Source organism: Burkholderia sp. 8Y (genome assembly GCF_902506145.1).
In the GTDB taxonomy this organism is placed as follows: domain Bacteria; phylum Pseudomonadota; class Gammaproteobacteria; order Burkholderiales; family Burkholderiaceae; genus Caballeronia.
Map to the genome: position 1 here is coordinate 1,206,841 of NZ_LR733519.1, position 230,686 is coordinate 1,437,526.

A 230,686-nucleotide genomic window follows, 5' to 3' on the forward strand; every position below is an offset into this window, starting at 1 on the left:
TTCTCGGACGCGTCTGGCTCTTTACTATCTCGGGAAAGTCCTGGCGCCCATCGACTGGAGAACACATTGCCGATATCGGCCCTTTGACGCTTCCCCATGCCCGTTCCTTGATGGCCACGTACATGGAGGGAAACTTCAAACCCGGCATGCAATCGACGATCCATCGGCATCCCGGCACCGAAGCATGGTTTGTTCTCAGCGGCGCGCAGTGTCTCGAAACGCCGCACGGCGAACAGATCGGCAAGCCGGGCGCGCCGCCGGTCATCGTTCCTCCCGGAGAACCGATGCTTCTCACAGGCATCGGCAAAGAACAAGGACACTGGCTGGTGCTCATCCTCATGGACGCGACCATGCCTCGTGGAACGCCAGCCGACGACTGGACGCCGAAGCATACGTGTGAAGAGATCGCTGCGGAATAAGTGTTCTCTCGCAGGCGGCAGTTTCTCGTTCTGCGATCGGCTGACACAGCAAGGTCTGAGGAAAAGGAAAGAGCGTGCTCGAAGCATCAACCTGACGCCACGTCGGTCGCTATGAGTTCGTGTCGCTGCACGTCGTTGCCCGATCGCGTGTCCTGACGGTACGCGCGATGAATTGAAGCCGAGCGTGTTCAGATGCCCAATGTCGTGCTCCGGGAACGCATTCTCAACACGCGACATCCAAGCCCGTATCCGCAACCTGATGACGGGAGACCTCGGATGAAACTCATTCACACCGCGTTGGCAGCGATGCTCGCCGCCGCGAGCATCGCGCCTCACGCAGAGAACGCGGCGCCTACCGATCCCCAGATCGCGGCCATCGTGGTGACCGCCAATCAGGTCGATATCGACGCGGGCAAGCTCGCGGGATCGAAAACGAAATCGAAGGATGTGAAGGCGTTCGCGCAGCAGATGGTCACCGATCATAGCGGCGTCAACAAGGCCGCCGCCGCTCTCGTCAAGAAGCTCAACGTGACGCCCGAAGACAATGCTACCGCGCAAAGCCTCAAGCAAGGCGGCGACGCTAACCTCGCGAAGCTCAAGACGCTTTCTGACGGCAGTTTCGACAAATCGTACATCGATCACGAGGTCGCCTATCATGAAAGCGTGCTGGACGCGCTCGACAAGACGCTCATCCCGAGCGCGAAGAACGAGGAGTTGAAGGCCTTGCTGGTGAAGGTGCGGCCGGCGTTCGTCGCGCATTTAGAGCATGCGCGGAACGTGCAGGCGGAACTGAGCAAGAGCGGTGCATAGCCTGCCTTTGCTTGCTGCTCTCGCGAGCACACTCGCCTTTCCTGTGACCGCGATCGCCGCGACGTATGTCGTCGTCATCGAGCAGATGCGCTTCGACCCGCCGGCGTTGACGGTGGCGCGTGGCGATCGAGTCATGTGGATCAACAAGGACTTGTTCCCGCATACCGCGACCGCCGACAAGCAAGCGTTCGACTCTTACGCTATTGCGCCCGATGCGGCGTGGACTTATGTCGCGCGTGATGCCGGAAGCTACGTATACTCGTGCGCGCTTCATCCGACGATGCACGGCAGCCTCAACGTTCGATGAGACGACCATGAGCGAACCCGCACGAAGCCCGGCAGCGTCCGCAGCCGATGACGACATGGACCTTGCGCGCCGCATCGTCGCGGGCGACCAGCATGCGTTCGAATTGCTGATGCGCCGGCACAACCGGCGTCTTTATCGCCTGGCGCGATCGACCCTTCGCAACGACGCCGAAGCCGAGGACGCGTTGCAGGACGCCTATCTGCACGCGTATCGATCGATAAGCCAGTTTCGCGGGGATTCACAGCTTTTCACGTGGCTGTCGAGGCTCGTGCTGAATGAATGCTACGCGCGCTTGCGGCGTTCGGCCCGGCGTCAGAACGTGATTCCGATCGTGGACCTGCCGGAGTACGTCGAACTGTCCAATGCAATGGCCACGAAGGGCGACGATGCCCCCGACGAGGCGCTCGCGCGTGCTCAGGTGCGCGCCCTGCTCGAACGCAAGCTCGACGAATTGCCGCAGCTCTTTCGCGCGGTCTTCGTGTTGCGTTCGATCGAGGAGATGAGCGTCGAGGAGACCGCGAAGTGCCTCGATCTTCCCGAAGCAACGGTGCGCAGCCGTCACTTTCGTGCACGAAGCATGTTGCGCGAATCGTTGGCACACGCCTTCGATCTAGCCGAGCGGGACGTGTTCGAGTTCGGCGGCACGCGCTGCGACCGGATAGTCGCGGGCGTACTATCGAAGATAGCCGGCGGCGCGGCCTAGCTCTATCCCGACACGCGCCACCTTCTTATGGATGGGCTTCAGAAGTTCGGCCCGACAGCACTCCTTTCCCGCCGAAGCAAGAATGCGCTGCCGGATCGTCGCCTTGATTACGACAGGTGATGAACTTCCTGCCGCCCGAACACGGGCGTCGGGATGCCTTCCATGCGAGCCTTCAGTTGCAGCGACAGATACTGCGAGTAGTGGCGCGACTGATGCAGATTGCCGCCGTGGAACCACAGCGCCTCCTGTTGGGTGGGCTTCCACATGTTGCGCTGCTCGCCTTCCCACGGTCCCGGGTCTTTCGTCGTAGCGGAGCCAAGGCCCCACACCTTGCCTACCTTGTCCGCGACTTCGCGGGAGATCAGGTCTGCCGCCCACCCGTTCATCGATCCATAACCCGTCGCATACACAACGAGATCCGCCGGCAATTCGGTGCCGTCCGAAAGCAGCACGGAATGCGCTTTCAGCTCCGCTACGTCGACGCCGCTTTTCAACTTGATCTTGCCATCGGCGACGAGGTCGGACGCGCCGACGTCGATGTAATAGCCCGAGCCTCGCCGCAGATACTTCATGAAGAGGCCCGAGCCGTCGTCGCCGAAATCGAGCATGAAACCCGCGCGTTCGAGCCGCGCATAGAACTCGGCGTCTTGTTCGCGAATCTTCTGGTAGACGGGAATCTGGAACTCGTGAAGGATCTTGTATGGCAACGACGCAAAAGTCATGTCGGCTTTCCATGTCGTCATGCCAGAGGCGACCGCACGCTCCGAATAAAGGTCGCCGAGCGCATGTTCCATCAGCGATTCCGACTTCACGATATGCGTCGACGAGCGTTGCACCATGGTGACGTCCACGCCCGCCTCCCATAGCGCGCCGCAAATGTCGTGGGCCGAATTGTTTGCGCCGATCACCACCACTTTCTTGCCGCGATACGCGTCGGGGCCGGGGTGCTGTGAAGAATGATGCTGCTCGCCCTGAAACACGTCTCGGCCCTTGAATGAAGGGATATTCGGCTTGCCGGACATGCCCGTCGCGAGCACGAGTTGTTTCGGACGCAGCGTCAGCGTCTCGCCGCCACGCTCGACTTCCACTACCCATTCTTTCGCGGCTTCGTCGTAGCGCGCCGATTTGCAGGTGGTCGCGCTCCAGTAGTTCAGCTCCATGACCTTCGTGTACATCTCGAGCCAGTCACCCACTTTGTCCTTCGGCGTGAAGACCGGCCAGTTGTCGGGAAACGGCAGATAAGGCATGTGGTCGTACCAGACGGGATCGTGCAGGCACAGTGTCTTGTAACGCTTGCGCCATGCGTCGCCCGGCTTGTCGTTCTTATCGATGATGATGGTCGGCACGTTCAATTGCCGTAACCGCGCACCGAGCGCGATGCCGCCCTGTCCGCCACCGACGATCAGACAATACGGCTGCTTCGTCACACCCAGCGTTTCGCTCTCATGCTCGCGATGTTCCTTCCAGCTTGTTCGGCCGACGCGCGCGCCGTGCTCCGCGCCCATCGGCCGCTTGAAGTTCTTCGGCTCTTCATGCCCCTTCAGTTCGCTCATCACCGTGAGCAGCGTCCAGATCCGGCCGTTTCTCAGGCGGATGAAACCATTGCCGCGCGCAACGCCCGTCTCGAACGTGATCCACGCCTGCGCGATCCCGTCTGCTTCTGTTTCTGGCTCACCGGGTGCAACACAAAAATCCGAAGGATCGGTGGTATCGAGTTGCGCCTCCAGCATCGCAGCGATCTGTTCGCGGCCTTCCATGGTCTTGATGTTCCAGGTGAAACTCACGAGGTCACGCCAGTAGCAATCCGGCTGGAACAGCTCAACGACAGCGGGAATGTCCCGGTTCGCGAGCGCAGTGTTCAGACGCTCGAGCACATCTGCTACGACGGAGTTCAGATTGGCTTCGGCCACGATAAATCCTCCATTAGAACGGATAGCAATGCATTGCTGAAGGCGGGTGTTGCCCGCACTGGAAGTCGAACGGTAAAGCCGCGTGAATCAGCGCCGATGAGGGGCCACGATGTTGTGCTTTGCGATGCGCCGGTAGAGCGTCGCCCTTGACATGCCGAGCAGCTTCGCCGCTTCGATCGGGCGCCATTTGGCCGTCGTGAGCGCGTTGACGATACGTCGCCGTTCGGCCATACCGGCTTCGTCTATCGCTGCTTTGTCCGCACTAGGCGCGACGACCGGGGTGCTCTGCGGATGCCGCGCATCGAGTACCGGTTGGCGCACCCGCGCAAAAAGAGGCTCGCCGCTGCTCGCGAGCCGCACCGTGATCGCGTCGCTTCCCATGCGGGCATCGAGAAGCCTCAAGGCGCGCGTATTGAATAGTTCAGACCCATCGCACGGCAAGCGATCGAGCCCTGGCACGCACTCCTTTGCGCGGCGATTCGCGGCGACTGCCCTGCCGCGCTCATCGAACGCAATCAGAATCTCAGGCTGCGTTTCCACGTAGTGTCGGTTGCGATGCGCAAGCATCACCCAGCGATTCGTCGTGGCGTGAAGAAAGTAGCTGTTCTCAATCAGAATCGCGCTCTGCCGAACAATATGATTGACGAGGCGCTGGCTTTCGCGTTCGTCCGGCGACCGTACGGCTGATGCGTCCAGCACGCCAATCAACTCGCCGGAAAGGCCGAAAATAGGCGCGGCGCTGCACGTGAGCGTCGTGAACGCGGCGCGGAAGTGTTCGAACTTGTGCACCGTGATCGGTTCGCGGTCGAGCAGGACGCTCGCGATGCCGCAGGTCCCTTCCTCGCGCTCCGACCAGCACGATCCCGGGTATAACCCCGCGCGCTTGAACGCGTTGCGCCGGTCGGGGTCGACGCGATAGTCGATCGCCACGCCAGCCGCGTCAGTAAGCATCACGCAATAGTCGGCCTCTCGCACCATCTCGTGCAATTGCGACAGACACTGTCCCGATGCTCGCAGCACGGGTTCTTCGCGATGGCGAATATCACGAAGCTCCGGGGACGTGAGGATACGAGGCCCGACTGTTGCACCCGGATCGAGGTGATGTTCTTCGAGGGAACGCCGGTACGATGACACGAGTCGGGCGGACGCGCCGTCGCCCGGTCGCAGCCCACGCGCCTCGATTGCATGTCGCACGCGTTCGATATGTCGGGTCTGCGGAACATAGGGCATGACGAGTCTCCGGCGGTCCGATAGTGTCGCGCGCAATATCTGGTGGCACGGCACATCGATACTTCGTTGGTTGATGCTTTGTACCACGCGCGTTCGCCGAGATCACACCGCAATGCACCATCGCCGGATTTGAGACGTCAGTCTCACTACACGATCGCTGCCAATGCCAGAGCGTCGACGTCGTTCGAAGAAGAGACTTGATGCAGGCACCGGTCGAGAAGCCGTCATTCGCACAGAAGGCTGCGACGCGCATATGATGTCCGGGAGCGGTGAGCATCAAGACAGAAGCATCGTGCGACGCTCGAGTGAGTTTGCCGTAGATCTATTCGCCGGTGCATGAAACGGGTATAGCGCGGCAGTGAGTGCATTCGCCTATCAAGGTAAACCTTGACCCATTGCAAACTTGGTCCGGACCTTGCTTTTTAGCGTTCGAAACATCCGGCGATTCGACCGGCACTTGCACACGGAGGAGACGATGCAAGACGAGATCCGCGAGATCGCGGCTTCCCACGATGAATGGGAGAGCGGCGGGCTCATCCCGGCGATTCGCAAGGCGCATGAGCGGTCGGAGACATTCGGCCTGAATGCCTCGACGCGCCCCGACTACGATGTTCTCACCAACGCCGACTTGCTGCTCAAGCTGGAGCAGAACCGCGTGCTATGCGCGCACGCGACACCGGTCATGGAAAGCCTGCGCGAGCAGATCGTCAATACGCAAAGCATGATCGTCCTGACGGACGCACAGGGCCTCATTCTCTATTCCACGGGTGACGACGACTTCCTCGCGCGCGCCGAGAAGGTCGCGCTCCGGGCCGGAGCGAACTGGGCGGAGGAACGGCAAGGCACGAATGCCATCGGCACCGCGATCGCCGAACGCTCGGCCACGGTCGTGCATGGCGACCAGCACTATCTCGCGGCCAACCGTTTTCTGACATGTTCGAGCGTGCCGATCCTCGATCCCTATGGCGATCTGATCGGCGTACTCGACGTCACGGGCGATCATCGCAGCTACCATCGGCACACGATGGCGCTCGCGCGCATGTCCGTGCAGATGATCGAAAACCACCTGTTTTCCAGCACTTTTCACGGCATGATGCAAATATCCTTTCATGGCCGGCCTGAATTTCTCGGCACGCTCATGGAAGGCATCATGGCGTTCACCTTCGATGGCCGCTTCCTGTCGGCCAATCGCAGCGCACAATTCCAGTTCGGCCTGCCGCTGTCGGCGTTGCGCGCGCACACCCTTTCGTCGCTTTTCGGCCTGACAAGCGCGCAATTGATCGATCGTTCGCACACGAGCCGCGCGCCGCACATTTCGCTCAACCTCAACAATGGCACCGTCGTCTGCGCGCGCGTGCGCCTGAATCGCGCGCCCTTTGCCGATGCGACGACTGCCGTCGCACAGACTGCCCCGCGCGCCCTGGCTCCTCGCGAGCCGTCATCCAGGCTCGCATTGCTCGAGACGGGCGATGCCAAAGTCTCAGCCGTGATCGGCAAGGTGCGCAAGGTCATCGGCAAGGGTATCCCGATCCTCATCACCGGGGAAACGGGCACGGGCAAGGAACTGCTCGCGCAAGCCATCCATAGCGATTCGCCGCGTCGCGGCGGGCCTTTCATCGCGGTGAACTGCGCATCGATTCCGGAAAACCTGATTGAGTCGGAGCTATTCGGATACGAGGAAGGTGCGTTCACAGGCGCGCGGCGCAAAGGCGCGGCCGGCAAGGTGCTCCAGGCGAACGGCGGGACACTGTTCCTCGATGAAATCGGTGACATGCCTTACCACTTGCAGGTGCGTCTCCTTCGCGTGCTTCAGGAGCGGGTGATCGATCCGCTCGGCTCGAGCAAGTCCATACCGGTGGACGTGGCGATCATCTGCGCCACGCACCGCAATCTGCGCGAGATGATCGCTCAAAACACCTTCCGCGAAGACCTGTATTACCGGCTCAACGGACTTGTGGTCAAGTTGCCGCCCTTGCGCGAACGCACCGACCTCGCCGTCGTCATCATGAACATGATGCGGACGTTAAGCGCCGACGAAGCATGCAACACGCGGCTGTCCATCGACGACGACGTCATGGCACTTTTCGAGCGTTATTCGTGGCCGGGAAACTTCAGGCAGTTGTGCAACGTGTTGCGCACCGCCGCCGCGATGGTCGACGACGATGGCTGCATCCGACGCGAGCATCTTCCCGAAGACTTCTTCGATGACCCGCGCGTCCCTGCGCCAGTAATCAGTGAAGCAAGCACTCCATCGGCATTCGATTGCGAACGGCTTCAGGAGGTCACCGTGGCCGTGATCGCCGCAACGCTCGCGCGTCATCATGGCAATGTTTCGGCCGCCGCCCGTGCGCTCGGGATCTCACGCAACACGATCTATCGCAAGCTGCCCGCCTGTTCAGTCATGGAGCAGTGAGATGTTGCGTCGGTGTTCCATTTTGGAACACTGCAATCGCGGCGTGCCCTCGGGCGGCGCTTGATCGAGTCGAGCTGAAAGCCGCGCACGGTCCCCTTCATTGAAGGCATAGACCTTGCACGCGTGACCTCCGGTCGCGAAACGGTTCGTGACCGACATGACGCATCATTCAAGGAGACGACATGCAATGGACTAAGCCCGCCTTCACCGATCTACGCTTCGGCTTCGAAATCACGATGTATATCGACACGCGCTGACCCCTCGATAAGCATGAGTTCGGGTCACAGCAGCATCGATCCGGACATGTGCTGTTCTCTTTTCCCTTCCCCATGAACGCATGACCGTGCGCGCGGACGCGCTCCGCGCCTTCGCTTGCGCACGTTCTCAACTTGCGAACGTGCGAGGTCACGCATTATCGTTGCGGCATCAAACCGACGCTTAGGATCACAAAGCGTTCTGCACCCTCTGACGTAACGCGCGGATTTATCTGACCACGCCACTGTCCCATCGCGCAACACTCAACGTCCCACTACTCCAGATTGCAACACCCGCGCATCGATGCACTGAGGCATGGGATCGAGTTGTATCGACTGCAGCGTCCGCATGGGGCAAGCGTTGCACGCGCTTCCTCGATCAATGGCACGTGAGTTGCCTTGATGATGCGGCAACCGTTTCGCCTGTCTATCGACGCCAGACATGCAATCACAAAAGACGTTGCATACCTATCCCCAGGAGACGACGATGAAGAACCGACCAGTCCCGGCGATGCGCTTCGCGGCCCTTGCAGCAGGTGCCGCAGCGATGTTCGCTTTCGCGCAGCATCAGGCCATCGCGGCGGACAGCACGCCCGCGCAGTACTCCGATGTCACGTATGAACGCCTGACAAGCGCGCAAGACGATCCGGGCTGGCTCACGTATTACCGCACCTACAACGGTCATGCTCACTCCCCGCTCAAGCAAATCGACACGAGCAACGTCAAGGACTTGAAGCAGGTCTGGAACTACAAGTTTCCCGCTGAGTTGCAGCAAGGCTTCGAAGCGACGCCCATCGTCAATGGGCGCTTCTTGTTCGTGACGACGCCCAAGGACAACGTCTATGCGTTCGATGCCGCAACGGGCAAGCAACTCTGGAAGTACGAGCCGCATCTCGACGCAAGTTCGTTCAAGACCGCGTGTTGCGATGTGGTGAATCGCGGCGTCGCGCTGTACGGAAAGAACGTCTATATCGCCATGCTGAGCGGTGAAGTGGCCGCACTCGATGCGCAGACCGGCGCACTTGTCTGGAAGAAGGCGATGTTCGATCCGGGTACGGGCTACGCGTTCTCGCTCGCGCCGCTCGCCCTCGATGGCGCACTCGTCGTCGGCAGCTCGGGCGGCGAGTATGGCGCGCGCGGTTTCATCGCGGCACTGGATCCCAACGATGGCAAGGTACTGTGGAAGCGCTTCACGGTGCCCGGCGCGAAGGAGCCGGGCGGCGATACGTGGCCCGACGGCATGCAGGAACATGGCGGCGCGCCCGCATGGCTCACCGGCACTTACGACGCGGCAAGCAAGACGCTCTACTGGGGCGTGGGCAACCCTGGTCCGTGGCTGGCCGATCTGCGTCCCGGCGATAACCTGTATTCGGATTCGCTGCTCGCGCTCGATCCGAAGACGGGCGATCTCAAGTGGCACTATCAATACACGACGCATGACACGTGGGACTACGACGGCGTGAACACGCCGGTGCTCGCGAACGTCAAGTATCAGGGCAAGGACTACGACGCGATCATTCACGCAGACCGCAATGGCTTCTTCCATGCGATCGATCGCAGCAACGGCAAGCTGATCTACGCGCGGCCGTTCGTGAAAGCCACTTCCGTCACGGGCTACACCGCTGATGGCAAGCCCGTGCAGGACGCCGCGCGATACCCGAAGACAGGCACGACTATCGAGACGTGTCCCAGCTTCCTTGGCGGCAAGAACTGGTGGTCCGTATCGTACGATCCCGAGAAACATCTCGCCATCGTGCCCGCGCTGCATGCGTGCATGTCCTTGTCCGGCAAGTCGGTGAACTACATGGAAGGCCTGCCCTATCTGGGGGAGGGCTTCGAGATCAAGCCGGAGCCTGGCAGCAAGGGCTATGGCGAATTACAGGCGATCGATGTCGATACTGGCAAGAAGGTATGGAGCCACTGGACCAAGCTGCCCTGGAACGGCGGCGTGGCGACCACGGCGGGCGGCCTCGCGTTCAGCGGATCGCTCGACGGCCACTTGCTTGCATTCGATGAGAGGACCGGCAAGGTTCTGTGGCAGAGCCCGAAGCTCGCGAGCGGCATCATCGCGCAGCCTTCGGTCTATGAGATCGACGGCAAGGAATATGTCGCCATTCTCGCGGGCTACGGCGGCGCGAATCCGATCTGGGGCGGTCCGATGGCCAAGGCCGCCGACAAGGTGCCGCGCGGCGGCACGCTCTATGTGTTCGCACTCGACCGCACCTGAACGCCTGAATCGGACCGCAGCGCGCAACGTCTTCGCGCGCTTTGCGGCGCTCTCATATCACCGGACGCCTGGCCATGATTGATTCACTCCACACCTTTCGCGCGGCGGGAATGCTCGCGGCATGCATCGCGCTCGCCCCTTCGTTGGGCCATGCCGCAGTAAGAGTCTGCACGTTTCCCGGTAGTCCGTCGGCGGCTCTTGATCGCGCCGTCACGCAAGCGGTCTTCACACGCGCCAACGTTCCGGTTACGTTCGTGCACGGTATCGGCGAAGGCGATGATGACGGCGTCTCGCTCAGAGAACTCGACACGATGCTCACGCGCGATTGCGACGTGATCGCAGGCTTTCCGCGCTCCTCCGTCGCCGACGGTTCCGGCGGCAAGATGCGCTTCTCGCGCGGTTATCTGCGCGCAGGCTATGTCAGCGTCGAGGCGCCCGGCACCGTATTGCAGGGCGCAGCGAAGCGCACCGTCGCTGCCACCTACGCCAGTCCAGCGCAGCTTATCGCCGTGCAGCAGCGGGACGTAACGCTCGACCTCGAGAAGACCTGCGCATCGACGGTCGACGCAGTGGCGAGCGGACGTGCACGAAAGGCCATCGTGTGGTATCCCGCCGTCGTCGCTTATCGCCTGGCGCATCCGCAACGCAGCTTCGATGTCGCGCTCGCCGACTCGCCCTATGCCGAATGGGAACTGACATTCGCATTCGGCGCGAAGGCGGCCGCGTCGCGCCCGCTAATCGACGATACGCTCGCAGCCATGCGCAAGGATGGCCAGCTTCAGGCACTGACGAAGCAGTGGCGCTTGCCCGCGCAAACGACATCGATGGGGTATGTCGACAAGCCGTCGATCATGCTCGCGGACGCGAACGCTGCGCGCATGGGGCGCATCATCACGGTTTCAAATGAAGCCGGCGCAGACTTGCCATCGTTCGAACAGGCCCAGACGTCGCACGGCAAAACGCTCTATGGGAACTCGTGCGCGAAGTGCCACGGCGCGCAACTCCAGGGCGTGACGGCGCCCGCATTGCAAGGGCCGTCGTTCGCGCCCGTGGCGAACTCACATCTGACGGTCGGTGGCATCTTCACCTACATGGCGACCAACATGCCCGCCGATCGCCCGGGCAAGATGAAGGATCAGGACTATGCGGACATCATGGCGTTCCTGCTCATGTCGAACGGTTACAAACCAGGCCCGACCAAGATGACCGCCGACATCGCGCGTGCCTCGAAGCTGCCGCTCAACGCCGGGCCTGGCCATTGAGTCCGCGTATGCCGCCGCCCACCGCTTCACTTCATTCTCGATGGAGCAGGCGATTCGATACTTCTCGCAGCCTCGGCCGGTTACTTAGGTCGATGCCCGGCAAAGGCAAGCAGCGCCTGATGGCGCGTTAGAGCGTTCGCCTCAACGTCGTTGAGCGACGCTGCTAGAACCGACAGCGTGCTACAGCGCGATACACCTGTCACGAATAGGAACAGCCGCTGCCTGCGCTCGCGATACACGGTCCGCGCGAAACGCATGGCGCGTAAGGCGATTGCCGCGCGCAAGGCCAATGGCACGGAAGTCGCAATGTAGTTGAAGCGGCGGCGTGCATCGCCAGCGCCTAACCGCTCATATCCATATCCGAGGAGCACACTGATGAACCATGCAGAGATGCAATTCCTGAGCACTGACTACCCGTACAAGAAGCAGTATGGAAACTTCATCGGCGGCAAGTGGGTGCCGCCCCTTGGCGGCGAATACTTCGACGACATCTCGCCTATCACCGGCGAGCCGTTCACCTCGATTCCGCGTTCGCGCGAAGCGGACATCGAAGCCGCCCTCGATGCGGCTCATGCCGCGAAGACATCGTGGGGCAAGACGTCGGCGACGGACCGGGCCAATCTGTTGCTGAAGATCGCGGATCGCATGGAAGCGAACCTTGCGCGGCTCGCGGTAGCCGAATCGATTGACAACGGCAAGCCGCTGCGCGAGACGTTGGCGGCCGATATCCCGCTTGCCATCGATCACTTTCGCTACTTCGCGAGCGCCGCTCGCGCACAGGAAGGCTCCATTTCACAGATCGACGACGACACCGTTGCCTATCACTTTCATGAGCCGCTCGGCGTCGTCGGGCAAATCATTCCGTGGAACTTCCCCATTTTGATGGCCGTGTGGAAGCTTGCGCCCGCGCTTGCGGCCGGGAACTGTGTGGTGCTGAAGCCCGCAGAACAGACCCCCGCATCACTGCTGGTGCTGCTCGAAGTCATCGAAGACCTGTTGCCGCCGGGCGTGTTGAATGTGGTGAACGGCTTTGGGCTGGAAGCGGGAAAGCCGCTCGCATCGAACAAGCGAATCGCGAAGATCGCGTTCACCGGCGAGACGACGACAGGGCGCCTCATCATGCAGTACGCCAGTCAGAACTTGATCCCCGTCACGCTGGAACTCGGTGGCAAGAGCCCGAACATCTTCTTCGCCGATGTGCTCAATGCCGACGACAGCTTCTTCGACAAGGCGCTCGAAGGCTTCGCCATGTTCGCGCTTAACCAGGGCGAAGTGTGTACGTGCCCGTCGCGTGCGCTGGTCGAGGAGTCCATCTACGATCGCTTCATGGAGCGCGCGTTGAAGCGCGTCGCGGCGATCACGCAAGGGCATCCGCTGGACACGATGACGATGATCGGTGCGCAAGCCTCGCAGGAGCAGCTCGAAAAGATCGTGTCGTACATCGACCTTGGCAAGCAAGAGGGCGCCGACTGTCTCATTGGCGGCGAACGCAATACGCTTGAAGGCGAGTTAGCCAAAGGCTTTTACGTGAAGCCGACGGTGTTTCGCGGCCACAACAAGATGCGCATCTTTCAGGAAGAGATCTTCGGACCGGTGCTTTCGGTGACGACATTCAAGAATGAAGAAGAGGCGCTTGAGATCGCGAACGACACGCTATATGGCCTAGGCGCAGGCGTCTGGACGCGCGATGGCACACGGGCGTATCGCTTCGGGCGCGGTATCCAGGCGGGGCGTGTATGGACCAACTGCTATCACGCGTATCCGGCGCACGCGGCGTTCGGCGGCTACAAGCAATCGGGCATCGGGCGCGAGAATCACAAGATGATGCTGGATCACTACCAGCAGACGAAGAACCTGCTCGTCAGCTATAGCGAAAAGCCGCTTGGTTTCTTCTAACCTTGAAGCGTGCGGAGCCGCCGTATTGCGCGGCGACTCCTCGCGCTCAAAGAGGACGACCATGAACGAACCAACCGTGCAGCGCGTAGTCGCGACCCCCGCAGCCATTGCGTTGGTCGAAAAGCTCAAGGCAGAACATGGCGCCGTGCTATTTCATCAATCGGGCGGCTGTTGCGACGGCAGCGCACCCATGTTGTTTCCGGTCGACGAGTTCATCGTCGGCGGCTCCGACGTCAAGCTGGGCGAACTCGTCGGCGTATCGTTCTACATGAGCGAATCGCAGTTCGAATACTGGCAGCACACGCAACTCATCATCGACTGTGTGCCGGGCAATGGCGGCATGTTTTCTCTCGAAGGTCCGACCGGCCTGCGTTTTCTCACGCGGTCGCGGCTATTCAGCGACGCCGAACACGCGTGGTTAAGCACGCACCCGGTCGAACGCGCGGCATAGGCGCCGCGTGGAGAGCCGCTCGTCGCTGAGCGCCGGCGATCAAGCATCGTCCAGCCATCGAAGTAGCCATCACGCGAAATTGGCGCCTGGTCATCGGGTCGAGATAACGCGGCGCGAAAGTTGCTGAACACAAACGCTCCCGACATCGACCGAAGCTGATCGGAGATGATGATGAAGACGGTAAAGATCGCCCGACTACGCCCGACTCAACTCACCCACGGACTGCGTGAAGTGCGCGAAAAAGCCAGGACTTACGCGTCTTTGACGGGACACGAACTTGAGATGGCGATCGCGGAAAAGCCCATTCCGATTGTGTGCGGCCCGGATGAGGCGCCGTATGCGACCGACCATCATCACGTTGCGGCGGCACTGTGGATGGCGGAAGTCAAGCGCGTTCCAGTCGTTCTCCTTGAAGACTTGTCCGCGCTATCGTGGGCCGATTTCTGGCTGACGCTCGAAAATAAGCGTTGGACGTATCCGTACGACGCGAATGGTCGGCGAATCTCGTTCTCGGAAATGCGCGAGCATATCTGGGATCTCGACGATGATGTCTTTCGAAGCCTCTCCGCGTCAGTGCGTGAGGCGGGTGGGTACGAGAAGACTTCGGTGCCGCTAGAGGAGTTTCGATGGGCCGATTTTTTTCGAACCCATCTGCCGAAGCCTGACAGTGATAGCGAGTTCGATTCACTGATCGGAGAAGCAGTCGAACTTGCGAAAAGCAAGTCGGCAGTGGGGCTTCCGGGCTATCTGGGACCGGTTGATTGATCTTTCCCACGCGCCGCTGTCGCGCCGCGAAGGTAGTTTGAAAGGAACTCATTCAGCCGGGAAAGCCGATAGAGCCTCGTCGACTGGAAATAAGTCACGGCATGATATTTATCGTGGCTCTCGTATCCTTCAGGTCTATGATTGTCGATACCGGAGCGTTGAGGGCTCCGATGCGTCGCGCACCGGAGACGGTCATGTCAATCGAGGTCAAAGTAGGCCCGCCGCAGCTAGCCATCCACCAGGGCCACGCTGTTCTTCTGACCGGAACCGATGGCCAGATCATCGGGCAATCACAGCACGGCTATTACTTCTACGATACCCGCATCATCAGCCATTGGGCCGTCTCTGCAAACGGAGAGCCGTGGGATCTGCTCAACGGCGGCACGACGACTGCCTTCGCCGCGCAAATCTTTCTGACAAACCGCGCATTCGTCACCGAGGCTCGGGCGATCGAGGCCCATACGGTCGGGCTCACCATCAGTCGCGAAATTGGCGGCGGATTGCACGAAGATCTCGATCTGATCAACTACGGCGACTCGGCAGTACGGTTCAATCTCGAGATCGGCATACGTAGTGACTTCGCAGACATCTTCGAAGTGAAAGCCGGTCGTTTGGTTCGGCGCGGTCGCATCTCCACGACCTGGTCCGATTCGGAGCAGCAATTAGTCACCGCCTACCGGAATCAGGACTTCCTGCGCGCCGTCGAGGTGAGCGCGTGCAACAGCGGATCGGCGGCCGGATACGCGAACGGACGCATCACCTTCGACATCGAGATGAAGCCCGCCGCCCGCTGGCACTGTTGCCTTCTATATGACCTCTTGGCGGCAGGCGAAAGACACGCGGCACCGGTCACGTGTGCCTCTTCGCACAGCGACCGGTCGGAGAACCACAAGCGGCTCGCGCAGTGGAACAGCGCGGTACTCAAGCTCGATAGCAGTCACGAAACGCTCAAGCGGGTAGTTGAGCAGGCGACGCACGATCTGGCGGCGTTGCGCCTTCCGATTCGCGGATCGGCGTTCGACGATGAACCGCACCTGCTGCCGGCCGCCGGGCTGCCCTGGTTCGTGGCCTTGTTCGGGCGCGACAGTCTCATTACTTCGTTGCAGACATCGCTGGTTTATCCGTCCTTTGCACGCGGATGCCTGGAAGTGCTCGGCGCGCGACAGGCTAACAAACGGGACGACTATCGTGATGCGGAGCCCGGCAAGATCTTGCATGAACTCCGGCTCGGCGAACTCGCTCACTTCGGGCTGGTGCCTCATACGCCGTATGACGGGTCGGCGGACGCGACTCCGCTCTACCTCATTACGCTGCATAGCGCGTGGTGTTGCACGGGCGACATCGAATTGGTGAAGCGCCATCTACCCACTGCAGAGCGCTGTCTCGACTGGATCGATCAATACGGCGACAGAGATGGCGATGGGTTTCAGGAGTATGAGACGCGCTCGCCGGACGGACTCGAGAACCAGGGCTGGAAGGACTCCGGCGACGCAGTGGTCCATCCCGACGGAACGCCAGTATGTGGCCCAAAGGCGCTTTGCGAGTTGCAAGGTTATGTCTACGACGCTTGGCTGCGGATGGCGCAACTCTATGACGTGCTGCACGAGAACGAGCGTGCGACAGCGTTGCGTGCGAAGGCGGGCGAACTGTTCACGCGGTTCAATGACGCCTTCTGGGACGAAGAATCGGGTTTCTACGCATTCGCACTGGATGGAGACAAGAACAAGGTAATGACCGTCGTTTCCAACCCTGGCCACTGTCTTTGGTCCGGCATTGTTCCGCCCGCCCGCGCAGGTCGCGTGGTGGCGAGGCTCATGCAGGAAGACATGTGGAGCGGATGGGGCATACGGTCATTATCAGCCGCTCACACCGCATACAACCCCTACTCTTATCAACGCGGCGCGGTATGGCCGCACGACAACGGGCTGATTGCCGAGGGGTTCAAGCGTTATGGCTACGCCAAGGAAGCCGGGGCGATCGCCCATGACGTATTGTCAGCGGGCCGCTTTTTCATGCTCAATCAGATGCCCGAACTTTACGCCGGCTTGAAGCGTAAGCCATCGAGCTTTCCCGTTCAGTATCTTGGCGCGAATGTGCCCCAGGCGTGGGCTGCGGGTTCTGTTTTCTCGTTGTTAAAGGCGATTCTCGGTCTTCAACCGGATGCGCCCAACGGAACCATGTTCGTCGATCCTGCTCTCCCTCCCTGGCTTCCTGACCTTACGCTGCGGGACGTGCATCTCGGCGAACAAACGTTCGATATTCGGTTTTGGCAAACCGATGAGAGAACTCACTTCACGGTACTCAGGGGCGATTCATCGGCTGTTACTCAGCGGACACTGCCGGGGTAGCCGGAAGCTACGGTACATCCGGCCGGGGAGAATCATTGAAACGCGCCTTCGGAGATAGACATGCAAGTTGGAAAGAAACGTAATCGTATTCTGGTGTTCGACGTGAATGAGACGCTATTGGACATCGAGCCGTTGAGGCAGTTCTTTGCCCGCACCTTTAGCAACGGTGATGTCATGCGTCAATGGTTCGATCAGCAGATTCTCTATTCGCAAGCCCTCACGCTGAGCCAACGCTATGCCGACTTCGGCACGCTCGCCATCGCGGTATTGCAGATGGTGGCGCAGACGCGAGACGTCGTCTTGGTGAGCGATGACATCGACGAATTCGCGACCACATTGAAAGCCTTACCGGCCCATCCAGATGTATCTCCGGCCCTCGAGAGGCTCGCGAACGCTGGCTTTCAGATGGTGACCCTGTCGAATTCGCCGGGGGAATCGAGCGAGAACGCGCTGACCCAGGCGGGTATCCGACAGTACTTTCATAGAGTCTTCTCAGTCGACCCGCTCCGTCAGTACAAGCCCGCGCGTGCGATTTACGACGATACCGCCCGGACGCTTTGCGTGGAGAATGCGCGATTGCGGCTGATTGCTGCGCACGTCTGGGACACGATGGGCGCGCAGGCTGCCGGATGCGCTGCGGCGTTGATCATGCGGCCCGGCAACGCTCCCCTGCCGTTGGGAGAACAATCCGACATCATCGAGCGAACGCTTGAGAGTGTGACCGATCGCATTCTCGCTTCTGATTCTTGATCCATCTTTCTGCTTCCCTGTAATTGGAAGGACGGCTTGCGGTGCCCGACACGCGGCGACGAGCTTTGCATCGCCCGGACTACCTCGCATGTGATACCGCAGTCAGGCGGAATCGGCCCGACTACCAGAGGCGAGGAATGTCCACAGACCTGCCAAGCCACACCCACACGCCGCGCAAAGCATGCGAATGGCATCCGGTCCGCTGGGCATGAGGATTGCATCATAATGTGATGTATTTGGCAGTGCAGTTAGCTCTGGTGAACGCGGCCAACGTACACGCAGATGACCGAATGCGACGCAGTGCCTATGGCGAGGCGCGAAGCACGGTATGCAGACGGGCATCGAAGCGGACATGCCGTGCGTCCGCCATCCGATGAAGGCGAACACCGCACGCGCTCAGTCATCTCAGCGTCGGCATAGTATGCCGAGCCACGAATTGAAGGTGCCACTCATGGAAAACAGCCAGCGATCCCGACCGCCTGGTGCCCACGCCCTCTTCTAGAACGGGTGCCTCATGACGACCATCGGCTGCCCCGAATGCGGCACGCTCGACGAGGTGCCTCCACTCACGTCGCGCATGATCGCCCGTTGCCGCGTTTGCCGCTATCCGCTTGCGCGCCGCAGCGGCCGAAGCATCGTCGCCGCGCTCGCCTGCGCGTCCGCGACGTTCGTCCTGCTGTTTCCCGCGAATCTCGGCACGCTGATGTTCGTCGAGTTGCTCGGCGGCACGCGCTCGTCGTTGCTGGTCTCGGGCATCGTCGCCATGTGGCGCGAGGGATGGCTCATTCTCGCGGTGCTACTCGGCGCGTTCGGCATCGTGCTGCCGTTCGTGCGCTTCGGCACGCTCGTTATCGTGCTCTGCGCGGTGTGGCTCGGCCGGCCCCCGCCGCGCATCGGCGCCCTCTTTCGCTGGTCGCTGTGGCTCGATGTGTGGGCGATGCCGGATGTCTATCTCATCGGCTGCTTCATCGGCTATGCGCGCGTGACGCAGAACCTGAACGCGTCCATCGGCGCGGGTGGATACTGCTTCATCGCGGCCGCGATCATGTCGATGATCACGCGCGCGACGCTCGACCGGCGCACGGTCTGGCGAGCCATCGCGCCCGATGGCTCGATCCCGGACGATGAGCCGGTGATCGCGTGCACGTCGTGCGATTGCATCGCGCCGCTCGACAGCGAAGGTAACCGCTGCGCGCGATGCGCAGCACGGCTGCACGCCCGAAAGCCCGACGCCGTGCAGCGGGCCGCCGCACTTTCTCTCGCGGCGCTCGTGTTGACCGCTCCCGCCAATCTCTATCCGATGACGCTCTCGGTCCAAATCGGCACGAACGTGCCTCACCGCATCGTCGACGGCGTCTACGAGCTGTTTCATGCAGGATTATGGCCGTTAGGTATCCTGATCACGATCACGAGCATCGTCATTCCGTTTGCGAAGCTCGCCGGCATGGCGTGGTTCATTGTTTCGATACGGCGGCGCTCGCGCAAGCATCTACGGTTGAAGGCGCATTTGTTCCGATGGATCGACGAACTCGGGCGCTGGTCCAACGTCGATGTCTTCACGATCGCCGCGTTCCTGCCGCTTATCCGCTTCGGCAGTGTGGCGTCGACGCATACGGCGCCGGGCGCGACGGCGTTCGCGCTTGTCGTTTTTCTCACCATGCTGGCATCCCGTGCATTCGACCCGCGCCTGATCTGGGACGCGCGAGACAGGAGCCGGCCATGAGCGGCACGCGACTGCGGCGCACTTATGCGGCTGTGCGCCGCAGTGCATGGCCTGGGTGGATCTGGGCCGTGCCGATCGCGGCTATCGGCGTGGCCGGATGGCTCGGCATCCGCGCGCTCGTGCACGGCGGTGAAACGGTCACGATCGTCTTCGACGACGCGTACGGCATGAAGGCCGGTGAAACCGACGTGACGCTTCACGGCGTCGTGATCGGAGCGGTGTCGGACGTGACGCTCGATTCGGACGGCAAGCATGTCGATGTCAAGGCCAGCATCGATCGCACGAGAAAGGACGATCTGCGCAGCGGCACGAAGTTTTATCTGCGCGGCGCGCAACCGGACTTGAGCGATCCGTCGTCGCTCAAGGCGCTCGTCTCGGGACCGCAGATCGTTATGGAGCCCGGCCCCGGCGCGCCCGCGCGTCGATTTGCCGGCGGCGACCGGCGTCCCGCGCTTGCGCCGATGCATGCGCCGACCGTCAGCTACGCCGTGCGCTTCGCGGGCGCGGTCGGCGGTCTCAAACCCGGCGCGGATGTCGAACTGCGCGGCTTTCATGTCGGCACGGTCACGAGCGTTCGTCTGCGCTACGACGTGGCAACGGGTGCGCTCACCAGCCCCGTGCAGATTGCCCTCGATCCCGCGCAACTGGGCATCGTCGGCGCGGCGCCCGCGAACGGCGACTGGCGACCGGTTGTCGACGCCATGTTGCGGCGACTCATCCACGACGGCTTGCGCGCGCGTCTTGCGCAAGATCCGCCGCTCGTCGGGCCCCGCAAGGTCAAGCTCGATTTCGTGCGCGGCGCGCCTGCCGCGACGCTCGCAAGCGGCGATAGCGCGCCCGAAATTCCAGGCGTTGAATCTGCCGATATCGACGACATGACCTCGAAAGCCGATCAGATCATCACCAAACTCGATGCGCTGCCGATCAAGGAAACGGGCGAGGCCATTCGCAGCACCGCCGCGCGAGTGAATGCGCTCGTGAAGTCGCCACGCATACAGGACAGTGTGAATCACATCGATCGAGCGGTGACCCAGATCGACCGCACCATCGCGCAAGTGTCGCCTCAGATTGCGCCGCTCGTCGCTCAGTTGCGCGAAACGGCCAGCGCCGCCGACGAGGCCACCACCGCCACGAGCCACATGCTCGACAGCCATTCGATGAACCAGAACGACGTGTCCGGCGCGCTGCGCGAACTGACGGATGCTGCGCGATCGATCCGCACGCTGGCCGACTATCTGGAGCGTCATCCCGAAGCGTTGATTCGCGGCAAACAGGAGGCGCGGCAATGAAAGCGTCATCCCCGACCACTGCGATGATGGCCGCGATAATCGCGCTCGCGCTTCTGAGTGGATGCGCCCATAGCCCGCCCACACGCTATCTCGCCCTGAACAGCGTGCCCGCCGAGGCCGCGACGTATGCGGCATTTACCGGCATGACGCCCATTCAGTTGACGGCGCTGCGCATTCCCGCCCAACTGGACCGCCCGGAACTCGTGACACAGCCCGCGCCGAATCGCTATGCGATCTCGGAAACGGAACGCTGGGCTGCGCCGCTCGCGCAACTCATGCGGGCCGCGCTGGCGCGCGATCTACAAATGCGGCTTCCCGATGGCGCGCTGATCGTTCCGGACACGCCGGCACCGAAAGGAACGCGTGCGCTCGTCGTCACTGTGATCGATGTCGACATGCCTGCGCAGGGAGAGCTGACGCTGCAGGCGACGTGGGCCGTGGCGCAGCGCGCGCCGGATGTCGTCGAAACCACCGGGAACGCGACGCTGCACGCGCCCATTGCAGGCGATGACGCCGCGCGCAAAGCCGCCGCGCTGAGTCGCGCGTTGGGCGATCTGGCCGACCAGATCGTGTCGTCTCTGCCGCGACGCTAACGGTGATGACGGTAGCCATGAGCAAGAATCTGCATCTGGCGTTTGCCGTGACCTTGTGTGCAAAGGCGGCTTTCGCGCTTCCAGAACTCATCGCTGGCGCAGCCACCCTTTTCCTGTCCCGGCAATCGCTCGTAGCGTTCGTCGTCTGGTTGACTCGTGATGAATTCTCCGACGATCCTCACGATGTCATTGCCGGCTTCCTTCTTCGCAGCGCGCAGCATCTGTCAGTCGGAACACAGAGTTTTGCGGCGGCCTACCTTCTCGGACTTGGCCTCATCAAGCTATGGCTCATAGCCGGCTTGCTGCGCAGCAAACTCTGGTATTTCCCGGTGGCTCTCGCGGTCTTTTTCTCGTTCATCGCATTTCAAGTCTATCGATTCACGATCACTCACTCGATCTGGCTGCTGTTCCTGTCGGCAGTGGATATCGTCGTCATCGCACTGACGTGGTTCGAATATCGGACGCTACGAATGAGGAGTCTGCGTAGCCGACGACACTGACCATGCGACGCCCGCGCGGTTCGACAAGAACGCGCCGCCTCTGCGCGCGAACGATCGAGCCAAGCATTACAAATCTCGCGGCCATCTATCGCGGGCTCGCAAACCGAGGTGAATTCGGCAGTGCGCTTAAGCAAATGCAAAGGAAGCAAGAGAGAGAATCTTTAGACATCGCGAGGCGGCCATTTCTCGCGCTACCTTCGAGGGGGGCTGTGACACCAACACTTCTCGGTCAAGTGACGAACCACAACCGTCAGGCTTTACATACCGCGTGCCAAGGACGCCTCACGATTTCGCTTGCCGTCGCAATGGCCGCGTACACACCGCTGGGAGTGCGCGCCCAGACTCCCTCGCCACTCGGCGAGTGGCAGTACTCAGCCGGCGTCCCGCTGGAAAAGCTATATGAGCCGACTACTCCCGAGTGGGCGGTGCGGCTCGGCGTCGGCGCAGCCTTTCGGGCACTGTATGACGGCTCCGACCGATATCACACGCTTGCCGGACCCAGTATCGACATCCGTTATCGCGACCTTTTCTTTGCGTCGACCGGCGAGGGCATCGGAGCGAATCTTCTGCAAGGCCGGAACTGGCGCATAAGCGCGGCGCTCGTCTACGATCTTGGCCGACGCGCGCATAACGATCCTTCGCGGTTGAACGGGCTTGGCAACATCAATCCCGCTCCCGAAATGAAGCTTGCTGCGGATTACGTCGTATCGAAGGAATTCCCGCTTGTCTTTCGCGCTGCGTTCACGCGGAGCTTCGGTGGCTCCAACGGCTGGATAGCGGATGTTGGCGCCTACGTGCCGATGCCGGGCAGTACCGAGAACTTCTTCTGGTTCGCAGGCCCTTCCGTCTCTCTCGCGGACTCCAAATACATGAACAGTTGGTTCGGTGTCAATGCGGCTCAAGCGGCGGCATCCGGATATCGCAAGTACGAAGCAAGCGCCGGGCTGAAGTCTGCCGGTTTCGGCATCACTCTCGTCTGGTACTTGAACAAGCACTGGTTCATGACCGCCGATGGAACGTTCAGACGTCTTCTTGGCACGGCTGCCAGCAGTCCCATCACACAGAGCAAGACGGAAGGAGGATGCAATATGTCGATCAATTACGAGTTCTGAAGCCTTACTCCAGCTCTCTCTTAAGACCTCGTGCGCCCCTCGACTCATTGGTCGACGCGGTCGACAAGATTCGCACCGCTGTTCGACGAACGTAAATCGCTGCGTGCTTCTTGCGCAAGCCTCTCGTAATGCTTCCGAAATTGAGCGAGTTCCTTCTGATCGAGTTGCTCGAGGTCGAGCAACGCGTTGTGCGCAGTGTCGATCGACCGGATGATCTCGTCGAGCTTGATTTGCATGGCCGCCGTGTCCCGGTTCTGCGTGTTCTGAATCAGAAACACCATGAGAAACGTAACGATCGTCGTGGACGTATTGATTACCAGTTGCCAGGTATCACTGAAGTGAAACAAAGGCCCCGACGCGCCCCAGACGACGACGAGGCCAGCAGCCGTGAGAAACGTCCACGAGCGCCCGGCCACTCTGGCGAGCGAATTAGAGAAGCCAAGAAACCAGGAGCTTTTCATCTCTAGTCTCCGCGAGCCGACCGTCCAGAAGGTTGATTCGCTATGCGTGGCGATCGGACAAGCCGCACAGTGAAGGATCAGTCACTGCCGAATGCAACCGTGGTCAACAACGCCAGCTCTGATTGCCGAGAGTCCAGGCGTGTGTGCTGAATCACCACGGGTACATCCGACTCGAAATAGCTCGCATACTCGGTCGCAGTCGATATTTTCTCCGGATCGTGAAGATCGTTGAAGCGCATATGCAGCGTCCGCTTCGCAGGGACCGTGATGTGATAGGGGCCGGCTGGTCCACGATCCTTGAAAAACACGGTCAACTCAATATGCGCGTCTTCCTCGCCCGCGTTAAGGATGCACGCCGCCTCGTGGCTTTGCAGGTCAGGTCCGTCGCCATGGCTATATGGCGGTAGATAGCCTTCGGCGATCGCCCATCGGTTCTTTCCTATCGCACTCATGCGTCCTCCAGAGATCCGTTTGTCCATCAACGATCATCGAGCAAAAACCGCTCCTTCTATCACCGCTTGCATGCATCACGATATGATATATATTTGATAAAGGACGACGCGGGAGGGGTCATGTTGATTAACAACGAGTTCGAGATGGGTTATCTCGTCGTCATTTTCTCGCTGCTGGGAATCATCTTCGTCGGGGCGCTATTCGCTTCGCTGCACCTCGAACGCTGGCACCCGCGGCTGGTGGGCGCGGTGCTGGGCGCGTTGATCGGCGTTGCGCTGATCGAAGCGGTGCCGATTGTTTCGTAGCCGTCTGCCGAGGCGAGAAGGCGCTGGTTCCGAGGAAGTCGATATCTGCTACAAACGCGGCGATTCGCGGCGCCCTCGGGCGACCATTAGCGCCGCGCTAACGGCGGCGATGTGCATCACTTGCCGGCACATGCGATGGCATGTCGCTCGGCTTCGTGACGGCTTCATCTCGTGATCAAAGCGCGGCGTCGACAACAAGCCGCGACTTGACCTCACGAATGCGCCGATCCACGAAGTAGCCGCCGCCTTCCGTGTAGCGAAGATAAAGCCGCCCGCAGTTCTTGCACGCCCAGACATCGCAGCGGTTGTAGGGAAAATGGCGCGGCGCGATGGGCGCATCCGCCGACCAATACGATGACGCGTCCGGCAGATATTCCGCATAGGTCGGCTCGGGATCGTCCTCGCGCATGAGCGTGCCGATCTTCACGAGCATGCTTTCGTCGAGCGACAGCGGCTGCGATTGCCAGCCGTCGAGCGGTGTTTTAGTGCAATCGCAAGTCACACCCGCCGACTGGCTTTCAGCGGCTCGAGCACGCTCGGCGAGCGCGGTGGCGGTGAGGAAATCGGTCATGGGCTTAATTTGAGTGAGGATGTGTGCGCCCAGTGTATCCCCACTGCCGGGCTCGGGCAGATCGTGCTCGATGTGTCGAGCTTGCTGCCGTCGGCATAGGTATCGTGCTGACCGGGGCGATGGCGTGGAACTGCGGCCACGTCATGCGTGCGCTGGAATCGAACAACGGCAGGCTTCAGTTCGAGAGGTAGTCGGCGAGGCGAAGCAGCATGGCGTCGCAGTCGCGCAACTGTTCGACGGTAACGTACTCGTCGGGCTTATGCCCCTGATCCATGCTGCCTGGCCCGCACACAACCGTTGGAATACCCGCCTGCTCGAACAGGCCGCCTTCCGTGCCGAACGCGACCGTGCCGAAATCCGTTGATCCGGCGATGAGCGCCAGAAGCCGCGCAGCATCGCCGTCCGGCGGCGTGGCGAGTCCCGGGTAAGCCGACAACGGCTGCAAGCTGATACCGGTATCGGATTGGACCGCGCGCATCTTCGGTAGAAGTTGACCCTCCGCATAGCTTTGCAGGCGTTGCGCGACCTCGTTCGCGTCGAAGCCGGGCAAGGCGCGCACTTCGAAGTCGAAGTCGCATTCTGCGGGCACGATGTTGAGCGCGCGGCCGCCCTTGATGACACCCGTCTGCACCGTCGAATACGGCGGATCGAAACGTTCGTCGCGATGCTCGGGCTGCGCGAGTTCTTCGCCGATCTCCTCGAGGTAATTGATCAGGCGCGCCGCGTACTGAATGGCGTTGACGCCATACGGCGCGTAGGCCGAATGACATGGCGCGCCCTTCACGCAGCAGCGCATGGCGAGCTTGCCCTTGTGTCCGAGCACGGGCTTGAGTTCCGTCGGCTCGCCGATAAGACATAGCACCGGTTTCTGTTCCCGAAGCGCGAGTTGCGAAAGCATCGGGCGCACGCCCAGGCATCCGATTTCTTCGTCGTATGAAAACGCGAGATGCACAGGCATCGTCAGATTGCGTTCGATGAATGTCGGCACCGCTGCCAGCACGGAGGCGAGAAAACTCTTCATGTCGGCCGTGCCGCGTCCGTATAGACGCCCCTCCTTCTCGACGAGAGCAAATGGATCGACGGTCCATGCCTGGCCATCCACAGGCACGACATCCGTATGTCCCGACAACGCAATGCCGCCGCGATCGCGCGGGCCGATGGTAGCGAAAAGACTCGCCTTGGTACGCTCGTCGTTATGGAACAGCTCGCAATCGACGCCCTGTTGCGCGAGGTAATCCCTAACGAACTCGATCAGCGCGAGATTCGAATCGCGGCTGACCGTCGCGAAGCCAATCAGCTTGGCGAGCAGCGCGCGGCTTCGCATCTCATTCATTGCCCGGCACTCCGTAGCTCGGCGCGGCGGTGGGATTCAATGCGCGTGTAACGTAGTCGTTCATCTGCGGGGCGTAGGCGGTCCACAAATCGCGCAGCTTGCCGATCGGGTCATCGTCGGCCCAATCGACACGCAGATCGACGAGCGGCCAGCTCAGATCGCTCACGATCTTCAGCGCGGCCGAATGCACGGGGCCGGCCTCGCCGCCTGCCGCGAGCGCCGCTTGCATCGCGGCCAGCAGGCGATCCGCGAGCAGGCCATCGGCTTGCGCGAATGCAGGCGGCATCGCTTCGATGACGTGCGCGCCCGCCAGCATGTTGCCCGCCGCGACGCATTGATCGCCCGCGACGGCATGATGCGTACCGAGTGCTTCGTTGCCGCTGAAAAACGCGGTGCGCCCTTGCGCATCGATGACCGTCACCTGCCGGTATTCGCGCCACTCGTTGGCATCGAGCGCCTGTTGCAGGGCCTGCGACGGAGTAAGCCGCTTGCCTGCGAGAAGCTCCAGAATCTGCGGCCCGAGCGCGGGCAGCGTGACGTTCTGCGTCGCGACCGCACCGACGCCCGCGCGCAGCCACGGGCAACGCGCGCCGACCGCGATGCTCGACGAACTGATCGCAATACCGAGCTGCCCCGTTCTCGCACAACGACCGACGATAGAAAAAGTCATTCGCACTCCTTCAAGACTTGGGCGTCCATCCTTCCGGAATGACGGCGATCACGTCGATCTCCATCAGCCATTGCGGCTGGCCCAATGCGACGACGGTCAATCCCGTCGAGATGGGAAACACACCTTTGAGCCATTTTCCGACTTCCCTGTACACCGGCTCGCGATGGCGCACGTCGGTCAGGTACGTCGTCGTCTTGACGATGTGCGAGAGGTCGCTGCCCGCTTCTTCGAGTAACTGCTTCACATTCTTCATCGCCTGTTCGGCCTGCGCGCGCGCATCGCCGAGGCCGACGAGGTTGCCCTCGAAATCCGTGCCCACTTGCCCGCGAACATAGACCGTATTGCCTGCGCGCACGGCCTGGCAGAGGTCGTTGTCGAGCGTCTGGTTGGGGTAAGTATCCTTCGTGTTGAACATGCGGATACGCGTATGCGTCGGTTGGCTCATCGATTCACCTGATACGGTTCAGTTGGCTTGCACGCTTTCTTCATTACGAGGCTTTTGCGCGTGATGATGCGGCGCGTCGTAGTACGCCTGATACTTGCGTTGGGTGACGATGTGATCCGCGACGTGTTTCGCGTCGTGCCACACGCCCCAGATGAAAGCGGAGCCGCGTCGCGAGAGCCACGGCAAGCCGAGAAAATAGACTCCCGGTTCCTTCGAGACACCGCGCTGATGTTTCGGCTTCCCCTTCTCGTCGAAGGCATCGACCTGCAGCCAGCTGAAATCGGTGGCATAACCCGTCGCCCAGATAATCGAGGTCACGCCCGCTTGCTCAAGGTTCAGTTCCAGCAGCGGATGGCTGAGGCAGTCCGGGTCGGCCGGGATCATGCGTGCTTCCGGCTCGGCAGGAAGGTCGAGGCCATTGCGGGCGGCATAGCTGTCCGCGGCGTCGAGCAGCGACAGATAGTTTTCATCGCCACGTGCGATGTTTTCCGCGAGATCCGCGTTGAAGCGCGCCACGCCGTTCTCGAACGATGTCGTGAGACCCACGAGCGTGATGCCCTGATGCGCGAGCCGGCGAAAGTCGACGGTTTGCCCTCCGCGCGCACCGCTCACCGCGATCGTCACGTGTTCGCGGCCCGGCTTCATCACTTCGGCGTCCCACTCTCCGAGCACGCCCAGCCACCAGCAAAAGTCACGTCCGCGATAAGCGCGCGGCGGACGATCGTGCGCGCCGACCGACAGATACACGCGGCGGCCCGCGCGCTGCAATTCATCGGCGATCTGCACGCCCGACGATCCTGCGCCCACGACCAGCACGCCGCCTGCGGGCAATTGCTGTGGATTGCGGTAGTCGGCGGAATGAATCTGCGTGAGCGAAGCGTCTTGCGGCGCGATGGGCGGGATCACAGGCTTCTGAAACGGTCCCGTTGCCACGACGACGCGCTTTGCTTCGATCACGCCATCCGACGTTTCGACGGTAAAGCCCTGACGCCCCGTGTTGCGCACGACCTTCTTCACTTCGACGCCGGTGCGAATGGGCGCGTCGAATTTGCCCGCGTAAGCGACGAAATAGTCCGCGATTTCCTCTTTCGGCGCGAAGCCGTCGGGCGCCGTCTGCGCGAACTCGAGGTTGGGAAAGCGATCATGCCAAGCAGGCCCGTTAGCCACGAGCGAGTCCCATCGACCCGTGCGCCAGCGTTCCGCGATGCGCGCGCGTTCCAGCACGAGATGCGGCACGCCGTGCCGGGTCAAGTGCTCGCTCATCGCGACGCCGGCCTGGCCTGCGCCGACCACGAGCGTGTCGATCGAGGTGGTTTTCACTGTCATGGCTGCGTCCTTCCGAGAGGCTCGTATAGCTGTTCCGATGTCGATCGAATCTACCCGCCACGGCAGGATCAATAAAATATTTTCAAAAAATGCATAGCATGTGATTTACCTATGCAGTCTTTTTTGTCCGCATCACAATGCGGTGGAGTTCGGCTCCAGAGAGATCACATCGTCGCGATGGAAAGTCATCCGTTACGCTACTCGCTGCGCCAGTTGCGCTACTTCGTGGTCGCGGCGGAAGCCTTGTCCTTCACTGCGGCGGCCAAAAAGCTGCATATCTCGCAGCCGTCGATATCGACCGCGCTGGCGGACCTCGAAGTGTCCTTCGGCGTTCAGCTCTTCATCCGGCATCACGCGAGCGGTCTGTCGCTGACGCAGGCCGGACGCGATCTTCTGGGGCAAGCACGCAATCTGCTGAAGATCGCGGAGGAATTGCAGATGGCCGCCAAGGAACTCGATGGCGGCATGACCGGTTCCATCGCGCTCGGCTGCCTCGTTTCGCTTGCGCCGCCGCTGATGCCGGGGCTCATCAGCCGCTTCACGGCCGATCATGCGGGCATTGCATTCCGCACGGTCGAGGGCCACCAGGATGCCCTCTTGCGCGGACTGCACGACGGTTCGCTCGATCTCGCGCTGACCTATAGCCTCGATCTCACCGAAGAGATCGCCTTCACGCCGCTGCTGTCCTTGCCGCCTTATGCGATCCTGCCGCGCACGCATCGCCTTGCGCGCGCCCGCAAGATCTCATTGGCCGACCTGCTGCCCGAGCCTTACGTCATGCTCGATCTGCCGCATAGCCGGGAATATTTCGCCGCGCTTTTCGATGCAGTCGGCAATCGCCCGGTGCCGGCGTTTCGCTCGTCGCAGCCCGAAGTGGTGCGAGGCATGGTCGCGAACGGCCTCGGCTATAGCCTGCTCAACTTCCCGCTCAAATCGAACCGCACGGTCGACGGCGAAGAGTTCGTCATTAAGCGCTTCAAAGACAACGTGAACGCGACGATGCTCGGCATCGCGCAATCCCGCACGATGAAGCCGCGTCAGGTCGTGCACCGCTTCACCGCGTTCTGCGAGAACTACATACGGCGCCTGCGTATCGACGCCTGATGCGGCTGAATAGGCAAAACCTCTGCTCTGTATCCGAAAACAATATTTTGACTGGCATATTGGCTTGATAGATTGAGTCCATGCCGAGCGCCTGCCACGAGGCGTTCCTGCTCACTGCACGGGGAGAGATCGTCATGGCCCATTTGAACGAGCTGTTGCACGCATTGCGCGACGGATGCGATCGCCCGTTCAGCGACGCGCATGCGATGCCGCCCGGCGTGTACACGTCGGCGGACTTTCTGGCGCTCGAAGAAGAGCACATCTTCTCGCGCGAATGGCAATGCGTCGGGCGCGCGAGCGCACTGAAAGCGCCCGGCGACTATCTGACTGCGCGCATCGCCGCGCAACCGGTCGTCGTCTTGCGAGACGAGCAAATGCAGCTCAAGGCGATGTCCAATGTCTGCTTGCATCGCATGTCGATACTGCTCGAAGGGCGGGGCAACGTGCGGCGCATCGTGTGCCCTTATCACGCCTGGAATTATTCGCTCGATGGCGCACTGAAGGGCGCCCCGCTGATGGAACGACAGGAAGGCTTCTGCAAGGACAGCTACAGGCTGCCCGCCGTGCGATGCGAAGAATGGCAAGGCTGGATCTACGTGACGCTCGACCCGAATGCGCAACCCGTCAGCAAGCAACTCGGCGAACTGAATGCGCTGATCGACGCCTACGGCATGACCGACTACATCGAAACTTTCCACGAAGAACATGTGTGGGACACCAACTGGAAGATCCTCGCCGAGAACTTCATGGAGAGCTATCACCTGCCCATGCTGCATCGTGCGACGGTAGGTCCGCACTCCCGCCTCGAAGAGATGGAATGTCCGCCGGGTCATGCGGCGTTCAACTATCACTGGATCATGAAGGAAGCCTCGCTGCCCATCGGTAACGCTCACCCGGACAACACGCGCTTGTCGGGTCACTGGCGCAAGACGACTGCGCTGCTCGCCATCTATCCGACCCATCTCGTCACGCTGACGCCCGGTTACTTTTGGTATCTCGTGCTCCAACCGCAGGGCGTCGGCCGTGTGCATATCCGCTTCGGCGGCGGACTTGCGCCGGAGTTCATCGCCGATGCCGAAGCGAACGCGCATATGGCCACGCTCAAAAAGCTGCTCGACGACGTGAACGCCGAAGACAAGCGCGGCGTGGAAGCGGTGTTTCGCGGCGTACAGGCACCGTTGGCGAAGCCGGGACATTGGAGCCATCTCGAACGGCCCAACTATGACTTCGCGCGGTATCTCGCGGGCAAGCTGAAACCGCAATAGAACGACAGGACGCCATCACGATGTCGAACCCTTCCTTCATCTCATTCTCGGGTGTGAGCAAATCGTACGACGGCACGAATTACGTCGTTGATGGCTTGAACCTCGACGTACGCAAGGGAGAATTCCTGTCGCTGCTCGGGCCATCCGGTTCGGGCAAGACCACCACGCTGATGATGCTCGCGGGTTTCGAATCGCCGACGCAGGGCGAGATTCGGCTCGATGGCAAGCGGCTCGACGACAAGCCGCCGCATCGGCGCGACATCGGCATGGTGTTTCAGAACTACGCGCTGTTTCCGCATCTGACGATTGCCGAGAACGTGGCGTTTCCGCTTTCGGTGCGGCGCATGAGCCGTGCGGAGCAGAAGACGCGCGTGAAGCGCGCGCTCGACATGATCGAATTGCCGCATCTGGCTAACAGGAGGCCCGCGCAGCTTTCCGGCGGGCAACAGCAGCGCGTGGCGTTGGCACGCGCGCTCGTGTTCGAACCGAGCGTCGTGCTGATGGATGAACCGCTCGGCGCGCTCGACAAGCGTCTTCGCGAGACCATGCAGTACGAAATCATGCGGCTGCATCGCGAGCTATCGCTGACCATCGTCTATGTGACGCACGATCAGGCCGAAGCACTGACCATGTCCGACCGCGTGGCCGTTTTCTCCGATGGGCGCATTCAGCAAGCGGCCACGCCGAGCGAACTCTATGAAAACGCGCAGAACGCGTTCGTCGCGAACTTCGTCGGCGAGAACAACGGCCTGACGGGACGCGTCGTGAGTTGCGACGACACCTGGGCGACGTTCACGCTTTCCGATGGCAGCATCATTCGCGGTCGATGCGAATCGGGCCTGCGCGTCGGCGACGAAGCCATGCTCGCGCTGCGCCCCGAGCGCGCGCATATTCCGAGCGCGGAAGGCATGCATGTCGACGAACACGACAATGTCGTTCGCGCCCGCGTGAACGAAACCGTGTACTGCGGCGATCATCATCGTGTGCATCTGACGCTCGGCTCGCGCGACGCGATCGTCGTGAAGCTCCCGAATACGCAGCGTCACGCGTTGCCGTCATCCGGCGACATGATCGACGTCGCATGGCGTCACGACGACTGCAAGATTCTCGCGGTGAGTGCCGCGCCTCGCGCCCCCGCGACCGATTCCCCCACCGCGACAACCCCTTCTCTCATCACGACCGCACCCGCAGGAGCCAACTGACATGCGCAATCAATTCAAAGCACAATGCGCCGCACTCGCCCTACTCGCATTCGGCAGCATGACGTCATATGCAGCGGAAACGCTGCACGTGGTCACGTTCGGCGGCGCCTTCGAAGCCGCGGCCAAGAAGGCGTGGATGGACCCGTTCACGCAAGCGACCGGCACGCAGTTCTCACTCGAATCGTATGACGGCGGCCTCGCCAAGCTCTCCGCGATGGAGCAGGCGAAGAACACGACCTGGGACTTGATCGACCTCGAAACCAACGACGCGATCACCGCATGCGACGAAGGGCTGCTCACGAAGTTCGACAAGAAATCGCTCGGCAATACCAGCGACTTCCTCCCCGGCGCGCTCAGCGATTGCGCGGTCGCGAGCATGGTCTGGTCGACGGTCTATGCGTATGACACGAGCAAGCTGAAGAGCGCGCCGTCCACCGTCAACGACTTCTTCGACACGCGCAAGTTTCCCGGCAAGCGCGGGCTGCGCAAGTCGCCGAAGGTGACGCTGGAGTGGGCGCTGATCGCGGATGGCGTCGATCCCAAGGATGTCTATAAGGTGCTTGGCACGCCCGCAGGCGTCGATCGCGCATTCAAGAAGCTCGACACGATCAAGAAGGACATCGTGTGGTGGGAGTCGGGCGCGCAGGCGCCGCAGTTGCTCGCCGACGGCGCGGTCGTGATGGTGCAGGCCTATAACGGCCGCATCGACGATGCCGTGAAGAAGGATCACAAGCCTTTCAAGTCCGTCTGGGATGCGCAGGTCTATGACTTCGAATGGTGGGGCATTCCGACTGGCGCGAAAAACGCCGATCTGGCTGCGAAGTTCATCGTGTCGCAGGCGCAGCCGAAGGCATCGGCGGATCTGTCGAAGTACATCGCGTATGCGCCGCCGCGCAAGGATGCCATCGCGCTCGTCGACAAGCAGCGACTCGCCGACATGCCGACCGCGCCCGACAACTTCAAGCGCGCCGTGCAAATCAACGCCGGGTTCTGGGCCGATAACGCGGACGCCATCAACAAGCGTTTTCAGGTCTGGTTGACTCAATAAGCAGCCAAGGCGCACGAGAGGACGAACATGCCCGTGATTCGCGCTCCGACCGCCGGCGCTCCCGCGAGAGCCGATGGCCGCGCGTCGTATGACAAGGCGCAACGACGCGCATCGATGCGGGCGCTCCTGCTCGCGTTGCCGCTGATCGTCTTTCTGCTGTCGACTTTCATCGCGCCTATTGCGCTATTGCTCGCGCGAAGCGTGCAGAACCACGAAGTGCCGGACGGCATGCCCGCGCTCGCGCGCGCATTGAACGCATGGGACGGTCAGCGCGTACCGGATGAACATACGTTCGCGCTGCTGGCATCCGGCTTGAAGGAAGCACAGGAAAGCGGTCAGCTCGGAATGATTGCGCGGCGTCTCAACTTCGCGCAGCCGGAGTTTCGCAGCTTGTTGATGCGCACTGCGCGCAGGCTTCGCGACGACACGCCGAAAGCGTGGAAGCCCGCGTTGATCGATATCGACGAACGCTGGAATTCCCCGGAAGTCTGGCGATTGCTCAAGCGTGCTGCGGCATCGCCGACGCCGGACTATCTGTTATCCGCCGTCGATGCGCAGGTCACGCCGCAAGGAACGATCGCGTCGATGCCCGCCAACGCGTCGGTCTATCGCGAAGCCTTCGTCCGCACGATATCCATTAGCGCGACCGTCACGCTGGTGTGTCTCGTGCTCGGCTATCCGGTCGCCTGGCTGCTCGCGAACTTGCCCGCAAAGACCAGCAATCGTCTGATGCTCTTCGTCATCGTGCCATTCTGGACGTCGCTGCTCGTACGCACGACGGCGTGGTACGTGTTGCTGCAACCGGGCGGCGTCATCAACCGCGTGCTGTCGGGCCTCGGACTCGCGACGCATCCGGTGCCGCTTATCTTCAACCGCACGGGCGTGCTTATCGGCATGACGCATGTGCTCTTGCCCTACATGATCCTCGCGATCTACTCGGTGATGAAGAGCGTGTCGCCCGTCTATATGCGGGCCGCCAAGTCGCTCGGCGCGCACCCGTTCACCGCGTTCGTGCGCGTGTACGTGCCGCAGACGCTGCCTGGCGTCGGCGCAGGATGCTTTCTCGTCTTCGTGCTCGCGCTCGGTTACTACATCACGCCTGCGCTGCTCGGCGGCGCCGGCGATGAGATGATCAGCCAGCTCATCGCCATTCAGACGAACACGCAACTGAACTGGGGCCTTGCGGGCGCGCTGTCGGCATACCTCGTGATCTTCACGGCGGTGTTCTATTTCCTGTTCAACCGCATCGTCGGCATCGACCGGCTGCGCTTCGGTTGACTCGACACATCCGGGGGGAACCTCATGCCAGACCAACGCAACACGGTGCTGACAGAACGCATCGCCGCGGGCTGGGTGCGCCTGCATACCGCGCTTGTCCTGTGCTTTCTGATTGCGCCGATCCTCGCCATCATTCCGCTCTCGTTTAATTCGGGCTCCTACTTTTCCTACCCGATGGAGGGTTTCTCGTTCCGATGGTACGAGAAGGCGCTGACGAGCGGCGACTGGCAGCGCGCGTTGCTGAACAGCATCGGAATCGGCGCGGCGTCGACGTTGATCGCAACGTGCCTTGGCACGCTCGCGGCGCTCGGGCTATCGCGCTCGCAGTTTCCGCTGCGCTCGGTCATCATGCCCATCCTGATCTCGCCGATGATCGTGCCGATCGTCGTCGTAGCGGCCGGCTTCTATCTGATCTTCGCGCCCCTGGGGCTGGTGAATTCCTATCCCGGCGTCGTGCTCGCGCATGCCGCGCTCGGCACGCCGTTCGTCGTCATCACGGTGACGGCGTCGTTGCTGTCGTTCGACCAGAGCCTGCTGCGCGCCGCATCGGGCCTCGGCGCGACGCCGTGGATCGCGTTTCGTCGCGTCACCTTGCCGCTCATCACGCCTGCCGTCGCCACGGGAAGCGTATTCGCATTCGCGACATCATTCGACGAGGTGATCGTGATCCTCTTCATCGGCGGACCGGAACAAAAGACGGTGCCGCGTCAGATGTGGAGTGGAATTCGCGACGCCATCGACCCTTCCATTCTCGCCGTCGCGACGATGTTGATCGTCTTCGCCGTCTTGCTGTTTGCAAGCATCAACCGGTTGAGGGCGCGGGCGTTGGCGGCTAATCAGGCGTTGAGTTGATTAGCGTCGCGGTAGGAGACGCACAGTGCGCGCCCGGCCGCCATTTGTTTGATGTCGCTGAGTGTTTGCGAAGCGCAAGTCGGGCCTTGTCGATCCACGCTAAATAAACGCCCTCAGGGAACGCTTACAGGAGGATCCACGATCGTTCTAATTGATAAGCCAATAGCGCGAGCGTGCTCTTGATGATGCGTCGACGCGCTTCAGCTTTCTGGCTCTTTAACTTTGCAATACGTCAAAGCCGGTTCTATCCTAACCGATACGGTTGCCAGATCGTTTGCTCATTCGGCAATGCGCGCAACGGACAAAAAGGGTGAAGACATGCGTGCTATCGTCGTTTCAGTCTTTTTGCTGCTGCACCTGTCGGCGGCGTTCGCAGGAGGCGAAACGCCCGAGGTGTTCGACGCTCAAGGCAAGTTCGTCGGGGCACTGGACGATTACGGCGGCCCCGGCGTTTATCTGACAGTCAACGGCGCTGTCGCCTTCGTGCCGATAGAGCGCGTCATCGTCTCGGGCGACGGCGGCCCGCAAACCGTCTATTCCGCCACGCAATTCAGATGGTCGGGTATGAATGCAGTCGACTTCACCTCGTCCGACTGCAGCGGCACGCCTGTCATCACGTTGACCACGGGCGTGCGCCCATCCACGACCATACGGCTAGGCAACGACGTCACGTTATACGTCGCGCCCGCCATCAACTCCGCCCCGGTAACGATCGGATCCGTGCGGTCGGGTCCGACCTTCACTTGCGCGGCTGCGAGCACGCCGGTCACGGAATACGGCTGGTTCACCGAAAGCACTTTCTCGCTGACCGGCGCTTATCCCGAGCCGCTCACTATCCGCATTCCGGCAGACATGCAAAGGCGATGGCGCTAGCCGAGGCGCCCCCCGCAAACGCGTATTTACTGAAGAATGACTGTGGCTTCGAGGTGCATGCCATGCGCGGAATAATGCTTTTGACGCTGCTCTTTGCGAGCGCGATAACGTCGTTCGCCGATGAAACGGAACACCATCATCATCGGCACGTTCTGCACGTCTTCGACGCGAACGGCAAGCCGGTAGGCGTTTTCAGATATGCCGACGGCAGCGCGGGTATCTACCTGACGGTGGATGGGGCGCAGGTGTTCGTGCCGATCATGCGGCGGCAAGTGTCGGGCACCGGCAACCAGATCGTCTATTCGGCAACCGAGTTCACGTGGGGATGGTACTTCATGAATCAGTTCTATTCGGCCGATTGCAGTGGTGCGCCGCTCGTGCCGACCAGCACTGCAATGCGGCCTTCGTTCACACTGAGAAAAGGCTCGGACGTCACGCTGTATGTCGCGCCCGAGACAAACTCGCAGTTCCTGAGCGTCTCGTCCTACACCCTGGGCACCAACGGCCAATGCCAGCGTTATACTTCGCCGCTTACGACGGCTGGCTGGCCGGTCGAGTCCAGCCGTGTGGTAACGCAGGAACATCCTGAGCCGTTGTCGATTCACTATTGAACCGCGAGAAGCGTGAACGCTCGCGTTTGTCCACCAATCTCGGCCCGCTTGGCCGGCATGCAATCTGTTTGATTAGCATTACAGAGTAATGCATCGTCGACCAATTTTCAATGGATTGAGGTTGGCGAACGAACGGACCGTAAAATCGTCTGTACGGAAGCGCACATGATTTGATTAGTGTCACGAAGTGTCGATCTAACGCCCCCGGCTTCATGCATACTTCATTGCAGTCATCCCGGACGGATTCCCCCAATAGCGCGATGCATTCATCGCCGCGATGTCGCGGACGGCCAGCCGCCTAAAGTCTGGCCTTTCCATTTGCACGAGAGGCTACCCATGGCCACTACTTCAACCAGCCGCCGCGCGTTCGTTCAAGGAACGTCCGCGGCGCTGGCGCTTGCCACGCTTCCAAGATTGAGTGTCGCGCAGACACCGACCGTTATTCGGCTCGAATGGCAGGCGTTCAAGATAACACCGCAGTACCAATCGTACTTATCTGCCATTCAACGGATGAAAAGCTTTACGAGCGCCTCGGACAACCGCTCCTGGCAGTATTGGGCCAATATCCACGCAAACTACTGTCCGCACAGCAAAGCGTATTTTCTGGCCTGGCACCGCGGCCTCCTTTCGCTCTACGAGAAACAACTTCGCACAGCATCCGGCGACAGCAAAATCGCACATCCGTACTGGGATTACTACACCTATCCGATCATTCCATCCGAATTCACCGACAAAGCAACCGGCAATCCGCTTTACACACCGCGCGTGAACACCAGCGCCTGGCCGGCACTGAGCATGACGCCTTTCGGGACGGGGGTGACCAACTTTCAGTTCGGGCTGAACAATGCGTTCGAGACCAATCTGGAGAACGCTCCGCATGATCCGGTGCATGACATTATTGGCGGCTATCTGGCGGATATCGCCACTGCGGCGCTCGATCCGCTTTTCTATCTCCATCATACGAACCTCGATCGTCTGTGGAACGCGTGGTCCCGCCGTTCGACGAGCAGGCTGCCTGCGGCGACCAACACGTATTGGAACGGCCAATTCACCTATGCCAGCGGCCTGACCATGAGCCGCTCGCTGACGCGCACCGTCGCCGGCCTTAATTACGACTACGCGAATGACAATATGCCGACTGGTTTGCCGCCCCAGGCCCAGCAGGGGCGCATCATTCGCGTGCAGGCGCAAGTCACGGCGCTCCAGGTGCGGCCGAAGCTGCGCACGTTCCCGGCAACGCCGGGGCGCACCGTTTCGTCGAACCGGCTGTCGCTCGGCGGCTTGACGACGATCCCGCTCGACAACAATTCGATTAGCGCCGGCATTCCGCTTCAAAGTTCAAGCGCGAATGCGCTGCGTGACGCGCTCGCGACATCTCCAGCGGCCGACCTGAGCAATCCGGCAGCCGGGGCCGCGAATGGGCAAGCGCAGTCGCCCGCGGCCAGTCAAGGGGGCGGACAGGCCAAGAACGCGGGCCGGTACGTCAAGCTCGTTTTGGACGGCCTGAACGCATCGCCAGCGGGTCAGGCCGGCGGCTACTTCTATAACATCTACGTCAATCTGCCGCCTTCCGGCGATGTCGATGCCGTCGGCCCGATGCATTTTGCCGGCACCATCGGCGCATTCGAAGTGTCCGTGGCCGTGCATCATGCGGGCGGCAAGAAAGAGTTCGACATTACGTATCTGCTGGCGAGTCTCGGCGTTACCGATCTCAGCCAAGTCGTCGTGAGCTTTTCCCGTATCAATGGGTTGAACGCTGCACAGGGCAACGTGGTGTCGATTGGGGAGATGCGCGTGGAATTGGGCACGGACGCGCCCTGATACGAAAGCGTCTTTGGTCGAGTTCGACACGTGACTGCCCGCGCGAATCGCTTACGATGACTCATCGAAAGCGATTCGCGCGGCTTTTTTTGCATATCGCGATGCTTCGCACGGCCATGAACGACGACAAGAAAGCGCAATTGCTATCGGAGATGGCCCGATACCTTCGAGTGAGTCTCACACGCTTCTCGTGCGACCTACTCGCTTTCCGGCATCTTGGACGAATGATGGCTCGTGATTAGCCATCTATGGCCGTTCCATACGTATGTGAAGGTATAACGCGCTTTGACTGCGGAGCCGTCCTTGAACCTGAACGTATAGACACCCGCATCGATCGCCGTGTTGCATTCGATCATGATGTCGCGGAAGTCAATCGTGCCAACGGGCTTGCTCTCGAGGAAATGCTTGAAGTAATCCAGTTTATCCTCGACCGACAACCTCGGCTTGTTCGAGACAGTCGGCAACAGAATGGAGCGCGGCGCATAGTTCGCGACCACCTTCTGAGGATTCCCCGTCTTGAGCGAATCGTTCCAACGATCGAAAAGCGCGGCGATCTCCTTGTCGGAAGTCGACTTGCATGTTTCGGTCTTCGCGAGCGTGGCGCTGCTGGCGCCGGCCAGCACGGCGGCTGCGATGCATCTCGATAGGTGGTTCAACGTTACCCCCTTCGTCGAACGCGATGCCAGCTACGGTCCACTTCACTGATGCTTCAAGATCTTTATAGTTCAAGATCCGCCCGAGCCCAATAGGTTTTCGTCGCGACGGCGCGCCATCACGCACGCGCGATCCGGTGCACTAGCCCACCGTTCGCTGTATTCGACTGCACGGGATCTTAGGGAGTGCAGAGGGCGACGGCGGCGCGGGGTACTAAGGGCAGGGATTGATTCGACGAAGCCCTCTTACGACTCACGCGGGGGCCCGTCGATGTGTCGCGAACCACGACCGCTATTCGATATCCGCTCGGGATAAAGAGGTTATCTTCACCTTCCTTCGTTGCGGCGCCCGCCGAGGAATGACGTAAGTGCATTCCCCGGTATCGGCGCTACGACTTCCCATCCACGTCTTGCGGCTTCGACGACGAAACGGGTTGCACTACATCTGAACGTCTTACTTTGCCGTTGCCTCGGCACCCGTCCAACCTCGCGTGGGCGCTCTGTCGGCGCTGCGCGCGAGAAGGCACACGACGCCCGCAGCGATGATGTCGAACACCGCCAGAACCACGAACAGCGGGCTATATCCGACCTGTGTCACGAGCACGCCGAACAATGCCGTGAATGCCGCTGCGCCGAGATAACCTGCCATGCCGCCCATGCCGGTGGCCGTCGCGACTTCGTTCTTGCCGAACATATCGGAGGTGATCGCGTAAAGCGCACCTGACAATGTCTGGTGAGCAAAGCCGCCGACGCACAACAGCGCAATTGCCGCATATGGGCTCGCCACCAGGCCGACGCATGCCGGTCCGATCATGCACAGCGCGCCAAGCACGAACACCATCTTGCGCGACGTGAACAACGAAACCTTCGCGTACTTGTGAAACAGCGGGCTCAGATAACCGCCAAGCACGCAGCCGATATCGGCAGCCAGGAACGGCATCCATGCGAACATCGCGACTTCTTTCAGGTTCATATGCCGCTCGGTCATCATGTAGAGCGGAATCCACGCATTGAACGTCTGCCAGGCCGGCTCCGAAAGAATGCGCGGAATGCCGATCGCCCAGAAGTCACGGCTGCCGAGCATGGCGAGCCAGCCACGCCGCGTATTGCTGCCCGCATCGCTGTGCATGGCCTCCTGTCCGCTCAGGATGTAATCGCGCTCGGCGTCGCCCAGCAGTTTCTGCTTGCGCGGATGCTTGTAGAGCGCCATCCACAGCACGCACCACACGACGCCCGCGACGCCGACCAATACGAACGCCAGTCGCCAGTCTCCGTGCATCAGCGCCCAGACGACGAGCGGCGGCGCCAGCAGCGCGCCGATCGACGAGCCGATATTGAACCAGCCGATCGCGACCGACCGTTCCTTCGCCGGAAACCACTCGCTTGTCGCCTTCACGCCGGCAGGAATGCCGGCCGCCTCGGCCACGCCGAGCAGGCCGCGGAAAAATGCCAGGCTGCGCCAGCCCGTGGACCACGCCGCCGCCGCGCATGCGAGCGACCATGCAAGCGCGAACGCCGCGAAGCCGATCTTCGTGCCCACTGTATCGAGCAGAAAGCCGGCAACGGGCTGCATGAACGCATAGCAGAGCTGCCACGCGACGACGACGTGCGCGTACTGCTCCGTCGTCATGCCGAGATCTTTCATCATGCCGGGCGCAGCCACGGACAGCGTGTTGCGCGCCAGATAGTTGATGATGAGGCCGGCTGCGACCAGACTGACCATCCACCAGCGGATGCCTTTGATTTTCATGCCATGTCTCCTCGTGACTCTTCGATGCTTCAGGACTGCTTCGCCGCAGTGCCCGTCCGGTCGTCCGCAGCAGCGTCGTCGCGCGAATAATCGATGCCGACAAAGCCGCCGCCCTGGAACCGCTGACCCAGCGCGTCGAGCGGATTGGGACGCGCGAGAATGTCCTCCGCGTAGTCCTCGGCGTTTTGAGTGGGCTGATAACCGAGACGCGCGGCGCCGCTGTTGTCCCACCAGCTGCGGGAATTGGCCGACACGCCCCAGACGGTCAGGAAGCCGACGTCATCCGCGTCGATACAGCGATCGAGGAAATGCATCAGATCGCGATGGCCGAACCAGGTGCTGAGATGGCGCGGCTCGGTAGGCCGTTCGAGGCAACTGCCGATACGCACGCAGATGCTCTCGATACCGTGCTTGTCCCAATACATCCTCGCGAGCGATTCGCCCCACACCTTGCTCAGCCCATAGAAGCCGTCCGGGCGCAGTTCACAGTCGAGAGCGAGATGCTCGGTGACCGGATACATGCCAATCGCGTGATTCGAACTCGCGAATACGATGCGCTTCACCCCTTGCCGGCGTGCGCCTTCGTACACTTCGACCAGCGCGCGCAGATTGTTTTCGATGATCTCGGGCAGCGGGCGCTCGACGCTCGTGCCGGCGAAGTGGACCAACACATCCACGCCTTCGAGCAGCCGGTCGACCACGGCAGGATCGCGCAGGTCGCCGTGCATGACGTCCTCGCCTTCGACAAGGGGCGTCAGCGCCCTTGAACCTGCCGCCGAACGTACCGGCGTGCCGCGCGCGACAAAGGCAGCGCGGACGACGGAACCAAGCTGGCCACCCGCACCGCTGAGGGCGATAGACTTCATGGGATTTCCTCTCCGGGTTTGCGCGGAACGCCCCGTGATCAACCACCACGCGATGCATCGGTCCGCAACGAAAACGTTGTACGATGACGTACTATCTCACGCCGGCATTGTGCCTGCCAATCGCGTGTATACCCTCGTGATTTCAGGGCATTGGCTGCAAGCTGGCCGTAGGAAAAGGTTTTCCAAAAGAAGACACTCATACGACGACCTATTTGCACCGACGTGCGCACGGTTTTCTTGGGGCGGCGCGGTCCGGCGCGCCCAAGACGAACGACTTGACCGGTGATCGCGTAGCGTCCGTCTGTCGGGCGCATGGTCGGCAGACCGCTGTCACAACAGGTGCTAGCCGCTCAGCGCATCGAGTGCCGCGACCAGTGCGCCGCCTTACGCGGGATGAACGGCGGTCCTTCGGGAACGTGGTCGATCTGCTCACGATGGAGTCGAATAGCGAGCACCCGAAACGCATCGGGTGTGCGGAACTTCCGAAGTCTGCTTAGGTAGACAAGGGTATGTTCTTCGACTTTGGCGGCCACCCGTGTGATTCGCTGTTGCAGCGAAGAACGATCGCGTCCGTCTTGAGCCGCGCGGCCCAGCCGGTCTTCTGCAAAAGGCGGGAACCGGAGGAAGTCCGTGCGTGTTGAGGTACGAGGCTCAGGAATAGGCTTCCATTACACGTTCAAGCTTGAGCCAATGTGCGCAATGCGAAAGGCGCTTCGAGAGCATCGCGCTCCATAGAGCAGAATCGCTCCTCCCGGGCAACGCGTGTGCGTCGAGTCACAACTGCGATTCAATCGGCAGGATGCCGAGCATCCAGATGCCCGCGCGCTTGAACGCCGACACGCCCGGCTCGCTTTCGAGCACGGTCGTGCTTCCATTGGCGTCGGTATCGACCCAGACCATCCGCGTGCCGCCGTTCCCGTCATCCTGCAACTCGACACGCCACGCCTTTCGATCGATATTGGCGCCGATACCATCCGCCACTTGTTCGGCCGCTGCCGCGCTTTCGCAATAGACACCAATCTCCGTATTCAACTCGATGGAACGCGGGTCGAGGTTCATGGAACCGATGAAAATGCGCTTGCGATCGAACACGTAAGTCTTCGCGTGCAGTGACGCCTTGGATGAGCCGAACGTCGATTTTTTCGTGCTCTTGTCATCATCCGTCGATGCGACAGGCTTCAACTCATACAAGCGCACGCCTGCTTCCAGCATATCCTTGCGATAGCGTTGATAGCCGGCGTGCACCGCGGCGACATCGGTGGCCGCGAGGGAATTGGTCAGCACCGTGACACGCACGCCGCGCGATGTCATCGACCGAAGCCAACGTACGCCTTCATCGCGCGGAACGAAATAAGGCGACACGATCAGCATGTCCGTGTCGGGATCGAGCTTCAGGGCCTTTATTTGCGACATCAAATGGCCCTCGGTGTCCCCGGGCGCGCGTGTGATCTTCGCAGGATCGTCATAGAGAAGCGTCGCCTTGCCCCATGAAAACGCGGTGTCGCGCTGTTCAATGACAGTCGCGAGGCGCTCGCGCACTTTCGCGACATAAGGCGAATGAGTTTCCGACAACAGATACGCGTCGAGTTTCTCGCGATATGCCACTAATGCGTCGGGATCGGCGTGACGTCGCATCAGATGCTCGATCGGATAGGCCGCATCCGAGTTCCAATAAAGATCGAACGCATTCGATACTTCACGTACGACAGGTCCATGCACGAGCACATCGAGATCGCCGAATGCGACCGTGCTCGATGCGCCGAAGTACTCGTCGCCGATATTGCGGCCGCCGAGAATCGCGGCCTGATTATCGGCGATAAGCGCCTTGTTATGCATGCGACGATTCACGCGAAAAAACTCCGCCGCCGAGCCCAGTCTCTTGAAGGTGCGGTTCGCCACAGGATTGAAGAGACGCACCTGTACGTGCGGATGCGATGCCAGCGCGAGAAGAAATTGATCGTCGGCGTTAGTGCCGAGGTCGTCGAGGAGAAGACGCACGCGCACGCCGCGATCGGCTGCACGCATGATCGATGCGGCCATCTCTCGCCCCGTGAGATCCGCATGCCAGATGTAGTATTGGAGATCGAGCGTGCGATCGGCGGTCTCGCTCAGAATCACGCGCCCGATGAGTGCATCCGTGCCGTCCGATAGCAGGTGGAACGCATTGTCGCCGGGATGCTCGGTCTCGCTCGCCGCGAAGGACTTGCCGAGCCGCGTGTTCGCGGTGTCGGTGAGGGCGTGAGTTTCGTCGCGTCCTGCTTGCGGCGGAAGGCTCGCACATGCCGTCATCAACAGCATTAACGCAACCGCGAACCATGTACGAAGTTTCATCGCGCACCCTCGGCTAAGTTGACGTGCTCTGAGCCAGGCGCCTCCGTCAAATGCGCGCACGCATGCCTTTGACAACTTCTCAGAGGACGTCGCGTGCGGCTTGCGCCGCGAGCGAACTTCGATACGATGACTATGGCGTTCGCAAGGGTTCTCGTCCCATCAACTAGGCGCGGTGGTCGCGAAGAAATCTGAAGAACTCAACGCCCTCTTGCAGGCGCCGCTTCATCATCTCCCAACTGACCAGCATCTCGCGAACGATTTCCCAAATCTTTGCCGGCCTGAAATAGAAACGCTTATAGAACTCTTCGACGGCGAGAAAAATCTCGTCGCGCGACAGATGAGGATAGCCGATAGTCGAGGCTTGAGTGCCTGCCGAATTGACGAGCGTGATGACTTTGCTTTCTTCCAGCCATCCGTTCTGCAATGCTTGCTTGTGCAGGACCGTCCCCGGATACGGTGCGGCGAGCGACACCTGGATCGTGTGAGGATTGATTTCTTTCGCGTATTGAATCGTTTTCTGTATCGTCTCGCGGGTTTCGCCGGGAAGCCCAAGAATGAAGGTCCCGTGAATCTTGATCCCGAGCTTGCGGCAATCGTCGTTGAAGCGGCGCGCCATGTCGGTTCTGAGCCCCTTCTTGACATTCACGAGTATCTGATCGTCGCCCGATTCGTAACCCACGAGCAGGAGCCGCAGTCCGTTTTCCTTCATCACTTTGAGGGTTGAATACGGCACGTTCGCTTTCGCGTTGCACGACCACGTGACCCCGAGTTTGCCCAGGCCGCGAGCGATCTCCTCGGCTCTCGGTCTCAGATCGGTGAAGGTGTCGTCATCGAACATGATCTCCTTGACTTCGGGCATGTTGTCCCTGATCCATTTCACTTCCTCGAGTACGTTCTCCACCGAGCGCGTCCGATAGCGGTGGCCTCCAACGGTGTGCGGCCAAAGGCAGAAGGTGCATCGAGATTTGCAGCCTCGGCCGGTGTAGATCGATACATACGGATGCTTGAGGTAGCCGCTGAAGTAATTCGCACTCTTGAGGTCGCGCTTGTAGATGGGTGCAACGAACGGCAACTGGTCCATGTCTTCCAGGATCGGCCGGGCCTCGTTGTGCATGATGCCGCCATCGGGCAAGCGATAGCTGAGGCCGAGAATCGATTCGAAAGGAAGTCCCTGCGCGATGTCCCGACAGGTAAAGTCGAACTCTTCGCGACATACGAAATCGAGCGCATCGCTTGCGGTAAGCGAGCCGTGAGGATCGACCGCCACCTTTGCTCCGACCATCCCGACGAGGATGCCGGACTTGCGCTGTTTTAGAAGCTCGACGAATTGCACATCGGCCGAGAACGATGGAGAACTCGTATGAATAATGACCAGCTCGTATGCCTGGGCGATGTCGAGCGTCGTATCCAGAGACAGACCTTCTGCAGGAGCGTCCACGAGACGACAGCCCTCGACCAGCGCCGCGGGCTGTGCGAGCCACGTCGGATACCAGAAGGATCGAATTTCGCGCCTCGTCTGAAACCGCGAGCCCGCTCCGCCATCGAAGCCGTCGTATGAAGGAACCTGTAAAAACAGCGTTTTCATGAATGCCCTCGAGATAACAGCGTGCTTTGGGGGAAACAGCCGCCCGCAAAGACTTGCAGGATATTGGCGAAGTCCGCAGATTCGCTCAAGCTTTCAGAAGCCGTACTGAGCACTACAACCGGGATCAACGCACCTTCCTTCGCAGGAAAGCGATGAGTTGAAGATGCATTGCCCAAGAATACTATGGCCGCGAACGGCTGCAATGCAATCCTTCGATGCAGCGTCCTCAACTGCGCTCACGGTTTCTTACGCTGAGCGTCATCGAGACATGGAGAAGAAGCATTGAGATGTAAGACAGTGCTTCACAGCGGGAGGCGATACGGACGGCGTCCCCGCCGGCAACGGCACGTACACCAGCCCGGCGGAATTTCTGTTGATGGCAGGCGTTCTCGCCGTTGGCCTCTGCCGATGCTCGCGCGACTCCTCGACGCATACTGGTCGCCGTTCTGAGAGTGGCGGCTGCTCGCGACTTCGCTCATCCGGATGCGCTTGAGGCGATGATGTCGAACGCCGAAAAGTCTCCACAGATGTGGATGCTGGCAGAGGAAGCCGCCGCTGCTGTCGGCGATACGGGGACGTATCTGCAAGTCATTCGCGGTGCGGGCGTAATCATGGAAACCGGCTCATAGGCAGTGCATGAATAGCGTTCGCGCATGAAGCGGACCGTTTGCTCGCGACGCGCATACCGAACGATCTCGCGAACGCATTTAGGCGCGCTTCGCTCCGCGTGAACTGCAGCGCAGAAGCAGGCATAAGACTAATCTGCTGCGACGTCAGCTTCACGGACTGCTCGACGGGGCAGCGCGCGCTTTCCGCGAGAGTGGAAGACCTCGTATCGCACAAGCACGAGTTCGGCCATATACGTAGGAGGCCGAACGAATTGCGCTTAGTGTCCGATAATGAGTATAGGCAGCGAAATCTTATCGCTCGCTTAAGAGATAGCCGACTATGGGTTGGCCTTTAGACAAGCGAATCTGGCGTTCCATTACGCGCATCGGCTTGTCGAGCTTGATCTGGATGGCGGATGGGTCGCGACTGTGCTTGCTCCTGACCTTCAATCGACACGACTCCAGTTGACGGACTGATGACGCACAGCCATGTGTCGCATTAGTGAAAGAATCGACAGGGAGGCGTCATCGCCTGCGCACAGGTGAACGGCGAAAGTGCTGCAATAGTCGCGCAAGACGATGGACTGCTCTTTCCGATGCACATCGCCAATCCCATTTGCGGTTCGATTGTCCGCATCGAGGCGTCGACGCGCATGCTCTGAGCGCCGGGAGCCCGTCCGACAAAGGCTGGACTGCTCAGCGGTAGGGGTATCCGTTAGAGTCGTGAATGAGGACTAGACTGGGAATATAACGGGAGCCAGTCATGAAACTGCTTGTGCTTGTCTTCGCGGCATTGAGCCTCGCGACGCCGGTCGCTCGCGCGCAGTCGTACCAAAGCACGGAAACGGACATGCGTGCGCCTCAAAACAATCCGAAGCTGATGCCAAACGCGCCGCTTGGCAGCCAGTATCCCTCGCACGGCAATGTGCAAGCAGGCGAGTTGAACCTGAACCCTGCCGATCCCCGTGCACAGATGGTCAACGGGCTGCCCAACAATGCCAACGACGGCGGCTATGGCGCGCCGCTCGCCGGTAACAAGGCAAACGTCGCGCCTCGTGACTGAGCGCAAAACGAGCCCTAGTCAGTCCGCCAAACGCGTATCGCGGATTGATGACGGGTACGGGCAGCAACGACGGCATGGGTTCGCGGCGGCGAACGGCGGGCGCGTCGGCATGTGCGCTGAAGCGCGGAGGCGGCTCGCTAATAGACGGTCAGAGGGCTTTGCTTCCTCGCGCGAAGTGCTCGGCTGCAGCTAACTCCTCTGTGGTGCCATCTCCAGCGCAGCCACGATCGCCATCTCTTCGTGCATCGCGGACTTCAAACGTGCGTCCGGCATCACGCGTTATGCGCAGCAGAATCTCGAGCAGCAAGTCGAGGACTGCAATTCACCATGCCGAGCGGCGGGCCGCACAGCGCCGAGGCCGACAGCAATACGCTGGGACAGTCTTTCGTCCGCATTCGCGGATGCGTCGATTCGCTGGTGGTTCGTGCCGAAGGTGCTAAGCCATGGCACTGCGGAACGCGTTAGCGAACCTATGTAGACACTTCATACGCGACGGCGGCCCTTGTCGCTGGAGGTGCGATTTCATAGGGGTCTGCGGGGAAGACCATTAGTTGCGTATCAACGCAAACAAGTGTTACTCACGCCTTCAACCGTTTATTGGACGGCGGCGGATCGCCAGCTCATTATCGTTGGACCGGCCGCTTCACGTGAGACTCACACCGAAGCGTGTGGCGCCACGAAGGAACCACGTCAGCAAGGCGCCCATTCGTATCCTGGTTGGCTATCGCGGACGAATGGGCCTTCGAAGGATGCCTCAAGGACGTGCCATCCCTCCTAATGAGGGTAGAGCCCACCCCTGCTAATCGAGGCTGTTTCAATCCGCGCAAAGTTCTATCGTTCTATTCGTGCACTGACCTTCTCTTTGCGCGTTCGGTAGCTCGAAGGCGCCCGCAATTGCCTCATCGTGTCGCGCGAGTTCGAAGCTGCCTTGAGAGGACAGCGTCTTAACGTTAAGTCCTTCCGAAACAACCCCGCGTTCGGTTCGAAACGTTCGACAGGGCAACGACTTTGAGTCTTAGGACTTGACACATTGAGTGCTGGGCAGCAGTCAGATTTTGTCCCTCACTAGTCGTCACGGAGATAGACTATGTTCGGAAAACATTCTCTTCGCGGCTGCCTGTGTGGTGATAGCAGCCGATTTGCAGGCGATTCGTGACGCCGCGGATGCGGTGGCGCTAACTATCACTACGCAACCATAGCGTGATTGGAAACTATTAGGAGAACTACGATGAAAGCGAGAATTATCGGCACCTTCCTCGTCATGGCGTTGTCCGCCGGATGCTATGTGCTTGCACACGGCGACGGTCCCATGACCTACTACATGGACGACAATTCGCTGTTGTCTCAACACCTGGACGATAACCCCGCGCTGGCGAGCAATCCGATTGCGACTGTAGTCACGCGGCAAACCGTCGAGACGAGCCGGTGAGTTTCTCCGTTCGCTTAACGTGGCGCACGAATTCGGGTCTACAGTTTCTCGGTCGTGCTCTCCTCCCCCATCGCGGCCACTCTGCTGTGCAATCTCCAATTCCCGATAAGCGCGGCGACCTAACCCTGCTAAGCTACCGCGGTTAAGTCGACCATTGCATCACGCGTTCGCTTTTTTCGACCACTGCGCATACCACTTGCGGAACAATTCGAACTGCGTTTGCGCATAGCGACGCTGCGCTTCGCTGAGGACGTCTGTTTCATTGAAGTGAAGCGTGTATTCCTTGTCGCCGTTGAGCACCATCAGATACTTGTAATACAGCACCAGATCCGTGCCTTCATCGAACGATGAAAGCACCCCGAGCGCCGTTTCCAGTTCACGGGCCTGACGGCGCGCGATGACGTCCCCATCGCCCGCCTTGCGGCACAGATCGACCAGATGCAAGACTTCGCGCGGCAGTGCATTGCCGATACCGGTAATCGCGCCTCGCGCGCCGCAGTTGACGAAGCCGTGGAAGACCTGCGTGTCCACGCCCGCCATCAACGTGACATTCTCGTCCTGGCTGGTGATGTGCTCGGCGGCATAACGCATGTCCGCTGCTCCACCGAACTCCTTGAACCCGATCAGGTTCGGATACTTGGCCCGCAGTTCGAAGAACAAATCGGCGCGCGTGGCAAAGCCGTAGTAAGGGCTGTTATAGATGACCGCGGGCAGTGCGGGCGCCGCTTCCAGGATCGCGGAAAAGTGCGCCTTCTGCGCGGCAGGCGAGGCACCGCGCGACAGCACGCGTGGAATGACCATCAGGCCGCTAGCGCCTACCTTGGCCGCATGCGCTGCATGCGAGACGGCCTCTTTGGAATTGACCGCACCCGTGCCGACGATGGTCGGGACACCGGCATCGACCAGGCGCGCCACGCCTTCCTGACGCTGCGCTTCGGTCAGGAGGGGCCAGTCACCCATCGATCCGCAGTAGACCACTGCGTTCATGCCGAGGCCGACCAGCTCCCGCGCTTTAGCGACGAGCGCGTCGTAGTCCGGCGTGCGCTCGGCCGTGCACGGCGTCATGAGAGCCGGAATGGTGCCCGTGAAGATGTTGTTGCTCATGGTGTGTCCCTCGACGTTCGGTGATAGTGATCCATGAATCGGACTTGCCGATGCCTCTGGCGATGCCCTGCAGTATCACAAGCCAAAACCGTTTCGGCTTGCGCCGATTCGCGGCGGCGAGTGACGAAATCGGCATAAAGGGCGCGCGGTGTCGCGTTGAGCGATCGCGTGCGGGCCGCCAGGCGTGTCGTACGCATTCGGCTCTCGGCGCAATCGGCAGGACGATTCGGGTCATTGCGCGTGCTCGGCAACCAGGCGACCGCTGAAGCAATAGCTTCCGCTAAACCTCAAGTAGGGTTGCGATACGCGCCGGTGCAAACGGTGGACGTTGCGCATCAGTTTCCCAGTTGAAACAGAAAGCAGCCGCTTCACCGCAGACTTTGCCTTGGCATGGTCCCATGCCGCAACGCGTATGCAACTTCGCGTCGCGCCACGATCGATACTTCGACGCATCGCCGAAGGCAACGTCTTCGCATCGGCACAAGATCGTGTCAGGGTTCGGTAGCGTGCGAAGCTCCGCAGTCAACGCAAACGCTTCGTGCATGCGTTGCGCAAATTGCCGATAGCGTTCGCGCTCCGCAAAGAGCTTGCGCGCATGTTCGCGATGACCCGTCGCCGCGTGCGCGGCAATGCGGCCTTCGAGCGCGGCAAGCTCCATGCCGCCGACGCCAGTGCATTCGCCGGCAGCATAGATATCGGGCACTGAAGTGCTCTGCCATTCGTCGACAAGCAATGCAGTTTCGAACGGCGTCTCGACGGTTTCGCACCCGAGCGCGATGCCGATCTGCGCGTTCGGCACCAGCCCGTATGCGCAAGCGAGGCGATCGCAGTCGATACGCATGTCCTCATCGCCACGACGCACGCGTACATGCGCAAGCTGCGCCTCACCGTACGCTTGCGCGACATAAGCCCCGCGATAATACGGCGTCGCCCGCAGATCGACTCGCATGCACGCCGCCTGAACGAGCTTCGCGGGGGTCTTCAAAAGGCCCCATGCGAACTGCCGAACGTGGCTTGCCGATGCCTGCTCGACGATAGCCGCCACTTGCGCCCCATGTTGACGTGCCGTGATCGCGGCGGCCCAAAGCAGCGGCCCGGTGCCTGCAATCACGATGCGTTGCCCCCTAACCGGCATGCCGCCCTTGATCAGCGCCTGCAATCCCCCGGCGCCTGTCACGCCGGGCAAGGTCCAGCCGGGATACGGCACAAAACGCTCGCGTGCGCCCGTCGCCAGGATCAGCTTCTCGTAGCCAACCGGAAATCCGCGCGTGGCATCTTCGACGAGAAGCTTCTTGTCGGCCAGGGACTGCACCACGCGCGTACCGGCGAGATGGGTGATGTTCGTGTGTCGAGAGAGCGCGTCGATGGCGGCGCGCGCCGGTCCTTTCGGCGCATGCTCGGGCCCTTGTCGCCAGATTTGCCCGCCCGGGAGCGGATTGTCGTCGATGACAGCGACCTTCGCGCCGGCTTCCGCCGCGACGCGTGCCGCATGCAAGCCCGCCGGACCCGCGCCGATAATAAGGACATCGAATTTCATTTGCATGCGCTTCCCGTCTCGACCGACATACCTTGCACGCACAGCGTCTGACACGCGAGCCGATGCGGCGCGCCATCGATCCTGACTCTGCATTCCTGGCATATTCCCATGCCGCATAACGGCCCACGCGCGTCACCGCTAACGGACCGCCGCGTGACGACATTGGCGCCTCCCGCCGCAAGCGCCACTGCCGCCAGAACCGAACTGCCGCTCGCCACGCTCACGGCGCGTCCATCGACTTGAACCGTCAACGATTGCTTAGACATCCGCGGCTCCAGTGTTGACGGCATCGACAACGCCGCTCGCATTGCACCTCGACGGCAGATAAGGCGTCGGGTCGATGGGCAACCGGGACGACGCGCCCGTAATTTGCGCGGCGATCAGCTTCGCGGTCGCGAGCGCCGTCGTCACGCCGAGACCTTCGTGTCCTGTCGCGAGCCATGCCGGAACGTGAGCCGCTTCGTCGCGAGCAAAATGCGCGGCAGGACCGATGAGCGGCAGACCGTCCACCGTTGCCGGTCGAAAGCCAGTCCATGCGCGGATCGCATTGAGTTGAGTGAGCCGGGGAAGATACTCGCTCGCGCGCCGAAGCATGCGCGCCATGATGTCGGGTTCGATCGCGGGATCGACGTTGTCGAACTGACGCGAAGAGCCGATCAGCAATTGCCCGGTCGGGCGCGGCTGCACGTTGAACGCGACCGAGGTCCCGCTCGCGTTATGCGCGCTCTTGATATAACCGAGTTCGAGAATCTGATGCCGGATGGTGCCGGGATAGCGGTCCGTGATGAGCAGATGCCCTTTCTTCGCCTGCATCGGCAATTCAGGCATCAAGTCGATCGCCTGCAGGCCATTCGCGATGAGCACCGCGCCCGCCGCGATCGATTCGCCGTTGTCGAGCATCACGCCTTCGCGCGTGAGACGCCTTACCGATGCACCCAGCCTGCACGTCACGCGGCCTGCGCCCGGCGCCACGGCCGACGCATCCGCGAGCAGCCATGCCGCAGATGCCGGCGCGTAGACGACGGCATCGTCCGGCACGATCATGCCGCCGCGAAAACCATCGCGAAGTTCCGGTTCCGCTTCGCGCAACTGCTGCGCGTCGAGCATATCGCATGCGATTCCTTCGCGCACGAGCGAATCTCGACGCTCACGCGCGAGATCGAACTCCTCGTCGTCGGCCGCTACCCAGAGCGTGCCGCATCGCACGAAGTCCTGACGCGGGCCCAGATGCGGCGCGAGATCGAGCCATAACTGACGCGACCACGAAGAGAGCGCGAATTCAGCGGGCGTATCGTCCATCACGACGACATGGCCCATGCCCGCCGCCGTCACGCCGCCGCCGATTCCCGCGCGATCCATCACGAGCACGTCGAGGCCCTCGCGCGCAAGCTCGCGCGCGCACGCCGCGCCGACAATGCCCGCGCCAATAACGATCACATCGGGGCACGCACGTCCCGTGACGGCACTCGCTTTCACGTACGGATGCCCCACGCGAACGGATCGTCGCTGGAGAAGACGAGCTTCGCCTCGGCGTTCACATGCGCGGTTCCGCGGATGCTCGGCCGCACGCGTCCCGCCGCGTGATCACCGATGGATTCATAGCACGCCTCGAACACGCTGCCGACGATGCTTTCCTGCCGCCACCATGCGCCCGGCGCGAGCAGGCCATCGGCGGCAAGGCACGCGATTTTCGCGCTCGTGCCCGTTCCGCACGGCGAGCGGTCGTACGCCTTGCCGGGACACAGCACGAAATTGCGGCTATCGACGTTTGGCGTGGTTGAATCGGCGAATAGTTCGATATGGTCGATGACCGCTCCGCCCTCGCCCGTGATGCCGTTTGATTCGAGGGCTTCGCGGATCGCCCAGGTGGTTTCCGTGAGCGACTCGACGCGCGCGAAGTCCAGCGCCTGACCGTGATCGGAAACGAGAAAGAACCAGTTGCCGCCCCAGGCGATGTCGCCGTGCACGCGCCCGAGGGTCGGCACGTCGAGCGGCACTCGCGTGCGGTAACGGTATGCCGGAACGTTGTGCACGGTCACGCTGAGATCGCCGTGCAGTTCGGCTTCGACGATACCGACAGGCGTTTCTATCCGATGCACACCGGGCTGGATGCGCCCGAGATGCGCGAGGGACACGACGAGGCCGATCGTGCCATGACCGCACATGCCGAGAAAGCCGACGTTATTGAAGAAGATGACGCCCGCCGAGCACGACGGATCGTCCGGTTCGCACAAGAGCGCGCCCACCATCACGTCCGAACCGCGCGGCTCGTTGACAACGCCAGCACGTACGCGGTCGTAGTCGCGGCGAAAGATGTCGAGACGCTCGGACATGGGACCTCGACCGAGATCGGGGCCGCCTGCGATGACGAGTCGCGTCGGCTCGCCGCCGGTATGCGAGTCGACGACTTCGATGTGTGTGAGTGTGTTCATGGCAGCCATGCTAAGCGGCCACGTTGCGGACGTCTTGGCTGAACGCCGCTCTGGGAATGATGAAATCGGCATAGCGTCGCGTGAGAAAAAGCCCGCCGCTGCGCGATGGAAACCGTTGAGAGTGAAAACCCGACTATGCAAGAACGAATACCGCAGTCGGCCTTGCACACGGCGGCACTATGCAGATTTCTGCATCACCGCTGATTATTTCCCGCAAGACGCGGCGACTTCTGGCTTCGTATATTTGTGCGCCACGTGTCGACAGAGAATGGATCGAACACTGGTCTCGAGTGCCACGACTACGACTCACGATTAACACAAAGAGGACGCCACAGAAAATGAAAGTCGCCACTGCATACGTATCGGCCGCGTTGGTTGCGTACTCGGCCTTCGCTAGCGCATCGCAGGCGCTGGCCGCATCGGCATCGCCGCAGAATGTCCAGATCGGCTTTGCGGCGCCGCTCACCGGCGGCCAGGCGCATTACGGCGCGGATTTTCGGAGCGGCGTGGAGCTCGCGATTGCGGACATGAATGCGACGAAGCCGGTCATCGGCGGTCAGCCCGTGCAGTTCGTGCTCAACGCACAGGACGATCAGGCCGATCCGCGCACGGGTACGACGGTCGCGCAAAAGCTCGTGGACGATGGCGTGGTCGCCGTCATCGGCCACTACAACTCGGGCACCAGCATCCCGGCCGCGCCGATCTACGCGAAGGCGGGCATCCCCGAAGTCGCGATGGCAACCGCGCCCGCCTACACGCGGCTCGGTTTGCCGACGACGTTTCGCCTGCTGACTTCGGATACGCAACTCGGCAGCGTGCTCGGCGAATATGCCGCGAAGGGCCTCAAGTTCAAGCGCCTTGCCATCGTCGATGACCGCACCGCGTACGGGCAAGGCGTGGCCGAAGAGTTCGCGAAGGCAGCGAAGGCGGCGGGCGCGACCATCGTCGATCAGGAATACACAACGGACAAGGCCGTCGATTTCCGCGCGATTCTCACGAAGATCAAGTCGGCCGATGTCGATGCCGTCTTCTACGGCGGCGCCGATACGCAAGCCGCTCCGATGCTCAAACAAATGCGTTCGCTCGCGATCAAAGCAGTGTTGATCGGCCCGGACATGTTGCAGTCGGAGAACCTCATCAAGATCGCGGGCGGCGCGGCTGAAGGCACGCTGGCGGCATCGGAGGGAAGTCCGCTCGAGAAGATGCCGGGCGGCAAGGCGTTTGCCGAGCACTACAAGGCGCACTTCAGCAAGCCGGTCGAGCTGTACGCGCCTTATGCGTACGACGGCACGATGGCGGTGTTCAATGCGATGAAGAAAGCGAATTCCACCGATCCGCGCGTGTTCCTCACCGCGCTCAAGAGCACGAACATGAAGGGCGTCACCACGAGCGAACTGTCGTACGACAATTTCGGAGACCTGAAGTATGGCGGCGTGACGGTGTATAAGGTCGCGAACGGGAAGTGGATGCCGTTGCAGACGGTGGGCACGAAGTAATCGAAGCGCGGTGGCCGCATGCGTACGGAAGCGCGGCCACCCTCCTCTCGATGAGAGCGACTTTGCGCAGCATGTCGACAAGCCGCTCGCGCGAGTGCACGGCTACGATGTGATGTCGGGCCCCCGCTTCCACGATGTCGTCGATAGCACGCACATGTTCCTGCGTCGCTTTGATGAAACCCATGAGCGCATAGGCAATCGAGAACCCGCTAATTCGCCGAACAAACCGACGACAACGCAGCATCGAGCTGCCTCTGCCCCTTGCCGTCACGCGCCTCGAACCAGCGCAGAGCCTGTCGCGATGTCGAAGCAATCGGGTCCGTCATGCGCTGAAGCAAGGCGGTCGCGGGCGAAACCACGGCCACGTTCGCCATCATCCCCTGGTCTTCGTGATCGAGGATATGGCAGTGCATGACGAACTCGCCGGTGAAATCCTGATAGGCGGTACGCATCACGAGCTTATAGCCCGGTTTGACGAAGAACGTGTCACGAATGACGTCCTTCATACCGCAGTATTCGGTATCGCCAGTGGCCAGTTCCGCCGCAGTGCAGCCGCCCGAGGGATCGAAGATCGAATTGCCTGCCGGATTCCGAATGTCCATCACGCGGAACGGATTGACGTGAATATGGAAGACATGGCCACCGGCAGCCGTCGCGTTGACGGTCCATTGATCGACGCTGCCGAGCACGCCTTTGAACGCAATTACCGAAGGATCATACGTCTGGCCGTTGATGACGAAGCGGAACACGCCGGGATTGGCCGCACTGGCCGCTACGTCAAACGTTACGGATACCTGATTATCTGGCGATACATCGACGGGAATGCGCGGGGCGAACGCGCGCAGATCAAGCGATGCGAGATCGCTTTTTGCCGGCTCCGGCAGCGTGGGATTCGCCTCGACTAGCTGGTTGCGAATGTATTGCCAGTATTTCGAATGACTGCCGAGCGTGGTCGATGGAATCGTGACGCCCGCACCGACGCGCGCGATGCCCAGCAGACGGCGGTCCTTCATCGTCCCTGACTTCGGGCGAAAGCCGATGGTCGCGGACGCTTGCGCCGCTTCATCCAATATGCAGTACAGGCCGGGCGACGGAAATGCAACCAGCACATCGCTGCGATAGCCGGGGTTGAGCGTGTTCACGTCCTTTTCGACCATCGATTGCATGGTCAAGCCGTCTTCGGCGAATTCGAGCTGCTTCACCGTTTCGCCGCCGCACACCGATTCGAGCGTCGTTGTCTGCGCCTGCGCCGATTTGCTCCGTGCAAGAAGCGCCGTGAACGAACCGGCCGCTGTGTCGACCTGTGATTGCGTGAGCGACGGCGAATCGGCCTGCCCCAATGCGGCAAGGTTCGCACGCACGATCTTCACGTTGATCGTATCGCGGTTGCCGCCGTGGACCATCCGCCAACGCCGCACTTCGCCGGCCGGGATGAAGGTCGTCGCGCTCGGATAAACGGGCTGAACCTCGCCGTTGATCTGCGTGTAACGGCCGGATATGGCCCACGTCGAATTGAATTGACCGCCGTGCCCCGGCCGCGGGTCGGGCGCGAACGTGAGTTGCTTGTCGTAGCCGCGAATCTCGCCGACGGTACCCTTCGGACAGACCCATTCATACGTGGCCGGGTCGGCGAGCGGCACGTAAGACGTCGGACTGCTAAAGCAGCCGTATTCGATCTGCTGAAACAGCATCACGTGTTCGCGCATCGGCTGTTTGCCGCTTGCGCGCTTCAGGATGGTGTCGATGTCCGCGCTGCCGTCCGCGATGCCCGCACGCGCCGCTCGGCTGCCGCGCACGATGAGCACGCCCGCCATGCCGCTCGACACGTCGATGGCCGTCGAGCCGTGAAGATGGGCGTGATACCAGAACGTGCCCGATGGATGATTCGACGGAATCTGATAGGCGTATTTCTGCGTCGCTCCGGGCGGCACCGTCAGCAGCACGTTGTCCGAGGAACCGGAGGGCGACACATGCAGCCCATGCGTATGCAGATTCGTATGGTTGAAGCAGTGTGGCGTCGTGTGATCGGCGACACTCGTGCATGTCGCGTCCGGGTCCGGCGGCAAAGCGTTGTTGAGCGTGACATTGAGCGTCGCACCGGGCTTCACGCTGATCGTCGGTCCCGTCGGACAGCCGTTGTACGAGCGAAGACTCACGGTATCGAACGAATGGGTGTCCGGGTTGAAGATGCGATAGCTGCCCATCTGCGCCTTGAGCATGACCGAAGCAGAATTGCCTCCCGGATTCAGCCCTCGCCAGCACTGCTGCTGCGCTGCCGATGCGGCGCCGCCTGCTTTCGATGCCGCTGCGTTATCGGATGCTGCGTCGCTGGTATCGTCGAGATCGACGAACGAGCGCGCAGCCGGTGTGCTCTGGGCCTGACAGGTCATGGGCGCAAGCGTCGAGCAGAGCGCCGCGGCGAGAATCAGCTTCAGGAAATTCGGGCGGACGATATCCATGCAATTAGCGATAGGCGTGGCCCGTGCGGCACGCAGCTCGATTGTCTCCGACTGAGTTTGACAACGAGCCTCCCGGCGATGACACATGCCGGTCGATGCTCACGGGCGCAGACAATGGGCAGGCACAAAGCGCCAAGCGGGAGCGCAAGGCGCGATCGACCGCAGACCTTACGGCAATACGATTGACTGCTTCCGCCGAAAGATCGGTGAATTCCGCCGCGCCAACGGATCAGCGCATAGCGACGAAGACACCCCGGCGCCCTATCGATGTCGATTCGGCTTGTCAGCGTGTGCCGAAACCGGTGCCTTCGCCGCGCTATGCGCGCAGAAATGCGGCGAAACGATCGGCATCCAGAGGCCGGCTGATGAGATAGCCTTGCACTGTGTCGCAGCCTTGCGCCGCGAGCATCTCCCGCTGCGCTTCGGTCTCGACGCCTTCAGCAATCGTTTCCATCCCCAACGAGCGGCCGAGCGCGATGATCGCGTTGATCACGCCGAGCGCGTTCGGCGTTTTCTCCATTGCCCATACGAAGGATTTGTCGATCTTCAGCCTATCGATCGGGAGCCGGACCAGATAGGCGAGGCTCGAATAGCCGGAGCCGAAATCGTCGAGCGAGGTGGAAAGTCCGGCCTCTTTCAACGCACCGAGAATCCTCGCTGCCTCGTCGATATCCGTCACGAGCGAGTTCTCCGTCACCTCGACTTCCAGCATCGAGGGCGGCACGCCATGCCGCTGCGCCAGTTCCACGATCGTGCCGGCAAGGCCCGATACGATGAGTTGACGCGCCGACAAGTTGAACGACACGCGCTGCGGCGAACGGCCTCCCGCGAGCCATTTGGCGACATGACGGCAGGTCTCTCCGACGACCCACTCCGTGAGCGCGCCGACCATCGGCGATTCGAGTATCGAATCCAGAAAGGCCGCCGGACTCAACAGACCATGCTCGGGATGCCGCCAGCGCAAGAGTGCCTCGGCTCCGCATAGCAAACCATCCGCCGTTCGCACTTGCGGCTGGAAGTGCAATTCGAACTGGTTGTTTCTGAAAGCGTCCTGTATATCGCCGCATAGCGGTAAGGATTCGTCCAGACGCCGTCCCAGCTCACGGTGGTACACGCGGACCTGAAAGCGGCCGGCGGATTTTGCCGCATACATTGCAGCATCGGCCTGGTTCAGAAGCGTTTCCGCCGACTCGCCGCCATGTCGCCGAATTGCGATGCCGATGCTCGCGCCGATCGATAGCATGCGTCCCCGGACGTCGAATGGACGCGCCAAGGTGCTGAGCGCAAGCCGCGCCAGCTTTTCGGCGGACGCCTCGCCGGTGTTGCTCGCGACGAGCACGAATTCGTCGCCTCCCATGCGAGCGACGAAGACGTCCGGACTCGCCAGCGCGCGTAACCGTTCGCCGATGTCGTGCAACAACACATCGCCGGCGGAATGCCCGAAAGCATCGTTCACTTCCTTGAAGCGGTCCAGATCGAGAAACAGTATGGCGAGGCAGGTGTCGCTCTTTGTCGACATCGACGATGCCTGCGCGACGGCGCTCGACAGCACAGCCATGCACTGCCGGCGGTTCAGCAAGCCGGTCGTGTGATCGTGCGTTGCCTGATATTCGAGTTCTGCTGTGTAGCCGCGCTCACGCGACACATCCCTGAGCAGGACAGTGAGGCCGTCTTCGTGGGGGAACGCTCGCACCTCGATCCAGGCTGCGAATCGGTCGTAATAGCCCGTGAAACTGCGCGGCTGACCAGAAGCCACCGCTTCGTGATAAGTCTCGTAGTAGCCTGATCCCACCAGATCCGGAAAGCAGTCCCATGCGTTGAACCCAAGCAGTTCGCGCCTCGGCCGCCTCAGGATTCGCTCGGCCGTCGCGTTCACGTAGGTGATGCGCCACGTAGGGTCGAACGAGACGAAAGCATCGGTCAGGCTATCGAGCATGACGCTGACATAAGGCGGTACGGCTTGCCTCGCATCCTCGTCTGCCGCTGTATTGGAAGCTGCCGGACTACGCTCAATCTTCTTGTTCATCGTGTGCCGTTTCGGCCACGCGGCGGGATCGTGGCCATTGCGATTGACGCGCTTCGCTGGGTCGTGCTTAAGCATCGAGAAACGCGGCGTAAGGTCATTGTTACCTGAATGAACCTGTCCAGAAAAAATGCCCGGACGACTTGCGCCTTTACGGCATTATCAGACAAAACTTGAGCAGAGAATGTCTGTCGTTGCGAAGGTCCAGTCGCACGGCAGGCTTTCATCGCAAAGGCATAAGACTTGGCGAGTCGCAATACGACGTAGCCCGGTCGTTCGTCAGGCAAAGGCACGCCGGAAGCGCACCGGCGCCCTGTCCGTTCACGCCTTCGCTCTTCTGCGTTACATAGTTGAGAACGCACAAGCAGACGACATCACGCTTCGGCAACCCATCACTCGTCCCCGCCGTGATGTCCGTCTCCATGCTGAAACTCATGCATGTGATAGCGGCGCTCGTCGCGACAGTCCCAGCGGTGCCGGCCCGGCAGTCCTTCGACCTTGCGGATCCTGCCTCCGTCCGCGATATAAAGACTGCCGTCATGACCGAACGCGATACCGCGCGGACCCGAGAGCATCGCCTGGGTGGCGAGCCCTCCGTCTCCCGAATAGCCCGACGAACCCGTTCCGGCAATCGTCTCTATGACGCCGGTCTGATGATCCACTTGTCGAACGCGATAGTTGAAGGTGTCGCTGATCGTGAGGTTGTCGTCGCAGTCCACTGCGATATGCGTCGGCACATTGAGCAGCGCCTGCGTCGCGGGCTGACCGTCGCCGTTGTATCCACTGAGAAACGTGACGCCGGTCGATGCCGGATGAACACCGGCCACAGTCGTGAAGGTGGCAGTTCTTCTATTCAGTTCTCTCACGGTGGACAGACCGACGTCGAGGAAAAACATATCGTTGTGCCGCGTGAACGCCGTTGAAATGTAATAGAGGAAGCCGGCAGCCGCTGCCGGCCCGCTCGGCGGCCCCGCGCCGATGATGCCGCTCCCGACGATCGTCGTGATGATGCCCGTGCGACGATCGACGCGGCGGATGCGGTTATTGCCCGAGTCGCTAATGACGAGGTTGCCGTCACGATCGAACGCGATGTCCGTTGCGTTGATCTGCGCGGCGCTCACGGGGCCGCCGTCGCCGGCATAGCCGCGCGCGTTTCCGCCCGCCACGGTCTGCACGATCAGCGTTCGATGGTCGACGCGCACGATGCGCGGTCCGTTCGTCTCGTTGTCGAGGATATAGATGTCGTCGTCGGGCGAGACAGCGACGCTCTCCGGGGCGCTCAGGCTCGTGTCTTTCGCGAGCCGGCCGTCGCCGCTATAAGCCGCGAATGCCTGCGTCCCCGCCACGACATCGATAATGCCTGTCTTGCGATCGATTCGTCTCACGAGGCCGAAGGTGGGCTCGGCGAGCAGGATGTTCCCTCTCGAATCGACCGCCAGTCTTTCCGGTGCGATGGCTGCCGCAGTCGCCGGCCCGCCGTTGCCGCGTTGCCCCGAGGTGCCCGGGCCTGCGATGGTGACGATCGTCTGCGACTGCGGCCATGCCGCAAGCGGCACGCTCGCGACGACGAGCCACATGAACGCGAGAAGCAACGTGCGCAAAGGACGGTTCATTGCATGCCCCACGGAGTAAACAGCGATCCGGCAACGCAACCAGCAGTTGATAGTGCAATATAGTTTGCGCGCTCATGCTATTCAACCGTCATGTAAAACACTGGCACGTTGCTCGCCGTTATCCCAACTCTTCGAACAGCCAGTCCTGAAAGCTCTTCACCTTCGGCAAGTCCACCGATGACTTGAGCAGGTTCAACGTATAGCCGTTCACCATCAGACCGTCGAGGCCGAACGGTGCAACGAGACTTCCTGCTTCGAGTTCGCGCTGCGCGAGCAGCAGGCTTTCCAGACAGACGCCGACGCCGTCGACAGCCGCGCTGATCGCCATGAACGAACGGTCAAAGCGCGGCCCGCGCGAGATGTCCAATGGCGTCTTGCGATGCAGGCGCATGAAGTCGCGCCATCCGACGAGGCAATTCTCGCTGTGAATGAGCGTGTGATGCCGCAGGTCCGCGACCGCGCGAATCGGATGCGCGCCTTCCATCAGCTTCGGCGAACAAAGCGGCACGATGGTTTCCGAAGGCAGATCGAGCACCAGCGTCCCGGCTGGCTGCAGCTTGCGTGCGCCATAACGCAAGTCGATGTCGACTGCCGCGCGCGTCAGATCGACCGGATCGTTCGACGCATTCAGCCGCAAGTCGATATCCGGATGCCGCGCCGAAAAGCGCGCGAGGCGTGGCATCAGCCATTGCGTCGCGAAGCTCGGCGTCGAATGCACGGTGAGGATGTCGCTCTTCGCGACGCGGCCGAGATCGCGCGTCGCCTTCTCGATGCGCGCGAAGGCCGCACCGATCTCCTCCGCATACGTGCGGCCGCTGTCCGTCAACAGCACGGCGCGATGCACGCGATGGAAGAGACGCACGCTCAGTTGCTCTTCGAGGAGCTTGATTTGATGACTGATCGCGGAGGGCGTCACGAACAGTTCCTCTGCTGCAAGTGCGAAGGACGCGAGCCGCGCCGCTGCCTCGAACGCCTGTATCGACTTGAGCGTCACGCGATTGTGCATTGCAGTGATCACCTGAATTAGATTCAACGATGGGCCACTTTAATTCGTTTGAGCGCACCTCTACAAGCGAATACGCTTGATTCACTCGCCGGGTGCATTGATCGAGGGAAAACCCTGAAGCACTCGCAGACCTGCAAACAAGGAGACATCCGCGTGAACAAGAGCATCGCGCAACTCGCGCAGCACGCTCATCGCATTCGCCGCAACGCGCTTCTCATGGGCGAAGTGCAAGGTCAAGGCTATGTCGGTCAGGCGCTCGATATCGCCGATGTACTGGCTGTCGCCTACTTCGGCGCAATGAACTATCGCCCCGAAGATCCCGAATGGGAAGACCGCGACCGCTTTCTGCTTTCCAACGGCCATTACGCCATTGCGCTCTATGCGGCGCTGTTCGAAGCGCGCGTGCTGCCGGAACACGAACTCGAAAGCTATGGCAGCGACGATAGCCGCCTGCCGATGTCCGGCATGGCGAGCTATACGCCCGGCATGGAAATGTCGGGCGGCTCATTGGGCCAGGGACTCACCATCGCGGTGGGCCGCTGCCTCGGGCTCAAGCGCAAGAACTCGAAGTCGTTCGTCTACACGCTCTTCTCCGATGGCGAGCTCGACGAAGGCGCGATCTGGGAAGGACTGATGTCGGCGGCGCACTGGAAGCTCGACAACCTCATCGCAATGGTCGACGTGAACAATCAGCAAGCCGATGGCCCGTCGTCGCAGATCATGGCGTTCGAACCACTCGTGCCGAAGCTCGAAGCATTCGGCTGGTACGTGCAGCGCATCGACGGCAATGACATCGGCGCCGTGAAGGAAGCCTTCGACAACGCGCGCAATCTCAGGCAAGCGAAGCCGCGCATCATCGTGTGCGACACGACGATGGGCTGCGGCGTGCCGTTCCTCGAAGAACGCGAGAAGAACCATTTCATCCGCGTCGACGCGCACGAGTGGAAGCTCGCGCTGGATGCACTCGATGCAGGGAGACAGGCATGAGCACCGTTGCAAAGAAGCCGCGCCTGAAGACCTCGGCGATGATCGCCTCGATTGCGGGCGAAGGACAAGTCACGCGTTCCGCGCCCTTCGGCCACGCACTCGCCGAACTCGCGCGCACGAATACGAACATCGTCGGCATGACGGCGGATCTGGGCAAATACACGGACCTGCACATCTTCGCGAACGAGTTTCCCGAACGCTATTACCAGATGGGCATGGCCGAGCAACTGCTGATGGGCGCGGCGGCGGGCCTCGCGCACGAAGGCGCGCAACCGTTCGTCACGACTTACGCCGTGTTCGCCACGCGTCGCGCCTATGACTTCATCCACCAGACCATCGCGGAAGACAATCTCGACGTGAAGATCGTCGCCGCGCTGCCGGGGCTCACGACCGGCTACGGCCCAAGCCATCAGGCGGCGGAAGACCTCGCGCTGATGCGCGCGATGCCGAACATGACGGTTATCGATCCGTGCGATGCGCTCGATATCGAGCAGATGGTGCCCGCCATCGCCGCTCATAAAGGTCCTGTTTATGCGCGTCTTTTGCGCGGCAACGTGCCCGCTGTGCTCGACGAATACGGCTACCAGTTCGAACTCGGCCGCGCGAAGCTCTTGCGCGACGGCGCCGACGTGCTGCTTATTTCGAGCGGCATCATGACGATGCGCTCGCTCGAAACTGCGAAGGCGCTGCAAGCGGACAACGTGGATGTCGCGGTGCTGCACGTGCCGACCATCAAGCCGCTCGACACCGCCACCATCCTGCGCGAAGCGAAGCGCACGGGCCGCATGGTCGTCGTCGCGGAGAACCATACGGTGATCGGCGGCCTCGGCGAAGCGGTCGCGCGCACGCTGCTCGGCGCGGGCGTCACGCCCGCCTTCCGCCAGATCGCCCTGCCCGATGCCTTCCTCGACGCGGGCGCGCTGCCCACGCTGCACGACCGCTACGGCATTTCCACCGAAGCCATGTGCGACACCATCAAAGGCTGGCTCGGCTAGACCCTACGCTTCATTCAACACAGTCATATACACCCACACATCATCAGGAGAGTTCCATCATGTCAGAGTCGCGTCTTCTCGAAGGCAAGGTCGCCGTGATTTCCGGAGCGGCATCGCCGCGCGGAATCGGCTTGGCGACGGCCCGCATGTTCGCGAAGCACGGCGCGAAGATCGCCATTCTCGATCTCGACGAAGCCGCCGCACGCGAAGCGGCGAGCACCATCGGACCGGAGCATCGCGGCTATGCGTGCAACGTGACCGACCGCGCCGCGTGCGATGCCGCCGTGCAGAAAGTGATCGCCGACTTCGGCGCAATCGACGTGCTCATCAACAACGCGGGCATCACGCAAGCCGTCAAGCTGCTCGATATCGACGCGCAAAGCTGGGACCGCATCCTCGACGTGAACCTGCGCGGCGTGCTGTATCTGTCGCAAGCCGTCGTGCCGCACATGAAGCGGCAAGGCGGCGGCTCCATCGGCTGCATGTCGTCGGTGTCGGCGCAGCGCGGCGGCGGCATTCTCGGCGGCCCGCACTATTCCGCCGCGAAAGCGGGCGTGCTCGGTCTCGCCAAGGCGATGGCGCGCGAACTCGGCAATGACGGCATCCGCGTCAATTGCGTGACGCCGGGCCTCATTCAGACGGACATCAACGCGGGCAAGATCAGCGACGACAAGCGCACCGAGATTCTCACGGGCATTCCGCTGAACCGTCTCGGCGTGCCCGACGACGTGGCCGGCGCGTTCCTGTTCCTCTCAGCGCCAATTTCTTCCTACATCACCGGCGCGGTGATCGACGTGAACGGCGGCATGCTGATCCACTGATCATCAGGACCCCGACGCGCCATCAAGAGCGCGTTTCCATAACAGAACCCATCCGCATCACCAGGTTTGGAGGAGCACACCATGACCCATCGCACGAAACAAGGCGGCATCGACCGGCGCACGTTCCTTAAGACGAGCGCGACCATCGCCGCGGCCGCGCCGCTCTGGAGCCTCACGACGCGCAACGCATCCGCCGCGGACTTCTCGTACAAGCTCGCGACGGGGCAAGACCCCACGCATCCGGTGAACATCCGCGCGCAGCAGGCGTGCGACAAGATTCGTGAAGCGACTGGCGGCAAGCTCGACATCAAGGTCTTCCCGGCGAATCAGCTCGGCTCCGATACGGACCTGCTCTCGCAAGTGCGCAGCGGCGGCGTCGAGTTCTTCAATCAGGCATCGTCGATTCTCGCGACGCTGACGCCTGCGGCAGGCATCGTCAACACGGGCTTCGCGTTCCCCGACTACGACACCGTGTGGAAAGCGATGGACGGCGATCTCGGCGGCTATATCCGCGCGCAGGTGGAGAAAAGCGGCATCATCGCCGTGTCGAAACCGTGGGACAACGGCTTTCGCCAGATCAGTTCGTCCACGCGCGTCGTGAAGACGCCTGCGGACCTGAAGGGCTTCAAGATCCGTGTGCCGCAGGCGCCCATGCTCACCTCGCTCTTCAAATCGCTCGATGCAGGCCCCGCGCCGATCAACTTCAACGAACTGTATTCCGCGTTGCAAACCGGCGTGGTGGAAGGCCAGGAGAACCCGCTGCCGATCATCGCGACAGCGAAGCTCTATGAAGTGCAGAAGTCGATCAGCCTCACGTCGCATGTGTGGGATGCGTACTGGATTCTCGGCAATCGCCGCGCATGGCAGGCGCTGCCGCCCGACATGCGCGCCATCGTCACGCGCGAATTCGAAGCCGCCGGCATGCTCCAGCGCGCGGACATCGCGAAGCTGAACGGCAGTCTGCGCGACGACCTGAAGAGCAAGGGCATCAACCTGGTCGATGTGGACCGCGAGGCATTTCGCGGCGCGCTCAAGAAAACGAGCTTCTATAGCGACTGGAAAGCGAAGTACGGCGCAGAGGCATGGAGCACGCTCGAAAAGTACACCGGCAAACTGGTATGAAAGCCATGCATACCATCCCGCTTTCGCATCCGGCGCCGCAGCGCATCGCGGGCTTTCTCGATACATGGCTCGGCCATCTCGTCGAGATTCCCGCCGCGCTGCTCGTCATCGCCGAGATCGTCGTGCTGCTCGCGGGCGTGACGAGCCGCTATCTGCTGCACAACCCGCTCGTCTGGTCCGACGAGCTCGCGTCGATGCTCTTCCTGTGGCTCGCGATGCTCGGCGCCGTCGTGGCGTTGCGGCGCGGCGAGCATATGCGGATGACGGCGCTGGTCGGCATGGCGTCGCGGCGCGTGCGCGCGTTTCTCGATGTGGTCGCCATCGCCGCGCCGCTCGCGTTCATGGTGCTCGTGATCGGCCCCGCGCTCGACTTCGCGCAGGACGAATCGTTCATCACCACGCCCGCGCTCGACATCTCGAACTCGTGGCGCGCAGCGGCCTTGCCGATCGGTTCCGGCCTCATGCTGCTCGTCGCGTGCCTGCGCCTGATCCGGGTCGGCGACTGGAAGCTCACCACCGGCGCGCTGGTGCTCGTCGCGGCCATCGCAGGCGCGTTCTATGCAGCCAGTCCGCTTCTGAAGGGGCTCGGCAACTTCAATCTGCTGATCTTCTTCGTCGGACTCGTCGCGGCCTGCGTGCTCTCGGGCGTGCCGATCGCCTTCTCGTTCGGCCTCGCGACCTTCGGCTATCTCGCGCTGACGACGAGCACGCCGCTAGTGGTCGTGGTCGGGCGCATGGACGAAGGCATGTCGCACCTGATTCTGCTCTCGGTGCCGCTCTTCGTGTTCCTCGGGCAGTTGATCGAGATGACGGGCATGGCCGCCGCGATGATCGCGTTTCTCGCGAGCCTGCTCGGTCATGTGCGCGGCGGGCTGTCGTATGTGCTCGTCGGCGCGATGTATCTCGTCTCCGGCATCTCCGGCTCGAAGGCGGCGGACATGGCGGCGGTCGCGCCCGTTCTCTTCCCGGAAATGAAGGCGCGCGGCGCGAAACCGGGCGATCTCGTCGCCCTGCTCGCGGCAACCGGCGCTCAGACCGAGACCATTCCGCCAAGCCTCGTGCTCATCACGCTGGGTTCGGTCACCGGCGTCTCCATCTCCGCGCTGTTCACGGGCGGCATGCTGCCGGGCATCGTGCTCGCCATCACGCTATGCACCGTCGTGTGGTGGCGCTATCGCGTGGATGACCTCTCCGGCGTGAAGCGCGCGAACCGCGGCGAGATCCTGCGCAAGTTCGCCATCGCCCTGCCCGCGCTCGCGCTGCCCTTCGTGATTCGCGCGGCGGTCGTCGAAGGTGTCGCGACGGCGACGGAAGTGTCGACCATCGGCATCGCGTATGCGATTCTCGCAGGACTCCTGATTTATCGACGCTTCGAATGGGCGCGTCTCAAGCCCATGCTGATCGACACCGCCTCGCTTTCCGGCGCGATCCTGCTCATCATCGGCGCGGCGACGAGCATGGCGTGGGCGCTCACGCAGTCGGGCTTTTCGGGTCAGCTCGCGCGCACGATGGCCGCGCTTCCCGGCGGCGGCTGGATGTTCATGGCAGCCTCGATCCTCGTGTTCATCGTGCTCGGCAGCGTGCTCGAAGGCATACCGGCCATCGTGCTGTTCGGCCCGCTCATGTTTCCCATCGCGCGGCAAATGGGCATCAACGACGTGCATTACGCGATGGTCGTGATCCTTTCGATGGGCGTCGGTCTCTTCGCGCCGCCGTTCGGCGTGGGCTATTACTCGGCGTGCGCGGTGAGCCGCATTCATCCCGATGAAGGCATGAAGCCGATTCTCGGTTATATCGCGGCGCTCATCGTCGGTCTGATTCTGGTTGCCGCCGTGCCCTGGTTCTCCACGGGCTTCCTGCACTAAAGCTCAATCCCATTCCAGTTCACTCATGCCGCTCCTTAACGGAGCGGCAAGGAGAAGTCATGTCTTTCATCGACACGCACAGGCTGTCGAACGCCATCCGCTTTCTGTCCATCGATGCGATCGTTCGCGCCGGCGAAGGTCATCAGGGCGTGCCGCTCGGCATGGCGGAAATCGCCACGGCCCTGTTCACCCGGCACATGAAGTTCAATCCCGCCGATCCGCAATGGCCCGACCGCGACCGCTTCGTGCTGTCGAACGGCCACGGCTCGATGCTGCTCTATTCGCTGCTCCACCTCACGGGCTATGCGAACTTCGGCATCGACCAGATCAGGACGTTTCGCGACATGGGCTCGCATTGCGAAGGCCATCCGGAATTCGACACGGCATCCGGCATCGAAGTGACAACTGGGCCGCTCGGACAAGGCATCGCGAATGCGTTCGGCATGGCGGTCGCGGAGGCGTATCTGAACGCGAAGTTCGGCGACGGCATCGTGAATCATTACACGTATGCGTTCGTCGGCGACGGCTGCCTCCAGGAAGGCGTGGGGCAGGAAATGATCTCGCTCGCGGGCCATCTGAAGCTCGGCAAGCTGATCCTGTGCTGGGACGACAACCGCATCACCGACGACGGCAGTACGTCGCTTTCCATCAGCGAGGACGTGAGCGAGCGGTTTCGCGTCGCAGGCTGGCATGTGATCGAAGTGGACGGCCACGATCTCGAAGCGGTCGCGAACGCGCTTGCCGAAGCGAAGCAGGACCCGCGGCCCTCGATGCTCGCGTGCCGCACGACGATCGCACGCGGCATCGCGCGTTTGCAGGGCCAGCGCGGCGGTCACAGCGGGCGTCTCTTCGACAAGGACGCCGACGCCGCCCGCAACGAACTGGACTGGCCGCACGCACCTTTCGAGCTTCCCGACGACGTGCTGCACGCATGGCGCGAAGCGGGACGCCGCAGCGAGGATGACTATCGCGCGTGGCATGAACGTGTCGCCGCATTGCCCGCCGACGTGCGCGCGGAATTCCAGCGCATTCAGTCGGGCGAGTTGCCCGAAGGCTGGCGGCAAACGCTCGAAGCGTACAAGCGCGAAGCGAGCCGCCGCGACGACGCCCCCGGCGGCATTCTGATATCCGCCGAGATCAACGATCTGCTGGCGAACGTGATGCCCGAGCGCATCGTCGGCTGCGCGGACCTCGAAGCGCCCACGAGCCATAAACGCAGCTTGCGCGCGTTCACGGCCGCGGATCGCGGCGGCGCCTACGTGCATTGCGGCGTGCGCGAACACGTGATGGGCGCGATGGCCAACGGCATGGCCGCGCACGGCGGCGTGATTCCGCTCGCCGTCACGTACCTCGCGTTCTCCGACTACGAGCGCCCCGCGATGCGCATGGCCGCGTTGATGGGCCTGCCGGTGAAGTTCGTCTTCAGCCACGATTCGATCGGCGTCGGCAAGAACGGGCCGACGCATCAGCCCGTCGAGATTCTGGCGTCCCTGCGCGCGATGCCGAACATGTACGTGTTCCGTCCCGCCGATGCAGTGGAAGCCGCCGAATGCTGGATGCTCGCCTACGCGCGCAAGAGCGGCCCGAGCACGATGGTCTTCGCGCGTCAGGAGTTGCGGCTCGTGCGGCGCACGCATGACGACGCGAACCTCTGCGCGCGCGGCGCCTATGTGCTCGCCGAAGCGGAGGGCGGCGCGCGTCGCGTCACGCTCATCGGCACCGGCTCGGAAGTCGCGATTGCGCTTGCGGCGCGCGCACAGTTGCAGGCGACGGGCATTCCGACCGCTGTCGTGTCGATGCCGTGCTGCGAACTTTTCGACGAACAGGACGCGGGCTATCGCGCGAGCGTGCTGGGCAACGATACGGTTCGCGTCGCGGTGGAAGCCGCCGTGCGCTTCGGCTGGGATCGCTATCTCGGGGACAAAGGCGGCTTCGTCGGCATGAAGGGCTTCGGCGCATCCGGACCGGCGCAGACGCTTTATGAACACTTCGGCATCACGCCCGCGCATGTCGTCGCTGAGGCGAAGCGGTATCTCTGAACCCTCATCACAGGATCAACATGAAGATCGTCTTTCTCGATCGCGAAACGCTCGCGCCGCAGATCAGCCTGAAGCGCCCGGCGTTCGATCACGAACTCGTCGAATTCGACCGAACCGCGCCGGAACAAGTGGTGTCGCGCTTGCAGGGCGCGCGTATCGCGATCACCAACAAGGTCGCGATCACCGCCGATGCCCTCGCGCAATTGCCGCAGCTCGAGCTGATCGCCGTCGCGGCCACCGGCACCGACTGTATCGACAAGGCCGCGTGCGCGAAGCATGGCGTCGTCGTCTCGAACATTCGCGGCTATGCGGTCAACACGGTGCCTGAACATGCGTTCGCGCTGATGCTCGCGCTGCGGCGCAACCTGATCGCCTATCGCGACGACGTGCTGAAAGGCGAATGGCAGAAGTCCGGGCAATTCTGCTTCTTCAATCATGCGATCCGCGATCTGGGCGGCGCGACGCTCGGCATCATCGGCGAGGGCGTGCTCGGGCAGCGCGTCGCGGAGATCGGAAAGGCGTTCGGCATGAAGCCGGTTTTCGCGGCGCACAAGGGACGCGACGGCCTCGGGCCGCTTTACACGCCGTGGGACGAAGTGCTTGCGACGAGCGACGTCATCACGATTCACAGCCCGCTCACGCCGCAAACGCGCGGCATGCTCTCGACGGCCGAGTTCCGCGCGATGAAGAAGCGGCCGCTTATCGTCAACACGGCGCGCGGCGGACTCGTGGATGAAGCGGCGCTCGTCGAGGCGCTCGACGAAGGCTGGATCAGCGGCGCGGGTTTCGACGTGCTTTCGACAGAGCCGCCCGCGCCCGATAACCCGCTGATGCGCGTGGCGGGCAGGCCGAACGTCATCGTGACGCCGCATGTCGCGTGGGCATCGGACGAGGCGCAGCAGTCGCTCGCGGATCAGCTCATGGATAACATCGCGAGCTTCGTTTCGGGCAACGCGGTCAACGTCGTGTCGTGAGACGAGCGGGCGAGCGACTACGCATCGTCCAATTTTTTTCAGCCTTAGTTGAAGAAAACTGCATTGATCGCCGAGCGTCAACGCTGCCATTCTGATAGCAAGCAGCGGGGAAAAGAAACCACCCATCATTAACCCGCTGCGTGCAGGGCGCGCACCGATGATGCGCCCGCCGTCATACAAATATCGCGCGGTTCAGCAATCGCGCAGGAGACACGACATGCATTCCCCTGACTCTCTTTTCGATCCGGCCGCCGTGCACTGACGACGCCGCACGTCTATTCGCGTAACACACCCTTTGCTGCCCGCAGACGTCGGCGCGCGGTCCTCGTGACACGCGCCGGGATGTCGCTTCGCTGGAGAATCGCGATGCCTCAAGAGCCGTATTTGCTGCATGCACGTTCAATCGTCAAGAGCTTTGGTCCGACGAGCGTATTGAAGGGATTCGATCTGTCCATCGCGCCCGGCGAAGTCCATGCGTTTCTCGGCGGCAACGGTGCGGGAAAGTCCACGTTCATCAAGATCATCTCGGGCCAGCACGAGCGGGACGGCGGCACGCTCGAGTTCGACGGACACGATATTGGCGCTTCGGCGGCGTCGCCGGTCGATTCGGGCATGATCGCGGTGGTCAATCAGGAACTCGCGTTGCTGCCGCATCTTTCAGTTGCGGAAAACATCGCGATGCCGCGCCTGCATCGCGGAATGCGGACCTACAGCGAGCGCGCGTCGAAGGCGCTCGCCATCGAAGCACTGTCGCTCATCGACCCGCATTTCGCGCGAGAGTCGGTGGGACGTCTCGTCGGCGATCTGACGCTGCATGAGCGGCAACTCGTGGAGATCGCCCGCTCGCTAGGATCGGGCGCGAAGCTCCTGCTGCTCGACGAACCGACGGCCAACCTGACCGCCGCCGAGACAGCGCGTTTATTCGCAGTGCTACGCAAGCTCATCGCGGAATCGAAGCTGGCCGTTCTGTTCGTGTCTCACCGGATGCGCGAGATCCGCGAGATCGCGGACGTATGCACCATCATTCGGGATGGCAAGACAGCCGTGGACCGTGTTGCGCTCAGCGATATCACCGACCGCGAAATTGTCGACTTCATGGGACAGAGCGCCGTGCCGGATGAACGCGTCGATAGCGAGGCGGAAGAAGCGATGCACGTGAGCGCGGACGTTGCGCACGCTTCCGATGCAGCGCGAGTGCATGCCGACGCCATCACGATCCGTCACGACGACATCGAAGTGCAAGTCGCGCCCGGTTCGATCATCGGCCTGGCCGGTGCGCCGACCGGCCCTGTCGCGCTGATCGAAGCCCTCACGGGGATCGCGCGGCGCACCGCGTGGGACATCACACGCAACGGCGCGGCGATCCGGTATGCGAGCCCATCGGCGGCGGCGCGCGCAGGCGTCGGCTATATCTCCGGCGACCGCGCGAACAAGGGCATTCTCGCGACGCTGCCGATCATCGACAACTTGATGGCGGCACGTCGCATCGTCGAGCGGCGCGGCGTCGCGCGCAGCGAAGAACTCGAACATGGCAAGAGTCTGCTCGATGCGCTCAAGATTCGCGCGGGATCGCTATGGGATCTGCCGTCGACGCTGAGCGGCGGCACGCAGCAAAAGATTCTCGTCGCGCGCTGGCTCACGCTCAAGCCGAAGTTGCTGATCCTCGAAGAGCCGACGCGCGGCGTCGACATTCGCACGAAGCGGGAAATCTACGCGCTCATTCGCAAGCTCGCGGCGCAGGGAACGGCGGTCGTCTGGTGGTCGACCGAATACGTCGAACTGGTTGAGCTGTGTGACACCGTGCTCGCCTTCGACCTGTCGGGGCGGCCCACGGGCGTATTGCGCCACGCCGAAGTGGACGAGACGAACCTCGCCAATGCAACCGGAATGGCCGCCTGAAGAGCCCCTATCTGGCGGCGATAGCTAATTCAATCAGGAGACGATCATGAAGACAGTGTCCCGCCCGATTCAGGGCGAAACCGGTCAGTCGAGCGGAAGCCTCAAACGCCTCCTATCCACCTACCGAACGGAGATCGCGATTGCGATCGCCATCATCATCATCGAACTGGGCGTCGGCATGATCGTGCCGGCGGCGCTCTCGGCAGGAAACATCGCGAACGTGTCGCAGGCCGCCGCGCCGCTCGTCATCATGGCCTTCGGCGTGCTGCTGGTGATCATCACCGGAGGCATCGACCTTTCTGTTGGCTCCGTCTTCTCGTTGACGGGCATGGTCACGGGTCTTGCCATGGCGCATGGCTTCGGCGCCGTCGCGAGTAGTCTCGCCGGGCTTGCCGTCGGCCTCGTGATCGGCACGATTAACGGCGCGCTCGTCACCTTCGTGGGGCTCGCGCCGTTCGTGGTGACGCTCAGCACCTACGCCATAGCGGGCAGCCTTTCGTTCATCGTGACCGACGGCCACTCGCTTCCGATCTCGGACCCCGACTATTGGCTGCTCAACTCGGGCGCGCTCGTGCCGGGCGTCATCAACTATGTGCTGTGGTGCGCGCTCTTGCTGATCGCAATCGAATTCTGTCTGCGCAAGATCGTGGCAGGCCGCTGGCTCTATGCAATCGGAAGCAGCAGTTCGTCGGCGCGCGTGATCGGCATTCCGGTCAACCGCGTGCGTCTTAGCGCCTATGTGTTGTCGGGGCTGCTCGCGTCGTTCGCGGGCATCGTGAGCATCTCGTACATCAGCAATGCGGAAGCGACGGCCGGTTCGAGCCTCATGCTTCAGGCGATTGCAGCCGTCGTCATCGGCGGAGCGAGTCTCTTTGGCGGCACGGGTTCCGCAATCGGCGCCCTGCTCGGCTCCTTGATGATCACGATCATTCAGAACGGCGCGAACCTCATCGGCGTGAACAGTTTCTGGCAAGGCACCGTGACAGGTGTCGTCATTCTCATTGCGGTACTCGTCGACCGCATCACCAAGGCGCGGCGCTAAAGCCACGCCGAGCCGCATCCGGCATATTCACAGGAGACAAACATGACTACCTACGCTTTCAAACGGCCCTTCGCCCGGTGCGCGGCGACCATTGCGCTCGCGCTCGCCGCCGTGAGTTCGCATTCGGCGTTGGCGGAGACCAAGCAGACGGTCGCCTATATCGCGCCCTCCCTCGACATCTCGTACTGGCAATGGGTGGCGTACGGCGTCAAGCAGCGGGCCAAGGAACTCGGCATGAACTACGTGGAATTCACGTCCGAGAACTCACCGGCCAAGCAGATGGACAACGTTCGCACGGCATTGACGCGCGGCGTCACGGCGGTCGTGATGGGACCCGTCAGTTCGACGAGCACGCCGCCCGTGCTTCGCTTGCTCAAAGACAAGGGCGTGCCGATTGCGTTCACGGGCATCGGCCCTGGAGCGGGACAGAAAGACTATACGTCGGCGGTAACGGCGAACAACTACGAGACAGGCAAGGCTCAAGGCTCATACGTGTGCAAGCTCGCGAAGGAGCGCGGCGGGAACAAGATCGCAATGCTGTCGCTTCCGCAGGACCGTGAGAACGCGCAGAAGTACATGAAGGGCGCGAAAGAGTCCTTCGCCGCCGATGGCTGCGATCTCGTGCAGGTTCTCGAGACGCACGGCCTGACTGTGAACGAAGCGGTTTCGCAAGCCAACGACATCCTCACGGCTCATCCCGACGTCAAAGCCATTTACGGCATGTATGACGAAGCGGCGACGGGCGCGGCCAAGGCATTGCAGACGCGCGGCCTCACCGGCAAGGTCGCAGTCGTCACCGCCGATGGCAGCCCGACGACGATCCGTCTGCTTCGTGATGGCGCGATTCAGGGCATCTTCTTGCAGGAAGCGGTCGGTCAGGGCATCGATGCGACGACACAGGTACACAATGCGCTCAACCATCAGCCGACCACGCAGGAACTGGCACTGAAGGAGCCGCTCGTCACCAAGGACACGATCGATAAGGCCGACGCACAGGAAACCGTGAAGCGCGTCTATCCGCCTTCGGCTGGCAGCTATTAAGCATCGTGCTGTCGCGAGCCGCCGCGCACGACGGGCGGCTCCGACGCCGGACGATCAAAGAAAACGGAGACATCATGGACAACTTTCCCATCATCGACCCTCATCATCATCTGTACGACCTGAAGACAGGAAACTATCCGTGGCTGCAAGGCCCGATGCTCGACCGCGTGTTCGGTGACTATTCGGCGATCCGCCGGGACTATCTGATCGACGACTTTCTCGCCGATATCAAGAACCAGAACGTCGTCAAGACCGTGCATCTTCAGGTCGAGTACGACCACAACGATCCCGTTGCCGAGACGCGCTGGCTGCAAAGCGTGGCGGACAAGCACGGCTATCCGCACGGCATCGTCGGCTTCGCGGACCTGTCGTCGCCGGACGTGCAACAGGTGCTGGAGGCGCACCTCGAGTATCCGAACGTGCGCGGCATCCGTCAGTGTCTGAACTTTCATCGCGACCCGGTGAAGACCTTCATCGACAGTCCGCATTTGATGAGCGATACGCAATGGCGTGCCGGTTACGCGCTGCTCAAACGCTACGATCTGTCGTTCGACTTGCAGCTCTATTACACGCAGATGGAAGAAGCGACCGCGCTTGCACGTGATTTTCCCGACACGGCCGTCGTGCTCAATCACACCGGCATGCCCGTCGACCGGTCGCCCGAAGAAATCGACGCGTGGAAGAAGAGCATGACGCTGCTCGCGACCGCGCCGAACGTGTTCTGCAAGATATCGGGCCTGGGCATGGGCGACTGGAAGTGGACAGTCGACAGCATCCGTCCTTTCGTGCTGCATGCGATAGAAGCGTTCGGCGTGGAGCGGTGCATGTTCGCGAGCAACTTCCCGGTCGACAAGCTCTTCAGCAGCTATGACGACGTGTTCAATGCGTTCAAGACCATCACGAAGGGTTTCTCGGACGATGAGCGTCGCGCATTATTTCATGACAATGCGGAGCGGGTTTATCGGCTTTGATGGGTTTCGTCTGATGTGGACGGCGCCGCGAGCAATATGAGCGCGGCGGCGTCGGAAATGCACGATACGCATTGGCAACCCGCGTTTATTTAGGATACCCGACTATTGCCTTCTCTCCCTCCGTCAATAATCGGCATGGCTGCCGCGAGACCGACGCCCGACGGTCCGCACGTTTCGATGTAGAAGGATCGTTCGAGCGTTGGATATGAAGCCAAGTAGCCCATTTAAGCGCGGGCAAATCTCGACCGCAACGGTCAACGTCCGACGCGCTTCCCTAGTCTCTCAGCGCGAAGCCGTTATCTCACCAAAAAACCCAATGCAATTAGGGTTCAGGCCGCTTGCCAGCGACAATTGATCGCTCAACACTTCTCTTCAATCCAGTCAGCCAGATGTCTGTCCGGTATATCGGACAAGCATCACAACGCAGTTCTCAGCCAATATGCGGCTGCGAACACGGCTTGTTCGTTCTTCCCTCTCCGATCAGGACCGCATATGAAACTTGCGAATCTCGGCACCCGAACCGCCGCTCTGCTCGTCATGGCCGGAGCCATTGCCTTGTCCGCCTGCACGAAGGTGAGCACGCCCGCCGAAGGTCCGGCCGCGCAAGCTTCCTCGACCCTTCAGGCGGTGCTTCAACGCGGCACGCTGCGCGTCGGCGATTGTCTGACCTTCGCGCCGTTCGGCTTCTACGACAAGAATGGCCAGGCTGACGGCTACGACGTCGATCTTGCGAAGGAGCTTGCCAAGCAAATGGGCGTCAAGCTCGAAGTAGTCAACACGACGAGCGCGAACCGCATTCCGAACCTTCAGACAAGCAAGGTCGATGTCGTCTTCTGCAATTTCACCCGCAATCTGGAGCGCGCGAAAGTCATCGAATTCACCGCGCCCTACGTCGTTGCCAGCGAAGCCTTGCTCGTCAAGAAGAGCAGCGGCATTCAGTCGGTCAAGGACATGGCGAATCGCACGATCGCGACGGTAAAAGGCTCGACCAACGGCGATGAAGTCCGCTCGCTGAACATGCCGATCAAGATTCAGGAATATGACAGTTCGCAGGCCGCCATTCTCGCTGTGAAGCAAGGCCAGGCCGACGCGATGATCGAGGACAACAACTTCCTCGCCTATCAGGCAAAGCTCGACCCTGAACTGGCCGTGACGAACGAGGCGCTGGTGCCGCTCGAATACAACGCATTCGGCGTGAAGGCGGGCGATCAGGCGTGGCTCAATTACCTGAACCTGTTCCTCTTCAACATCAACGCATCGAAGCTGAACGCGCAGCTCTACAAGAAGTGGTTCGGCACCGATCCGCACTTCCCGCTCAATCCGCAGTTCTGAGCAAAGAGCGATGTCGTATCGCATGAGACCGGACCGATGCGGAGGCTGACATGAATTACGAATGGCTCATTCTGTGGGGCTATGTCCCCGAGTTCCTCAAGGCCGGCTGGCTGACGCTGCAAGTGACGCTGCTTGCGTTCGTGCTGGCGCTGTTCCTCGGTCTCGTGGCGGCGCTCGCCAGCATGTCGCCGCTTGCAGTGGTCCGCTTCATCGCGCGCGCTTATGTGGAGATTATTCGCAACACGCCCGTGCTTCTGCAAATCTTCATCGTGTTCTTCGGGCTGCCTTCGGCGGGCATTTCGCTGGATGCGTATTGGGCGGGCGTGATCGCGCTGGGTGTCAACGTCGGCGCCTATCTCTCCGAAGTGTTCCGCGCGGGCATCCAGTCGGTGCCGCGCGGGCAGGTCGAGGCAGCGGGCATTCTCGGCCTCGAACGCGGTCAGATCTTTAGCGAGATCGTATTGCCGCAAGCTGCCCGCGCCGTCTATCCGGCCATCGTCAACTATCTCATGCAGCTTCTGCTCGGCACGTCGCTCTTGTCCGCCATCGCGCTACCCGAATTGACAGGAACCGCGACCGTCATCAACTCACGCACCCTGCTCTACATTCAGACCTTCGCGGTCGTTCTGGTCGCGTATCTGGTGTTGAGCAACGTGCTGTCGTGGCTCGCAAGCCAGCTCGGCGCGCGGATGTTTCATCCGCCTCTCATCATCCGGCCGCGCGCGCGGCTCGGCGGGTTCACGCTGCGCCGCGCCAATCGCGCCTGATCTGGCGAACCGGAGTCGAATCATGTCATTCGAACTACTAAAGACTAGTCTGTCGATCCTGCTGCAAGGACTCGTGACGACGCTCCTGCTGTCGATCGCGGCCATCGTCGGCAGCACGCTGATCGGCCTCTTCGCCGCCGTGCTGCGAACCTTCGGGCCGTGGGGCACCGACCGCATCGCCAAGGTCTATACCGAGCTCTTTCGCGGCACGCCGGTTCTGATTACGCTGATGTTCATCTACTTCGGCGTCTCTTACTTCGGCTATGCCATCGACGTATTCGTGGCCGGCGTGATCGGACTGAGCGTGTATCAGGGCGCCTATATCGCCGAAGTCTTCCGCTCCGGCATCGAAGCCGTGCCTAAGGGTCAGTGGGAAGTGGCGCAGATCCTCGGGCTGTCGCGCACGCAGGCCTTCGCCTTCGTCGTGCTGCCGCAAACCAGCAGGATCGTGCTGCCGCCGCTCGTCGGACAGTATCTGTCGCTCATCAAGGACACGTCCATCGTCAGCATGATCGGCATGTCCGAACTCATGCACGGCGGGCAAGCGATCGTCGATCGTATCGGCAAGCCGGTGGAGATCTACGGGCTCGTCGCCATCATCTACTTCGTCGTGTGCTTCCCGCTTTCACAATGGGTTCGCCACCATGACCGCAGGAGACTCACGTGAGCACTCAGAGCCAGAGCCATAGCGAGATGCAGACCCGGCCCGTCATCGCCCTCTCGGGCGTCAGCAAGGCGTTCGGCGCGACGCGCGTGCTCAACGAGATCAACCTGGAAGTGCGCGCGGGCGAAGTGCTCGTCCTCATCGGCGCGTCGGGCTCGGGCAAGAGCACCGTGCTGCGCATCATGGCGGGACTGGAAACGACGGATTCCGGTGAAGTGTGGGTGAACGAAGTGCCGCTGCACGACCCCAAACGCGCACGCAACATTCGCGGTCATGTGGGCATGGTCTTTCAGCAGTTCAATCTGTTTCCGCACAAGACCGCGCTCGGCAACGTGACGCTCGCGCTCATCAAGGCGCGCAAGATGAGTCCCGCCGATGCACGCAAGCGCGCGATGGCCGTGCTCGACCGCGTCGGGCTCGCGGACCGCGCGGATCACTATCCGAGCCAGTTGTCGGGCGGACAGCAGCAGCGCGTCGCCATTGCGCGGGCGCTCGCGGTCGAGCCGGGCATCATGTTCTTCGATGAAGCGACCTCCGCGCTCGATCCCGAACTCGTCGGCGAAGTCACCGAGGTCATGCGCGGGCTGGCACGCGACGGCATGACGATGGTCGTCGTCACGCATGAGATGGGCTTCGCCCGCAAGACAGCGGATCGCGTCGTGTTCATGGATAAGGGCGTGATCGCGGAGCAAGGCGATCCGGAACAGATCTTCGTCAATCCCTCGAACGAGCGCACCCGGCAGTTCCTGCATCGCGTGCTGGACCACTGACGCATCTCGGAGCGATCGAATGGCTGTCACGGAATCGTCGCGGGCAAGGGGCGTGGATCGGGTCATCGCGATGTTCAGGCAATTGCATGTCGCCCAGCGGCCCATGTCGATGCGCGAACTGATCGAAGCGACCGGCGCGCCGCGTTCGAGCATCTATGAACTGGTCGCGATTCTCGCGGAAGTCGGCTGGCTCGAAACCGGCGCGGATGGCAGCGTGTTCTTCGGACGCGAGATGCACTACTACGGGTCCGACTATGCGACGCACAACGACCTGATCAGCCGCGCGCATCAATCGCTCCTCGCGCTCGTGCGCAAATACGAGGAAACCACGCAGTTGTGCATGCTCGAAGGTAACAAGTACACGGTGGTGCTCTCGGAGAACAGCGCGCGCCCGTTCAACATCAGTTCGGACATCGGCGTGAGAGTGCCGATTCCGTGGACCGCGACGGGACGCCTTCTGCTCGGTCACATGAACGCCGATGCAATTCGCGCCCTGATCCCGCAGGAAGACTTCGTTCTCGACAACGGCGTGCGTATCGACTTCGAAGAATTCATGCACGATGTGCAACTTGCGCGCGAACTCGGCTACTGCTGCACCGAGGGACTCTCGAACGCGTTTCGCCTGTGCATGGCGGCGCCCGTTCGCGATCGCGCGGGCGTGCCTATCGCGGCGCTGTGTTTCATGACGGCCCGCGATACGAGCCCGGACAGGCGACAGGCCATGCTCGACGACCTTCTGCAGTCGGCGAGCGCGCTGTCTCATCGGTAGTGTTCAGCATGACGACGCAAATCGCGGATGATCTCGAAGAAAGACTTCAGCGCCAGCTTCGGCGAATCAGTCGGCTAGAAGCCGAGAACGCGGCGCTCAGTGAAGTGAACGACATATTGCGTCAGGCTCTTGCGTACTACGTCCCGCTTTGTGCGGCGCTTGCAAAACGCGAAACGGTCTCTTCGTCCACTAACGAATAGACGACGGATGCCGCGCGAGCGGCGTCACCTGCATCGTCATGTACGGGAACAAGGGCAAGCCCGACAGAATCGCGTGCAATTCGTCGTGCGACTCGACATCGAACACACTGTAGTTTGCGTACTCGCCCACGACGCGGTGCAGTTGCTGCCATTTCCCGGCTCGCTGCAAGTCCTGCGAATAAGCCTTTTCACGCGCCTTGATATCGTCGGCCTGAGCCGCCGGCATGTCGTGCGGCAGGTGGACGTCCATTCTAACGAGATACAGCATGTTGCCTCCTTAACGTGATTCGTTCATGCGTCGATAGATCCGGTGACGCCTTTTATGCGTTCTTGTCGCGACGGTAGAACGCGAGCTTTTCTTCATCGATGGAAAGACCGAGCCCCGGACCTTCCGGAAGATGCAAGTCGAAGTCGCGATACTGCGGACGCGCCGTCACGATGTCGTCCTTGAGCAGCAGCGGCCCGAAAAGCTCCGTCCCCCACGCCAGTTGCGGCAGCGCGCTGAAGCCGTGCGCGGATGCGATGGAGCCGATGCTGCCTTCGAGCATCGTTCCGCCATAGAGCAGCACGCCCGCCGCGTCCGCCACCGCAGCCGTGCGCAACATCCCGTGGATGCCGCCCGACTTCGCGATCTTCAGCGCGAATACATCGGCGCAGGCATCGCGCACGAGTTCGAGCGCGTCTTCCGGCCCGGTGACGGCTTCATCCGCCATGATCGGCACGATGAAGCGCGCAGCGAGCCGTGCGAGCGCACCGCGCTGCTCGCGCGGCGTAGGCTGCTCGATCAGGTCGATGCCCGCCGCTTCGAGGGCTTCGATACCCAAGGCCGCATCGACTTCGTTCCATGCCTGATTCACATCGACCGTCACCTTCGCGCGGTCGCCCAGTGCCGCCTTGATCTTCGATACGTGCGCGACGTCATCGCGCACGCTGCGTCGGCCGATCTTCAGCTTGAACACGTTGTGGCGGCGTTCGGCAAGCAGCATCTCCGCTTCTTCGATATCGCGATTCGTGTCGCCGCTCGCAAGCGTCCACAGAACAGGAAGCGTGTTGCGTACCGCGCCGCCGAGCAGCGCAGAAACGGGAACGCCGAGCCGCTTGCCCTGCGCATCGAGCAATGCGGTTTCGATGCCCGACTTGGCGAACCGGTTGCCGCGAGCGACCTTGTTGAGCTTGAGCATCGCCGCGTTGATGTTCGTGGCATCGTGGCCGAGCAACGCCGGCGCCAGATACGTATCGATCGTCAGCTTGATGCCTTCAGGACTTTCTTCGCCATACGAGAGGCCGCCGATGGTCGTCGCCTCGCCGATGCCTTCTATGCCGTCGCTCGAACGCAGGCGGATGATGACCATGGTTTGCTGCTGCATCGTCGCCATGGAAAGCTGATGCGCGCGAATGGTCGGAAGGTCGACCAGAATCGCTTCGACAGAGGTGATGTGGGCGCTCATATCAGGAGTCATCGAATGAATGGGTTGCTGAAGTATTGCCCGCGCAAACTTCGGCTGTCCAAGACCATCGACGTCTAGTGCCATACTCCCGAGGTATCGCGCGCTACGGCGCCTTGTCTGCCGGGGGAACGTGCGAGATGTGCTCTTCGTCGTATAGGCGATAGATCAGCGCGAGCATCTCGTTGATGTCGCGCGATTCGTCCATCGCTCGCATGCTCATGATGATGGGCGACGTGAGCGTCGGGTCGTCGAGCTCCTTGTAGCTGACGTCGTCACGCTTGAGGCCGTACACGCTGCTCGGCACGATTGAAATGCCTTCGCCGGCGGCCACGAGTCCCAACGCAATCTGAATCTCGCGCACTTCGTAGATCTTGCGCGGCTTGAGTCCACGGTCCTGAAACGCCGCGAGAACCTGGTCCGCATAACTCGGGCGCGGCGTCTTGGGGTAAATGATGAGCGTCTCGTTGATGAGGTCGCGCAACGCTGAGACGGGCTTGGCAAGCGCGAGCGGATGACCGAGCGGAAACGCGACGATCATCTTCTCCTCCCGCAGAACCACGCGCCGAATGTTCGCGTCTTCCAGACGAATGCGGCCAAACCCTACGTCGATGTTGCCTTCCTTGAGCGCCCTGATCTGATCGGTCGTCGACATCTCCTGAAGGCTCAACTCGACGGTCGGATTTTCGTCTCTGAAGCGGCGAATGATCTTGGGCAAGAGCCCATAAAGCGTCGACGCGACGAAACCGACGGACATGCTGCGCTCGATATTGCCGACACGCCTTGTCATGGATTCGAGCTCGGCCGTCTTGGCGAGCAACTGCACCGCGTGTTCGTAGAAGAACTTGCCTGTCTCCGTGAGTTTCAACGGACGCGAGTTTCGTTCGAACAATTGCACGCCCAGCGTCTCTTCGAGCTGCTGTATCTGACGGCTGAGCGGCGGTTGCGCGATATGGAGGCGCTGTGCTGCGCGCGTGAAGTTGCGCTCCTCGGCCACCGCTACGAAGTAGCGGAGATGTCGCAGTTCCATACGATACCTCCGTGATATAGCCCGATACTAAATCAGTGTTGGACTATGCGTTTCGGCGTCCACTATTCTGCATTCACGCCTTGTTTCACCGCCCGATTATACCTTTCGAGCATATCCAAAACGGCGCGAAACAAGGGTTAACCCAATAGAGAGTCAGGAGCAGACATGAGCGCCAAAGTTTTCGATACGAAAGAAGTGCAGGACCTGCTGAAGGCCGCTGCGAACCTCGGCACGCAAGAAGGTAACGCGCGCGCCAAGCAGATCACTCACCGTCTGCTGAGCGACCTCTTCAAAGCCATCGACGACCTCGACATGACGCCGGACGAGATCTGGGCCGGCGTTCACTACTTCAACAAGCTCGGGCAAGATGGCGAGGCTGCGTTGCTGGCTGCGGGCCTCGGCATCGAGAAGTATCTGGATATCCGCATGGATGCAGCGGACCGAGAAGCCGACATCCACGGCGGCACGCCGCGCACGATTGAAGGGCCGCTGTATGTCGCGGGCGCGCCGGTTCGCGATAGCGTCTCGAAGATTGACCTCAACGCCGACGAAGACGCGGGTCCGCTCATTATTCGCGGCACGGTGTCGGGGCCCGACGGCATGCCGGTGGCGGGCGCGGTGGTCGAATGCTGGCATGCGAATTCCAAGGGCTTTTACTCGCACTTCGACCCTACAGGCGCGCAAGACGACTTCAACTTGCGCGGCGCGGTGAAGACCGGCGCGGACGGCATGTACGAATTCCGCACGCTGATGCCCGTGGGCTACGGCTGCCCGCCGCACGGCGCCACGCAGCACTTGCTCGACGCGCTCGCTCGACACGGCAATCGTCCGGCGCATGTGCACTTCTTCGTGACGAGCGACAAGACGCGCAAGCTCACGACGCAGATCAACATCGAAGGCGACCCGCTGATCTGGGATGATTTCGCCTACGCGACCCGCGAAGAACTGGTGCCGCACGTGATAGAGAAGACCGGCGGAAAAGAACTCGGCCTCAAGACCGATGCGTATAAGGAAATCGAGTTCGACATCCAGTTGACTGCGCTGGTACATGGTACGGATAACCAACTGGTTCATCGGCCGCGAGCCGCCGTCGCTGCCTGACCGATCCCCGGATCACTTCATTCACCCACGATTCATTCGAATCGATTGCCTATGGCTTCATACGAAGCTTGCATAGGGAGACGACTCATGTCTGCAACTATCGATAAAGCGCAGCGACTGGACGACTTGCTGAGCCATGCCGTTCAGGATGACACGGAAAACGGCATTTTCCGCTGCCGGCGCGATATCTTCACGAACCCGGATCTGTACGAACTCGAGATGAAGCATATCTTCGAGAGCAACTGGGTCTATCTCGCGCACGAAAGCCAGGTGCCGAACAACAACGACTACTACACGACGTGGATCGGCCGCCAGCCGATCGTCATTACCCGCGATAAAGCCGGCGAACTGCACGCGGTCATCAATGCCTGCGCACACAAAGGCGCGATGCTCTGCCGCCGCAAGCACGGCAACAAGGGCAGCTTTACGTGCCCGTTTCATGGCTGGACGTTCTCCAACGCAGGCAAGCTGCTGAAGGTGAAGGACGAGAAGACCACCGAGTATCCGGTGCAGTTCAACAAGCAAGGCTCGCATGATCTGAAGAAAGTCGCGCGTTTCCAGAACTATCGAGGCTTTCTCTTCGGCAGCCTGAGCGACGATGTGATGCCGCTCGAAGATTACCTCGGCGAAACGAAGGTCATCATCGATCAGATCGTTTCGCAAGCGCCGGACGGTCTCGAAGTCTTGCGCGGCAACTCTTCGTACATCTACGACGGCAACTGGAAGTTGCAGATGGAAAACGGCTGCGACGGCTATCACGTGAGCACCGTGCACTGGAACTATTCCGCCACGATGGGCCGTCGCAAGGTGGAAGGCACCAAGGCCGTCGATGCGAACGGCTGGAGCAAGTCCGTCGCGGGCGTGTACGGCTTCGAGCATGGTCACATCCTGCTCTGGACCAACACGGTGAACCCCGAAGTGCGCCCGGTCTATGAACGTCGCGAAGAAATCGCGGCACGCGTGGGTGAGGACAAGGCGAAGTACATCGTCAATCAGACGCGCAATCTGTGCCTGTACCCGAACGTGTTCTTGATGGACCAGTTCAGCACACAGATCCGCGTGGTCCGTCCGATCAGCGTCGACAAGACCGAAGTCAGCATCTTCTGCTTCGCACCGAAAGGCGAAAGCGTGGAAAGCCGCGCCATTCGCATTCGTCAATACGAGGACTTTTTCAACGTCTCGGGCATGGGCACGAGCGACGACCTCGAAGAATTCCGTGCGTGTCAGGCCGGTTATGCCAACTCGACATCCATGTGGAACGACATGTCGCGCGGCGCTCCGCTGTGGATTCACGGGCCGGATGCAAACGCGAAGGGCATGGGCCTGAACCCGCTTATCTCAGGCGAGCGCAGTGAAGACGAAGGTCTCTTCGTGGTCCAGCACGAGTACTGGATGCGCGTGATGCGCGAAGCCGTGCGCAAAGAACAAGCGGAGGCGACGGTATGAGTATCGACTATCAAAAGGTCTGTAGCACGCTGTACCAGGAGGCGCGCTTTCTGGATGACCGCCAGTGGGACGAGTGGCTGGCTTGTTATACCGAAGACGTCGACTACTGGATGCCCGCCTGGGACGACGACGACAAGCTCACCGATGACCCGCGCAGCCAGATTTCGCTGATGTACTACGCGGATCGCGGCGGTCTCGAAGATCGCGTGTTTCGCATCAAGACCGAGCGAAGCGGCGCGTCGATGCCCGAGCCGCGCACGAGCCACACCGTGAGCAACGTGGAAGTGCTGGCCGACCGCGATGCGGAGATCGACATCCGCTACAACTTCAATACGCTGAGTCATCGCTACAAGGTGACGGACTCGTTCTTCGGGACCATCTATGTCACCTTGCGCAAAATCGACGACCGCTTGCTGATCGCACGCAAGAAGATCGTGCTGAAGAACGACTATATCCGCCAGGTGCTGGACGTCTATCACGTCTGATGGCACGCGTCGGAATGAACAGGACACAGGAGGCACTATGTCCAGCTACAACATCGCACTGAATTTTGAAGACGGCGTGACGCGCTTTGTCGAATGCAAGGCCGGCGAGAAGGTGCTCGATGCCGCGTTTCGCGCAAGGATCAATCTGCCGATGGATTGCTCGGACGGCGTATGCGGCACCTGCAAATGCCGCGCCGAGAGTGGCCGCTATGATCTCGGCGACGAGTACATCGAAGATGCACTCAGCGACGACGAGAAAGGAAGCGGTCTCGTGCTCACATGCCAGATGGTGCCGCAAAGCGATTGCGTCATCGCAGTCCCGGCTTCGTCGACAGCATGCAAGACCGAGCAGAGCAAATACACCGCAACGGTAACGAAGGTCGAACAGCATAACGACGCGGCTGTCGTGCTCGAACTCGAAGTGGACAACGCAGCGCCCGTGTTTCTCGCGGGCCAGTACGTGAATATCGACGTGCCGGGCAGCGGCGAACATCGGTCGTATTCGTTCTCTTCCGCCCCGGGTTCGTCGAAGGTCGGCTTTCTCATCAAGAAGATTCCCGGCGGCGTCATGAGCACGTGGCTCGAATCGGCGCAGCCCGGTAACAAGGTCGAGTTCACCGGCCCGCTCGGCAGCTTCTACTTGCGCGCCATGGAGCGCCCGCTGTTGTTCCTCGCGGGCGGCACGGGCCTCGCGCCGTTCCTGTCGATGCTCGACGTGCTCACACGCGCCGGCTCACAGCAGAAAGTGCATCTCATCTATGGCGTGACCCGCGATCTGGATCTCGTGCAGGTCGACGCTATCGAGGCGTACACCGCGAAGCTGCCTGGCTTCACGTTCAGCACGGTCGTCGCGGAAGCGGCGTCGAGTCATCCGCGCAAGGGATGGGTCACGCAGCACATGCCGGCTGAATGTCTGAACGATGGCGATGTCGATGTGTACCTGTGCGGCCCTCCGCCGATGGTCGACGCCGTACGCAAGCATTTCGACGACAACGGCGTGAAGCCCCACAGCTTCCACTACGAGAAGTTCACACCCAACGCAGCGCCGGTGACCGCATGAACGCGCAACGATTCGAAGGCAAGGTCATGGTCGTGACCGGCGCGGCGCAGGGCATCGGTCGGGGCGTCGCGTTGCGCGCAGCGGCCGAAGGCGCGAAGGTGCTGTTTGTCGACCGCGCCGATTTCGTGGCCGAGGTCGCCGCCGAAGCGACGGGCGCGGACACCGCGGGCTTCGTCGCGGACCTGGAGACGTATGACGGCGCGGCTTCCACGATGGCATTCGCGATGCAGCGGTTCGGCCGCATCGATATTCTCGTCAACGGCGTGGGCGGTGCCATTCGGATGCGACCGTACGCCGAATTCGAGCCCGCGCAGATCGACGCCGAGATCCGACGTTCGCTCATGCCCACGTTGTACGCATGCCATGCCGTTCTGCCGCACATGCTTGCGCAAGGTCGTGGGACCATCGTCAACGTGTCGTCGAATGCGACGCGCGGCATTCGCCGTGTGCCCTACTCGGCGGCCAAGGGCGGCGTCAACGCGATGACTCAATCGCTCGCGATGGAATACGGCGAGCACAACATTCGCGTGGTCGCCGCAGCACCCGGCGGCACGCGAGCGCCTGCGCGACGCGTGCCGCGCAACGCCGCCGGCGACAGCGAACAGGAGAAGCAATGGATGAGCGAAGCGGTGAAGCAGGTCACTGAATCGACCTTCTTCAAACGCTACGGCACGCTCGACGAGCAGATCGCACCGATCCTGTTCCTCGCATCGGATGAAGCCGGCTACATCACGGGTGCGGTACTGCCCGTTGCCGGCGGCGACAACGGATAGCGCAGGAGAAGAGACGTCTACCGAAAGCGGCTCGCGATATGCTCCGGGATATTTTCCGGCGTCACGACGACGACCGAAGACGACGGCGCGATCGCCGAAGCAGGAATCAGCCGATGAAAGTGCATGATGTGCTGGCACGCCGAACGCATGTCCTGACGCAAGTCGTGATGAAGGATGGCCTGCAGCTTGCCGCTGAGAAGCAAGCCGACGTTGTCGCGGTCGAGGTCATGCCCGATGAAGCATGACGGGCTCTGCTTGGCCGCCTCCAGCACTTTCAGCACTGCTGCGTTGCCGCCCCCCATCGAGTACACCGCAGCGATTCTCGATCTTCTCGTCACGACCTTGCGCATTCTCTCTTCTGTTTGCACATTTAGCCCGTGTCCGCCGCTCGCGTCGAGCAAATCGAGGTTCGGGTAACTGACACGCAGCGCGCGTCGAAAGCTCGCTTCGCGTTCCTCTTCTCCTCTGAAGCCTTCGTCGCTCATCGTGACGAGCACGGTGCCGTCGATACCCCTTAGCCACTGGCCGATGAGATACGCCGCCGTCGCGCCCGCCACGCGATTATCCGGCCCCGCGTAGGCTATGCGCGCCGACATCGGAATGTCCGTGAACGTCGTCACGACAGGTATGCCCATCGTCTTCAAGACTCCGATTGCGTCGGCAATTTCAGCGACATCGCGTGCTTTCAGCAAGACGCCGTGACTGCCTCGCTTTCCGATCGCGCGAAGTGTTTCGACGACTTGTGCCGTGGTCATCGTTTCACGCATGAAAAAGCGCGGTCTCAGCACGGCAGGATGGAATGTGGGCAACTCGGCTTCGAGCGCCTCCTGAATCTCCGTCGAGAACCGGGACGGCGCTTCGGCCACGACATCGATGATGAGCTTGCGCCCCGTCGTCGCCAATTGAAGCTCCTGTTTCTCCAGCTCACGGATAGCCTGCTGAACGCGCCTGCGCGTGCCTTCGCGCACGTTGGGGCGTCCGTTGAGGACGCGGTCCACCGTCGCGACGCCCACGCCGGCCTGCAACGCAATCTCTTTGATGAGGAACCGATGAGCCATCGAAACGTCCCTGGTTTTGATGGTTTTTTGATGCGTTTATGGTAACGCTCGCCGCGACGATGCGTCTATGCTGATGGGAAAACGGAGCGAGACATGAATGCCACGGATCAACGCAGTGAGACGGCAAGGAACTGGTATCGCGAAAGCGAGTGTTCACTCGAAGCCTTCACGCATCAGCTAGCAAGAAAGGCTGAGTTCGACTTGCGATTCGCAATCGAAACGAACGGCGACATTCCCCTCTACGATTGCCGTGCGCTCGAGGAAGTGCTGATCGATCCCGCTGGCGAACAGGCGTTGCAGGCGGAATGGGCGAATGTGCTGCGCGACGGCGCGGGCGTGCTCGTGCTCAAGCATGCGTTCCGGGACACCACGCCCGTCGACGAAGCGACGTGCATCTTCGAACAGATCATCAGACAGGAACGGGAGTCCGGCACGCACGCAGCGGACCACTTCGCCAAGGCGGGCGCGAACGACCGCATCTGGAACGCGCATGAAAAGCTCTGCCTTGCGGCGCCCTCCGTGTTCGCGCGTTATTTTTCCAATGCGTTCATCGCGAGCGTCGCGCAGGCATGGCTCGGCCTCGGCTTTCAGATGACCACGCAGGTGAACGTCGTTCGTCCCAGTGGAGAGGCACAGCAGGCGCATCGCGACTACCATCTCGGCTTTCAGACCGTCGAGCAAGCGCAGCGTTTCCCCGCACATGTCCATACGATGTCGCCGTTCCTGACGCTTCAGGGCGCTGTCGCGCACAGCGACATGCCGATCGAAAGCGGTCCCACGAAGCTGCTTCTCTTTTCGCAGCGTTATGCAGAGGGCTATCTCGCGTGGCGGCGTCCCGACTTTCGCGAGTTCTTCGAAACGCACTGCGTGCAGTTGCCGCTAGCCAAAGGCGACGCGCTCTTTTTCAACCCTGCACTGTTCCATGCCGCCGGCGCGAATCGCACGCAAGATGTGCAGCGCATGGCGAACCTTTTGCAGATATCGTCGGCGTATGGCCGCGCGATGGAAACGGTCGATCGCATGCGTATGTGCGAGGCCGTCTATCCCGTGCTGCTCGACTGGCAGGCGAACGGCGAATTCACTGCGGCTGCCATCGAGTCCGTCATTGCATCCACCGCGGAAGGGTACGCGTTTCCGACCAATTTGGACCGCGATCCGCCAGCCGGTGGTCTCGCGCCCGCGAGTCAGCAAGCCCTCATGCGCCGGGCGCTCGAAGAAAAGTGGAACGCATCGATGCTTCGCGAGGCGCTAGAGCTTCAGGCGTGGAAGCGAAGCCGTTGACGCTGCCTTGTCCGATCGAAAGCGAAGGACGCCCCTTCGCGATCCTATAGACGCCCCGGCCTCGGGTCCGGCACGAAGCCATCGCGATTCGGCATGCGGATGGCGGCAAGCGAATGCGCGTCGAGCCGCGCGTCGTCGGGAACGATGCCGTTGCGGTTCAGGATCCACGCGCTCAACGCGTACACCTCGTCCGCGCTCAGCGATTGCGGTGCGTTGTAGGGCATCGCCCGTCGGATGTAATCGAAGAGTGTCGTCGCGTATGGCCAGTAGCTGCCGACCGTGCGTACCGGCTTGTCGCTCGCCAGCGTGCCGCGACCGCCGATGAGCCGGTCGCCCATGCCGCCCTCGCCGTTCGCGCCGTGGCACGCGGCGCACTTCGCGGCAAAGATGTGCGCGCCGGTCGCCACGTCTCCGCTGCCCGCTGGCAGACCGCGGCCATCGGGCGCGACGTCGATGTTCCACGCGGCGATATCCGCCGTGCTCAACGGAGCGCCGATCGCGTCGATGGCGCCGCGCTGTGTCGCGTCGTGCGTGGACGCGTCCCGTGCGCCTACGTCGCGTGCGGGCGCAGTGCAGCCAGCCAGCGATAGCGCAGCGAAGCCGATCATCAACGGCCTCAACAAACGGACCGTTAGAGCGAGGACGTTATGCATTTTTCACGCTGCCATCGGCGCCGACGCGCCATTGCTGAATGCCGTTGTAGTGATAATTCGAGTTCAACCCGCGCGCCGCGACCAGCGCCTCGCGCGTCGGCTGAACGTAGCCGGTCGAGTCGGTCGCGCGCGAGAGGATCGCGGCGGGTTCACCGTTCCACACCCAGCCCGCGTGAAAGCGCGTCAACGCGCGATCCTTCAGCGGGCCATCGAGTTGCGCTTCCTGCCATAAGCGCCCGCCGTCGGTCGATACCTCGACTTTGCGGATCGAACCACGCCCCGACCACGCCAGCCCGATGATCGGGTAGTAGCCGTGAACCGTGAGCCGATGCCCCGGCGATGGCCGCGTGATGACCGACTTCGCATCCATCTCGAACACGAACCGGCGCGCCTGCCCATTCGCGAGCGGGTCCGTGTACTTCGACGTCTCCTCGCGCGTTTCGAGCGGCGTGTCGACGAACTTCAGCCTGCGCAGCCACTTCACGTTGGTGTTGCCCTCGAAGCCGGGGACGATGAGCCGGAGCGGATAGCCGTTCTCGGGCCGCAGACGCTCGCCGTTCTGCGCGTAGACGACAAGCGCACGGTCGAGAATGCGATCGAGCGGCAGACTGCGCGTCATCGCGGCGGCGTCGGCGCCTTCGGCGAGCATCCAGCGCGGCGCCTGGCCGTCATTTCCCGCAAGGCCGCCTGCCGCTTCGATCAGCGTCGAAAGCCGCACGCCGGTCCACTCGCAGCACGACAGCAGCCCGTGCGTGAGTTGAACGGGCAGGCCGCTTGGCCCCTTCCATTCGCTCGCGGTGTTGCCCGAGCACTCCAAAAAGTACACGCGCGATTCGGACGGCAGCCGCAGCAGGTCGTCCATCGTGAAGAGCTTGGGCTCGCGCACGAGGCCATGAATTGCAAGCCGATGCTGATCGGGATCGATGTCCGGCACGCCGCCATGATGCCGCTCGTAGACGAGGCCGTTCGGCGTGATCGCGCCGTGGAGATCGGCGAGCGGCGTCAGCGACGATGCCGCGCCCGGCACCGGAAATGCACGGGCCGCGCGGCGCACGACGTTCGCTTCGTGCGGCGACGGCAGGCCATACGGATGATCGAGAATCGGAGCGCCGGGCGTGCGCGTCCAAGGCTCGACGGCAAGCGGCTGCAACAACGAAGACGCCGCGTTGGCGCTCGGAGCCACGACTGCCGACAGCGCAAGACCGCGCAGCATCCGGCGGCGCGATGGCGAGGCCGACGTGCGCGCCGGCGTGGCGGGATCGTCGGAATCGGCGGAAGGCAGTGAAAGACGGGGAGTTCGCGGCATGCTTGGGGCGCCGTGCGGGGAGAGTCAGTCAGGGCAAACAGTATAGGATGCCCCTTCCCGAACGCACAGCCCATATTGCATCTATCGTTATGAGGCCGGCTCATAATCATCGACGCGGTGCATTACATCGGCGCATTCGTAAGGACAACGAAAGCACCGATGCGTTCTCCGCGTAAGCATCACGACATGAACATGCCGCCGTCCACATTGACCGTCTGACCCGTGATGTACGCGGCGTCGTCCGAGGCGAGGAAGGTCACGAGCCCCGCGACATCGCCGCCATTGCCCGCACGCTTCATCGGAATGTTGGCGACCCATTCGGCCATCAGCTCGCCGGGTTTGTAATCGCCGAGCAGCTTGCCCCACGCTTCGTCGTTATACGACCACATGTCCGTCGTGATGATGCCCGGACAGAATGCGTTCACCGTGATGCCCGTCGGCGCGAGTTCCTTCGCGAGACTCTGCGTGATGCCGAGCACGCCGAACTTGCTCGCGGCGTAATGCGGCGTATAGACGAAGCCCTGCCGCGCCTGCCCCGACGCCGTGTTGATGAGGCGCCCCGTCTTGCCCGCGCGCAACATGCGCGTCGCCGCTTCCTGGCAGCACAGAAACACGCCCTTGGTGTTCACGGCCATGACCTTGTCCCACTCGCTCTCGGTAAGGTCCGGCAACTTCGCGATGGTGATGACGCCCGCGTTCTGCACCGACACGTCCGCTTCGCCGAGCTTGCTCGCGACCTCTTCATACAGCGCGACGACCTGAGCTTTATCGGTCACGTCGGTCTCGACGGAGAGCGCGTCGAAGCCCGCTTCGCGCAGACGCGCCGCCGCGTCGTGGACGCTTTTTTCGTTCGCGCTGACGCACACCTTCGCGCCTTCCTGCGCGAACCGCTCGGCGATGGCGAGACCGATGCCACGGCTGCCGCCCGTCACGACCACGACCTTGTTCTCGAACCGCTTCAATTGTTGCGCCACTGACATTCTCCGGGAGTTAAAGACGCTCGATCCATCGCAGCCATTGCGCGTGGTTCGCGGCGGCGGCGTCCACACCGCTGCCCGGCTCGACGCGCCGCGCGACGACACGCTGCGTCTGCCAGTCTTCGAGCGATGCCACGATGCCCGCCTGATACGCCGCGAGCGCCGCCGCGCCCGACGCCGATATTTCGCTAACGGCGAGCGTGCTGACAGGCCGGTTCAACGTATCGGACAGATACTGCAAAAGGAACGGACGCTGCGTGAGGCCGCCATCGAGATAGAGCTGCGCGAGCGGCACGTTTGCCGCCTGCTCCATCACGGTGATGACGTCCTTGATCTGATAGACGATGGATTCATACGCCGCGCGCGCCACATGCTGCCACGACGTCGAAAAGTTGAGCCCGACGATCTGCGCGCCGCCCGGGTATTTCCAGTGCGGACAGCCGATGCCCGAGAACGATGGAATCACGAACACGCCGCCGTTGTCGTACTCGGTGAAAGCCTGCTCGGCCTTCGCGAAATCGTCGAAGAGGTTGAGCTTTTCCTTGAGGAACGCGGGCGTCGATCCCGCGCTGATGACGATGCCTTCCAGCGCGTAGTCCACGCGCTTGTCGGTCGCGAAACAGAGCGTCGAGACGAGGCCATGCTCGGGCTCGCGCGCCTTCGCGCCCACGTTCATCATGATCGATGATCCCGTGCCCATCGTCGCCTTTGCCACGCCGGGGCTCAGGCACCCTTCGCCGACGGCGGCCGCGTGCGAGTCGCCGATCATCGAAAGGATAGGCAACGGCGTGTCGAGCAAGCCGTCGAAGTCGGTCATGCCGAAGTCGGCCGCCGACGGACGCAGTTCCGGCAAGCGCAGACCCTGCAAGCCGAACGTCTCGATCAACTCGCGATCCCATTCCAGCGTGCGCAAATTCAGCAGCATGGTGCGCGAAGCGTTCGTCACGTCCGTGCGATACGCCGCGCCTTTCGTCAGCCGATACAGCAGCCAGCTATCGACCGTGCCGAAGTAGGCATCGCCCGCCGCGATATGCGCGCGCACGCGTTCATCGTTTTCGTTGAGCCAGATGAGCTTGGTGCCTGAAAAATACGGGTCGATCAGCAAGCCGGTCTTCTGCGCGATGCGTGCTTGCAAGCCGTCGCGCTTCAATCGTTCGCAGATCGCGAGCGATCGCTGACATTGCCACGACACGCCCGGCACGATCGGCTCGCCCTGCCCGTTCCACAACACGACCGTCTCACGCTGGTTCGATATGCCGATGCCCGCGACGTCGCCCTTGAAACCATTCAGGCACTGGGCCACGGCCTTGAGCACGGACGCATACAACGCATTCGCGTCCTGCTCGACAAAGCCCGTGCGCGGCGTGGTGCATGAAACGGGCGCAAAGCCGCGCGCATGGACCTGTCCGGCCTGGTCGAAGACCAGCGCCTTGGTGCCGCTCGTGCCCTGATCGATGGCGAGGATATGGCTCATGGTCTCGTCCTCAGGCGGTCAGCGAGACCATGCGCGACTGCAGGCGCTGCTGCAACTGATCGATCACGACCGCGAAGATGATGACGAGGCCCTTGATGACCATCTGCCAGAAATCGCTGATGCCGCACATCACCATGCCATCGCCCAGAATGCTGATCACGCACGCGCCGACGACCGAGCCGAACACCGTGCCGCGCCCGCCCATGAGCGCGGTGCCGCCGAGCACGACCGCCGCGATGGCGTTCAGTTCGTAGGTTTGTCCCGTCAGCGGGTGCGCCGTCTGCAACTGCGCCGTGATGACGAGACCGACGATCGCTGCACAGAAGCCCGAGAACATGTAGACGAACAGCTTTACGCGATTCGTTCGGATTCCCGAGAATCGGGCGGCTTGCTCATTACCGCCGATCGCATAGATACGCCGTCCGAGCGGCGTCTTGCGCGCGACGAAGATGGTGATGGCCGCGAGCACGAGCATGATCCACACGGGCATCGACAGGCCGAGAATCGTCCCGTTGCCGATGAATTCGAACCCCGTGTTGCCGAGCGCCGGATTGCCTTCGAGGTCCGCGAATGTGCTGCCGTTGTTCACCAAGAGCGCCGCCCCGCGCACCACATACAACATGCCGAGCGTGGCGATAAAAGGCGCGACGTTGAGCATGGTGATGAGATAGCCGTTCACCGCGCCGATCAACGCGCCGAGCAGACACGCGATGATCGCCACGCCCCACGGATTGAAGAACACGACGTGATGCCCGATCTTCACGCCTTCGAGCAGCAGATACCCCGCCGCCATGCCGCTGATGCCGACGATGGACCCGACCGACAAGTCGATCCCGCCTGTCAGGATCACGAGCGTCATGCCGATGGAAAGAATCGCGACCACGGTGACGTGCTTCGCCATGATGAGCAGGTTGCCGGTCGAAAGAAAGCTTTCGGTGGCGAGCGAAAACACGATGATGATGGCGAATAGCGCAATGAAGATGCGCAGCTTGAGCAGATTGACCGCGATGCGCGAGGCCACATAGGCGCCGTGCCGGTTGTGCTTCGCGTGTACCGGCGACACCGGCGGATTGCTGCTGTTGGGTGTATTCATGGTTCGGATCTCGGTTGCCTCACACTACGGCCGTCGCGGGCGTCGATGCGCGCACGATGCGTTCGCTGTCGAATTGGGGCCGGTCGAGCACGGCAGTCAGCTTGCCGCTCGCCATCACGAAGACGCGGTTGGAAACAGCCATCGCTTCATCGAGTTCGGACGTCGCATAGATCACGGCGATGCCGGAGCGCGCGAGCAGGCTGATCGTCTTGTAGACGTCCTCTTTCGCGCCCACGTCGATGCCGCGCGTCGGTTCGTCCATCAGCAGCACTTTGGGCTTCGTCAGAAGCGCCTTGCCGATGACCACCTTCTGCATGTTCCCGCCCGATAGCGACGTGATCGGCGCATCGACGGACGTGGCCTTGATGGCGAGCTTCTTCACGATGTCGTTGGCCGCTTCCACTTGCTTGTCGCGCGTGAGCGCGCCGACGAAGCGCCGCGTGAACTTGCCGAGGCTGGAGAGCGTCATGTTCTCGAGAATGGTCATTAGTTGCACCATGCCCTGCTTCTGACGATCTTCCGGCACCAGCGCGATGCCCGCCTCGATGCGCCGGGGTATCGGCAGGTCTTCGATAGCCTTGCCCGCCAGTTCTATCTCGCCGAGCGCAAGCGGATTCGCGCCGAGCAGCGATTCGAGCAGCTCGGTGCGGCCCGCGCCCATCAATCCGTAGATGCCGATCACTTCGCCCGCACGCGCGGTAAACGACACGTGATCGACGGCATAGATGCCGTTCGAACGCTTGAGCGCAAGGTCTTTCACCTTCAGCACTTCGCGGCCGATCTCGTGCTGTTCGAACGCGAAACGCTTCTTCGAGGAGCCGACCATCGCTTCGATGATCCACGGAATGTCGATGTTCGCGATATCGTTCTCGGCCACGAGCCGCCCGTTGCGCAGCACGGTGATGCAGTCGCCGATCGCCATGATCTCTTCGAGACGATGCGAGATGTAGATCACCGTCACGCCCTCTTCCTTGAGCTGTCCGATGATCTTGAAGAGAATCTCCACTTCGGTCTTCGAGAGCGCGGAAGTCGGCTCATCCATGATGAGCACCTTAATGTGCTTCGACAGCGCCTTCGCAATCTCGACCAACTGCTGCTGGCCGACGTACAGATCGCCGAGCCGTGTGCGCGGGTCGATTGCGATGTTCAGCCGGTCGAGCAGCACCTTCGCCTGATGATTCTCCATCTTCGAGCGGATCACGCCCGACTGAGTGATCTCATTGCCCGCGAAAATGTTCTCCGCCACGGTCATGTCCGGGAAGAGATTAAGCTCCTGAAAAATGATGCCGATGCCGTGCTGCTCCGCGCTGCGCACGTCGGCGATCTGCGCGATCTTTTCGTCGATCCGGATTTCGCCCGAGGTCGGCGTTTCCGCGCCCGCGAGCAATTTCATCAGCGTGGACTTGCCCGCGCCGTTCTCGCCGATCAGCACATTGACCTTGCCGCGCCGCACCTTGTAGTCGACATCGACGAGCGCCGCCGTGCCCGGATACTGCTTCGAAAGCCCGCGCGTCTCGATCACGTTGACCGGGTTCATCGTGCGAGCGTTGTTCTGGGCCGCGTTCATTTCCAGGCCACCGGAATCGCGCGGATTTCGCCCGCAGGCTCGCTCCAGCTGCTGTAGACAGCGGAGGCATCGACGGGATCGCCGACCTTTAGCTTGAGCGAACTCTGCACGCGTGCCACGACGAGCTTGTTCAACTCCTGGCCGAACGCGGCGAAGCGCGTCTGATCGTCGAAGTCGCTGTATTTGATGCCGGGAAAGCCGTCGCGCACGCCCGTGCCGATCACGACCGGACCCGTTTCCAGCGCGACCTGAACGGGATCGCCGCCGTTCGCGGGCGCCACTTCCACATATGCCTTGCCGACGCGCGATGTCGAATCGATCTTCGTTACCTTGCCCTGCACGCGCAGCCAGAAATTGCACGGGAATGCGCTGCTCTGACGAAAGCCGTATTGCTTGCAGGCATCGTCGAAATTCTGATTCAACGCGCTGATGACCTGCGCCGCGGGCTTCGCATTCTTGTCCGCGTAGGGCACCAGTTGATCGTTCAGGATCTTCGCGGCGTCCGGGCCCTTGTGCTGCCCTTGCGCGCGGATATCGGCCAATTCGGTATCGGTGACGACGTGACACGCGGACAGGCTGACGACGCAGAGCATCGACACCAGCCGCCAGCGCGCGAATACGGGATGAACCATGACGACCTCGACCTCACATGACAAGCCTTGCGCGGACGCAGCCCTTGCCGCGCCCGCACGGAGCGACAACGCGTATTACTTGTTGTAGTAGAAGTCCTTCACATGCGACGCGTTGTCCTTCGTAATGAGAATGCCGCGCGTGAGTTGACGCTCCTGCTCGCCGGTCTTGCCAGTTTTGATGTACTTGTCGAGCAGATCGACACCGTGAATCGCGATGCCCTGCGCCTGCAGCATCACGGTGGCCTTCAGCTTGCCCGCCAGCACGGAGTCACGTTCGTCGTTGCTGCCGTCGATACCCATCACGACCACGTCCTTATGCCCCGCCGACTCCAGCGATGCAATCGCGCCGAGCGCCACTGGTCCGTTGCCGCAGATCACGCCCTTGATGTTCGGATGCTCTTGCAGGATGGAATCCATCGCCTGCTTGCCGGGCAACAGCGCGCCCTTCGCGTCCTGACGCGCGACCATCTTGAGGTCGGGGTACTGGTCCAGCACTTGATGGAACGCTTGCGAACGCGTCACGCAGTTCTTGTCCGCGAGATTGCAGGTTAGTTCGACGTACTCACCTTTTTCGCCGATGGCTTCGACGAAACGCTGTGCCACTTCGGTTCCCGCCTGCAGGTTGTTATGGCTCAACTGCGCGATGGCAATGCCGTCCTTCGGAATCTCGCGGTTGATCAGCACGACCGGCACTTTCTTGTCCGCCGCCGCGCGCACGGTCGCGACACTCGCGTTCGAATCGGCGTTATCGAGGATGATGCCCTTCACGCCCTTGCCGATGACGAGATTCACCAGCTCGTTCTGCTTGTTCACGTCCTCGCCATGCGAGAGCACGATGGTGTCATAGCCGAGCTTCTTCGCTTCGCCATCCGCGCCCTTCGCTTCGGCTGCGTAATAGGGATTGTCGAGCGCATTGACGAGAATCGCGATGGTGCCTTTACCCGCCGCATTTGCGGTGGCGGGCATTGCGGCGGCGAACGAAACGGCCACCGCTGCTGCAACTGCAAGCTTCTTCCACATGTTGTTGTCTCCGGTTTGGTTTGTCTTTCTTCGACAGCGTTCGACTGGCTCAGACGATCGCTCAGGCGATCGTGTAGCCTCCGTCGATCATGATGTCGGCGCCCGTGATCATGTCCGCGCCGTTGGACAGCAGAAAGAGAATGGCGGCGGCGATCTCGTCGGTATAAGCGAAGCGTCCGACGGGAATCAGCTTCTTCATGTTCTCGCCCTTCTCGCCTTCCCATGCAGCCGCGCCCATCGGCGTCAACACGACGGTCGGCGAGACCGTGTTCACGGTGATGCCGCGCGGCGCCCATTCCTTCGCGAGCACCTTGGTCATGCCGATCAGCCCCGCTTTCGCGGACGTGTACGCGCAATGCTGATCGATGGCGACGGTCGCTGCCTGCGAGGCGATATTTACAATCTTGCCGCCATGCCCGCTTGCGAGCACGACGCGCGCGAAGTGCTTCGAACACAGAAAGGGACCGGTGAGATTCACGCCGATCTGCCGCTGCCATTCGTCATAGCCGATGTTTTCCGCAGGCGTCAGCGTGATGCAGCCCGCGGCATTCACGAGCAAGTGCAGACCGCCGAAGCGTTCATGTGCCGCCGCGATGGCCTTTTCGACATCGGCCTCATTAGCGACATCGCAAGGGAAGGCTTTCGCGTTGTTCGCGCCGAGTTCTTCGATGGCCGCCTGCACGCGCGGCTCTTCGAAACTCGGATAAAGAATCGCGACGCGCGCGCCCTTCGCGATCAACGCGGCATTCGTCGCCATCGCGATGCCGCCGAGACCGCCCGTCACCACGGCCACTTTTCCATCGAGCCGGAAGTCGAAGTCCACGCCGTGGCGCAGCGACATGTCGTACTGAATGCTCATCCACGTCTCCTGTTTTTACTGAGCGCACTGCGCCCGAACGGCCTTCGCGATACCGGCCGCGTCGATGCCATAGTGTTTGCGAATGCCCTTCCGCGTGCCGTACTTGGCGAATTCGCCTTCGGTGATGCCGAGCGTCGTCAGCGGCCGGCTGATCTGACGGCGGGCCATCAGCAGCGCGACCGTCGCGCCGATACCGCCGTGCAGCGAATGCTCCTCGACGGTCACGATCGTCTCGTGACGCTGGATGATCGAAGCCAACGCGTCCTGATCCAGCGGCCGCAGCGACGAGAGATTCACGAGCGTCGGATTCACAACGCCCTCTTTTTGCAGGGCTTCGCACGCGTCGAGCGCCTCGCCGACGACCGATCCCAGCGCGATCACCGCGACTTTCGATCCTTCGATCAGCACATCGGGACGGCCCGGCTCGAAGCGGTACGACCCGTCATGCACGACCGGGAACTTCGCATTGTCGAGGCGAATGTAGACAGGTCCGTCTACCGAGGCCGCATAGTCGATCACCTGCGCGACTTCGGCTTCGTCGCATGGCGCGAAGATCTGCACGTTGCCGAAGCCGCTCATGATCGAAAGATCGTCGATCGCATGATGCGTCGATGCGAGCGGCCCGTAGGCGACGCCTGCGTTCAGTCCGAGCATCTTGACGTTCGTCGCGCTGTAGCAGACGTCGTTCTTCACCTGTTCGTTGGCGCGCCCGACGAGGAACGGCGCGGCGTTCGCGGTGAACACGATGTGTCCGCCGAGCGCGAGCCCCGCCGCCATCCCGACCATGTTCTGTTCCGCGATGCCCACGTTGATGACGCGGTCCGGATAGCGCTCCAGATACGGGCCGATCTTCGATGTCGACGTGGAGTCCGCGACCATCACGATGATGTCCTGCCCTGCCGCCGTCAGCCGGCTGATCGCGTTCACCGCGCCGTCGCGCAAGTCAGCGAGTTCACGCATGGTCGAGCTCCTTCAGCGCCTGCTTGAGTTGGTCTTCGTCGGGGAACTTGTGATGCCAGGCCGGCACGTTTTCCATGAACGACACGCCGCGACCTTTGATCGTGTGCGCGATCACGACTTTCGGCTTGCGATTGTCGTAATCGAGACTTTCCAATAGTTTCCAAATGGAGTCGGGCTGGTTTCCATTGACGTCGTGAACTTCGAAACCGAAAGCGCGGAATTTCTCGTCGAGCGGGTCGAGGTCCATGATGTTGTGCGTGAAGTCGGCGAGCTGAAGCCGGTTGCGATCGACGATCACGACGAGGTTCGACAGTTCGAAGTGCGCCGCCGCCATCGCGGCTTCCCAGTTCGAGCCTTCTTCCAGCTCGCCGTCGCCGGTCAACACGAACACGCGGCCCGTGGCGCCTTCCGTCTTCGCGGCATGACGCTGCTTGGCCATGGCGAGACCCGCCGCGATGGGAAAGCCGTGGCCGAGACCGCCGGTGTTCACGGTGACGAAGGTCGGCAGCTTCTGGCGCACCGGATGGCCCGGCAGGCGCGAATCGTCCTTCAGATAGGTGAGAAGCTCTTCGTCGCTCAGCCAGCCGAGCTCCGCGAAGCAGGAATAGAGACCGCCGACGCCGTGCCCCTTGCTCAGGATGAACTCGTCATGCCAACGCACCTTGCGTCCGGCATCGACTTCATAACGCAGCACATGAAAATAGAGCGCCGCGAGGATGTCGGCCTCGGACATGTCGCCGCCCGTGTGACCGCTCTTGGCCGTCGCATTCATGACGCAAATCTTCTTGCGGATCTCTTGCGCCCGGCGGTGAAGCGCGTCGCCGGACTGCTTGAAAGGGTTTTCCATTCCTGCTCCCAGACTTCCCGTTTGCCTGAACGCAGTTTCTTTTACTTTCTTTCGAAAGTCAAAGACAAATCAACGCGAAAGGGAAAACACCTAGCGAAGCGCCGCCGATGTTCTGATCGGGCACAATGCGGGCTGGAAAGGCGCTTTCATGCAGCGCCTGCGCAGGAAAACAAAGAAATGGATCAACGAACCCGGACCGAGAAGATTTTCGAACGCGTGCAGACCGCGAAACTGGTGAAGCTCTCGGAGCTTTCCAGCGAATTCGGCGTGTCGATGCCGACGATACGCAAGGACATCGACGAATTGCAGCGGCTGGGCCGCGTCGAACGCGTGCATGGCAACGTGCGGCTGAAGGCGGCGCAAGGCGAAGGCACGCGGCGCAGCTATGAGACGCCCGTGCTGCCGACGAGTCCGGAGAAGGCGCTGATCGGCAAGAAGGCGGCGGGCCTGATCGCGAACGGCGATTCCGTGATCCTGGATTGCGGCGCGACCGCGACGGAACTCGCGAAGAACCTGCTCGACCGGCAGAACCTGCGCGTCGTGACGAACGCGCTGAACATCGCGATTTTGCTCGGCGCGGAGCCGACCAACCGCGTGATGCTCACGGGCGGCATCTTCAAGCCGGAGACGATCGCGGTATCGGGCGAGAAGGCATCGACCTTCTTCGAGGGCATGTTCGTCGACAAGCTGTTTCTGGCGGCGGGCGGCGTCTCGATGGAATCGGGGATTTCGTATCCGGATTTCATCGACCTGCACGTCAAGCGCGCGATGATCGATGCCGCGAAGACCGTCTATCTGCTGGCGGATTCGAAGAAGTTCGGCAAGCGCGAGTTCGCGGCCTTCGGCGCGATGGATCGCATCGATTACCTCGTGACGGACGAGGGGCTCGGCGGGGAATTCGCGGAATGGGTGACGGGGAACGGGATCGAGATTTTGTATGCGTGAAGGGTGGGGCGACGCGTGGCAACGCGTTCATCGCGCTACCACGTCAACTCCGCGTCGTCGGCGTTCGGAAATTCACCCATCACCATGACATCTTCGCCGCTATCGGCAAGATCCTTACTGGCTTCGGTCCAGCCCTGGCGGGCTTGAGGCTTCTGATGGCGTGGCTCGATCGTTTCGTTTTCCACTTCGTTCTCCATAACAATTCAACGAGGACGCGCTGCAAAATGCAGCGCGCCCCGCGATTGTACTAGTCAGGCGCGGGCAAGCACCGCGCCGCCGCCCTACTTCTTCCCATCGACAACCGCGACCACCTCTTCGCGCGTGTACTCCTTGTTCGCCAGCGCGCCGGCGGGCGTCTTGGCGAGCACCGCGTCGAGTTCCTCGGGCTTCACTTCAAGCACCGGCATGCGGATATCATGCGGCACCTTCTTGCCCGCGAGAATCTGCTGCGTCACCCAGAACGCGAACGTGGACGCGCCCGGCGGAATCGTGACCGACATCGTCTCGTAGCCGCTCTTTTTCTGATCGGCCCACCACGCGAGTTCTTCCTGCCGGTTGCCGAGAATGATGATCGGCGTCGGCCGTCCCGCCGCCTTGATCGCCTGCGCAGCGCCGAAGCCGTCGCCGCCCTGCGTGACCACGCCGTCGATCTTCGGCAACGTCGGTAGAATGCCCGCGACCTGCTTTTGCGCGACAGTCTGCGTCCAGTCGCCATGCACCGAACCGACGATCTTCAGCCCCGGATACTTCTTCAGTTCATCGACGATGCCCTGATGGATCTCGTCGTCCACCGAGACGCCCGCGAGCCCGCGAATCTCGAGCAGATTGCCCTTGCCGTTCAGGCGCTTCGCCAGATAATCCACCTGCATGCGGCCCATGCCCTGAAAGTCCACCGCGATGCGATACGCGCACGGCTCGGTCGCGATGCCGTCGAACGATACGACCGTCACGCCCGCGCCGCACGCCTGCTTGATGACGCCGTTGAGCGCGGTCGGCGAGACGGCATCGACGGCAATCGCCTTGAAGCCCTGCAAAATGAGGTTCTGAATCTGCTGGACCTGCTCGGTGGCCTGACTCTCGGCCGTCGTGAAGCTCGGCGCGGCCGCGACGATCTTCTGCTTCACGGCGGGGTCCGCCACGTTCGACCAGCTCTTGAGCATCTGCTGGCGCCAGCTGTTGCCCGCATAGTTGTTCGAAAGCGCGATCTTCATCGACGACGTATCGCCCGTTGCGACCTGCGCCGACGCGCCCACCGAGGCCGATACCATGCACAGCGCCAGCGCGAGTTTCGTGATCTTCATGCTTGTCTCCAGTTCTTGATTTGATAGGTTGGCGTGTCAGCGCCCCGCGCCGCGCACGCCGACATGAAGCGAATAAATGGACGACGTCGCCGCGATAAAAAGGCGATTGCGGTTGATGCCGCCGAACGTCAGATTGGCGACGACCTCCGGTATCAGAATCTTGCCGAGCAGCGTGCCGTCGGGCGCGTAGCAATGCACGCCGTCTTCCGCGCTCGTCCAGACGTTGCCGTGCTCGTCGAGGCGCATGCCGTCCGGCACGCCGCTTTGCATCTCGATGAACACGCGCCCGTTGCGCAATGCGCCTTCGCTCGACACATCGAACACGCGGATATGACGCGGCGCTTCGTCGTCGTGCGAGGCGGCGGAATCCGCAATATAGAGCCGCGATTCATCCGGCGAGAACGCGAGTCCGTTCGGCTTCACGAAGTCGTCGCAGACCAGTTGCACGTCGGTGCTGTGCGGCGATACGCGATACACATTGCATCGCCCGATCTCGCTGTCCGCGCGATACCCTTCGTAATCGCTCAGAATGCCGTAGTCAGGATCGGTGAACCAGATGTCGCCCTTCGAATCGACGATGACATCATTCGGCGAATTCAGCCGCTTTCCTTCGAAGTGCGAAGCAATCACGGTCACGCTGCCGTCGTGCTCCGTGCGCGTCACACGCCGCGCGCCGTGCTCGCACGTCACGAGCCGGCCTTCGCGGTCGCGCGTGTTGCCGTTGCTGTAATTCGACGGCGCGCGAAAGACGCCCACGCCCATGCCGGGCGCCCAGCGCATCATGCGATTGTTCGGGATATCGCTCCAGACGAGCAGGTCCGTCGCCGGGAAATACACCGGCCCTTCGGCCCACAGGCATTCGTCAGTAAGTCGGCTGAGAAACGCGTTCGGCTGAAGCAGCAGCCTGAAACGCGGATCGTGCACTTCGAAGTCGCTGGGTTTCATGTCTCCTCGTCCTTTCCGTGGATCGAATCTGTCGTATATCAGCGCGCCGTCTTGCCGCCTGCCGCCACCGTCACCGCGATGATGAGTACGCCATAGACGATCGCGCGCACGCCCGCATCCGCGCCGACCGCGTTGAGCGCGGCGTTCGTGAGAAACAGGAACATGGACGCGCCCCAGACGCCCGCAATCGTCGCCTTGCCGCCTGTCACGAGCGTGCCGCCGATCACGACGACCGCAATCGAAATCAGCATGTACTCGACGCCCATGTCGAGCGACGCGCCGCCCGAGGTCGCCGCGAGCAGCAGCGCGGTGAGCGCCGCGATCATCGAGCACAGCACGTAGGCGATGCAGCGCGTCGGATGCACGTTCACGCCCGCGAGCCACGCGGCCCGTGCGTTCTGTCCGATGGCCGACAGCCTGCGGCCATAGACCGCGCGATGCAGCAGCACCGCGAGCGCCACCGACAACGCGAGCGCGAGCAGCGCGATATACGGCACGTGAAAGAGCCGGCCCGTGGCGAACGCGCCGAGCGCGGGCGGCGGCGGCGGAAGCTGGCGTCCCTGCGTGATCGCGATCGACTGGATGATGAAGCTCGACGACAGCGTCGCGATGATCGGCGGAATGCGCAACAGGCGGATCAGCAGATAGTTCACGATGCCGATCGCCGCGCCGACGCCGAGCGCGGCCGCCACGCCGAGCAGGATCTGCCCGTCCGCTCCGCCCATCACGTGCATGCCGACGACGCCCGCGAGCGCGATGGTCGAGGGCACCGAGAGGTCGATGTTGCCGACGCCCGACGTGATGACGAGCATCTGCCCGAGACCGACGAGCACCATGAACACGCCGTAGGTGAGCGCCGTCTGCGCGACATTGCTCGCAATACCGAAGCCGAAGATGCCGACGATGCCGAACCACACGAGCACCGTCCCGGCGAACGACCACGCCCACGGCGCCTGAACGCTTCTGAGCCGCGTCCACGCGGTTTCGTTTGCGGCGAGAGCCTCGCCCGATGTCTGCGTCTTCATTGCCGCTCCCCGCGTTGCAGCAGCACGCGCAACGACAGCACGACGATCAGGATCGCGCCCTGCATGCCGACCTGCCAGTCCGCCGAGATGTTGAGAAATGCCAGAAACGAGGCCGCGAGCGTCAGCGTGATCGCGCCGAGCACCGCGCCGATGACCGACACGCGCCCGCCGACGAACTCGCCGCCGCCGAGAATCACCGCCGCGATCGAAAGCAGCGTGTAGCGCAGCGCGAGGTTGGCGTCGGCGGAAGTCGTGAGGCCGAGCAGCGACAGCCCCGACAGCACGCCGAACACGCCCGCGATGCCGTAGAGCGTCGCCTTGCTGAGCACGAGCGACCAGCCGAAGCGGCGCATCGCGCGCGGATTGCCGCCCGCGCCGCGAATACGCACGCCGGCCGAGGTTCGCATCAGCGGAAAGTGCCCGATGACGGCGATCAGCACCGACCATACGATGGGCGCGGCTATGAACGGCGTCTGATAGCTCATCGCGGTGCCGAGCCAGCCGGGGCTCGTGCCGCCCGGCGAAGGCAAGAGCACGATGGCCAGCCCGCTCCACACGAACGAAAGCCCGAGCGTCACAACGATCGACGGAATCTGCCGCAGTTCGATCAACGCGCCGACGGCCGCATACGCGAGCACGCAGCCGACGAGCGCGAGCGTGCCGAGCCACGGTTGCTTGACGAGCAGCGTCGCGCCGATGCACGCGACGAGACTCACGAACGAGCCGATGGACAAGTCGAGATCGTTGACGGTGATGATCGCGAGCTGCGCGAGCGTCGCGAGCACGATCGGCACGGCGAGATTGAGCAGCAGGCTGGAGCCGAAGTAGCTCATCACCGTCGGCTGCATGACGAGAATCGGCACGAGCACCGCGACGAGCGAGATGGCCGGAAGCAGCGCGCGCAGACGCGCTTGCGTGCCCTGAAAAGTGGTGCGCGCGGGTGTCATGCGGCCTGTTCCTCGAAGCTGGCTGCGAGCAGCGCCTCTTCCGTGCATTCGTCGGCGTGCAGCACGCGCGTGACGGCCGCCGAGCGGAAGACATACGTGCGGTCGCAATGCGACAGCTCTTCGTTTTCTGTCGTGTACCAGATGAACGTGCGGCCCTTCGCGGCTTCGTCGTGAACGAGGCGATAGATATCGCGCTTGGTGCCGACATCGACGCCGCGCGTGGGGTCGTCCATCAAAATGAGTTGCGCGTCCGACGCCAGCGCGCGGGCGAACAGCACTTTCTGCTGATTGCCGCCCGAGAGCGACAAAATGCCCGCGCTCATCGACGCGCCGCGTATGCCGATCTTCGCGCGCCACGCTTCGACGAGCGCGCGCGCCGCCGAGAGGTCCACGAGACCGCGCTTCGGTTTCGCTCCGCCGAGCAGCCACCGCAAGTCGAGGTTCTGCGCAATCGACCAGACGGGAAACACGCCGTCGCGCCCGCGATCGCCCGCGACGAACGCCGCCTTCACGCGCGCCGCGCTGCGCTTCGTCGCCGCTTCGTAGATCGCGAGCAGCGCCTCGGTCTGACCTTGCCCCGCGAGTCCCGCGAAGCCGACGATCTCGCCGCGCGACGCCTCGATCGCCGTGTGCTTCCTCGCGCCGACGTTCCAGCGCAAAGGCTTCGCTTCGCTGCGCGCATTGCGCGTGCGTGCGGTCGCGGGCGTCTTCTCCGCTTCGAGTTGCTGGCCCATCGCCTGAATGATCGACGCGCGGCTCGACTGCTCGCGCGGCAACACGCCGACGATGCCGCCGTCGCGCATCACCATCACGCGGTCCGCCACGCGTTCGATTTCGCCGAGCATGTGCGTGATGAGCAGACACGTGATGCCGCTTTGCGCCGCGCGCCGCACGAACGCGAGCAGTTGATCGGCGGTGTGAGCATCGAGCGACGATGTGGGTTCGTCGAGGATCAGAAGGCGCACGGGCGTATCCGTGACCGTGAAACCGCGCGCGATTTCCACCATCTGCTTCTGCGTGAGCGTCAGATCGGAAACAAGTTCATTGCCCTTGAGCCCATTGCCCGGAAAGATCTCCTCGAGCTTCTCGCGCATGAGCGCGGTCGCACGGCGCCGCCAGCCGCGTCCGCGCAGTTGCGGATGCACGATGGTCATGTTCTCGGCGACCGTCAGATTCGGGCAGAGCGACAGCTCCTGAAAAACGCAACGCACGCCCGCATGGCGCGCAGCGTTCGCGTCGTAGTGAGGCGCGTCGCGGCCATCCACTTCGATGCGGCCCTGCGTCGGCGCGTATACGCCCGCGAGCACGGCCATCAGCGTCGATTTGCCCGCGCCGTTGTGTCCCGCGATGCCGACGCATTCACCGCGCATGAACGCAAAGTCGATGTCCGCGAGCGCGCGCACCCGCCCGAAGGTCTTGCCGATACCTTCGAAGCGGATCAGCGCGCCCGCTTCCTCGTTGCTGATGCTTGCTGTTGCGCCCATTCACATGCCTCCATGCGTGGCGACTGGCGTGCTTATTTCTTGTCGAGCAAGGCCACGGTCTGCGGCAACGTATAGGTCACGTCGGCGATGCCGCCCGGCGGCGTGGCGGCGAGCTTGGCCGGCAGTTGCTGTTGCGAGATGGCGAGCAGCGGCACGTTGATGGTCACTTCCTTCGGGATCTTCTTGCCCGCGAGCACCTGCTGCGCGACCCAGAACGCGAACGACACCGCGCCCGGCGGATTCGACAGCGAGCGCGACTGATAGCCCGTCTTCGTCTGCTCGTTCCACCACTGAAGCTCGGGATACGTGCTGCCGATGATCATCGGCGGCGCGGGGCGATTCGCAGCCTTGAACGCCTGCGCGATGCCGAACGACATTTCGCCTTCGGTGGCGACCCCATCCACTTGCGGCAGTGTCGGAAGAATGCCAGCGACGGCTTTCTGCGCGACCGATTGCGTCCAGTCGCCGTTCACCGAGCCGACGAGCTTCAGCCCCGGATGCTTCTTGAGCCCGTCGAGCACGCCTTCGTGCATGAGGTTGTCCACCGAAATGCCGGCCACGCCGCGCACTTCCAGAATGTTGCCCTTTCCGTTGAGCCGCGTCGCCAGATAGTCGACGCCCTGCTCCGCCCAGCCCTTGAAGTCGAAGTTCACGCGATACGCGCACGGTTCGTCGACCACGCCGTCGAACGACACGACGACCACGCCCGCGGCGCAGGCCTTCTTGATCGTACCGTTGAGCGCGGTGGGAGAAACGGCGTCGATGACGATCGCGTTATAGCCCTGAAGAATCAGGTTTTGCACCTGCTGCGCCTGCTCGGTCACCTGATTTTCGGCGGTCGTGAAAGCGGGCGCGGCGGCGATCTTCTTGTCGGCGACGGCTTGCTGCGACACGGCGTTCCAGCTCTTGAGCATCGACTGCCGCCACGCGTTGCCCGCGAAGCTGTTGGACAGCGCGATCTTCTTTTGCGAGGTGTCGCCCGTTGCGACCTGCGCGTGCGCGGCGCTGCCGATGGCGCACACGGCGAGCGCGAGCGCGGCCCTGACCTGCATTCCTTTACGGAACATCTAGTCGTCTCCTTTCATTGTTCTTGTAAAGAGGCGCGACGCGACTTCATCACCAGCACGCCTCTTCCGGGCGCATCCGCACGGGTGCGAACGCGACGCTTCCAGACAAGTCTGCTTGATTCGTCCTGCGGTCAGGCCAATCGTGGTGGTCAGGCCACCCGATCGCCGAGCCAGTATAGCGACTGGTGCTAACGCGTGCAATTCGATGGCGTTACCGGTAACGGCCGCCATTCGTTGCGGGGCGGGCGCGCGCCCGGAACGCGAGCGGCACGACATCCGGCCCGTTCGTCGATGAGCACGCCGAATTCCTGCGAGCGCCCGCCGCTATCAGTCATTAGAATGGCTGGACTGCCTGCCAACTTCTCGTGAGAGCACATGAGCTTCGCGCGCAAGGCCACCTGGGCCGCCTGCATCGACAATCTCGCGTTCTCCGATACCGAAACGGTGCCGGTCGCCGTGCTCGTGCGGCAGCGAAAGGCACTGGCGGCCTTGCACGACGCATTCCAGGGCGAACGTTCGATTGCCCGGCTGCGCGACATCGCCGTGCAGGCCGCCTCGGCAGGCTGTGCGTCGCCGATGGCGAAGGTCCTCGAACTGCAGAGCGCCGACAACACGCTCATCCTGAAAGCGCAGGTTGGGATGGGCGCATCGGCCATCGGGCGCGAAGCGGGCACGGCGGAAGCCGGCAATCCGCCCGGCGAAGCGTTGATTTTCGCGCGGCCCGTCGTCGTGGCCGATGTACCCGCCGAACGCGGCGAGCTTGCGCCCGCGATTCTTCACGACTATCACGTGGTGACTTCGGTGAGCCTGCCGCTCATCGGCGCACAGGGACCGTACGGCATCCTCGAAGTGGACTACGACCAGCGACACGAAGTGGATGCCTCCCACCTTTCGTTTCTGGCCTCGATTGCCGCGATCCTCGCGGAAGGCATCGAGTCGCGGCAGCGGCAGGACGAACTGATCGAAGACCGCGACGCTAAAGTGACGCTCCTGCGCGAGCAGCAGCATCGCATTCGCAATAATTTTCAGATGATTACCGCGCTGCTCGAACGGCGGGCGAGCGAATGCGCGGACCCGGCCGTCCAGAAGGGCTTTCGCGAGGTGGAGCGCCGCGTCTTTGCGATGGCATCGCTCTATGACCATCTGCTCGGGCTAGGCGACCATGCGGAAAGCGTCGATCTCGGCGCGTATCTTGAAAACATGTGCGCGAGTTTCGACGACTTCTACGATCTGCGCGGCAGCCAGGTCTCGCTCACGCTATCGCTTGCGCGCGGCGCGGCGGCGCTTCCGATCGACACGTGCGCCGCGATCGGCACGGTCGTCAACGAACTGGTGGCGAACGCCGTCGAACATGCCTTTGGTGGCGCGCCCGGCAACGTTCGCGTCGCGATGCAGCGCACGGGCGCGGGCGTGGTGATCGAAGTCAGCGACGACGGACGCGGCTACGCGCCGGGCGCAAGCGACAGCACGGGATTGAGCACGGTGCGACGGATCGTCGGCATGTTCGGCGGGCGGCTGGACGTGCAGTCGCAACCGGGCGCGGGAACGCGATGGACGTTGACCGTCACCAAGCCTGACTGAACGCCTGCGCTCGCGCGCGTAGCAGGCAGAGGGCTTGCTGATGGCTGCCGGAGACCACTGCCGAGGACAACGCCATGACCCTGTTCCGCCTGCCCGCGATTCACGCCACGCGCGGCGCCGCGCTGCCGCTTGCTTTCTGGATGTCGACGCCCGAGGGCACGCCATCGGATGAGCCGGACGACGACCTCGACGACGTGCTCGACGAAACCGGCGCGGTGACGAACCGGAGCAACGGCAAGACGGGCACGGATACGGAAGCCGAGCCGGACCCGAAGTCGTGAGCGGGATCGCGCGTCGCTGCTTCTCGTTAGTCTGACCCGGCGGATCGAACGCGCGTAATCGTCCTGGACACGCCGTGCCGTACAGCGGGCGTCTCGCAGGGCTGCGGCATACGTCGACATCGGACAACGCCCCACTGCATCAAAAAGACAAGCACTCCACCCGATGACCGGCATAAGCATTGCTCCCATCCGCAGATCGGTCAACGGAGAGCGGTAATGAGCAAGCGTGAAGTTCCGGGCGTGGGCCCGTATGGCGGACCGGCGGGTGGCTGGGGTGCATTGCAGGCCGTCGCACGGGCGCTGAAGCAGCAAATGGGCGTCGCACGCGAAGCGACGATGCTCCTCAAGGTCAATCAGCCCGCAGGCTTCGATTGTCCGGGTTGCGCGTGGCCCGACCCACGCAGCACGTCGTCGTTCGAATTCTGCGAGAACGGCGCGAAGGCTGTCTCGTGGGAAGCCACGACCAAGCGCACGACGCCCGAATTCTTCGGACACCATACCGTCAGCGAACTCTGGACCTGGAGCGACTTCGCGCTGGAAGACGAAGGACGGCTCACGCATCCCATGCGCTACGACGCCGCTTCCGACCGCTATCTGCCGATCTCCTGGGACGAAGCGTTCGAGCGCATCGGTCAGGCGTTGCGTGCGCTGCCGGACCCGAACATGGCGGAGTTCTACACATCGGGCCGCGCATCGAACGAAGCGGCGTTCCTGTATCAACTGTTCGCGCGGCGCTTCGGCACCAACAACTTCCCCGACTGCTCGAACATGTGCCACGAACCGACGAGCGTCGGTCTGCCCGAGTCCATCGGCGTGGGCAAGGGAACGGTGACGCTCGCGGACTTCGATCATTGCGACGCCATCTTCTGCATCGGACACAATCCCGGCACCAATCACCCGCGCATGCTCGCGACGCTGCGCGCGGCGGCGCGACGCGGCGCGAAGATCGTCGTGCTCAATCCGCTGCGCGAACGCGGACTGGAGCGGTTCGCGTCACCGCAGGACCCGGTCGAGATGGTCACCGGCCGCTCGACCGCCATCGCCACGGATTACATTCAGGTGAAGATCGGCGGCGATGTCGCGTTCCTCAAGGGCATGATGAAGACCGTGGTCGCCCTCGACCGCGAGAGCATGGCGCAAGGCGGCCAAGGCGTGCTGGACCGCGCGTTCATCGACGACCATACGAGCGGCATCGACGAACTCATCGCGGATATCGACGCCACGTCGTGGGAGCAGATCGTCGGCGCGTCGGGCATCGAGCGCGGGGAGATCGAACATATCGGCAAGCTGTATGCGGACGCGAAAGCCGTAATCGCGTGCTATGGCATGGGCATCACGCAGCATCACAGCGGCACGGCCAACGTCCAGCAGATCGTCAATCTGCTGCTTCTGCGCGGCAACATCGGGCGCGATGGCGCGGGTATCTGTCCGTTGCGCGGACATTCCAACGTGCAGGGCGATCGCACGGTCGGCATTACCGAAATCCCGCATCAGGAGATGCTCGATTCGATGGAGCGCGTGTTCGGCTTCACGCCGCCGCGCGAGCACGGCCACGGCGCGATCTCCGCGATCGAAGCCATGCGCGACGGCCGCGCCAAGGCGCTGATCGCGCTCGGCGGCAATCTGCCGGTGGCGATGTCCGACACGCCGGCCTGCTACGAAGCCATGCGCAAGCTCGACCTCGCCGTGCATATCGCGACGAAGTTGAACCGCTCGCATCTGCTCGTCGCGAAGGAAACGATTCTGCTGCCCTGCCTCGGCCGCACGGAGTTGGATGTGCAGCAGACGGGGCCGCAGTCCATCACGGTCGAGGATTCCATGTCGATGGTGCATGCGTCGCGCGGATCGCTGCCGCCTGCGTCCGAACATTTGCGCTCGGAGCCGGCCATTGTCGCGGGCATGGCGAAGGCCACGCTCGACGACCCGTCGCTCGACTGGGACGGCTGGGTGGCGGACTACAACCGCATCCGCGATCTCATCGAGAAAGTGTTTCCGCAGTTCGATCACTTCAACGAGCGCATTCAGGATCCGGGCGGCTTTCGGCTTTTCAACGCCGCCGCCGCGCGCCGGTGGGACACGCCGGGCGGCCGGGCGCGCTTCATTGCGCACAAGGGCGTGATGATGGACCCGCGCGTGGACCGCAGCGACGCGCTGATTCTCGCGACGATCCGCAGCCACGATCAGTACAACACGACGATCTACGGCTTCAACGATCGCTATCGCGGGATTACCGGGCGGCGCGACGTGGTGTTCGTGAACGAGCGCGATCTGGAAGCACGCGGGCTTCAGCACGGCGATATCGTGGATCTGGAGACGATCGAAAGCACGGTGAGCGTCGGCGGCTCGCGGCGTCTGTGCGGGCTGACTGCGGTGGCGTTCGATATCGCGCCGGGGTCCATCGCCGCGTACTATCCGGAAGCGAATTGTCTTGTGTCGCTAACCGACAACGATGCACGCAGCGGCACGCCTGCGTACAAGTCGATTCCGGTGCTGCTCTCGCTGAGTCAGGGCGACTGTCAGGTGGGCGCGGACGCCCACGCGTGGCAGCACGGCGATGTTCCGAACGACAAGACCGGCGCGGCGGTCGCGGCGGAAGAGCCGGAGCATCGGCGCGTAAGGGGCACGCCGAACTGAGGGGGGGTGCGGGGAGGAAGGCGGGTGATGTCGCGTCCGTCATCGTCGAGAGCATGCTCTTTTTGCGCAGCCTGTCGGCGGATAAGCGTTGGTTGGAGCACGCGCCTTCGACTTCGATACATTTCTGACTTCGGGCTGTCAATGACGGCTCCTCAGCTACGTTCGCAGCGTCGCTGCAGCGGAATAGTTACTGCCTAAAGACGAGCGACTCAACTCTTGCGCCGACGCAGACACGCACCAAGCAACCCCTCGATGCTGCCCTTGCCGACCGGATTCGCGCAATGAACCGAGTAGGCGAAATCCACCGGAATGAGATCCAAACCAGCAAGTCCAACACATAGCTCTCCTTCCGAATAAGCGGCTCGCCGCATTCATCAACCGGCGTCCAAATGCGGACGGAACGAGCCTTCCGCGTCCACCCTCGATCCGAGGGGGGAACAACGCCCCTTTAAGCTATAAACTAGCCGCAAGCGAGGTCGTCTGACGAGCAGTTTCAGCGGCCCGCGCACACGACTCGCCGCCAGCGTCGGTCGCCATGAACGTTGCTTCGTGTCGATCGGCCAGCGATCACTACCAAGATCGAAGATGAACAAAAAGCTGATTTTCGCGCTGATTGCCGCAGGTTTGATTGCGGCCGCCACGACCCATGCGCAGGCGAAGGCGCCGTCGCCCGGATGGAGCGATGCCACGCCTGGCGGCCCTGACGCGAGTGTGCGGATCACCGAGAGCTATGCCCGGATGGTCGCGCGCGACACCTACTTCTGGGCGTGGCCGATGGTCAACATCTACAACCGCCGTCTCGCGTTCAAGCAGGCGCCGAAGGTAGGGTTGATGAACGGCACGATCCCCTACGCGCCGCTGAACCGCATGTCGATGCTGCACGACTACATCAAGCCAGAACAGCGATGGGTCGCGTGCCCTAATCAGGACGTTGCGTACGGCGCCGGGATCGCGGCGCTGGACGAGACGCCGGTAGTCGTTCAGGTTCCCGATATGGGGAGTCGTTTCTGGGTCTACCAGATCGTCGATACACGGACCGACAGTTTCGCGCAGATGGGCGCCATGTACGGCACGCGCCCCGGCTTCTATCTGCTCGTCGGACCCGGATGGAAGGGGAAGGTGCCTGCTGGCATCACGAAGGTTTTCCGCTCGACCACGGGCACAGCCTTCGTCGTGCCGCGCGTATTCATGGACGACACCGCCGAAGATCGCGCCGCCATCCAGTCAGCGATTGCCGGCATCGACATCTATCCGTTATCTGAATTCGACGGCAAGCCAAAACGTCACGACTGGACGCATCTGCCCACGCTGTCGTCGCCGACGGGTGAAAGCGATGGGGGCGGCGAGACGAAGTGGGTCATACCCGAGAAGTTCTTCGACGAGTTGCCGATGGTTCTGAAAGACACGCCGCCTCTGCACGGCGAGGAAGCGCGCTACGCGCAGATCAATGCGGTGTTGACCGCGGCGAAAGACGACCCCGCTCTCAAACGCGCGATGATCGACGAAGCGACGAAAGCCGATCAGGAACTCGTCGACCCGCTGCTGCAGTTCAGGAACTGGGGGCGCCCAGCAGGAAATCACTGGACCACCACCCGTAACAATGCTGCATTTGGCACGGACTACTTCACGCGCACGGCTGTCGCCAAGTCCAACATCCTCGTGAACGCGGCGGCGGAAACGAAGTACCTTTATCAAGACCTCGATGCGAATGGTCAGAGGCTTTCGGGAGCAAATCGGTACACGGTGACTTTCCCCAAGGGGCAGACTCCTCCCGTCGATGGTTTCTGGTCTCTGACCATGTACGACAGTGCCCACTTCTTTGTGCCCAATCTATTGAAGCGTTATTCGCTCGGCACCAAGAACCGGAATCTGAAATTGAATGCGGACGGGTCACTCACCCTCTATGTCCAAGCCGACTCGCCAGGCGCCGACAAGGAAGCGAACTGGTTGCCAAGCCCGAGTGGAGCGCCCTTCTCGTTATATCTGCGCGCGTACGGGCCAAAGCCTTCCATCATCGACGGCTCGTGGACCCCGCCACCCGTGATTCTCGCCCACTAGCTCTCATGGACTAACCCCGTTGCGCTTGCCCTGTTGAGAAGCACGGTCTGCCGGCGCTCGTCCTCGCTGCAAAGGACGGGCCACGAAACTGAATCGCGCTTCGATGACAGGCGCAACGGCAAGCGCGTTTCCTCGCAGACGCAGACGAAACCGGCAGGGCGCAGAACGACGAGCATCCCGCGCGGCCCCCGCTTTCCAATGACCCGCTGAGTTATGCCCGGATCTCGTCACTCGCCAGCAGCGATTGGAGTATCAGCGAGGTCTCCCGAGTGCGCGCACAGCACTCGGTCGTCGAAATCCGTCCGCCCTCGCACGGCCCATCGCTCGTCCGCTACCGCTGAAACCTCCTCCTCCACCTCCCGCCCCACCAACTCCCGGAACTGCTCCAACGACATCGGCCGGCCGGTCAAGAAGCCTTGCACCACGTCGCAGCCCGCATCGATGAGCCATTCGAGCTGCCTCGGATCTTCGACCCCTTCGGCCACCGCATCCAGCCCGAAGCTATGCGCCATCGAGAGAATCGCGGTCACGATCGCCTGCCCGTCCTCCGGAAGCCGCTCGATGAACGACCGGTCGATCTTGAGCGTATTCACCGGGAACGCATGCAGATACGAGAGCGACGAATAGCCCGTGCCGAAGTCGTCGATGGAAAGCAGCACGCCGGCCGCTCGCAGGCGATTCATCACCGCGATGCCCGTCTCGCGATTCGCGATCAGATGGCTCTCGGTCAGTTCCAGTTCGAGCAGCGCCGGCGCGAGGCCGCTCGCGGCGAGCGCCGCCATCACATCGCCGACGAAAGCCGGATGCCGCAACTGGCGCGCCGACACGTTCACCGCCACGCGCACGGCCACGCCCGGACACGCGGCGTTCCACGTCGCCGCAGCAACGCACGCGCGCTGGAGCACTGAGCGCCCGAGCAGCACGATCAGATCGCTGTTCTCCGCAATCGGAATGAATTCGCCCGGCGACACCGCGCCCTCCCGCGTGTGCGTCCAGCGGGCCAGCGCCTCCGCTCCCACGAGCGTTCCCGTGCGGCAGTCGAACTGCGGCTGAAACGCGAGTTCGAGCGCATCGCTGTCCACGGCCTTGCGCAGTTCGGCTTCGAGATAAGCGCGCCGGTGCGCGGCGTGCATCATCTCCGGTGAGAATCCGACCACCGTGTTCTTGCCGCGCGCTTTTGCTTCGTACAACGCAATATCCGCGCTCGTGATGAGACTGCCGCTATCCTCGCCGGCTTCCGGAAAGCTCGCGTACCCGACGCTCGCCGTCACGTTGATCTCGCGGCCGCAGAAAGTCGCGGGGCGGCACAGCGCCGTGCCGATCTCGCGCGCCAGCTCCGCGACCGCCGTGCGCTTCCACGAGATGGCGAGCGTCACCGCGAACTCGTCGCCGCCCATGCGGCTCACGGTGGCGCGCCCGCGCACGGTCTCGTCCAGCACGCGCGCCACGTGCTGCAGCAGTTCATCGCCTGCGCCGTGGCCGAGCGTGTCGTTCACGGTCTTGAAGTCGTCGAGGTCGATCAGCACGACGCCGAAGTGACGGCTCGGGTCTTTCGCGCTCGCGAGGCGCTCGTCCAGCGTTTCATAGAACGTGCGGCGGTTGGGCAGACTCGTCAGCGGATCGGTGCGGGCAAGGCGCTCCAGTTCGCGTTCCGCTTCGCTCACGCGCCGCCGCATCCGGTTCATCACGAGCGTCGAGATCCACAGCGCGCCGAGACACGCAATGGCGAGGAAGCACGCGTATTGCGCGAGGTGCCGGCGCACGAGACCGCTCGTCGCGACGAGCACCACATGGCCGAGCATGTGGCCGTTATGTTCGATGCGCGCTCGCACGAACACGTCGCCGAGCGAGAGCGTGTTACGGCGCGCCGTCGATTCCAGCGTGCCCTCTTCCTCTTCTTCGCGGCTGATGCCAGGACGCGCATAGCGCGTGAAGAGCCGCCCATCGTCGCGATACACGCTCAAGGATTCGACATACGGCACGCGGCCGAGCGAGCGCAACACGTCTTTGGTCGACGCTTCATCCTCGAACATGAGCGACGCGCTCACGTTCTCCGCGATCACCGAGGCTTGCAGCGACGCATCGTCGTAAAGCGCGCTGCGAAACGCGACGGCCTGATACAGCAGCAGCACGATGCTCGCGGCGACGAGCGCGATGCCCACGCTCACCAGATTCGCGCGGACCGTCAACTGCCCGGTGCTTCCGCTGCCCGTTTTTATGGCGGTCACTTGAGCCTCCTCGCAAGCCGCAGCAACTTGGAACTGAGCACGAGCTTGCGGCGCAGCGCCTCGGTGTTGTTGATGTCGAAGCGCAGATGATCGTCCTGCGCGATCAGCAAGACGACAGGCTCGCCCGGCGCGCTCGCGCCGACGCCCGCGATGACGAGCAACGCGTCGTCCGAGGCGAGCGCGTCGCGGACCTCTGCGTTCGTGTTGTCGCCGTCATCGAGCGCGAGCACGTCGCAATCGGCGAAGCGTTTCTCGGCGAGACTCGTGAAGCGCCACACGCGCGCGCCGACCGCTCGTCCATCGAGTGCGGCGAGCGCATCGCGCAACGAACTATGGGCGCTCGCGCAGACGCGCAACTCGCCGTTGCGCATGCGATCGGCGGGCCACTGCGTGAACTGCGTGAAGTTGAAGATGTACGCGCTCTCGAGCTTGCGCAGGTCCGTCTGTGCGTGCGCGTGCCATGCCGCGACCGAACCGGCCGTGCAGAGAGACAACGCTATGCAGCGACGCATCCACATCATCAGAACCCGTAGACCATTTTGGCGAGCAAGGTGCGGCTCTGCTGCACGATCACGTTCTGCACGAAGCCGGGGCCGGCGGGATCGGCATAGCGGCGATCGAACACGTTGTAGGCGGACAAGGACACATCCGCGCGCGGCACCAGCTTGCGGCTATGCACCGCCACGTTCACGACGCAATAGCCCGCAGCCGACCTCGCCTGCGCGAGCCGCGACGACATGCATTGCGCTTCCGCGCCCACGCGCATCCACTTCGCGAACAACGGCGCGCTCAGGTTGAGCTTGCCCATGTGGCGCGGTGAGTTCTGCAATGCGCCGCCGTGGATGGAATCGCGCGAGAACTGATACGAGTAGCTCGCGCGCGCCCGCACGCCCGAGCCGAACTGCTGCTGCCACGCGAGCTCGGCGCCGCGCGCCTGAGCGCGATCGACGTTGCGAAAGACATAGAGGCCCGTAGCCGGGTCGATGGACTCGGTGATCAGATCGCGCAGCGTATAGCGAAAGAGCGTGACGGTCGCGCGTCCCATGCTCCCGAGCGCGCGTTCGTAGACGACTTCCTGCGTGTCGATATGCTCCGAGCGCAGCAGCGGGTTCGCGAGCTGCCCGCCGTCGCCCGGAATCGCGTAATACATCTCGTACGCGTTCGGCGCGCGATACGCGCCGCCATAGATCAGCTTGAGCGTGTCGCTCGCGCTCGGCTGCCAGATCAACGCAATGCGCGGGCTGAAGTTGCCGCCGACGTGCGTTTCGGTATCGAAGCGGCCGCCGATATCGAGCGTGAGCGGTTCGGCCAGTCTGATCTCGTCATCGATATACACGCCTGCGCGCTGGCTCACGCGATGATCGTCGAGCAACATCGCGTAGGGCGCGACGTTGTAGTTCCATTGATCGCGCGCCGCGTTCATCGTGTAATCGACGCCCACCACGATGCGGTTGCGCGGCACGGTGCGCACGGTCGCGTGGACGTCGCCGCCGTACCAGGCTGCGTGATCGCCATCGACGTTGGCGATGCCGGGCGCCGGCGCCGCGATCTCGCGGCTCGTGTAGTCGTAGCGGCCACCATACAGTTCGTAGTCGATCGCGATATCGTCGCGGACGGTGTGCGTGTAAGTCGCATCGATGAAGGAATGGGTGTCCGTCACGCTGAACGGCGCGTTGAACACGGCGTCATACGGCGCGCCGGGCACGTCCTTCGTGCGGTTGCCATAACCCGCGCTGATGCGAAAGCCGCCGACGCCGAACTTGGCGAAGAGCTTCTGCTCGCGCTCGCCGTCGAGACCTTGCGCCACGCCGTTGTTCTGGTCGGGCGTATCGAATTCCGGGTAGTAAAGGTCCTGTCCGTGGCGGTCGGCGGCCGTCGCGGACAGCACGAGATCGGCGCCGTTCGCGCCATGCCAGCCGTACGTCGCGCGCGCTTCTTTCTCGCCGAAGCTGCCGAGCGCGCCCGCGAGTTGCGCGCCGCCGATCGCGCTGCCCTTCTTCGTGACCACGTTGACGACGCCAAACAATGCGTTCGAACCGTAGACGGCCGATCCCGGACCCGGTATGTATTCGATGCGCTCGACGAGATCCATATCGAGCGGAAAATCCGAGCCGACAGGCGCCTGACCATAGACGGCATCGTTCACGCGCATGCCGTCTATGAGCAGCAGGAAGCGGCTGTTGTAGTCGCCCGGACGCTGGAAACCGCGCGCACCCAGATACGAATACATGCGGTCCGAGCTGACATAGAGGCCCGGCAGCGTCGCGAGCGCGTCGGCGAGCGTGCGCCAGCCGTAATCGCGGATGTCGGTCGCGGTGAGGACCGTGACGGCGGCGGGCGCGCTCGACGCGGACTGCTCGATGCGCGTCGCGCTGCTCACGGTCATGCTCATCAGCGATTCGAGCGGCAGCGACGCGAGGTCATCGCTCGCGCCGCCGCCGGCCTGTGCGGATGCGCCCGCCAGCGTGGCCGCCGACGCGGCGGCAATGGGCGAGCTCCATGCGCCCAACGCGGCGGCCACGACCACTCCGGCAAGCAAAGGCAACGACGCAGCGGCGAGGCACGGGCTTCGCGATGAGGCACTCGGGATCAACATCTTTGCGGCTATTTATGTGAACGTCTGGTTCTTTTTATCGGCAAAGATGAGGGACGCTTTAGCGCGATCTGCCCGCGCCGATGGGCCAGCCGGTTCGCATCGGCAATTATTCCCGGGACCGGGCGCGTCGTCATGCGTGTACTTCACGATGCGACGAGGCGCTAGAACCGCTCCACCCACGGCCTCAGTTCGATTTCCCAAGTCCAGGCGCTGCGGTGCTGACGATGAACGTGCAGGTATTCCCGCGCGATCGCATCGGGGTCGAGTTGGGCGTCGCGCGCATCGTCGCCATTGCCCTGCGTGGTTTCGCTCGCGATGCCGCCGTCGATCACGAAATGCGCGACATGGATGTTCTTCGGAGCCAGCTCCCGCGCAAGACATTGCGCCATGCCGCGCAGCGCGAACTTGCCCATCGCGAACGGCGTCGAGCCCGGCAAGCCTTTGACGCTTGCGGTTGCGCCGGTCAGGAGTATCGAGCCGCTTCCGCGCGCGAGCATCCCGACGGCGGCCGCCTGCGCGACCAGCAAGCCGCCTGTCGCCGTCACGTCGAACGCATCGCGGAGCTTGCGGGCGTCGATCTGCCCGACAGGCGCCCGATAGCGGCCGCTCGCGTTGTACACGACGATGTCCGGAACGCCGAATGTGCCGCTCACTTGCGCGAAGAGGTTGTCGACGCTCTGCGCCTGGCTCGCGTCGCACGCGACGGCGAAGGCGCCGGTTTCATCGACGAGTGGCGCGAGCTTGCTCGTGTCGCGCGCGGCGAGCGCGACCTGCATGCCTTCGCCGGCGAAGAGCCGGGCCAGCGATGCGCTCAGGCCCTGCCCGGCTCCGACGATCAGCGCCGTTTCCATCCGATTCATGGCGTCGTCTCCGTTCATGAACAGCACGCCCGCGACGATCTTCGATTAGAACCGCCGGATGATCGGCTCGAGCAGGCGGAAGTCGAGCGGCTTTTTGAGGAACACGTCCCACGCTTGCGGGCCATCGGCGGGGCGCTCCTTTCCTGACGTCAGCACGACAGGAATGCGCCCCAGCCCCGGAATGCGGCGAAGTCGCTCGCATAGCCTGACGCCGTCGAAGAGCGGCATCTCCCAGTCGGTCACGACCAGATCGGGCAGCGTGCGAATGGCGGTGGCGAGCGCGTCGACACCGTTTCGCGCGAGCAAAACGTTGAAACCGCGCGACTCGAAAACCGCCTGGAGCGCGCGAAGAGAAAGAATGTCGTCATCGACCAGAAGAACGCATGTCATGAGGCCGCCGGCGTGTAAGTCACAGCTTCGTCCGCAACCGTCGTGCCTCGACGTCGAAAATCGGCGCGGCGCACGGCGCTCATGAACAACCGGGTGTGGTGAGACACCAGACTCCGAAACTGCACTCAGGCGGCCCGCAATGCGTCGCGCACTGCGTTCAGCAGCGCGTCCGGACCCACGGGCTTGCGCAGGACAATCGCGTTGCTGATTTCGTCGAGTGCGAGCGTATCCGAGTAGCCGCTCACGAAAATGATCGGCAGCGTCGGCCGTTTCGCGCGTGCGAGGCGCGCGACCTCGGCGCCGTTCAGTTCCGGCATGATGAAGTCGATGACCGCCAGCGCCGGTTTCACCTCCTCCATGATGCGCAATCCGACCACGCCGTTCTCCGCTTCCGCCACCACGTAGCCCGCAGTGCGGAACATCTCGGCGAGGGAAACGCGCACGTGCTCGTCGTCGTCGATGACGAGGAGCGGCCCGGCGGGCGCGGTGTCCGCGAACGGCAGCGGTTCGCATGGCTCGGACGTCGGCGACGGAATGTGCGCGGCGGCCGTCAGGGGCAACAGCAGGTCGATCGTGGTCCCGCTGCCCGGCGCGCTCGCGATGCGCAAATCGCCGCCGCACTGCTTCACGACGCCATAGACCTGCGCGAGCCCGAGCCCGGTGCCCTTGCCGCGTTCCTTCGTCGTGAAAAACGGCTCGATCGCGCGCTCGATCACCGCCTGCGTCATGCCCACACCCGTGTCCATGACACGAATCGTCGCGAAACCGGCATGGCTCGTTACAGCGTCCTGCCCGATTTCGACGAACGTATGCAGGCTGAACGTGCCGCCCGCCGGCATGGCGTCGCGCGCATTGAGCGCAAGATTGAGAATGGCCAGATGCAGCTGATCGACGTCGGCGATGATCCACGCGCCCGGCGCGCGCAACTGCACGTCGATGGAAATTTTGGGCCCCAGCGCATTGCCGAAGAGGCTGCGCGCTTCCTGCAAAGCCGCGTCCAGTTCCACAGGGCGCATGTCGAGCCGCTGCGTGCGCGAAAACGCGAGCAATTGCCCCGTCAGCTTCGCGCCGCGCTGCGTGGCGACGGCCGCGTTGTCCACGTACGCGCGCGCCGGATGCGTGAGGCCGAGGCTCGTCTGCGTGAGATGCAGGTTGCCGGAAATGGCCATCAGCAGGTTGTTGAAGTCGTGTGCGATACCGCCCGTCAGCCTGCCGACGGCCTCCAGACGCTGCGCCGCGTGCATCGCGGTTTCGGCCCTGGCGCGCTCCGCGCTCTCGTGGTTGAGCGCGGCGGCCTGTTCCGCGAGGCGCGCATTGAGTTCGTCGGTGGTCTGCTCCTTGAGCCGGTCGCGGGCTTCGCGTTCGACATCGAGCGCATCGAGCGTCTGGCCGTCGTGCAAAATCAGCGCGATCAGCGGCGCAATGGTGATGACGATGAGCAGCGCCATCGCGACGCCCGCGCCGAGACCGCCGTCGCGCGTCAGCTTGAGCATCAGACCGCCGACGATGGGCGGCAGCAGCGTGAACGCGAGCTGGCGTCGAGTCGCGCCGCCGCCTGCTCGCGATGACGCGATCGTTCGTGCCCAGCCGCATTCGGCTTGCGCCAGATGCATCGCGAGTCCGAGCGCAAACAGCGACGCGGCCGTGTGGACCGCCATCGTGTCGAACAGAAAGAGTGCGTAAAGATCGCCGACGCCGTACGCATAACCGAGCAACGCGGTGCCGCTCAGCAGCAACGCGGCGCTGGCGAGCAGATCGGCGAGCCAGTGCCGGCGCAGAAGCCGCTGGTGTTGCGCGAGCGCGAGCAGCGAAATGCCGATGGCCGTCGCAATCGACGTGCGGCCGCTTTGCCCCGCCGGCATGCGGAACAGCACATGGGCGAGCGCGGGGCTGACCGCATCGCGCGCACTGATCGCATGAGAAACGAGCGCGGCGATGGCAGCGGCGAGCGCGAGCCAACTGAGGCGAGCGCCCGCGCCGCGCGGCAGGATGAACCCAAGCGCGATGCACCCGATTCCCGCGGCGGTGAGCACCGACATGCCCTGAAGCGCGGGGGCGATCGTGATGAGCAGCGGGTAGTGGGTCACGTACCCGGCGAACACCGCCGACACGACGCCCAGCACGCACAGAGCGAGCAGTCGCGCCGACTGAGCCATGACGCTCACGTATAAAGGTTTCACTGGCTCTCGAGGCAACGGCAAATTGGACGGGGGATGGTAACAGCAGGAACCATCCCCGAACCGAAACGCACACGGCGAATTTGCTCTACCGCGCCGCCTCGGCTCACGAGGCGGCGCGCTCCCGAAGCTGACGCAATCGCTGTGCAAGCTCTCCGTAAGTCATCTGACATCGAAGCTGTAATCGCCGTGCGTGCGGTGCCCGTCGTCCGCGACAGCCGCCCAATGGACGGTGTAATGCCCCGCAGGCAAGGTTGGCAGTGCGAGCGTGGCGATGGCCGGCTGTTGCGCATCCACTTTCGACTTCTCGGTGTTGACCTGCTTGCCGGCCGCATCGGTCACGGTCAGCGTCGTGAATGCGGGCTCGAGCGGCCCGTCGAAGAGAATGCGTATGCGCGCCGGCGCGGCAACCGTCGCGCCCGCGCCCGGCTCCTGCTTCTGCGGAAACACATGCGCGCACGCCGCACCGGACACGATGAGCCCGGCCACCCACGCGGCGCCGCTCGCAAGCCGCGGCCCGGCGTTTCGATGATGCTTCATTTCAGCCTCCCTCATTTGAAGAACGGCTTGCCGAGCGTCGTCGGCGCGACGTCGTCGAAGAAAATATGCGCCTGCACGAGGATACCGACATGCGAACCGCTCGCCCGGTTGATCGGAATCTGCGCTTCGACGCCGAACTGGCCGTAGCGGTTGATCCAGATGAAGCCGGGATTGACCGTGCCCGTCGTCTGCCCCTGGCTTCGCGATAGCGGTATTTCGACGATTGGAATGAGGTTCGAGAACGGCTGCGGCAAGCCGACATCGCGCACGTGTTGCTGAAGATACGGCAAGCTGTACTGCACCGTGAAGCCGTAGTTGAAGGCGTTCGGCTGGCCGGAGCCCGTGGTCAGCGCAGGCCCGACTTCCGCCGTTATCGCCAGGGGGCGCAGATAGGCCAGCGAGTCGGGCAGATCGCCCATGCCCTTGCCCGCGTAGAGGGTCGGCGAGATGGTCGAATGGCTGTCCGCGATCGCGCGGCTTCCGGTGCCGCCCAACTCGGCGCTGACGCCGACGGACGTCATGAACTCGTGCGCCTCGTTGACGTACAGAAGGTACTTCAGCCCGACCTCAAAGTTGTCGAAGCCGTGCGCGGTCGGATTGTTCTGCATCGCATACGTGCCGCCGACCGCTACCGCCAGCCTCGGCGTGATCAGCTTGTCGTACTCGAACTCGAACGTATTGATGCTCTGGTCGCCGTCGTCGCCGGGCACGCGAATGTGCCCGAACTGAAGGTTGGCTTCATCGCCGACACCGGGGTCGTCGACCGCCATCGTCGCGGGAAAGACGCGGTCGCCGGCGACGGAGTGCGCCCCGGCGACAGCGGGCATGAGCAAAACAGCGGCCGCGATGGCCGAAGCGGATGACGCCGCGAGCAGCGGATGCCCGCAGCGCGTCGAGATGACGTGCATGTCGTGTCCTTGGATGAGGTCGTCGTCATGCCAGCGCGCATCGGCTGGCCGATGCGCGGGGCATTGCGATGCGGTTCACGCATCGCGTCGATCAAAGCCGGATCAGGACAAGACAGGTGGCGCGCGCGGCTGCGACGGCGACACGCGTGCCACCAGCCGAACGCTCTCGAAGCGCGTGGCCGCGCGGTGGACGATTGCCTGCACCGTGAGCGCAAAACGGGCTTGCGGCACGGGCAAGGCGGGCATGTGGGCAAGCAGGCCGCAATAGCCGCACGCCTGTGCGTCGGACATCGAGGAGCCGTCCTTCGACTTGCCGGCGGGCGCGTGTTGCATGGCCATGGCCGGCATCGGGCAGTTCATGCCGGCTGCCGCGTGCTCGGGATGATGAGGGAGAGAAGAAGCGTGACGAGAAGCGTGATGACAAGCGGCGAGTGTCTGCGAAACGGTCGGAGCGAGCGACGCCATGAGGATTGCAAGCAATCCCAACAGTCCGCCAATCGTCCGAGTTAAACGGCTCTGCATGGACCCGACGTTCCGATACGGTACGGTGCCGAGTATGCCACGCGCTGCCGCTGCGTTCGCCAGTTTTGTGCAAAGCGGGTCGTCATTCAGAACGGCGACGTGCCGCGTGCGACGGCCGCGAGGCTAGCCACCTCCGCGCGGCCGTCGACCGTCGCGGCCGTCAGATATTCGGCGTGCCGCTTTGCGGATCGGCCGGCGTCGCCGGGTCGGCAGCGGTCGCCGCAGGCGCGTAGTTGATGACGTTGGGCAAGCGCGGGCTGCTCGAATTCGTGCTGTCGAGGATGCGCGACTGGATCGTCGTGTTGTCCGTCACGCCCCAGAAGTTGTTCGAGAAGTCGAACGTATGCACCGTCGACGCGTCATACGTTCCGTGCGCCGCGATCACCTGGCGATTGCCGTTGGGCGAATCTTCCTTGAACAGGAAGGAATTGTTCTTCGCGATGCCGGTGGGCGCGCCGCTCGCCGGAAACGCGTCGATCAGCGCGAGGCCGTCGACCATGTTCACGAACAGGTTGTTCTGCATGACGACCGACGGGTCGAACGCAAACGCAGCCGAATCGACGAACGTGTTGTATTTCAGCGTGGCGTTGCTGAAGCTCGGGTAGCCGTTGGTGCCCGCCTGATAGGTCGTGACGCCCGCGCGCACGATCGGCGTGACGTTCAGCCGGTAGGCCTGGCTGTAGGTCATCGAGAACGGCGCCGCGCGGCTGATCTGCACGAATGCGTCTTCGAGCAGCGTGTGCTGGATACTGACCGTGCCGCCGCCCACGCTGCCGTCCACGTTGCTGACGGTCACGCCGAGCAACTGCGTCTGATTGCTGCCGCCGACGTTCAATTGCCCCGCTACGTTGATGATGCCCTTCGTCGGCACCGTGCCGATGCAGTCCGCCGCGCAAGGCACGGGCTTCAGGCCCTCGACGACGACGCCATCCGGAATCGTGAGCGTCGCGCCCTTGGCGACTTGCACCGTTCCCGCGATGTAGTACGGCGAGCCGCTCGCGGGCCACGTCGTATCGGCGGAAATGACCGTGCCGTCCGCGACGACCGTTTGCGGCTGCGTGTAGACGTAGGCCGTGACGACGTTGCCCGACGCATCCGAACAGACCTTCGTGGCGTCCGTCGTGTAAGGACCGCCCGAGCAGACCGTGGGCGTCGAACTCGACGCAGGCGTGGAACTCGACGCAGGCGCGGAACTCGACGCCGGCGTGGAACTCGACGCGGGCGCGGCCGACGCCGCCGTCGTTCCACCGTTCGAGGCGCCGCCGCCTCCGCCGCCGCCGCACGCCGCCAACAGGACACTCAACGCAACCGCTGCACGTGATTTCATTCGTTTCCCCGTATCTGTTAAACGCTTGTATTCCGCCTCTCAAGCCGGGCGGTCAGGGAGAACAGTACACGCGGAGCGAACGCCCGATTGTGCGGCACTTAACGTTGCAAGCGATTTCGTCTTACCTTTGACTTGCGCGCGTCACTCGACGGCTTCCTGCGGTCGCGCCGCCTTGCTTCTCGCTGGTTGCCGGGCCTCGTACGCTGTTCGCCGCGCGTTCGCTTTTGTAATCGGGCATCGCCATTTTGCTTTGTGATCCTAAGTGTTCAGCCGGAAAACCTCGTGGTAAATCAAGCGGCAGCGCGACCCGCCGCTAAAAGCAAGCGATGCATCATGCGCAATGCGAACGCGGGCGTTTCCGTCGTGAAAGGCTGCCGGGACAAAACGTGGCGTGCCGCGCAAAGAAAAAAAAGCCGCATGCGCTGCGGCGGATTTACGACGTCGAGACAAGCGGTGGTCAGTCCTGCGGGCGCGCCGATGCTATGACCGGTCCGGCGATACCTTGCGGCACACCGCGCGCTCCCTGCGAATTTTTGCGGTTCCGGTGGCCGGACCGCTCAGCACAAAGCACGAGACAAAGCCCGGCGATGCCTTCGTCTTCAGCCGGCGTTCAAGTTTCCGCTCAGCCGGGCATGGAACGCCTGGCTCCGCTCATCCAGTCCCACGAATCGCACGGCAGCATCGCGCTGCCGATACTTGTTCTCGATGGAGTCCAGCACCGCGACGCTCGATGCATCCCAGACCTGCGATTTCGAGAAGTCGATGACGACCGAATGCGGGTCGGCATCGTACTCGAACTGGTCGACGAGATCGTTGCTGCTGCCGAAGAAAAGCGGTCCGTGGACTTCGTAACGCACGCTGCCGCCATCGTCCGAGACGGTACGCGTCGTGCGGATCACATGAGCGACGCGGCGCGCGAACAGCACCGTCGCGAGCAGCACGCCGCCGACCACGCCGATCGCGAGATTGCCGGTGTACACGGTCAACGCGACCGACGTAAGCATCACCGACGTCTCCATGAGCGGCATGCGGCGCAACGTGGCCGGGCGCAGGCTGTGCCAGTCCACCGTCTTCACGGCGACGACCATCATCACGCCGGCGAGCGCGACCATCGGGATGCGCGCCATCACGGAACTGAGACCGGTGATCAGCAAGAGCAGCGTGGCCGCCGCCGCGAGCGTCGAGACGCGCGTGCGCGCCCCGCCGATCTCCACGTTGACCACCGTCTGTCCGATCATCGCGCAACCGGCGATGCCGCCGAACGCGCCCGCGCCGAGATTCGCGAGCCCGAGCGCCCACGATTCGCGCGATTTGTGCGAACGCGTCGCGGTCACTTCATCGACGAGCTTCGCGGTGAGCAAGGTCTCCAGCAAGCCGACGAACGCAATGGAAACCGCCGTCTGCCAGACGATCTTCAACGTGCTCAGATCGAACGGCACGGTCCAGAGCGTGAGGCCCGGCAAGTCCGACGACATGGGATGGTCGCCGCCGACTGTCGGCACGGACCAGTGCAGCGCGATGGCGAGCACGGTCGCGACGACGATCGCGACGAGCGGCGCCGGCACCGCTCGCGTCACGCGCGGCCCGATCAGCACAATGGCGAGCGTGATCGCGAACAGCACGTACACGGCGAGCGGCTTGTCGACGAGATGCGGAATCTGCGCGCAGAAGATGAGAACGCCAAGCGCGTTGACGAACCCGAGCATGACCGAACGCGGAATGAAGCGCACGATGCGCGCGAAGCCGAGCGCGCCGAACGCAATCTGGATCAGGCCCGCGAGCAGCACTGCGGGCAGGATGTAGGCCGCGCCGTGCGCGTGGACCATCGGCGCGACGACGAGCGCGACGGAACCCGCCGCGGCCGTGACCATCGCGGGCCGTCCGCCGAGCAGCGACGTGACGATCAGCAGCACGACCGAGGCGAACAGCGCCGAACGCGGCTCGACGCCCGAAATGAAGGCGAACGAGATGACTTCGGGGATCAGCGCGAGGCTCGTGACGACGCCCGCCAGAATCTCACGCACCCATTCGGCACGGGACGACGGCAATGAAAGGCGCGAGACGACGCGCGTGTGAGTCCCGATCGCGGGCTTGGTCATGGCGAATGGATTCGGACGAAGATGTGCGGCGCGCGCGAGCGCCGGACGGGGAGACAACTGAAGCTCAAGCCGGCTTGCAACGCGATGACTGCGCCTCGCGCATGCGATGTGTCCGGGCCTGACGGAGAGCGCGCATTTTAACAGAACGGTGAAAATGCGCCCGGGCGGCGTGCTAACTTGTCAGCGTCAGGAGGATGTCGGAGTACCACGCGCTGTTCAGGCCGAGCGTTTCGTCGATTTGCACGTCGCGCGAGCCCATGTCGATGGTCGACGAATGAATACCGAGCAGCATCCACGGCAGACGCGATTGTCCGGCCGCGCCTGCTTTCGAAGGATCGCTCGTGACGACCGGCGCGCCGCTCGTGCCGCGATGCGTGCGCGCATCGGTGATGAAGCATCCTTTGCCCTGAAAGCGCAGCCCGAACGCCGAAGCGATGACGCCCTGCCTCACGACCGGCAGATGATGCAGCGAATCATGAAAGCCCAGCGGAAAGCCCACGATCAGCACCGAAGCGCCGATCGGCAGCGCACCGTCAGCCTTCGGCAAATGCTCGGGACCGAAGGCGTCGAACACGGCTGTCTTCGGCAGCGTGTCCCGCTGAAGTTCGAGCACGGCGACATCGATCGCGCCGCCGCCGTCCAGCCCTTCTCGCCACAGACCTGCGCCGTCCGCATAGAGCGGCAGCGAACACCATGCCGATGCGCCGAGATTGTCGCCATCGACGTGCAGTTCGATGTCGAGCCGATCCGGAAAGTGCTTGCTGGGCTCGTCGTGAACGACATGACGGCTCGTCACGAGGAAGAGCCGTTCATCGCGAGCGAAGAAGAAGCCGCTTGCATTCGTCAGGTGCTGATCGTCGGCGAACGTCCTGACGCGCGCAGCCGCGAGAAGCAGCGCATCCGCGGCGGGCTCGCCATGCACCGCGCGTTCGGCGGAAGCGGGCGTTTGCTGTTGCAAGCCGTCGCTGCGAAGCTGCTCGAGCAAGACGATCAAAGCCTCGCGCTGCGGCGTGGCTTCGTCTGACGATAGGAACGCCTCGACGGACATCTCCGATGCCTGACCGCCCGAAGCCGCGTTTGGACGATGCTCGACGACGGGCGCGGCATCGGCCCGGATGCGCAGCCGCCATGTGTCGCCGTTGGGGCTCGAATAGACATCGTGGAAGTCCGCTTGCATGAGTGATTGTCCTGTATGCAGCGTCATTACGCTGAGCCACTGACGGCAGCTTGGCGATCGACGCCAGCGCGCTGATTCGTTGGTTATTCGTCGATTATTCGTCGTTCGCCGGAGCGAGCAACAGGTCGATCGCCGCCTGCCCCGCGCACTCCGCGATGAGGTAAGACCAGCGCCGCGTGAACGGCCCGTTGTTGAGCGTGACGGTGCGGCCGCATTGCCCAAGGACGCCGAGATTGCTGCCGCCCTTGATCCGAAAAGACACGTCGTACAAGTCTGCGGTGGATGCCGCAAGACTGACATGAATCTCAAAGCCGCGATAGGGAATGATGCGGTACATGAGGCGCTCCAGATGCCGGAATCACGCGCCTCTTGCCGGGAGTATGTGATGGGTGCGGCTCATTATAGACACATAAAGCTCAGGCGCGTTCGCGGCTGAGCGAACGGCCGCGACGCGCCGCTAATCGCCGCGAGCGCCGCCGGGAAATTTCGCTGTACAAAGTCCTCGAAGCGCGTAGCATGGATCAGGATAGCAAGTCGTGACCGACAGCGAGTGACACGAGCGGCAGTCGGCAAGCCCATGCCCGCATGAATGGCGGCCGTGCAACGCGGCCACTGCGTCATCAATACCGAAATCTTCCACGCCCTGAACATCATTGCCGCCACCGCGCGGCGCGAGAGCATCTCATGACAATCGAGTTTCGACTTTACCGTGGTCTGGAAATTTATCCCCTCGTCTTTTCTCGCCGGCCCGCCGAATCGGGTCGCGGACACAACTATGACGAAGGTTTCGATGCCGCCGTCCGCATTCAGGAGCCGGGCATCGCCGACGGCGCCACGCGAAGCCGTGTGTTCAAGCTCGACTCGCAAGGTCCGTTCAAGGATGCCGGTGACGCGCGGCGCGCATCGCACGCTTACGCGGAAAAGATGATCGACACGTGTGTGCAGACCAGCACGCTCTTCGACTAGCGCGCTCAGCGACTACACATCGGCCCGACGGAAGAGGCACATGCAACCGACTTTATCCACCTATCGCATCGACCCGACGCCTCGCCGGGCGGACGGCGAATACATCGCTCATGCGCGCATCAGCGCGAATAACGCGGACGGCAGCGAGACCGACATCTTCATGAGCGGCGACCTCGCAGGCTTCGACTTGCGTGACGACGCGGTGACGTTCGCCATGCAATGGGCGCAGGAGTGGCTCGCCGCGCGATTCGGTCATTCGACCGACGAAGCGCCCGTTGCCGGAGCCCGCCGCGCGATGACGGACGAACGGCAAGAAGCGCGGTGAGTTCTTTCCTTCATGGCCGGACCGGCCACTCGCTATCCGATGCGGTCTTTGACATTTCGTCCAAAACGCATCACCATATGTTTCCATTGTAAAAATAGCGACGTATGTCATGGTCGACAAAAGCGAAAGCGGCCTCGCGGAGCCGGCGCGAACAGGAAAGCGCGCGGCGAAAGCGGTCGCGAAGGAACAGGAGAAGCCGTATCACCACGGATCGCTGCCGCAAGCATTGCTGCGGGCCGCTGAAGTGGTGCTCAAGCGCGACGGAATCGGCGGGCTGAGTCTCAGGGCAATCGCGCGCGAGGCGGGGGTGTCGCACACGGCGCCGCAGCACCACTTTGGCGATACGGCGGGCGTGCTGAGCGAACTCGCGGCGGATGGCTTTCTGCGTCTGTCGGCGTCCATCGCGAACAGCGCACGGGACGTGCAGGGCACGTCGGAACGCCGCAGGGCCATCGCGCGCGGTTATATCGCCTTCGCGAAGAACAACCCGGATCTCATGCGCCTGATGTCGCGCGGCGAGATGTTCGACGCTCACCGGCCGTCGCTCGTCGAAGCGCGGAGAACCGCTGGCCTCGCGCTGGCGGGCGTGTTCGACGACGCGCCGTCCGCGCCGTCTGCGGGACGGCACACCTTCGCACCGATGGACGCCTCGCGTGCCGTCGCGCTCACCGCAGCGTGGGCCTATGTGCATGGGCTCTCACTGCTGCTGATCGACGGCCGTCTCGACGTGCTCGCCGCAGCCGCCGAAGGCATCGGCAACGCGGAAGAACTTGTCATGGCGGCGATCGACCACGTGCAATTGAACATCGGCCAGGCCGCGTGACGTGTGGCATCCACGGCGCTTACGACCGCTCCATCAGCAGATCGCGCAATGCGCCGAGCGCCGCCGAACAGTGCCCCTTGCGCCAGACGAGCAGCGTGCTCACTCGCCCGAGTTCGCCAAGCGAATGCACGTCGACTTCGTCGCCGAGGCCGGCGAGTTGCAGCACCGAGCGCGGCGCGACGGCCACGCCCGCGCCCGCCGCGACGCACGCGACGATCGCGTGATACGAACCCAGCTCCAGCACACGCGCCGGCCGGACGCCTTGCAGTTCGTACCAGCGCATCGCATACGCGCGATACGCGCAGCCGCGCTCGAACGCGACCAGCGTGAGCCCGGCGATCTCGCGCGCCATCGCGGTAGGATGCCGCCCGCGCGGCGTCACCATCACCAGTTCTTCCTCAAACACGGGAACCGACTCGAACTGCTCGGCGGGCAACGCATTCGGCTCGATGGGCCGCGCGAGCACGGCGGCATCGACTTCATAGGCGCGCACGCTGTCGATGAGCGCGCGCGTCACGCCGGTCGCCAGTTCGAGCGTCACCTCCGGCCAGCGTTGATGGTAGGCCGCGAGCACACGCGGCAGCCGGCTCGCGGCGGTGCTCTCCATCGTCCCGAGACGCAGACGCCCTTGCGGACGATTCTCGCGCACGGCATGACGCGCTTCTTCGGCTAGCGCGAGCAGACGTTCGGCGTACGGCAGCAGCGTCTCGCCTGCGGGCGTCAGCACGAGCCTTCGGCCGTTCCGCTCGAAAAGCTCGGTGCCGAGCGTTTCCTCCAGCTGGCGAATGCGCGTGGTCACGTTCGACTGCACGCGATTCAGTTTGGCCGCCGCCCGCGTCACGCCCGCTTCCCGCACGACAGCCCGAAAAATCGCCAATGAGCCCAGGTCCATGATCTGCATCCGAGATTGATCGCATCTTGATTATTCATTTTTCAAGATGACGCGGTCAAGCTAGCATCGAGTGACTGCTCTTTCTTTTTTTATCCATCGATGGCTACGTCCGCCGAAGCCCAAGCACGGTCCATGCACCCCGCGCGCGATGCCGCCCTCGCCTGTGCCGTCGCGCTGGCCGTGGCGCTCGGCGTCGGGCGGTTCGCGTTCACGCCGCTGCTTCCGTTGATGCTCAAAAGCGGCGCGCTGGATATCCGTCAGGGCGGATGGCTTGCATCGGCCAATTACGCGGGGTATCTGATCGGCGCGTTGACGTGCGCGGCGATCCGCATCGATCACGGCCGCATGGTGCGTCTCGCGCTCGTGACGACCGCCGTCTTCACGCTGGCGATGGGTCTTCTGCATGCGTTCTGGGCGTGGACCGCGATCCGTTTCGCGGCGGGCGTGGTCAGCGCGTGGGCGTTCGTATTCGCGTCGCAGTGGGGCTTGCGGCGGCTCGCGGAACTCGACGCGCACGGCCTGAGCGGCATCATCTACGCGGGACCGGGCGTGGGCATCGTCGCAACGGGTTTGCTCGGCGCCGCAGCCGCCGCGCTCGGCGTGACCGCGCCGTGGGTGTGGACGGGCTTCGCGGTCTGCTCGGGGGTGGCGGTCGCCTTCATCTGGAAGATGTTCGCCGCCGCGCCCGCACCGGCGTCCGCGCACAAGCGTGCCGCGAGCGGCGCGACGCACATCGCGACGCGTGCCGATTCGTTCTGGCTCGTGAGCCTTTATGGTCTTGCGGGATTCGGCTACATCATCACCGCGACGTTTCTGCCGGTCATCGCGCGGCAGGCGTTGCCGGGGTCGCCGTGGCCCGATCTGTTCTGGCCGGCGTTCGGACTGGCGCTGATCGCGGGCGCGTTGATCGCCGCTCGCCTGCCGATCTCATGGGACAACCGGCGCTTGCTGGCCGCGAGCTATCTCGTGCAGGCGGCGGGCATGTGTCTGGGCATCGTGTTTCCGACCGCCATCGGCCTTGGCGCCGGCACTGTGCTGCTTGGCTTGCCGTTCACCGCCATCACCCTGTTCGCGATGCGCGAAGCGCGCCGGTTGCGCGGCGACGCCGCAGCCGGCCTCATGGGCTACGCCACCGCGGCATACGGCCTCGGACAGATCGTCGGGCCGCTCGTCGCCGCGCCGATCGCCCAGCGGACCGGATCGTTCTCGTTCGCGCTATGGATTGCGGTCGCGGCGCTGGGGCTGGGCGCGGTGGCGTTGGCGATCGTTGGCCGACGCGGCGCGGTGCAAGCGTAGGGAATCGCTGCCCTACTTCGATTCGGCCTGCCCTTCGGCCGCCTTGCCGCGACGCGGCTTCCTGGCAGTGTCCGAAGCCCCGGCGTCGGCCGTCTTGCCCCCGCGCTTGGCCTTCGATTCGCTCTCAACCGCCGCGGACTTGGCCTTTGCTCCGCTCGCCGGTTCCTTCGTCTTCGCTGACTTCTTTGCTGCGGTCTTCGTTGCTGTCTTTGCTGCGGTCTTGACTGCCGTCTTCGCCGAAGTCTTCGCCGGTGCCTTCGTCCTGGCTTTCGTCTTCGCTTCGGCCTCGGGAGCCGCAGCGCCCTTCTTGGCCTTCGCCAACTTCTTGCCATCGGACGCCGCATGCTCGCCAGCGGCCGGATCGCGCGACGGCGCGACGCCTTCTTCCTTCAGTTGAGCGATGGCCTGCTGCCAATACACGTGATCCCGCCCGGAGTGGCGGCCATCGGCCTCCCACAGGAGATAGGCACGGGTTCGGATATCTTCTTCGCGCAACTTCGACTGCATCGTGACTCCGAGGACTGAGTGAGGTTCAAGCGAACATAGCAGGTCGTCTCGTGCCGTTCAACCGCGGACCGCGCAAACGCACGGTGGTTCGCGCACTCTGCCCGCTCGCATCCACACGAAGTCACGCGATCCGGCAGCGCGCGCAGCATCGCGCCGCCGCCATGCCGCCGCGCTCACACGACCTTGATCGTCACGTCGATGTTCCCGCGCGTCGCTTTCGAATACGGGCAGGTCTGATGCGCGCCCTCGACGATCGCGTGCGCCATATCCCGGTCGATGCCCGGCAGACTGACCGCGAGCCGCGCACGAAGCAAATACGCGCCGTCGTTCGTGCCGAGATCGACTTCGGCGTCGACGGCCGTATCGTCGGGCAGCCTCACCTGCAACACGGCGGCGGACTTGCGCATCGCGCCGATGAAACACGCCGACCAGCCCGCCGCGAACAGTTGCTCGGGGTTGGTGCCCGCGCCCGCCGCGCCGGGCGTCGAGAGCTTCACGTCGAGCCGGCCGTCGGAACTGCGCGCGTGTCCTTCGCGGCCTCCGGTGACATGGGTCTTGCCGGTGTACAGCACGGTATCGATTTGCGTCGTCATGGTGATCCTCCAAAAGTTCATATCAGGCGATACGCGATGGCGCAGCCAATCAGCTACCGCGATACAGACTCGACAGCGCCGCGATCTGTCCGCTCTTTTGCGCCTGCGCGAGTTCGTGCCGAACCTCGGCGCGCGTCTTGCCCATGACGCGATGCACGGCCGGCGATTGCGCGTCCTGTGACGCGGGCGCGGTGTCGGTGACCGCGGCTTGCGCGGCTCCCGCGAAAGCACTGGCGGCGAAAGCAAAAGCGATGATCGAAGTTTTCATGATGAGCTCCTTGAGTAAAGTAACGACGCTCTCCGATGCCCGCCATCGCACGTTTGCAATGTCTGCACCGTCTGCTGCCGTGACGCCATTGAACCGCGCCCGTGTATCCGGCATGTTTCGGGAAAGCGCCCTCTTCGAATCGCTCTGTATCGGGCCGTGTCCGGATACATGACGATACAAACGCCGCGCCCCTCCGGTCATATGTCGAACGGCGCGTGCAACGCTATGTATCGCGCGAAGCCACGGATACACTGCGATACAAAACGCGCGGCCCGCCCGTCGAAACCACGCGCGTTCTGGGCTATAACGCTTGCATCGTGAACGCCTGGAGTCATCCGTGAAACGCATGCTCGCAATCGTCGCCTTCCTCGCGGGCGGACTGGCGGCCGAACTCGCGCATCCGGTGCAGTGCCTGTTGCTGACACCCGCCCGGATGCAATTCAAGCGCAAGAAGCCATGAGCGATCGATGGAAACCACCGACCACGTGCTGATCGTCGACGACGACCGCGGCATCCGCGAACTGCTCGCGACCTATCTGGAGAAGAACGGCATGCGCGTGTCGCTCGCCGCCAATGGCCGGCAGATGCGCGCCGTGCTCGAACAGGGCGCGCCGGATCTGATCGTGCTCGATCTGATGCTGCCGGGCGAAGACGGGCTCGTGCTGTGCCGCGAATTGCGCTCGGGCAAGTTCCGCTCCGTGCCGGTACTGATGCTGACCGCGCGCAACGAGGAAGCCGACCGCATTCTCGGCCTCGAAATGGGCGCGGACGACTATCTGCCGAAGCCGTTCGCCGTGCGCGAACTGCTCGCGCGCATGCGTTCCGTCCTGCGCCGCACGCGCATGCTGCCGCCCGGCATGCAGGTGACGGAAACCGCGCCGATGCTCGCTTTCGGCGACTGGCGGCTCGACACGACCGCCCGGCATCTGCTCGATGCGGACGGCACGATGGTCGCGCTCTCCGGCGCCGAGTACCGCTTGCTGCGCGTGTTTCTGGATCATCCGCAGCGCGTGCTCACGCGCGATCAATTGCTGAATCTGACGCAGGGCCGCCAGGCCGATCCGTTCGACCGCTCCATCGACCTGCTCGTGAGCCGCCTGCGTCAGCGCCTCAAGGACGAGGCGCGCGAGCCGCGCTACATCAAGACGCTGCGCAGCGAGGGCTATGTGTTCTCGGCAGCGGTGACGCCGCTCGGCGGCACGCCATGAGCACGCGCGTCGAGGTGCCGGGCGAAGCGCCGCGTTCAGCCGCCGCCTGGCTGCGCCTGCCGCGCACGCTCTTCGCGCGGCTGGCCGTGATCCTGCTCGTCGGGCTCGCGGTGGCGCAAGGCGCCGCGTTCTGGCTCACCATGACCGAGCGCGATCAGAGCATGACCAACGTGATGACCGGCTACGTCGAGCGCGAAGTGGCGAGTTCCGTCGCGCTGCTGGATCATCTGCCGCCCGCCGAACGCGCCGCGTGGCTGCCGCGGCTCGCGCGGCGCACCTACGATTTCATCCTCGGCCCCGGCGTCGGCGGCGCGCCGCCGGATGCGGCGTTGTCCGGGCGATTCGCGCAGTCGATCGCCGACGGCATCGGCAAGCGGTATCCGCTGACGGTGAACGCGGTCCCCGGCCAAGGCGAACGCTTCCAGATTCACTTGCGCCTGTCCGACGGCTCGCCGCTCACCATCGACATGAGGCCCATGCACGGCACGCCCGTGTCGAGCTGGCTGCCGTTTCTGCTGGCGCTGCAACTGGCGGTGCTGGTCGCGTGCTGCTGGCTCGCGGTGCGCCTCGCGACGCGCCCGCTCGCGCAACTGGCGCACGCCGCCGACACGCTCGGTCCCGATCTGAAGGGACAGCGCCTGCCCGAAGAAGGCCCGGACGAAGTGCTGCGCGCCGCGAAGGCGTTCAACGCGATGCAGGACCGCGTCGCGATGTACATGGCGCAGCGCATGCAGATTCTCGCGGCCATCACGCACGATCTGCAGACGCCGATCACGCGCATGCGCCTGCGCGTGGACGTGATGGACGACACCGCGACCGGCGCGAAGCTGCGGCAGGATTTGCAGGAGATGGAAACGCTCGTGAAGGAAGGCGTGACCTACGCGCGGACCTTGCACGGCACGCAGGAAGCGGCGGTGCGCGTGGACCCGGACGCGCTCATCGAAAGCATCGTCGATGACTACCGCGACGCGCGAAAGAGCGTGTCGCTCGAAGGACGCATCGGACATGCGATGGTGACGCGGCCGCAGGCGTTGCGGCGGATCGTCGGCAATCTCGTCGACAATGCGCTCAAGTTCTCGGGCGCGGCGGAAATCGAAATGAAGGCGCTCGCCGATGGCCGTGCGCGCATCGCGGTGATGGACCGCGGGCCGGGCATTCCGGAAGCGTCGCTAGAAGCGGTGTTCGAGCCTTTCGTGCGGCTGGAAGACTCACGCAATCGGGAAACGGGCGGTACGGGGCTGGGGCTTGCAATCGCGCGGCAACTCGCGCGGGCGATGGACGCCACGTTGACCTTGCATCCGCGTGAAGGCGGCGGGCTGGAAGCGCGGCTGGTGTTGGAACGCGCGTTTTCCTCGCATCGCGCGGGCGCTTTGTTGTGATGGGACGCCGGCTGGAAGCTCGTGGAATCGAGACACGCGCGGTGCGGGACTGCACTTACGATCGCGCTCAACTCGCGCGGGCAAACGCGACGTTGACCTGCATCCGCGTGAAGGCGGTCGGGTGTCGTGAACGGGCGTGTTCGCGTTGCATCGCGAAGGCACTTCCTCGCGACGCCGGCTGGAGGCTCGCGCAACGGAGGCACGGGCGGCGCGGAGCGGGGAATTGCGATCGCGCGGCAACTCGCGCGGGCGATGGACGCCACGCTGACCTGCATCCGCGTGAAGGCGGCGGTCTAAAAGCGCGGCTGGTGTTGAAACCGCGCGTGGCGTCGCATCGCGGGCAGTTCCTCACGATGCAACGCCGCTTAATTCACGGACGCGCGTACGGCGAGCCCAAACCGACGACATCGTCGTGCCGCGCGCCCGATTGCGACGCGCCGCCCGCTGCGCCGCCATATGCGGCATCGCCCGAATGCACGCGTGCCAGCGCGGCCTCGATGTTCGTCGGATATTGCGAATGATCGCTCGCCGGGTTGTAGCCGGCCTGCGCGAGTTGCACGAACTCGGCGCGCACTTGCGCGCGAGTAACCTCGTTGCCGCTCTGCGCGAACGAAACGACGGGCGCGACAGCGAGCGCGGCGACTGCAAAGAGTTGAATGGCTTTCATGACGTTCTCCGAAGGTTAAGGGGTTGCAAGGCCGGATCTGATCGGCCTTGCATGAGACGTATTAAAACGCGCGAACGTATCCGGCTTGTTTCCGCGTCGGCTGCCCGCTGCAAGCGCATGTCTCACGCGCTGCGCCAGATACGTGGCGATACGAAAATCAGCCGAAGGTGAACGCATACGCCCGCGCGCCGCTGTCGAGAAACTCGATCTCGAAGGTGCGGTCATCGACCGTTCCGCTCTGACGCACGAGCTGATAGAGGCGCGCGGTATCGACGACGCCGTTGCCGTTCGCATCGACGTCCGCGCCATGCGATGCGCCCGGCGCCGCGCCATCGACGGTGATGCGAAAGCGCACCGGCTTGCCGTCGGCGGCGGGCGCGAGCACGAGATGCAGGTCGCGCGCATGAAACCGATAGGCGATGCGCGCGTGCGGCGCGACCGGCACGGCCGCCTCCGCGCCGATGTTCCACTGCCCGCCGACCGCCCATTCGTTGAGCGCGAGACGTTGCGGCAGCGCGTAGGCGGCAGGCGCGTCGCGCAACACTGGCTGGGCGGACGCCTGTCCTTCCGCCTCGCGATAGCCGACATACGTTTCGTTCGACGCCTCGTGCGCCGGGTCCGCAGCCACTTGCGTGCCGCTCGCCAGGACCGCTGGCCGCGCGGCGGCGTCCGGCGACGTACCCGCATCGCCCAGCAATTGCCGGATGACGTGCTCGGCTTGCTCGTAGCCGCCTTCGCCGAAGTGGTGATAGCGAATGCGCCCTTCCTGATCGACGATATAGAACGCCGGCCAATAGCGATTGCCGAACGCTTGCCAGATGCGGTAGTCGTTATCGACGGCAACGGGATACGACACGTGCAGATCCCGCAGCGCACGCTGAACGTTGCCCGTGTCGTGCTCGAAGCCGAATTCGGGCGTATGCACGCCGAGCACGACAAGCCCGTTGCCGCCGTACTCTTGTGCCCACGTCCGCAGGTAAGGCAGCGTGCGCAGGCAGTTGATGCACGAATACGTCCAGAAATTGACGACGACGACCTTGCCGCGCAACGCATCGCGGGAAAGCGGCGGGCCGTTGAGCCACTGCGTCGCGCCGTCGAGGGCGGGCAGCGCGCCTTGTACCGGAAGGCTCGCCGACGCGTTCGAAGCCGGCATCGCCACGCGCACGATGCGCGGCTTCTGCGCGTCGCCGCGTGCCGGAGCGTGCGCGGACAGCAACCCGACGAGCCGGCTTTCGATGCCATCCGTCGAGACGCTACGGACGAGCGCGAGCACGCGCGTATCGACACCCGATGCGATCGCCGCGACGGTCAGCAGCACGAGCGCGCCCATCGCGCGGCGCACGTGCTCGCCGATGCCGAACGACCGCTTGAGGCCGTCGAGCGCGCGCTTGCCGAGCGACGATGCCACCGCGAGCGCGCACGCCGCGCCTGTCGCGTAGGCCGCGAGCGCCGCGCCGGTGTGCCAGCTCGCGCCGTTGAGCGCCGCGCCGGACAGAATCGCGCCGAGTATCGGTCCCGCGCACGGCGCCCACAGCAGGCCGGTGGCCGCGCCGAGCAGCATTGCGGGGACGATCCGGCGCGATGCGCCCTGCGCCTGCGACCGCGCGGTGAAGCGATCCGCGAGCGCGGAAAGCGGAAGCGCAAGGCGCGCGGCGATAGCGGGAAAGAGCAGCGACGCGCCGAACAGCGCGAACAGGCCAAGCGCAAGCCAGCGGCCGTACTGGCTGAATTGCGCCGCGCCCGCGAGGCCCGCCGCGCCGAGGCCCGTGACGAGCGTGAACATGCCAGCGAGTCCGGCGAGAAGCGGCAGGCGGTCGGTGAGAAACGGCCGGTCTGAGCGTGCGAAGATGAACGGCACGACCGGCAGAATGCAGGGACTGAGCACGCTGAACGCGCCGCCCAGAAAAGCCACGATGATCAGCAACATGAGACCGTTCTCCATGAAATGAGCGATGCGCCCCGTTCCACGTATTCGACGGCTTTCATGTATCGCGCGAATGTCCCGAATCGGGCGTTATGTATCGCAATGTATCTGCTGCGCCCGGCGATACATGGCGATGCGATTGGCTTGACCGCCGGACATAGTGTGGATACATCGACGCGCTGCAATACGGGCTGACATCAACCAACGAGGAGAGTCATCATGTTCGGTCGTCTCAGGATTGCGGCGGTCGCGCTGGGCATCGCGGCGACGGCGGCTTTTGCGGTATTCGCGTCGAACGGCGCGTCGGCGCTCGCGCCGGCGGCGATCGCAATCGGAGCGGAAGCGCCCGAATTCACGGGCATCGACAACTGGTTCAACAGCGCGCCGCTGCAGTTTAAGCAGTTGCGCGGCAAGGTCGTGCTCGTCGATTTCTGGACGTTCGACTGCATCAACTGCGCGCACACGCTGCCGTATATCAAGGCGTGGAACGCGCGCTATCGCGACAAGGGGCTCGTCGTGATCGGCGTGCATTCGCCGGAATTCGCGTTCGAGCGCGATACAGGCAATCTGAAGAAAGCGATAGCGAGCAACGGCATCACGTATCCGGTCGCGCAGGACAATCAGTTCGCGACGTGGCGGGCGTATGGCAATCAGTACTGGCCGGCGCTTTATCTGATCGATCAGAACGGCAAGCTGGTGTATAGCCACTTCGGAGAAGGGCAGTATGCGCAGACGGAGGAGAAGATCAGGACGTTGTTGGGGGTTCGGGAGAAGGCGGAGTGAAAGGCGGTGAGCTGCGTCAGCGCGGCGACGCTTCCGCGCTGACTAGAGCCGACCAGGGCACCCCACCTCACAAATACTCCACGTTCCCATCCACGCTGATAGCCTGCCCCGTGACATTCCGGGCCGCGGGCGATGCGAGAAAGAGCGACATCGCGGCGATATCCTCCACCGTCACCATGCGGCGCAGCGATATCTTCTTCAGATACTCGTCGCGCATGGCGTCGAACGTCGCGCCGACTGCTTCAGCGCGCGCCGCGATCACGCGATCCATCCGTTCGCCCTGTACCACGCCGGGCAGGATCGCGTTGACGCGGATATTGCTCGGCCCAAGCTCGATGGCGAGCGACTTCATGAGGCCGACGAGCGCCCATTTCGTCGCGGCATACGGCGTGCGAAACGCATAGCCGAGCCGCCCCGCCACCGATGACATCGTGACGATGCTCGCCTGCTCCGACGTTTCCTTCATGAGCGGTACCGCTTTGCGCAAGAAGTAGAACTGGCTGTTGAGATTCGTCGTGACGGTGCGTTCCCATTGCACGGGATCGAGTTCTTCGACCGGCCCCGTCGGACCCGCGATGCCCGCGTTGTTGATCAGCAGGTCGAGGCCGCCGAGCGCGGCGCGCACCTCGTCGATGACCTTATCCACCTGCTGCGAATCGCTTACGTCGGCCACGCACCCATGCAGCGACGCATGCGTTGCCGTGAAGCGTTCGACGGCCGCGGCATCCATATCGCAGATGAATACGTGCGCCTGCGTCTCGAGAAAGGCTTTCGCGATGCCCGCGCCGATGCCCGACGCCGCGCCGGTGATCAGCACGCGCAAGCCGGGCTGCGGTTTGAGAAGTTCGAATGTGTTCATGTCCGGTCTGCACCATGCGGTAGCGCGCGGCCGTATCGAAGCATCACAGCGTCATGCCGCCGGATACCTCGATCACCGCGCCGTTGATATAGCTCGCTTCGTCGCTTGCGAGAAAGGCGTACACGTTGGCGATTTCTTCGGGCCGCCCGAGCCGTCCGAGCGGCACTTGCGCGCGCATCTTGCCGAGCACGTCGTCCGGAATGGTGGACAGAATCGGCGTCTCGACGAAACCCGGCGCGACCGCATTGACGCGAATGCCCTTCGGTCCCAGCTCGCGGCTCCAGGTCTTCGTGAAGCCGATCACGCCGAATTTCGACGCCGCGTAATTCGTCTGCCCGAAGTTGCCATAGATGCCGACCACCGAGCTCGCATTGAGAATCACGCCCGAGCCTTGCGCGATCATGCCGTCGACGACCGCCTGACTTGCGTGAAAGACGGCGCGCAGATTTACGTCGATCACGGCATCGAACTGTTCGATGGTCATCTTCTGCAGGCGCGCATCGCGCGTGATGCCCGCGTTGTTCACGAGCACGTCGATTCTGCCGTGGCGCTCGCGCACGGCTGCGACCATCGCATTCACGCTCTCACGGTCGGACATGTCGACGCGAAACGCGGAGCCTTCGGCGCCCGCCTCGCGGCATTGCGCGATCACGTCCTTCGCGGCGGCGTCGTTGATATCGCACGCGATAACGACCGCGCCTTCGCGCGCGAACTTCAATGCGGTGGCCGCGCCGATGCCCTGGCCCGCGCCCGTGATGATGGCTACTTTGTTCTTGAGTCTCATCGTTTCAGTCTTCTCGTGTCAGTCAGGAGTGAATGGCCGCCTTGGCATTGCTCATCGCCGATGCCGCGCCCGCTTCGCGCCGGATCGCTCTCGCGAATACCGGCACGAGCGCGAGCCCCAGCACCGATGCCACGACGATCACGAGGAAGCCCGAATCGCTGCGCCCCGTGACGGTCTCGGTCATGCCGAACAGATACGGTCCGACGAATCCGCCGATCAGCCCGATCGTGTTGATGAACGCGAGGCCCGCCGCTGCCTGAATGCCCTGCAGCCGCTTCATCGCGATCGCCCAATACGAAGGCAGGACGCCGCCGCCGAAAAACGCCGTGACCGCGAGCAATGTCATGCGCGCCGCCGGATGGGACGCCGCGACGAACGCACACGCGCCCGCGACGAGCCCAGCCGTGAGTATGCCCAGATACACGCAGTCGTTGCCATAGCGCCGATGAATGCGCGGCAGAATCAGCACGCCCAGCAGGAAACCCACGCCGACGCTGCTCGACAGCAGACCGACGAGAAACGGCGTGTTGACGTGCATCTGATGAATCATCGCGGGCGTGAAGAAGTACAGTCCTACGAAGGCCACCTGATTCAGAAAGTAGATGAGTCCGATGAGCACCGTCGTCGGCCGCTTGAGCGCCGCGAGCCAGTCCGCCGACGTCAGTTCCGGATGACCATGCGTGTCGATGACCGCGCGCGCTTCGAGGGCTCGCGCTTCGTCGGCGGAAAGCCAGCGGGCATCGTGCGGACGCTCCGGCAGCTTGAAATACAGCAGCACGCCCGCGAGCACGCTCGGAATGCCTTCGATCATGAACATCCACTGCCAGCCGTGCAGGCCGCCCATGCCGCCCAACTGCATCAGCGCACCGCCGATCGGATTGCCGAGCACGAGCGCGAGCGCGGGCGCCGTGTAGATCCAGCCGACCGCGATAGGCCGGTCGGCAGGCGCGAACCACAGCGTGACCATGTACATGAGCGCGGGAAAAAGGCCCGCTTCGGCGATGCCCAACAGCACGCGCAGCACATAGAACGACCACTCGCCCTGCACGAACATCATCGCGGTGGAAAGAATGCCCCAGCTCACTGCGATGCGCGCGATCCAGCGGCGCGGCCCCACGCGATGCGCCGCGAGATTGCTCGGCACTTCCAGCAGCGCATAGCCGATGAAGAAGATGCCCGAACCCAGCCCATAGGCGGCGGCGCTGATGCCCACGTCGGCCGCGAGCTGCACCTTGGCGAGCGCCACGTTCGTGCGGTCGAGAAAGGACATGAAATAGATCGCGCACATGAGCGGGATGAGCCGCAGCATCGCTTTGCGTGTCGCGGCGCGATGTATCGCGTCGACCGTGTCGTTGAGAGCGCCGGTGTTCATGTTGTCTCCTGAAAGAAGGGCTGCCGTTGTTATGAGTTGCTTTGGTCGGGCAGCGTGGATTCGATGAGTGTGTTGTCAGAGCGTGACCTGATCGCGTCCCTTGAGGCCGAGCATGGCGCGCGCATCCGCAGGCGTCGCAATCTCGAACGACAGTTCTTCGAGAATGCGTCGGATCTTCCTGACCTGCTGCGCGTTCGATTCGGCCTTCACGCCCTTCGCGAGATAGATGCTGTCTTCCAGGCCGACGCGCACGTTGCCGCCGAGAATCGCGCTCATCGCGACGAGCGGCATCTGATGACGTCCCGCGCCGAGCACGGAAAACAGGTAGTCGTCGCGTCCGAACAGGCGGTCAGCGGTCGCGCGCATCACGGTCATGTTCTCCGGGTCCGCGCCCATGCCGCCGAGAATGCCGAACACCGACTGGATGAAGAACGGCGGCTTCACGAGCCCCTGATCCACGAAATGCGCGAGATTGTAGAGATGCCCGAGGTCGTAACACTCGAACTCGAAGCGCGTGCCCTTGCCGCCCAGTTCGAGCAGAATGTGCTTGATGTCCTTGAACGTGTTGCGAAAGATCATGTCTTCCATGCCTTCCACGTAGCCCTTTTCCCATTCGTAACGCCACGTCGAAATCTTCGACGCAAGCGGATGAATCGAGAAGTTCATCGAACCCATGTTGAGCGAGCACATCTCGGGCGCCGCGCTCAAGGGATACGCGAGCCGTTCTTCGAGCGTCATGCGCGTGCTGCCGCCCGTCGTGATGTTGATGACGGCATCGGTCGAATCCGCGATGGCGGGCACGAACTGCCTGAAGATATCGGGGCTAGGCGTGGGGCGTCCGTCGATGGGATCGCGCGCATGCAGATGAATGATCGCGGCGCCGGCTTCAGCGGCTTCGACCGCCTGCGTGCGGATGTCTTCGGGCGTGAGCGGCAGATGCTCCGACATCGAAGGAACGTGCGTGGCGCCCGTGATGGCGCACGAAATGATCACCTTGCGGCCGGGATTGCTCATGATGCGGTCCTCGTCTCCATGCCTGATTCTTGCCGCCGCGCTGTGCGCAACGGCGGCTTGTGACACTGATCTTATTGAGTTAGCATCCCGCCCGAAAGGTCATTTCCGGACAGGCGAGAGTCCTGCGAGGACATAGCGAATTCAGCGAGAAAGTCATGGCGACGATCCGTCCCCCACTCAACGAACGCATGTATGCGCCGTACAAGATCGCGGCGCTGGTGGAGGTGCTGGCGGAGCAAGGCATCGCGCCGGCAGACACGTTGCGCGGCACGGGCGTGAGCGTCGAGGCGTTGCAGGATGCGTCCGTGCTCACGTCCATCGGCCAGTACGCCACCGTGTGCCGTAATGCGATATCCCTGTCGTGCGATCCCGCGACGCCGTTCAAGGTCGGCAGAAAGCTGCATCTGTCGGCTTACGGCATGTACGGCTATGCGCTCATGTCCTGCCTCTCGCTGCGGGACTACTTCAAGCTGGGCGTGAAGTACCATCGGCTTGCAACGCCGACCGTTGCGATCGAATGGACCGAGTATCCGGACCGCATGGTCTGGACCTTTCCCGACGCCTTTATTTCCAGTCCATCGCGTGAGTTGCGCGAGTTCATCATCGAGCAGCAATACACGCAGCATGTCACGCATCTTCAGGATGTCGCGGGCGGGTTGTGTCCGCCGGTGAAGGCATGTTTCTCGTACCCCGCGCCCGCTCACGCGGACATTTACGCTGAGTATCTCGGCTGTCCCTGCTACTTCGATCAGGACCAATGCGCGCTGATCTACGACAGCGCGATTCTCGATCGCAAGCCGCAGCTCGCGCATCAGCTCACGGCGTCGCTGCTTCAGGAAACGTGCGACAGGCTCATTGGTCAGGCAAAGACATCGAGCGGCGTCGCGGGCGAGGTCTACCAGATACTGATGAGCACGCCCGGCGTCTTTCCCGGCATGGAGGCCACGGCCGAGCAGATGCACATGACGACGCGCACGTTGCGGCGGCGGCTGCAAGCGGAAGGCACGTCGTTTCTCGCGATTGTCGACGACGTGCGCCGCTCGCTCGCGCTCGAATATCTGAAGACGACGAAGATGAGCACCGACGACGTCGCCATGTTGCTCGGCTTCAGCGACACGGCGAACTTTCGTCGTGCATTGAAACGCTGGACGGGTAAAGGACCGGGCGAGCTGCGGAAATAAGCTTCGCCGTCCTTATTACTTTGAGACAGCCTTCAAGGCTTCCCGTACATGACGCACGAAGCGCGTCGTGACCGCATGCTCTCTCGCCGACGGCCACGCCAGCCCCACGCGCCACTTCGCGTGCTTGCCGTTGAGCGGCAGGACGGTTGCATCGCGCAGTAGATGCTGCGCACGCGACGGAATGAACGCGACGCCCACGCCCGCGGCCACCGACGTGAGCACCGATTGCACGTCTTCCGCGTGCTGCGTGATGTTCGGCACGAAACGGCGTTCGCCGCACCATCGGTCGATCTGCGCCGCGAGGCCCGGACCGCGTGCGCGCGACAACGCAATGAAGCCGATATCGTTGAGCACGCCGAGGTCCGTCGGAAGGCGTTTGTAGCGGCTGTCGGCGGGCATCGCGAGCGCGAGACCTTCATCGATCACTCTGAACGATGTGAGCCCGGTAGCGGCGGGCAGGCGCATGAAGCCGGCATCGAGCTTGCCCGCGAGAATGCGCCGGCTCTGTTCCGACGACGAAAGATCGGAGAGCGTGATCGCTACGCCGGGATTCTGCTGGCGAAAGTCGGCAATGAGCCTCGGCACCAGCGTCAGCACCGAAAGACATATGCCGATGCGCAGATGCCCGGATCGGCCGCTGCTGGCGTCGCGTGCGCGCGCGAGGATATCGTCGGCATCGCGGATCAATGCTTGCGCATCCGGCAGGAACGCTTCACCGAAGAGCGTCAACTCCGCGCCATGCCTGCCCCGCTCGAACAACTTGCCGCCGAGGCTCGCTTCGAGCGCACCGATCTGCTTGCTGAGAGCGGGCTGGCTCACGTGCAGCGCGTCCGCAGCGCGGCTGAAGTGGCGCAGTTCCGCGACCGCGAGAAATGCCTTCAACAGTTTGAGTTCCATTCGATGCCGTTATCGGATGCGGAAAATCATTCATTTTACAAATGGAACGTCGAAGCGTGGAATGAGCGTAGGCATTTCACTCAGGAGACTAGACATGACATCTCGCACGACCGTGCGTCGTCGCGCTGCGGGTCGCGGCAACGAAACACAAGCTGAGACGCCTGCGGTGAAGGACGAACTGAACGCATCGCCTCGACCGCCGCGTTATCGGGCTTATGGTGCGGTCGGAAGCGAAGTGGAGGACAGCCCCGCGACCGGGTCCATCGCGCTGAGCTTTGCGGTAGTCAAACGCAGCCCACGATGAGCCGCGAGGAAGGATGGCGCGCGCCCGCGTCGGGGCGCGCGTGAGCTTAAACCGCCCGCCGCACCAGCATTTCCCTGATCTTGCCGATGGCCTTCGTCGGGTTGAGACCCTTCGGGCACACATCGACGCAGTTCATGATCGTGTGGCAGCGGAACAGGCGATACGGGTCTTCCAGGTTGTCGAGACGCTCGCCGGTCGCCTGATCGCGGCTATCGGCGATAAAGCGATACGCCTGCAGCAAGCCCGCCGGACCCACGAACTTGTCCGGATTCCACCAGAAGCTCGGGCACGATGTCGAGCAGCTCGCGCACAGAATGCACTCNTGCCATCCGGCCGCATTCAAGCCTGGCCTACCTGACGCCCGACGAGTTCAAGCAGCGGTATTGTTCAACTGAAGCAATCGAGGCCGTTCTCCAAGATTAAAACGGTCCGAAGAACTCAGGCAGGTCATCGGGATTGCATTAGCGCCGCTTATAGTTGGAACCGGGCGCCAGGCGCCCCGCAAATGTGTCTTCGTCGATAGCGTTAACCCGTAGGCTGTCGCCGGGCGCGGCCCCGTTGGCGTCGCTGCGGCAGACGCGCCGGGATGCTGGCCATTCACGCCCGAACCGTGTTACCAAGCGATTGATGCCAGGCGTCAACGGGGCCTGGAACAGCACACGCATTCTCGTGCCGCCTGCATGCTGGCCAGAACAACCTGCCGTTCTCGGGCAGCACGCACATCAAGGTCATGGTAGCGTCCCCATCGAGAGCACGCGTCAGGTCGAGCCTCGCGACCTGCACGCCCTGTCCTCGCCCGCATGAAGGGCGGCACGTCCGCAATCCCACGCAATCAACGACACAAGGAGACGAATCCATGCCAGCAATCGACCGGCGCTATTTCCTGAAGGCAGGTGCGGCGAGCGCGCTTGCCTCGGCGACCGCGGGAACAGGCGCGCTCGCACAGGGCAACGATGCCGCATCGAGCGCCTCCGCGCCCTCGTCCACCGCCAAAGCCAACGCACAACCGCCTAAAGTCACGCGCATCCTCGCCGAGTTCATTCATCGCACGGCCTATCAGGACTTGCCCGCGAACGTGCGCCGTGAAGGCGTGCGTACGCTGATGAACTGGGTCGGCGTCGCGGTCGGCGGATCGCACGACGAAACGGTAGACCGCGCGGTGGCGGCGCTAACGCCGTTCTCGGGTCCGCCGCAAGCCAACCTGCTCGGCCGCACCGAGCGCTTCGATATCATGAACGCGGCGTTCATCAACGGCGTGAGCAGCCATATCTTCGATTTCGACGACACGCATCTGAAGACCATCATCCATCCGGCCGGTCCGGTGGTGTCCGCGATTCTCGCGTACGCGCAATATCGGCCGGTGACGGGCAAGGATTTCCTCAACGCGCTGGTGCTCGGCGTCGAGACGGAATTGCGGATGGGCAATGCGGTGTACCCGAATCATTACGATGTCGGCTGGCACATCACAGGAACATGCGGCGTCTTCGGGTCTGCTGCTGCAATGTCGAAACTGATGGGCCTGAGCGTGCAGCAGACGGTCTGGGCGCTCCGGCTGGCGGCGTCGCAGCCGGTCGGCCTGCGCGAGTCGTTCGGCTCGATGAACAAGAGTTTCAACCCGGGCCGCGCGGCCGCCAACGGCATGTTCGCGGCGATCCTCGCAGGCAAGGACTACACGAGCTCGGACGGCATGATCGAGGCGAAGCGCGGATGGGCCAACACCATCAGCACGAAGCAGGATTACCGCGAGATCACCGACGGTCTCGGCACGCACTGGGAATCGACGCTCAACACGTATAAGCCGTTCGCATGCGGCATCGTGATTCACCCCGCGCTCGATGCAGCCATCCAGCTTCGCAACGAAAACCACCTGACTCCCGATCAGATCGAGCGAATCGATTTGCGCGTGCATCCGCTCGTCATCGAACTCACGGGAAAGAAGACGCCGAATATCGGGCTCGAAGGAAAGTTCAGCATCTATCACGCGGTGGCGATCGCCATCATCGACGGCGCCGCCGGCGAGAAGCAGTTCAGCGATGCGAAGGTCCGCGACCCGCAAACCGTTGCTCTGCGCGAGAAGGTGAATGCCATCGTCGATCCGGCCATCAAACCGGAGCAGGTCGACATGACCATCACGCTGAAGGACGGCCGCAAGCTGCACAAGTTCATTCAGCACGCGATCGGCAGCACCGAAGTGCCGATGACCGATGAGCAGCTCGAGAAGAAGTTCTCGGATCTCGCGGACGGCATTTTGTCCGCCGATCAAACGCGCGCGTTGATCGACAAGTGCTGGCACGTCGAGCAGCTCGACAGCGCGGCCGATATCGCGTTGGCGGCGGTTCATCGGTAAGTCATGGCGGGGCCAGCGGCGAAGACGCATGCGCCGATCGACTACACTCGCCTGAAGATGTCTTCGTCCGCCAACGCCGAGCCAACCGCGAGTCCGCCCGTGAACAGTCATCGACGCCGCACCCTGCACATGGCCGCTTGCGCCGGCTTCTATGCCCTATGGCGCGGCGCTCGCGCGGCCGGCATGTCTTCCGATATGCCGACGCCCGAAGAAATGGACGCCATCCAGCGCGGCGGCTTGTACAGCGCGCTTCGAGACCCCGCCGCGACGCAGCTTCCGCCCGACGTCTACGCGCAGCGCTTCACTTACTCTCCGGCTCCGGTCGCCTCCGACCAGGGCCACTGGACGAGCGCGCCGCCACTTCCGTTGCCGCGCAGCGAGATGGCCTGGGCGACGAGCGAAGGCGATCGCATGCACGTGATCGGCGGCTACGGCGCGGGCAGAGTCGCGCGCCCCTACCATCAAGTGTCCGACGCGGCACGCAATCAATGGCGCGAAGCTGCACCCCTTCCGCGCGGCGCGAATCATGTCGGAGTCGCGGCTTTGGGTGGCGTCGTTTATGCGTTCGGCGGCTTCGTCGAACAGAACCGCATCGCCGTGCCGGACTGCTATGCCTATGTCGTCGCCGACGATCGCTGGCAGGGTATCCGTCCGCTGTCGCGCGGCTCGCGCGGCGCGATTTCCGTCGTTGCGCACGATGGCCTCTTGCACGCGATCGGCGGTCGCGACACGCGCTCGGTCGACTGGCACGAAGTCTACGATCCCAAGAGCGACAACTGGACGACGCTCGCGCCCGTGCCCGGCCCGCGAGACCATTCGGCGGCCGTGTCGCTCGCCGGGCGCATTCACGTCGCCGGCGGACGCATGGATACTTTCGATTTCAACACCGGCATGCACGTCGCCTATGACGTGAAGACGGACGCGTGGCAAGAGTGCGCGCCGATGCCGACGCCTCGCTCGGGCCACGGCGGCGTGGCATGGCGCGGCAAGCTCTTTTGCATGGGCGGCGAAGGCACGCGGCGCGTATTTGGCCAGAACGAAGCCTACGATCCCGCGTCGGACGCATGGCAAGCCTATGCGCAGATGATGACGCCCAGGCACGGCATGGGCGCGGCAATCGTCGGCGACGCCATCCACGTGGCGGGAGGCGGGCCCATGAACGGCGGGCGGTTTCAGACTTCGGTTCACGAGGTCTTCACGATGTGACGTAAGAAAGCCGACGCCGGCTCGTGTCGCATGTTCTGATGGCCTGTGGCAAGTGCGTCCCTTGCGTATTCCACTGTGGCTTCACTTGGTTCGCGGTCGCATCAAGAGTCGGAGAAGCACAGGTAAGAGCAGCAGTACGAGCGGCAATTGAACGACGAGTCCCGAGATGATCGCGATCGCCAGCGGCTGCTGCATGGCCGAGCCTTGTCCGAGCGCGAAAGCCAGCGGCAGAAGCGCAAGGATGGCGGCAATGGTGGTCATCGCGATGGGCCGCAAGCGGTTGCGGCCGGCTTCGATCAGCGCGCGGTCGAACGCCATGCCATCGTCGCGCACCAGGTCCTGTAGCTCGGACACGTAAAAGATCGCGACCTCCGTCACGATGCCGATGATCATCGTCATGCCCATCATCGCCGAGATGTTCAGTTCGATGTGCGTCATCCACAGCCCCACGAATACCGCGCCCGCCGCAAGCAACGGCATGGCCATGACCGCCAGGGCGACGCGAAAACGTTCGTATAGAAAGAGCAGCAAGCCAAATACGAGCGCCACGGCTGCGCCGAACACCGTCATCAAGCCTTTGAACGCTATCTGCTGTTGCTGATACAGACCGCCAAGCTCGTAATAGACGCTCGACGGCAAAAGGTCCGGTTCTCCAAGCGCCTTCTGTACGTCGGCGACGGTCGAACCCAAGTCCCTCCCGTCGATGCGCGCGGTCACCGCCACCATGCGCTTGAGATTGTCGCGGCTGATCTCGGGCTGCCCCGTGACCTTGACCATGCTCGCCACGCGGCCCACCGGAAACAAATGGCCGTCCGGCGCGCGAACCAGCAACTGGCCCAGTTGTGTGTCCGTAAGCGTCAATGCATTCGCGATGTGAACGCGCACGCCCACCGTTTTCGGCCCACTCTCGAACTGCGTGGCGACACTGCCCTGCAGCATGTCCGAGACCGCCTGCGCAACCGACTGCACGTCCATGCCTTCGGCGGCCACTGCGTCGGGACGAATGCGTAGCTCGAGCGCATCGCCAGCCGGATTGATGCCGTCGGTTACATCGACAACGCCGGGTATCTTGCCAATTCGCGCCGCGACCTTGCGTGCGGTGGCATCCAGGGTATCCTGGTCGTCGGAGTAGATCTTGATCTGCACGGGTTGCGGGACGGCCGTCAGATCGCCGATGAGATCTTCCATCAGTTGAGCCAGTTCGATGCTCACACCGGGCACCTGGCTGTCGATGCGCGAGCGTATCTCCTCCATGACGGTTTCGATCGGCTCACGATTGCCCGACTTCAGCCGGACGAAGAAGTCCCCCTTGTTGGGCTCGTTCAGATCGCCTCCGAGACCGGCTCCCGTGCGGCGCGAATAGGTCAAGACGTTCGGATTCGACTGCAGGATCGCTTCGATCTGCTGCATCAACCGGTTCGTCTCCCCGACCGAAGTGCCCGGCGCCGTGTGGTAATCGAGCACGAAACCGCCTTCGTCCATGGTCGGCATGAAGCCGCTGCCAACCTGCGTGAACGCAAAGCCCGCAGCCGCTATCAGCGGTACGACACCCACCAGAACCAGCAAGGGCTTCGCGGTGACGCGTGCGACCAGGACCGCATAACGCCGGTTCATCCACGAGGCGAGGCGCGATTCCTTGTGCTCTTCCGCATCCTTCGCCTTGAGCCATCGGTCGCAAAGAATCGGGACCGCGAGCCACGTCACGAGAAAGGAGATGAATAGCGCGCTCGCCATCGTCACCGACAGCGCCTTGAAGAAGGCGCCGGTAACGCCCGAGAGAAATGCGAGGGGCACGAAAATGATCAGGGTTGCAGCGGACGAGCCCGCGAGCGGACGCGTGAACTCCAGCGCCGCAGCCATCACACGGCCATGAAATGCGCGCGCGCCGCCTTCGCGCATGCGTCGCACGACATGCTCGATCATCACGATTGCATCGTCGATGACGAGACCCACGGCCGCGGCCATGCCACCCAGCGTCATGATGTTGAAGCCCATGCCGAAGACATCGAGCAACAAGATGGTGGACGCCATGACCACCGGCACCAGTGCAACGGCGATGGCCGTGATCTTCCAGTTGCGCAAGAACACGAACAGCGTGATGGCGGCCAGCACCACGCCGATCATGATGGCATCGCGCACGCTGGTGGCCGACGCGATTACCAGTTCGCTCTGGTCGTACCAGTTCGCGAGATGCACGCCGGAAGGCATCTTGTGTTCGAAGTCCGCGAGCTTTGCGTGGATGGCCCGCGCCATCGCGACGCTGTTCGCACCCGGCTGCTGATAGATGTTGACGAGCACCGCGTCCTTGCCATCGGCGGTCACGCGCATCCACTGCGGCACGATGCCTTGCCGCACGTTGGCGACATCGCCGAGCGAGACCTGCGTGCCGCCATTCGACGCAACGACAACGCGTTTGAGTTCGTCGATGCGCGTGATCGTCGTGTTCGCGATGACGAGATACAGCTTGTAGTGGTCTTCGATCCGGCCGGTCGCCATGAGCACGTTGCTCGCGCCTATCGCCTTCGATACGTCCGCCAGCGACAGCTTGTATGCCGCAAGACGCGCGGGATCGATCGCGACTTCGAACTCGTCCTGAGCCCCGCCCATGACATCGACGCGCGCCACGCCTTCAACCGAAGACAGCAAAGGCCGAAGCTGAAATTGCGCGAGGTCGCGCAGTGCGGATTGCGTCTGTCGTTGCGACGTGAGGCTGTAGGCGAGCACCGGAAACACGGTCGGGTCCATCCGGCGCACTTGCATGGATGTGCCCGGCGGCAAGGTACCGAGTATCTCGCTGATGGCCGACTGCGCCTGCAATGTCGCCTGCGCCATGTCCGTGCCCCAGTCGAAGTTGATCGAGATCTCCGCCGAGCCCCGGCTCGTTCTCGATTCGACATCGCGTACGTTGGGCACGCGGCGCAAGGCTTCTTCGACGGGCATCGTCACGAGCGTGGTCATCTGCCCGGCAGGCCGGTCGCCGGCATCGAGGGAAACGACGGCTCTCGGGAACGCGACGTTGGGAAAAAGCGAAATCGGCATGCGAAAAGCGGTAAGCCCGCCCGCGAGGGCCAGAAGCGCGATGACGAACAGCAACGAGCGGGAATGGCGTTGCATCCACTGACCGAAGTTCATTGCGCCGGTCCCTGCTTTGCATTCGGCCCGCTGTCGCGTGGTGCTGCGCCGCCGTCGATCCGAACGGGTGCCCCATCATGCAACTCATAGTTGCCGACGACGACGAGCTTGCGCGTTGCATCCAGCGGCCCCTCTACGCCGTAACGGCCATCATCTTCGACAACGATCCTCACGTTCGCTCGGTGCGCCTTGCCGTCGCTTCCCGTTTGAAACACGTAGTCCCCTTGCGCATCGTGTAGCACTGCGCTGCGCGGCACGATCCAGTGAACGCCCGCCTGCGTATCGATATCCGCCTTTACGCGCGTGCCGGGAATAAAGGCGCTTGGCCCGGTCGGAACGTTCGCACCGACACTGACCAACTGAGTCTGAGGATCGACGGCTGCGCCCACCATCACCACGCGTCCCGCGATATGCGCGCTCTGCAAGGCAGTCGACAGTCCGCTGACGGTGACGCTATCGCCCCGGTGAATGGACGCGATATCGGAGGATTCAACGCCCAATGTCACGTTCGGCTGCGCGTCGCCGCCGCGCGTTCCCGCCGACAGTTGAAGGATCGCAGCGCCGGCCTGCACTTGATCGCCTTGGCCGGCAGATACCTGTGTCACCACGCCGTCATGCGGCGCGACGACCGTCGTTCGTCCATTGCCAACGCCGAGCTGATTCTGCGCAGCAAGCGCCTCTCTTGCGTCGAGCGCGGCCTTTCGCGCAGTGGCGAGTTGCGATCGCGTCGCAAGCGACTTATCGAAGAGCGATTGCGTGCGCGCGAGCTCGTCGTTTGCAAGCTGCGCCGCGCTCCTCGCTTGCGCTGCGGCCACGACGGCGGCCGGATCCGCCTGCACGACGAAGAGCGGCGCGCCCCGCACGACGCTTTGCCCCGCCTGTACCCGCATCTGTACGATGCGCGCGATGTAAGGAAGGTCGATCGTCGTCACGTTCGACGCGGAAACCGCCACCACGCCATATGCGTGGACGGGCCGCGATATCGGGCCACGCGTCAGTGCGACGGTTTGCACCGCGGTCACGGGCACTGGCGCCTCGTCCGCCTGCGCGGGCGAACCCATGAGGGCGATGACGACTGCGACAGGCGCAGCAGTAAGGCTACCTATGAGCCTGATGCGGTTATTTCGCATTGATTTCGGTGAATTGCTGATCGGAGGAGTAGGCGTCGGGAATCGCGCTGCCCAGCAGCGCCTGCAAACCGACGCGCTGTTCCGCGAGCGACTCCCGCAAGGTAGCGGCATCGATGCGTTTGATCAGAGCCGCGCTCTGTGCATCGACGTAGGCGGGCAGCGCAAGGTTGTGTTCGGCGTACGCAGCGGCCGCGTCCTTCGCAGCGCGATCGACTTCTGGCAGCGCGGACTCCGTCGCGCGCAACTGCGAAGCGAGGATGACCGTATCGGCACGCAGCTGCGCAACGTCTGCGTATGCGGTGTTGAGCCGGTCCTCGTACTCGTCGTGCAGACGCTGGCGGGTGGCCCGCTCGATCGCGACGTTGCCCTGATTGCGGTTAAAGATCGGCAGACTGAGGTTGATCTGGAAGCCGCTCGTGTAGATCGGAGTCGTGTCCCGGGCGCGCACGAAGCCGACCGAGAGGCTCGGGAACTGGCCCAGTATCGCTGCACGGTATTTTTGTTCCTGTGCCTCGTAGCCCGCCTGAAGGGCAAGCAGATCCGGACGGCGTGTCGGCAGTGCCTGCAACGCTGCTTCTATCGTGTTCGCGGGCATTGGCGCGATTGCATCGCTGGCGGTGAGTTTCAACTCCACATCGGGCGCAACACCGAGGAGCGCGTTCAGGTCGTGATGCGTTTGGACGGCTGCGCGCTGCATATCGGTGAATTGCCGGTTCGCGTCCGTGTAAGCGGTGAGCGCCGCAGTGAGCGCGTCCGAGGAAAGATTGCCTTCTCGTTGCGCCTGAGCTATACGCTCATAGCGCATGCGCGTGAGGTCGCGCTGCTGCTGCAAGAGCGGCAACGTGTCTGTCTGGAAACGCGATTTGACGAAGAGTTGCTTCGCCTGTGCAATGACCTGCCATTCCTGCCAGAGCAGACCGAGGTCTGTCTTCGCGACGGTGGCATCCGCCGATTGCTTGTTCGCGCTGCGCGTGACGATGGCCATCACGTCGATGCTCAACGCATAGCTGAACGCGGGCACCGCACCGAAGGCGCCGGGAAAGTCGCGCGCGAGGCCGAGTTGCGGGTCCGGAAGAAGCCCCGCCGAATAAGCCTGTGCGCATGCGATATGCAGATCGTCGCGTGCGAGCTTGAGCGCAGGATTGTTCGCGACCGCCAGCATGGCCACTTCTTCGATGTCGAAGCCGTCCGACGGATCGAAGCGGTGCGCGGCAAGCTCGGGCAATGGCATGCGCGATGAATCGATCCGAACGCGTTGCAACTCACTCGACGACGTTCGGCTCGCGTACGGCGCGAGCGGCTCGCGGTGGTATGAGGCGCAGCCCGACAGCGCCAGCAAGCAAGCGGCTGTCGATAAGGCGAGACTTGATCGACTGAACCGCGAGTGGATGAAAGGAATGGCAGAACAAAGAGGCAAGTCTTTCTCCCCGCTTCGGCTGGTCCGGAGCAGCAGCATTGAAAAACGCTCACGAATTGTCGATAACGATCGCTTAAGCGAGACTTAACTGTCACCTAAACGATGCGGAGCGGGACGGACAGGAGGCTGAATTGCTCGTGCCGTGGATGTGCGACGTGCGGAACGGGTCGTTATCGCCGCTTGGGAAGTGATCGAAAGAAACGCAGGGCGCGTTCATTGCCCGACCGCTCGACCCTGCCCTGCGCCTGATCGATCACCTCGACTCATTCGGAGCCATGACCGTCTTCGACACCACCATAGCCCGAGTTGGTCGGCGAGGCGGTGTTGTGCGTGTCATGTCGCGCAGCAAACGTTGCCCGGTTGCGCGCGACCGTCCGTGCGTTGGGCGGGTACTGGACACCGTTCGATGGCAGCAAACCCTGAGCCTGCGCCTGCGCCAGTTGATGCACTACTTCCGCGCGAGTCACTTCACTGGTTTGTGCGGATGCCTGAGCGGCCACTGCGAGGGCCATCGTCGCGAGCATGAGAGATACGATCTTTTTCACGAGATTCACCTGTGATTGATGGTTGGTTCCTGCAAGGCAGACGTCGATCAGGACGCTTCAATGCGCGCTATGCACTCGCGCCGGCAAGGTACCGCCCGCCTGCTCGCCGGCTTGCGCGCCGCCGTAGCCAAGCTCGTGCTCTTTCATTGCAGCCACCTTTGCTTGCGCGGACATGAGTGCTTGCGGATGGTCCGGAAGGGCTCTGCGGGTTTGCACCTTTGCCTTTCACCGTCGCGCGCATGGCAACGACGTTGGAATGATTGTGCGATTCACAGGCTGAGGCGAAGCTGACCGCCGGATTACGATTTCGAAATCAAACCGCATGACGAACCGCGCGCACCGATGCTCAAGGTGCGTCGTCGAGCCGGGGAAAAGAGAGGATGAACCGCGTGCTGCGCGCATCGCTTTCCGCGTGCGCCAAGCCCTGATGCAACTCCATGATGCTGCGCACGATGGCGAGTCCCAACCCCGCGGAGCCTGCCGAACGGCCCGAGACCACGCGCGAAGGATCGACGCGATAGAAACGGTCGAAGATGCGTTCGAGCAACGACGCATCGATGCGGGAGCCTTTATTCTCAACGCAGACGCGGACGAAGGCCGCATCGGCATAGACGGACAGTGTGATGACACCATCGCGGGGGGTATGTCGCACGGCATTTGCCAGCAGGTTGCTGACCGCGCGCCTGAAGAGCTCGATGTCCGCCCGCACGCGCCCCTGTCCCGTCACCACGATGCGCACGCCGGCATCGTCGGCCAAACCCTCGAAATATTCGGCGATTCGCTGCAGTTGTTCACTCGCGTCGAAGACACGCATGTTCTTCGCGAACTGGGGATGCCCGGCACGCGCCAGAAACAACACGTTCTCGATCATGCGCGAAAGGCGATCGCATTCTTCGAGATTGGAGGCCAGCAAGGCTTGATATTCGTCGGGCGAGCGCGCCCGCGCCAACGCGACTTCCGTGGCGCCACGCATGTTGGCAAGCGGCGTTCTCATGTCATGCGCGAGGTCCGCCGTGTATTGCGATAGCCGCTGGAAACTGTCCTCCAGCCCGGCAAGCATCGCGTTGAACGCTGCGATGAGCGGTTCCAACTCCGTCGGCACGCGGTCCATGGCTATCCGCGTATTGAGATTCGCGGACGTGACCGTGGCCGCACTGTCCGCTATCTCCGAAAGAGGCCGAAGCGCGCGCCGGACGAGAAAGAAGCCGATGCCGAATGCGAGCAGGACGCCGACCACGCCCGCGAGGTGCAGTCTGTCGCGATAGCGATCCAGCAATAGCCACCGATCTCGCATGTCGCGCGTGATGACGATCGTCGCAATGGTCCCGTTCTTCAGACGAGCTTCAGCTTCGAGAACACGCACCGGTTGATTGTCCACGGTGCTTCCGGCGACGATCGCGTGGTCGCTTATCTGCTCCGTGCTGGGAACCGCGTGCCCAGTCAGCGTCGGCGATAATGCCGATGCATTCAGATTGTGTTGCACGAGCACCGACCCCGAAGCGTCGGCAATCTTCAGCGAAAGCGCCTCGTTGCCCAAGACCTGATTCTCGAGACGCTCGTCGTGACGACGAACGTCCGCATAGTCCGAGAGTTCTTCGGTAAGGCGCCGCGTGTGACGTGCAGCAAGCACGATGTCGAGATCGTCCTGTACGCGGACTTGTCTTTCCAGCGCCAGATACACGAAGCTGCCAACGATACCGAACACCGCAAGCGTGGTGGCCGCGAAAGCCAAGGCGAGAGTAGTGGTGAGTGATCGGGTGCGGATCATTCCTTATCCGGCGGATCGAGTACATAACCCACACCGCGCACCGTCTGGATGAGTTTCACCGGGAACTCGTCGTCGATCTTCGCGCGCAAGCGCCGAATCGCCACCTCGACGACATTCGTGTCGCTGTCGAAATTCATGTCCCACACATACGAGGCGATCTGCGTGCGGCTCAATACTTCCCCTTGCCGGCGCGCCAGCAATTGAAGCAAGGCGAACTCGCGCGGCGTCAAATCGATGCGCTTGCCCGCCCGCCTGACCTTGCGGCGTGTCACGTCGATTTCCAGGTCGGCGACCGCGATCCAATCCGTTTCTCTCACCGCGCCACGTCTGGCCAGCGAGCGCACACGCGCAAGCAGTTCGACGAATGCGAACGGCTTGACGAGATAATCATCGCCGCCCAGCTCGAAGCCGCGCACGCGGTCGTCGACGTCATCGCGCGCGGTAAGGAAGAGCACCGGCGTCGACTTGGACTCGCGAAGATTTCTGATGACGGTCCAACCGTCCATCGTCGGCAACATGACGTCGAGAACGATGACGTCATAGTGTTCTGCGGTGGCTAGGATCAGCCCTTCTGCTCCGTCAGCGACGACATCGACCGAATAGCCGGCCTCCTCGAGGCCCTTTTTGATGTACACACCGGCCTTCTGTTCGTCCTCGATGATCAATAACCGCATACCGCGCCTCAAGCGAATCGTCAGCACCTCTTTTCCGATTCTACGCAGGTTTCGTAAGGCACATGATTACGGTTTCGACATCTAACGGGCCGCAGTGAGCAGCGAGGCGTGCGGCAGTCAGAAGGTGTCTTCGCTGATGCATCGCGGTGTAGAGCGAGTTGATTGCAGGCGAGGAGACTCGATCCCGTGATGCACCGCGTTCCCGGTGAGCGGCATTCATGCATCCTGTTGCCGCCGAATGGCCACTGAACTCACTTCCGCTTTCCCCCTTATTGCGCGCGGACACTCAAGCCGCCCGAAAACGGTGCATCGTGGCCTGTTGCAGTGCGTGGAGACGTGCGCTGAATGCGGCAACCGCCCGCAAAACGCGCTTCGGCTCGAACCCACGCTGCTGGCACGCTTCCCGCTTTAACCGTTGCGCAAGGAGCCGGCGCGTCATCCGGTTCACCAAACAATCTGAAATGGACGGCTAGGGTTCCGGTCTGCTCGCAGATGCTGGTCCGAGAGCTGTCGACCTCGCACGAGGTTACACGGCGGGACAAAAGCCCGGGAGAGAACGCGATGTTTGCGCTGCTCCCTGCCGTCGCCAACCGTCTCCTCCGAGGTCAACCTCATGCGCAAGCTCGTCCGCTGTCTTGGCATCGCCGCCGTTTCCCTCGTCACGTTCGCTTCGAGCGCCGCGTTCGCCGCCCCTCGCAACGACTTCAAGGTGTGCTGGACCATCTATGCGGGCTGGATGCCCTGGGGTCAGGCAAAGACCCAGGGCATCGTGTCGAAATGGGCCAAGAAGTACGGCATCAACGTCGATGTCGTTCAGTTGAACGACTACGTCGAGTCCATCAATCAATACACGGCCGGCAAGTTCGACGGCTGCGCCATGACCAACATGGACGCGCTCACCATTCCGGCGGCGGGCGGCGTCGATTCGACCGCGCTCATCGTGAGCGACTACTCCAACGGCAACGACGGCGTGCTCATGAAGGGCAAGGGCAAGCAGATCGCCGATCTGAAGGGCCAGCAGGTCAACCTCGTGCAGTTCTCCGTGTCGCACTATCTGCTCGCACGCGCGCTGGACAGCGCCCACATGAGCGAGCGCGATCTCAAGGTCGTCAATACATCCGATGCCGATATTTCCGGCGCATTCGCGACGCCTGCCGTTCACAACGCGGTGACGTGGAACCCGATGCTCGCCGACCTCAAGGCACAGCCTAACGTCACCGAAGTCTTCGATTCCAGCAAGATTCCCGGCGAAATCATGGACATGATGGTCGTGAACACGAAGACGCTTCAGGAAAACCCGGCGCTCGGCAAGGCGTTGACCGGCGCCTGGTTCGAGATGGTCGCGCTGATGCACGGCAACTCCGCTGAGACCACGAGCGCGCTCACCGCAATGGCAAAGTCCTCCGGCACCGATCTCGCCAACTTCAAAGGCCAGTTGTCCACCACTGCCCTCTTCTATACGCCGAAATCCGCGCTGGATTTCGTGACGAGCCCCGACCTGCCGAAGATCATGACGCGCGTCGCGAAGTTCTCGTTCGATCACGGCCTGCTCGGTCAGGACGCGAAGAGCGCGGACGCGGTGGGCATGGCGTTCGACAAGGGCGTCGTCATCGGCAACAAGAGCAACGTCAAGCTGCGCTTCGATCCGACTTACGTCGAGATGGCGGCCGCGGGCAAGCTCTGATCATCTTCGAGTCCTCAACGAGGCGGTCACCATGCGACTCATCAATCGACATCCGAGCCGGACGGGCAGCCTGATGCTGCTGCTGTTGCCGTTCGTCGTGCTATTTGCGGTCTATTTCACCGGATCGTCGATGCGGCTTTCGGTCAATCCCGACGACAAGCTGTTGCCGAGCGCGACGCAAATGAGCGATGCCGTGAAATCGGTCGCCTTCACCGAGGACAAGCGCACGGGCGAGTATCTGCTGTGGGCCGACACGCTGTCGAGCTTGCGGCGCCTGTGCATCGGCCTCGTGGTGAGCGCGGCGATCGCGCTGGTCGTCGCTATCGCGACGGGTGCGTTCCCACTCGTCAGCGCGACGCTCTCCCCGTTCATCACGGTCATTTCGATGGTGCCGCCGCTTGCCGTGCTGCCGATCCTTTTCATCGTGTTCGGGCTGGACGAGTTGTCGAAGGTGGTGCTGATCGTGGTCGGCATCACGCCGATGATCATTCGCGACCTGCACGCGCGCACGGGCGAGATTCCCGCCGAGTTGTGGGTCAAGGCGCAGACGCTCGGCGCGAGCAGCTGGACGCTGATTCTGCGGCTCGTGCTGCCGCAACTGCTGCCGCGCTTGCTGGTGGCGCTGCGTCTTTCGCTCGGCGCCGCGTGGCTCTTTCTGATCGCGGCGGAAGCGATCGCGTCCACCGATGGCCTCGGCTACCGCATCTTTCTCGTGCGCCGCTATCTGTCGATGGATCTGATCCTGCCGTATGTCGCATGGATCACGCTGCTTGCGTGGCTCACCGACGAGCTGCTTCGACGCATCACGCAGTGGTGCTTCCCGTGGTACGGCGGAGGCGCGCGATGATCGAAGTTCGCAACGTATGGAAGGAATACGGCGATCAGGTCGTGCTCGAACGCCTGAATCTCACCATCAGGGAAGGCGAATTCTGCTCGATGGTGGGCGCCTCGGGCTGCGGGAAATCGACGTTTCTGCGGCTCCTGCTCGGTCAGGAGCGCGTGACGCGCGGCGAGATTCTGCTGGACGGCAAGCCGCTGCCGGGCGAACCGGACGCGCATCGCGGCGTGGTGTTTCAACGCTATTCCGTGTTCGATCACCTTGACGCGCTGCATAACGTGATGCTCGGTCTGGAACTGCCGCGCGCGAAGTTTACGGGCCGGCTGTTCGGCGCGCAGCGCCGCGCCGCGCGAGACGAAGCGGCCGCGATGCTCGAACGCGTGGGCCTCGGCGCTGCGCTCGACAAGTATCCGCAGCAGCTTTCCGGCGGCATGCAGCAACGGCTCGCCATCGCGCAGGCGTTGATGATGAAGCCGCGCGTGCTGTTGCTCGACGAGCCGTTCGGCGCGCTCGATCCGGGCATTCGCAAGGACATGCACGCGCTGTTGTCGGAGCTATGGCGCGAATCGAAGCTCACCATCTTCATGGTCACGCATGACCTGAAAGAAGGCTTCACGCTCGGCAGCCGCGTGCTAGTGTTCGACAAGGTACGCGTGGACCCGCAAGCGCCGGGCGCGTACGGCGCGCGCATCACCTACAACATTCCGCTCGATCGCACCCGCGACTCCGCCTCGGCCGTTCATATCGCGCAGGCGGCGGTGCAAGGTGCTTCGGACAACGAACTGGTTTCACTGGAGGGAATCCGTCCATGACATTGCTGCTCGAAGAAACCGTCCCCGGTGGCGGGCATACATCGCTCATCGTGAAACGCGGACAGTCGCTGCGCGTCACCGACCTGCGCGGCGGCGCGAACGTCAGCGTGATGATGGTCAACGCGACGGAGAAGAGCGAACGGCTCAACCTGCCCGATTCGCTGAAGTGCCAGCACACCGCGAAACTCACGGCGGGGCATTGCCTCTACTCGGACATGGGCCGCGTGCTGGCCGCGATCGTCGCCGATACATGCGGCTGGCACGACAGCATCGGCGGCGTATCGAACGCGCAGGAAGTCGCCGAGCGATACGGCGCGGGCCGGTATCAGGAATTGCGCAACGCGTTCTATCGAAACGGCACGGACAACCTGCTCGTCGAGATGGGCAAGTGGGGCCTCGGCATCGCCGATCTGATGATGACGCTCAATCTCTTCAGCCGCGTGGATGTCACCGATGACGGCGCGCTGCGCTTCGTTCCCGGCAACTCGAAGCCCGGCGACTACGTGGAACTGTACGCGCCGATGAACACGCTCGTCGTCCTCACGGCCATTCAGCATCCGCTCGACCCGAACCCCGAGTACTCACCGAAGCCGGTCAAGCTCGAACTCCGCACCGCGCAGCCCGACGTCGCCGAACTCTGCCGCACCGCCTGCGAAGAGAACGTACGCGGCTTTATCAACACCGAACGCTTCTTTCTGTGAGCACGGACCCACTCATGACCAGCACGCTTACCGTCAGCGACAAACATCGCGAAAGCGCGGTGTATCGCGAAACGCTCGCCGCAGGCGAGCCCTGGCTGCACGAGGTGAAGGCCGGGCAGACGCTGCGCATCGTCGATCTGGAAGGCAATCAGGCCGTCGATACGCTCTTCTACAGTCTCGCCGATCCGCGCGAACGGTTCGATCCGCAACGCACGCTGCGCCGCCAGCAGAGCCTCTACCTTACGTCCGGCTCCGTGCTCTACTCGAACCTCGGCAATCCGATGCTGACCATCGTCGCCGATACGTGCGGCCGTCACGACACGCTCGGCGGCGCGTGCGCGCAGGAAAGCAACACGGTGCGTTATGCGCTCGAAAAACGCTACATGCATAGCTGCCGCGACAACTTCCTGCGTGCATGCGCGCACGACGGGCGGCTTTCGAAGCGGGACATCGGCGCGAACGTCAACTTCTTCATGAACGTGCCGGTGACGTCGCAAGGCGGTCTCACGTTCGAAGACGGCATTTCCGCGCCGGGCAAGTACGTGGAACTGCGCGCGGAAATGGACGTGATCGTGCTCATTTCCAACTGCCCGCAATTGAACAACCCGTGCAATGCCTATAACCCGACGCCCGCGGAGTTGCTGATATGGAACTGAAGCGCATCCGTAGCTTCATCTATCACATCATGCTCGTTCGCTCGGGACGATGCTTCGCGCGCACGCGCGAGGAACTGACACAAGCGCATCGCTGAACGCGTGTCGGCCGTGGACGACCACGGCTCACCAATCTCACGGCGGGACGGCCCGCCTCCAAACCAAGACTGCTTCCATGTTCGAGAAGATCCTCATTGCCAATCGTGGCGCGATTGCGTGCCGCATCCTCCGAACGTTGCGCGAACTGAATGTCACTGGCGTCGCCGTCTATGCGGAAGCCGACCGCGCGAGCCGTCACGTCAGCGAAGCCTCCGTTGCGCATGCGCTCGGCGATGGCCCGGCCGCTGCAACGTACCTCGACACGGCGAAGATTCTCGACATCGCGCGTCGCGAGGGCGTGCAGGCGATTCATCCGGGCTACGGCTTCCTGTCGGAGAACGCGGCGTTCGGCGAAGCATGCGAAGCGGCGGGCATCGCGTTTATCGGACCGACGCCCGCGCAGTTGCGCGCCTTCGGTCTCAAGCATACGGCGCGCGAGATCGCCGCGAGCCAGGGCGTGCCGATGCTCAAGGGCACGGGACTGCTCGAAGACGTAGCGGCGGCGCTCGACGCGGCGCAGACCGTCGGATACCCGGTCATGCTGAAAAGCACGGCGGGCGGCGGCGGCATCGGCATGCGCGTGTGCTGGAATGCCGGCGAACTCGCCACGCATTTCGATGCGGTCAAGCGGCTCGGCGAGAACAACTTCAGCGATGCGGGCGTGTTCCTGGAGAAGTACATCGAGCGCGCGCGGCATCTGGAAGTGCAGGTGTTCGGCGACGGCCACGGCGACGCCATCGCGCTCGGCGTGCGCGACTGCTCGGTGCAGCGGCGCAATCAGAAAGTGCTCGAGGAAACGCCCGCGCCGTGCCTGCCCGAAGGCACATCCGACGCACTCTGCGACGCCGCCGTGAAGCTCGCGAAAGCGGTCGATTACCGGTCGGCGGGCACGGTCGAGTTCGTGTACGACAGCGCGGCTCGGCAGTTCTATTTTCTCGAAGTCAATACTCGCCTTCAGGTCGAACACGGCGTGACCGAACAGGTCTGGAACGTCGATCTGGTGCGCTGGATGATCGAACTCGCGGCCGGAACGCTCGCGCCGCTCGAGGAGCTTGCCGCGAGCCTCACGCCGCGCGGCCACGCGATCCAGGCCCGCCTCTACGCCGAAGACCCAGGGCGCGATTTCAAGCCGAGTCCGGGGCTGCTCACCGATGTGGCGTTCCCGCCCGCCGATGGCCGCGCGCTGCGCGTCGATACTTGGATCGAAGCGGGCTGCGAGGTGCCGCCCTACTTCGACCCGATGCTCGCGAAAATCATCGCGTGGTCGCCAACGCGCGACGAAGCCCGCCGCGCGCTCGACGCGGCGCTCGACGAGACGCGCATCTACGGCGTCGAAACGAACCGCGACTATCTGCGCCAGATCGTGCAGGACACGCCGTTCGCATCGGGCGAGCCGTGGACGCGATGCCTCGAGGCGCTCGCCTACTGCGCCACCACCGTGGAAGTCGTGAGCGGCGGCACGCAGACCACCGTGCAGGATCATCCGGGAAGGCTCGGCTATTGGGCGGTCGGCATTCCGCCCTCGGGACCGATGGACGACCTCGCGATGCGGCTCGGCAACCGCCTGCTCGGCAATGCGGCCGACGCCGCCGCGCTCGAAATCACGATGAGCGGCCCGACGCTGCGCTTCAACACGGACGCTGTCGTCGCCATCACGGGCGCGCGAATTCCCGTGCATCTGAACGATGTGGAACAGCCGCTGAACACGAGCATCCACGTGCCCGCCGGCGCGACGCTTGCGCTCGGCACGATACGCGGCGCGGGTGCGCGCGCCTACCTGTGCGTGCGCGGCGGCCTCGACGTCGCTTCTTATCTCGGCAGCCGCAGCACGTTCACGCTCGGCCAGTTCGGCGGACACGGCGGCCGCGCGCTGCGCGCGGGCGACGTGCTGCATCTTTATCCGCTCGCTGAAACGCAGGCGGGCGCGACGCTCGGCAACGTCCCGAAGCTGGAAGGCGTTCGGACGATTCGCGTCATCTACGGACCGCACGGCGCGCCGGAGTACTTCACGGCGTCGTATATCGAGCGGTTCTTCGATACCGAGTGGGAAATTCACTTCAACTCCAGCCGCACCGGCGTGCGTCTCATCGGGCCGAAGCCGGAATGGGCGCGCGAGGATGGCGGCGAAGCGGGGCTGCATCCGTCGAATATTCACGACAACCCGTATGCGGTCGGCGCGATCGACTTCACCGGCGACATGCCGGTGATTCTCGGTCCGGACGGTCCGAGCCTCGGCGGCTTCGTGTGTCCGGTGACGATCATCGAGGCCGACCTGTGGCACATCGGCCAGTTGAAGGCGGGCGACAAGGTGCGCTTCGTGCCGGTCGGGATTGACGAAGCGCGGGAGGCCGCGCGGCAACGCCGCCGCGAAATCCAAACGATGAGCGTCGCGCAAGGGGCGCTAGCCGAGCGAAACGCGCCGCTGACATCGCCCATCGTCCTCGACATGGGCGCGGATGATGAAAGGCTCGTTGCGCGCCTATCCGGCGACACGCACCTGCTGCTGGAAATAGGGGCAGCGGAGCTCGATCTCGTCTCGCGCTTTCGCGGTCATGCGCTGATGCAGGCGCTCGAAGCCAAGACGCTCGTTGGCGCGATCGACCTCACGCCGGGCATCCGCTCGTTACAGATTCACTACCGGCCCGACGATCTGCCGCTCGCGCGCCTGCTGGATATCGTCGGAAAGGCGTGGCAGCAGGTGCTGCTGCAACGCGATCTGCGCGTGCCGTCGCGCGTGGTTCATCTGCCGCTTTCGTGGGACGATCCGGCGTGCCGGCTCGCCATCGACAAGTACATGACCACCGTGCGCAAGGATGCGCCGTGGTGCCCGAGCAATCTGGAGTTCATCCGCCGTATCAACGATCTGGACTCCATCGATGCCGTGAAGCGCATCGTCTTCGACGCCAGCTATCTGGTGATGGGCCTAGGCGACGTGTATCTCGGCGCGCCCGTCGCGACGCCGCTCGATCCGCGCCACCGGCTCGTCACGACGAAGTACAACCCGGCGCGCACATGGACGGCGGAGAACTCGGTCGGCATCGGCGGCGCGTATCTGTGCGTGTACGGCATGGAAGGGCCGGGGGGATATCAGTTCGTCGGCCGCACGTTGCAGATGTGGAACCGCTATCGCAAGGTCGCGGATTTCGCGGGGCAGCACTTCCTGCTGCGCTTCTTCGATCAGATTCGCTTCTACGAAGTCCCGGCGGACGATTTGCTTCGCATCCGCGCGGATTTCCCGCTCGGCCGTTATCCGTTGCGCATCGAGGAAGCGGAGTTGTCTCTGTCGGACTATCAGGCGTTTCTCGCGAAGGAATCCACGAGCATCGACGCGTTCCGCTCGCAGCAGCAAGCGGCGTTTCAGGCGGAGCGGGAACGCTGGCGCGAAGCGGGCGCATCCGACGAGGCGCTCGACGCGCCGGTCGTCGAAGAAGCCGCGTTCGCCGCGCTCCAAGACGGCGAAGTCGCGGTCGACAGCGAGATAGCCGGCAGCCTCTGGCAAGTGAAAGTCTCGACCGGCGACGAGGTGTCAGCGGGCGACGTGCTGCTCGTCATCGAGTCGATGAAGATGGAGATCGCCGTTTGCGCGCCGTGCGCGGGCACCGTCGGCCCGATCCACGTCGCGCCGGGGTCGCCGGTGCGCGCCGGGCAGCGCGTCGCCGTCATTCAACGCCACTGAACACGGGACACCAAACCATGACGTCATTCGATCTGCGCATATCCACGCTTCGATCCGCCTATCGCGCGAAGGCACTCACGCCGCGCGCGCTGATCGCCCAATTGCGCGACAAAGCGGCGGCGCTGAATCCCGAGTTCAATCTCTTCATCCATCTCCTGAGCGAAGCGGAACTCGCCCCGTACCTCGACCGGCTCGACGCGCATGATGCCGAAAGCCTGCCGCTCTATGGCATTCCGTTCGCGATCAAGGACAACATCGATCTTGCGGACATCCAGACGACAGCCGCGTGCCCCGCGTTCGCGTACACGCCGTCTGAGTCGGCGACCTTCGTCGCGCGCCTGATCGCGCTCGGTGCGATCCCGCTCGGCAAGACAAACCTCGATCAGTTCGCGACCGGTCTCAACGGCACGCGTTCGCCCTACGGGAAATGCCGCAACAGCGTGCGTGCCGAGTATCCGTCCGGCGGGTCGAGCGCGGGGTCGTCGCTCGCGGTCGCGCTCGGCGTGGCGAGTTTCGCGCTCGGCACCGACACCGCTGGATCGGGACGCGTGCCGGCCGCGCTGAACAATCTCGTCGGGCTGAAGCCGACGAAGGGATTGTTGTCGATGGCAGGCGTCGTGCCCGCCTGCCGCACGCTGGATTGCGTGACGTACTTCACGGCGACGGCGGAAGAAGCGAGCGAATTGCTTGCGCTCACCGCACTCTTCGATCCCCGCGATGCCTATAGCCGCAAGAATCCGCAGTGGAACACGGCGCGCGCATTCGGCACGCCCGCCGCGTTCCGCTTCGGCGTGCCGGCACAGCTGGAGTTCGCGGGATGCGCCGAAAGTCCCGCATTGTTCGCCGAGGCTCGCGCGAGGCTCGAAGCAGCAGGCGGCGAGGCCGTCGAAATCGACTTCGAACCGTTCATCGAAGCGGCGCGGCTTCTTTATCAAGGTCCGTGGGTCGCCGAGCGCTACAGCGTGGTGCGCGACCTGATGCAGGCGCAGCCGGACGCGGTGCTGCCCGTCATTCGCGACGTGTTGGCCAAAGCGCCGGGCGCAACCGCTGTCGACTTGTTCCGCGCGCAGTATCGCTTGCAGGCGTTGAAGGCCGTGTGCGACGCGGCGCTCGATTCACTCGACTTCGTTCTCACGCCCACGTATCCGCGCCCGGTCACGCTCGCCGAACTCGAGGACGACCCCATCGGACCGAACTCCCTGCTCGGTCATTACACGAACTTCATGAACCTGCTCGACTACGCGGCTGTCGCGACGCCGACGGCTTTCATGCACAACGGTCTGCCGTGGGGCGTGACCGTTTTCGGCCGCGCTTTCACGGACCACTATCTGTTGGGCGTCGCCGACTTGCTGCAGCGGACGAGCGGCATCGCGTGCGTCGGCGGCAACGAGATAGCGGCGGGCAAGCGAGGCATCGCCGCGAACGATCGCCTTCGCATTGCGGTGTGCGGCGCGCACATGCAAGGCTTGCCGCTCAACGGGGACTTGCTTTCGCGAGGCGCGCGTCTCGTGCAGGCGACGCGCAGCGCTCTGTCGTATCGGCTGGCCGCGCTGCCTGCTTCGCCCGATGGAACCCGCCGGCCCGGCATGTGGCGCGTCGCGCAGAACGGTGTCGCCATAGCGGTCGAAGTGTGGGAGATGCCTGCCGCGGAACTCGGCTCGTTCATCGCGAACGTTCCCTCGCCGCTCGCGTTGGGCAAGGTGGAACTCGCGGACGGCTCGTGGATAATCGGCTTTCTGTGCGAGCCGTATGGCGTGCAGTCCGCGGAGGACATCTCGGCATTCGGTGGATGGCGTGCGTGGCTTGGCAGGAGCACGGTCGGCGCTTAAGCGATGCGTGCTCATCGCGTGATTCGCAAGCCTTGCAGCACGCGAGATAGCGATACTGAAGGCGACCGCCACGCAGCAGCCCGCCATGGTCGGTGACCTAAACGACTTTAAGCTCGTGCTCGTTGCGACGCTGCTCGTCGTTTCGCTGATCGCGTGCATCCGCGGATGAATCGCTAAGGCACGCGGCAATGGATCAGACGCGGTGTTCGGTGCCGATTCAGATGTGGCGATGCGCTTTTAGCCGGGCAGATCGCATCGTCGCCGCTTTTGAAGACACCGTTCGCGCAAGGCTCAGATGCGCTCCCGCGCCATCCGCAGCGCAATGTCGAACGCCTTCTGGGTCGCACCCACATCCGCCCTGCCCTCGCCCTCTATATCGAACGCGGTGCCGTGGGCGGGCGTTGCAATAGGCACCGGCAAGCCGCCGTGCACGGTGACGCCGCGCCAGAAGCCCATCAGTTTCATCGCGATCTGTCCTTGGTCGTGGTACATCGTGACGACGCCATCGAAGGCTTTCTGGTCGCGTGCGCGCACGAAGATCGTGTCGGCGGGGAAAGGGCCTTGCGCGTCGTAGCCGAGCTTACGGGCGTGTTCCACGGCGGGCGCGATCACGTCGATCTCCTCGCGTCCGAACGCGCCGTTGTCGCCGTTATGCGGATTGAAGCCGCATACCGCGATGCGAGGCGACGCGATACCCGCGCGCTTCTGACCATCATGAATCAGCCGCACCGCGCCGACGATACGCTTGAGCGTCAGCTTGGCGCTCACGTCTTTGAGCGCGATATGCGAGGTGACGCGCGAGGTCCACAACTCGTCGAGCACGTTGAACTCGCAGAACGCGCCTTCGTAGTCGAGCTGGCGCACAAACCATTCCATCTCGTCGTTGGTCTCCATGCCGGCCATGTGCAGGGAAGTCTTGTTGACCGGCGCGAACAGCATGGCCTGCGTGCGGTTCGCGCGCGTCATTGCGAGTGCCTTTTTGAACGCTTCGAGACTGTAGCGACCGCCGCGTTCCGTGGAGACGGCGCGTTCGTACGGTGCCTCGTCGGGCAGACGGAAATCGATGAGCGAGGGCGTGTCCGTCTCGCGCATGGCATCGGCTTCGTCATTGATCACGCGATAGTCAAAGCGTTGTCGCGCGATGTCCATGCCGCGGTCGAGCTCGCGCCTGTCGCCGATGATGAGCAGATCCGCCTGCGCGCGATTCTCAGCCCGCGCGACGAGGCGAGCGATCAGTTCGGGACCGATGCCGGCGGGGTCGCCCAGCAGGACTGCAATTCGAGGTTTCATGTTGATATGGCGTGTTTTTCGGATGCTAGCGTGTGCGGCACTGGTCATTCGATGACGTTGAAGTCGTCCAGATGCTTGTCCGACAGCGCGATGCCCAGCCCCGGAGTTTCATCGGACAACTGAAGATACCCGTTCTGCGGCTGCGGCTCGCCTTCGAAGATGTAGTAGAACAGCTCGTTGCCGACCTCGACATCGAAGACGGGAAAGAACTCCGACATGGGGCTCGCGGTGCTCGACATCGTGAGGTGATAGTTGTGCATCTGTCCCGCGTGCGGAATCACGGGAACCGACCACGCCTCGGCCATCGCGTTGATCTTGCGAGCGGCGGTGATGCCGCCCACGCGGTTCGTGTCGTACTGAATGACATCCACCGCGCGACGTTCCAGCAAGTCCTTGAAGCCGTAGATGGTGAACTCATGCTCGCCGCCGGAGATGGGGAAGATATTCATCTTCTTCAGTTCCTGATAGCCCTCGACGTCGTCGCCGATCACGGGTTCCTCCAGCCAGCGCGGGTCGAACTCGGCGAGGCGCGGCAGCATGCGGCGCGCGTATTCGAGCGTCCAGCCCATGTAGCATTCGAGCATGATGTCCACCTCGTCGCCGACGAGCTCACGCAGCAGACGCACCTGCTCCAGATTCTTCGCCATGCCTTTCGGGCCGTCCTTCGGACCATAGCCGAAGCGCATTTTCATCGCCGTGAAGCCCTGATCGAGATAGCCTTGAGCTTCGGCGAGGAACGCGTCGCGGTCGTCGTTGTTATAGAGCTTCGATGCGTAGCACCAGATCTTTTCTTTCGTGCGGCCGCCGAGCAGCTTGAAGACGGGCTTCTGCACGGCTTTGCCCATGATGTCCCATAACGCGATGTCCATTGCCGAAATCGCCGCCATGCCGATGCCCTTGCGGCCCCATGCGAGCGTGCGGCGATACATCTTCTGCCAGATGTACTCGTGATCGAACGGATCTTCGCCGATGGCGATGGGTGCGAGATATTCATCGACGATCTGTTTGGCGACGCGCGGCGCGAGCGCGCAATTGCCGATGCCGACCGTGCCGTCATCGCACTCGATCTCGACCACGAGCCAGCCGTGAAAGCGGAACGAGCCCATCGCATCGCCGCGTTCGTAGAGGACGTCCACCGCGTTCGTGCAGAAATGCGACTGGGGCGGCACGACCTTGCCCTTCCATTCGAATACGCGTGCGCGGACGTGCTTGATCTTCATCTCTGTTGTCTCCGTTCGATTCGACTCAGCCGCTTCGACGAGGGTTTGCGCGGCTGTTTTGGCTAGCGCTAGTGTGCGAGACTCTGCGATAACTGGCCATTGAATAAATTGCATCGGGCTATTTCCCGGAGTTATCGCTCCCATGATCGCGCCTGCCACCGCCATTCGCAAACGCCTGCGCCTGCGTCATCTGCAACTGATGTTGGCGCTTTCAGGAACCGAGTCGCTCCGAAGCGCCGCCGACGAGCTCGCAATGACGCAGCCTGCCGCGACGAAGGCGCTGAAGGAACTGGAGGATACGATCGGCGTCGCGCTCTTCGTGCGGCATGCGCGCGGCATGGAGCCGACGATCTACGGCGAGGCGGTGATGCGCTATGCGCGCGTGGTCTTCGAGGATCTCGACGAGCTGCGCGAAGAACTCGCGGCGATTCAGGCGGGCGATATGGGCAAGGTACGGATCGGCGCGGTGATGGCGCCGGCGCCGGACCTGCTGACAAAGGTGATCGTGCAGTTGAAGGAAGCGCATCCGCGCTTGCAGATCAGCGTGCAGATCGAGACGAGCGATGTGCTCGTGCAGGCATTGCAGCAGGATCAGCTCGATCTTGTCGTGGGGCGCATCCCTTACGGGTTCCCCGCGCTGGATCTGAGCTTCGAGACCTTGTCGGAGGAAGCGCTGGCTATCGTCGCGCGCCCGGATCATCCGGCAGTCGGTGTCGCGGCAAAGCCCAGACTCGCCGAGCTCGCGCAGTATCCGTGGATCGTGCAGCCGCATCCGAGTCCCATGCGGCAAATCGTCGATCAGACGTTCCGCGAGTCGCGCGTCACGCCGCCGGTGAGCACTGTCGAGACGTCTTCCATTCTCACGACGTTGTCGCTTCTACGGGATTCGGACATGCTGGCGGTTTTGCCCAGTTCCGTCGCGGATTACTATGCGGCGCTTCGGACTATCGCTTGTTTGCCCACGCCGTTGAGGGGCCGGCTTGCGCCGTATGGGCTGATCCTCAGGAAGAACCGGAGGATCAGTCCGGCGACGCAACTGGTGATCGAGGCCATTCGAGCAGGGTGATGCGTTCTTTGCGTTGCCTCGTTCTCGCTGGAATTCCAAGTTCGAGTCGAGCTATTCGGCAACGCCTCGCAACCGTCAGCCGCCTCACCCACCCAGACGCCGCTCGGCGAACTTCAGTTCCCCGCGTTCGGAGTGGGGGGCGTCAGCGGCAGAAGAAGAGCCCGAGTCCAGCGCAATATCCGGCCGCATATAGAACGTCATCACGATTCCCACGGCAAGCAACCCGAGCGACCCAATGAACGGCAGCGTCCAACTCCCGGTCCGGTCCACGACGAACCCGAACACGATGGGCGAGAAGATGCCTGCGATAGCAGATCCCGCATTGACAAGCCCACTCGCGATACCGACGTGCTTCGGCGTGATGTCCATCGGCACGGCCCAGATCGGCCCGATCGTCATCTCTAGAAAGAAGAACGACAAACTCATCGACGCGGCCATGACCGGCAGCGACTTCACGAACATGACCGGCGCAAGGAAGACGAGCGCGCCTAGAAACGCGACGATGATCATGTTGCGCCGCGCGGCTACCACGCTACCCGTGCGCTTGAGGATGCGATCCGAAGCAACGCCGCCCACCGTGTTGCCAACGACGCCCGACAGAAACACACCCGCCGAGAAGAGCGCCGAGCTTTTCAGATCGAGCCCGCGTCCATGCATGAAGAACGACGGCAGCCAGGTAAAGAACAACCAGCCGGTCCATCCATAGCAGAAGTAGACGATCATGGTCGGCGCGATGCGCTTGATGAGGCGCCCCCACGGCGTCGGCTCGCGCGTCTTGTCGAGCGCGACCTTGTGCTCCGGCGGCAACGCCGCCTCTTCCTCCGCCGTCATGTGACGATGCTGGCGCGGATTGTCCTTGAAGTACCAGGCATAGACCACGACCCATACGGCCGTCAGCGCGCCGACGAGAACGAACGAAGCTCGCCAAGACGCGAAGGCGATGAGGAGCGCGATGAAGGGCGGCGTGACGGCGTTTCCCAGACGCGAGAACGAATGTGTAAGCCCCTGCACGAAGCCGCGCTGGCTCGCCGGATACCAGTTGACGAGCGCGCGCGCCTGCGCGGGCAGCGCCGCGCCTTCTCCGACGCCAAGCAGCATGCGAGCGCAAAACAACGAAACCACGCCGCCCGCGAGGCCCGTTGCGACGGTCGCGACGATCCAGATCGATGCGCATAGCACCAGCGTGGATTTCGCGCCGAAGCGGTCGCTGATCCATCCGCCGATGATCTGGCAGATCGCATACGTATAGGCGAAGGCGCCGAACACGAGACCGACGTCCGTGTTCGTGAGATGCAGGTCGTCGCGAATGACCCCTGCGGCGGCGGACAGGTTGACGCGATCGAGATACATGATGAACGACATCGCGCACATCAGCGCGAGCACGGACCGGGTGACTTCGGGGCGTCGCAGCATGCTGTGTGTCTCCTCCGAGGCTTGATGCGCGGGTAAACGCTTGCGCGTGCTCTTATTCGAGGGCGGACCACATGAGGTCCGACGCCCGCAGTCTCGCGAAAACACCGATAGCCGTCTATTGAATTCGCCCCATGAGGTGATTACCGGTGGTTATGGCGGCGAAGATGCGAGCTTGCGATATCTGTACGCCTCTTAGGGGCGGTGCCTTCAATCCAGTGCCGAGCCGCTAAGTCGCCTCAGAGCGACGCGTGCGTAAAGCATTGTGCCGCGCCGACGAATTGGCCCAGTAACCCGATCACCCATTCGCATCCCGCCGACGGCGTTGCGAGAGAGGCGACGCAACGCATGCACCGCGCATTTCGATTGGCCTACAAGGGTTAGATGACGTTCAAGCGACAAATTCGCCCGAACGTACGGGTGTTCGAACGCGTTCAGTAAGACATGGGATCGAACCGGCGACAGGCCGCCGCCTCTCACGCCCGACATGGACGTTTAAGCACGCTTGAGCGCCTTTGAAAAAATAAACGAGCCGCTGGACAAAACCTCGGCGAGTAGTATCGTTATCAGAAGGCGATGCAGAGACCGCGATGATCTCCTTGGACGGCGGAGCTGAACCCGTATTCGAATTCGGCGCACGCGCAAGCCGTTGTGGGCAACATGCACGGTCAACCAACGGATATCGATGCCGGGTGGACGGCGTTCCGAATCTCAATCGAGAGATACCCTCTCGTATGTTTTCGCCCGAGGCCGGGAGGATTGATCAAGCCAAGCAATGCTTGCTGACGCAAGAGACACTACGTCAAAGACTTCGAACGCTAATGAATCGCGCACAGGCAGCGCGTGGCGACACTTCGCTGACAACGGCGAAGCCGTAGCCTCCCCTCACAAGCCCGCTCACCGGCGGCTTGGCAGCCGGGCGAGCGTCAGTGGCTCACCACCCGCATCGGCTTTATCCCGTTATTACGTTGTCCTATTGACATGCGCATGCCCCGACGCCGTCGGTGATAGGTGAGGCGTGCGGCATGGAAGAACGCATATCGCTCGAGGCGGTTTTGTAGAACTTGCAACCGGCTCCTCACGGAGCGCGATGACTCGCTAACCGTGATTCTGGGATGTCGGACGCGAAGGCAAAACACCAACCGTTCATCAAGCCGCGCGCGACCTGAGTCGGCGAAGGCTCAGGCGCTTCTGTGAGCGTGCAGCGGGCATGCTGATGGCTGAATACTCGCACGTGCGCCATCAACCGTCAGGACGCAACGCTACGTCATTAGCTAAGGCATCGTATGTTCACGTTGGCATCGGCCATCGGTTACCGGCGCATTCAGTCGATGTAGCGGATAAGGAGGAGCGGAGCGGGCAAAAAAGGCGTTAGCGTCACAGCGACGTATCGATAGAGCAGGGGACCAACTGTTCCACGGGCACGCCTGTGGGTTCATCGACGCGGCCAGCCGCCCAACAGTCTGCGCGGCGCAGGCTTTCAGTCGACTTCTTAGGAGAGAAATATGAAAGCAGTTGTATATCGCGGCCCCCGCCAGGTCGCCATAGAAGATGTGCCTGATCCCAAGATAGAGCGCCCCACGGACGCCATCGTCAGAATAACCAGTACCAACATCTGCGGGTCGGACCTGCATATGTACGAAGGTCGAACCGACTTCGAGCAAGGTCGAATTTTCGGTCACGAAAATCTGGGCGTGGTTGAGGAAGTAGGACCGGCGGTGGAGCGCATCAAGCGCGGAGACTGGGTGTGCCTGCCATTCAACGTGAGCTGCGGCCACTGCGTCAACTGCGAGCGCGGGCTCACGGCGTTTTGCCTGAGCGCGAACCAGCCGGGAATCGCCGGGGGCGCTTTCGGCTTTGCGGACATGGGCCCTTGGCCGGGCGGACAGGCCGAGTACCTTCGTGTACCGTGGGCGGACTTCATGTCCTTGAAGCTGCCGCCGAACGCTGCGGAGAAACAGACGGACTACGTGATGTGCGCCGACATCTTCCCGACCGGTTGGCACGCGACAGAACTGGCCGGCATGCGGCCCGGCGATGCAGTGGTGATCTATGGTTCGGGGCCGGTCGGTTTGATGGCCGCGCACTCGGCCATGATCAAGGGAGCGCGCAGCGTCATGGTGGTGGACTGCCATCCGGACCGGCTGAAGCTCGCCGAGTCGATCGGCGCCGTTGCGATCGATTATTCGAAGGAAGACCCCGTGCAGCGAGTCATGGACCTGACACAGGGGATGGGCGCGGACGTCGGCTGCGAATGCGTTGGCTACCAGTGCCACGATCCGGCTCCGCAACGGCATGAGCATCCCAACCTGACGATGAACAATCTGGTGTCGTCGGTTAAGTTCACTGGCGGCATCGGAGTGGTCGGCGTCTTCGTGCCGGAAGACCCGGGCGCGCAGGACGAACTTGCAAAGAAAGGACAGATTGCATTCGACTGGGGCAAATGCTGGTTCAAAGGCCAGCACATCGCCACTGGGCAATGCAACGTCAAGGCGTACAACCGGCAATTGCGCAACCTCATCGACGCGGGCCGCGCGAAACCGTCGTTCATCGTTTCGCACGAGTTGAAACTGGATGACGCGCCCGACGCCTATCAACACTTCGACGTGCGCGAACACGGCTGGACCAAGGTGGTGTTGCATCCCGGAGGCTAGTAAGTCCGAGTCGATCACTCATCGATGCCCCAAAGTAGGGACGCGAACCGGCTAGCTCAATCTGGGCGATGCAGCCCACGGTGCAGTTCCGCGTCTCCTGAGCCACGAGGGGCGAGCGCGAGTGTCGCAATGTATTCGCACGCCGAGTGCCCCCGAGACTTCACGCGGACCGGTGCAGCGGGAACACTGCCAAGCCGCGTCCTCGCGATGGAACGGGGCGGTGACCGGTGATTGCTCGTGCCGGCGTCGTTCGCGACCGCCTGCAGGCACCCGGCGCCTCTTGCCGCTAAGTTCACATCTACGGCCAGGACTCCCTAAGTCCTGACTTGCTGTCACCGGCCATGCTCGTCTTCGCCTACTGTTTCTTGATCGGCTCGCGCAACAGCTACTTATTCGCTTTCTCGGCCTCGCTCGGCTCCTCCCTCGCTTTGTAGCGCGGCGTGGCTGTGGCAGCAGAAAAAAGCCGACGCACAGCAGTGCAATGGCCATGCCGATGCGTGGCGCCGCGATCACGACGGGAACCGCGACGATCTGGACCAGCGTCGCCATGCCGTAGCGGCGCGTCATCTGCTGGATGAAGTCGGGCGCGAGGCGTTCGTCCATCAGCCGGCGGCCCGGCATTGCATAGAACCACTTCCCCATCCAGGCGCAGGCGAGCAAGGCAAGACCGACAACCAGTGTCACTGAGGCGACGGGCTCGAAGCCGGTGCCGAGGTGGAAGCACCAGATGCGGATTGGATAAGGAATGACGACAATCGCCGGCAGGAACAGCAGATTGATCACGCCGAACCAGTGATCACTCTTCGCATAAATGCGACCTGAATAACGGTGTTGAAGCCAGTAGGCCCCGATCACAACGTAACAGAGCACCAACGCGAGATATTGGCGCCACTGCGCCGCCATAGCGTTTGCGAGGTCGCTGTAGCCATGCGTGCCCTCCGGAGATCCCGGGACTTTGATCTCGACGATCAGCAAGGTCAGCGCGATTGCGAAAACGGCGTCGCTGAACCCCTCGAAGCGGCCCAATCCGCGCTCGGCACCATGCGTCCCCCCGGCGGTAGGTTTGCTCCGCGTATTAAGTAGCATCATGTGACTCCTTTCGCGCACCCGGAAGCCGTCCTTCTCGGCACAGCACGCAAATGTTCGTTGGACAATCAGAATGACATCCTGCCTTGGGAAAGCACCAAAGCTGCCCGCAAGTCAGTACGACCGCTTTCGGCCGGCTTTGTCGTTCCGTAGGCGGCGAGGAATTGCGCGGAGCGTTGAACACCGATCCTTGCGTGTCCGATGAACCGAGGGGATGCAGAGCGACACGAAGTCACCGACAGTGCATTCAGACATCGCCAGCAAATACTCTTGGCCTGCGCAATGCCGAACGTCAGGCTAACCGTGGCCGATTCTCTGGAACGCTGATGGTCTGATTTTGCGGTTGTCCGGCCCAGTGCGCCAGTCATTCCCACCTGACCCGGATGCCTCGGACTTGCGGGTACTGGTCTCACCATCAAGCCATGGTGTCGATCATGACCAATCCAAGGGCACTTTCTGCTCCCCCGTTCCTCACCTGGGAATCGCTATTGCTCACTCACTCCAAAACGTAAGCAGCATGTCCGGGAACGCCGTACGCACTTCAGTACGCAAAACACAGGTCTATCGACCGCAAACGAAGACACAGATGAACGATCCGACCGTCGATTGCATAATTGTCGGGGGCGGCCCCGCCGGCCTCACCGCTGCCCTCTATCTCGCACGATTCAGGCGCTCGACGATCGTGATCGACGACGGTCACAGCAGAGCATCGTTGATACCCGTCGTGCGTAACCTTGCTGGCTTTGAGAGCGGCATCAATGGAAAAGCACTGCTTGCCAAGATGCGTCGCCAGATCGAATGTTACGACGTGCCAGTGCTCGAAGGCCGAGTCACAACGATAAGGCACATGGACGGCAGGTTTCTCGTCCAATACTGCAGCAATGGCGGCGGCTCGTCCCGCAGCCTGGTTGCATACCGTGCACTGCTCGCGTGTGGAATCCGCGACAAACTTCCGCCAATCGACGACGCCGTTGGACTGACTCAACGAGGATTGCTTCGTTTCTGCGCGATATGCGACGGGTTCGAAGCGCAAGGCAAACGGATCGCAATGTTCGGTCCGGTCTCACGCGCGCTGTCGCATGCCTTGTTCTTCCGCACGTTCTGTCAGCAGGTGGCAGTCATCGCCCCCGATATCGATGCGCTGACGGAACAGGAGCGTGCCCTCGCGGCGGAGAACGCAGTCGAGTTGATCATGACCGAGGCGCTCCAGTTACCGAATTGCACTGAGGCGCCCGTGAGCGTCGAATGCCCGAATGGGCAACGACATTTATTCGATGCTATTTATCCGGTTCTTGGCTGCCACTCGCAAGCGGACCTGTTAAGTGGCTTCGATGTGCAGCGAGACAGCGACGGAATGATCGTGACCGGGAGGCATCAGCAGACGAGCGTAGACGGACTCTACGCTGCGGGCGATGCAGTGAACACGCTCAATCAGATCTGCGTCGCAGTGGGTGAAGCTGCGATGGCTTCGATGGCTATCCATCGAAGCCTGCCGGCTAATCCGCTTTAGCGCAGGCGCGCCGAAACATCACATGTCATGTCGTAGATGACCGGTGAATGACACGGTGCGGCGCATTACAGCGCGTCGATGTCCGGTTGGGAGCGTCCGTTAATGGCCGATGAGGCGACTGCGCGCAACGCCGCCGAACGACCGGTTGGGAGCGTTATTGCGCCTCTCGCTCAAAAGGCAATAGTCAATGATCCGCTCGTCCTCCGGCTCAGTGTCTCACATCGTGTGAAAGCCCCGCGCCGTGCGAACCCGGGGCTTCGCCACCGCACCCAATCAGGCCAGTTCGGCGCGCTTGACCGGATGCGGCTCCTTCAGCTTGTTCGCCACGCGCGCGGCCTCGAAATACGACGCATTCGGCGGACGCTTCAGATATTGCCCCGCGCAGCGCACCGCGCGCAGATCGCCGTCGGTCCAGGCGAGCGCGCCGCGCGTGAGCGTGTGCGTCGCCACGCCCTGCACGGTCATGCCCTCGAAGACATTGAAGTCCACCTGCTGATGATGCGTCTTCACCGAAATCGTGCGCGACGCCTGCGGATCCCAGACGACCAGGTCCGCATCGGCGCCGACCTGCACCGCGCCCTTGCGCGGATACAGGTTGAAGATCTGCGCCGCGTTCGTCGAGGTTACGCGCACGAACTCGTTCGGCGTAAGACGCCCCATGTTCACGCCGTGATGCCACAGCACGGCCATGCGATCTTCCACGCCGCCGCAGCCGTTCGGGATCTTGGTGAAGTCCTCGCGTCCCATCGCTTTCTGCGACGCGCAGAAGACGCAGTGATCAGTCGCCGTGGTATGCAGTTGGCCCGACTGCAGCCCGCGCCACAACGCCTCGCGATGCTCGCTCGTGCGGAACGGCGGGCTCATCACGTGGGCGGCCGCGCGCGTCCAGTCCGGATCGCGATACACCGATTCATCGATCACGAGATGGCCTGGCAGCACTTCGCCGAACACGCGCAGTCCGTCGTTGCGCGCTTTTGCAATGACATCGACCGCATCTTTCGCCGACACATGCACGATGTAAAGCGGCACGCCCAGCACCTGCGCGATGCGGATCGCGCGATTGGCCGCCTCGCCCTCCACTTCAGGCGGACGCGAGAGCGGATGCGCCTCCGGTCCCTTGAAGCCCTTCGCGAGCAACTGCTTCTGCAACTGGAACACGAGTTCGCCGTTCTCCGCATGCACGGTCGGCAGCGCGCCGAGTTCGAGCGAACGCGTGAAGCTGTTCACGAGCACTTCGTCATCGGCCATGATCGCGTTCTTGTAGGCCATGAAGTGCTTGAAGCTCGACACGCCATGTTCGTGCACGAGCAGGCCCATGTCGCGATGCACGGAGTCGTCCCACCATGTCACGGCAACATGAAAACCATAATCCGCCGATGCCTTCTCCGCCCAGCCGCGCCATTCCCTGAACGCGTCCATCAGCGGCTGCTTCGGGCTCGGAATGACGAAGTCGATGATGCTCGTCGTGCCGCCCGACAACGCCGCCGCGGTGCCGCTGTAGAAGTCGTCGCTGGCGGTCGTGCCCATGAACGGCAGTTCCATGTGCGTATGCGGATCGATGCCGCCGGGCATCACGTACTGGCCGCCGGCATCGACGATCTGCGTATCGGTCGGAATATCGAGGTCTTGCCCGATGGCGAGTATTGTGCCCCCCGCCTGCGGATCGGCGCACAGCACATCGGCGCGATAGGTGCGGTCCGCATCGATGACGGTGCCGCCGCGAATGAGAATAGGCATGTGTCGTCCTCCGGTAATGTTCAAGCACTCAGCATGTCGGCACGCGGGCTGCCGCGCAGTTTCATCCACGATCCATACACGAGCGCGGCCAGCACGAGGCCGACGAACCACGCATAGGTGTAAAGCGTGTTGAAAAACGCGGGCACGTTGGGAAAAGAAGCGGGAAACGCGGTATGCAGGAAGCCGGGCAGATTCGGCAATACGCCGATCAAGAGCGCGACGACCGCAGCGATATTCCAGCCGCCGCGATACGCGTACTCGCCCTCTTCGTCGAACAGCTCGCGATGATCGAGCCGCGTGCCGCGAACGAAGAAGTAATCGACCATCATGATGCCCGCGACCGGCCCGAGCAGCGCGGAGTAGCCGACGAGCCACGTGAAGATATAGCCTTGCGTGGTGGCCAGAATCTTCCACGGCATCATGACGATGGCGATCGTCGCCGTGATCATGCCGCCCGCACGATACGAAATGCCCTTCGGCCACAGGCTCGAGAAGTCATAAGCGGGTCCGACGAGGTTGGCCGCGAGATTGCAGCACATCGTATCGAGCGTGAGAATGACGAGCGCAACGCCCACGCCGATGCCGGTCATGCGGCTCGTGAGATCGATCGGATCCCAGATCGCCTTGCCGTAGATCACCACCGTCGCGGAGGTCACGACGACGGAGATGATGGAAAGCAGCGCCATGGGCAGGGGCAGCCCGATAGACTGTCCGATCATCTGGTCGCGCTGCGTGCGTGCGAAGCGCGTGAAGTCGGGAATGTTGAGCGCGAGCGTCGCCCAGAACCCGACCATCGCGGTGAGGCCCGGCCAGAACGTCGCCCAGAACATGCCCTCCTTCTTGCCGCCGGCGACGAACTGCGACGGTGTAGAGAGCATCGACCCGATGCCGCCCGCCTTCGAGGTGGCCCACCACACGAGCGCCACGCACATCACCACCTTGATCGGCGCGGACCAGCTTTCGAGCCAGCGGATCGAGTCTGTGCCGTGCCAGATGAAGTAGAGCTGCAAGGCCCAGAACAGCAAGAAGCAGCCGAGTTGCCCGACGGAAATGTCGAGCAGCGGCAACGCCGCGCCGTGCAGCGCGTTACCCGTGAGGATGTTCAGCAGCGTGTAGATCGCGCTGCCGCCCAGCCACGTCTGAATGCCATACCAGCCGCACGCGACAATCGCGCGCAAGAGCGCCGGCAGCTTCGCGCCCTGCGTGCCGAAAGACGAACGCACGAGCACCGCGTAGGGAATGCCGTGCTTGGCGCCGGCATGGCCGATCAGAAGCATCGGCACCAGCACGATCACGTTGCCGAGCAGCACGGTCATCACGGCCTGCCACGGCGACATGCCCTGATCGGTGAGCCCCGCCGCCAGCATGTACGACGCGATGTTCATCACCATGCCGACCCACAACGCCGCGAAGTGATACCACTTCCACGTGCGTTGCGCCGGGCCGGTCGGCGCCAGGTCGTCGTTGTAAAGGCTACTCGACTCGACGTTACGCGCTGTCTGATTCATCGGATGCACTCCGCTTGAGGATGTTCGCCGCGCTATCGCCTCTGCGTGCGATGTGCGCGGCGGGGGTCAATGACGAGCGCTGCGTGTGATTCAGGCCGCTTTTGCGGGCTCTTCGACGTTCTCGCGAGCCGGATTGTTCGGATGCGTGGTCCAGTTCGCGTATTCGCCTGCATCGACGCGTTCCATCGTGATGCACTGCTCGACGGGACAGACGTGCATGCACAGGTTGCAGCCGACACATTCCGTATCCACCACTTCGAAATGACGCTTGCCATCCTTCTCCTTCAGGATCGCCTGATGCGACGTGTCCTCGCATGCGATATGACACAGTCCGCACTTGATGCACTTGTCCTGATCGATTCGCGCCTTGATGTCGTACTTGAGATTCAGGTGCTTCCAGTCGGTGACGTTCTGCACGGCGCGGCCGCGAATGTCGTCGAGGCTCGCGTAGCCCTTCTCGTCCATCCAGTTCGAGAGGCCATCGGCCAGATCAGTGACGATGCGAAAGCCATAGTGCATCGCCGCCGTGCACACCTGCACACTGCCTGCGCCGAGCACCATGAACTCGGCCGCATCGCGCCACGACGAGATGCCGCCGATGCCTGAGATCGGCAAATCGGGAGTCTCAGGATCGCGCGCTATTTCCGCGACCATGTTGAGCGCAATCGGCTTGACCGCCGGTCCGCAATAGCCGCCGTGCGTGCCCTTGCCGTCGACGGTCGGCATCGGGGCCATGTGGTCGAGATCGACGGCGACGATCGAGTTGATCGTGTTGATGAGCGACACACCGTCCGCGCCGCCCTTGAACGCAGCGCGCGAGCCCATGCGAATGTCGCTGATGTTGGGCGTGAGCTTGACGAGGCACGGCAGCCTGGTGCCTTCCTTGACCCAGCGCGTCACCATCTCCACGTACTCGGGAACCTGCCCCACGGCCGCCCCCATGCCGCGTTCGCTCATGCCATGCGGGCAGCCGAAGTTGAGCTCGACTGCGTCCGCGCCCGTGTCCTCCACTTGCGTCAGGATCCACTTCCAGTCTTTTTCGTTGCATGGAACCATCAATGAAACGATCAATGCGCGATCAGGCCAGTCACGCTTCACTTGCCGGATCTCGCGCAGGTTCACGTCGAGCGGCCGATCGGTGATCAGCTCGATGTTGTTGAGCCCCGCGATGCGTTGCCCGTTCCACTGCACCGCGCCGTATCGCGAACTCACGTTCACGACATGCGGATCGAGCCCGAGCGTCTTCCACACGACGCCGCCCCAGCCCGCCTCGAACGCGCGGTTGACGTTGTAGGCTTTGTCGGTAGGCGGCGCCGAAGCGAGCCAGAAAGGATTCGGCGACGAGATGCCGGCGATGTTGCAGCGAAGATCGGCCATGTTCGTGTCTCCTCTTCGAATCAGGCGGCTTTGATTGCAGTCAGCTCGAACGACGCGTCGATGGACGCCGCCGCGAGCTTGCCGTCCTGCACGGCCTGCACGGTGAGATCGAGCCCTTCGTGAGTGGCGCAATCGCCGCCGGCCCACACTTTTGCGAGCGTCGTCTGACGGTTCTCGTCGGTCACGATGCGTCCGCCGTCGAGCGTCAGCAGTTCGTGCCCGATGCCGACCGGCACGAGCGTCTGACCGATCGCCTTCAGGACCATGTCGGCCTCGATCACTAAGCGCTCGGCGTCACATTGGAATTCGACGCCTGTCACCTGACCGTTCTCGCCGATCAGACGCACCGGCTGCGCATGGGTGACGATGTGAACGCCATTGGTCTGCGCAAACTCGCGCTCGGCCCATGTCGCGCTCATGTTTTCGACGCCGCGCCGGTAGGCCATCGTCACATTCGTCGCCCCGAGCTTGCGGCTTTGCACGCACGCATCGACCGCCGTGTTGCCGCCGCCGACCACGACCACCCGACGGCCGACCGGCACGCTCGCGAGGTCATCGGCCTGACGCACCTGTTCGATGAAATCCACCGCGTTCAGCACGCCGTTCAGCGACTCGCCTTCGAGCGCGAGCTCGCGCACGCCTGCGAGTCCTAGCGCGATAAACACCGCGTCATATTGCGTGCGCAGCTCGTCGAGCGTGAAGTCGCGTCCGAGCGCCTGGCTCGTCCGGATCTCGATGCCGCCTATGGAATGAAGCCATTCGATCTCGCGCTGCGCGTAGTCCTCGACCGTCTTGTAGGCCGCGATGCCGAACTCGTTGAGACCACCGGGCTTGTTGCGTGCATCGAAGATCACGGCGCGATGTCCCGAAAGCGCCAGTCGATAGGCGCACGCGAGCCCCGCCGGTCCCGCGCCGATAATCGCAATGCGCCTTCCGGTTTCCGGCGCGCGGCTGAACAACGCGACGTCTTTCGACATCGCCCAGTCGGTCGCGTGACGTTGCAACGCGCCGATCTGCACGGGCTCGTCGCCCGGATGATTGCGCACGCAGCTTCCTTCGCAGAGGATCTCGGTCGGACACACGCGCGCGCACATGCCGCCGAGCGGATTGGCCGAGAGAATGTCGGACGCCGCGCCCTTGAGATTCCCGTTGCGGATCTTGCGGATAAAGCCCGGTATGTCGATGCTGGTCGGGCAAGCCTGCACGCATGGCGCGTCGTAGCAGTAGTGGCAGCGGCTCGCGGCGGTGGCCGCAGCGGTCGCGTCCAGCAGCGGCGCGACGTCCGAGAATTCGCACGCGAGACGGTCGTGCGTCTGTCGATGGCTCGCGATATCGCCGATGGTCTTCATGGTCATGCGCGTTCCTTGTCGAAGGCGTGACGGTGCCTTCCGTCCGCAGAGCAGCGGACGGCCGAAGTGATGAATGAAAAACGGCGCGGCTCAGGGAGCCGGTTCGGATGCGCGTTCGAGCATCGCGTGCAGCAACACGTTCGCGCCTGCTTCGATCCACTCCTGCGTGGCGTCTTCGATTTCGTTATGGCTGATGCCGTCGACGCACGGCACGAACACCATCGATGTAGGCGCGACCTGCGCGAGATAGCACGCATCATGGCCCGCGCCCGAGACCATATCGCGGTGCGAGTAGCCGAAGCGTTGCGCTGCCGCGCGCACCGATGCGACGCAGGCCGTATCGAACTTGACAGGTTCGTAATAGAAGATCTGTTCGAGCTCGGTTTGCAAGCCGATCTCGCCCGCAATGCGCTCGACGCCTTCGCGCAAGGCGGCATCCATGCGCGCGAGCACGGCATCGTCCGGATGACGGAAATCGACGGTGAAAAACACGCGGCCGGGAATCACGTTGCGCGAGTTCGGATGCACCTGCATCATGCCGACCGTCGCGCACGCGAGCGGCGCATGGTCGAGGCCGATGCGGTTGACGAGATCGACCACGCGCGAGGCGCCGAGCAGCGCGTCCTTGCGGCGCGGCATCGGCGTGGGGCCAGCGTGCGCTTCCTGTCCCGTCAGCGTGATCTCGTACCAGCGCTGGCCTTGCGCATCGGTGACGACGCCAATCGTCTTCTCTTCGGCTTCGAGAATCGGCCCTTGTTCGATATGCAGTTCGAACGCCGCATGCAGCTTGCGACCGCCGCACGGAACATCGCCCGCATAGCCGATACGCTGGAGCTCCTCGCCGATGGTCTTGCCGTTGACATCCTTGCGCGAAAGCCCGTAATCCAGCGAGAAAACGCCCGCGAACACGCCAGATGCGACCATCGCGGGTGCGAAGCGCGAGCCTTCTTCGTTCGTCCAGATGACGACTTCAATTGGATGTTCCGTTTCGATGCCGCGATCGTTCAGCGTGCGGATCACCTCCAGCCCGCCGAGCACGCCGTAGATGCCGTCGAAACGACCGCCCGTGGGCTGAGAGTCGGCATGCGAGCCGGTCACGACCGGCAATGCATCGAGATTGCGGCCCGCCCGTCGCATGAACACGTTGCCCATCTGATCGACGTGAACGGTGCAGCCCTCCGCCTTCGCCCAACTGACGATGAGATCGCGGCCTTCGCGATCGAGATCGGTGAGCGCGAGCCGGCAGACGCCGCCCTTCGGCGTCGCGCCGATCTTGGCCATCGTCATCAGGCTCTCCCACAACCGCGCGCCGTTGACGCGGATGGATGTATCGAGACCGGCCTCTGTGACTGCATCCGTTAGGACGTTCATGCGCCTCGCTCCTGACGATGTGACTTCGTGTGTGAGTGACCTCGGCTCGTGCGTGCCGGTGCGCTTGCAGTCCGTTCGAGCGCCCGTGCAGTGCACGTCTCTTCGCCCTGCGATGAATGATGCAAAGAGCGCGCTTTCCGGTGACCGGTGCGCGATTCAAATCCTGTCCGGTTGGACAGGTTTTAGCCGATTAAAATAAGCAAATCAATGTATTTCGTGTGCGGGCAAACACGGAGCGGAAGAAGCGACAACCATGCCATCGCGTTCGCAGCATCCCTGCGTTCGGGTTTTGCCGATGCTTTCGTCGCGATGCAGCGCGGCGTGCGCCAACGGCGCGATTCAGGCACGATGCACGACAGACGGCAAAGAGCGCGACGATGAGACACGACGAAGCCACGAACAGCATCACCGGAAACGAAGACGCGCCGCCGCCCTTGCGGCGACGCCGCGCGCAGATTCGCGAAAGCAACGAAGTGCATCTGCTTGCCTGTGCGGAGGCGGTGTTTGCCGAGAAGGGATTAGAAGGCGCGAGCACGGCGATGATCGCGGAGCGCGCCGGCTTGCCGAAGGCCAATCTGCATTACTACTTCCCGACGAAGCTCGCGCTCTATCGCCGCGTGCTGGAAGGCATATTCGAGGACTGGCATCGGGCGGCGGATACGTTCGAGTGCAGCGATGACCCGGTGGAAGCGATCGGCGGTTATGTGCGCGCAAAAATGGAGTTGTCGAGAAGACGGCCGCTCGGCTCGAAGGTGTGGGCGAGCGAGATCATTCACGGCGCGCACCACATGCAGGACATCCTTAGCGAGCGCGTGAAGCCGTGGCTGGATACGCGTGTGACGGTCATCGAAAGCTGGATTGCACGCGGGCTGCTCGCGCCGGTCGAGGCCGACACGTTCATGTTCATGATATGGGCGGTCACACAGCATTACGCCGACTTCGATGCGCAGATTCGCGCGCTCAAGGGCAAGCGCGCGCTCACGCAAAAGGCGTTCGACGAACAAACGGAAGAAGTCGTGCGACTCGTGATTCGCGCCTGCGGGGCAGTGTCGCCGCGCGCCGTGAAAGCATCGCGAGCAGCGCGCGCGTAAGGTGCCGCAATCTCGATCGCCATGTCGAGGGGTTCGCCGCTCGGCTCGGGGGGGGGCGGTTGACTTGTCTCTAGATTGATGTTGCCGACTCGCTGGCCCGACCGGCAGAGCCGTTGAGGTCGGGCGGCGCCTTAATCATCGCAATGCCGCAAATCATGGTGTGCAGCCAGAGCGCCGCAGCCTCGACCTGCTTTTTCCAAAAAGAGCGGCATCACGGCGGAGTGACTTGAGCGACGTCCGCGTGAATCGTCACTGGCACTCGCGCGACAAAAGCGGCCGACAACAGCTTTGCGTGCGGCGGATGTCCGCGAGCCCGCGCGTCTTCACGGTGAGACGTCGGCCACTTCATCGTTCCAATACGCGGGGAGTGCCCTATAAGGGTTCGCTGCGCTCAGCGACGTCACATAGACGCCGCCTGCGCCATGCGACTTCGCATACCCCAGAAAGCCCGGCAGCTGCGCCGCGCTCGCGTTGTAGACAATGTGCACGAAACGGTTCGTGGGATAAGCCTTCTGCCAGCTCATCGGTTGGAATCTCGCATAATTCTTTGCGGAGTCCTCAAAGACGACGAACTGATCGGCGGTCGGCAAACTCGCATACACCTCAGGAATATTGGTGCCCGGGTTTCCCGTCACCGTATAGGTCGACTTCAGCCCCTTGATGTAGTTATAGATCGACTGATAGTACTGAACATGCGACGTCTGACTGTCCGAAGTCATTTCGTCGATGAAAAAGCCATCGACGTTGTAAAGGCTCACGTACATATTGATGTCGGCCACGACCGCAGACAAGGCGCGCTTCGCATACGACGTCGAGACATAGCCTATGACCTTTCCGCCCGCCGCACGCAGCTTGGCGATGGCGGCGACGTAACTCGCATCTGCGCTTGTCCCCGGCCCGCTATTTGGATTCAGGATAGCGATGGTCGGTACCCTTCGCGCGGACGCCGCGAGACTGTCCCAGTTTGCCGCGCTCCTGGTCGCGTCGAAATACGAAGGCACGACGAGGCTGATGGACGTGCTGGCCGCGCCCGCATTGCCTGCCGCGAATGCGGCACCGCTTATCATGGCTGCAACGACAGCAAGCCCAATGTCCTGAAACACCCGATTGACCCGCATTCAGCCTCCTGACACGGGCATTGCTCCCGCCGTCGATTGGCCCGCCGCCGAGGGCGGGCAACTGGCAAACTCACGCGCCGTCAGCGCGTGAGTCCCTTTAGTTTTGCGTCGCCGGATCACTCCGGGTTTGCCTGCACGCATTATCGGCTCGCGCCGTGGTTTCTTTACCTTTATTTTGTCGGACTTCCAAGTGAGCGGTGACAGCCAGTGCTGAACGAGTAGGTTCGGCACTTTCGACCGAGCTTGCAGGCAGTAAGCCCATCCCCGTCCTCGCGCGAGCGGTTGCGCCGGGTAAGAACGCAAACCGCGCGTTCAGTGACAAGCGGATTGTCATGGAAGCGCGCGTTGGACTGCGGGCCCCTCGATCCGCGCTTGGCATCTCGAACAGGCACGCACTATCCGCGTTGGCGAGTTAAGCGGGCGGAGCCCGCATCCCTCGGAAGGCGCACAGATTCGTTATCGGAGATCGGCGCTCGATCAGGCGACTTCCGCCATCATTGCGCGAACCTCCCGCGCCGCCTCACGTCGGAGTTCGCGTAGATCGACATTCGGGATAACGTCATCCCGCACGATGCATTGGCCTGCGCAAAAAAGGGCTGCGAGCTCCGGCCGTCCCCCGGCGACGACGGGTCCGATCGCCATGTCGTGCAGGCCGAAATAGCGGGGATCGTCCAGCCGGTAGACGGCGATATCCGCCTGCGCGCCCACCTCTATCCTGCCAATGCCCTCGAGTCCGAGCACGCGCGCGCCGCCCGCCGTGCCCCAATGCAGCACTTCCTCGACGGCGGCCGCATCCGCCCCGCCCTCGAAGCGCCCACCTCGATATGCGGGCTGCGCCGCCATGCCGCGGCGCGCGCGTTGCGCGAGCCACGCCATGTGGACCTCCGAGATCATGTCGGCGGCTTCGTTGGACGCCGCGCCATCGACGCCAATCGACACGGGAACGCCCGCATCGGCCAGCTCGCGCACCGGAGCAATGCCGCTGCCGAGCCGCCCGTTCGACTGTGGACAATGCGCCATGCCAGTGCCTGTCGCGGCGAGCAACTCGATCTCGCGCGCATCGAGTTTGACGAGATGCGCATACCACACGTCGTCGCCCAGCCAGCCGTGCTCGCCGCAGAACTCGACCGGCGACAGACGATGCATGGTCTGCGCGCTTTCCTGATAGCTGACCGTCTCGGACAAATGACTATGCAGCCGCAATCCGAGCCTGCGCGCCGTATCCGCAATCGACCGCATTTCCGAAGGGAAAATGGAGAACAGCACCGTGGTCGGCGCGGCGACCACGCGCCGCATCGCCTGCGGCGCGTGGTCGTGGAACGTCGCGGCGAGCCGTTCGAGGTCGGCCATGAATGCATCGAGCGATTCGGGGCGCATGGCGGTGGGCAGTTCGGCTTCGAGTTGACGCGTGCGCGTGGCACCCCCTCGCAGCAGCACGAAACGCACGCCCAGCTTCTGCGCTTCCTCGAAGAGAATCGCCGAGCTGTCGAAAGGCATGTCGGGGTAGTACAGGTAGTTATGGTCCGCGATCGTCGTGCATCCCGAGCGGATCAGTTCGATCATGCCGATGCGCGCGGCGAGCCGGAAACGCTTCTCATCGAAACTTGCGCGGTAGCGGTACGGCGTCGCCGCCAGCCACGGCGTGAGCGACGCATCGATGCCTGCCGGATCGCCCTTCAACAGCGACTGGAACAGGTGGTGATGCGTGTTCACCCAGGCGGGATAGACCACGCAGTCCGTCGCGTCGATCACCGCTTCGCCCGGCACCGGCGCAAGCGCGCCGATGGCCTGAATGCGCGCGCCTTCGATGCGGATGTCCGGACCGGTTACGCGCGTTGCTTCATGGGAAGCGCCGCCCGTCATGATGGCCGCCGCATTGCGGATCAGAGTTGTCGTCATGCTGCCTCGTTCCTTTAGAGTTCGCTTTCATGCCAGCCGCGCAAGCAGAGCCGCGACACCCCGACGGTCATGCCGAACAGCACCACGCCCGTGACCGTGATGAGCATCAGTGCCGCAAAGAGTCGCGGAATGTTCAACTGGAACCCCGCCTGAAGAATCTGATACGCAAGCCCCGATCCGGTCCCGCCCGTACCCGCGACGAATTCCGCCACCACCGCACCGATCAGCGACAAACCGCTCGAGATGCGCAGTCCGCCAAAGAAATACGGAAGCGCGCTCGGTACGCGCAGCCGTACGAGCGTTTGCCAACGCGTCGCGCGATTGATGCGAAAGAGGTTGACCAGTCCGGGGTTGACACTGCGCAGCCCGAGCGCCGTGTTTGAAATGATCGGGAACAGCGCGACGAGCGTGGCGCAGATCACGAGCGCAAACGTGGTGTCCTTCACCCAGATGATGATGAGCGGCGCAATCGCGACGATCGGCGTCACCTGAAGCAGAATCGCATACGGGAAGAAGCACGCCTCGATGAGCGGACTCTGTGCGAACGCCAGCGCGACGGCCACGCCAAGCACCGTCGCGAGCGCGAAGGCCAACAACGTGATCTTGAGCGTGGCGAAGAGCGCGGCGAACAACAAGGGCGCATCGACGACGAGCTGGCGGACGATATCGTGCGGCGCGGGCACCAGATAAACGGGCACCTCGAACATGGCACACGCGGCTTCCCATATCAGCAGCATCAGCACGCCGACGAACCACGGCGCGAACGCCTTCAGCGCGCCGGGACGTTGCAGCAGCGGCTTTCGACCCTTCACGAATCTCCGCTCGGCGGCGGGCTGGTTGACAACGGTTTCACCCATCATCGTCAGGCTCCTTGCAGTTGATGCGCGTCGGAAATGAAATCCGAGAGCGTCTTGCAATGCGCGAGAAAAGGCGCGGAAACGCGATACGCGTCATCGCGTTCCTGGGTGGCATCGATCGGCACGTCGGCGATCACGCGTCCGGGGCGTGCCTGCATCACCACGACGCGGCTCGACAGATACACGGCTTCGTAAATGCTGTGGGTGACGAACACCACCGTCATGCCGCGGGCCTTCCAGAGCGCGCGCAGGTCGGCATCGAGCTTGTTGCGAGTGAACTCGTCGAGGGCACCGAAAGGCTCGTCCAACAGCAGCAACTCAGGCTCCGTGACGAGCGCACGGGCGAGCGATGCGCGCATCTGCATGCCGCCGGACAGCTCGCGCGGACGCGACGTGCCGAAGCCGGCAAGACCCACGTTGGCGAGCGCATCGGTCACGCGGGCGTCGGCCTCGCTGCGTGGCACGTGCGCCAGATCGAGCGGCAATCGCACGTTGTCCGCGATGCTCGCCCACGGCATCAGCGTCGCTTCCTGAAAGACCATGGACATGCGCCGGCTCTTCGTGCCAACGATCGAAAAAGGCTGCCCCCACCAGCGCATATGACCATGCGTAGGCGTTTCAATGCCCGCGAACATCTTGAGCAGCGTGCTCTTGCCGCAACCCGACGGACCGAGCAGCGAGACGAATTCGCCCGCGCGGATATCGAGGCGGACATCGGTGAGCGCGGTCGTGCCGTTCGCATAGATCTTGTCCACGCGCTGAACGGAAAGCGCGGTGGCGTGCGTGGCGTGCGTGGCGTGCGTTTCGTTCATGGCTCAAACCTCCGTTTCGATGCGAAACACTTCTTTCTCGCCGTGCTCTTCGAGCAACTGGAGCAGCATGCGGCGCATCAGGAGTCCGGGCTGGTCGGACACCATGTGGCATTCCTGCTGGCGGCGCACATCGATGCACGCGTCGTGATCCGTGGCCTCGAGAATCTCGCGGTCTTCGTCGGTGATCGGGCGGTCCCAGTCGATCAACGCCTGCGTGGAGCACTGTTTCTCGGTATCGTTTCGATAAAGCCATTGCACGAGCATCATCGTTTTGTCGTCGATAGGCGTCGCACAGTTATAGATGATGTGGTGAATGCCGCTTGCCGGGTACATGCAGCCGAAGCGCCGCGCAAACGGCATGAACCAGCGGTTGACGAGATGCCGCTCGGTGATGTCGTCGGTCGTGCCGGTGATGCGAAAGCTCGCTTCAGGATTGCGGATGGGCACGCGCGTCTCCGCTTCGAAACCCCATTGCCCCGGACGGAATTCGTATTTCGACGGCTTGGGTTGGTCGAACAGACCGAAGTTCGACTTATGCACGAAGCTGAAGTGCGCGTTGTCGAACGAGTTCTCCATCATGCGCAGGGGGCTCGTGTTCCATTGTTCGTAAAACTGGAGAATGCGGCGATAACCGGGCGCGGCTTCTTCCGGGAACTCGGGAATGGGCTGCAATGCATCGTCGAGCGCGACCCATGCGTAACCGTAGCGTTCCTCGCATCGATACGACGGAACCATCGCACGCGACGGAATCTCGCCTCCGGCGTTCTGCGGAATTTTCACGCACTGGCCGGTGCAGTCGTAAGTCCAGCCGTGATAACCGCAGGCGATGTTGCCGTCGGCATCGACAAAGCCTTTCGAGAGTCTGGCCGTGCGATGGCAGCAGCGGTCACGAAGCGCGTGCGGCTTGCCGCTCGCGCCTTTCCACAGCACGATGTTCTCGCCGAGCAGCGTGAAGGGTTTGGGGCCATCGTCGAGATGCGACAGGGGCATCACTGCGTACCAGAAGCGGCGCAGCACTTTTTGGCGGGTCACCAGCATGATGTCTTCCTTCGGTATTTTTGCGCGGGGTGTCAGGGCATGACCTTGGCGTTCTGCACCACCTTAAGCGTGTATGCGCTCTTGTAGTCCGTGCTGGCTTTGAGCAGCTTGGCGGACACCATGTAGTCGTAGGTCTTTTTCCAGCGCGCGTCGGTCATCGCGCCGATGCCGAGCGTAGCCGCGTCCCCGCCGGTCACGAGCTTGAGCGACTTGATCTGCGCCACGCCGAACGCGAGTTGCGCATCCGTCATCTCGGGGTTGTCTTTCTTGATGAGCGCGTTACCGGGCTCGGGATTGGACAGGTAGCTCTTCCATCCTTCCATCGACGCCTTCACGAAGCGCGCGACCACGTCCGGTTTCGCGTCGATAGTCTTCCTCATGCCGACGATGGTCGTGTTGTACGGCGGATAGCCGTCGTCCGCGAAGAGAAAGAAGTGCGTCTTCACGTTGGCGCGCTCGGCCTGAAACGGCTCCGAGGACGGATACGCCTGCATCGCGACATTCCTGTCGACGAAGAACGGTTGAAGGTTGAACGTGTAGGGCCGCGTCTGTGCGTCGGTATAGCCGTATTTCTCCTTGAGCCACGGCCACCATGACGTGCGGCCGGAACCGGCGACGAGAATCGTTTTACCTTTAAGATCGCCGAGGCTCTTCACGTCGTCGTGCGTGAGCATGCCTTGTGGATCGAACTGGAAAGAAGCCGCGACCGTCTCGACGGGAATGCCTGCCTCGACCGACGACAACACCTGGAAGTCGTAGCCGAGTATGAAATCCGCCTGACCGCCGACGAGCAGTTGCATGCCGTTGACCTGCGGGCCGCCCATCTTGATGGTGACGTCCAGGCCCGCCTTTTTGTACAGGCCGGTGGCTAATGCCTGATAGAAGCCGCCGTGTTCCGCCTGCGCATACCAACTGGTGAGGACGGTGATGTGATCGTCGGCATGAGACGAAGCGGCGACCAGACCGAGAACGGCAGTGCAGAAGAGGCGACGGATGAAACGCATGGATGGCTCCCGAATGAGAACATTGGAAGACCATGAAGACGTTCAAGCGTCAGGGACGATACTGCGCTTCCTGTCGTCGAAATCCCGCGATTTCGCTCGAACGTCGACACGGTCGACGTGGACGCGAGACGCGTCCCAGGAGCAATGCCCCACGCCGAAGCGATCACATCGCCCGACGCTAGCCGCTTATACTCCGTTCGACGTTGAGAGCCAGAAGCGTGCCAATCGGCGAGCCTTGGTCGCGACGACATCGGTGCGTACGTGTATGCCTCTTCGTGGGGCAGACGCGCCCTAGCCTCGCGCTGATTGCACAGCGCATGCACAGAGAAGAGCGTGACTGCGTCCTGCATCATCGAGACATTGCGGCCCGTCGAAGCGGCGTACTCGCGCGTGATCGACACCACTCGCAGCCGCAAGCGAAGCCAGCCTGGAGCCACGGTCCTTTTGCAACGCGTGGTCCTTTGTTAAGCTCTGCGGCCATGCCCGACATCAAGCTCAACATGACGCCCGACGACCGCCCCGCGATCACGCCGGAGGCCACGCTTTCGCGAGCGGACCGCGTCTATTACACGCTGCGGGCCGACATCTTCGACATGCGCCTGCTGCCGGGCGACCGGCTCACGGAAGGCGCGATCGCCGAACGCTTTGCGGTCTCGCGCACGCCCGCGCGCGAAGCGCTGCAGCGCCTGCAAAGCGATGGCCTGATGCAAGGCTATGTGCGCGGCGGATGGGAAGTCGTGCCCATCGACAACAAGCGCTTCGACGATCTGTACGAGATGCGTCAGATGATCGAAACCTTCGCGGTGCGCAAGCTCTGCGCGCGCGATGCACCGCAAGCCGAACTGCATCTGCTGCTCGATGCGCTCGATCGTATCTGGAAAGTCGGGCGCGCTCGGCGCATTGCCGATGGCGGGAAGCTCGTGGAACTGGACGAAGCGCTGCATCACGCGCTCGTGGCCGCCGCGGGCAACGACGAACTGACCTCGACGATGCAGCGCGTCACCGACCGCATCCGCGTCGTGCGACGGCTCGATCTCGTGCAGGGCGACGGCATCGCGGAAACCTACGACGAGCACGCCGCGATTCTCGATGCCATTCGCCGCAGCGACGCCGCGCAGAGTGTCGAACTCGTCTCGCGCCACATCGGCGGCAGCCAGGCCAGCGTGAGCAGCCTCACATTGCAACGCCTGCTTGCCGCAGGCACCGAGGCGGGGCGAAAGCTCATTCACGAGGCACCAGCACGGCCGCGGCGCACCATCTGACGACATCGTCCGAGCTTATCCAGCATTCCCTGCGCAGGCCGCCCGGCCTTACCTGGCAAGCCTCCTCAGGGTTTGCACCGACCTCTGGCACAGATCTCGCGTTGACTGCTTCCGATGTATACAAGGAAACGTCAATGCCTCTGAAGTATCCGCACATCGCGGCGAACACATTGAATCCGACGCGCGGATCGCGCGGCATGGCGGTCGCACCGCACGCGCTCGCATCGCAAGGCGCGCTGGCCGTATTGCGCGAAGGCGGCAACGCGGTTGAGGCGATGATCGCAGCGGCCGCGACCATTGCGGTGGTTTATCCGCACATGAACAGCATCGGTGGAGACGGCTTCTGGCTGATTTCGCGCCCCGGTCACGCGCCCCTAGGCATCGAGGCGTGCGGAGCAGCGGCGATGCGCGCCGACATCGATACGTATCGCGGACTTGGCCTGAGCGCGATTCCCGCACGCGGCCCGCTTGCGGCCAACACAGTCGCTGGCACAGTGTCCGGCTGGGACTTCGCGCATCGCTTCTCGCAAGACGCGCTCGGCGGACGCCTGCCTGTCGCGCGCCTGCTCGAGGACGCAATTCATTACGCGAAGCACGGCATTCCCGTGACGCGCAGTCAGGCCGGCTGCATCGCGGTCAAGCGCGACGAACTGGAGCGCGTGCCCGGCTTCGCGCAGACCTTTGTTCCCGATTCACGCGCGCCGCGCACGAGCGAACGCTTCGTCAACGCCCGTCTTGCCGCGACGCTGCAACGCCTCGCCGATGCGGGCCTTGACGATTTCTATCGCGGCTCTCTCGCGCGCAGCATCGCACGCGATCTGTCGTCGCTCGAAACGCTCATCACGCTGGACGATCTGGAACGCCACCGCGCCCGCGAGCGCACGCCACTTGCGCTGACGCACTCGCTCGGCACCGTCTACAACATGCCGCCGCCGACGCAGGGGCTCGTGTCCCTGCTCATCCTCGGCGTGCTGGACCGCGTGCTCACCGATGACATTGACCCGCTCGGGCCCGAGTTCGTGCATGCGTGCGTCGAGGCGACAAAGCTCGCCTTCGAAGTGCGCGACGAACACGTGACGGACCCGGACCACATGCGCATCGACGCGATGACGCTGCTCGATCCCGCCGCGCTCGACGCGATGGCGAGCCGGCTCTCCATGTCGCGCGCCGCACCGTGGGGACGCGGACGCGGCCCCGGCGACACCGTCTGGATGGGCGTCATCGACGGCGATGGCGTGGCCGTCAGCTTCATTCAGAGCATCTACCACGAGTTCGGCAGCGGCATCGTGCTGCCGGAGTCGGGCATCAACTGGCAGAACCGCGGGTGCAGCTTCTCGCTCGATCCGTCGTCGGTTAATCCGCTGATGCCGGGCCGCCGTCCGTTTCACACGCTCAATCCCGCACTGGCTCGTTTCGCCGATGGCCGCACGATGGTCTACGGCAACATGGGCGGCGACGGCCAGCCGCAGTCGCAGAGCGCGGTGTTCTCGCGTATTGCGCGATTCGGATGGAATCCGCAGGCCGCGATCGATGCGCCGCGTTGGCTGCTCGGCCGCACGTGGGGACAGTCTACCGATTCGCTCAAGCTCGAAGCACGCTTCTCGGCCCACACCGTCGACGCCTTGCGCGCGCTCGGCCACGAGGTGGACGTCCTCACGTCCTATGACGAAGCGATGGGCCATGCAGGGGCAATAGTTCGTCATCCTGACGGCCTGTTCGAAGCGGGATACGATCCGCGCAGCGACGGCGCTGCCGCAGGCTGGTAGCGCGACAGGCCGCATTACGTCACCGATTCATCTCCCCGGTCCCGCGTTTCGCCGGACCGGAGGGCACCTTTCATTCTTTCGATTCGCAATTCAACCGGGGAACGCACATGAACACACGCATTCATACCCTGCACGACGATGCCGCCACGAGCGCGCCCGCCGTCGCAGCCTATCACCGCTGGCTTCAGTTGAGCTTGGGCCTGCTCTGCATGATGGCGATCTCCAGCCCGCAATACGTGTGGACGCTATTGACCAAGCCGCTGTCGGCGAAGCTCGGCGTGCCGCTGCCGGAACTGCAGGTGACGTTCTCGCTGCTCATCATCCTGCAGACGTTCTTCTCGCCCTTTCAGGGCAAGCTGATCGATCGCTTCGGCCCGCGTCTCTTGATCTCGCTCGGCACGGTGATGTCGGGTCTGAGCTGGGTGCTGGCGTCGATGGCCACGAGCACATCCATGCTGTATCTCACGTACGGGCTCGTGGGCGGGCTGGGCACGGGCATCGTGTATGTGGGCGTGGTCGGGCTCATGGTGCGCTGGTTTCCGGATCGGCGCGGCTTCGCGGCCGGCACGGTGGCGGCGGGCTACGGCATGGGCGCGATCGTCACCACGTTTCCGGTGTCGGCTTCGCTTGCGACGCGCGGCCTCGACGCCACGCTTTGGATTTACGGCATCGCATTCGCGGTCGTGGGCTTTGTCGCATCGCAGGGCCTGCGCGTGCCGCGCGATACCGCGCTCACGAATACCTCGGCGCTCGCGGCATCGAACGTGCCGAACCTTCGTCCCTTGCAGATTATGAAGTCGCCCGTGTTCTGGCTCATGTTCGCGATGATGACGATGATGTCCACCTCCGGCCTCATGGTCACGTCGCAGATGGCGACCTTCGCGGCGGACTTCGGCGTGACGAAAGTCATCGTGTTAGGCATGGCCGCGCTGCCGCTCGCGCTGACCATCGACCGTTTCACGAATGGCCTCACGCGTCCGCTGTTCGGCTGGGTATCGGACCGCTTCGGCCGCGAAAACACGATGTGCTTTGCGTTCGCGCTGGAAGGCATCGCGATGGCGCTGTGGCTGCTCACGCGCGACAACGCCCTGCTGTTCGTGCTGCTGTCGGGTGTGGTGTTCTTCGGCTGGGGCGAGATCTTCTCGCTTTTCCCGTCCACCTTGACCGACACGTTCGGCACGCGCCATGCCACCGAGAACTACGGGTGGCTGTACATCTCGCAGGGCATCGGCTCGATTTTCGGCGGCCCGCTCGCGGCGCTTTTGCATCAACGCGCGGGAAGCTGGGTGCCGGTCTTCAGCGTGGCGATCACGCTCGACATCGTGACGGCCGTGCTCGCGCTCTTCGTGCTCAAGCCGATGCGCGCCCGCTTCTTGAAGAAAGCAGTGGCATGAGGGCATGTCGGTCGCGCCGCGCCTTCGCTTGCGGCGAGGCTCATTGACTGCCGCGTAGATCGCCGCTTGCGAACACGACAAGCGTGGCAGCAGTTACGACGAAACTGCCCTGCACATGAGATCGCGCGCGCTTTCACGCAGACGCGCGTTTGAACGCCGAAAACACCCGTTGTGCCCATCGACTCGCCGCGTGGGAATCCCATGTCGAGAACTCTTTTTTGGGGAGGACACCTTGCTGTTTTTGATTGTGCATTATGCATTTCAGTAACCACTCACTTGTACGAGACCTTGCGAGGAACGACATGAAGGGATCGAACGCAACGGCAGTCGACACGCTCGCGGAACCGCTGACCGTGCGGCAGCTCATTCACGGGTTTCAATCGCCCGATGGCTCGACCGTCACCATCTTCGACCGGCTCGACTTCTCCGTGCGACCGGGCGAGATCGTGTCGATCGTCGGACGAAGCGGCGCGGGCAAGAGCACGCTCTTCAACCTCATCTCGGGCCTGCTCACACCGCAGTCAGGTGAGGTAACGGTCGGCAGACGCGCTGACGGCGAGGCGGGCCGCATCGCATACATGCTGCAAAAGGATCTCATGATGCCGTGGCGCACGGTGCTGCAAAACGCGCTGCTCGGCATCGAGCTATATCGCAAGGTCCGGCCGAATGACGTGGCTCGTGCGCGGCAGATGCTTGCGCGTTACGGGCTCGGCGCCGTCGCCGAGGGCTATCCGCATTCGCTCTCGGGCGGCATGAGACAGCGCGTTGCGCTCACGCGCACACTGCTCGTCGATCCGACGCTCGTGCTGCTCGATGAACCTTTCTCCGCGCTCGACTACGAGACGCGGCTCGCGCTCGAAGACGACATCATCTCGCTGCGTGCGCAAAGCGGCACGAGTGTCGTGCTGGTCACGCACGACATCGAAGAGGCCATTGCGATGAGCGATCGCGTGATTCTGCTTGGCGGACGGCCTGCGCGCATCGAAGACCAGATCCTCATCGAACTGACGACGCACGGGCCGCGCAACGCCGTGTCCGCGCGCGAAGCGCCCGAATTCCGCGGCTACCACGCGCGCATCTGGAACGGCCTGCGCGGGAACGTCACCTCGCGCGACGCCGGTGAAGTCGCTCAATCGACTACTCTCGCAGGAGCCGTCCATGACTGAAGCCGTTCTCTCCACGCATGTCGCGCAGAAGAAAGCCGTACGCCGCGCGTCCCGCAAGCTCGGCACGACAGGCGCGGTCGTCGGCATTGTCGTTGCGCTGGTCGTCCTATGGCAGCTTGCTGTCAGCGCGGGCTGGATCAACGGCAAGCTGCTCGGCTCGCCGTCCGGCATCTACGAGGCCGCCGTCATCGGGCTGACGCAGGGCACGCTCGTGTCCGACACGTGGGTCACGCTCTATGAAACGCTGGCGGGTCTTGCCATCGGCAGCGGCCTTGGAATCGGTCTCGGCCTGCTACTGTGGTTCCTGCCCACGGTGTCGGGCGTCGCCGAAGGTTTGTCAGTCATCCTGAACAGTATCCCGAAGATTGCGCTCGGCCCGCTCATCGTGATCTGGTTCGGCTCCGACGCCACGTCGAAGATATGGCTCGCCGGCATCTCCACATTCGCCGTCGCGATGATCTCGTCCTGCGCCGCCGCGCGCGAAGTCGACAAGGACTTGCTGAATCTCTTTCATTCGTTTAAGGCCAAGCCGTCGATGATCTTCGCCAAGCTCATCGTCCCTAGCGCGCTGCCGTGGATTTTTTCGACGCTGCGCGTGAATATCGGCTTCGCGTTGATTGGCGCGGTCGTCGGCGAATACATCGCGTCGCAATCAGGGCTCGGTCACGCGGTGTTCGTCGCCGGCTCCCTTTTCGATCTCAACACCGTCTGGCTCGGCATCATCGTGCTGACCTTGATGGCCTCGGTTCTCAGCTGGATCGTTCAACTCGCGGAAGCGAAGATCATTTCCTGGAAGAAAAAATGAAGAAGACACACGCTCTGCTCAACAGTATCGCGGCTGCCTGTCTCGTTGCATCGGGAATCGGCGCGACGAGTGTCCGGGCCGCCGAGCCGGTCGTCATCTATCAGGCGTTTCAGTCCATACAGTATCTGCCGCTCTATGTCGCCATCGACAAGGGTATCTTCGAGAAGAATGGTTTGGCCGTGCAGAAAGTGACCGCCGGCAGCGGCGCGGCCGGCGTCGCGGCGGTCATCGGCGGTCATGCGGACTTTTCGCTTCAAGACCCCATGACCGCGATGCTCGCGAACCTCAAGGGCGCATCGCTTGTGAACGTGGCGAACGTCGTCGCGGGCGTGCCCGTCTGGGTGATCGCGCCGAAGGATTCGAAGGTGAAGGACGTCGGCGACCTGGCGGGCAAGAGCGTGGCCACCGCATTGCCGCCATCGACCAGCACGTACCTGTTGCAGCGCCTCATCAGCGAACAAAAGCTCACGGACGTGAAGATGAACACCGTGCAAATCGGCACCGAACTCGCGCCCGTGACCGCGGGCCGCTCGGAAGCCGCCGCGCTCTACATGCCGCAAGCGGAGACCGGGCTCGCGCAAGGTTATCGCATCGTCTACGCGTTTCCGAAGGCGTATCCGGGCGGCTATGCCTTCTCGACCATCGACACGCTCGCTTCCACCGTGAAGGGCAAGCCGAAGATGGTGGCCGCGTTCGTGAAGTCGATCGGTGAGGCCGAAGCCTTGATTCAGCAATCGCACGATACCGCGAAGAGCGTCGCGCGCGCGGAGTTCCCTTCGCTCGATCCCAAGATCGTCGATTCGGCGGTGCAGCGCCTCATCGATCAGAAAATCTATGCGGCCACGCCCGATATTTCCGAGCAGGCTTTCCGCAATGCGCTCGACCTTCAGGAGTCGATCGGCAACATCAAGCCGGGTGCGATCACCTATGCCAATGGCGTCGACAACACGTTCGCCGCAGCCGTGAGCAAGTGACGATGACTAAGCCCGCTCGCTCTCTCCTCGCGACGCTGCTCGCGAATCGTCACGACGAAGCTGCCGCGCGTGCGACGCTTCTCGCCGCGCAGACGCGCGCCGATGCGTTGGAGCCGTGGCTTCGCGCCTTCATGCATCGGCCGGATACGTACGACGTGGGCAGCGCGGTAACGCATCCGCTCGCCGGCGTGCCCATCGGCGTGAAAGATCTGGCCGATACGGCCGATATGCCCACGAGCTACGGCTCGCCGGTTTTCGACGGCCATCGGCCCGAGCGCGACGCGCGCATCGTATCGATGATCCGTGCGCTCGGTGGCACGATCTTCGGCAAGACCGCGACGACCGAGTTCGCGTGGCGCGGTCCGGCTGCGACCGTCAATCCCTGGAACCGCGCGCACACGCCGGGCGGCTCGTCGAGCGGATCGGCGGCGGCCGTCGCGGCAGGCATCGTGCCGCTTGCCATCGGCACGCAGACGGTCGGTTCCATCATTCGGCCGGCGGCGTATTGCGGCGTCGTCGGCTACAAGCCGTCGTATCGCGCGGTGCCGGGCGAAGGCGTGCATCCGCTCGCTGCATCGCTTGATCACGTCGGGTTCTTCGCGCGATCCGTCGAAGACGTGGCCGTGGCGCATGCTCTGTTCGTCGAGCGCGCGCCGCATGCGGTGGAAAGCGAAGCGGCGTGGCGCGATCACTTTCCGCGCAATACATCCGCGCTCACGCTCGGCGTCGTTCGCACGCCGTTCTGGGACGAACTCGTCGCGCCGCATCAACGCGACAACTTCGGTGCATCGTTGCAGGCGCTTGCCGAAGGCGGCGCGCGCATCGTCGAACTGGACTATGGCGCGGACCTGCCGCGCATGCGCCAAGCGACGCTGACCATCCTCGCGGTCGAGGCGTATCGCGCCATCGGCGATGTGGCCGCACGCGAACCGGCTCTCATGAGCGAGCATATGCGTCTGCTGTTGTCCGAAGGCGCTGCAATGCCGCTCGAACGGTATCAGCAAGCCTTGCTGCTGCAAGCGCAGGTGCGCTCGCAGTCCGCAGCACTGATGCAAAGCTGCGACGCGCTCATGACCCTGCCTGCCAGCGGTGAAGCGCCTCGCGGACATGCGGATACCGGCGACGCCCGCTTCTGTGCGCCGTGGAGCCTCATGGGTGCGCCCGCCGTCAACGTGCCTTCCGGCTGGAGCGAAGCCAATCTGCCGCTCGGCTTGCAGATCGTGGGGGCGTTCGGCGATGATGCGAAGCTGCTCAGCGTGGCCGCGCTCATCGAAAGCATGCTGAGGTTCGAACCGCACGCTATCGCTGCTTAATTGGCATGCGCTGCAGACAATAACAACCGCTCACGGAGACGAGCATGAGCCAGCCCTTTCGCACGATCCAGCAATACGTGCTCGGCGCGTTGCGCGCCGAGATTCTCAACGGCGTCTATGCACCGAACACGCGGCTGCGGCAGGAAGAGATCGCCAAACGCCTGAGCGTGAGCACGACGCCGGTGCGCGAAGCGTTTCGCGACCTGCGCGCGGAAGGGCTTGTCTCGATCGATCCCAACAAGGGCGTCGTCACGCGCCCGCTCACGGCTGCGGACGTGAGCGAAATCTACGAGCTGCGCATGGTGCTCGAACCGATGCTGGCCGAGCGTGCCTGCGCGCATGCCACCGAGCGCGACCTCGCCGCTGCCGAAAACGTGCATGCACAGATGTGCGCGACATCGTCGACAGAGACGTGGGCCGTACTCAACGAAGGTTTTCACAAGCACTTGATGGCGCGCGCCGCCGGCACGCGTCTCTCTGAAATGGTCGAGGGACTGTCGCTCGTCGCGCGGCCGTACGTGTCGCTTTCCATGCACGTCAAAAGCGATATGCTCGACAGCAACAACCGCGAGCATGCGGATCTCCTCGACGCCTTCCGCGCGCGCGATACACGCGCCGTGCATGAGCAGACCCGCGCGCATCTCGAGAACACGCGCGATGCGATCATCGCCTGCGTGAAGCAAGCCTTGCCTCCGCAAGCCGCAGCCTGAGCGGCCATCCGATTCAAACCCGATGCCAATGACGCACGACTCTCTTGTCACCCTTTCCGCCGTCGATGCGCGCCGATTGATCGGCGATCGCAGTGTCTCGCCGGTCGAACTGCTCGACGCGTGCATCGCGCGCATCGAGGCGATCAATCCTGCCGTCAACGCGATGGCGGCAACCTGTTTCGACCGTGCATACGACGAGGCACGACGCGCCGAAGCTGCAGTCATGCATGGCGAGTCGCTCGGCTTGCTGCATGGCCTACCCATCGGCGTGAAAGATCTGGAAGAGACCGCCGGCGTGCTGACCACGTACGGCTCGACGCTCTTTCGCGCCAACATTCCCGACGAAGACAACGCCATGGTCGCGCGCATTCGGGCGGCAGGCGCCATCGTAACCGCCAAGACGAACACGCCCGACATGGGCGCGGGCGCCAACACGCGCAACGACGTCTGGGGCGCGACGGGCAATCCCTTCGCGCCGCTGCTCAACGCTGGCGGATCGTCGGGCGGATCAGCGGCGGCGCTCGCCACCGGCATGCTGCCGCTGTGCACCGGCTCGGACACAGGCGGATCGCTGCGCATTCCCGCCGCGCTGTGCGGGGTCGTGGGACTGCGTCCATCGCCGGGACTCGTGCCGAGCGAGCGGCGCGAACTCGGGTGGGCGCCTCTCACCGTGAGTGGCCCGATGGCGCGTAACGTCGCCGATGTACGCTTGCTGCTCGCCGCACAGGCCGGCTTCGATGCACGCGATCCACTTACTCACGATACCGGCTACACCGCGCTCGCGCATCGCCGTCCGGTCGACGCCGCGAAGCTTCGCATCGGTTATACCGATGATTTCGGCGCCTGCGCGCTCGACGACGCCTCGCGCGCGACGTTCCACGCGAAGATCGACCGGATCGCGCGGCACGTGGGTGTCTGCCAGCCGGTGAGCATCGACATGAGCGGCATCGACCGTTGCTTCGACGTGCTACGAGCGCAGAACTTCGTCGCGCAGTTCGCGGATACCTACCAACGCGATCCCTCTTCGCTGGATCCGAACACCCGCGCGAACTACGAGATGGGCGCCTCGATGACGCTCGGCGACGCGGTCTGGGCGCACACGATGCAGACCACGCTATACCGGCGCTTCCAGGCGCTCATGCAGCACTACGACGTGATCCTGTCGCCGACGGTTTCCGTGACGCCCTTTCCGTGGTCCCAATGGCATCTCGAAGCGATCAACGGCAAGCCGCTGGATACGTACTATCGCTGGCTGGGCCTGACGTACCTCGTTTCGCTGATGACCAATCCGGCGCTGTCGCTGCCCTGCGGCGTGGATCATGCGGGCATGCCGTTTGGCGTGCAGTTGATCGGTCCGGTGCGCCGCGACGGTCGACTGCTCGACGTTTCGGAGGCGCTCGAAGCGGCATTTGCCTCCGATGACGCGCTGCGCCGCCCTGCGCCCGACCTCGAGGCACTGTCCAAGCCGGTGCCGGAACTGCGATCTATCGTGTCGTCGCCGCTGCTGTCATCGGATCGTTAACGCGCGACCCTTAGCTCACGAACGGCAGCTTGCTGTCTCGTGCCTCCGTCAGCATCGACACGGTAATCTTGCGCACCTCCAGCTTGCTCTGCGTGATGTGCGCACGCAGCAGCATGGCCGCCTCGCCGCACTTGCCGCGATCAATGCAGCGAAGCATCTTCGCGTGCTCGTCATAGGTTGCGCTCGTGCGATGCGGCTTCAGGAAATCCAGCCGGCGCACGATGCGGATGCGCTCCGTCACTTCGTCATGCACGCGCAGCATCTCGTCGTTGCCGCTCGCGCGCACGAGTCCGCGATGGAAGTTCTCGTCCATGCCGAACATGAGGACCGGATCGCTTTCACGCGCTGCGGCGGCGACGCACCAGACCGACTTCAGTGCGTCGATTCCCGGATGCGGCGGCTGCGTGCCCGCGAGTTTGTCGAGCGCAGCCGTTTCCAGCACGATCCGCAGATCGTAGAGCTGATCGATCTGCGCGAAGTTGATCTCCGATACTTTCCAGCCGCGCCGGAAGCCGACTTCGAGATAGCCCTCGCGCAGCAAGCGAAAGAGCGCGTCGCGCATCGGCGTGCGTGACACGCCGTAATGCTGCGCGATGCCGGTCTCCGAAAAACGTTCACCCGGAAACAGGCGGAAACTGAAGATATCCTGCTTTAGCTGCTGATAGACCTGTTCGGCGAGCGGATTGGCACTCTGAATGGCGCGTACGGTGCTGCTGTCCATGAGTTCGGTCTTGTTGATTCGGTGTCTCTCGCCATGCGGCTTTCGTGGCTCAAGGCGTTTCGATCAGACTCACATGCGCCGCGACGATGATCCACCCCGCGAATGCGTTCGACACGTCGCCGATGCGCGCCCACGTCTGCATCTGGCGGCCGAGCAAGGGCGTGGCATCGCTCGTGAACTCGGTGCTGACGGTCGCGTACTCCGTCCCGAATGTCGTCACCACCGTGCGATGCAAGCGCCGGGACCGCGGCACCGGCACGCAGGTCTCGCGCCAGCGGCGAATCGCATCGCCGCCGTGCTGCACTTCGGCGATGCCGTATCGTACCGTTTCGGGCGCATGCCAGAACAGCGCGTTCATGGTGTCGACATCGTTATCGACCAGCGCCCGCTCGTATGCAACGAAAGCGCGTTCGACTTCGACCACCGTTTCCTGACGATTGACGTCCATTAGTTCTCCAACAGATCGTCGAGCATGGCCGTCCATCCGACGATGCCGCCTTGAGAGCGGATCATCTCGATGGTGGCGGCCTTGAAAGCGGGGATGTAGCTTGCGGTCGCATCTTCGATCAGCACACAATCGTAGCCGCGGTCGTTCGCTTCGCGCATCGTCGTCTGCACGCACACTTCGGTGGTCACGCCCGCGAACACCAGATGCGTGATGCCGCGTTGCGCCAGTTCCTCGCCAAGATGCGTCGCATAGAACGCGCCTTTGCCCGGCTTGTCGATCACCCTCTCGCCTTCCAGCGGCGCCACTGCATCGACAATTGCATTGCCCGGCTCGCCGCGCACGAGAATGCGGCCCATCGGCCCTGCGTCGCCGATGCGTGCCTGCGGTGCGCCGCGCAGCCGCTTTGCATCGGGACAATCCGACAGGTCCGGCGCATGCGATTCGCGCGTATGCACGACGAGCCAACCGTTGCTGCGGGCATGGTCGAGGAGACGCGCGACCGTCGGCACGATCGACGCGAGCAGCGAGACATCGTTGCCGAGCGCTTCGCCGAACCCGCCCGGCTCGATGAAGTCGCGCTGCATGTCAATGACGATCAGTGCGGTACGGGAAGCATCGAACGTGAACGCAGATGGCTTGGCGCGAGCGATGGTCGGCATCGTGTCAGCCCCCGTAGCGGCGTTCGGGAGCCGCAAAACCGCAGGACGTGCCGTCCTTCACGACGACATCGTCTTCCCACGGCAGACGATATTCACCGAGCACCATGTCCTGCATGAAGGTGTAGGGACAATCCCGCGCACCGCCCTTCACGGCGGTGTAGCCGCGATGTCCGAACTGGTAGATGTTGTTCTCCACACCCCAGTGGACGCGCGCTTCGCGCACGAGGTCGGGGCGCATCTCGCAGGTAATGATCTCGTCCGGACGATGACTGCCTTCGACCATCACGCTGCCGTCGAAATCGCAGAACATGCCTTCGCCCATGGAGTCGAACATGCCGTCGCTGCCGCACAGGCACACGCTCGCGGTCTGGGCGAGGTTCTGGAACGCGTTCGACTGATTGGTGATCTTCCAGGCGTGACGTATGGGCGCCGTATAGCCCGCCGTGCGCAGAATGATTTCCGCGCCCTTGTAGGCCGCCTCGCGCGCCATCTCGGGAAACATGCCGTCGTGACAGATGATGAGCGAGAGCTTCGCGCCCTTCGGCCCGATGCACACCGGCACACCCAGATTGCCCGGTTCCCACGGCTCGACCGGAACCCAAGGATGCATCTTGCGGTAGTAGAGCTGAATCTCGCCCCGATCGTCGATAATAAGGCCGCTGTTATACGGATTGCCGCCCGGATTGCGCTCCATGATGGAGAAGCATCCCCAGATGCGATGCTCGATGCACGCGGCCTTGAAGGCCGCCACTTCCGGTCCGTCGAGCGAGCACATGATGGCGTCGTCCGTGCGCATCGAGAGGCCATGCAGCATGTATTCGGGAAACACGACGAGATCCATCGCCGCATTGTTGCGGCGCGCCTTGCCGACCAGTTCCACGATGCGCCGTGTCTGCGCCGCTAGATCATCCAGTGTCGCGACATCGGGATTCTGCAACTGCACGAGCCCCACCACGATGCCTTGCGGCGATTTGTTCAACCCGCCAAGACCACTCGAACTCATTCTTGTCTGCTCCTTCTTTCTTCAGGCGTGAACGGTGACCGGTTGCGCCGTGTCGCGCCCTGCGCTTTCGACGTGACCCGCCATGTGTCTTCCCAACGCGACGCGATCCGCGCCGCTCGCCACCGTCTCGTGCACGAGACGTCCTTCCGCGATCACCGCGATACGGTCCGCCAGTTCCAGCAGTTCGTCGAGGTCCTCGCTGACCAGCAGCACCGCCGCGCCCGCGTCGCGTACCGCGAGAATCCGGGCATGAATGTCCGCGACGGAGGCGAAGTCGAGCCCGAACACGGGGTTGGCGACGATCAACACGTCGACCGCCTGCCCCAGTTCACGCGCCAGCACGGCGCGCTGCACATTGCCACCGGACAGCGTGCCGATCGCACGCGCGGGCACCGGCGGCCTGACGTTGAATTCGGCGATGAGGCGCTCGGCGCGCGCGCGCATGGCGCGACGGTCGAGCCGCCAACCGTGACGCTTCATCGGCGCGCGGTCGAAGTTGCGCAACGCCAGATTCTCCGCGATGCTCATGCTCGCCACGCACGCATTGCGCAGCGGCTCCTCGGGGAGCGCGAACACGCGCAGCCGCGTCATCTCTTCACGCGTGGCGCGATACGACTCGCCGTGCATGCGCATGTCACCGCTCTGAACGCGGCGCTGCCCGACGAGCGCTTCGATCAGTTCCTTCTGTCCGTTCCCCGATACGCCCGCGATACCGAGGATCTCGCCCGACTTCACGGCCAGCGATACTTCGCGCACCGCCGCGTGTCCGCGATCATCGATCACGCTGAGTTTCGACAACTGGAGGCGCACAGGCGCGTTCGCACCGCAAGGCTTGCGCAGCGGCCGCGCTTCAGCGAGTTCGGGATCGTCCTTCGGGGATTCATCGCCCATCATCCATGCCGCGAGCCGGTCACGGCTCGTGTCCGCCACCGCGCTCGTGCCGACGAGCTTGCCCTTGCGCAAGACGGTGACATCGTCCGCGTAGGCCATGACTTCGCGGAACTTGTGCGTGATCATCAGCACGGTCAGTTCGCCGCGCGTGGCCAGCGCGCGCATGAGGCCGAGCACTTCGTCCGCTTCCTGCGGCGTAAGCACGGACGTCGGCTCGTCGAGAATCAGGAAACGCTGGCGCAAATAAAGCTGTTTCAGGATTTCCAGCTTCTGCTTCTCGCCCGCGGCGAGACTGGAAACGGGTGCATCGAGCGGCAGGCGGAACGGCATGGAACGCATGAAGGCATCGAGCGCCGCGCGTTCCTTCGGCCAGTCGATCTTCCAGGGCACCCGTCCGCGTGCCAGCAGCAGGTTCTCTTCGACGGAGAGGCCCGCCGCCAGCGTAAAATGCTGATACACCATGCCGATGGAAAGCGCCTGAGCATCGCGCGGCGATGCGATCTTCACTTGCCGCGCATCCGCGATGATCTCGCCCTGTTCGAGCACGCCATAGCCCACGAGACCCTTGACGAGCGTGCTCTTTCCTGCGCCGTTCTCGCCGAGGAGCGCATGCACGGTGCCCGCGCGCACTTTGAGCGTCACGTCGTCGAGCGCGGTGAAGGCGCCGAAGCGTTTCGTCGCGCCGAGCACTTCCACGCCCATCGCCGTGGTCGAAGCGTTCATGGTCGGCTTCCGAGCGTGGCGAGCAGTGCCTTCGAATCGGATACCGTGCCGAACACGCCGCCCTGCATCAGCACCATGTTGAGCGCGGCGTCGTGGTTGTCCTGATCGGTCGCGCCGCAGCAGTCCGCGAGAATCGTGCACTCGAAGCCGCGATCGTTCGCTTCGCGCATCGTCGTGTGAACGCATACATCGGTGGTGATGCCGGTCAGCACGAGATTGACGATGCCGCGCGTGCGCAGAATCAGTTCGAGATCCGTTGCGCAGAACGAGCCTTTGCCCGGCTTGTCGATGACGATCTCGCCCGCAGCCGGCTTCAGTTCGTCGATGATTTCCCAGCCTGGTTCGCCGCGCACGAGGATCTTGCCGCAGGGACCGTCATCGCCGATGCCGATGCCGTTGGTCCCCGCGCGGCGGCTTCGCCATCGCTTGTTGGCGGGCAGGTCGGACAGGTCGGGCCGATGCCCTTCGCGCGTGTGAATAATCGTGAAGCCCTGCTCGCGCATCAGCGTGAGGACGTTTTTGATCGGCCCGATCGGCGCGCGCGTCATCGACAGGTCGTAGCCCATCTTGTCCACGTAGCCGCCGATGCCGCAGAAGTCCGTCTGCATGTCGATGACGACGAGCGCGGTGTTGTCCGGTCGCAGATCGCCGTCGTAGGGCCACGGATAGGGACGAGCCCCGATGAAGCGAGACATGTGAGTTCTCCGTTCAGGAATCAGCGTGTGAGACTGAGTTCGCCCGGCGCGCCCGCGAGCGTGCGGTAGGGCCGGCAGTCGACGATCATGATGACGAGCGTGAGGACGTACGGCGCGGCGTTGAACAGGTAGTAGCCGCTCGTCACGCCGATGGCCTGCAACGCGGGACCGAGTGCGCCCGCTGCGCCGAAGATCAACGCGGCCCACAGGCATCGCAAAGGCTGCCATCGCGCGAAGATCACGAGCGCGACGGCCATCAGACCTTGTCCGCTCGACAGACCTTCGTTCCAGCTTCCGGGATAGACGAGCGACAGATACGCCCCGCCCACGCCCGCGAAAGAGCCGCCGACGGTCGTCGCCAGAATGCGTATGCGCGTGATTGGATAACCCATCGCGCGGGCGCTCTCCGCGTTCTCGCCGACGAGCCGCAGCGCCATGCCCCACCGCGTATGGCGCAGACCCCATTGCAGCGCGAACGCCAGCACGACGCCGATCATGAACAGCGGATTGACATGCAGCGCGTTGTGCAATTGCGGCGACGATGCCCACGCGCCGAGATCCATCGACGCCAGCATCGGCGCCTGCGGCTCGATGAACGGCTTGCCGAGATAGAACGCGAGTCCGGTGCCGACCAGCATCAGCGCAATGCCGAACGCGATGTCTGACACGCGCGGCAGCGAGCACACGAGACCGTGCAGGCAGCCGAGCAGCAAGCCCGCGCAGCCGGCCGCGAGCACACCGAGCCACGGCGAGCCCGACAGATACGCGGCGGCGTAGCCCGTCATCGCCCCTGAAACGAGGATGCCTTCGAGCCCGAGATTCACGCGCCCGCCCTTCTCCGTCAGACATTCGCCGATGCTCACGAAGAGATACGGCGTGCTCACGCGAAGGGCGCCCGCGAACAGCGACAGCATGAGCACGGCGACGGGTGAATGTGCATCAAACATGCGTGCCCTCCAGTCGATGCGATGTGCCGGCGACAGACATCGCCTGCAGTTTGATGCGCCATGCCGCGAGTCGGCCACCCATGGCTTCCCACGCAAGCAGGTTCGCGAACAGCAGGCCTTGCAGCACGAGCGTCGTGGCATCGGGCAGGCCGAGGCGACGTTGCAGCAGCGAACCGCTCGCTTCAATACCGCCTACGAGCACCGCGCAAAGGATGATCGCGAGCGGGTTCTGACGCGCCGCGAACGCGACGAGAATGCCTGCATATCCGTACCCCGCCAGAAGCGATGCATTCGCGCTGCCCTGCACGGCCGCGACCTCGAACATGCCGGCGAGTCCCGCTGCGGCCCCGCCCATCGCGCACGCCGCGATGGCGAGCGTGTTCACCGGCAAGCCGACGAGATGCGCCGCATGATGGTTGCCGCCCACGACGCGCATCGCGAAGCCCTTGGTGCTGTGACGCACGAAGAGCCACGCCGCGAGGCACGTGAGCGCGCCCCACAACAATCCCCAGTGCACGTCGAGACCCGGCAGCGAGCCGATGGAAAAGGCATCGGGCACGGGTGGCGTGGAGGGCTTGTTGAGACTTGCCGGATCGCGCAGCGGGCCTTCGACGAGATGCTTGAAGAGCGCAATCGCGATGTACGACATCAACAGGCTGCTGACCGTTTCGTTCACGCCGCGCCGTTGCCGCATCGCGCCGACCGCGCCGATCCACACGCCGCCCGCGAGCATGCCCGCGAGCGCCATGAGCGGCGCGGCGACGAACCACGGTGTTCCTGCGGGCACGACCGTCGCCACCACGGCGGCGGCGAGCCCGCCCAAGGCGAGCGCGCCCTCGCCGCCGATCACGATGAGCCCGACCTGCGCTGGCAGCGCCACGCACAACGCGGTCAGCATCAGCGGCGCGGCGCGCAGCAACGTGCTCTGCCATGCGAACGACGAGCCGAACGCGCCCTGCACGATCAGCACGAGCGCATCGTCAGCGGGCTGGCCCTGCACCAGCAGGAACACCGAAAACAGCACGAGCGTGCCGATGAGTGCGCACAGCGTCGGCAGCACAGGCAACGCGCCCAGCGCCACGCGCGGTAACAAAGGAAGGGAACGCATGCCGGCTCCGCGAACGTTGAATCAGATCTGCCCGACGACGCCCGCGACGAGATAGTTCATGCTTTCCAGCTTGATATCCGTCTGCGCGTAAGCCGTGCCCGACGCAATGGCGCTGCCGCCCTTGTTGTCCTTCATCGGGCCTTTCAAGATCACGTAGTCGCCCGCGATCATCTTCGACTTGATGGCATCGGCGTTGGTCTTCGCCTCGGGCGTGACCCTCGCGCCGTACGGCGACATCTTCACGAAGCCTTCCTTGAGGCCGCCGCGCAGGATGTTCGGCTGCGGCTTGCTGGCTTGCGCATCGGCGACGAGTTCCTTGTAGGGCGTCGCCCAGTCCCATTCCGCGCCCGTGAGATAACCCTTCGGCGCAAGCGCGGCCTGACTCGCGTGATAGCCGCAACTCATAGCGCCGCGCTTCTCCGCCGTTTCGATGACGACCTTCGGGCCATCGACGTGACAGGTCAGCACGTCGCATCCCTGATCGACGAGACTGTTCGCGGCTTCGGCCTCCTTCACCGGCATCGACCAGTCGCCCGTGAAGATGACGTGCGTGGTGATGGACGGATCGACGGACTGCGCGCCAAGCGTGAACGCGTTGATGTTTCGCAGCACTTGCGGAATCGGCTTGGCGGCGACGAAGCCGAGCTTCTTGCTCTTGCTCGCATGACCCGCGACGACGCCATTGAGATACTGGCATTCATCGATATAGCCGAAGTAGCTCGCGATGTTCGGCGGATTGCCCTGCTTCCACAAGCCGCCGCAATGCGCGAAGCGGACTTTCGAATACTTGGCGGCCATCTTCAGCACGTGCGGATCGAAATAGCCGAACGACGTCGCGAAGATCAGCGTCGCGCCGTCCTGCTCGATCATCGCTTCGATCGTCTTCTGCACGGCGACGGTCTCGGGCACGTTCTCTTCCTCGACCACCTTCACGCCCGGCATCTTCTTGATGATCGCCGCTGCCTGCGCCTGCGCCTGGTTATAGCCGTAGTCACCCTTCGCGCCGACATAGATCACGCCGACGGTGACATTGTTCGCGGCGAACGCGAGATCGAACGGCAGCGCGCTGCCGAGCGCAAGCGCGCCCGCGCCTTGGATGAACTGGCGGCGATTGGCCATGATGTAGCTTCCTGTGTGGGTTGATCGTTGGATGAGGATGCAAAGCGGCGCGCACGGGCGCGAATGCCGTGGAACGCAGTCATGTCGCGTGCGCCGCTTCTAGAGGTGACGCCTGTCGGATCGCACCGCGCGTCGCATACTTGGAGGGCAATGGTGCCGCGCCCGACGCTCCGATCAAGCGGCCGTACACTGAAGCGTCGGCGATGGTCGCTGTCATGAGTTCAATCTTGGATACAAGTCCAAGACGTATCGCACTCTTTATGCCAACGCCGAATTCCGTTTGGGATCAGGCTTCTACATGGGACCACCCGTCAGCTTAAGCGCGGGCATGAACCATTCAAGCTCAGTCGTCATCCAACCGTGGTGCGCGTATTCCCGCCAACGGTGCAAGCGAGTGCTTCGCTCCTCCGTCCACGAACGCGGCACTACAACGCAGTTCGGACGGCTGCTCGCACTCCAGTGGACTATGACCGCACCGCGCACGCATCAGCGCCTGAATGGCGCTGCGATTGTTCCCTGCTCACGCGTTCCGTGCAGATGACATCGACGATGTATTGCGCATCACGCGCAACGCCGGAGAAGCGGCCCGACCCCCACGTATGCAGCCACGGCAGGCCGATGGAATACACTCCGGGCACCGCCGTCACGACCGGCGCTGCGTCATGCACTGCGACGCTGGCCAAGTCCGACCGGTTGGCATTGATTAGAACCCTCGTTCACGAGTCGCTTGCAAACGCCCATAGCTTGCCTTGATCGCGCGCGGCCGTTGCACGAAACAGGTGCCGGGCGCTTAGACGGCGGATACTAAACCCATAGCGTCAGGATCAGAAGCGGCCGTGCGCCGCACCGCTCATAGCCCCTACAGCGGCAGCCACGCGGCATGGCACCGGGGAAACGAAACGGGCCACCGTCGACATCACACGCAGCCATCATTCAGTACTACAGATCGAAGTGCCGCTCCCCGTCGCCGTGAATGGTCTTGCACCACGCAAGCACGGCGCGCCCGAGAACTACTTCCTTCAAGCCGCCTTGCAAATCCTGCAATCCGACGGGCAAAACAATTTTCCGCGAGGCACGACGCTTCGCGACGCGCTTACAGGCAAGTCATACATGACGGGTCCGTAACGGAAACTTCAACCACGCGCGACGACGTCAATTCACCAAGGCAGTGCTTCTGCGGCAAGGCATAAAGTCGATGTAAGTTGCCGAAGTCAATGGTACCGAACTAGTGAGTCCACAAGGCACAGATAGCCGGCGGTCACGCGGATCGCTGCCTTATTCGCACGGGCGAGATTAATCAGATAGCACTTCGTTACGTACTTTAGTTTCACTATTGAACTATTTATATGGAGTTGCCGTACTGGCCAAAAGACTTTTCCATGTGCCCGACCACAAGGACGTTAGCGCCGTAAGCAACGTGCCGATAAATCAGGAAACCAACGGTTCGGCAGGTACGCCTGCGGGTGTTCGACGCCGGCAGCCGCAAAAGCGCTTTCTGCGGCTCAGGCTCTTTGCAGTCGCCTTTTCAGGAGATAACTATGAAAGCAGTTGTATATCGCGGTCCTCGCCAGGTCGCCGTAGAAGACGTGCCTGATCCCAAGATTGAGCGCCCGACTGATGCCATCGTCAGAATTACCAGTACCAACATCTGCGGGTCCGACCTGCACATGTACGAAGGTCGAACCGACTTCGAGCAAGGGCGAATCTTCGGTCACGAGAATCTGGGCATGGTCGAAGAGGTTGGACCGGCCGTGGAGCGCATCAAGCCCGGCGACCGGGTCTGCCTGCCATTCAATGTGAGTTGCGGCCACTGCGTGAACTGCGAGCGCGGCCTCACCGCGTTTTGCCTGAGCGCGAACGGGCCGGATATCGGAGGCGGTGCGTTCGGCTTTGCGGACATGGGACCGTGGCCGGGCGGCCAAGCCGAGTATCTCAGAGTGCCCTGGGCGGATTTCATGTCTTTGAAGCTGCCGCCGGGCGCCGAGGAGAAACAGACCGACTACGTGATGTGCGCCGACATCTTCCCCACCGGTTGGCACGCCACTGAACTAGCCGGCATGCGGCCCGGCGATTCGGTCGTGATCTATGGCTCGGGGCCGGTGGGTCTCATGGCCGCGCACTCGGCCATGATCAAGGGCGCGCGCAGCGTCATGGTGGTGGACTGCCATGCCGACCGGCTGAAGCTGGCCGAATCGATCGGCGCCATTGCGATCGATTATTCCAAAGAAGACCCGGTGCAGCGCGTCATGGACCTGACGCACGGAATCGGCGCGGACGTGGGTTGCGAATGCGTCGGCTACCAGTGTCACGATCCGGCTCCCCAACGCCAAGAGCATCCCAATCTGACGATGAACAATCTGGTGTCATCGGTCAAGTTCACTGGCGGGATCGGCGTGGTCGGCGTGTTCGTTCCCGAGGACCCGGGCGCGCAGGACGAACTGGCGAAGCAGGGAAAGATCGCGTTCGATTGGGGCAAGTGCTGGTTCAAAGGCCAGCACATCGCCACGGGCCAATGCAACGTCAAGGCGTACAACCGGCAGTTGCGCGACCTCATCTCAGTCGGACGCGCGAAGCCGTCGTTCATTGTTTCCCATGAGTTGAAGCTCGACGAGGCGCCCGACGCCTATCAACACTTCGACGTGCGCGAACATGGCTGGACCAAGGTTGTCCTGCATCCCGGAGGATAGCGAAGCGACGCCGCAATCGTAGCGCCGACGGAGTCGAAGCACTATTCGAGGTCCATGAAACCGCGAACCGGCCGGCTACATCTTGGGCGATCCAGCCCACGGCGCAGTTCCGCGATTCATGGCCACGCGCGGCGTGAGCAGGCACGACGCGCTACATGTCAGCGATCTCGCTTCACGGAGCCCGTGCGCGTAGCGAGGCAGTGAACTTCCAGGAGCATTCATCATGGCAGGCAACATCGTTGCTATCCGATCGCACAGATGGTCGGGGCGCGGCCACGTTCCGTCGGACGTCTCGCCCGGTGAGCTCATGCAAAGCATAGGTTGGATCCCGGTGGCGCTGAGCGCGGCCCTCATCGTCTCAGGACTCGTAGGCCGGAAGAAGGGTGCCGTGGCTCTCGCGCTCACGGCTTGCGCGGGCGGCCGTGTTGAGCGCGGGGCGCGGTGTCCCGCTCCTCATGTTCGATTCGATCCGTCCGGCGGCGGCCTCAGCGAAGGCTTGGTTCAACTCCTGGCACCACGCCGCTGAATATGATCGCCGACAACGCGCTACGGCGCTTCAAGAGCCTCGTCGAAACCGGCGAGATTCCCACTCTTGAGCGGCAGCCCGCTGCTCGCGAAACGAAGCGCTAAGGAGAACGACCATTCGAGCACTGTACTGGAACGGGGCCAATGACTTGCGCGTCGGGACTGTCAAGGACCCGGAGATCATCAATCCCCATGACGCGATCCTGCGCGTGAGCTTGTCGACCACCTGCGGCTCCGATCTCCACTTCATCGATGGCTATATCCCGACGATGAAGTCCGGCGATGTCATCGGCCACGAGTTCATGGGCGTGATCGAGGACATCGGCCCCGAGGTGAAGCGCTTCGCGAACGGCGACCGCGTCGTCGTTCCTTCATTCATCGTGTGCGGACAGTGCTGGTATTGCCAGCATTCCCTCTACTCGTTGTGCGACAACACGCACCCGAAGCCCGAACTACAGGCACCGCTTTTGGGCGGACATACGACGGCCGGCATTTACGGATACACCCACGCGTTCGGCGCTATGCGGGCGCGCACGCGCAATACGTGCGAGTACCGTTTGCCGACAACGACTGCTTCACGATCCCCGACGGCGTCGCGGACGAGACAGCGCTGTTTCCTTCGGACGCTGTTCCCCGACCGGCTACATCGGTGCCGATTTCTGCAACATCCAGCCGGGCGACACCGTCGCAGTGTGGGGCTGCGGCGGCGTCGGGCTGATGGCGCAGCAAAGTGCGCGTCTGATGGGCGCGGAGCGGGTCATCGCGATCGACCGCTTCCCCGAGCGGTTGCAGATGGCGCGCGAGCATGCCGGCTCGGAAACGATCGACTATACGAAAGTCGACAGCGTTCTCGACACGCTCATGGAAATGACGGGCGGGCGCGGACCCGACGCTTGCATCGACGCCGTATGGATGGAGGCGCATGGCACCGGGCCGCAATACGCATACTACCGCGTCAAGCAGGCCCTGCGTCTGGAAACGGACCGCGGCCAGGCGCTGCGTGAGGCCGTGATGGCTTGCCGCAAAGGCGGCACGCTGTCGGTGCTCGGCGTCTACGGATTGATCGACAAGTTTCCGATGGGCGCCATCATGAACAAGGGCATGACGGTGCGCAGTGCCCAGCAGCACGGGCAAGCTTATATGGACCGGCTGCTCTCGCACGCACAGAAAGGCGAGCTGAATCCAGCTTATCTCGCCACGCACCGCTTCTCGCTGGAAGAGGCGCCACGCGGCTACGACATGTTCAAGCACAAGACCGACGGCTGCGTCCGTGCCGTATTCGCGCCGTGAGTTCGACGCATGTCGCTAGCGCCGCCCGAAGAGATACAACATGACCCGACTCACAGCCGCATCCGCCCTTGTGGCGATAACACTTCTTGCGAACGCATCCTTCGCTCAGGCCAGATCAAAGCCTATCCTGACGAAGAATGGAATTCATGGCGCAACGCCAAGAAAAACCAGGTGTCTGCCGGATATCACCTTCGTGTGCGTTCAGAGCGTCGTGGCCGATGCGCGCGGGAATCTTTGGGTCGTCCACCGGGCCGCACCAGCGACGGCACCGCTCGTGAAGGGCGGCCCCAAGCTGGTGAAAATAGATCTCAAGGCGAACAAGGTTGCGCAGGTGATCCGCTTCGACGGAACCGTCGCGTCTCAGGGAAGCTATCTGAACGATGTTCGTCTCTCGCCGGACGGACGGTATGCCTATCTGACCGATGCCGGGGCCAAGGGAGCGCTCGTCGTCGTGAAGTTGCAGACCGGCAAGGCTAGACGCGTTCTCGACGGCCACCCGAGCACGCAGCCGGAGAAAGACGTCGTGTTACGAACCGATGGGCACCAGTTGCGCCGGCCCGACGAACGTGGCGTCGAGTTCGCCGCGGATAGCCTTGCGCTCTCGCCCGATGGCGGCACGCTCTACTGGAAAGCATTGACCGGCCGCACGCTCTATCGGATCGCGACGAACGCATTGCAGAACGCGCGTCTCGCGGAGAAGGACCTCGAAGCTCCCGTGGAGCCCGTCGCGCAGACGGAGCCGACGGACGGTCTCTGGATGGATGCGCACGGGCGGCTTCATTTGAGCGCTATCGAGCAGGACGCCGTCAAGGTTCGCGACGGGGATCGCATCGCTACCCTCGTTCAGGACAAGCGGCTACGCTGGCCCGGCACGTTTTCTGAAGGACCCGACGGCACGCTCTATGTCACCAGCTCCCATATACAGGACATGAGCTGGTTCAAGCCCGAAAACGGCCCGCGCCTCCAGACGCAACTGTGGCGCATCGAGCGTTCCGGGGCGTCGCAGTAACACGCGCATGCGCGGACCGCCCCGCCTTCGCGAACCCCACGCGCTACTTGAGCGCGAGGACGAAATTGAAGCGGGCCGCCTTTCGCTCGCTGCCCTTGTCAATCGCGACCAATAGCCAGCGATCGAACAGGGAATCCTCAGCGTTGCGCTGCTCGCCGGGAAAGTACAGTTGGGTGGTCAGAATGGCCCCGTTGGGCGGTTGCACCGTCACATGGATGTGTCTGGTTCGTCCGGGGTAAAGCCCGGGAAGGATCGTGTCAAGCCGGTACCGCCCTTCGCTGTCCGCGAATTGATGGCCCCGGAGCCGGAACCCCTCCAGATCGTACTCGCCGGCGTCGTCGGCGTGCCAGAAATCGAGCAAAGCTCCAGAAATCGCCCTGCACTGCGTCGAATACACCCGGCCAGTAAGGACGATCCTCGTTCCATCGATGCCCGGTTCGAGCAGCGATGCCCGTTGCGGCGAGTGCGGCAGGAAAAACGGACCTGCCGTCTGCTGCCGCGTCGGCTCGTCTTCGCCTGCGCAGGCGGGCGTCGCCGACACTTCGCCGGGCCGCCCATAAGCATCGCCGAGCGCCAGCAGCAGCAACGTCGACGGCAGTGCCGCAGAGTTGCGAAGGAAATTGCGCCGGCCTTGATCCGCGTTTCGTGTCTGCATGATGAGTGGTCCTTGCTTCGGAGCGTCCCGCCACTGCACGCGCGACGGCGGCCGCACGGCTTCCGGCATGCCGCTGAGCGCGGCGCAGCGTGGCTCGCCTATGCCCGTCATGGTAAGCCGGGATCGTCGTCTTGTCGGATGCGCAGAGCGAACGGGTAAAAGACCGAGATCGAACGCGAGTAGTCGAAAACCCGCCTATAAGAATCAGTGATTAAGCGCAGCAGAATACGATATTAGACCTGAATCCGGGTTGTCCTTACAATCAGGTTTCTCTCAGGTTCGTCAACGGCCCTCGGATTTTTCACAAACTTTCCGCGCTGCTCCCGAAACGGAGTCGGCGCTAATGAGATGGTCAGCCTGACCGAAACGGCCCGATCGGCTTACGCTGATCGGGCCGTTTCCTCTTTCAGGAGTTCATCATGGGCGCCGTCGCGTTGATTGGGATCGATCTGGGCAAGTACTGCTTCTTCTTGCACGCGCAGGACAGCCGCGGCCATGAGGTGTGGCGCAAGAAGACCACCCGGGCGCAACTTCTGAGGTTGCTTGCAAACTGCCCGGCCTGCGCTGTTGCGATGGAAGCTTGCGCGGGCGCGCACTTCCTGGCGCGCAAGCTTCAAACGTTCGGGCATCGGGTGATGCTGATTGCGCCGCAGTTCGTGCGGCCCTTCGTGAAGGGCAACAAGACCGACTTCGCCGATGCCGAAGCCATTTGCGAAGCCGCCTCCCGCCCGTCCATGCGCTTCGTAGCTGTCAAGACGCCCGAGCAGCAGACACTGCTTGCCTTGCATCGCGTACGCGAGTCGTTGGTAGCCGAACGTACGGCCGCGAGCAACCAGATCCACGGCTTCCTGTTGGAATTCGGCGTGAGCCTGCCCGGTGGGTTCGCGCGCGATTAGCCGGCTACCGGCGCTGCTGGACGATGCGAGCCAGGAGTTGCCGCCGCGGCTTGTCTGCATTCTGCTGCGCCTTCATCGGCGGTATGGCCAACTCTGCGAGGAGATCGCGCAGATCGAAGGCGAACTCAAGCTTCAACTGGCCGAAGACGACCCAGGCCAGCGATTGTTGACGATCCCCGGCATCGGCCCGATGACAGCCAGCAGCCTACTGGCGATGGCGGGCGACGTGCATGGATTCCGACGGGGACGGGATTTCGCTGCGTCACTCGGCCTCGTACCGCGGCAGCACTCAACGGGAGGGCGTGCGACGCTGCTGGGCATCAGCAAGCGCGGCGACAAGCATCTGCGATGTCTGCTGGTGCAGGGCGCGCGCGCCGTCATGCAGCAAGCCAGGCGCCGCACCGATGCCCTGGTCATCTGGTTGCAGGCCTTGATGCAGCGGCGTCACAGCAATGCGGTCGCCTGCGCACTGGCCAACAAAATGGCCAGAATCGTCTGGGCGATTCTGGCCAAGGGTGGCGCGTACCGGGCGCATCCGGCCGTTGCCTGACCTATCTACCTGCCTGCTTTTGCGACCTCTGACTCGTGACGAAGATAATCGGCTCACAGCCCGACAGAAAACCTGCCAAAAAATCCAGTCTTGCAGACTGAGGCGCTTTTAAGGACTGCCGGGCGCGGCTTCTCATCAAGGGCCGGGCGCAATCCGCGCCCACATTTCGAGCCCGGATACATTTGCGCAAGCCCTACTATCTTAGGTCACAGGCCACGGTTGCAAAAATCGGGCTGACCATACATTTTTTTTGTCTGTCGCGACGACGACCAATTGGTTGTAACTCGGGGAGTCCGAACGTAGCGATTAGCATCGCTGAGGACGATACTGACAGGTATGACGACGACACCCAGATGAAACGAAAAACCCTGAAACAACCGGAGTCGAAGCGATGATCGTTCGCATCGCACAACATCCCCTGAAGCAGCGCTTGTTGTTCGGTGCTGCATCCACCGCGGTCGTGTTGCTGGCTCAGCAAGCGTTGACACTCGTTGCCCACGGACGACTGACATTCCTCTTCATCAGCGCGACCCTTCCGCTCATCACGGTGCTGTTCGGGGCGTTGTCGGGGCTGCTGCTTCTCGTAAGCGGCATCGCGTTCGGCGCGCTCTGGATGCAGCCTGTCGGCAGTTTCGCGGTCCCGCAGCAGGACGATCAGATCGTGCTGCTCGCGTACTCGGTGGTCGGCGCATTTCTGGTCACGGCCGGACAGCAGTTGGCTAAAGTGGCCCGGCGCGCAGGAAAAGCGGAAGCGGCGACACGCGATGCCGCCGATCGCCTGTTGCAAGTCGAGCGCGACGCCAGGCACCGGTTCGACGTGGCCCTGGACAGCGCCGGCGTGCCGTTTTGTATCCTCACGCCCGTCGTGCGCGAACGCCGTATCGCCGAACTCCGATGGGACTACCTCAACGAGGCGGCGGCAGCGCTATTCAACCAAAACGCTGCGGTCGTGATCGGCAGTTCGACTTCGTATGTGCGCCCGGCTGGCTGGGACGCAGATGTCCTGCTCGAGCGACTTGCGCCGCTTGCCGAGCGCCGGGGACGCGAGGCTTTCGACGTACGCGTCCAAGGTGAAAGCGGCGAGCAATGGTTTCATGTGGTCGCGGCGTCACTGGAAGGTTCCGTCGTCGCCTGGTTCGTCGACGTGACGCCGCGCGTGCGCGCCGAACGGGCGCTTTCGGAGGCTGACCGCCGCAAGGACGAGTTTCTTGCCACGCTCGCGCATGAGTTGCGCAATCCGTTGGCGCCGATCAGGCAGGTTGCCGAGATACTCGAACAGCCGAGCTTGAGCGAAGAACGAAGAACGAAGAAGCTGGTGTATCGACGTGCTGCGCCGCCAGTCGGCCGCCATGGCGCTTCTACTCGACGACCTGTTGGACGTGTCGCGCATCACGCGCGGGGCGCTGGAACTGCGCAGAGAAACGGTTGCGCTGCGGGAGGTTGTCGACGAAGCGCTCGAGGTCGCGCGGCCGATCCTCGCAGGCAAAGGGCACGAGCTTGCTATAAAGCCTCTCGCCCGGCCATTGCATATCAAGGCGGATCGCCTTCGACTCGCGCAGGTGCTCGCCAACCTGCTGACGAACGCTGCGAAATACACGCCGCCGGGCGGGCGCGTCGAACTCACGGCCACGGCAAATGACGCTGAAATTGTCCTGTCGGTCGAGGATAACGGTATCGGTATCGAGCCCGACAAGTTGTCCGCCATCTTCGCTATGTTCTCGCAGGTGAACCGCGATCAGCACCGTCAGGGTGGTCTTGGTATCGGACTGGCGCTGTCGAAATCGCTGATCGAGCTGCATGGAGGCAGACTGACCGCGTCGAGCGGTGGAAAGGATCGGGGAAGCCGCTTCTCCATTCATCTTCCAGCCGCGTCGCGCGTATTGTCACCGCCGGCTTCGCCGCGCGTCCCGGCTGCCGATCGTTCGTCGGTTCCGACGCATCGCATTCTGGTCGTCGATGACAACGTCGACGCCGCTGACGCAATGACGGCATTCCTGGAAATGGAGGGGCACGAAGTACGGACCGCCTATTGCGGTGAGGAAGCCGTCGCGCTTCTCGGCCACTACAGTCCGAAGGTGATTCTGCTCGATCTCGGTTTGCCCGGCATCAGCGGAATCGACGTGGCTCGCCACATACGGGCAACACCTTCTACGAACGACGTGACGCTCATTGCCATCACCGGATGGGGTCAGCCGCAAGACCGGGCAAGCACGGCAGACGCCGGATTCGACTTCCACTTCACGAAACCAGTGGATGTAGGTCAACTCAACCGCGCGATCGAGAGCGCCGTCCTCGCCACCTAATGGAACGAGACAACTGACAACACCCGATCGGTGCGCGCCGCCCGGTCCCACTGAACGAGCCGCGCGCGGTCGTATCTCAGACGCTTCATGAACGCCATGCGCCGCACGTCTCGCCAATGTAACGAGCGCGCGTGTTGGCGTTATCCAAGAAGCGGCCATTCAATAGAGGAACCTCAAAATCGCATGACGAGCGCGACGCCCGCGACCATCAACACGGTGCCGAGCGCACGCAACCAGCTCAGCGGATGCTCGGCCACGCCGATCCATCCGAAGTGGTCGATCGCCACCGATGCGACCAGATTCGCGCAGATGGTCAAGCCATTGAGCGTGCCGACTCCCACTTTCTGCACGAGCGTCAGACCGGCAAACACCGCGACGGCGCCTACGATGCCCCCGAGCGGCGCCCACCACTTCATGCCGCGCAAAGCGTCGAGTGTCGGCAAGGGCGTCGGCTGTATGCAGAACAAGGCGATCGCGAGGAACGTGACGAGCAGGAACGACACGCTCGACGCAAGCCACGGATTGACGAGCGCGGCTTTGAGCTCCCCGTTGATCGGTGCGCCCGCAGCCTGAAGAATGCCGCCCACGATGATGAAGGGATAGATCCACGCGTTGCTCATTCTCGTCCTCCGTCTGTGAAGATCAATGCCCGGTCAGCAGCCGGCAGCCGAGCGCCAGAAGAAGCGCGGGAGGCATGACGACGATGCCGACCTTCAGGAACTGCATGAAGCTCACTTCCTCGCCTTCTCGCCGAATCGACGACAGCCAGAGAATCGTCGCGAGCGAACCGGTGATCGACAGATTCGGACCGAGGTCCACGCCGATCAGCACGGCATCGATGACGCGCTCAGGACTGTGCGCCTGCAAGGCCGTCGCGCTCGCGATAAGCCCGGCCGGCAGATTGTTGATCGCGTTGCTTCCGAAGGCGATGACGAGTCCCGATACCGCTGCCGTCATCGGCTGATTATGTTGCGTGGACTCTCTCAGCAGCGCCGAGAGTTCACGTATGACGCCCGTGTGCTCGAGCACTTCGACCAGCACGAAGAGGCCCGCGACGAGCGGCAACACGCTCCACGATATGTCGCTGACGAGCTTGACCGGTGACTCGCGCTCTCTGATCAACACGACCAGTGCCGTCAGGATGCCGAGAATCGCCGTCGGCAAACCGAGTTGCAGGTCGACCGCCGAGACGACGAGCAGCGCGACTGCCGTCACGCCGATACTCGCCAGCGTGACCTTGCCGTTCGCGCTCAGTCTTTCGACAGGCAGGTCGCGCGCGCATTCTCCGTTCAGGGCCTTACGCTGCGTCCAGCGCAACATGAGAAACGTGGCGACGATCGACATCACCGACGGCAACGCGAAGCGCGCCACCCATAGACCGAGCGCCGGCGTGTGGTTCGCATAGAGCACGAGGTTGGCCGGGTTCGAGATCGGCAGGACGAAGCTCGCTGCGTTGGCGATGAACGCGCAGACGTAGAGCATCGGAAGCGGCTTCGTGCGCGCTTTTCTCGCGGCGGCGAACACGGCAGGCGTGAGCACGACGGCGGCCGCGTCGTTCGACAGGAACGTCGTGACCACGACACCCACCAGATAGACGAGCAGGAAGAGCTTCCGAGGCGATCCGTGGGCATAGTTCACGGCATGCACCGCGACCCAGTCGAAGAGGCCTTCGCGACGGCCGAGCTCCGAAAGCAGCATCATGCCGATAAGAAACAGATAAACGTCCGTGCCCTTGCCGACCGCCTGCCACGCGAGCTGCGCGGGAAGCAGCCCGAGCGCGACGAGCATGACGGCGCCCGCCACCGCCCAGATCGCTTCGGGCCAACGAAAGGGCCGCAAGATCACGCCAGCGGTGGCGGCGAACGCAATGCCCCATGAGAGAAAGGTCGGATTCATGTGGCGAGACGTGACTCGTGGGTGACGTCGCGGCGAAGGCCGCACGTTTGCTTGAGCGTTTTGCCGAAGAGGAGCCAAAGCGCGAGCGATCCCGTCGATACGGCGCCCAGCACCAGAAAGGCGCTCGCGTAACCGAAGTGTTGCGCGAGCACGCCGCCGAGCGCGGGACTCAGCGCGGCACCGAGACCCTGCACCGTCATGACCACGCCCTGCCCGACATTCACCCGTCCCGTGCCCTGCAAGAGCCGCACGACCAGCGCAGGCAGCGCGACGCTTTGCAGCCCCGCGCCGATGCCGTCGAGCGCCTGCACCGGCCAGACGCCCCACGCGGTAAGGAACATCGCGGCGACCACTCCGCGCACTGGCAGCGCGAGAAACGTAATGAGCATCACGCCCCAGTAGCCGATTCGCTGTATCAGGCGGTTGGCGAAATACGCCGCGGCAACCATCACGAGTTGAGCGACGACGATGGTCTGGGCGGTGAACGCGCTCGGATCGCCCTGATGCGCCGCGACGACCGCGAGGCCGTAGAGCGGCAGCATCGCCGCATTGCCCAGATGGAACATGGCGAGCGCCGCGGCGAGAAGCAGCAAGGGCCGGCAGGTCAACAAGACGCGAAAGCCGCTTGCATGTTCATGCTCATGCTGATGCTCGTTGGATGCCGTGCCTCCGCGACCGCGCGCACTGTCGTGATCGATCGCGTCGCGCCGGATGAGCAGCGTCGCTATCACCGTCACGGTGCCGAACACGCCGGCGAGCACGAACACCGCGCCGAAGCCGTATCGCCATCCGAGCCAGCCCGAGAGCGCGGCGCCCACCACGTTGCCCGCATGATTGGCCACCTGATTGCGGCCGAACTGCCGGTCGAAACCCTTCTCGCGCACGATTCCCAAGGTCACGCCGGCCACGGCCGGACCGAGCGCGGCCCCCGTCACGGCCGTGCAAATCTGCGAAGCCGCCACGATCCGGTAACCATGCGACAGCCACAGCACGAGTGACGCGAGCGTGGTCATCACCCCGGCGATCACGATGATGCCGCGCTTGTGATGGGTGGCATCGACGAGAGCGCCTGCTGGCGAGGTCGCGAGCATGCCCGCGATGCCGCCGAGCGTCATGACCGTGCCGATGGCCTCGGGGTGCCAGCCCTGCGCCTGAAGAAAGACGCCGAGAAACGGCCCGATGCCCGCCTGCACATCGGCCATGAAGAAATTCAGTCCTTCGAGCGCGTACTGAGGATTCATGGTTCACCAATGACGACCGTTCTTGTTGGGACCGAGCTGCGAGCCGAGGATGCCGTGCTCGGGCCAGGGTTCGACCGCGTGCGCATCCGTGCCGAGCGCAGCGTGGTGCTTGAGATGCTTCTCCGCATGCCCTGCCGGTTGCAGGGTGATCGAGTCCTCGCCGCTTCGCCCGTCAGCGGTGCGGGCAGTCACCGTCAACAGCGCCCGGTGGCCTGTCGTTGAAGCCGGGAGAACCGCTTGCCAGATCCCGGTCTGGTCGGCGCTGCGGGAGAACGAAATCGGCATGCCGTCGAGATGGCCGGTGACGGACACGACATCGTCATCGGAAACCAGCACGCGCACACGCGTCGCGTCCACGTTTCTGGGCGCGGAGCGGCTGCGATGCAGCCTCCGGTCGGACGGACGCGCGATCATGACGAAGGGCCACGAGGCATCGAGCGGCTGGAACTTCCAGCTCACGACACCGCTATCCACCGCCGCGACGGAAAATCCCGGGCGACCATCGTCTTCTTCGATCTGTCCGGTCGAACGGGTCGCTGCGTAGACGACCCAACCGTCGTTGAGCAACTCGTTGTAGTGCGTATGCCCGGTGTCGACCATCGCGACGTTCGCGCGCGCGAACGCCGAAGCCAATGCGTGTCCATCGGCGATATCGCCGGGATAGGCGTGCATGAAGACGACGGGCGGCTCCGTGTCGCGAGCGGAAGACGCCAGTTCTTGCTCCATCCACTGAAAATCAGGACCCGACAGCCTGAAGTCCGGCCCTCCCCGTCCGGCGGATACGACGTCCAGAAAGATGCACCGGTGGCCATTCACGATGCGCGACATCGGCAACGCCGAGTTCGCAAAGGCGTTGAAGGCGTCGAGATGGCCGGGCTCGTAGTCGTGATCGCCCGGTATCGCATGAAGCGGCAGCTTCGAGCGGGCCACTTCATCGGCTATCTTGCGGTACTGTTCGGGCGTGCCGTTGTTCGCGTTGTCGCCCGGAAGAAACGCGAAGTTCACCCGGTCCGACAAGTGGCGATTGACCAGGCGGATCATCGACCTCAGATGATCGAGACTCTCGTACTGGTCGTCGCCCGAGGCATGAAGGTCCCCGAAGTGCACCCAACTCAACATGACACATGCTCCTTGAACGAATGGAAGCCTCGTCAGGCCGCTTCGGGGGCGTCGATGAGTTCGGCTATTTCATCGACTTCGATCGTGCGACCGCGGCGGTTCTTCACGCCGCGTCCCCAGGCGTGAGCGTGCGCGCCCGGACTCAGGTAAGCCGCCAGCTCGGCTGCGGCATGAGGCGGCATGCGCAGCGACGTGTCATCGTCCAGCAAGGCCCCGCGTAGTTCGCCCTTCGGACCGAAGAGAGAAAGCACCACTTCGCCGAAGCCTTCCATCGGTTTGCGTTCGACCTGCGGCTTGTGATGCTTCTCGCCGCTCGCATCCGGACCGTCGTCGAGAATCACCACGCCGCGGCGGGTGGTCAGGGAAACGGCGGCGATCATGTCTGCA

Annotated in this window: 202 protein-coding genes, 3 pseudogenes and 2 riboswitches (2 of these 207 running past the window's edge); of the genes and pseudogenes, 98 read left to right on the plus strand and 107 right to left on the minus strand. The window is 63.0% G+C overall.

All coding sequences use genetic code 11. The features are described from left to right. From GV035_RS05280 to GV035_RS05295, 4 genes are all read left to right on the plus strand, one after another. Window positions 1-419, plus strand: partial view of a hypothetical protein gene (locus GV035_RS05280; protein ID WP_159833947.1) — the 3' portion only. It extends 289 nt beyond the left edge of the window; the window shows 419 of its 708 coding nt (coding positions 290-708); the start codon falls outside the window, past its left edge; its stop codon occupies window positions 417-419. 276 nt (window positions 420-695) lie between these two features. Continuing rightward, window positions 696-1,229 carry a DUF4142 domain-containing protein gene (locus GV035_RS05285; RefSeq protein WP_159833948.1) on the plus strand — a complete coding sequence of 178 codons (534 nt, stop codon included), beginning with the start codon at window positions 696-698 and terminating at the stop codon, window positions 1,227-1,229. 1 nt (window position 1,230) lies between these two features. Then, window positions 1,231-1,536 carry a cupredoxin domain-containing protein gene (locus GV035_RS05290; RefSeq protein WP_236572550.1) on the plus strand — a complete coding sequence of 102 codons (306 nt, stop codon included), beginning with the start codon at window positions 1,231-1,233 and terminating at the stop codon, window positions 1,534-1,536. A 7-nt stretch (window positions 1,537-1,543) separates the two neighbouring features. Next, window positions 1,544-2,239 carry an RNA polymerase sigma factor gene (locus tag GV035_RS05295; RefSeq protein WP_159833949.1) on the plus strand — a complete coding sequence of 232 codons (696 nt, stop codon included), beginning with the start codon at window positions 1,544-1,546 and terminating at the stop codon, window positions 2,237-2,239. Between the two features lie 107 nt (window positions 2,240-2,346). Here the strand turns inward: GV035_RS05295 and GV035_RS05300 are convergent, their stop codons facing one another. Both GV035_RS05300 and GV035_RS05305 read right to left on the minus strand, forming a co-directional pair. Next, window positions 2,347-4,149, minus strand: a complete 1,803-nt coding sequence (locus GV035_RS05300; protein ID WP_159833950.1) for an NAD(P)/FAD-dependent oxidoreductase — start codon at window positions 4,147-4,149, stop codon at window positions 2,347-2,349. A gap of 87 nt (window positions 4,150-4,236) precedes the next feature. Then, window positions 4,237-5,379 (minus strand): sigma-54-dependent Fis family transcriptional regulator, encoded by a 1,143-nt coding sequence (locus GV035_RS05305; RefSeq protein ID WP_159833951.1) that lies wholly within the window; start codon window positions 5,377-5,379, stop codon window positions 4,237-4,239. Window positions 5,380-5,854: 475 nt separating this feature from the next. On the opposite strand from GV035_RS05305, the gene GV035_RS05310 reads away from it, so the two are divergent. The 14 genes from GV035_RS05310 (at window position 5,855) to GV035_RS05375 (ending at window position 22,962) form a co-directional block, all read left to right on the plus strand. After that, a complete protein-coding gene (locus tag GV035_RS05310) occupies window positions 5,855-7,792 on the plus strand; it encodes a sigma-54-dependent Fis family transcriptional regulator (protein WP_159833952.1) in 1,938 nt (645 codons plus the stop codon). 182 nt (window positions 7,793-7,974) lie between these two features. Continuing rightward, window positions 7,975-8,049 (plus strand): pyrroloquinoline quinone precursor peptide PqqA, encoded by a 75-nt coding sequence (pqqA, locus tag GV035_RS29915; protein WP_159834973.1) that lies wholly within the window; start codon window positions 7,975-7,977, stop codon window positions 8,047-8,049. 484 nt (window positions 8,050-8,533) lie between these two features. Next, complete coding sequence (locus tag GV035_RS05320; protein ID WP_159833953.1) at window positions 8,534-10,273, plus strand: methanol/ethanol family PQQ-dependent dehydrogenase; 1,740 nt, start codon at window positions 8,534-8,536, stop codon at window positions 10,271-10,273. A 74-nt stretch (window positions 10,274-10,347) separates the two neighbouring features. Continuing rightward, on the plus strand, window positions 10,348-11,535 hold the full coding sequence (locus GV035_RS05325) for a c-type cytochrome (RefSeq protein WP_159833954.1): 1,188 nt from the start codon (window positions 10,348-10,350) through the stop codon (window positions 11,533-11,535). Window positions 11,536-11,910: 375 nt separating this feature from the next. Beyond that, window positions 11,911-13,431, plus strand: coding sequence for an aldehyde dehydrogenase (gene adh / locus GV035_RS05330; RefSeq protein WP_159833955.1), 1,521 nt, complete (start codon window positions 11,911-11,913; stop codon window positions 13,429-13,431). A gap of 61 nt (window positions 13,432-13,492) precedes the next feature. Continuing rightward, complete coding sequence (locus GV035_RS05335) at window positions 13,493-13,882, plus strand: DUF779 domain-containing protein (RefSeq protein ID WP_159833956.1); 390 nt, start codon at window positions 13,493-13,495, stop codon at window positions 13,880-13,882. Window positions 13,883-14,053: 171 nt separating this feature from the next. Beyond that, on the plus strand, window positions 14,054-14,647 hold the full coding sequence (locus tag GV035_RS05340) for a ParB-like protein (protein WP_159833957.1): 594 nt from the start codon (window positions 14,054-14,056) through the stop codon (window positions 14,645-14,647). Window positions 14,648-14,841: 194 nt separating this feature from the next. Next, on the plus strand, window positions 14,842-16,995 hold the full coding sequence (locus tag GV035_RS05345; protein ID WP_159833958.1) for an amylo-alpha-1,6-glucosidase: 2,154 nt from the start codon (window positions 14,842-14,844) through the stop codon (window positions 16,993-16,995). A gap of 60 nt (window positions 16,996-17,055) precedes the next feature. Beyond that, the gene (locus tag GV035_RS05350; protein ID WP_159833959.1) at window positions 17,056-17,745 is read left to right on the plus strand and encodes a haloacid dehalogenase type II; all 690 of its coding nucleotides are present in this window, start codon (window positions 17,056-17,058) and stop codon (window positions 17,743-17,745) included. Window positions 17,746-18,259: 514 nt separating this feature from the next. Further along, window positions 18,260-19,468, plus strand: coding sequence for a paraquat-inducible protein A (locus GV035_RS05355; protein WP_159833960.1), 1,209 nt, complete (start codon window positions 18,260-18,262; stop codon window positions 19,466-19,468). Further along, on the plus strand, window positions 19,465-20,757 hold the full coding sequence (locus tag GV035_RS05360) for an MlaD family protein (protein WP_159833961.1): 1,293 nt from the start codon (window positions 19,465-19,467) through the stop codon (window positions 20,755-20,757). Before GV035_RS05355 ends, GV035_RS05360 begins: the two co-directional genes overlap by 4 nt. Beyond that, window positions 20,754-21,350 carry a PqiC family protein gene (locus GV035_RS05365; protein WP_159833962.1) on the plus strand — a complete coding sequence of 199 codons (597 nt, stop codon included), beginning with the start codon at window positions 20,754-20,756 and terminating at the stop codon, window positions 21,348-21,350. Before GV035_RS05360 ends, GV035_RS05365 begins: the two co-directional genes overlap by 4 nt. 17 nt (window positions 21,351-21,367) lie before the next feature. Beyond that, on the plus strand, window positions 21,368-21,850 hold the full coding sequence (locus GV035_RS05370; protein ID WP_236572445.1) for a DUF2127 domain-containing protein: 483 nt from the start codon (window positions 21,368-21,370) through the stop codon (window positions 21,848-21,850). A gap of 305 nt (window positions 21,851-22,155) precedes the next feature. Further along, entirely contained in the window at window positions 22,156-22,962 is an 807-nt protein-coding gene (locus GV035_RS05375; RefSeq protein WP_159834974.1) for a MipA/OmpV family protein, read from the plus strand. A gap of 44 nt (window positions 22,963-23,006) precedes the next feature. On the opposite strand, the gene GV035_RS05380 is transcribed toward GV035_RS05375, so the two are convergent. Both GV035_RS05380 and GV035_RS05385 read right to left on the minus strand, forming a co-directional pair. Continuing rightward, window positions 23,007-23,423 carry a low affinity iron permease family protein gene (locus GV035_RS05380; RefSeq protein ID WP_159833964.1) on the minus strand — a complete coding sequence of 139 codons (417 nt, stop codon included), beginning with the start codon at window positions 23,421-23,423 and terminating at the stop codon, window positions 23,007-23,009. Window positions 23,424-23,500: 77 nt separating this feature from the next. Next, window positions 23,501-23,875, minus strand: coding sequence for a sensory rhodopsin transducer (locus GV035_RS05385; RefSeq protein WP_159833965.1), 375 nt, complete (start codon window positions 23,873-23,875; stop codon window positions 23,501-23,503). A 120-nt stretch (window positions 23,876-23,995) separates the two neighbouring features. Between GV035_RS05385 and GV035_RS05390 the strand changes: the two genes are divergently transcribed. Further along, window positions 23,996-24,181, plus strand: a complete 186-nt coding sequence (locus tag GV035_RS05390) for a hypothetical protein (protein WP_159833966.1) — start codon at window positions 23,996-23,998, stop codon at window positions 24,179-24,181. 175 nt (window positions 24,182-24,356) lie between these two features. On the opposite strand, the gene GV035_RS05395 is transcribed toward GV035_RS05390, so the two are convergent. The 5 genes from GV035_RS05395 to GV035_RS05415 all read right to left on the minus strand — a co-directional run bounded on the left by GV035_RS05395 (window position 24,357) and on the right by GV035_RS05415 (window position 28,526). After that, entirely contained in the window at window positions 24,357-24,752 is a 396-nt protein-coding gene (locus GV035_RS05395; protein ID WP_159833967.1) for a hypothetical protein, read from the minus strand. Between the two features lie 175 nt (window positions 24,753-24,927). Further along, the gene (argE, locus tag GV035_RS05400) at window positions 24,928-26,085 is read right to left on the minus strand and encodes an acetylornithine deacetylase (protein ID WP_159833968.1); all 1,158 of its coding nucleotides are present in this window, start codon (window positions 26,083-26,085) and stop codon (window positions 24,928-24,930) included. Beyond that, window positions 26,078-26,755 carry a DUF1028 domain-containing protein gene (locus GV035_RS05405; RefSeq protein ID WP_159833969.1) on the minus strand — a complete coding sequence of 226 codons (678 nt, stop codon included), beginning with the start codon at window positions 26,753-26,755 and terminating at the stop codon, window positions 26,078-26,080. The genes argE and GV035_RS05405 overlap by 8 nt, the downstream gene beginning before the upstream one ends. 10 nt (window positions 26,756-26,765) lie before the next feature. Then, entirely contained in the window at window positions 26,766-27,200 is a 435-nt protein-coding gene (locus GV035_RS05410) for a RidA family protein (protein ID WP_159833970.1), read from the minus strand. 18 nt (window positions 27,201-27,218) lie between these two features. Further along, window positions 27,219-28,526: a flavin-containing monooxygenase gene (locus tag GV035_RS05415; protein WP_159833971.1), complete on the minus strand. Its 1,308-nt coding sequence runs from the start codon at window positions 28,524-28,526 to the stop codon at window positions 27,219-27,221. A 177-nt stretch (window positions 28,527-28,703) separates the two neighbouring features. Between GV035_RS05415 and GV035_RS05420 the strand changes: the two genes are divergently transcribed. The 9 genes from GV035_RS05420 to GV035_RS05460 all read left to right on the plus strand — a co-directional run bounded on the left by GV035_RS05420 (window position 28,704) and on the right by GV035_RS05460 (window position 38,580). Continuing rightward, on the plus strand, window positions 28,704-29,630 hold the full coding sequence (locus GV035_RS05420; RefSeq protein ID WP_159833972.1) for a LysR family transcriptional regulator: 927 nt from the start codon (window positions 28,704-28,706) through the stop codon (window positions 29,628-29,630). 134 nt (window positions 29,631-29,764) lie between these two features. Continuing rightward, window positions 29,765-30,895 carry an aromatic ring-hydroxylating oxygenase subunit alpha gene (locus GV035_RS05425; RefSeq protein ID WP_159833973.1) on the plus strand — a complete coding sequence of 377 codons (1,131 nt, stop codon included), beginning with the start codon at window positions 29,765-29,767 and terminating at the stop codon, window positions 30,893-30,895. Window positions 30,896-30,915: 20 nt separating this feature from the next. Further along, entirely contained in the window at window positions 30,916-32,097 is a 1,182-nt protein-coding gene (locus tag GV035_RS05430) for an ABC transporter ATP-binding protein (protein ID WP_159833974.1), read from the plus strand. Between the two features lies 1 nt (window position 32,098). Beyond that, a complete protein-coding gene (locus GV035_RS05435) occupies window positions 32,099-33,145 on the plus strand; it encodes an ABC transporter substrate-binding protein (protein ID WP_159833975.1) in 1,047 nt (348 codons plus the stop codon). A gap of 27 nt (window positions 33,146-33,172) precedes the next feature. Next, a complete protein-coding gene (locus GV035_RS05440; RefSeq protein WP_159833976.1) occupies window positions 33,173-34,423 on the plus strand; it encodes an ABC transporter permease in 1,251 nt (416 codons plus the stop codon). Between the two features lie 24 nt (window positions 34,424-34,447). Continuing rightward, on the plus strand, window positions 34,448-35,275 hold the full coding sequence (locus GV035_RS05445; protein WP_159833977.1) for an ABC transporter permease: 828 nt from the start codon (window positions 34,448-34,450) through the stop codon (window positions 35,273-35,275). A gap of 222 nt (window positions 35,276-35,497) precedes the next feature. After that, entirely contained in the window at window positions 35,498-36,148 is a 651-nt protein-coding gene (locus tag GV035_RS05450; RefSeq protein ID WP_159833978.1) for a hypothetical protein, read from the plus strand. Window positions 36,149-36,210: 62 nt separating this feature from the next. After that, complete coding sequence (locus tag GV035_RS05455) at window positions 36,211-36,759, plus strand: hypothetical protein (protein WP_159833979.1); 549 nt, start codon at window positions 36,211-36,213, stop codon at window positions 36,757-36,759. Window positions 36,760-37,095: 336 nt separating this feature from the next. Next, window positions 37,096-38,580 carry a tyrosinase family protein gene (locus GV035_RS05460; protein WP_159833980.1) on the plus strand — a complete coding sequence of 495 codons (1,485 nt, stop codon included), beginning with the start codon at window positions 37,096-37,098 and terminating at the stop codon, window positions 38,578-38,580. Window positions 38,581-38,777: 197 nt separating this feature from the next. Here the strand turns inward: GV035_RS05460 and GV035_RS05465 are convergent, their stop codons facing one another. From GV035_RS05465 to hpnJ, 5 genes are all read right to left on the minus strand, one after another. Continuing rightward, window positions 38,778-39,203, minus strand: coding sequence for an SgcJ/EcaC family oxidoreductase (locus GV035_RS05465; RefSeq protein ID WP_442859546.1), 426 nt, complete (start codon window positions 39,201-39,203; stop codon window positions 38,778-38,780). A 484-nt stretch (window positions 39,204-39,687) separates the two neighbouring features. Further along, window positions 39,688-40,983, minus strand: coding sequence for an MFS transporter (locus GV035_RS05470; protein ID WP_159833982.1), 1,296 nt, complete (start codon window positions 40,981-40,983; stop codon window positions 39,688-39,690). Between the two features lie 29 nt (window positions 40,984-41,012). After that, window positions 41,013-41,849: an NAD-dependent epimerase/dehydratase family protein gene (locus GV035_RS05475; protein ID WP_159833983.1), complete on the minus strand. Its 837-nt coding sequence runs from the start codon at window positions 41,847-41,849 to the stop codon at window positions 41,013-41,015. A 774-nt stretch (window positions 41,850-42,623) separates the two neighbouring features. Next, window positions 42,624-44,180 carry a phospholipase D family protein gene (locus GV035_RS05480; protein WP_159833984.1) on the minus strand — a complete coding sequence of 519 codons (1,557 nt, stop codon included), beginning with the start codon at window positions 44,178-44,180 and terminating at the stop codon, window positions 42,624-42,626. Between the two features lie 163 nt (window positions 44,181-44,343). Then, entirely contained in the window at window positions 44,344-45,765 is a 1,422-nt protein-coding gene (gene hpnJ, locus GV035_RS05485) for a hopanoid biosynthesis associated radical SAM protein HpnJ (RefSeq protein WP_159833985.1), read from the minus strand. 395 nt (window positions 45,766-46,160) lie between these two features. Between hpnJ and GV035_RS05490 the strand changes: the two genes are divergently transcribed. The 3 genes from GV035_RS05490 (at window position 46,161) to GV035_RS05500 (ending at window position 48,865) form a co-directional block, all read left to right on the plus strand. Next, window positions 46,161-46,394, plus strand: a complete 234-nt coding sequence (locus GV035_RS05490; RefSeq protein ID WP_201303909.1) for a hypothetical protein — start codon at window positions 46,161-46,163, stop codon at window positions 46,392-46,394. A 742-nt stretch (window positions 46,395-47,136) separates the two neighbouring features. After that, complete coding sequence (locus GV035_RS05495) at window positions 47,137-47,436, plus strand: hypothetical protein (RefSeq protein WP_159833986.1); 300 nt, start codon at window positions 47,137-47,139, stop codon at window positions 47,434-47,436. A gap of 1,228 nt (window positions 47,437-48,664) precedes the next feature. Next, window positions 48,665-48,865, plus strand: coding sequence for a hypothetical protein (locus GV035_RS05500; RefSeq protein ID WP_159833987.1), 201 nt, complete (start codon window positions 48,665-48,667; stop codon window positions 48,863-48,865). Window positions 48,866-49,024: 159 nt separating this feature from the next. On the opposite strand, the gene GV035_RS05505 is transcribed toward GV035_RS05500, so the two are convergent. The 5 genes from GV035_RS05505 to GV035_RS05525 all read right to left on the minus strand — a co-directional run bounded on the left by GV035_RS05505 (window position 49,025) and on the right by GV035_RS05525 (window position 53,938). Continuing rightward, window positions 49,025-49,969 carry a dihydrodipicolinate synthase family protein gene (locus GV035_RS05505; RefSeq protein WP_159833988.1) on the minus strand — a complete coding sequence of 315 codons (945 nt, stop codon included), beginning with the start codon at window positions 49,967-49,969 and terminating at the stop codon, window positions 49,025-49,027. Between the two features lie 280 nt (window positions 49,970-50,249). Continuing rightward, window positions 50,250-51,512, minus strand: a complete 1,263-nt coding sequence (locus GV035_RS05510) for an FAD-dependent oxidoreductase (RefSeq protein WP_159833989.1) — start codon at window positions 51,510-51,512, stop codon at window positions 50,250-50,252. After that, window positions 51,503-51,814, minus strand: coding sequence for a 2Fe-2S iron-sulfur cluster-binding protein (locus GV035_RS05515; RefSeq protein WP_328698905.1), 312 nt, complete (start codon window positions 51,812-51,814; stop codon window positions 51,503-51,505). Before GV035_RS05515 ends, GV035_RS05510 begins: the two co-directional genes overlap by 10 nt. Further along, window positions 51,765-52,997: an NAD(P)/FAD-dependent oxidoreductase gene (locus tag GV035_RS05520; protein WP_236572446.1), complete on the minus strand. Its 1,233-nt coding sequence runs from the start codon at window positions 52,995-52,997 to the stop codon at window positions 51,765-51,767. The genes GV035_RS05515 and GV035_RS05520 overlap by 50 nt, the downstream gene beginning before the upstream one ends. Beyond that, the gene (locus tag GV035_RS05525; RefSeq protein ID WP_159833991.1) at window positions 52,979-53,938 is read right to left on the minus strand and encodes a 4-hydroxyproline epimerase; all 960 of its coding nucleotides are present in this window, start codon (window positions 53,936-53,938) and stop codon (window positions 52,979-52,981) included. Before GV035_RS05525 ends, GV035_RS05520 begins: the two co-directional genes overlap by 19 nt. Before the next feature lie 338 nt (window positions 53,939-54,276). Between GV035_RS05525 and GV035_RS05530 the strand changes: the two genes are divergently transcribed. Next, the gene (locus tag GV035_RS05530; protein ID WP_159833992.1) at window positions 54,277-55,434 is read left to right on the plus strand and encodes a branched-chain amino acid ABC transporter substrate-binding protein; all 1,158 of its coding nucleotides are present in this window, start codon (window positions 54,277-54,279) and stop codon (window positions 55,432-55,434) included. Between the two features lie 209 nt (window positions 55,435-55,643). Here GV035_RS05530 and GV035_RS05535 read toward each other — a convergent pair whose 3' ends face one another. From GV035_RS05535 to gcvA, 4 genes are all read right to left on the minus strand, one after another. Continuing rightward, window positions 55,644-57,893, minus strand: coding sequence for a multicopper oxidase family protein (locus tag GV035_RS05535; protein WP_236572447.1), 2,250 nt, complete (start codon window positions 57,891-57,893; stop codon window positions 55,644-55,646). 316 nt (window positions 57,894-58,209) lie between these two features. After that, window positions 58,210-59,919, minus strand: a complete 1,710-nt coding sequence (locus GV035_RS05540; protein ID WP_236572448.1) for a putative bifunctional diguanylate cyclase/phosphodiesterase — start codon at window positions 59,917-59,919, stop codon at window positions 58,210-58,212. Between the two features lie 389 nt (window positions 59,920-60,308). Next, window positions 60,309-61,529: an NHL domain-containing protein gene (locus tag GV035_RS05545; RefSeq protein WP_159833993.1), complete on the minus strand. Its 1,221-nt coding sequence runs from the start codon at window positions 61,527-61,529 to the stop codon at window positions 60,309-60,311. A gap of 118 nt (window positions 61,530-61,647) precedes the next feature. Further along, entirely contained in the window at window positions 61,648-62,535 is an 888-nt protein-coding gene (gene gcvA / locus GV035_RS05550; RefSeq protein WP_201303910.1) for a transcriptional regulator GcvA, read from the minus strand. A 216-nt stretch (window positions 62,536-62,751) separates the two neighbouring features. Between gcvA and GV035_RS05555 the strand changes: the two genes are divergently transcribed. The 16 genes from GV035_RS05555 to GV035_RS05630 all read left to right on the plus strand — a co-directional run bounded on the left by GV035_RS05555 (window position 62,752) and on the right by GV035_RS05630 (window position 80,593). After that, window positions 62,752-63,522: a transketolase gene (locus GV035_RS05555; protein WP_236572553.1), complete on the plus strand. Its 771-nt coding sequence runs from the start codon at window positions 62,752-62,754 to the stop codon at window positions 63,520-63,522. Next, window positions 63,519-64,517 carry a transketolase family protein gene (locus tag GV035_RS05560; RefSeq protein WP_159833996.1) on the plus strand — a complete coding sequence of 333 codons (999 nt, stop codon included), beginning with the start codon at window positions 63,519-63,521 and terminating at the stop codon, window positions 64,515-64,517. Before GV035_RS05555 ends, GV035_RS05560 begins: the two co-directional genes overlap by 4 nt. 59 nt (window positions 64,518-64,576) lie before the next feature. Next, entirely contained in the window at window positions 64,577-65,338 is a 762-nt protein-coding gene (locus GV035_RS05565) for an SDR family NAD(P)-dependent oxidoreductase (protein ID WP_159833997.1), read from the plus strand. Between the two features lie 81 nt (window positions 65,339-65,419). Beyond that, window positions 65,420-66,460, plus strand: a complete 1,041-nt coding sequence (locus GV035_RS05570) for a TRAP transporter substrate-binding protein (protein WP_159833998.1) — start codon at window positions 65,420-65,422, stop codon at window positions 66,458-66,460. 5 nt (window positions 66,461-66,465) lie between these two features. Then, window positions 66,466-68,325 carry a TRAP transporter large permease gene (locus GV035_RS05575; protein WP_159834978.1) on the plus strand — a complete coding sequence of 620 codons (1,860 nt, stop codon included), beginning with the start codon at window positions 66,466-66,468 and terminating at the stop codon, window positions 68,323-68,325. Between the two features lie 59 nt (window positions 68,326-68,384). Next, window positions 68,385-70,364: a transketolase gene (tkt, locus tag GV035_RS05580; protein ID WP_159833999.1), complete on the plus strand. Its 1,980-nt coding sequence runs from the start codon at window positions 68,385-68,387 to the stop codon at window positions 70,362-70,364. Between the two features lie 20 nt (window positions 70,365-70,384). Continuing rightward, on the plus strand, window positions 70,385-71,338 hold the full coding sequence (locus GV035_RS05585; protein WP_159834000.1) for a D-2-hydroxyacid dehydrogenase: 954 nt from the start codon (window positions 70,385-70,387) through the stop codon (window positions 71,336-71,338). Window positions 71,339-71,704: 366 nt separating this feature from the next. After that, the gene (locus GV035_RS05590) at window positions 71,705-73,237 is read left to right on the plus strand and encodes a sugar ABC transporter ATP-binding protein (RefSeq protein WP_159834001.1); all 1,533 of its coding nucleotides are present in this window, start codon (window positions 71,705-71,707) and stop codon (window positions 73,235-73,237) included. 46 nt (window positions 73,238-73,283) lie between these two features. Beyond that, on the plus strand, window positions 73,284-74,279 hold the full coding sequence (locus GV035_RS05595; RefSeq protein WP_159834002.1) for an ABC transporter permease: 996 nt from the start codon (window positions 73,284-73,286) through the stop codon (window positions 74,277-74,279). A gap of 42 nt (window positions 74,280-74,321) precedes the next feature. Then, window positions 74,322-75,320 carry a substrate-binding domain-containing protein gene (locus tag GV035_RS05600; RefSeq protein WP_159834003.1) on the plus strand — a complete coding sequence of 333 codons (999 nt, stop codon included), beginning with the start codon at window positions 74,322-74,324 and terminating at the stop codon, window positions 75,318-75,320. Window positions 75,321-75,394: 74 nt separating this feature from the next. Continuing rightward, entirely contained in the window at window positions 75,395-76,291 is an 897-nt protein-coding gene (locus tag GV035_RS05605) for an amidohydrolase family protein (RefSeq protein WP_159834004.1), read from the plus strand. Window positions 76,292-76,783: 492 nt separating this feature from the next. Further along, window positions 76,784-77,623, plus strand: coding sequence for an ABC transporter substrate-binding protein (locus GV035_RS05610; protein ID WP_159834005.1), 840 nt, complete (start codon window positions 76,784-76,786; stop codon window positions 77,621-77,623). 50 nt (window positions 77,624-77,673) lie between these two features. Continuing rightward, on the plus strand, window positions 77,674-78,390 hold the full coding sequence (locus GV035_RS05615; protein ID WP_159834006.1) for an amino acid ABC transporter permease: 717 nt from the start codon (window positions 77,674-77,676) through the stop codon (window positions 78,388-78,390). Between the two features lie 22 nt (window positions 78,391-78,412). Continuing rightward, window positions 78,413-79,057, plus strand: coding sequence for an amino acid ABC transporter permease (locus tag GV035_RS05620; protein WP_159834007.1), 645 nt, complete (start codon window positions 78,413-78,415; stop codon window positions 79,055-79,057). A 26-nt stretch (window positions 79,058-79,083) separates the two neighbouring features. Then, entirely contained in the window at window positions 79,084-79,824 is a 741-nt protein-coding gene (locus GV035_RS05625) for an amino acid ABC transporter ATP-binding protein (protein ID WP_159834979.1), read from the plus strand. Window positions 79,825-79,843: 19 nt separating this feature from the next. Continuing rightward, window positions 79,844-80,593, plus strand: a complete 750-nt coding sequence (locus GV035_RS05630) for an IclR family transcriptional regulator (protein WP_159834008.1) — start codon at window positions 79,844-79,846, stop codon at window positions 80,591-80,593. A 189-nt stretch (window positions 80,594-80,782) separates the two neighbouring features. Here GV035_RS05630 and catC read toward each other — a convergent pair whose 3' ends face one another. The 3 genes from catC to GV035_RS05645 form a co-directional block, all read right to left on the minus strand. Then, window positions 80,783-81,061: a muconolactone Delta-isomerase gene (catC, locus tag GV035_RS05635; protein WP_159834009.1), complete on the minus strand. Its 279-nt coding sequence runs from the start codon at window positions 81,059-81,061 to the stop codon at window positions 80,783-80,785. A gap of 52 nt (window positions 81,062-81,113) precedes the next feature. Next, window positions 81,114-82,241 (minus strand): muconate/chloromuconate family cycloisomerase, encoded by a 1,128-nt coding sequence (locus GV035_RS05640; RefSeq protein ID WP_159834010.1) that lies wholly within the window; start codon window positions 82,239-82,241, stop codon window positions 81,114-81,116. A gap of 103 nt (window positions 82,242-82,344) precedes the next feature. Continuing rightward, complete coding sequence (locus GV035_RS05645) at window positions 82,345-83,268, minus strand: LysR family transcriptional regulator (RefSeq protein ID WP_159834011.1); 924 nt, start codon at window positions 83,266-83,268, stop codon at window positions 82,345-82,347. Window positions 83,269-83,433: 165 nt separating this feature from the next. On the opposite strand from GV035_RS05645, the gene catA reads away from it, so the two are divergent. From catA to benD, 5 genes are all read left to right on the plus strand, one after another. Then, a complete protein-coding gene (catA, locus tag GV035_RS05650; RefSeq protein WP_159834012.1) occupies window positions 83,434-84,369 on the plus strand; it encodes a catechol 1,2-dioxygenase in 936 nt (311 codons plus the stop codon). Between the two features lie 87 nt (window positions 84,370-84,456). Further along, window positions 84,457-85,815, plus strand: coding sequence for a Rieske 2Fe-2S domain-containing protein (locus GV035_RS05655; protein WP_159834013.1), 1,359 nt, complete (start codon window positions 84,457-84,459; stop codon window positions 85,813-85,815). Further along, a complete protein-coding gene (gene benB / locus GV035_RS05660; RefSeq protein ID WP_159834014.1) occupies window positions 85,812-86,300 on the plus strand; it encodes a benzoate 1,2-dioxygenase small subunit in 489 nt (162 codons plus the stop codon). The genes GV035_RS05655 and benB overlap by 4 nt, the downstream gene beginning before the upstream one ends. Before the next feature lie 37 nt (window positions 86,301-86,337). Beyond that, window positions 86,338-87,360, plus strand: a complete 1,023-nt coding sequence (benC, locus tag GV035_RS05665; RefSeq protein WP_159834015.1) for a benzoate 1,2-dioxygenase electron transfer component BenC — start codon at window positions 86,338-86,340, stop codon at window positions 87,358-87,360. Then, window positions 87,357-88,133 carry a benzoate diol dehydrogenase BenD gene (benD, locus tag GV035_RS05670; protein WP_159834016.1) on the plus strand — a complete coding sequence of 259 codons (777 nt, stop codon included), beginning with the start codon at window positions 87,357-87,359 and terminating at the stop codon, window positions 88,131-88,133. The genes benC and benD overlap by 4 nt, the downstream gene beginning before the upstream one ends. A gap of 17 nt (window positions 88,134-88,150) precedes the next feature. Here the strand turns inward: benD and GV035_RS05675 are convergent, their stop codons facing one another. Continuing rightward, a complete protein-coding gene (locus GV035_RS05675; protein ID WP_159834017.1) occupies window positions 88,151-89,191 on the minus strand; it encodes a LacI family DNA-binding transcriptional regulator in 1,041 nt (346 codons plus the stop codon). A 93-nt stretch (window positions 89,192-89,284) separates the two neighbouring features. Here GV035_RS05675 and GV035_RS05680 point away from each other — a divergent pair, with 93 nt between their 5' ends. Further along, window positions 89,285-90,472 carry a phytanoyl-CoA dioxygenase family protein gene (locus tag GV035_RS05680; protein ID WP_159834018.1) on the plus strand — a complete coding sequence of 396 codons (1,188 nt, stop codon included), beginning with the start codon at window positions 89,285-89,287 and terminating at the stop codon, window positions 90,470-90,472. A gap of 44 nt (window positions 90,473-90,516) precedes the next feature. On the opposite strand, the gene GV035_RS05685 is transcribed toward GV035_RS05680, so the two are convergent. From GV035_RS05685 to GV035_RS05735, 11 genes are all read right to left on the minus strand, one after another. After that, on the minus strand, window positions 90,517-91,080 hold the full coding sequence (locus tag GV035_RS05685; RefSeq protein ID WP_201303912.1) for a c-type cytochrome: 564 nt from the start codon (window positions 91,078-91,080) through the stop codon (window positions 90,517-90,519). 37 nt (window positions 91,081-91,117) lie between these two features. Further along, entirely contained in the window at window positions 91,118-92,431 is a 1,314-nt protein-coding gene (soxC, locus tag GV035_RS05690) for a sulfite dehydrogenase (RefSeq protein ID WP_159834020.1), read from the minus strand. A gap of 179 nt (window positions 92,432-92,610) precedes the next feature. Further along, complete coding sequence (locus GV035_RS05695; RefSeq protein ID WP_201303913.1) at window positions 92,611-93,405, minus strand: SDR family oxidoreductase; 795 nt, start codon at window positions 93,403-93,405, stop codon at window positions 92,611-92,613. A gap of 16 nt (window positions 93,406-93,421) precedes the next feature. Then, window positions 93,422-94,882, minus strand: coding sequence for an FGGY family carbohydrate kinase (locus GV035_RS05700; RefSeq protein WP_159834021.1), 1,461 nt, complete (start codon window positions 94,880-94,882; stop codon window positions 93,422-93,424). Window positions 94,883-94,892: 10 nt separating this feature from the next. After that, on the minus strand, window positions 94,893-95,975 hold the full coding sequence (locus GV035_RS05705; RefSeq protein ID WP_159834022.1) for an ABC transporter permease: 1,083 nt from the start codon (window positions 95,973-95,975) through the stop codon (window positions 94,893-94,895). A gap of 19 nt (window positions 95,976-95,994) precedes the next feature. Then, a complete protein-coding gene (locus tag GV035_RS05710; protein ID WP_159834023.1) occupies window positions 95,995-97,542 on the minus strand; it encodes a sugar ABC transporter ATP-binding protein in 1,548 nt (515 codons plus the stop codon). Continuing rightward, window positions 97,539-98,174 (minus strand): DUF2291 family protein, encoded by a 636-nt coding sequence (locus GV035_RS05715; RefSeq protein WP_159834024.1) that lies wholly within the window; start codon window positions 98,172-98,174, stop codon window positions 97,539-97,541. Before GV035_RS05715 ends, GV035_RS05710 begins: the two co-directional genes overlap by 4 nt. Window positions 98,175-98,249: 75 nt before the next feature. Next, a complete protein-coding gene (locus GV035_RS05720; protein ID WP_201303914.1) occupies window positions 98,250-99,194 on the minus strand; it encodes a D-ribose ABC transporter substrate-binding protein in 945 nt (314 codons plus the stop codon). 61 nt (window positions 99,195-99,255) lie between these two features. After that, on the minus strand, window positions 99,256-100,053 hold the full coding sequence (locus tag GV035_RS05725; RefSeq protein ID WP_159834025.1) for a GolD/DthD family dehydrogenase: 798 nt from the start codon (window positions 100,051-100,053) through the stop codon (window positions 99,256-99,258). 15 nt (window positions 100,054-100,068) lie between these two features. Continuing rightward, on the minus strand, window positions 100,069-101,013 hold the full coding sequence (locus tag GV035_RS05730; protein ID WP_159834026.1) for a transketolase family protein: 945 nt from the start codon (window positions 101,011-101,013) through the stop codon (window positions 100,069-100,071). Continuing rightward, window positions 101,006-101,860 carry a transketolase gene (locus GV035_RS05735; RefSeq protein WP_159834027.1) on the minus strand — a complete coding sequence of 285 codons (855 nt, stop codon included), beginning with the start codon at window positions 101,858-101,860 and terminating at the stop codon, window positions 101,006-101,008. The genes GV035_RS05730 and GV035_RS05735 overlap by 8 nt, the downstream gene beginning before the upstream one ends. 177 nt (window positions 101,861-102,037) lie before the next feature. Between GV035_RS05735 and GV035_RS05740 the strand changes: the two genes are divergently transcribed. Further along, complete coding sequence (locus GV035_RS05740) at window positions 102,038-102,805, plus strand: DeoR/GlpR family DNA-binding transcription regulator (RefSeq protein ID WP_159834028.1); 768 nt, start codon at window positions 102,038-102,040, stop codon at window positions 102,803-102,805. Window positions 102,806-102,840: 35 nt separating this feature from the next. On the opposite strand, the gene GV035_RS05745 is transcribed toward GV035_RS05740, so the two are convergent. The 7 genes from GV035_RS05745 to GV035_RS05775 all read right to left on the minus strand — a co-directional run bounded on the left by GV035_RS05745 (window position 102,841) and on the right by GV035_RS05775 (window position 109,574). After that, entirely contained in the window at window positions 102,841-102,990 is a 150-nt protein-coding gene (locus tag GV035_RS05745) for a hypothetical protein (protein ID WP_159834029.1), read from the minus strand. Window positions 102,991-103,086: 96 nt separating this feature from the next. Next, on the minus strand, window positions 103,087-104,106 hold the full coding sequence (locus GV035_RS05750; RefSeq protein WP_159834030.1) for an ABC transporter substrate-binding protein: 1,020 nt from the start codon (window positions 104,104-104,106) through the stop codon (window positions 103,087-103,089). Between the two features lie 36 nt (window positions 104,107-104,142). Beyond that, window positions 104,143-105,051, minus strand: a complete 909-nt coding sequence (locus GV035_RS05755; protein ID WP_159834031.1) for an SMP-30/gluconolactonase/LRE family protein — start codon at window positions 105,049-105,051, stop codon at window positions 104,143-104,145. Window positions 105,052-105,089: 38 nt separating this feature from the next. Next, a complete protein-coding gene (locus GV035_RS05760; protein WP_159834032.1) occupies window positions 105,090-106,076 on the minus strand; it encodes an ABC transporter permease in 987 nt (328 codons plus the stop codon). Further along, window positions 106,073-107,023, minus strand: coding sequence for an ABC transporter permease (locus GV035_RS05765; RefSeq protein WP_159834033.1), 951 nt, complete (start codon window positions 107,021-107,023; stop codon window positions 106,073-106,075). The genes GV035_RS05760 and GV035_RS05765 overlap by 4 nt, the downstream gene beginning before the upstream one ends. Further along, window positions 107,020-108,507, minus strand: a complete 1,488-nt coding sequence (locus GV035_RS05770) for a sugar ABC transporter ATP-binding protein (protein WP_159834034.1) — start codon at window positions 108,505-108,507, stop codon at window positions 107,020-107,022. The genes GV035_RS05765 and GV035_RS05770 overlap by 4 nt, the downstream gene beginning before the upstream one ends. Before the next feature lie 32 nt (window positions 108,508-108,539). Then, window positions 108,540-109,574: a substrate-binding domain-containing protein gene (locus GV035_RS05775; protein WP_159834035.1), complete on the minus strand. Its 1,035-nt coding sequence runs from the start codon at window positions 109,572-109,574 to the stop codon at window positions 108,540-108,542. A gap of 375 nt (window positions 109,575-109,949) precedes the next feature. On the opposite strand from GV035_RS05775, the gene GV035_RS05780 reads away from it, so the two are divergent. From GV035_RS05780 to GV035_RS05795, 4 genes are all read left to right on the plus strand, one after another. Further along, a complete protein-coding gene (locus GV035_RS05780) occupies window positions 109,950-111,155 on the plus strand; it encodes a sensor histidine kinase (protein ID WP_159834036.1) in 1,206 nt (401 codons plus the stop codon). Between the two features lie 74 nt (window positions 111,156-111,229). Continuing rightward, window positions 111,230-111,436, plus strand: coding sequence for a hypothetical protein (locus GV035_RS05785; protein WP_159834037.1), 207 nt, complete (start codon window positions 111,230-111,232; stop codon window positions 111,434-111,436). A 216-nt stretch (window positions 111,437-111,652) separates the two neighbouring features. Then, the gene (locus GV035_RS05790; RefSeq protein WP_159834038.1) at window positions 111,653-114,070 is read left to right on the plus strand and encodes an FdhF/YdeP family oxidoreductase; all 2,418 of its coding nucleotides are present in this window, start codon (window positions 111,653-111,655) and stop codon (window positions 114,068-114,070) included. 585 nt (window positions 114,071-114,655) lie between these two features. Next, window positions 114,656-116,128 (plus strand): DUF1254 domain-containing protein, encoded by a 1,473-nt coding sequence (locus tag GV035_RS05795; protein WP_159834039.1) that lies wholly within the window; start codon window positions 114,656-114,658, stop codon window positions 116,126-116,128. Between the two features lie 227 nt (window positions 116,129-116,355). Here GV035_RS05795 and GV035_RS05800 read toward each other — a convergent pair whose 3' ends face one another. The 13 genes from GV035_RS05800 to GV035_RS05860 form a co-directional block, all read right to left on the minus strand. After that, entirely contained in the window at window positions 116,356-118,356 is a 2,001-nt protein-coding gene (locus tag GV035_RS05800) for a putative bifunctional diguanylate cyclase/phosphodiesterase (RefSeq protein WP_236572449.1), read from the minus strand. Continuing rightward, window positions 118,353-118,868: a YfiR family protein gene (locus GV035_RS05805; RefSeq protein ID WP_159834040.1), complete on the minus strand. Its 516-nt coding sequence runs from the start codon at window positions 118,866-118,868 to the stop codon at window positions 118,353-118,355. Before GV035_RS05805 ends, GV035_RS05800 begins: the two co-directional genes overlap by 4 nt. Before the next feature lie 8 nt (window positions 118,869-118,876). Then, window positions 118,877-120,877, minus strand: a complete 2,001-nt coding sequence (locus GV035_RS05810; protein ID WP_236572450.1) for a TonB-dependent receptor plug domain-containing protein — start codon at window positions 120,875-120,877, stop codon at window positions 118,877-118,879. Between the two features lie 236 nt (window positions 120,878-121,113). Then, window positions 121,114-121,812 carry an SDR family NAD(P)-dependent oxidoreductase gene (locus GV035_RS05815; protein ID WP_159834042.1) on the minus strand — a complete coding sequence of 233 codons (699 nt, stop codon included), beginning with the start codon at window positions 121,810-121,812 and terminating at the stop codon, window positions 121,114-121,116. 45 nt (window positions 121,813-121,857) lie between these two features. After that, window positions 121,858-122,202 carry a response regulator gene (locus GV035_RS05820; protein ID WP_159834043.1) on the minus strand — a complete coding sequence of 115 codons (345 nt, stop codon included), beginning with the start codon at window positions 122,200-122,202 and terminating at the stop codon, window positions 121,858-121,860. 125 nt (window positions 122,203-122,327) lie between these two features. After that, a complete protein-coding gene (locus GV035_RS05825; protein WP_159834044.1) occupies window positions 122,328-124,382 on the minus strand; it encodes an ATP-binding protein in 2,055 nt (684 codons plus the stop codon). Window positions 124,383-124,541: 159 nt separating this feature from the next. After that, window positions 124,542-124,919 carry a copper resistance CopC family protein gene (locus GV035_RS05830; RefSeq protein ID WP_159834045.1) on the minus strand — a complete coding sequence of 126 codons (378 nt, stop codon included), beginning with the start codon at window positions 124,917-124,919 and terminating at the stop codon, window positions 124,542-124,544. A gap of 11 nt (window positions 124,920-124,930) precedes the next feature. Next, window positions 124,931-125,827 carry a hypothetical protein gene (locus GV035_RS05835; protein WP_201303915.1) on the minus strand — a complete coding sequence of 299 codons (897 nt, stop codon included), beginning with the start codon at window positions 125,825-125,827 and terminating at the stop codon, window positions 124,931-124,933. A gap of 102 nt (window positions 125,828-125,929) precedes the next feature. Further along, a complete protein-coding gene (locus GV035_RS05840; RefSeq protein ID WP_159834046.1) occupies window positions 125,930-126,349 on the minus strand; it encodes a DUF2946 domain-containing protein in 420 nt (139 codons plus the stop codon). A 160-nt stretch (window positions 126,350-126,509) separates the two neighbouring features. After that, window positions 126,510-127,676 carry a hypothetical protein gene (locus tag GV035_RS05845; protein ID WP_159834047.1) on the minus strand — a complete coding sequence of 389 codons (1,167 nt, stop codon included), beginning with the start codon at window positions 127,674-127,676 and terminating at the stop codon, window positions 126,510-126,512. A gap of 599 nt (window positions 127,677-128,275) precedes the next feature. After that, window positions 128,276-129,775 carry a SulP family inorganic anion transporter gene (locus GV035_RS05850; protein ID WP_159834048.1) on the minus strand — a complete coding sequence of 500 codons (1,500 nt, stop codon included), beginning with the start codon at window positions 129,773-129,775 and terminating at the stop codon, window positions 128,276-128,278. 172 nt (window positions 129,776-129,947) lie between these two features. After that, a complete protein-coding gene (locus GV035_RS05855; protein ID WP_159834049.1) occupies window positions 129,948-130,952 on the minus strand; it encodes a S1 family peptidase in 1,005 nt (334 codons plus the stop codon). Between the two features lie 94 nt (window positions 130,953-131,046). Further along, the gene (locus GV035_RS05860; RefSeq protein WP_159834050.1) at window positions 131,047-131,289 is read right to left on the minus strand and encodes a hypothetical protein; all 243 of its coding nucleotides are present in this window, start codon (window positions 131,287-131,289) and stop codon (window positions 131,047-131,049) included. 347 nt (window positions 131,290-131,636) lie between these two features. On the opposite strand from GV035_RS05860, the gene GV035_RS05865 reads away from it, so the two are divergent. The 3 genes from GV035_RS05865 (at window position 131,637) to GV035_RS05875 (ending at window position 133,066) form a co-directional block, all read left to right on the plus strand. Then, window positions 131,637-131,918 carry a hypothetical protein gene (locus GV035_RS05865; protein ID WP_159834051.1) on the plus strand — a complete coding sequence of 94 codons (282 nt, stop codon included), beginning with the start codon at window positions 131,637-131,639 and terminating at the stop codon, window positions 131,916-131,918. 40 nt (window positions 131,919-131,958) lie between these two features. Next, on the plus strand, window positions 131,959-132,243 hold the full coding sequence (locus GV035_RS05870; RefSeq protein ID WP_159834052.1) for a hypothetical protein: 285 nt from the start codon (window positions 131,959-131,961) through the stop codon (window positions 132,241-132,243). Between the two features lie 109 nt (window positions 132,244-132,352). Further along, window positions 132,353-133,066, plus strand: coding sequence for a TetR/AcrR family transcriptional regulator (locus GV035_RS05875; protein ID WP_159834053.1), 714 nt, complete (start codon window positions 132,353-132,355; stop codon window positions 133,064-133,066). 19 nt (window positions 133,067-133,085) lie between these two features. On the opposite strand, the gene GV035_RS05880 is transcribed toward GV035_RS05875, so the two are convergent. Next, a complete protein-coding gene (locus tag GV035_RS05880; RefSeq protein WP_159834054.1) occupies window positions 133,086-133,958 on the minus strand; it encodes a LysR substrate-binding domain-containing protein in 873 nt (290 codons plus the stop codon). 132 nt (window positions 133,959-134,090) lie between these two features. Between GV035_RS05880 and GV035_RS05885 the strand changes: the two genes are divergently transcribed. Continuing rightward, entirely contained in the window at window positions 134,091-135,254 is a 1,164-nt protein-coding gene (locus GV035_RS05885; protein ID WP_236572452.1) for a YbfB/YjiJ family MFS transporter, read from the plus strand. 12 nt (window positions 135,255-135,266) lie between these two features. On the opposite strand, the gene GV035_RS05890 is transcribed toward GV035_RS05885, so the two are convergent. The 3 genes from GV035_RS05890 to GV035_RS05900 form a co-directional block, all read right to left on the minus strand. Next, window positions 135,267-135,749: a DUF2934 domain-containing protein gene (locus tag GV035_RS05890; RefSeq protein WP_159834056.1), complete on the minus strand. Its 483-nt coding sequence runs from the start codon at window positions 135,747-135,749 to the stop codon at window positions 135,267-135,269. Between the two features lie 185 nt (window positions 135,750-135,934). Then, window positions 135,935-136,354, minus strand: a complete 420-nt coding sequence (locus tag GV035_RS05895; RefSeq protein ID WP_159834057.1) for an organic hydroperoxide resistance protein — start codon at window positions 136,352-136,354, stop codon at window positions 135,935-135,937. Window positions 136,355-136,403: 49 nt separating this feature from the next. After that, entirely contained in the window at window positions 136,404-136,622 is a 219-nt protein-coding gene (locus GV035_RS05900) for a DUF4148 domain-containing protein (RefSeq protein ID WP_159834058.1), read from the minus strand. A 337-nt stretch (window positions 136,623-136,959) separates the two neighbouring features. Between GV035_RS05900 and GV035_RS29695 the strand changes: the two genes are divergently transcribed. The 4 genes from GV035_RS29695 to GV035_RS05915 all read left to right on the plus strand — a co-directional run bounded on the left by GV035_RS29695 (window position 136,960) and on the right by GV035_RS05915 (window position 139,506). After that, window positions 136,960-137,082: a hypothetical protein gene (locus GV035_RS29695; RefSeq protein WP_268892229.1), complete on the plus strand. Its 123-nt coding sequence runs from the start codon at window positions 136,960-136,962 to the stop codon at window positions 137,080-137,082. 7 nt (window positions 137,083-137,089) lie between these two features. After that, entirely contained in the window at window positions 137,090-137,830 is a 741-nt protein-coding gene (locus GV035_RS05905; RefSeq protein WP_159834059.1) for a response regulator, read from the plus strand. Continuing rightward, window positions 137,827-139,209 carry a sensor histidine kinase gene (locus GV035_RS05910; RefSeq protein WP_159834060.1) on the plus strand — a complete coding sequence of 461 codons (1,383 nt, stop codon included), beginning with the start codon at window positions 137,827-137,829 and terminating at the stop codon, window positions 139,207-139,209. The genes GV035_RS05905 and GV035_RS05910 overlap by 4 nt, the downstream gene beginning before the upstream one ends. Before the next feature lie 126 nt (window positions 139,210-139,335). Beyond that, window positions 139,336-139,506, plus strand: a complete 171-nt coding sequence (locus GV035_RS05915; protein ID WP_442859524.1) for a hypothetical protein — start codon at window positions 139,336-139,338, stop codon at window positions 139,504-139,506. Between the two features lie 73 nt (window positions 139,507-139,579). Here the strand turns inward: GV035_RS05915 and GV035_RS05920 are convergent, their stop codons facing one another. Together GV035_RS05920 and GV035_RS05925 are read right to left on the minus strand one after the other, a co-directional pair. Further along, window positions 139,580-139,876, minus strand: a complete 297-nt coding sequence (locus GV035_RS05920) for a DUF4148 domain-containing protein (RefSeq protein WP_159834061.1) — start codon at window positions 139,874-139,876, stop codon at window positions 139,580-139,582. A gap of 157 nt (window positions 139,877-140,033) precedes the next feature. After that, window positions 140,034-141,803 carry a cytochrome c biogenesis protein DipZ gene (locus tag GV035_RS05925; protein WP_159834062.1) on the minus strand — a complete coding sequence of 590 codons (1,770 nt, stop codon included), beginning with the start codon at window positions 141,801-141,803 and terminating at the stop codon, window positions 140,034-140,036. A gap of 216 nt (window positions 141,804-142,019) precedes the next feature. On the opposite strand from GV035_RS05925, the gene GV035_RS05930 reads away from it, so the two are divergent. Then, a complete protein-coding gene (locus tag GV035_RS05930) occupies window positions 142,020-142,583 on the plus strand; it encodes a thioredoxin family protein (RefSeq protein WP_159834063.1) in 564 nt (187 codons plus the stop codon). Between the two features lie 67 nt (window positions 142,584-142,650). Here GV035_RS05930 and GV035_RS05935 read toward each other — a convergent pair whose 3' ends face one another. The 4 genes from GV035_RS05935 to GV035_RS05950 form a co-directional block, all read right to left on the minus strand. Continuing rightward, window positions 142,651-143,442 carry an SDR family oxidoreductase gene (locus GV035_RS05935; RefSeq protein WP_159834064.1) on the minus strand — a complete coding sequence of 264 codons (792 nt, stop codon included), beginning with the start codon at window positions 143,440-143,442 and terminating at the stop codon, window positions 142,651-142,653. 43 nt (window positions 143,443-143,485) lie between these two features. After that, a complete protein-coding gene (gene fabG / locus GV035_RS05940) occupies window positions 143,486-144,226 on the minus strand; it encodes a 3-oxoacyl-[acyl-carrier-protein] reductase (RefSeq protein WP_159834065.1) in 741 nt (246 codons plus the stop codon). Window positions 144,227-144,248: 22 nt separating this feature from the next. Then, entirely contained in the window at window positions 144,249-145,598 is a 1,350-nt protein-coding gene (locus GV035_RS05945) for an MFS transporter (protein WP_159834066.1), read from the minus strand. A 75-nt stretch (window positions 145,599-145,673) separates the two neighbouring features. After that, entirely contained in the window at window positions 145,674-146,612 is a 939-nt protein-coding gene (locus GV035_RS05950; protein ID WP_159834067.1) for a 3-keto-5-aminohexanoate cleavage protein, read from the minus strand. A gap of 155 nt (window positions 146,613-146,767) precedes the next feature. Between GV035_RS05950 and GV035_RS05955 the strand changes: the two genes are divergently transcribed. After that, window positions 146,768-147,793: an AraC family transcriptional regulator gene (locus tag GV035_RS05955; protein WP_159834068.1), complete on the plus strand. Its 1,026-nt coding sequence runs from the start codon at window positions 146,768-146,770 to the stop codon at window positions 147,791-147,793. A 15-nt stretch (window positions 147,794-147,808) separates the two neighbouring features. Here the strand turns inward: GV035_RS05955 and GV035_RS05960 are convergent, their stop codons facing one another. Both GV035_RS05960 and GV035_RS05965 read right to left on the minus strand, forming a co-directional pair. Then, window positions 147,809-148,690, minus strand: coding sequence for a LysR family transcriptional regulator (locus tag GV035_RS05960; RefSeq protein WP_159834069.1), 882 nt, complete (start codon window positions 148,688-148,690; stop codon window positions 147,809-147,811). Between the two features lie 350 nt (window positions 148,691-149,040). Beyond that, window positions 149,041-149,316, minus strand: a 276-nt coding sequence (locus GV035_RS05965; RefSeq protein WP_159834984.1) for a 4Fe-4S dicluster domain-containing protein, incomplete at its 5' end; no start/stop codon positions are given. A 534-nt stretch (window positions 149,317-149,850) separates the two neighbouring features. Here GV035_RS05965 and GV035_RS05970 point away from each other — a divergent pair. Both GV035_RS05970 and GV035_RS05975 read left to right on the plus strand, forming a co-directional pair. After that, window positions 149,851-151,341, plus strand: coding sequence for an MmgE/PrpD family protein (locus GV035_RS05970; RefSeq protein WP_159834070.1), 1,491 nt, complete (start codon window positions 149,851-149,853; stop codon window positions 151,339-151,341). 183 nt (window positions 151,342-151,524) lie between these two features. After that, a complete protein-coding gene (locus GV035_RS05975; protein WP_201303916.1) occupies window positions 151,525-152,547 on the plus strand; it encodes a Kelch repeat-containing protein in 1,023 nt (340 codons plus the stop codon). An 81-nt stretch (window positions 152,548-152,628) separates the two neighbouring features. On the opposite strand, the gene GV035_RS05980 is transcribed toward GV035_RS05975, so the two are convergent. The 6 genes from GV035_RS05980 to GV035_RS06005 all read right to left on the minus strand — a co-directional run bounded on the left by GV035_RS05980 (window position 152,629) and on the right by GV035_RS06005 (window position 161,213). After that, on the minus strand, window positions 152,629-155,679 hold the full coding sequence (locus GV035_RS05980; protein ID WP_159834071.1) for an efflux RND transporter permease subunit: 3,051 nt from the start codon (window positions 155,677-155,679) through the stop codon (window positions 152,629-152,631). Next, window positions 155,676-156,701 (minus strand): efflux RND transporter periplasmic adaptor subunit, encoded by a 1,026-nt coding sequence (locus tag GV035_RS05985; RefSeq protein WP_236572453.1) that lies wholly within the window; start codon window positions 156,699-156,701, stop codon window positions 155,676-155,678. Before GV035_RS05985 ends, GV035_RS05980 begins: the two co-directional genes overlap by 4 nt. A gap of 97 nt (window positions 156,702-156,798) precedes the next feature. After that, window positions 156,799-158,040 carry a TolC family protein gene (locus GV035_RS05990; RefSeq protein ID WP_236572454.1) on the minus strand — a complete coding sequence of 414 codons (1,242 nt, stop codon included), beginning with the start codon at window positions 158,038-158,040 and terminating at the stop codon, window positions 156,799-156,801. A 449-nt stretch (window positions 158,041-158,489) separates the two neighbouring features. Beyond that, entirely contained in the window at window positions 158,490-158,771 is a 282-nt protein-coding gene (locus GV035_RS05995) for a DUF4148 domain-containing protein (protein ID WP_236572455.1), read from the minus strand. 346 nt (window positions 158,772-159,117) lie between these two features. Then, window positions 159,118-160,536 carry a heavy metal sensor histidine kinase gene (locus tag GV035_RS06000; protein ID WP_159834987.1) on the minus strand — a complete coding sequence of 473 codons (1,419 nt, stop codon included), beginning with the start codon at window positions 160,534-160,536 and terminating at the stop codon, window positions 159,118-159,120. Next, on the minus strand, window positions 160,536-161,213 hold the full coding sequence (locus GV035_RS06005) for a heavy metal response regulator transcription factor (protein WP_159834988.1): 678 nt from the start codon (window positions 161,211-161,213) through the stop codon (window positions 160,536-160,538). Before GV035_RS06005 ends, GV035_RS06000 begins: the two co-directional genes overlap by 1 nt. Window positions 161,214-161,671: 458 nt before the next feature. Further along, a riboswitch (guanidine-I (ykkC/yxkD leader) is annotated at window positions 161,672-161,768 on the plus strand. Between the two features lie 58 nt (window positions 161,769-161,826). Between GV035_RS06005 and GV035_RS06010 the strand changes: the two genes are divergently transcribed. The 7 genes from GV035_RS06010 to atzF all read left to right on the plus strand — a co-directional run bounded on the left by GV035_RS06010 (window position 161,827) and on the right by atzF (window position 171,505). Continuing rightward, the gene (locus GV035_RS06010; protein WP_159834074.1) at window positions 161,827-162,897 is read left to right on the plus strand and encodes a putative urea ABC transporter substrate-binding protein; all 1,071 of its coding nucleotides are present in this window, start codon (window positions 161,827-161,829) and stop codon (window positions 162,895-162,897) included. A gap of 31 nt (window positions 162,898-162,928) precedes the next feature. Then, the gene (locus tag GV035_RS06015) at window positions 162,929-163,744 is read left to right on the plus strand and encodes an ABC transporter permease (protein WP_159834075.1); all 816 of its coding nucleotides are present in this window, start codon (window positions 162,929-162,931) and stop codon (window positions 163,742-163,744) included. Next, a complete protein-coding gene (locus tag GV035_RS06020) occupies window positions 163,741-164,547 on the plus strand; it encodes an ABC transporter ATP-binding protein (protein WP_159834076.1) in 807 nt (268 codons plus the stop codon). Before GV035_RS06015 ends, GV035_RS06020 begins: the two co-directional genes overlap by 4 nt. Further along, entirely contained in the window at window positions 164,544-165,248 is a 705-nt protein-coding gene (locus GV035_RS06025; RefSeq protein WP_159834077.1) for an urea amidolyase associated protein UAAP1, read from the plus strand. The genes GV035_RS06020 and GV035_RS06025 overlap by 4 nt, the downstream gene beginning before the upstream one ends. A 14-nt stretch (window positions 165,249-165,262) precedes the next feature. Further along, entirely contained in the window at window positions 165,263-165,904 is a 642-nt protein-coding gene (locus GV035_RS06030) for an urea amidolyase associated protein UAAP2 (protein WP_159834078.1), read from the plus strand. 172 nt (window positions 165,905-166,076) lie between these two features. Beyond that, on the plus strand, window positions 166,077-169,676 hold the full coding sequence (gene uca, locus GV035_RS06035; protein ID WP_159834079.1) for an urea carboxylase: 3,600 nt from the start codon (window positions 166,077-166,079) through the stop codon (window positions 169,674-169,676). 17 nt (window positions 169,677-169,693) lie between these two features. Then, window positions 169,694-171,505 carry an allophanate hydrolase gene (gene atzF, locus GV035_RS06040; RefSeq protein ID WP_159834080.1) on the plus strand — a complete coding sequence of 604 codons (1,812 nt, stop codon included), beginning with the start codon at window positions 169,694-169,696 and terminating at the stop codon, window positions 171,503-171,505. Window positions 171,506-171,796: 291 nt separating this feature from the next. On the opposite strand, the gene GV035_RS06045 is transcribed toward atzF, so the two are convergent. Together GV035_RS06045 and GV035_RS06050 are read right to left on the minus strand one after the other, a co-directional pair. Then, window positions 171,797-172,795 carry a 4-hydroxythreonine-4-phosphate dehydrogenase PdxA gene (locus tag GV035_RS06045; protein WP_159834081.1) on the minus strand — a complete coding sequence of 333 codons (999 nt, stop codon included), beginning with the start codon at window positions 172,793-172,795 and terminating at the stop codon, window positions 171,797-171,799. Between the two features lie 44 nt (window positions 172,796-172,839). Beyond that, on the minus strand, window positions 172,840-174,015 hold the full coding sequence (locus tag GV035_RS06050) for an L-rhamnonate dehydratase (protein ID WP_159834082.1): 1,176 nt from the start codon (window positions 174,013-174,015) through the stop codon (window positions 172,840-172,842). Window positions 174,016-174,157: 142 nt separating this feature from the next. Here GV035_RS06050 and GV035_RS06055 point away from each other — a divergent pair, with 142 nt between their 5' ends. After that, the gene (locus GV035_RS06055) at window positions 174,158-175,081 is read left to right on the plus strand and encodes a LysR family transcriptional regulator (protein ID WP_159834083.1); all 924 of its coding nucleotides are present in this window, start codon (window positions 174,158-174,160) and stop codon (window positions 175,079-175,081) included. A gap of 84 nt (window positions 175,082-175,165) precedes the next feature. Here the strand turns inward: GV035_RS06055 and GV035_RS06060 are convergent, their stop codons facing one another. After that, window positions 175,166-176,494 carry an MFS transporter gene (locus GV035_RS06060; protein ID WP_159834084.1) on the minus strand — a complete coding sequence of 443 codons (1,329 nt, stop codon included), beginning with the start codon at window positions 176,492-176,494 and terminating at the stop codon, window positions 175,166-175,168. 1,502 nt (window positions 176,495-177,996) lie between these two features. Between GV035_RS06060 and GV035_RS06065 the strand changes: the two genes are divergently transcribed. Continuing rightward, the gene (locus tag GV035_RS06065) at window positions 177,997-179,145 is read left to right on the plus strand and encodes a glutathione-independent formaldehyde dehydrogenase (RefSeq protein WP_159834085.1); all 1,149 of its coding nucleotides are present in this window, start codon (window positions 177,997-177,999) and stop codon (window positions 179,143-179,145) included. Window positions 179,146-179,196: 51 nt separating this feature from the next. Here the strand turns inward: GV035_RS06065 and GV035_RS06070 are convergent, their stop codons facing one another. Next, window positions 179,197-180,234: a TMEM175 family protein gene (locus GV035_RS06070; protein WP_236572456.1), complete on the minus strand. Its 1,038-nt coding sequence runs from the start codon at window positions 180,232-180,234 to the stop codon at window positions 179,197-179,199. A 583-nt stretch (window positions 180,235-180,817) separates the two neighbouring features. On the opposite strand from GV035_RS06070, the gene GV035_RS06075 reads away from it, so the two are divergent. Beyond that, on the plus strand, window positions 180,818-181,741 hold the full coding sequence (locus GV035_RS06075; protein ID WP_159834086.1) for an NAD(P)/FAD-dependent oxidoreductase: 924 nt from the start codon (window positions 180,818-180,820) through the stop codon (window positions 181,739-181,741). A gap of 273 nt (window positions 181,742-182,014) precedes the next feature. Here the strand turns inward: GV035_RS06075 and hydA are convergent, their stop codons facing one another. The 5 genes from hydA to GV035_RS06100 all read right to left on the minus strand — a co-directional run bounded on the left by hydA (window position 182,015) and on the right by GV035_RS06100 (window position 189,083). Next, window positions 182,015-183,478, minus strand: coding sequence for a dihydropyrimidinase (gene hydA / locus GV035_RS06080; RefSeq protein WP_159834087.1), 1,464 nt, complete (start codon window positions 183,476-183,478; stop codon window positions 182,015-182,017). A gap of 20 nt (window positions 183,479-183,498) precedes the next feature. Then, on the minus strand, window positions 183,499-184,986 hold the full coding sequence (locus GV035_RS06085; protein ID WP_159834088.1) for an NCS1 family nucleobase:cation symporter-1: 1,488 nt from the start codon (window positions 184,984-184,986) through the stop codon (window positions 183,499-183,501). Between the two features lie 90 nt (window positions 184,987-185,076). Beyond that, the gene (preA, locus tag GV035_RS06090; RefSeq protein ID WP_159834089.1) at window positions 185,077-186,363 is read right to left on the minus strand and encodes an NAD-dependent dihydropyrimidine dehydrogenase subunit PreA; all 1,287 of its coding nucleotides are present in this window, start codon (window positions 186,361-186,363) and stop codon (window positions 185,077-185,079) included. A gap of 20 nt (window positions 186,364-186,383) precedes the next feature. Further along, window positions 186,384-187,718 carry an NAD(P)-dependent oxidoreductase gene (locus GV035_RS06095; protein WP_159834090.1) on the minus strand — a complete coding sequence of 445 codons (1,335 nt, stop codon included), beginning with the start codon at window positions 187,716-187,718 and terminating at the stop codon, window positions 186,384-186,386. Window positions 187,719-187,802: 84 nt separating this feature from the next. Beyond that, a complete protein-coding gene (locus GV035_RS06100) occupies window positions 187,803-189,083 on the minus strand; it encodes a Zn-dependent hydrolase (RefSeq protein WP_159834091.1) in 1,281 nt (426 codons plus the stop codon). Window positions 189,084-189,460: 377 nt separating this feature from the next. Between GV035_RS06100 and GV035_RS06105 the strand changes: the two genes are divergently transcribed. Continuing rightward, complete coding sequence (locus GV035_RS06105) at window positions 189,461-190,174, plus strand: TetR/AcrR family transcriptional regulator (protein WP_159834092.1); 714 nt, start codon at window positions 189,461-189,463, stop codon at window positions 190,172-190,174. 323 nt (window positions 190,175-190,497) lie between these two features. Here the strand turns inward: GV035_RS06105 and GV035_RS06110 are convergent, their stop codons facing one another. From GV035_RS06110 to GV035_RS06135, 6 genes are all read right to left on the minus strand, one after another. Then, a complete protein-coding gene (locus GV035_RS06110) occupies window positions 190,498-191,292 on the minus strand; it encodes a spherulation-specific family 4 protein (RefSeq protein ID WP_159834093.1) in 795 nt (264 codons plus the stop codon). 53 nt (window positions 191,293-191,345) lie between these two features. Then, a riboswitch (cyclic di-GMP riboswitch) is annotated at window positions 191,346-191,434 on the minus strand. 335 nt (window positions 191,435-191,769) lie between these two features. Continuing rightward, window positions 191,770-193,191, minus strand: a complete 1,422-nt coding sequence (locus GV035_RS06115; protein WP_159834094.1) for an amidohydrolase family protein — start codon at window positions 193,189-193,191, stop codon at window positions 191,770-191,772. 14 nt (window positions 193,192-193,205) lie between these two features. Further along, a complete protein-coding gene (locus GV035_RS06120) occupies window positions 193,206-194,048 on the minus strand; it encodes an ABC transporter permease (RefSeq protein ID WP_159834989.1) in 843 nt (280 codons plus the stop codon). 5 nt (window positions 194,049-194,053) lie between these two features. After that, window positions 194,054-194,860, minus strand: a complete 807-nt coding sequence (locus GV035_RS06125) for an ABC transporter ATP-binding protein (protein ID WP_159834095.1) — start codon at window positions 194,858-194,860, stop codon at window positions 194,054-194,056. A gap of 3 nt (window positions 194,861-194,863) precedes the next feature. Next, window positions 194,864-195,898, minus strand: a complete 1,035-nt coding sequence (locus GV035_RS06130; RefSeq protein ID WP_159834096.1) for an aromatic ring-hydroxylating dioxygenase subunit alpha — start codon at window positions 195,896-195,898, stop codon at window positions 194,864-194,866. A gap of 32 nt (window positions 195,899-195,930) precedes the next feature. Then, window positions 195,931-196,902, minus strand: a complete 972-nt coding sequence (locus GV035_RS06135) for an ABC transporter substrate-binding protein (RefSeq protein ID WP_159834097.1) — start codon at window positions 196,900-196,902, stop codon at window positions 195,931-195,933. 479 nt (window positions 196,903-197,381) lie between these two features. Here GV035_RS06135 and GV035_RS06140 point away from each other — a divergent pair, with 479 nt between their 5' ends. The 9 genes from GV035_RS06140 (at window position 197,382) to GV035_RS06180 (ending at window position 207,814) form a co-directional block, all read left to right on the plus strand. Further along, complete coding sequence (locus tag GV035_RS06140; protein WP_159834098.1) at window positions 197,382-198,164, plus strand: GntR family transcriptional regulator; 783 nt, start codon at window positions 197,382-197,384, stop codon at window positions 198,162-198,164. Window positions 198,165-198,298: 134 nt separating this feature from the next. After that, entirely contained in the window at window positions 198,299-199,930 is a 1,632-nt protein-coding gene (locus GV035_RS06145; protein ID WP_159834099.1) for a gamma-glutamyltransferase family protein, read from the plus strand. A gap of 107 nt (window positions 199,931-200,037) precedes the next feature. After that, complete coding sequence (gene oxlT, locus GV035_RS06150) at window positions 200,038-201,324, plus strand: oxalate/formate MFS antiporter (RefSeq protein WP_201303917.1); 1,287 nt, start codon at window positions 200,038-200,040, stop codon at window positions 201,322-201,324. A 302-nt stretch (window positions 201,325-201,626) separates the two neighbouring features. Continuing rightward, window positions 201,627-202,490: an ABC transporter ATP-binding protein gene (locus GV035_RS06155; protein WP_159834100.1), complete on the plus strand. Its 864-nt coding sequence runs from the start codon at window positions 201,627-201,629 to the stop codon at window positions 202,488-202,490. Beyond that, entirely contained in the window at window positions 202,483-203,295 is an 813-nt protein-coding gene (locus tag GV035_RS06160; RefSeq protein WP_159834101.1) for an ABC transporter permease, read from the plus strand. The genes GV035_RS06155 and GV035_RS06160 overlap by 8 nt, the downstream gene beginning before the upstream one ends. Beyond that, complete coding sequence (locus GV035_RS06165) at window positions 203,292-204,269, plus strand: ABC transporter substrate-binding protein (RefSeq protein WP_159834102.1); 978 nt, start codon at window positions 203,292-203,294, stop codon at window positions 204,267-204,269. The genes GV035_RS06160 and GV035_RS06165 overlap by 4 nt, the downstream gene beginning before the upstream one ends. 2 nt (window positions 204,270-204,271) lie before the next feature. Then, window positions 204,272-205,582 carry an amidase gene (locus GV035_RS06170; protein WP_159834103.1) on the plus strand — a complete coding sequence of 437 codons (1,311 nt, stop codon included), beginning with the start codon at window positions 204,272-204,274 and terminating at the stop codon, window positions 205,580-205,582. Between the two features lie 44 nt (window positions 205,583-205,626). Next, window positions 205,627-206,292 carry a GntR family transcriptional regulator gene (locus GV035_RS06175; RefSeq protein WP_159834104.1) on the plus strand — a complete coding sequence of 222 codons (666 nt, stop codon included), beginning with the start codon at window positions 205,627-205,629 and terminating at the stop codon, window positions 206,290-206,292. 28 nt (window positions 206,293-206,320) lie between these two features. Next, window positions 206,321-207,814: an amidase gene (locus tag GV035_RS06180; RefSeq protein WP_159834105.1), complete on the plus strand. Its 1,494-nt coding sequence runs from the start codon at window positions 206,321-206,323 to the stop codon at window positions 207,812-207,814. 10 nt (window positions 207,815-207,824) lie between these two features. Here GV035_RS06180 and GV035_RS06185 read toward each other — a convergent pair whose 3' ends face one another. The 10 genes and pseudogenes from GV035_RS06185 to GV035_RS29350 all read right to left on the minus strand — a co-directional run. After that, complete coding sequence (locus GV035_RS06185; RefSeq protein ID WP_159834106.1) at window positions 207,825-208,535, minus strand: GntR family transcriptional regulator; 711 nt, start codon at window positions 208,533-208,535, stop codon at window positions 207,825-207,827. A gap of 49 nt (window positions 208,536-208,584) precedes the next feature. Next, window positions 208,585-208,983, minus strand: coding sequence for an oxalurate catabolism protein HpxZ (gene hpxZ / locus GV035_RS06190; RefSeq protein ID WP_159834107.1), 399 nt, complete (start codon window positions 208,981-208,983; stop codon window positions 208,585-208,587). Next, entirely contained in the window at window positions 208,983-209,642 is a 660-nt protein-coding gene (locus GV035_RS06195; RefSeq protein WP_159834108.1) for a cysteine hydrolase family protein, read from the minus strand. The genes hpxZ and GV035_RS06195 overlap by 1 nt, the downstream gene beginning before the upstream one ends. Before the next feature lie 4 nt (window positions 209,643-209,646). Further along, window positions 209,647-210,645, minus strand: coding sequence for a formamidase (locus GV035_RS06200; RefSeq protein WP_159834109.1), 999 nt, complete (start codon window positions 210,643-210,645; stop codon window positions 209,647-209,649). A gap of 21 nt (window positions 210,646-210,666) precedes the next feature. Next, a complete protein-coding gene (locus GV035_RS06205) occupies window positions 210,667-212,259 on the minus strand; it encodes an ABC transporter ATP-binding protein (protein WP_159834110.1) in 1,593 nt (530 codons plus the stop codon). Next, complete coding sequence (gene biuH / locus GV035_RS06210; protein WP_159834111.1) at window positions 212,256-212,954, minus strand: biuret amidohydrolase; 699 nt, start codon at window positions 212,952-212,954, stop codon at window positions 212,256-212,258. The genes GV035_RS06205 and biuH overlap by 4 nt, the downstream gene beginning before the upstream one ends. A 20-nt stretch (window positions 212,955-212,974) precedes the next feature. After that, window positions 212,975-213,901, minus strand: coding sequence for an ABC transporter permease (locus GV035_RS06215; protein WP_159834112.1), 927 nt, complete (start codon window positions 213,899-213,901; stop codon window positions 212,975-212,977). After that, window positions 213,894-215,009 (minus strand): ABC transporter permease, encoded by a 1,116-nt coding sequence (locus tag GV035_RS06220; protein ID WP_159834113.1) that lies wholly within the window; start codon window positions 215,007-215,009, stop codon window positions 213,894-213,896. The genes GV035_RS06215 and GV035_RS06220 overlap by 8 nt, the downstream gene beginning before the upstream one ends. A gap of 21 nt (window positions 215,010-215,030) precedes the next feature. Further along, window positions 215,031-216,128, minus strand: a complete 1,098-nt coding sequence (locus tag GV035_RS06225) for a BMP family ABC transporter substrate-binding protein (protein ID WP_159834114.1) — start codon at window positions 216,126-216,128, stop codon at window positions 215,031-215,033. Between the two features lie 464 nt (window positions 216,129-216,592). Next, window positions 216,593-216,775 (minus strand): annotated as a pseudogene (locus GV035_RS29350) (hypothetical protein); the annotation flags it as partial. 891 nt (window positions 216,776-217,666) lie between these two features. On the opposite strand from GV035_RS29350, the gene GV035_RS06235 reads away from it, so the two are divergent. The 4 genes and pseudogenes from GV035_RS06235 (at window position 217,667) to GV035_RS06245 (ending at window position 221,639) form a co-directional block, all read left to right on the plus strand. After that, complete coding sequence (locus GV035_RS06235) at window positions 217,667-218,815, plus strand: glutathione-independent formaldehyde dehydrogenase (RefSeq protein ID WP_159834991.1); 1,149 nt, start codon at window positions 217,667-217,669, stop codon at window positions 218,813-218,815. 734 nt (window positions 218,816-219,549) lie between these two features. Further along, window positions 219,550-219,744, plus strand: a pseudogene (locus GV035_RS29355) (alcohol dehydrogenase catalytic domain-containing protein); the annotation flags it as partial. Window positions 219,745-220,057: 313 nt separating this feature from the next. After that, the gene (locus GV035_RS29360) at window positions 220,058-220,630 is read left to right on the plus strand and encodes a zinc-binding dehydrogenase (protein WP_236572457.1); all 573 of its coding nucleotides are present in this window, start codon (window positions 220,058-220,060) and stop codon (window positions 220,628-220,630) included. A 40-nt stretch (window positions 220,631-220,670) separates the two neighbouring features. After that, window positions 220,671-221,639, plus strand: a complete 969-nt coding sequence (locus GV035_RS06245) for an L-dopachrome tautomerase-related protein (protein WP_442859526.1) — start codon at window positions 220,671-220,673, stop codon at window positions 221,637-221,639. Between the two features lie 43 nt (window positions 221,640-221,682). On the opposite strand, the gene GV035_RS06250 is transcribed toward GV035_RS06245, so the two are convergent. Beyond that, window positions 221,683-222,294: a dioxygenase family protein gene (locus GV035_RS06250; protein ID WP_159834115.1), complete on the minus strand. Its 612-nt coding sequence runs from the start codon at window positions 222,292-222,294 to the stop codon at window positions 221,683-221,685. Between the two features lie 419 nt (window positions 222,295-222,713). On the opposite strand from GV035_RS06250, the pseudogene GV035_RS06255 reads away from it, so the two are divergent. From GV035_RS06255 to GV035_RS06265, 3 genes and pseudogenes are all read left to right on the plus strand, one after another. Then, a pseudogene (locus GV035_RS06255) lies at window positions 222,714-223,740 on the plus strand (IS110 family transposase). Between the two features lie 391 nt (window positions 223,741-224,131). Further along, a complete protein-coding gene (locus GV035_RS06260) occupies window positions 224,132-225,379 on the plus strand; it encodes a histidine kinase dimerization/phospho-acceptor domain-containing protein (protein WP_159834116.1) in 1,248 nt (415 codons plus the stop codon). Next, a complete protein-coding gene (locus tag GV035_RS06265) occupies window positions 225,300-226,043 on the plus strand; it encodes a hybrid sensor histidine kinase/response regulator (protein WP_159834117.1) in 744 nt (247 codons plus the stop codon). Before GV035_RS06260 ends, GV035_RS06265 begins: the two co-directional genes overlap by 80 nt. Window positions 226,044-226,216: 173 nt before the next feature. Here the strand turns inward: GV035_RS06265 and GV035_RS06270 are convergent, their stop codons facing one another. The 5 genes in view from GV035_RS06270 to GV035_RS06290 are tightly spaced (at most 32 nt apart) and all read right to left on the minus strand, a layout consistent with a single transcriptional unit that may run on beyond the window. Next, window positions 226,217-226,663, minus strand: a complete 447-nt coding sequence (locus GV035_RS06270; RefSeq protein WP_159834118.1) for a DMT family transporter — start codon at window positions 226,661-226,663, stop codon at window positions 226,217-226,219. Between the two features lie 22 nt (window positions 226,664-226,685). Next, window positions 226,686-227,939: an arsenic transporter gene (locus GV035_RS06275; protein WP_159834119.1), complete on the minus strand. Its 1,254-nt coding sequence runs from the start codon at window positions 227,937-227,939 to the stop codon at window positions 226,686-226,688. Continuing rightward, window positions 227,936-229,180 (minus strand): MFS transporter, encoded by a 1,245-nt coding sequence (locus tag GV035_RS06280; protein WP_159834120.1) that lies wholly within the window; start codon window positions 229,178-229,180, stop codon window positions 227,936-227,938. Before GV035_RS06280 ends, GV035_RS06275 begins: the two co-directional genes overlap by 4 nt. Window positions 229,181-229,183: 3 nt before the next feature. After that, complete coding sequence (locus GV035_RS06285) at window positions 229,184-230,299, minus strand: metallophosphoesterase family protein (RefSeq protein WP_159834121.1); 1,116 nt, start codon at window positions 230,297-230,299, stop codon at window positions 229,184-229,186. Between the two features lie 32 nt (window positions 230,300-230,331). Beyond that, window positions 230,332-230,686, minus strand: the 3' portion of a protein-coding gene (locus tag GV035_RS06290) for a hypothetical protein (protein WP_159834122.1). Its footprint extends 197 nt past the window's final position; the window shows 355 of its 552 coding nt (coding positions 198-552); its start codon lies off the right edge, out of view; the stop codon is at window positions 230,332-230,334.

What these genes read in the sequence shown, in the direction of transcription:
- GV035_RS05480 (WP_159833984.1), bottom strand. Translation starts at nt 44,180, where the DNA reads ATGAAACTTCGTACATGGTTCGCGGTTGCGTTAATGCTGTTGATGACG.
- GV035_RS06195 (WP_159834108.1), bottom strand. Translation starts at nt 209,642, where the DNA reads ATGCCGACCATCGCTCGCGCCAAGCCATCTGCGTTCACGTTCGATGCT.
- GV035_RS06170 (WP_159834103.1), top strand. Translation starts at nt 204,272, where the DNA reads ATGACTAAGCCCGCTCGCTCTCTCCTCGCGACGCTGCTCGCGAATCGT.
- GV035_RS05830 (WP_159834045.1), bottom strand. Translation starts at nt 124,919, where the DNA reads ATGAAGCATCATCGAAACGCCGGGCCGCGGCTTGCGAGCGGCGCCGCG.
- GV035_RS05780 (WP_159834036.1), top strand. Translation starts at nt 109,950, where the DNA reads ATGAGCTTCGCGCGCAAGGCCACCTGGGCCGCCTGCATCGACAATCTC.
- GV035_RS06200 (WP_159834109.1), bottom strand. Translation starts at nt 210,645, where the DNA reads ATGAGTTCGAGTGGTCTTGGCGGGTTGAACAAATCGCCGCAAGGCATC.
- GV035_RS06010 (WP_159834074.1), top strand. Translation starts at nt 161,827, where the DNA reads ATGCGCAAGCTCGTCCGCTGTCTTGGCATCGCCGCCGTTTCCCTCGTC.
- GV035_RS06145 (WP_159834099.1), top strand. Translation starts at nt 198,299, where the DNA reads ATGCCTCTGAAGTATCCGCACATCGCGGCGAACACATTGAATCCGACG.
- GV035_RS05560 (WP_159833996.1), top strand. Translation starts at nt 63,519, where the DNA reads ATGAGCACCGTTGCAAAGAAGCCGCGCCTGAAGACCTCGGCGATGATC.
- GV035_RS06095 (WP_159834090.1), bottom strand. Translation starts at nt 187,718, where the DNA reads ATGACCATGAAGACCATCGGCGATATCGCGAGCCATCGACAGACGCAC.
- GV035_RS06055 (WP_159834083.1), top strand. Translation starts at nt 174,158, where the DNA reads ATGATCGCGCCTGCCACCGCCATTCGCAAACGCCTGCGCCTGCGTCAT.
- GV035_RS05770 (WP_159834034.1), bottom strand. Translation starts at nt 108,507, where the DNA reads ATGGGCGCAACAGCAAGCATCAGCAACGAGGAAGCGGGCGCGCTGATC.
- GV035_RS05425 (WP_159833973.1), top strand. Translation starts at nt 29,765, where the DNA reads ATGGCCCATTTGAACGAGCTGTTGCACGCATTGCGCGACGGATGCGAT.
- GV035_RS06225 (WP_159834114.1), bottom strand. Translation starts at nt 216,128, where the DNA reads ATGGCCAATCGCCGCCAGTTCATCCAAGGCGCGGGCGCGCTTGCGCTC.
- GV035_RS05950 (WP_159834067.1), bottom strand. Translation starts at nt 146,612, where the DNA reads ATGAGCAATCCCGGCCGCAAGGTGATCATTTCGTGCGCCATCACGGGC.
- GV035_RS05620 (WP_159834007.1), top strand. Translation starts at nt 78,413, where the DNA reads ATGTCATTCGAACTACTAAAGACTAGTCTGTCGATCCTGCTGCAAGGA.
- GV035_RS05405 (WP_159833969.1), bottom strand. Translation starts at nt 26,755, where the DNA reads ATGACTTTTTCTATCGTCGGTCGTTGTGCGAGAACGGGGCAGCTCGGT.
- GV035_RS05575 (WP_159834978.1), top strand. Translation starts at nt 66,466, where the DNA reads ATGCATACCATCCCGCTTTCGCATCCGGCGCCGCAGCGCATCGCGGGC.
- GV035_RS05585 (WP_159834000.1), top strand. Translation starts at nt 70,385, where the DNA reads ATGAAGATCGTCTTTCTCGATCGCGAAACGCTCGCGCCGCAGATCAGC.
- GV035_RS05510 (WP_159833989.1), bottom strand. Translation starts at nt 51,512, where the DNA reads ATGCAAATGAAATTCGATGTCCTTATTATCGGCGCGGGTCCGGCGGGC.
- GV035_RS06185 (WP_159834106.1), bottom strand. Translation starts at nt 208,535, where the DNA reads ATGGACAGCAGCACCGTACGCGCCATTCAGAGTGCCAATCCGCTCGCC.
- GV035_RS05570 (WP_159833998.1), top strand. Translation starts at nt 65,420, where the DNA reads ATGACCCATCGCACGAAACAAGGCGGCATCGACCGGCGCACGTTCCTT.
- GV035_RS05285 (WP_159833948.1), top strand. Translation starts at nt 696, where the DNA reads ATGAAACTCATTCACACCGCGTTGGCAGCGATGCTCGCCGCCGCGAGC.
- GV035_RS05920 (WP_159834061.1), bottom strand. Translation starts at nt 139,876, where the DNA reads ATGAAAGCCATTCAACTCTTTGCAGTCGCCGCGCTCGCTGTCGCGCCC.
- GV035_RS05390 (WP_159833966.1), top strand. Translation starts at nt 23,996, where the DNA reads ATGTTGATTAACAACGAGTTCGAGATGGGTTATCTCGTCGTCATTTTC.
- GV035_RS05840 (WP_159834046.1), bottom strand. Translation starts at nt 126,349, where the DNA reads ATGCAGAGCCGTTTAACTCGGACGATTGGCGGACTGTTGGGATTGCTT.
- GV035_RS05880 (WP_159834054.1), bottom strand. Translation starts at nt 133,958, where the DNA reads ATGGACCTGGGCTCATTGGCGATTTTTCGGGCTGTCGTGCGGGAAGCG.
- GV035_RS06175 (WP_159834104.1), top strand. Translation starts at nt 205,627, where the DNA reads ATGAGCCAGCCCTTTCGCACGATCCAGCAATACGTGCTCGGCGCGTTG.
- GV035_RS05360 (WP_159833961.1), top strand. Translation starts at nt 19,465, where the DNA reads ATGAGCGGCACGCGACTGCGGCGCACTTATGCGGCTGTGCGCCGCAGT.
- GV035_RS05365 (WP_159833962.1), top strand. Translation starts at nt 20,754, where the DNA reads ATGAAAGCGTCATCCCCGACCACTGCGATGATGGCCGCGATAATCGCG.
- GV035_RS05975 (WP_201303916.1), top strand. Translation starts at nt 151,525, where the DNA reads ATGTCTTCCGATATGCCGACGCCCGAAGAAATGGACGCCATCCAGCGC.
- GV035_RS05625 (WP_159834979.1), top strand. Translation starts at nt 79,084, where the DNA reads ATGCAGACCCGGCCCGTCATCGCCCTCTCGGGCGTCAGCAAGGCGTTC.
- GV035_RS05295 (WP_159833949.1), top strand. Translation starts at nt 1,544, where the DNA reads ATGAGCGAACCCGCACGAAGCCCGGCAGCGTCCGCAGCCGATGACGAC.
- GV035_RS06025 (WP_159834077.1), top strand. Translation starts at nt 164,544, where the DNA reads ATGACATTGCTGCTCGAAGAAACCGTCCCCGGTGGCGGGCATACATCG.
- GV035_RS05900 (WP_159834058.1), bottom strand. Translation starts at nt 136,622, where the DNA reads ATGAAAACTTCGATCATCGCTTTTGCTTTCGCCGCCAGTGCTTTCGCG.
- GV035_RS05680 (WP_159834018.1), top strand. Translation starts at nt 89,285, where the DNA reads ATGAATGCCACGGATCAACGCAGTGAGACGGCAAGGAACTGGTATCGC.
- GV035_RS05760 (WP_159834032.1), bottom strand. Translation starts at nt 106,076, where the DNA reads ATGAAGACGCAGACATCGGGCGAGGCTCTCGCCGCAAACGAAACCGCG.
- GV035_RS05565 (WP_159833997.1), top strand. Translation starts at nt 64,577, where the DNA reads ATGTCAGAGTCGCGTCTTCTCGAAGGCAAGGTCGCCGTGATTTCCGGA.
- GV035_RS06205 (WP_159834110.1), bottom strand. Translation starts at nt 212,259, where the DNA reads ATGAACGCTTCGACCACGGCGATGGGCGTGGAAGTGCTCGGCGCGACG.
- GV035_RS06005 (WP_159834988.1), bottom strand. Translation starts at nt 161,213, where the DNA reads ATGCGGTTATTGATCATCGAGGACGAACAGAAGGCCGGTGTGTACATC.
- GV035_RS05765 (WP_159834033.1), bottom strand. Translation starts at nt 107,023, where the DNA reads ATGACACCCGCGCGCACCACTTTTCAGGGCACGCAAGCGCGTCTGCGC.
- GV035_RS05960 (WP_159834069.1), bottom strand. Translation starts at nt 148,690, where the DNA reads ATGGAACTCAAACTGTTGAAGGCATTTCTCGCGGTCGCGGAACTGCGC.
- GV035_RS05955 (WP_159834068.1), top strand. Translation starts at nt 146,768, where the DNA reads ATGGCGACGATCCGTCCCCCACTCAACGAACGCATGTATGCGCCGTAC.
- GV035_RS05905 (WP_159834059.1), top strand. Translation starts at nt 137,090, where the DNA reads ATGGAAACCACCGACCACGTGCTGATCGTCGACGACGACCGCGGCATC.
- GV035_RS05750 (WP_159834030.1), bottom strand. Translation starts at nt 104,106, where the DNA reads ATGAAGATCACGAAACTCGCGCTGGCGCTGTGCATGGTATCGGCCTCG.
- GV035_RS05740 (WP_159834028.1), top strand. Translation starts at nt 102,038, where the DNA reads ATGGATCAACGAACCCGGACCGAGAAGATTTTCGAACGCGTGCAGACC.
- GV035_RS05720 (WP_201303914.1), bottom strand. Translation starts at nt 99,194, where the DNA reads ATGTGGAAGAAGCTTGCAGTTGCAGCAGCGGTGGCCGTTTCGTTCGCC.
- GV035_RS05440 (WP_159833976.1), top strand. Translation starts at nt 33,173, where the DNA reads ATGCCCGTGATTCGCGCTCCGACCGCCGGCGCTCCCGCGAGAGCCGAT.
- GV035_RS29360 (WP_236572457.1), top strand. Translation starts at nt 220,058, where the DNA reads ATGGCGCAGCAAAGTGCGCGTCTGATGGGCGCGGAGCGGGTCATCGCG.
- biuH (WP_159834111.1), bottom strand. Translation starts at nt 212,954, where the DNA reads ATGTCTCGCTTCATCGGGGCTCGTCCCTATCCGTGGCCCTACGACGGC.
- GV035_RS05775 (WP_159834035.1), bottom strand. Translation starts at nt 109,574, where the DNA reads ATGTTCCGTAAAGGAATGCAGGTCAGGGCCGCGCTCGCGCTCGCCGTG.
- GV035_RS06220 (WP_159834113.1), bottom strand. Translation starts at nt 215,009, where the DNA reads ATGCGTTCCCTTCCTTTGTTACCGCGCGTGGCGCTGGGCGCGTTGCCT.
- GV035_RS05495 (WP_159833986.1), top strand. Translation starts at nt 47,137, where the DNA reads ATGAAACTGCTTGTGCTTGTCTTCGCGGCATTGAGCCTCGCGACGCCG.
- GV035_RS06215 (WP_159834112.1), bottom strand. Translation starts at nt 213,901, where the DNA reads ATGTTTGATGCACATTCACCCGTCGCCGTGCTCATGCTGTCGCTGTTC.
- GV035_RS05755 (WP_159834031.1), bottom strand. Translation starts at nt 105,051, where the DNA reads ATGAAACCCAGCGACTTCGAAGTGCACGATCCGCGTTTCAGGCTGCTG.
- catC (WP_159834009.1), bottom strand. Translation starts at nt 81,061, where the DNA reads ATGCTGTATCTCGTTAGAATGGACGTCCACCTGCCGCACGACATGCCG.
- GV035_RS05935 (WP_159834064.1), bottom strand. Translation starts at nt 143,442, where the DNA reads ATGAACACATTCGAACTTCTCAAACCGCAGCCCGGCTTGCGCGTGCTG.
- GV035_RS06275 (WP_159834119.1), bottom strand. Translation starts at nt 227,939, where the DNA reads ATGAATCCGACCTTTCTCTCATGGGGCATTGCGTTCGCCGCCACCGCT.
- GV035_RS05785 (WP_159834037.1), top strand. Translation starts at nt 111,230, where the DNA reads ATGACCCTGTTCCGCCTGCCCGCGATTCACGCCACGCGCGGCGCCGCG.
- GV035_RS05820 (WP_159834043.1), bottom strand. Translation starts at nt 122,202, where the DNA reads ATGACATGCGTTCTTCTGGTCGATGACGACATTCTTTCTCTTCGCGCG.
- GV035_RS05685 (WP_201303912.1), bottom strand. Translation starts at nt 91,080, where the DNA reads ATGATCGGCTTCGCTGCGCTATCGCTGGCTGGCTGCACTGCGCCCGCA.
- GV035_RS05305 (WP_159833951.1), bottom strand. Translation starts at nt 5,379, where the DNA reads ATGCCCTATGTTCCGCAGACCCGACATATCGAACGCGTGCGACATGCA.
- GV035_RS06270 (WP_159834118.1), bottom strand. Translation starts at nt 226,663, where the DNA reads ATGAGCAACGCGTGGATCTATCCCTTCATCATCGTGGGCGGCATTCTT.
- GV035_RS05645 (WP_159834011.1), bottom strand. Translation starts at nt 83,268, where the DNA reads ATGGAACTGCGACATCTCCGCTACTTCGTAGCGGTGGCCGAGGAGCGC.
- adh (WP_159833955.1), top strand. Translation starts at nt 11,911, where the DNA reads ATGAACCATGCAGAGATGCAATTCCTGAGCACTGACTACCCGTACAAG.
- GV035_RS05325 (WP_159833954.1), top strand. Translation starts at nt 10,348, where the DNA reads ATGATTGATTCACTCCACACCTTTCGCGCGGCGGGAATGCTCGCGGCA.
- GV035_RS05845 (WP_159834047.1), bottom strand. Translation starts at nt 127,676, where the DNA reads ATGAAATCACGTGCAGCGGTTGCGTTGAGTGTCCTGTTGGCGGCGTGC.
- GV035_RS05875 (WP_159834053.1), top strand. Translation starts at nt 132,353, where the DNA reads ATGGTCGACAAAAGCGAAAGCGGCCTCGCGGAGCCGGCGCGAACAGGA.
- GV035_RS06020 (WP_159834076.1), top strand. Translation starts at nt 163,741, where the DNA reads ATGATCGAAGTTCGCAACGTATGGAAGGAATACGGCGATCAGGTCGTG.
- GV035_RS05415 (WP_159833971.1), bottom strand. Translation starts at nt 28,526, where the DNA reads ATGACAGTGAAAACCACCTCGATCGACACGCTCGTGGTCGGCGCAGGC.
- GV035_RS06250 (WP_159834115.1), bottom strand. Translation starts at nt 222,294, where the DNA reads ATGCAGACACGAAACGCGGATCAAGGCCGGCGCAATTTCCTTCGCAAC.
- GV035_RS06125 (WP_159834095.1), bottom strand. Translation starts at nt 194,860, where the DNA reads ATGAACGAAACGCACGCCACGCACGCCACGCACGCCACCGCGCTTTCC.
- GV035_RS05700 (WP_159834021.1), bottom strand. Translation starts at nt 94,882, where the DNA reads ATGAGCCATATCCTCGCCATCGATCAGGGCACGAGCGGCACCAAGGCG.
- GV035_RS05375 (WP_159834974.1), top strand. Translation starts at nt 22,156, where the DNA reads ATGGCCGCGTACACACCGCTGGGAGTGCGCGCCCAGACTCCCTCGCCA.
- GV035_RS05655 (WP_159834013.1), top strand. Translation starts at nt 84,457, where the DNA reads ATGTCTGCAACTATCGATAAAGCGCAGCGACTGGACGACTTGCTGAGC.
- GV035_RS05815 (WP_159834042.1), bottom strand. Translation starts at nt 121,812, where the DNA reads ATGAATCGGATGGAAACGGCGCTGATCGTCGGAGCCGGGCAGGGCCTG.
- GV035_RS06060 (WP_159834084.1), bottom strand. Translation starts at nt 176,494, where the DNA reads ATGCTGCGACGCCCCGAAGTCACCCGGTCCGTGCTCGCGCTGATGTGC.
- GV035_RS05790 (WP_159834038.1), top strand. Translation starts at nt 111,653, where the DNA reads ATGAGCAAGCGTGAAGTTCCGGGCGTGGGCCCGTATGGCGGACCGGCG.
- GV035_RS05435 (WP_159833975.1), top strand. Translation starts at nt 32,099, where the DNA reads ATGCGCAATCAATTCAAAGCACAATGCGCCGCACTCGCCCTACTCGCA.
- GV035_RS05530 (WP_159833992.1), top strand. Translation starts at nt 54,277, where the DNA reads ATGAAAGTCGCCACTGCATACGTATCGGCCGCGTTGGTTGCGTACTCG.
- argE (WP_159833968.1), bottom strand. Translation starts at nt 26,085, where the DNA reads ATGAATGAGATGCGAAGCCGCGCGCTGCTCGCCAAGCTGATTGGCTTC.
- GV035_RS05870 (WP_159834052.1), top strand. Translation starts at nt 131,959, where the DNA reads ATGCAACCGACTTTATCCACCTATCGCATCGACCCGACGCCTCGCCGG.
- GV035_RS05640 (WP_159834010.1), bottom strand. Translation starts at nt 82,241, where the DNA reads ATGAGCGCCCACATCACCTCTGTCGAAGCGATTCTGGTCGACCTTCCG.
- hpxZ (WP_159834107.1), bottom strand. Translation starts at nt 208,983, where the DNA reads ATGGACGTCAATCGTCAGGAAACGGTGGTCGAAGTCGAACGCGCTTTC.
- GV035_RS05545 (WP_159833993.1), bottom strand. Translation starts at nt 61,529, where the DNA reads ATGAACCGTCCTTTGCGCACGTTGCTTCTCGCGTTCATGTGGCTCGTC.
- GV035_RS05455 (WP_159833979.1), top strand. Translation starts at nt 36,211, where the DNA reads ATGCGCGGAATAATGCTTTTGACGCTGCTCTTTGCGAGCGCGATAACG.
- preA (WP_159834089.1), bottom strand. Translation starts at nt 186,363, where the DNA reads ATGGCCGATCTTCGCTGCAACATCGCCGGCATCTCGTCGCCGAATCCT.
- GV035_RS05500 (WP_159833987.1), top strand. Translation starts at nt 48,665, where the DNA reads ATGAAAGCGAGAATTATCGGCACCTTCCTCGTCATGGCGTTGTCCGCC.
- GV035_RS06135 (WP_159834097.1), bottom strand. Translation starts at nt 196,902, where the DNA reads ATGCGTTTCATCCGTCGCCTCTTCTGCACTGCCGTTCTCGGTCTGGTC.
- GV035_RS05835 (WP_201303915.1), bottom strand. Translation starts at nt 125,827, where the DNA reads ATGCACGTCATCTCGACGCGCTGCGGGCATCCGCTGCTCGCGGCGTCA.
- GV035_RS05710 (WP_159834023.1), bottom strand. Translation starts at nt 97,542, where the DNA reads ATGAACGCGGCCCAGAACAACGCTCGCACGATGAACCCGGTCAACGTG.
- GV035_RS05535 (WP_236572447.1), bottom strand. Translation starts at nt 57,893, where the DNA reads ATGGATATCGTCCGCCCGAATTTCCTGAAGCTGATTCTCGCCGCGGCG.
- GV035_RS05595 (WP_159834002.1), top strand. Translation starts at nt 73,284, where the DNA reads ATGAAGACAGTGTCCCGCCCGATTCAGGGCGAAACCGGTCAGTCGAGC.
- GV035_RS05430 (WP_159833974.1), top strand. Translation starts at nt 30,916, where the DNA reads ATGTCGAACCCTTCCTTCATCTCATTCTCGGGTGTGAGCAAATCGTAC.
- hydA (WP_159834087.1), bottom strand. Translation starts at nt 183,478, where the DNA reads ATGCCTATTCTCATTCGCGGCGGCACCGTCATCGATGCGGACCGCACC.
- GV035_RS05385 (WP_159833965.1), bottom strand. Translation starts at nt 23,875, where the DNA reads ATGAGTGCGATAGGAAAGAACCGATGGGCGATCGCCGAAGGCTATCTA.
- GV035_RS05590 (WP_159834001.1), top strand. Translation starts at nt 71,705, where the DNA reads ATGCCTCAAGAGCCGTATTTGCTGCATGCACGTTCAATCGTCAAGAGC.
- GV035_RS05705 (WP_159834022.1), bottom strand. Translation starts at nt 95,975, where the DNA reads ATGAATACACCCAACAGCAGCAATCCGCCGGTGTCGCCGGTACACGCG.
- GV035_RS05345 (WP_159833958.1), top strand. Translation starts at nt 14,842, where the DNA reads ATGTCAATCGAGGTCAAAGTAGGCCCGCCGCAGCTAGCCATCCACCAG.
- GV035_RS06105 (WP_159834092.1), top strand. Translation starts at nt 189,461, where the DNA reads ATGAGACACGACGAAGCCACGAACAGCATCACCGGAAACGAAGACGCG.
- GV035_RS05980 (WP_159834071.1), bottom strand. Translation starts at nt 155,679, where the DNA reads ATGAACTTCGGTCAGTGGATGCAACGCCATTCCCGCTCGTTGCTGTTC.
- GV035_RS05925 (WP_159834062.1), bottom strand. Translation starts at nt 141,803, where the DNA reads ATGTTGCTGATCATCGTGGCTTTTCTGGGCGGCGCGTTCAGCGTGCTC.
- benB (WP_159834014.1), top strand. Translation starts at nt 85,812, where the DNA reads ATGAGTATCGACTATCAAAAGGTCTGTAGCACGCTGTACCAGGAGGCG.
- tkt (WP_159833999.1), top strand. Translation starts at nt 68,385, where the DNA reads ATGTCTTTCATCGACACGCACAGGCTGTCGAACGCCATCCGCTTTCTG.
- GV035_RS05970 (WP_159834070.1), top strand. Translation starts at nt 149,851, where the DNA reads ATGCCAGCAATCGACCGGCGCTATTTCCTGAAGGCAGGTGCGGCGAGC.
- GV035_RS05630 (WP_159834008.1), top strand. Translation starts at nt 79,844, where the DNA reads ATGGCTGTCACGGAATCGTCGCGGGCAAGGGGCGTGGATCGGGTCATC.
- GV035_RS05605 (WP_159834004.1), top strand. Translation starts at nt 75,395, where the DNA reads ATGGACAACTTTCCCATCATCGACCCTCATCATCATCTGTACGACCTG.
- GV035_RS06050 (WP_159834082.1), bottom strand. Translation starts at nt 174,015, where the DNA reads ATGAAGATCAAGCACGTCCGCGCACGCGTATTCGAATGGAAGGGCAAG.
- GV035_RS06030 (WP_159834078.1), top strand. Translation starts at nt 165,263, where the DNA reads ATGACCAGCACGCTTACCGTCAGCGACAAACATCGCGAAAGCGCGGTG.
- GV035_RS05320 (WP_159833953.1), top strand. Translation starts at nt 8,534, where the DNA reads ATGAAGAACCGACCAGTCCCGGCGATGCGCTTCGCGGCCCTTGCAGCA.
- GV035_RS06120 (WP_159834989.1), bottom strand. Translation starts at nt 194,048, where the DNA reads ATGGGTGAAACCGTTGTCAACCAGCCCGCCGCCGAGCGGAGATTCGTG.
- oxlT (WP_201303917.1), top strand. Translation starts at nt 200,038, where the DNA reads ATGAACACACGCATTCATACCCTGCACGACGATGCCGCCACGAGCGCG.
- GV035_RS05410 (WP_159833970.1), bottom strand. Translation starts at nt 27,200, where the DNA reads ATGAGCCAACCGACGCATACGCGTATCCGCATGTTCAACACGAAGGAT.
- GV035_RS05990 (WP_236572454.1), bottom strand. Translation starts at nt 158,040, where the DNA reads ATGCCATTGCCCGAGCTTGCCGCGCACCGCTTCGATCCGTCGGACGGC.
- GV035_RS05730 (WP_159834026.1), bottom strand. Translation starts at nt 101,013, where the DNA reads ATGCGTGAACTCGCTGACTTGCGCGACGGCGCGGTGAACGCGATCAGC.
- GV035_RS05470 (WP_159833982.1), bottom strand. Translation starts at nt 40,983, where the DNA reads ATGAAAATCAAAGGCATCCGCTGGTGGATGGTCAGTCTGGTCGCAGCC.
- GV035_RS05615 (WP_159834006.1), top strand. Translation starts at nt 77,674, where the DNA reads ATGAATTACGAATGGCTCATTCTGTGGGGCTATGTCCCCGAGTTCCTC.
- GV035_RS06065 (WP_159834085.1), top strand. Translation starts at nt 177,997, where the DNA reads ATGAAAGCAGTTGTATATCGCGGCCCCCGCCAGGTCGCCATAGAAGAT.
- GV035_RS06130 (WP_159834096.1), bottom strand. Translation starts at nt 195,898, where the DNA reads ATGCTGGTGACCCGCCAAAAAGTGCTGCGCCGCTTCTGGTACGCAGTG.
- GV035_RS06245 (WP_442859526.1), top strand. Translation starts at nt 220,671, where the DNA reads ATGACCCGACTCACAGCCGCATCCGCCCTTGTGGCGATAACACTTCTT.
- GV035_RS05805 (WP_159834040.1), bottom strand. Translation starts at nt 118,868, where the DNA reads ATGCGTCGCTGCATAGCGTTGTCTCTCTGCACGGCCGGTTCGGTCGCG.
- gcvA (WP_201303910.1), bottom strand. Translation starts at nt 62,535, where the DNA reads ATGCACAATCGCGTGACGCTCAAGTCGATACAGGCGTTCGAGGCAGCG.
- GV035_RS05600 (WP_159834003.1), top strand. Translation starts at nt 74,322, where the DNA reads ATGACTACCTACGCTTTCAAACGGCCCTTCGCCCGGTGCGCGGCGACC.
- GV035_RS05885 (WP_236572452.1), top strand. Translation starts at nt 134,091, where the DNA reads ATGCACCCCGCGCGCGATGCCGCCCTCGCCTGTGCCGTCGCGCTGGCC.
- GV035_RS06155 (WP_159834100.1), top strand. Translation starts at nt 201,627, where the DNA reads ATGAAGGGATCGAACGCAACGGCAGTCGACACGCTCGCGGAACCGCTG.
- GV035_RS05475 (WP_159833983.1), bottom strand. Translation starts at nt 41,849, where the DNA reads ATGAAGTCTATCGCCCTCAGCGGTGCGGGTGGCCAGCTTGGTTCCGTC.
- GV035_RS06260 (WP_159834116.1), top strand. Translation starts at nt 224,132, where the DNA reads ATGATCGTTCGCATCGCACAACATCCCCTGAAGCAGCGCTTGTTGTTC.
- GV035_RS05370 (WP_236572445.1), top strand. Translation starts at nt 21,368, where the DNA reads ATGAGCAAGAATCTGCATCTGGCGTTTGCCGTGACCTTGTGTGCAAAG.
- GV035_RS06160 (WP_159834101.1), top strand. Translation starts at nt 202,483, where the DNA reads ATGACTGAAGCCGTTCTCTCCACGCATGTCGCGCAGAAGAAAGCCGTA.
- GV035_RS06285 (WP_159834121.1), bottom strand. Translation starts at nt 230,299, where the DNA reads ATGTTGAGTTGGGTGCACTTCGGGGACCTTCATGCCTCGGGCGACGAC.
- GV035_RS05735 (WP_159834027.1), bottom strand. Translation starts at nt 101,860, where the DNA reads ATGGAAAACCCTTTCAAGCAGTCCGGCGACGCGCTTCACCGCCGGGCG.
- GV035_RS06110 (WP_159834093.1), bottom strand. Translation starts at nt 191,292, where the DNA reads ATGCGGGTCAATCGGGTGTTTCAGGACATTGGGCTTGCTGTCGTTGCA.
- GV035_RS05340 (WP_159833957.1), top strand. Translation starts at nt 14,054, where the DNA reads ATGAAGACGGTAAAGATCGCCCGACTACGCCCGACTCAACTCACCCAC.
- GV035_RS05335 (WP_159833956.1), top strand. Translation starts at nt 13,493, where the DNA reads ATGAACGAACCAACCGTGCAGCGCGTAGTCGCGACCCCCGCAGCCATT.
- GV035_RS06165 (WP_159834102.1), top strand. Translation starts at nt 203,292, where the DNA reads ATGAAGAAGACACACGCTCTGCTCAACAGTATCGCGGCTGCCTGTCTC.
- GV035_RS05445 (WP_159833977.1), top strand. Translation starts at nt 34,448, where the DNA reads ATGCCAGACCAACGCAACACGGTGCTGACAGAACGCATCGCCGCGGGC.
- GV035_RS05860 (WP_159834050.1), bottom strand. Translation starts at nt 131,289, where the DNA reads ATGTACCGCATCATTCCCTATCGCGGCTTTGAGATTCATGTCAGTCTT.
- GV035_RS05715 (WP_159834024.1), bottom strand. Translation starts at nt 98,174, where the DNA reads ATGGTTCATCCCGTATTCGCGCGCTGGCGGCTGGTGTCGATGCTCTGC.
- uca (WP_159834079.1), top strand. Translation starts at nt 166,077, where the DNA reads ATGTTCGAGAAGATCCTCATTGCCAATCGTGGCGCGATTGCGTGCCGC.
- fabG (WP_159834065.1), bottom strand. Translation starts at nt 144,226, where the DNA reads ATGAGACTCAAGAACAAAGTAGCCATCATCACGGGCGCGGGCCAGGGC.
- GV035_RS05310 (WP_159833952.1), top strand. Translation starts at nt 5,855, where the DNA reads ATGCAAGACGAGATCCGCGAGATCGCGGCTTCCCACGATGAATGGGAG.
- GV035_RS05420 (WP_159833972.1), top strand. Translation starts at nt 28,704, where the DNA reads ATGGAAAGTCATCCGTTACGCTACTCGCTGCGCCAGTTGCGCTACTTC.
- GV035_RS06075 (WP_159834086.1), top strand. Translation starts at nt 180,818, where the DNA reads ATGAACGATCCGACCGTCGATTGCATAATTGTCGGGGGCGGCCCCGCC.
- catA (WP_159834012.1), top strand. Translation starts at nt 83,434, where the DNA reads ATGAGCGCCAAAGTTTTCGATACGAAAGAAGTGCAGGACCTGCTGAAG.
- GV035_RS05555 (WP_236572553.1), top strand. Translation starts at nt 62,752, where the DNA reads ATGGGCGAAGTGCAAGGTCAAGGCTATGTCGGTCAGGCGCTCGATATC.
- GV035_RS06235 (WP_159834991.1), top strand. Translation starts at nt 217,667, where the DNA reads ATGAAAGCAGTTGTATATCGCGGTCCTCGCCAGGTCGCCGTAGAAGAC.
- GV035_RS05350 (WP_159833959.1), top strand. Translation starts at nt 17,056, where the DNA reads ATGCAAGTTGGAAAGAAACGTAATCGTATTCTGGTGTTCGACGTGAAT.
- GV035_RS05725 (WP_159834025.1), bottom strand. Translation starts at nt 100,053, where the DNA reads ATGAGCATTCAGTACGACATGTCGCTGCGCCACGGCGTGGACTTCGAC.
- atzF (WP_159834080.1), top strand. Translation starts at nt 169,694, where the DNA reads ATGACGTCATTCGATCTGCGCATATCCACGCTTCGATCCGCCTATCGC.
- GV035_RS05865 (WP_159834051.1), top strand. Translation starts at nt 131,637, where the DNA reads ATGACAATCGAGTTTCGACTTTACCGTGGTCTGGAAATTTATCCCCTC.
- benD (WP_159834016.1), top strand. Translation starts at nt 87,357, where the DNA reads ATGAACGCGCAACGATTCGAAGGCAAGGTCATGGTCGTGACCGGCGCG.
- GV035_RS05525 (WP_159833991.1), bottom strand. Translation starts at nt 53,938, where the DNA reads ATGAACACACTCACACACATCGAAGTCGTCGACTCGCATACCGGCGGC.
- hpnJ (WP_159833985.1), bottom strand. Translation starts at nt 45,765, where the DNA reads ATGAAAACGCTGTTTTTACAGGTTCCTTCATACGACGGCTTCGATGGC.
- GV035_RS05850 (WP_159834048.1), bottom strand. Translation starts at nt 129,775, where the DNA reads ATGACCAAGCCCGCGATCGGGACTCACACGCGCGTCGTCTCGCGCCTT.
- GV035_RS05380 (WP_159833964.1), bottom strand. Translation starts at nt 23,423, where the DNA reads ATGAAAAGCTCCTGGTTTCTTGGCTTCTCTAATTCGCTCGCCAGAGTG.
- GV035_RS05540 (WP_236572448.1), bottom strand. Translation starts at nt 59,919, where the DNA reads ATGAACAAGAAGATTGAGCGTAGTCCGGCAGCTTCCAATACAGCGGCA.
- GV035_RS06280 (WP_159834120.1), bottom strand. Translation starts at nt 229,180, where the DNA reads ATGAATCCTCAGTACGCGCTCGAAGGACTGAATTTCTTCATGGCCGAT.
- soxC (WP_159834020.1), bottom strand. Translation starts at nt 92,431, where the DNA reads ATGCCGCGAACTCCCCGTCTTTCACTGCCTTCCGCCGATTCCGACGAT.
- GV035_RS05505 (WP_159833988.1), bottom strand. Translation starts at nt 49,969, where the DNA reads ATGAGCAACAACATCTTCACGGGCACCATTCCGGCTCTCATGACGCCG.
- GV035_RS06015 (WP_159834075.1), top strand. Translation starts at nt 162,929, where the DNA reads ATGCGACTCATCAATCGACATCCGAGCCGGACGGGCAGCCTGATGCTG.
- GV035_RS06140 (WP_159834098.1), top strand. Translation starts at nt 197,382, where the DNA reads ATGCCCGACATCAAGCTCAACATGACGCCCGACGACCGCCCCGCGATC.
- GV035_RS05910 (WP_159834060.1), top strand. Translation starts at nt 137,827, where the DNA reads ATGAGCACGCGCGTCGAGGTGCCGGGCGAAGCGCCGCGTTCAGCCGCC.
- GV035_RS05895 (WP_159834057.1), bottom strand. Translation starts at nt 136,354, where the DNA reads ATGACGACGCAAATCGATACCGTGCTGTACACCGGCAAGACCCATGTC.
- GV035_RS05460 (WP_159833980.1), top strand. Translation starts at nt 37,096, where the DNA reads ATGGCCACTACTTCAACCAGCCGCCGCGCGTTCGTTCAAGGAACGTCC.
- GV035_RS06100 (WP_159834091.1), bottom strand. Translation starts at nt 189,083, where the DNA reads ATGAACGTCCTAACGGATGCAGTCACAGAGGCCGGTCTCGATACATCC.
- GV035_RS06085 (WP_159834088.1), bottom strand. Translation starts at nt 184,986, where the DNA reads ATGAATCAGACAGCGCGTAACGTCGAGTCGAGTAGCCTTTACAACGAC.
- GV035_RS05795 (WP_159834039.1), top strand. Translation starts at nt 114,656, where the DNA reads ATGAACAAAAAGCTGATTTTCGCGCTGATTGCCGCAGGTTTGATTGCG.
- GV035_RS05855 (WP_159834049.1), bottom strand. Translation starts at nt 130,952, where the DNA reads ATGCAAGCGGACTTCCACGATGTCTATTCGAGCCCCAACGGCGACACA.
- GV035_RS05675 (WP_159834017.1), bottom strand. Translation starts at nt 89,191, where the DNA reads ATGGCTCATCGGTTCCTCATCAAAGAGATTGCGTTGCAGGCCGGCGTG.
- GV035_RS06180 (WP_159834105.1), top strand. Translation starts at nt 206,321, where the DNA reads ATGACGCACGACTCTCTTGTCACCCTTTCCGCCGTCGATGCGCGCCGA.
- GV035_RS06115 (WP_159834094.1), bottom strand. Translation starts at nt 193,191, where the DNA reads ATGACGACAACTCTGATCCGCAATGCGGCGGCCATCATGACGGGCGGC.
- GV035_RS05395 (WP_159833967.1), bottom strand. Translation starts at nt 24,752, where the DNA reads ATGACCGATTTCCTCACCGCCACCGCGCTCGCCGAGCGTGCTCGAGCC.
- GV035_RS05355 (WP_159833960.1), top strand. Translation starts at nt 18,260, where the DNA reads ATGACGACCATCGGCTGCCCCGAATGCGGCACGCTCGACGAGGTGCCT.
- GV035_RS05945 (WP_159834066.1), bottom strand. Translation starts at nt 145,598, where the DNA reads ATGAACACCGGCGCTCTCAACGACACGGTCGACGCGATACATCGCGCC.
- GV035_RS06045 (WP_159834081.1), bottom strand. Translation starts at nt 172,795, where the DNA reads ATGAAACCTCGAATTGCAGTCCTGCTGGGCGACCCCGCCGGCATCGGT.
- benC (WP_159834015.1), top strand. Translation starts at nt 86,338, where the DNA reads ATGTCCAGCTACAACATCGCACTGAATTTTGAAGACGGCGTGACGCGC.
- GV035_RS05515 (WP_328698905.1), bottom strand. Translation starts at nt 51,814, where the DNA reads ATGCGAGCGGCGTTGTCGATGCCGTCAACACTGGAGCCGCGGATGTCT.
- GV035_RS05610 (WP_159834005.1), top strand. Translation starts at nt 76,784, where the DNA reads ATGAAACTTGCGAATCTCGGCACCCGAACCGCCGCTCTGCTCGTCATG.
- GV035_RS05930 (WP_159834063.1), top strand. Translation starts at nt 142,020, where the DNA reads ATGTTCGGTCGTCTCAGGATTGCGGCGGTCGCGCTGGGCATCGCGGCG.
- GV035_RS06070 (WP_236572456.1), bottom strand. Translation starts at nt 180,234, where the DNA reads ATGATGCTACTTAATACGCGGAGCAAACCTACCGCCGGGGGGACGCAT.